This is a genomic window from Actinophytocola gossypii, assembly GCF_025165815.1.
Classification (GTDB): Bacteria; Actinomycetota; Actinomycetes; order Mycobacteriales; family Pseudonocardiaceae; genus Actinophytocola; species Actinophytocola gossypii.
In genome coordinates this window covers 55,030-281,131 of record NZ_JAFFZE010000014.1, presented here as the reverse complement: position 1 = coordinate 281,131, position 226,102 = coordinate 55,030, and the positions used below count along the sequence as shown (strand labels likewise).

General features: G+C 72.0%; 221 protein-coding genes, 4 tRNA genes and 4 pseudogenes (2 of these 229 running past the window's edge). 137 read left to right on the top strand and 92 right to left on the bottom strand.

Annotated elements, in window-relative coordinates; genetic code table 11:
• The 5 genes from ligA to vapC all read left to right on the top strand — a co-directional run.
• Positions 1-1,253 carry the 3' portion of an NAD-dependent DNA ligase LigA gene (gene ligA / locus JT362_RS17825; protein ID WP_260192373.1) on the top strand. 859 nt of this gene lie to the left of the window's left edge, so the window shows 1,253 of its 2,112 coding nt (coding positions 860-2,112); the start codon falls outside the window, past its left edge; the stop codon is at positions 1,251-1,253.
• A complete protein-coding gene (locus JT362_RS17820) occupies positions 1,246-1,737 on the top strand; it encodes a GNAT family N-acetyltransferase (protein WP_260192371.1) in 492 nt (163 codons plus the stop codon). Before ligA ends, JT362_RS17820 begins: the two co-directional genes overlap by 8 nt.
• A 215-nt stretch (positions 1,738-1,952) precedes the next feature.
• A complete protein-coding gene (locus tag JT362_RS17815) occupies positions 1,953-2,744 on the top strand; it encodes a methyltransferase domain-containing protein (protein WP_260192366.1) in 792 nt (263 codons plus the stop codon).
• Between the two features lie 15 nt (positions 2,745-2,759).
• Entirely contained in the window at positions 2,760-2,969 is a 210-nt protein-coding gene (locus tag JT362_RS17810) for a type II toxin-antitoxin system VapB family antitoxin (RefSeq protein ID WP_260192365.1), read from the top strand.
• Positions 2,966-3,376 carry a type II toxin-antitoxin system VapC family toxin gene (gene vapC / locus JT362_RS17805; RefSeq protein ID WP_260192363.1) on the top strand — a complete coding sequence of 137 codons (411 nt, stop codon included), beginning with the start codon at positions 2,966-2,968 and terminating at the stop codon, positions 3,374-3,376. The genes JT362_RS17810 and vapC overlap by 4 nt, the downstream gene beginning before the upstream one ends.
• Before the next feature lie 15 nt (positions 3,377-3,391).
• On the opposite strand, the gene JT362_RS17800 is transcribed toward vapC, so the two are convergent.
• Entirely contained in the window at positions 3,392-4,900 is a 1,509-nt protein-coding gene (locus JT362_RS17800; protein ID WP_260192362.1) for a multicopper oxidase family protein, read from the bottom strand.
• Positions 4,897-5,286, bottom strand: a complete 390-nt coding sequence (locus JT362_RS17795) for a hypothetical protein (RefSeq protein ID WP_260192361.1) — start codon at positions 5,284-5,286, stop codon at positions 4,897-4,899. Before JT362_RS17795 ends, JT362_RS17800 begins: the two co-directional genes overlap by 4 nt.
• Before the next feature lie 33 nt (positions 5,287-5,319).
• Between JT362_RS17795 and JT362_RS17790 the strand changes: the two genes are divergently transcribed.
• Positions 5,320-5,805 carry a MarR family winged helix-turn-helix transcriptional regulator gene (locus JT362_RS17790; RefSeq protein WP_260192360.1) on the top strand — a complete coding sequence of 162 codons (486 nt, stop codon included), beginning with the start codon at positions 5,320-5,322 and terminating at the stop codon, positions 5,803-5,805.
• Between the two features lie 9 nt (positions 5,806-5,814).
• On the opposite strand, the gene JT362_RS17785 is transcribed toward JT362_RS17790, so the two are convergent.
• Both JT362_RS17785 and JT362_RS17780 read right to left on the bottom strand, forming a co-directional pair.
• Positions 5,815-6,585 (bottom strand): SGNH/GDSL hydrolase family protein, encoded by a 771-nt coding sequence (locus JT362_RS17785; RefSeq protein ID WP_260192359.1) that lies wholly within the window; start codon positions 6,583-6,585, stop codon positions 5,815-5,817.
• Positions 6,586-6,587: 2 nt separating this feature from the next.
• Positions 6,588-7,241 (bottom strand): ACT domain-containing protein, encoded by a 654-nt coding sequence (locus JT362_RS17780; RefSeq protein ID WP_260192358.1) that lies wholly within the window; start codon positions 7,239-7,241, stop codon positions 6,588-6,590.
• Positions 7,242-7,427: 186 nt separating this feature from the next.
• On the opposite strand from JT362_RS17780, the gene gatC reads away from it, so the two are divergent.
• The 6 genes from gatC to JT362_RS17750 all read left to right on the top strand — a co-directional run bounded on the left by gatC (position 7,428) and on the right by JT362_RS17750 (position 13,026).
• On the top strand, positions 7,428-7,727 hold the full coding sequence (gatC, locus tag JT362_RS17775; protein ID WP_260192357.1) for an Asp-tRNA(Asn)/Glu-tRNA(Gln) amidotransferase subunit GatC: 300 nt from the start codon (positions 7,428-7,430) through the stop codon (positions 7,725-7,727).
• Positions 7,724-9,244 (top strand): Asp-tRNA(Asn)/Glu-tRNA(Gln) amidotransferase subunit GatA, encoded by a 1,521-nt coding sequence (gene gatA / locus JT362_RS17770; protein ID WP_260192356.1) that lies wholly within the window; start codon positions 7,724-7,726, stop codon positions 9,242-9,244. The genes gatC and gatA overlap by 4 nt, the downstream gene beginning before the upstream one ends.
• Complete coding sequence (gene gatB, locus JT362_RS17765) at positions 9,241-10,749, top strand: Asp-tRNA(Asn)/Glu-tRNA(Gln) amidotransferase subunit GatB (RefSeq protein WP_260192355.1); 1,509 nt, start codon at positions 9,241-9,243, stop codon at positions 10,747-10,749. The genes gatA and gatB overlap by 4 nt, the downstream gene beginning before the upstream one ends.
• 135 nt (positions 10,750-10,884) lie before the next feature.
• Positions 10,885-11,928 (top strand): hypothetical protein, encoded by a 1,044-nt coding sequence (locus JT362_RS17760; protein ID WP_260192353.1) that lies wholly within the window; start codon positions 10,885-10,887, stop codon positions 11,926-11,928.
• Positions 11,840-12,085: a hypothetical protein gene (locus tag JT362_RS17755; RefSeq protein WP_260192351.1), complete on the top strand. Its 246-nt coding sequence runs from the start codon at positions 11,840-11,842 to the stop codon at positions 12,083-12,085. The genes JT362_RS17760 and JT362_RS17755 overlap by 89 nt, the downstream gene beginning before the upstream one ends.
• A 53-nt stretch (positions 12,086-12,138) precedes the next feature.
• Positions 12,139-13,026: an aminoglycoside phosphotransferase family protein gene (locus tag JT362_RS17750; protein WP_375546517.1), complete on the top strand. Its 888-nt coding sequence runs from the start codon at positions 12,139-12,141 to the stop codon at positions 13,024-13,026.
• Here JT362_RS17750 and JT362_RS17745 read toward each other — a convergent pair.
• Positions 13,023-14,219: a PQQ-dependent sugar dehydrogenase gene (locus JT362_RS17745; protein WP_260192349.1), complete on the bottom strand. Its 1,197-nt coding sequence runs from the start codon at positions 14,217-14,219 to the stop codon at positions 13,023-13,025. The genes JT362_RS17750 and JT362_RS17745 overlap by 4 nt on opposite strands.
• A 52-nt stretch (positions 14,220-14,271) precedes the next feature.
• Here JT362_RS17745 and JT362_RS17740 point away from each other — a divergent pair, with 52 nt between their 5' ends.
• From JT362_RS17740 to hemW, 3 genes are read left to right on the top strand one after another with little or no spacing between them, the layout of a single operon-like run.
• Positions 14,272-15,180 carry a 2-hydroxyacid dehydrogenase gene (locus JT362_RS17740; protein WP_260192348.1) on the top strand — a complete coding sequence of 303 codons (909 nt, stop codon included), beginning with the start codon at positions 14,272-14,274 and terminating at the stop codon, positions 15,178-15,180.
• A gap of 50 nt (positions 15,181-15,230) precedes the next feature.
• A complete protein-coding gene (locus JT362_RS17735) occupies positions 15,231-15,956 on the top strand; it encodes a DoxX family protein (RefSeq protein ID WP_260192346.1) in 726 nt (241 codons plus the stop codon).
• Between the two features lie 24 nt (positions 15,957-15,980).
• On the top strand, positions 15,981-17,213 hold the full coding sequence (gene hemW / locus JT362_RS17730) for a radical SAM family heme chaperone HemW (RefSeq protein WP_260192344.1): 1,233 nt from the start codon (positions 15,981-15,983) through the stop codon (positions 17,211-17,213).
• Positions 17,214-17,237: 24 nt separating this feature from the next.
• Here the strand turns inward: hemW and JT362_RS17725 are convergent, their stop codons facing one another.
• A complete protein-coding gene (locus tag JT362_RS17725) occupies positions 17,238-17,840 on the bottom strand; it encodes a TetR/AcrR family transcriptional regulator (protein ID WP_260192342.1) in 603 nt (200 codons plus the stop codon).
• 55 nt (positions 17,841-17,895) lie between these two features.
• Between JT362_RS17725 and JT362_RS17720 the strand changes: the two genes are divergently transcribed.
• Complete coding sequence (locus JT362_RS17720; RefSeq protein ID WP_260192341.1) at positions 17,896-19,098, top strand: cytochrome P450; 1,203 nt, start codon at positions 17,896-17,898, stop codon at positions 19,096-19,098.
• 44 nt (positions 19,099-19,142) lie between these two features.
• A complete protein-coding gene (locus JT362_RS17715) occupies positions 19,143-19,559 on the top strand; it encodes a PGPGW domain-containing protein (RefSeq protein WP_260192339.1) in 417 nt (138 codons plus the stop codon).
• Here the strand turns inward: JT362_RS17715 and JT362_RS17710 are convergent.
• Complete coding sequence (locus JT362_RS17710) at positions 19,556-20,818, bottom strand: histidine--tRNA ligase (protein ID WP_260192641.1); 1,263 nt, start codon at positions 20,816-20,818, stop codon at positions 19,556-19,558. The two genes, JT362_RS17715 and JT362_RS17710, sit on opposite strands and share 4 nt — an antisense overlap.
• Positions 20,819-20,934: 116 nt before the next feature.
• Here JT362_RS17710 and hrcA point away from each other — a divergent pair, with 116 nt between their 5' ends.
• From hrcA to JT362_RS17625, 17 genes and pseudogenes are all read left to right on the top strand, one after another.
• Positions 20,935-21,960 carry a heat-inducible transcriptional repressor HrcA gene (hrcA, locus tag JT362_RS17705; RefSeq protein WP_260192338.1) on the top strand — a complete coding sequence of 342 codons (1,026 nt, stop codon included), beginning with the start codon at positions 20,935-20,937 and terminating at the stop codon, positions 21,958-21,960.
• Between the two features lie 72 nt (positions 21,961-22,032).
• Positions 22,033-23,181 carry a molecular chaperone DnaJ gene (dnaJ, locus tag JT362_RS17700; protein ID WP_260192336.1) on the top strand — a complete coding sequence of 383 codons (1,149 nt, stop codon included), beginning with the start codon at positions 22,033-22,035 and terminating at the stop codon, positions 23,179-23,181.
• Positions 23,178-23,915 carry a 16S rRNA (uracil(1498)-N(3))-methyltransferase gene (locus tag JT362_RS17695; protein ID WP_260192335.1) on the top strand — a complete coding sequence of 246 codons (738 nt, stop codon included), beginning with the start codon at positions 23,178-23,180 and terminating at the stop codon, positions 23,913-23,915. The genes dnaJ and JT362_RS17695 overlap by 4 nt, the downstream gene beginning before the upstream one ends.
• Positions 23,916-24,422: 507 nt before the next feature.
• On the top strand, positions 24,423-25,370 hold the full coding sequence (locus tag JT362_RS17690) for a DNA polymerase domain-containing protein (RefSeq protein ID WP_260192334.1): 948 nt from the start codon (positions 24,423-24,425) through the stop codon (positions 25,368-25,370).
• Positions 25,371-25,379: 9 nt separating this feature from the next.
• Complete coding sequence (locus JT362_RS17685; protein ID WP_260192331.1) at positions 25,380-25,733, top strand: histidine triad nucleotide-binding protein; 354 nt, start codon at positions 25,380-25,382, stop codon at positions 25,731-25,733.
• 108 nt (positions 25,734-25,841) lie between these two features.
• Positions 25,842-26,588 (top strand): annotated as a pseudogene (locus JT362_RS17680) (PhoH family protein); the annotation flags it as partial.
• Positions 26,577-27,398: pseudogene (locus tag JT362_RS35420) on the top strand (LAGLIDADG family homing endonuclease); the annotation flags it as partial. The pseudogenes JT362_RS17680 and JT362_RS35420, both read left to right, overlap by 12 nt.
• 267 nt (positions 27,399-27,665) lie before the next feature.
• Positions 27,666-28,013, top strand: a pseudogene (locus tag JT362_RS17670) (PhoH family protein); the annotation flags it as partial.
• Positions 28,014-28,093: 80 nt separating this feature from the next.
• On the top strand, positions 28,094-28,651 hold the full coding sequence (gene ybeY / locus JT362_RS17665; RefSeq protein WP_260192330.1) for an rRNA maturation RNase YbeY: 558 nt from the start codon (positions 28,094-28,096) through the stop codon (positions 28,649-28,651).
• A 13-nt stretch (positions 28,652-28,664) separates the two neighbouring features.
• Entirely contained in the window at positions 28,665-29,996 is a 1,332-nt protein-coding gene (locus JT362_RS17660; protein ID WP_260192328.1) for a hemolysin family protein, read from the top strand.
• Positions 29,989-30,312: a cytidine deaminase-like protein gene (locus tag JT362_RS17655; RefSeq protein ID WP_260192327.1), complete on the top strand. Its 324-nt coding sequence runs from the start codon at positions 29,989-29,991 to the stop codon at positions 30,310-30,312. Before JT362_RS17660 ends, JT362_RS17655 begins: the two co-directional genes overlap by 8 nt.
• A gap of 20 nt (positions 30,313-30,332) precedes the next feature.
• Complete coding sequence (gene era, locus JT362_RS17650) at positions 30,333-31,241, top strand: GTPase Era (RefSeq protein WP_260192325.1); 909 nt, start codon at positions 30,333-30,335, stop codon at positions 31,239-31,241.
• Positions 31,242-31,308: 67 nt separating this feature from the next.
• Complete coding sequence (recO, locus tag JT362_RS17645; RefSeq protein ID WP_260192324.1) at positions 31,309-32,058, top strand: DNA repair protein RecO; 750 nt, start codon at positions 31,309-31,311, stop codon at positions 32,056-32,058.
• A gap of 29 nt (positions 32,059-32,087) precedes the next feature.
• Entirely contained in the window at positions 32,088-32,915 is an 828-nt protein-coding gene (locus JT362_RS17640) for an isoprenyl transferase (RefSeq protein ID WP_260192323.1), read from the top strand.
• Positions 32,912-33,337, top strand: a complete 426-nt coding sequence (locus JT362_RS17635) for a YbjN domain-containing protein (RefSeq protein WP_260192321.1) — start codon at positions 32,912-32,914, stop codon at positions 33,335-33,337. The genes JT362_RS17640 and JT362_RS17635 overlap by 4 nt, the downstream gene beginning before the upstream one ends.
• Entirely contained in the window at positions 33,334-34,344 is a 1,011-nt protein-coding gene (locus JT362_RS17630) for a permease (protein ID WP_260192320.1), read from the top strand. Before JT362_RS17635 ends, JT362_RS17630 begins: the two co-directional genes overlap by 4 nt.
• The gene (locus JT362_RS17625; protein ID WP_260192319.1) at positions 34,341-35,060 is read left to right on the top strand and encodes a TIGR03943 family putative permease subunit; all 720 of its coding nucleotides are present in this window, start codon (positions 34,341-34,343) and stop codon (positions 35,058-35,060) included. The genes JT362_RS17630 and JT362_RS17625 overlap by 4 nt, the downstream gene beginning before the upstream one ends.
• A gap of 6 nt (positions 35,061-35,066) precedes the next feature.
• Here the strand turns inward: JT362_RS17625 and JT362_RS17620 are convergent, their stop codons facing one another.
• Positions 35,067-36,095, bottom strand: coding sequence for a LacI family DNA-binding transcriptional regulator (locus JT362_RS17620; protein ID WP_260192318.1), 1,029 nt, complete (start codon positions 36,093-36,095; stop codon positions 35,067-35,069).
• Between the two features lie 166 nt (positions 36,096-36,261).
• On the opposite strand from JT362_RS17620, the gene JT362_RS17615 reads away from it, so the two are divergent.
• From JT362_RS17615 to JT362_RS17600, 4 genes are read left to right on the top strand one after another with little or no spacing between them, the layout of a single operon-like run.
• Positions 36,262-37,542, top strand: coding sequence for an ABC transporter substrate-binding protein (locus tag JT362_RS17615; protein WP_260192317.1), 1,281 nt, complete (start codon positions 36,262-36,264; stop codon positions 37,540-37,542).
• Positions 37,542-38,552 carry a carbohydrate ABC transporter permease gene (locus JT362_RS17610; RefSeq protein ID WP_260192316.1) on the top strand — a complete coding sequence of 337 codons (1,011 nt, stop codon included), beginning with the start codon at positions 37,542-37,544 and terminating at the stop codon, positions 38,550-38,552. The genes JT362_RS17615 and JT362_RS17610 overlap by 1 nt, the downstream gene beginning before the upstream one ends.
• Before the next feature lie 14 nt (positions 38,553-38,566).
• The gene (locus tag JT362_RS17605; protein ID WP_260192640.1) at positions 38,567-39,424 is read left to right on the top strand and encodes a carbohydrate ABC transporter permease; all 858 of its coding nucleotides are present in this window, start codon (positions 38,567-38,569) and stop codon (positions 39,422-39,424) included.
• Between the two features lie 2 nt (positions 39,425-39,426).
• The gene (locus JT362_RS17600; protein WP_260192314.1) at positions 39,427-40,824 is read left to right on the top strand and encodes a GH1 family beta-glucosidase; all 1,398 of its coding nucleotides are present in this window, start codon (positions 39,427-39,429) and stop codon (positions 40,822-40,824) included.
• 59 nt (positions 40,825-40,883) lie between these two features.
• Here JT362_RS17600 and JT362_RS17595 read toward each other — a convergent pair whose 3' ends face one another.
• The 3 genes from JT362_RS17595 to JT362_RS17585 all read right to left on the bottom strand — a co-directional run bounded on the left by JT362_RS17595 (position 40,884) and on the right by JT362_RS17585 (position 42,349).
• Positions 40,884-41,309, bottom strand: a complete 426-nt coding sequence (locus JT362_RS17595; protein WP_311202724.1) for a Fur family transcriptional regulator — start codon at positions 41,307-41,309, stop codon at positions 40,884-40,886.
• Complete coding sequence (locus tag JT362_RS17590; RefSeq protein WP_375546520.1) at positions 41,306-41,674, bottom strand: ArsR/SmtB family transcription factor; 369 nt, start codon at positions 41,672-41,674, stop codon at positions 41,306-41,308. The genes JT362_RS17595 and JT362_RS17590 overlap by 4 nt, the downstream gene beginning before the upstream one ends.
• 402 nt (positions 41,675-42,076) lie before the next feature.
• Positions 42,077-42,349 carry a DUF6703 family protein gene (locus JT362_RS17585; protein WP_260192313.1) on the bottom strand — a complete coding sequence of 91 codons (273 nt, stop codon included), beginning with the start codon at positions 42,347-42,349 and terminating at the stop codon, positions 42,077-42,079.
• Positions 42,350-42,546: 197 nt separating this feature from the next.
• On the opposite strand from JT362_RS17585, the gene JT362_RS17580 reads away from it, so the two are divergent.
• Positions 42,547-43,908: a glycine--tRNA ligase gene (locus JT362_RS17580; protein WP_260192312.1), complete on the top strand. Its 1,362-nt coding sequence runs from the start codon at positions 42,547-42,549 to the stop codon at positions 43,906-43,908.
• A gap of 11 nt (positions 43,909-43,919) precedes the next feature.
• Here JT362_RS17580 and JT362_RS17575 read toward each other — a convergent pair whose 3' ends face one another.
• Positions 43,920-44,861 carry an MBL fold metallo-hydrolase gene (locus JT362_RS17575; protein WP_260192310.1) on the bottom strand — a complete coding sequence of 314 codons (942 nt, stop codon included), beginning with the start codon at positions 44,859-44,861 and terminating at the stop codon, positions 43,920-43,922.
• Between the two features lie 108 nt (positions 44,862-44,969).
• On the opposite strand from JT362_RS17575, the gene JT362_RS17570 reads away from it, so the two are divergent.
• Complete coding sequence (locus JT362_RS17570; protein WP_260192309.1) at positions 44,970-45,950, top strand: ArsR family transcriptional regulator; 981 nt, start codon at positions 44,970-44,972, stop codon at positions 45,948-45,950.
• A gap of 25 nt (positions 45,951-45,975) precedes the next feature.
• On the opposite strand, the gene JT362_RS17565 is transcribed toward JT362_RS17570, so the two are convergent.
• Complete coding sequence (locus JT362_RS17565; RefSeq protein WP_260192307.1) at positions 45,976-47,151, bottom strand: cytochrome P450; 1,176 nt, start codon at positions 47,149-47,151, stop codon at positions 45,976-45,978.
• Positions 47,152-47,239: 88 nt separating this feature from the next.
• On the opposite strand from JT362_RS17565, the gene JT362_RS17560 reads away from it, so the two are divergent.
• On the top strand, positions 47,240-47,845 hold the full coding sequence (locus tag JT362_RS17560; RefSeq protein ID WP_260192305.1) for a TetR/AcrR family transcriptional regulator: 606 nt from the start codon (positions 47,240-47,242) through the stop codon (positions 47,843-47,845).
• 340 nt (positions 47,846-48,185) lie between these two features.
• Entirely contained in the window at positions 48,186-49,451 is a 1,266-nt protein-coding gene (gene aspS, locus JT362_RS17555) for an aspartate--tRNA(Asn) ligase (RefSeq protein WP_260192304.1), read from the top strand.
• A gap of 11 nt (positions 49,452-49,462) precedes the next feature.
• On the opposite strand, the gene JT362_RS17550 is transcribed toward aspS, so the two are convergent.
• A complete protein-coding gene (locus JT362_RS17550) occupies positions 49,463-50,419 on the bottom strand; it encodes a hypothetical protein (protein ID WP_260192303.1) in 957 nt (318 codons plus the stop codon).
• 192 nt (positions 50,420-50,611) lie between these two features.
• On the opposite strand from JT362_RS17550, the gene JT362_RS17545 reads away from it, so the two are divergent.
• Genes JT362_RS17545 through JT362_RS17535 form a run of 3 tightly spaced genes read left to right on the top strand, consistent with a single transcriptional unit; the run spans position 50,612 to position 53,688 of the window.
• Positions 50,612-51,277: a YdcF family protein gene (locus JT362_RS17545; RefSeq protein ID WP_260192301.1), complete on the top strand. Its 666-nt coding sequence runs from the start codon at positions 50,612-50,614 to the stop codon at positions 51,275-51,277.
• 9 nt (positions 51,278-51,286) lie between these two features.
• The gene (locus JT362_RS17540; protein ID WP_260192300.1) at positions 51,287-52,567 is read left to right on the top strand and encodes a deoxyguanosinetriphosphate triphosphohydrolase; all 1,281 of its coding nucleotides are present in this window, start codon (positions 51,287-51,289) and stop codon (positions 52,565-52,567) included.
• A gap of 17 nt (positions 52,568-52,584) precedes the next feature.
• Positions 52,585-53,688, top strand: coding sequence for a serpin family protein (locus JT362_RS17535; RefSeq protein ID WP_260192298.1), 1,104 nt, complete (start codon positions 52,585-52,587; stop codon positions 53,686-53,688).
• Between the two features lie 28 nt (positions 53,689-53,716).
• Here JT362_RS17535 and JT362_RS17530 read toward each other — a convergent pair whose 3' ends face one another.
• On the bottom strand, positions 53,717-54,436 hold the full coding sequence (locus JT362_RS17530) for a TetR family transcriptional regulator (RefSeq protein ID WP_260192297.1): 720 nt from the start codon (positions 54,434-54,436) through the stop codon (positions 53,717-53,719).
• 55 nt (positions 54,437-54,491) lie between these two features.
• Here JT362_RS17530 and JT362_RS17525 point away from each other — a divergent pair, with 55 nt between their 5' ends.
• Genes JT362_RS17525 through JT362_RS17515 form a run of 3 tightly spaced genes read left to right on the top strand, consistent with a single transcriptional unit; the run spans position 54,492 to position 58,311 of the window.
• Positions 54,492-55,388: an ABC transporter ATP-binding protein gene (locus JT362_RS17525; protein ID WP_260192295.1), complete on the top strand. Its 897-nt coding sequence runs from the start codon at positions 54,492-54,494 to the stop codon at positions 55,386-55,388.
• 2 nt (positions 55,389-55,390) lie between these two features.
• Positions 55,391-57,007 (top strand): ABC transporter permease, encoded by a 1,617-nt coding sequence (locus JT362_RS17520; protein ID WP_260192294.1) that lies wholly within the window; start codon positions 55,391-55,393, stop codon positions 57,005-57,007.
• A gap of 41 nt (positions 57,008-57,048) precedes the next feature.
• Positions 57,049-58,311: a cytochrome P450 gene (locus JT362_RS17515; protein WP_260192293.1), complete on the top strand. Its 1,263-nt coding sequence runs from the start codon at positions 57,049-57,051 to the stop codon at positions 58,309-58,311.
• A 3-nt stretch (positions 58,312-58,314) separates the two neighbouring features.
• Here the strand turns inward: JT362_RS17515 and JT362_RS17510 are convergent, their stop codons facing one another.
• Positions 58,315-58,914: a TetR/AcrR family transcriptional regulator gene (locus JT362_RS17510; protein ID WP_260192292.1), complete on the bottom strand. Its 600-nt coding sequence runs from the start codon at positions 58,912-58,914 to the stop codon at positions 58,315-58,317.
• Between the two features lie 95 nt (positions 58,915-59,009).
• Between JT362_RS17510 and JT362_RS17505 the strand changes: the two genes are divergently transcribed.
• Complete coding sequence (locus tag JT362_RS17505; RefSeq protein WP_260192290.1) at positions 59,010-59,606, top strand: carboxymuconolactone decarboxylase family protein; 597 nt, start codon at positions 59,010-59,012, stop codon at positions 59,604-59,606.
• Here the strand turns inward: JT362_RS17505 and JT362_RS17500 are convergent.
• Entirely contained in the window at positions 59,587-60,516 is a 930-nt protein-coding gene (locus JT362_RS17500; RefSeq protein WP_260192289.1) for a sigma-70 family RNA polymerase sigma factor, read from the bottom strand. The two genes, JT362_RS17505 and JT362_RS17500, sit on opposite strands and share 20 nt — an antisense overlap.
• 43 nt (positions 60,517-60,559) lie before the next feature.
• Here JT362_RS17500 and dnaG point away from each other — a divergent pair, with 43 nt between their 5' ends.
• The 5 genes from dnaG (at position 60,560) to JT362_RS17475 (ending at position 65,448) form a co-directional block, all read left to right on the top strand.
• Positions 60,560-62,467 (top strand): DNA primase, encoded by a 1,908-nt coding sequence (gene dnaG / locus JT362_RS17495; RefSeq protein ID WP_260192287.1) that lies wholly within the window; start codon positions 60,560-60,562, stop codon positions 62,465-62,467.
• Positions 62,464-62,991, top strand: a complete 528-nt coding sequence (locus JT362_RS17490) for a hypothetical protein (RefSeq protein ID WP_375546516.1) — start codon at positions 62,464-62,466, stop codon at positions 62,989-62,991. Before dnaG ends, JT362_RS17490 begins: the two co-directional genes overlap by 4 nt.
• Positions 62,992-63,023: 32 nt before the next feature.
• Positions 63,024-63,782 carry a trans-aconitate 2-methyltransferase gene (locus JT362_RS17485; RefSeq protein ID WP_260192637.1) on the top strand — a complete coding sequence of 253 codons (759 nt, stop codon included), beginning with the start codon at positions 63,024-63,026 and terminating at the stop codon, positions 63,780-63,782.
• Between the two features lie 175 nt (positions 63,783-63,957).
• Positions 63,958-64,458 carry a hypothetical protein gene (locus JT362_RS17480; RefSeq protein WP_260192285.1) on the top strand — a complete coding sequence of 167 codons (501 nt, stop codon included), beginning with the start codon at positions 63,958-63,960 and terminating at the stop codon, positions 64,456-64,458.
• Between the two features lie 72 nt (positions 64,459-64,530).
• Positions 64,531-65,448, top strand: coding sequence for an SMP-30/gluconolactonase/LRE family protein (locus tag JT362_RS17475; RefSeq protein WP_260192284.1), 918 nt, complete (start codon positions 64,531-64,533; stop codon positions 65,446-65,448).
• Positions 65,449-65,452: 4 nt separating this feature from the next.
• Here JT362_RS17475 and add read toward each other — a convergent pair whose 3' ends face one another.
• Entirely contained in the window at positions 65,453-66,460 is a 1,008-nt protein-coding gene (gene add / locus JT362_RS17470; protein ID WP_260192282.1) for an adenosine deaminase, read from the bottom strand.
• A complete protein-coding gene (locus tag JT362_RS17465; protein ID WP_260192280.1) occupies positions 66,435-66,683 on the bottom strand; it encodes a hypothetical protein in 249 nt (82 codons plus the stop codon). Before JT362_RS17465 ends, add begins: the two co-directional genes overlap by 26 nt.
• A 134-nt stretch (positions 66,684-66,817) precedes the next feature.
• On the opposite strand from JT362_RS17465, the gene JT362_RS17460 reads away from it, so the two are divergent.
• The 3 genes from JT362_RS17460 to JT362_RS17450 all read left to right on the top strand — a co-directional run bounded on the left by JT362_RS17460 (position 66,818) and on the right by JT362_RS17450 (position 68,586).
• Positions 66,818-66,890 (top strand) — tRNA-Asn (locus JT362_RS17460).
• 107 nt (positions 66,891-66,997) lie between these two features.
• Complete coding sequence (locus JT362_RS17455; protein WP_260192279.1) at positions 66,998-67,912, top strand: dihydrodipicolinate synthase family protein; 915 nt, start codon at positions 66,998-67,000, stop codon at positions 67,910-67,912.
• Positions 67,909-68,586: a FadR/GntR family transcriptional regulator gene (locus tag JT362_RS17450; protein WP_260192277.1), complete on the top strand. Its 678-nt coding sequence runs from the start codon at positions 67,909-67,911 to the stop codon at positions 68,584-68,586. The genes JT362_RS17455 and JT362_RS17450 overlap by 4 nt, the downstream gene beginning before the upstream one ends.
• Here JT362_RS17450 and JT362_RS17445 read toward each other — a convergent pair.
• From JT362_RS17445 to JT362_RS17380, 14 genes are all read right to left on the bottom strand, one after another.
• A complete protein-coding gene (locus JT362_RS17445; protein WP_260192276.1) occupies positions 68,558-69,835 on the bottom strand; it encodes a sulfatase family protein in 1,278 nt (425 codons plus the stop codon). The genes JT362_RS17450 and JT362_RS17445 overlap by 29 nt on opposite strands.
• Entirely contained in the window at positions 69,828-70,751 is a 924-nt protein-coding gene (locus JT362_RS17440) for a dihydrodipicolinate synthase family protein (RefSeq protein ID WP_260192275.1), read from the bottom strand. Before JT362_RS17440 ends, JT362_RS17445 begins: the two co-directional genes overlap by 8 nt.
• A 2-nt stretch (positions 70,752-70,753) precedes the next feature.
• Positions 70,754-72,367: an FAD-dependent oxidoreductase gene (locus JT362_RS17435; protein ID WP_260192274.1), complete on the bottom strand. Its 1,614-nt coding sequence runs from the start codon at positions 72,365-72,367 to the stop codon at positions 70,754-70,756.
• Entirely contained in the window at positions 72,364-74,037 is a 1,674-nt protein-coding gene (locus JT362_RS17430) for a glycoside hydrolase family 13 protein (RefSeq protein ID WP_260192273.1), read from the bottom strand. The genes JT362_RS17435 and JT362_RS17430 overlap by 4 nt, the downstream gene beginning before the upstream one ends.
• Positions 74,034-75,890: a glycosyl hydrolase family 28-related protein gene (locus JT362_RS17425; protein ID WP_260192272.1), complete on the bottom strand. Its 1,857-nt coding sequence runs from the start codon at positions 75,888-75,890 to the stop codon at positions 74,034-74,036. Before JT362_RS17425 ends, JT362_RS17430 begins: the two co-directional genes overlap by 4 nt.
• 53 nt (positions 75,891-75,943) lie before the next feature.
• Complete coding sequence (locus JT362_RS17420) at positions 75,944-76,759, bottom strand: ATP-binding cassette domain-containing protein (RefSeq protein ID WP_260192270.1); 816 nt, start codon at positions 76,757-76,759, stop codon at positions 75,944-75,946.
• On the bottom strand, positions 76,756-77,817 hold the full coding sequence (locus JT362_RS17415; RefSeq protein WP_260192269.1) for an ABC transporter ATP-binding protein: 1,062 nt from the start codon (positions 77,815-77,817) through the stop codon (positions 76,756-76,758). Before JT362_RS17415 ends, JT362_RS17420 begins: the two co-directional genes overlap by 4 nt.
• Positions 77,810-79,315: an ABC transporter substrate-binding protein gene (locus JT362_RS17410; protein ID WP_260192268.1), complete on the bottom strand. Its 1,506-nt coding sequence runs from the start codon at positions 79,313-79,315 to the stop codon at positions 77,810-77,812. Before JT362_RS17410 ends, JT362_RS17415 begins: the two co-directional genes overlap by 8 nt.
• A 34-nt stretch (positions 79,316-79,349) precedes the next feature.
• Positions 79,350-80,168, bottom strand: coding sequence for an ABC transporter permease (locus tag JT362_RS17405; protein ID WP_260192267.1), 819 nt, complete (start codon positions 80,166-80,168; stop codon positions 79,350-79,352).
• A gap of 62 nt (positions 80,169-80,230) precedes the next feature.
• Positions 80,231-81,160, bottom strand: coding sequence for an ABC transporter permease (locus tag JT362_RS17400; protein WP_260192266.1), 930 nt, complete (start codon positions 81,158-81,160; stop codon positions 80,231-80,233).
• A 19-nt stretch (positions 81,161-81,179) separates the two neighbouring features.
• Positions 81,180-81,506: a DUF6385 domain-containing protein gene (locus JT362_RS17395; RefSeq protein ID WP_260192265.1), complete on the bottom strand. Its 327-nt coding sequence runs from the start codon at positions 81,504-81,506 to the stop codon at positions 81,180-81,182.
• Positions 81,507-81,551: 45 nt separating this feature from the next.
• The gene (locus JT362_RS17390; protein WP_260192264.1) at positions 81,552-82,484 is read right to left on the bottom strand and encodes a DUF6772 family protein; all 933 of its coding nucleotides are present in this window, start codon (positions 82,482-82,484) and stop codon (positions 81,552-81,554) included.
• Between the two features lie 28 nt (positions 82,485-82,512).
• Entirely contained in the window at positions 82,513-83,571 is a 1,059-nt protein-coding gene (locus tag JT362_RS17385; RefSeq protein ID WP_260192263.1) for a LacI family DNA-binding transcriptional regulator, read from the bottom strand.
• 125 nt (positions 83,572-83,696) lie between these two features.
• A complete protein-coding gene (locus JT362_RS17380; protein ID WP_260192262.1) occupies positions 83,697-84,161 on the bottom strand; it encodes a hypothetical protein in 465 nt (154 codons plus the stop codon).
• Between the two features lie 150 nt (positions 84,162-84,311).
• On the opposite strand from JT362_RS17380, the gene JT362_RS17375 reads away from it, so the two are divergent.
• Entirely contained in the window at positions 84,312-84,560 is a 249-nt protein-coding gene (locus JT362_RS17375; protein WP_260192261.1) for a hypothetical protein, read from the top strand.
• Between the two features lie 102 nt (positions 84,561-84,662).
• Positions 84,663-84,736 (top strand) — tRNA-Ile (locus tag JT362_RS17370).
• Positions 84,737-85,377: 641 nt separating this feature from the next.
• Here the strand turns inward: JT362_RS17370 and JT362_RS17365 are convergent.
• Positions 85,378-85,641 (bottom strand): DUF3040 domain-containing protein, encoded by a 264-nt coding sequence (locus JT362_RS17365; RefSeq protein WP_260192260.1) that lies wholly within the window; start codon positions 85,639-85,641, stop codon positions 85,378-85,380.
• Between the two features lie 690 nt (positions 85,642-86,331).
• Here JT362_RS17365 and JT362_RS35415 point away from each other — a divergent pair.
• Positions 86,332-86,559, top strand: a complete 228-nt coding sequence (locus JT362_RS35415; RefSeq protein ID WP_311202723.1) for a hypothetical protein — start codon at positions 86,332-86,334, stop codon at positions 86,557-86,559.
• On the opposite strand, the gene JT362_RS17355 is transcribed toward JT362_RS35415, so the two are convergent.
• Entirely contained in the window at positions 86,552-87,283 is a 732-nt protein-coding gene (locus JT362_RS17355; RefSeq protein WP_260192259.1) for an ABC transporter permease, read from the bottom strand. The genes JT362_RS35415 and JT362_RS17355 overlap by 8 nt on opposite strands.
• Positions 87,280-87,963, bottom strand: coding sequence for an ATP-binding cassette domain-containing protein (locus tag JT362_RS17350; RefSeq protein ID WP_375546515.1), 684 nt, complete (start codon positions 87,961-87,963; stop codon positions 87,280-87,282). The genes JT362_RS17355 and JT362_RS17350 overlap by 4 nt, the downstream gene beginning before the upstream one ends.
• 110 nt (positions 87,964-88,073) lie before the next feature.
• On the opposite strand from JT362_RS17350, the gene JT362_RS17345 reads away from it, so the two are divergent.
• Positions 88,074-89,183 (top strand): sensor histidine kinase, encoded by a 1,110-nt coding sequence (locus JT362_RS17345; protein WP_260192258.1) that lies wholly within the window; start codon positions 88,074-88,076, stop codon positions 89,181-89,183.
• Positions 89,180-89,833, top strand: coding sequence for a response regulator (locus tag JT362_RS17340; protein WP_260192257.1), 654 nt, complete (start codon positions 89,180-89,182; stop codon positions 89,831-89,833). The genes JT362_RS17345 and JT362_RS17340 overlap by 4 nt, the downstream gene beginning before the upstream one ends.
• On the opposite strand, the gene JT362_RS17335 is transcribed toward JT362_RS17340, so the two are convergent.
• Positions 89,805-90,575, bottom strand: a complete 771-nt coding sequence (locus JT362_RS17335; RefSeq protein WP_260192256.1) for an IclR family transcriptional regulator — start codon at positions 90,573-90,575, stop codon at positions 89,805-89,807. The genes JT362_RS17340 and JT362_RS17335 overlap by 29 nt on opposite strands.
• A 97-nt stretch (positions 90,576-90,672) precedes the next feature.
• On the opposite strand from JT362_RS17335, the gene JT362_RS17330 reads away from it, so the two are divergent.
• The gene (locus JT362_RS17330; RefSeq protein WP_260192255.1) at positions 90,673-91,473 is read left to right on the top strand and encodes a methylenetetrahydrofolate reductase; all 801 of its coding nucleotides are present in this window, start codon (positions 90,673-90,675) and stop codon (positions 91,471-91,473) included.
• Here the strand turns inward: JT362_RS17330 and JT362_RS17325 are convergent.
• From JT362_RS17325 to JT362_RS17305, 5 genes are read right to left on the bottom strand one after another with little or no spacing between them, the layout of a single operon-like run.
• On the bottom strand, positions 91,430-92,059 hold the full coding sequence (locus JT362_RS17325; RefSeq protein WP_260192254.1) for a DUF1638 domain-containing protein: 630 nt from the start codon (positions 92,057-92,059) through the stop codon (positions 91,430-91,432). The genes JT362_RS17330 and JT362_RS17325 overlap by 44 nt on opposite strands.
• A 7-nt stretch (positions 92,060-92,066) precedes the next feature.
• Entirely contained in the window at positions 92,067-93,878 is a 1,812-nt protein-coding gene (locus JT362_RS17320; protein ID WP_260192253.1) for an ASKHA domain-containing protein, read from the bottom strand.
• Positions 93,875-94,735, bottom strand: coding sequence for a dihydropteroate synthase (locus JT362_RS17315; RefSeq protein WP_260192252.1), 861 nt, complete (start codon positions 94,733-94,735; stop codon positions 93,875-93,877). The genes JT362_RS17320 and JT362_RS17315 overlap by 4 nt, the downstream gene beginning before the upstream one ends.
• Positions 94,736-94,749: 14 nt before the next feature.
• A complete protein-coding gene (locus JT362_RS17310; RefSeq protein ID WP_260192251.1) occupies positions 94,750-95,415 on the bottom strand; it encodes a cobalamin B12-binding domain-containing protein in 666 nt (221 codons plus the stop codon).
• 9 nt (positions 95,416-95,424) lie between these two features.
• Positions 95,425-96,162, bottom strand: coding sequence for an IclR family transcriptional regulator (locus JT362_RS17305; protein WP_260192250.1), 738 nt, complete (start codon positions 96,160-96,162; stop codon positions 95,425-95,427).
• Between the two features lie 123 nt (positions 96,163-96,285).
• Between JT362_RS17305 and JT362_RS17300 the strand changes: the two genes are divergently transcribed.
• The 6 genes from JT362_RS17300 to JT362_RS17275 are packed head-to-tail and all read left to right on the top strand — an operon-like array spanning position 96,286 to position 103,667.
• Positions 96,286-97,725, top strand: coding sequence for a trimethylamine methyltransferase family protein (locus JT362_RS17300; protein ID WP_260192249.1), 1,440 nt, complete (start codon positions 96,286-96,288; stop codon positions 97,723-97,725).
• The gene (locus tag JT362_RS17295; RefSeq protein WP_260192248.1) at positions 97,725-98,927 is read left to right on the top strand and encodes a sarcosine oxidase subunit beta family protein; all 1,203 of its coding nucleotides are present in this window, start codon (positions 97,725-97,727) and stop codon (positions 98,925-98,927) included. The genes JT362_RS17300 and JT362_RS17295 overlap by 1 nt, the downstream gene beginning before the upstream one ends.
• Positions 98,928-98,940: 13 nt before the next feature.
• Entirely contained in the window at positions 98,941-99,189 is a 249-nt protein-coding gene (locus JT362_RS17290; RefSeq protein WP_260192247.1) for a sarcosine oxidase subunit delta, read from the top strand.
• Positions 99,135-101,792, top strand: a complete 2,658-nt coding sequence (locus tag JT362_RS17285; RefSeq protein ID WP_260192246.1) for a 2Fe-2S iron-sulfur cluster-binding protein — start codon at positions 99,135-99,137, stop codon at positions 101,790-101,792. Before JT362_RS17290 ends, JT362_RS17285 begins: the two co-directional genes overlap by 55 nt.
• Positions 101,782-102,303, top strand: coding sequence for a sarcosine oxidase subunit gamma (locus JT362_RS17280; protein ID WP_260192245.1), 522 nt, complete (start codon positions 101,782-101,784; stop codon positions 102,301-102,303). Before JT362_RS17285 ends, JT362_RS17280 begins: the two co-directional genes overlap by 11 nt.
• On the top strand, positions 102,300-103,667 hold the full coding sequence (locus JT362_RS17275; protein WP_260192244.1) for an L-serine ammonia-lyase: 1,368 nt from the start codon (positions 102,300-102,302) through the stop codon (positions 103,665-103,667). The genes JT362_RS17280 and JT362_RS17275 overlap by 4 nt, the downstream gene beginning before the upstream one ends.
• A gap of 6 nt (positions 103,668-103,673) precedes the next feature.
• Here the strand turns inward: JT362_RS17275 and JT362_RS17270 are convergent, their stop codons facing one another.
• Positions 103,674-104,438 (bottom strand): ABC transporter permease, encoded by a 765-nt coding sequence (locus JT362_RS17270; RefSeq protein ID WP_260192243.1) that lies wholly within the window; start codon positions 104,436-104,438, stop codon positions 103,674-103,676.
• A gap of 195 nt (positions 104,439-104,633) precedes the next feature.
• On the opposite strand from JT362_RS17270, the gene JT362_RS35630 reads away from it, so the two are divergent.
• Complete coding sequence (locus JT362_RS35630; protein WP_375546514.1) at positions 104,634-104,732, top strand: hypothetical protein; 99 nt, start codon at positions 104,634-104,636, stop codon at positions 104,730-104,732.
• On the opposite strand, the gene JT362_RS17265 is transcribed toward JT362_RS35630, so the two are convergent.
• Positions 104,722-105,966 carry an FAD-dependent oxidoreductase gene (locus tag JT362_RS17265; RefSeq protein ID WP_260192242.1) on the bottom strand — a complete coding sequence of 415 codons (1,245 nt, stop codon included), beginning with the start codon at positions 105,964-105,966 and terminating at the stop codon, positions 104,722-104,724. The genes JT362_RS35630 and JT362_RS17265 overlap by 11 nt on opposite strands.
• 89 nt (positions 105,967-106,055) lie before the next feature.
• Between JT362_RS17265 and gltX the strand changes: the two genes are divergently transcribed.
• From gltX to JT362_RS17240, 5 genes are all read left to right on the top strand, one after another.
• A complete protein-coding gene (gene gltX / locus JT362_RS17260; protein ID WP_260192241.1) occupies positions 106,056-107,540 on the top strand; it encodes a glutamate--tRNA ligase in 1,485 nt (494 codons plus the stop codon).
• A 372-nt stretch (positions 107,541-107,912) separates the two neighbouring features.
• On the top strand, positions 107,913-108,353 hold the full coding sequence (locus JT362_RS17255; RefSeq protein ID WP_260192240.1) for a zinc ribbon domain-containing protein: 441 nt from the start codon (positions 107,913-107,915) through the stop codon (positions 108,351-108,353).
• Positions 108,354-108,405: 52 nt separating this feature from the next.
• Positions 108,406-109,245 carry an HAD family hydrolase gene (locus JT362_RS17250; RefSeq protein WP_311202722.1) on the top strand — a complete coding sequence of 280 codons (840 nt, stop codon included), beginning with the start codon at positions 108,406-108,408 and terminating at the stop codon, positions 109,243-109,245.
• A 48-nt stretch (positions 109,246-109,293) separates the two neighbouring features.
• Positions 109,294-109,365 (top strand) — tRNA-Gln (locus JT362_RS17245).
• Positions 109,366-109,409: 44 nt separating this feature from the next.
• Positions 109,410-109,482 (top strand) — tRNA-Glu (locus JT362_RS17240).
• 235 nt (positions 109,483-109,717) lie between these two features.
• Here JT362_RS17240 and JT362_RS17235 read toward each other — a convergent pair.
• Complete coding sequence (locus tag JT362_RS17235; RefSeq protein ID WP_260192239.1) at positions 109,718-110,206, bottom strand: hypothetical protein; 489 nt, start codon at positions 110,204-110,206, stop codon at positions 109,718-109,720.
• A gap of 129 nt (positions 110,207-110,335) precedes the next feature.
• Between JT362_RS17235 and JT362_RS17230 the strand changes: the two genes are divergently transcribed.
• Positions 110,336-110,488: a hypothetical protein gene (locus tag JT362_RS17230; RefSeq protein ID WP_260192238.1), complete on the top strand. Its 153-nt coding sequence runs from the start codon at positions 110,336-110,338 to the stop codon at positions 110,486-110,488.
• 490 nt (positions 110,489-110,978) lie between these two features.
• On the opposite strand, the gene JT362_RS17225 is transcribed toward JT362_RS17230, so the two are convergent.
• The 4 genes from JT362_RS17225 to JT362_RS17210 form a co-directional block, all read right to left on the bottom strand.
• Positions 110,979-111,935: an ABC transporter substrate-binding protein gene (locus JT362_RS17225; RefSeq protein ID WP_375546513.1), complete on the bottom strand. Its 957-nt coding sequence runs from the start codon at positions 111,933-111,935 to the stop codon at positions 110,979-110,981.
• Positions 111,936-112,011: 76 nt separating this feature from the next.
• On the bottom strand, positions 112,012-113,061 hold the full coding sequence (locus JT362_RS17220; protein WP_375546512.1) for an ABC transporter permease: 1,050 nt from the start codon (positions 113,059-113,061) through the stop codon (positions 112,012-112,014).
• Positions 113,058-113,825 (bottom strand): ATP-binding cassette domain-containing protein, encoded by a 768-nt coding sequence (locus tag JT362_RS17215; RefSeq protein WP_260192236.1) that lies wholly within the window; start codon positions 113,823-113,825, stop codon positions 113,058-113,060. The genes JT362_RS17220 and JT362_RS17215 overlap by 4 nt, the downstream gene beginning before the upstream one ends.
• Positions 113,818-114,864, bottom strand: coding sequence for a class I mannose-6-phosphate isomerase (locus JT362_RS17210; RefSeq protein ID WP_260192235.1), 1,047 nt, complete (start codon positions 114,862-114,864; stop codon positions 113,818-113,820). The genes JT362_RS17215 and JT362_RS17210 overlap by 8 nt, the downstream gene beginning before the upstream one ends.
• A gap of 184 nt (positions 114,865-115,048) precedes the next feature.
• On the opposite strand from JT362_RS17210, the gene JT362_RS17205 reads away from it, so the two are divergent.
• Together JT362_RS17205 and JT362_RS17200 are read left to right on the top strand one after the other, a co-directional pair.
• Positions 115,049-116,221, top strand: a complete 1,173-nt coding sequence (locus tag JT362_RS17205) for a DUF5005 domain-containing protein (RefSeq protein ID WP_260192234.1) — start codon at positions 115,049-115,051, stop codon at positions 116,219-116,221.
• A 44-nt stretch (positions 116,222-116,265) separates the two neighbouring features.
• Positions 116,266-117,276, top strand: a complete 1,011-nt coding sequence (locus JT362_RS17200; protein ID WP_311202721.1) for a LacI family DNA-binding transcriptional regulator — start codon at positions 116,266-116,268, stop codon at positions 117,274-117,276.
• 15 nt (positions 117,277-117,291) lie between these two features.
• Here the strand turns inward: JT362_RS17200 and JT362_RS17195 are convergent, their stop codons facing one another.
• Positions 117,292-118,596 (bottom strand): GDSL-type esterase/lipase family protein, encoded by a 1,305-nt coding sequence (locus tag JT362_RS17195; protein ID WP_260192233.1) that lies wholly within the window; start codon positions 118,594-118,596, stop codon positions 117,292-117,294.
• Positions 118,597-118,801: 205 nt separating this feature from the next.
• On the opposite strand from JT362_RS17195, the gene JT362_RS17190 reads away from it, so the two are divergent.
• The 5 genes from JT362_RS17190 to JT362_RS17170 all read left to right on the top strand — a co-directional run bounded on the left by JT362_RS17190 (position 118,802) and on the right by JT362_RS17170 (position 127,107).
• Complete coding sequence (locus JT362_RS17190) at positions 118,802-122,980, top strand: glycoside hydrolase family 92 protein (RefSeq protein ID WP_260192232.1); 4,179 nt, start codon at positions 118,802-118,804, stop codon at positions 122,978-122,980.
• A 38-nt stretch (positions 122,981-123,018) separates the two neighbouring features.
• A complete protein-coding gene (locus tag JT362_RS17185; RefSeq protein ID WP_260192231.1) occupies positions 123,019-123,969 on the top strand; it encodes a sugar phosphate isomerase/epimerase family protein in 951 nt (316 codons plus the stop codon).
• A 19-nt stretch (positions 123,970-123,988) separates the two neighbouring features.
• Positions 123,989-124,753 (top strand): alpha/beta hydrolase, encoded by a 765-nt coding sequence (locus tag JT362_RS17180; RefSeq protein ID WP_260192230.1) that lies wholly within the window; start codon positions 123,989-123,991, stop codon positions 124,751-124,753.
• Between the two features lie 23 nt (positions 124,754-124,776).
• Positions 124,777-126,120 carry a sulfatase family protein gene (locus tag JT362_RS17175; protein WP_260192229.1) on the top strand — a complete coding sequence of 448 codons (1,344 nt, stop codon included), beginning with the start codon at positions 124,777-124,779 and terminating at the stop codon, positions 126,118-126,120.
• Positions 126,121-126,195: 75 nt separating this feature from the next.
• Positions 126,196-127,107, top strand: a complete 912-nt coding sequence (locus JT362_RS17170; RefSeq protein WP_375546511.1) for a glycoside hydrolase family 19 protein — start codon at positions 126,196-126,198, stop codon at positions 127,105-127,107.
• Between the two features lie 11 nt (positions 127,108-127,118).
• Here JT362_RS17170 and JT362_RS17165 read toward each other — a convergent pair whose 3' ends face one another.
• The 17 genes from JT362_RS17165 to JT362_RS17085 all read right to left on the bottom strand — a co-directional run bounded on the left by JT362_RS17165 (position 127,119) and on the right by JT362_RS17085 (position 145,845).
• Positions 127,119-127,955 (bottom strand): helix-turn-helix domain-containing protein, encoded by an 837-nt coding sequence (locus tag JT362_RS17165; RefSeq protein WP_260192227.1) that lies wholly within the window; start codon positions 127,953-127,955, stop codon positions 127,119-127,121.
• 9 nt (positions 127,956-127,964) lie between these two features.
• A complete protein-coding gene (locus JT362_RS17160; protein WP_260192226.1) occupies positions 127,965-128,777 on the bottom strand; it encodes an alpha/beta fold hydrolase in 813 nt (270 codons plus the stop codon).
• Between the two features lie 52 nt (positions 128,778-128,829).
• Positions 128,830-129,246, bottom strand: a complete 417-nt coding sequence (locus tag JT362_RS17155; RefSeq protein ID WP_260192225.1) for a GreA/GreB family elongation factor — start codon at positions 129,244-129,246, stop codon at positions 128,830-128,832.
• Positions 129,243-129,413, bottom strand: coding sequence for a hypothetical protein (locus JT362_RS17150; RefSeq protein WP_260192224.1), 171 nt, complete (start codon positions 129,411-129,413; stop codon positions 129,243-129,245). The genes JT362_RS17155 and JT362_RS17150 overlap by 4 nt, the downstream gene beginning before the upstream one ends.
• Positions 129,410-130,669: an NAD(P)/FAD-dependent oxidoreductase gene (locus JT362_RS17145; protein ID WP_260192223.1), complete on the bottom strand. Its 1,260-nt coding sequence runs from the start codon at positions 130,667-130,669 to the stop codon at positions 129,410-129,412. Before JT362_RS17145 ends, JT362_RS17150 begins: the two co-directional genes overlap by 4 nt.
• Positions 130,670-130,783: 114 nt before the next feature.
• On the bottom strand, positions 130,784-132,313 hold the full coding sequence (locus JT362_RS17140; RefSeq protein ID WP_260192222.1) for a PucR family transcriptional regulator: 1,530 nt from the start codon (positions 132,311-132,313) through the stop codon (positions 130,784-130,786).
• Positions 132,314-132,383: 70 nt separating this feature from the next.
• Positions 132,384-134,564, bottom strand: coding sequence for an MMPL family transporter (locus tag JT362_RS17135; RefSeq protein WP_260192221.1), 2,181 nt, complete (start codon positions 134,562-134,564; stop codon positions 132,384-132,386).
• Between the two features lie 5 nt (positions 134,565-134,569).
• Complete coding sequence (locus JT362_RS17130; protein ID WP_260192220.1) at positions 134,570-135,196, bottom strand: TetR/AcrR family transcriptional regulator; 627 nt, start codon at positions 135,194-135,196, stop codon at positions 134,570-134,572.
• Positions 135,197-135,238: 42 nt separating this feature from the next.
• Positions 135,239-136,057, bottom strand: a complete 819-nt coding sequence (locus JT362_RS17125; protein WP_260192219.1) for an HpcH/HpaI aldolase/citrate lyase family protein — start codon at positions 136,055-136,057, stop codon at positions 135,239-135,241.
• Positions 136,054-137,229, bottom strand: coding sequence for a CaiB/BaiF CoA transferase family protein (locus JT362_RS17120; protein ID WP_260192218.1), 1,176 nt, complete (start codon positions 137,227-137,229; stop codon positions 136,054-136,056). Before JT362_RS17120 ends, JT362_RS17125 begins: the two co-directional genes overlap by 4 nt.
• Entirely contained in the window at positions 137,226-139,184 is a 1,959-nt protein-coding gene (locus JT362_RS17115; RefSeq protein ID WP_260192217.1) for an SUMF1/EgtB/PvdO family nonheme iron enzyme, read from the bottom strand. Before JT362_RS17115 ends, JT362_RS17120 begins: the two co-directional genes overlap by 4 nt.
• A gap of 4 nt (positions 139,185-139,188) precedes the next feature.
• On the bottom strand, positions 139,189-140,538 hold the full coding sequence (locus JT362_RS17110) for an ADP-ribosylglycohydrolase family protein (RefSeq protein WP_260192216.1): 1,350 nt from the start codon (positions 140,536-140,538) through the stop codon (positions 139,189-139,191).
• Positions 140,539-140,540: 2 nt separating this feature from the next.
• Positions 140,541-141,683: an ADP-ribosylglycohydrolase family protein gene (locus JT362_RS17105; protein ID WP_260192215.1), complete on the bottom strand. Its 1,143-nt coding sequence runs from the start codon at positions 141,681-141,683 to the stop codon at positions 140,541-140,543.
• A 26-nt stretch (positions 141,684-141,709) separates the two neighbouring features.
• On the bottom strand, positions 141,710-143,005 hold the full coding sequence (locus tag JT362_RS17100; RefSeq protein ID WP_260192214.1) for an ABC transporter substrate-binding protein: 1,296 nt from the start codon (positions 143,003-143,005) through the stop codon (positions 141,710-141,712).
• Between the two features lie 37 nt (positions 143,006-143,042).
• Positions 143,043-143,900: a carbohydrate ABC transporter permease gene (locus JT362_RS17095; RefSeq protein WP_260192213.1), complete on the bottom strand. Its 858-nt coding sequence runs from the start codon at positions 143,898-143,900 to the stop codon at positions 143,043-143,045.
• A complete protein-coding gene (locus JT362_RS17090; RefSeq protein ID WP_260192212.1) occupies positions 143,897-144,832 on the bottom strand; it encodes a carbohydrate ABC transporter permease in 936 nt (311 codons plus the stop codon). The genes JT362_RS17095 and JT362_RS17090 overlap by 4 nt, the downstream gene beginning before the upstream one ends.
• Positions 144,829-145,845, bottom strand: a complete 1,017-nt coding sequence (locus JT362_RS17085) for a LacI family DNA-binding transcriptional regulator (RefSeq protein ID WP_260192211.1) — start codon at positions 145,843-145,845, stop codon at positions 144,829-144,831. Before JT362_RS17085 ends, JT362_RS17090 begins: the two co-directional genes overlap by 4 nt.
• A 124-nt stretch (positions 145,846-145,969) precedes the next feature.
• Here JT362_RS17085 and JT362_RS17080 point away from each other — a divergent pair, with 124 nt between their 5' ends.
• Together JT362_RS17080 and JT362_RS17075 are read left to right on the top strand one after the other, a co-directional pair.
• Complete coding sequence (locus tag JT362_RS17080) at positions 145,970-146,248, top strand: hypothetical protein (protein WP_260192210.1); 279 nt, start codon at positions 145,970-145,972, stop codon at positions 146,246-146,248.
• An 83-nt stretch (positions 146,249-146,331) separates the two neighbouring features.
• Positions 146,332-146,574 carry a hypothetical protein gene (locus JT362_RS17075; RefSeq protein ID WP_260192209.1) on the top strand — a complete coding sequence of 81 codons (243 nt, stop codon included), beginning with the start codon at positions 146,332-146,334 and terminating at the stop codon, positions 146,572-146,574.
• 64 nt (positions 146,575-146,638) lie between these two features.
• Here JT362_RS17075 and JT362_RS17070 read toward each other — a convergent pair whose 3' ends face one another.
• Positions 146,639-146,920 carry a hypothetical protein gene (locus tag JT362_RS17070; RefSeq protein WP_260192208.1) on the bottom strand — a complete coding sequence of 94 codons (282 nt, stop codon included), beginning with the start codon at positions 146,918-146,920 and terminating at the stop codon, positions 146,639-146,641.
• 50 nt (positions 146,921-146,970) lie between these two features.
• Positions 146,971-147,672: an IclR family transcriptional regulator gene (locus tag JT362_RS17065; protein WP_260192207.1), complete on the bottom strand. Its 702-nt coding sequence runs from the start codon at positions 147,670-147,672 to the stop codon at positions 146,971-146,973.
• Positions 147,673-147,758: 86 nt separating this feature from the next.
• Between JT362_RS17065 and leuC the strand changes: the two genes are divergently transcribed.
• The 3 genes from leuC (at position 147,759) to JT362_RS17050 (ending at position 150,699) form a co-directional block, all read left to right on the top strand.
• A complete protein-coding gene (gene leuC / locus JT362_RS17060) occupies positions 147,759-149,162 on the top strand; it encodes a 3-isopropylmalate dehydratase large subunit (protein WP_260192206.1) in 1,404 nt (467 codons plus the stop codon).
• A 14-nt stretch (positions 149,163-149,176) separates the two neighbouring features.
• Complete coding sequence (leuD, locus tag JT362_RS17055; RefSeq protein ID WP_260192205.1) at positions 149,177-149,788, top strand: 3-isopropylmalate dehydratase small subunit; 612 nt, start codon at positions 149,177-149,179, stop codon at positions 149,786-149,788.
• Between the two features lie 140 nt (positions 149,789-149,928).
• Positions 149,929-150,699, top strand: coding sequence for an HU family DNA-binding protein (locus tag JT362_RS17050; protein ID WP_260192204.1), 771 nt, complete (start codon positions 149,929-149,931; stop codon positions 150,697-150,699).
• Positions 150,700-150,754: 55 nt separating this feature from the next.
• Here JT362_RS17050 and JT362_RS17045 read toward each other — a convergent pair whose 3' ends face one another.
• Genes JT362_RS17045 through cofC form a run of 3 tightly spaced genes read right to left on the bottom strand, consistent with a single transcriptional unit; the run spans position 150,755 to position 154,570 of the window.
• The gene (locus JT362_RS17045; RefSeq protein ID WP_260192203.1) at positions 150,755-151,663 is read right to left on the bottom strand and encodes an NUDIX hydrolase; all 909 of its coding nucleotides are present in this window, start codon (positions 151,661-151,663) and stop codon (positions 150,755-150,757) included.
• A 2-nt stretch (positions 151,664-151,665) separates the two neighbouring features.
• Entirely contained in the window at positions 151,666-153,903 is a 2,238-nt protein-coding gene (locus JT362_RS17040) for an RNA degradosome polyphosphate kinase (protein WP_260192202.1), read from the bottom strand.
• A gap of 10 nt (positions 153,904-153,913) precedes the next feature.
• On the bottom strand, positions 153,914-154,570 hold the full coding sequence (gene cofC, locus JT362_RS17035) for a 2-phospho-L-lactate guanylyltransferase (RefSeq protein ID WP_260192631.1): 657 nt from the start codon (positions 154,568-154,570) through the stop codon (positions 153,914-153,916).
• A 130-nt stretch (positions 154,571-154,700) separates the two neighbouring features.
• Between cofC and JT362_RS17030 the strand changes: the two genes are divergently transcribed.
• Together JT362_RS17030 and JT362_RS17025 are read left to right on the top strand one after the other, a co-directional pair.
• Positions 154,701-155,378: a lysophospholipid acyltransferase family protein gene (locus tag JT362_RS17030; protein ID WP_260192630.1), complete on the top strand. Its 678-nt coding sequence runs from the start codon at positions 154,701-154,703 to the stop codon at positions 155,376-155,378.
• Complete coding sequence (locus JT362_RS17025; RefSeq protein ID WP_260192201.1) at positions 155,375-156,379, top strand: NAD(P)H-dependent glycerol-3-phosphate dehydrogenase; 1,005 nt, start codon at positions 155,375-155,377, stop codon at positions 156,377-156,379. The genes JT362_RS17030 and JT362_RS17025 overlap by 4 nt, the downstream gene beginning before the upstream one ends.
• A 107-nt stretch (positions 156,380-156,486) precedes the next feature.
• On the opposite strand, the pseudogene JT362_RS35625 reads toward JT362_RS17025, so the two are convergent.
• Positions 156,487-156,672, bottom strand: a pseudogene (locus JT362_RS35625) (anti-sigma factor domain-containing protein); the annotation flags it as partial.
• 130 nt (positions 156,673-156,802) lie between these two features.
• On the opposite strand from JT362_RS35625, the gene JT362_RS17015 reads away from it, so the two are divergent.
• Positions 156,803-157,246 carry a cysteine dioxygenase gene (locus JT362_RS17015; protein WP_260192199.1) on the top strand — a complete coding sequence of 148 codons (444 nt, stop codon included), beginning with the start codon at positions 156,803-156,805 and terminating at the stop codon, positions 157,244-157,246.
• On the opposite strand, the gene JT362_RS17010 is transcribed toward JT362_RS17015, so the two are convergent.
• Complete coding sequence (locus JT362_RS17010) at positions 157,243-157,899, bottom strand: pyridoxamine 5'-phosphate oxidase family protein (protein ID WP_260192198.1); 657 nt, start codon at positions 157,897-157,899, stop codon at positions 157,243-157,245. The two genes, JT362_RS17015 and JT362_RS17010, sit on opposite strands and share 4 nt — an antisense overlap.
• Before the next feature lie 71 nt (positions 157,900-157,970).
• Here JT362_RS17010 and pdxR point away from each other — a divergent pair, with 71 nt between their 5' ends.
• The 3 genes from pdxR to JT362_RS16995 are packed head-to-tail and all read left to right on the top strand — an operon-like array spanning position 157,971 to position 161,148.
• Positions 157,971-159,368: a MocR-like pyridoxine biosynthesis transcription factor PdxR gene (gene pdxR, locus JT362_RS17005; protein ID WP_260192197.1), complete on the top strand. Its 1,398-nt coding sequence runs from the start codon at positions 157,971-157,973 to the stop codon at positions 159,366-159,368.
• Positions 159,369-159,418: 50 nt separating this feature from the next.
• On the top strand, positions 159,419-160,516 hold the full coding sequence (locus JT362_RS17000; RefSeq protein WP_260192196.1) for a D-alanine--D-alanine ligase family protein: 1,098 nt from the start codon (positions 159,419-159,421) through the stop codon (positions 160,514-160,516).
• Positions 160,516-161,148 carry an AAA family ATPase gene (locus JT362_RS16995; RefSeq protein ID WP_260192195.1) on the top strand — a complete coding sequence of 211 codons (633 nt, stop codon included), beginning with the start codon at positions 160,516-160,518 and terminating at the stop codon, positions 161,146-161,148. Before JT362_RS17000 ends, JT362_RS16995 begins: the two co-directional genes overlap by 1 nt.
• 9 nt (positions 161,149-161,157) lie before the next feature.
• On the opposite strand, the gene JT362_RS16990 is transcribed toward JT362_RS16995, so the two are convergent.
• Positions 161,158-161,730 carry a DUF3515 domain-containing protein gene (locus JT362_RS16990; RefSeq protein ID WP_260192194.1) on the bottom strand — a complete coding sequence of 191 codons (573 nt, stop codon included), beginning with the start codon at positions 161,728-161,730 and terminating at the stop codon, positions 161,158-161,160.
• 19 nt (positions 161,731-161,749) lie between these two features.
• On the bottom strand, positions 161,750-161,983 hold the full coding sequence (locus JT362_RS16985) for an Lrp/AsnC ligand binding domain-containing protein (protein WP_260192193.1): 234 nt from the start codon (positions 161,981-161,983) through the stop codon (positions 161,750-161,752).
• Positions 161,984-162,086: 103 nt separating this feature from the next.
• On the opposite strand from JT362_RS16985, the gene JT362_RS16980 reads away from it, so the two are divergent.
• From JT362_RS16980 to JT362_RS16960, 5 genes are all read left to right on the top strand, one after another.
• Positions 162,087-163,049 carry a thiamine-phosphate kinase gene (locus JT362_RS16980; RefSeq protein WP_260192192.1) on the top strand — a complete coding sequence of 321 codons (963 nt, stop codon included), beginning with the start codon at positions 162,087-162,089 and terminating at the stop codon, positions 163,047-163,049.
• A 47-nt stretch (positions 163,050-163,096) separates the two neighbouring features.
• A complete protein-coding gene (locus JT362_RS16975; protein ID WP_260192191.1) occupies positions 163,097-163,573 on the top strand; it encodes a GNAT family N-acetyltransferase in 477 nt (158 codons plus the stop codon).
• Complete coding sequence (locus JT362_RS16970) at positions 163,555-164,076, top strand: gamma carbonic anhydrase family protein (protein WP_260192190.1); 522 nt, start codon at positions 163,555-163,557, stop codon at positions 164,074-164,076. Before JT362_RS16975 ends, JT362_RS16970 begins: the two co-directional genes overlap by 19 nt.
• Positions 164,077-164,099: 23 nt before the next feature.
• A complete protein-coding gene (locus JT362_RS16965) occupies positions 164,100-164,777 on the top strand; it encodes a uracil-DNA glycosylase (RefSeq protein ID WP_260192189.1) in 678 nt (225 codons plus the stop codon).
• 63 nt (positions 164,778-164,840) lie between these two features.
• The gene (locus JT362_RS16960) at positions 164,841-165,473 is read left to right on the top strand and encodes a YbaB/EbfC family nucleoid-associated protein (RefSeq protein ID WP_260192188.1); all 633 of its coding nucleotides are present in this window, start codon (positions 164,841-164,843) and stop codon (positions 165,471-165,473) included.
• A 70-nt stretch (positions 165,474-165,543) separates the two neighbouring features.
• On the opposite strand, the gene rpmB is transcribed toward JT362_RS16960, so the two are convergent.
• Positions 165,544-165,735, bottom strand: coding sequence for a 50S ribosomal protein L28 (rpmB, locus tag JT362_RS16955; protein WP_260192187.1), 192 nt, complete (start codon positions 165,733-165,735; stop codon positions 165,544-165,546).
• 173 nt (positions 165,736-165,908) lie between these two features.
• Between rpmB and JT362_RS16950 the strand changes: the two genes are divergently transcribed.
• Complete coding sequence (locus JT362_RS16950; protein ID WP_260192186.1) at positions 165,909-167,549, top strand: fatty acid kinase ATP-binding subunit FakA; 1,641 nt, start codon at positions 165,909-165,911, stop codon at positions 167,547-167,549.
• Here JT362_RS16950 and JT362_RS16945 read toward each other — a convergent pair whose 3' ends face one another.
• Entirely contained in the window at positions 167,550-168,098 is a 549-nt protein-coding gene (locus JT362_RS16945) for a DinB family protein (RefSeq protein ID WP_260192185.1), read from the bottom strand.
• Between the two features lie 82 nt (positions 168,099-168,180).
• Here JT362_RS16945 and recG point away from each other — a divergent pair, with 82 nt between their 5' ends.
• Positions 168,181-170,349, top strand: coding sequence for an ATP-dependent DNA helicase RecG (gene recG, locus JT362_RS16940; RefSeq protein WP_260192184.1), 2,169 nt, complete (start codon positions 168,181-168,183; stop codon positions 170,347-170,349).
• A gap of 48 nt (positions 170,350-170,397) precedes the next feature.
• Here recG and JT362_RS16935 read toward each other — a convergent pair whose 3' ends face one another.
• Entirely contained in the window at positions 170,398-171,993 is a 1,596-nt protein-coding gene (locus tag JT362_RS16935; protein ID WP_260192183.1) for a coiled-coil domain-containing protein, read from the bottom strand.
• Positions 171,994-172,235: 242 nt separating this feature from the next.
• On the opposite strand from JT362_RS16935, the gene JT362_RS16930 reads away from it, so the two are divergent.
• Positions 172,236-173,363, top strand: coding sequence for a S8 family peptidase (locus JT362_RS16930; protein WP_260192182.1), 1,128 nt, complete (start codon positions 172,236-172,238; stop codon positions 173,361-173,363).
• Positions 173,364-173,464: 101 nt separating this feature from the next.
• Positions 173,465-176,848: a pyruvate carboxylase gene (locus tag JT362_RS16925; protein ID WP_260192181.1), complete on the top strand. Its 3,384-nt coding sequence runs from the start codon at positions 173,465-173,467 to the stop codon at positions 176,846-176,848.
• Positions 176,849-176,857: 9 nt separating this feature from the next.
• Here JT362_RS16925 and JT362_RS16920 read toward each other — a convergent pair whose 3' ends face one another.
• The gene (locus tag JT362_RS16920; RefSeq protein WP_260192180.1) at positions 176,858-177,391 is read right to left on the bottom strand and encodes a hypothetical protein; all 534 of its coding nucleotides are present in this window, start codon (positions 177,389-177,391) and stop codon (positions 176,858-176,860) included.
• Between the two features lie 73 nt (positions 177,392-177,464).
• On the opposite strand from JT362_RS16920, the gene JT362_RS16915 reads away from it, so the two are divergent.
• The gene (locus tag JT362_RS16915; RefSeq protein WP_260192179.1) at positions 177,465-178,064 is read left to right on the top strand and encodes a CGNR zinc finger domain-containing protein; all 600 of its coding nucleotides are present in this window, start codon (positions 177,465-177,467) and stop codon (positions 178,062-178,064) included.
• Between the two features lie 47 nt (positions 178,065-178,111).
• Here the strand turns inward: JT362_RS16915 and JT362_RS16910 are convergent, their stop codons facing one another.
• Entirely contained in the window at positions 178,112-180,232 is a 2,121-nt protein-coding gene (locus tag JT362_RS16910) for a HelD family protein (RefSeq protein WP_260192178.1), read from the bottom strand.
• Positions 180,233-180,342: 110 nt separating this feature from the next.
• Between JT362_RS16910 and rsmD the strand changes: the two genes are divergently transcribed.
• Positions 180,343-180,888, top strand: coding sequence for a 16S rRNA (guanine(966)-N(2))-methyltransferase RsmD (gene rsmD, locus JT362_RS16905; protein WP_260192177.1), 546 nt, complete (start codon positions 180,343-180,345; stop codon positions 180,886-180,888).
• Between the two features lie 80 nt (positions 180,889-180,968).
• Positions 180,969-181,454, top strand: coding sequence for a pantetheine-phosphate adenylyltransferase (gene coaD / locus JT362_RS16900; RefSeq protein WP_260192176.1), 486 nt, complete (start codon positions 180,969-180,971; stop codon positions 181,452-181,454).
• Here the strand turns inward: coaD and JT362_RS16895 are convergent.
• Positions 181,451-181,900: a GNAT family N-acetyltransferase gene (locus JT362_RS16895; RefSeq protein WP_260192175.1), complete on the bottom strand. Its 450-nt coding sequence runs from the start codon at positions 181,898-181,900 to the stop codon at positions 181,451-181,453. The genes coaD and JT362_RS16895 overlap by 4 nt on opposite strands.
• A 64-nt stretch (positions 181,901-181,964) precedes the next feature.
• Between JT362_RS16895 and JT362_RS16890 the strand changes: the two genes are divergently transcribed.
• The 6 genes from JT362_RS16890 (at position 181,965) to mutM (ending at position 185,999) form a co-directional block, all read left to right on the top strand.
• Positions 181,965-182,711 carry a guanyl-specific ribonuclease gene (locus tag JT362_RS16890; RefSeq protein WP_260192174.1) on the top strand — a complete coding sequence of 249 codons (747 nt, stop codon included), beginning with the start codon at positions 181,965-181,967 and terminating at the stop codon, positions 182,709-182,711.
• Between the two features lie 81 nt (positions 182,712-182,792).
• Positions 182,793-183,530 (top strand): flotillin family protein, encoded by a 738-nt coding sequence (locus JT362_RS16885; protein WP_260192628.1) that lies wholly within the window; start codon positions 182,793-182,795, stop codon positions 183,528-183,530.
• 64 nt (positions 183,531-183,594) lie between these two features.
• Entirely contained in the window at positions 183,595-184,149 is a 555-nt protein-coding gene (locus JT362_RS16880) for a YceD family protein (protein WP_260192173.1), read from the top strand.
• Positions 184,150-184,194: 45 nt separating this feature from the next.
• Positions 184,195-184,377, top strand: coding sequence for a 50S ribosomal protein L32 (gene rpmF / locus JT362_RS16875; RefSeq protein WP_260192172.1), 183 nt, complete (start codon positions 184,195-184,197; stop codon positions 184,375-184,377).
• A gap of 28 nt (positions 184,378-184,405) precedes the next feature.
• Positions 184,406-185,152 carry a ribonuclease III gene (rnc, locus tag JT362_RS16870; protein WP_260192171.1) on the top strand — a complete coding sequence of 249 codons (747 nt, stop codon included), beginning with the start codon at positions 184,406-184,408 and terminating at the stop codon, positions 185,150-185,152.
• Complete coding sequence (gene mutM, locus JT362_RS16865) at positions 185,145-185,999, top strand: bifunctional DNA-formamidopyrimidine glycosylase/DNA-(apurinic or apyrimidinic site) lyase (RefSeq protein ID WP_260192170.1); 855 nt, start codon at positions 185,145-185,147, stop codon at positions 185,997-185,999. The genes rnc and mutM overlap by 8 nt, the downstream gene beginning before the upstream one ends.
• Positions 186,000-186,005: 6 nt before the next feature.
• Here the strand turns inward: mutM and JT362_RS16860 are convergent, their stop codons facing one another.
• The gene (locus JT362_RS16860; protein WP_260192169.1) at positions 186,006-186,731 is read right to left on the bottom strand and encodes a TetR/AcrR family transcriptional regulator; all 726 of its coding nucleotides are present in this window, start codon (positions 186,729-186,731) and stop codon (positions 186,006-186,008) included.
• Positions 186,732-187,042: 311 nt separating this feature from the next.
• Here JT362_RS16860 and kdpA point away from each other — a divergent pair, with 311 nt between their 5' ends.
• Genes kdpA through JT362_RS16835 form a run of 5 tightly spaced genes read left to right on the top strand, consistent with a single transcriptional unit; the run spans position 187,043 to position 194,509 of the window.
• The gene (gene kdpA, locus JT362_RS16855) at positions 187,043-188,695 is read left to right on the top strand and encodes a potassium-transporting ATPase subunit KdpA (RefSeq protein WP_260192168.1); all 1,653 of its coding nucleotides are present in this window, start codon (positions 187,043-187,045) and stop codon (positions 188,693-188,695) included.
• A complete protein-coding gene (gene kdpB, locus JT362_RS16850) occupies positions 188,692-190,638 on the top strand; it encodes a potassium-transporting ATPase subunit KdpB (protein ID WP_260192167.1) in 1,947 nt (648 codons plus the stop codon). The genes kdpA and kdpB overlap by 4 nt, the downstream gene beginning before the upstream one ends.
• 3 nt (positions 190,639-190,641) lie before the next feature.
• Positions 190,642-191,262, top strand: coding sequence for a potassium-transporting ATPase subunit C (locus JT362_RS16845; RefSeq protein ID WP_260192166.1), 621 nt, complete (start codon positions 190,642-190,644; stop codon positions 191,260-191,262).
• A gap of 23 nt (positions 191,263-191,285) precedes the next feature.
• Complete coding sequence (locus JT362_RS16840; RefSeq protein WP_260192165.1) at positions 191,286-193,832, top strand: sensor histidine kinase; 2,547 nt, start codon at positions 191,286-191,288, stop codon at positions 193,830-193,832.
• Positions 193,829-194,509 carry a response regulator gene (locus tag JT362_RS16835; protein WP_260192164.1) on the top strand — a complete coding sequence of 227 codons (681 nt, stop codon included), beginning with the start codon at positions 193,829-193,831 and terminating at the stop codon, positions 194,507-194,509. The genes JT362_RS16840 and JT362_RS16835 overlap by 4 nt, the downstream gene beginning before the upstream one ends.
• Positions 194,510-194,513: 4 nt before the next feature.
• Here JT362_RS16835 and JT362_RS16830 read toward each other — a convergent pair whose 3' ends face one another.
• Both JT362_RS16830 and JT362_RS16825 read right to left on the bottom strand, forming a co-directional pair.
• Positions 194,514-195,182: a CAP domain-containing protein gene (locus tag JT362_RS16830; protein ID WP_375546519.1), complete on the bottom strand. Its 669-nt coding sequence runs from the start codon at positions 195,180-195,182 to the stop codon at positions 194,514-194,516.
• Between the two features lie 110 nt (positions 195,183-195,292).
• Positions 195,293-196,057, bottom strand: coding sequence for a PKD domain-containing protein (locus tag JT362_RS16825; RefSeq protein ID WP_260192162.1), 765 nt, complete (start codon positions 196,055-196,057; stop codon positions 195,293-195,295).
• 69 nt (positions 196,058-196,126) lie between these two features.
• Here JT362_RS16825 and JT362_RS16820 point away from each other — a divergent pair, with 69 nt between their 5' ends.
• The 5 genes from JT362_RS16820 to JT362_RS16800 all read left to right on the top strand — a co-directional run bounded on the left by JT362_RS16820 (position 196,127) and on the right by JT362_RS16800 (position 202,450).
• Entirely contained in the window at positions 196,127-196,420 is a 294-nt protein-coding gene (locus JT362_RS16820) for an acylphosphatase (protein ID WP_260192161.1), read from the top strand.
• Positions 196,421-196,505: 85 nt separating this feature from the next.
• Complete coding sequence (locus JT362_RS16815; protein WP_260192160.1) at positions 196,506-197,024, top strand: sigma-70 family RNA polymerase sigma factor; 519 nt, start codon at positions 196,506-196,508, stop codon at positions 197,022-197,024.
• Positions 197,021-197,791: a zf-HC2 domain-containing protein gene (locus JT362_RS16810; protein WP_260192159.1), complete on the top strand. Its 771-nt coding sequence runs from the start codon at positions 197,021-197,023 to the stop codon at positions 197,789-197,791. The genes JT362_RS16815 and JT362_RS16810 overlap by 4 nt, the downstream gene beginning before the upstream one ends.
• Before the next feature lie 83 nt (positions 197,792-197,874).
• Positions 197,875-201,477, top strand: coding sequence for a chromosome segregation protein SMC (smc, locus tag JT362_RS16805; protein WP_260192158.1), 3,603 nt, complete (start codon positions 197,875-197,877; stop codon positions 201,475-201,477).
• Between the two features lie 40 nt (positions 201,478-201,517).
• Positions 201,518-202,450 carry a GNAT family N-acetyltransferase gene (locus JT362_RS16800; RefSeq protein ID WP_260192157.1) on the top strand — a complete coding sequence of 311 codons (933 nt, stop codon included), beginning with the start codon at positions 201,518-201,520 and terminating at the stop codon, positions 202,448-202,450.
• 10 nt (positions 202,451-202,460) lie between these two features.
• Here JT362_RS16800 and JT362_RS16795 read toward each other — a convergent pair whose 3' ends face one another.
• From JT362_RS16795 to JT362_RS16780, 4 genes are read right to left on the bottom strand one after another with little or no spacing between them, the layout of a single operon-like run.
• Entirely contained in the window at positions 202,461-202,736 is a 276-nt protein-coding gene (locus JT362_RS16795; protein WP_260192156.1) for a hypothetical protein, read from the bottom strand.
• Positions 202,737-202,765: 29 nt separating this feature from the next.
• Positions 202,766-203,077: a hypothetical protein gene (locus JT362_RS16790; protein WP_260192155.1), complete on the bottom strand. Its 312-nt coding sequence runs from the start codon at positions 203,075-203,077 to the stop codon at positions 202,766-202,768.
• Between the two features lie 20 nt (positions 203,078-203,097).
• Positions 203,098-204,687, bottom strand: a complete 1,590-nt coding sequence (locus tag JT362_RS16785; protein ID WP_260192154.1) for a sodium:solute symporter — start codon at positions 204,685-204,687, stop codon at positions 203,098-203,100.
• 2 nt (positions 204,688-204,689) lie between these two features.
• Positions 204,690-205,898: an anhydro-N-acetylmuramic acid kinase gene (locus JT362_RS16780; protein WP_260192153.1), complete on the bottom strand. Its 1,209-nt coding sequence runs from the start codon at positions 205,896-205,898 to the stop codon at positions 204,690-204,692.
• Between the two features lie 191 nt (positions 205,899-206,089).
• Here JT362_RS16780 and ngcE point away from each other — a divergent pair, with 191 nt between their 5' ends.
• From ngcE to JT362_RS16765, 3 genes are read left to right on the top strand one after another with little or no spacing between them, the layout of a single operon-like run.
• Positions 206,090-207,511: an N-acetylglucosamine/diacetylchitobiose ABC transporter substrate-binding protein gene (gene ngcE / locus JT362_RS16775; protein WP_260192152.1), complete on the top strand. Its 1,422-nt coding sequence runs from the start codon at positions 206,090-206,092 to the stop codon at positions 207,509-207,511.
• A gap of 19 nt (positions 207,512-207,530) precedes the next feature.
• On the top strand, positions 207,531-208,514 hold the full coding sequence (locus tag JT362_RS16770) for a carbohydrate ABC transporter permease (protein WP_260192627.1): 984 nt from the start codon (positions 207,531-207,533) through the stop codon (positions 208,512-208,514).
• Positions 208,515-209,453: a carbohydrate ABC transporter permease gene (locus tag JT362_RS16765; RefSeq protein WP_260192151.1), complete on the top strand. Its 939-nt coding sequence runs from the start codon at positions 208,515-208,517 to the stop codon at positions 209,451-209,453. It begins immediately after the preceding gene.
• Position 209,454: 1 nt separating this feature from the next.
• Here JT362_RS16765 and JT362_RS16760 read toward each other — a convergent pair whose 3' ends face one another.
• Both JT362_RS16760 and JT362_RS16755 read right to left on the bottom strand, forming a co-directional pair.
• On the bottom strand, positions 209,455-210,102 hold the full coding sequence (locus JT362_RS16760; protein WP_260192150.1) for a response regulator transcription factor: 648 nt from the start codon (positions 210,100-210,102) through the stop codon (positions 209,455-209,457).
• Positions 210,099-211,298 carry a sensor histidine kinase gene (locus JT362_RS16755; protein ID WP_260192149.1) on the bottom strand — a complete coding sequence of 400 codons (1,200 nt, stop codon included), beginning with the start codon at positions 211,296-211,298 and terminating at the stop codon, positions 210,099-210,101. Before JT362_RS16755 ends, JT362_RS16760 begins: the two co-directional genes overlap by 4 nt.
• A gap of 126 nt (positions 211,299-211,424) precedes the next feature.
• Between JT362_RS16755 and JT362_RS16750 the strand changes: the two genes are divergently transcribed.
• The 9 genes from JT362_RS16750 (at position 211,425) to JT362_RS16710 (ending at position 221,535) form a co-directional block, all read left to right on the top strand.
• Positions 211,425-211,799 carry a hypothetical protein gene (locus JT362_RS16750; protein WP_260192148.1) on the top strand — a complete coding sequence of 125 codons (375 nt, stop codon included), beginning with the start codon at positions 211,425-211,427 and terminating at the stop codon, positions 211,797-211,799.
• A gap of 48 nt (positions 211,800-211,847) precedes the next feature.
• Positions 211,848-213,161: a signal recognition particle-docking protein FtsY gene (gene ftsY, locus JT362_RS16745; protein WP_260192147.1), complete on the top strand. Its 1,314-nt coding sequence runs from the start codon at positions 211,848-211,850 to the stop codon at positions 213,159-213,161.
• A 4-nt stretch (positions 213,162-213,165) separates the two neighbouring features.
• Entirely contained in the window at positions 213,166-213,741 is a 576-nt protein-coding gene (locus JT362_RS16740; RefSeq protein ID WP_260192146.1) for a nitroreductase family protein, read from the top strand.
• A complete protein-coding gene (locus JT362_RS16735) occupies positions 213,731-214,684 on the top strand; it encodes an aldo/keto reductase (protein ID WP_260192145.1) in 954 nt (317 codons plus the stop codon). Before JT362_RS16740 ends, JT362_RS16735 begins: the two co-directional genes overlap by 11 nt.
• 19 nt (positions 214,685-214,703) lie before the next feature.
• Positions 214,704-216,281 (top strand): malate synthase A, encoded by a 1,578-nt coding sequence (gene aceB / locus JT362_RS16730; protein ID WP_260192144.1) that lies wholly within the window; start codon positions 214,704-214,706, stop codon positions 216,279-216,281.
• A 2-nt stretch (positions 216,282-216,283) separates the two neighbouring features.
• Positions 216,284-217,522 (top strand): DUF6986 family protein, encoded by a 1,239-nt coding sequence (locus tag JT362_RS16725; protein ID WP_260192143.1) that lies wholly within the window; start codon positions 216,284-216,286, stop codon positions 217,520-217,522.
• Entirely contained in the window at positions 217,519-218,826 is a 1,308-nt protein-coding gene (gene allB / locus JT362_RS16720) for an allantoinase AllB (protein WP_260192142.1), read from the top strand. The genes JT362_RS16725 and allB overlap by 4 nt, the downstream gene beginning before the upstream one ends.
• Positions 218,823-219,908 (top strand): allantoicase, encoded by a 1,086-nt coding sequence (gene alc / locus JT362_RS16715; protein ID WP_260192141.1) that lies wholly within the window; start codon positions 218,823-218,825, stop codon positions 219,906-219,908. Before allB ends, alc begins: the two co-directional genes overlap by 4 nt.
• Positions 219,909-220,047: 139 nt before the next feature.
• Complete coding sequence (locus tag JT362_RS16710; protein WP_260192140.1) at positions 220,048-221,535, top strand: bifunctional phosphatase PAP2/diacylglycerol kinase family protein; 1,488 nt, start codon at positions 220,048-220,050, stop codon at positions 221,533-221,535.
• Here JT362_RS16710 and JT362_RS16705 read toward each other — a convergent pair.
• On the bottom strand, positions 221,532-222,104 hold the full coding sequence (locus JT362_RS16705; RefSeq protein ID WP_260192139.1) for a (2Fe-2S)-binding protein: 573 nt from the start codon (positions 222,102-222,104) through the stop codon (positions 221,532-221,534). The two genes, JT362_RS16710 and JT362_RS16705, sit on opposite strands and share 4 nt — an antisense overlap.
• Positions 222,105-222,259: 155 nt before the next feature.
• On the opposite strand from JT362_RS16705, the gene JT362_RS16700 reads away from it, so the two are divergent.
• The 3 genes in view from JT362_RS16700 to JT362_RS16690 are tightly spaced (at most 3 nt apart) and all read left to right on the top strand, a layout consistent with a single transcriptional unit that may run on beyond the window.
• Entirely contained in the window at positions 222,260-223,585 is a 1,326-nt protein-coding gene (locus JT362_RS16700; RefSeq protein WP_260192138.1) for an ammonium transporter, read from the top strand.
• On the top strand, positions 223,582-223,920 hold the full coding sequence (locus JT362_RS16695; RefSeq protein WP_260192137.1) for a P-II family nitrogen regulator: 339 nt from the start codon (positions 223,582-223,584) through the stop codon (positions 223,918-223,920). The genes JT362_RS16700 and JT362_RS16695 overlap by 4 nt, the downstream gene beginning before the upstream one ends.
• A gap of 3 nt (positions 223,921-223,923) precedes the next feature.
• Positions 223,924-226,102, top strand: the 5' portion of a protein-coding gene (locus JT362_RS16690; protein WP_260192136.1) for a [protein-PII] uridylyltransferase. It continues 125 nt past the right edge of the window; 2,179 of the gene's 2,304 nt are visible here — the first part of the coding sequence; the start codon lies at positions 223,924-223,926; the stop codon falls past the right edge of the window.

The window sequence follows — 226,102 nt, the reverse complement described above, 5'->3', positions numbered from 1 at the left end:
CGCACCGCCACGACGTCGACCACGAGATCGACGGCATCGTGGTCAAGGTCGACGACGTGTCGGCCCAGCGCCGCCTCGGCTCCACCTCGCGCGCCCCGCGCTGGGCGATCGCCTACAAGTACGCGCCGGAGGAGGCCACCACCACGCTCCTGGACATCCAGGTGAACGTCGGCCGCACCGGCCGGGTGACGCCGTTCGCGGTGATGGAGCCGGTGAAGGTCGCCGGGTCGACGGTGTCGCTGGCGACCCTGCACAACGCGAGCGAGGTCAGGCGCAAGGGCGTGCTGGTCGGCGACCGGGTGGTCATCCGCAAGGCGGGCGACGTGATCCCCGAGGTGCTCGGCCCGGTGGCCGACGTGCGCACCGGCGAGGAGCGCGAGTGGACGATGCCGGTGGTCTGCCCGTCCTGCGGCACCCCGCTGGCCTACGAGAAGGAGGGCGACGCCGACATCCGTTGCCCGAACGCGCGCGGCTGCCCCGGCCAGCGCGCCGAGCGGCTGAGCTACGTCGCCGGCCGGTCCGCGCTGGACATCGAGGTCCTCGGCGACGAGGCGGCGGTGGCGCTGATCGACTCGGGCGTCGTCGGCGACGAGGGCGACCTGTTCGACCTCGACGAGGAGAAGCTCACCTCGGTGGAGCTGTTCCGCACCAAGGCCGGCGCGCTGTCGGCGAACGGCGCGAAGCTGCTGGCGAACCTGGAGACGGTCAAGGGTCGTCCACTGTGGAAGGTCCTGGTGGCGCTGTCGATCCGGCACGTCGGGCCGACCGCGGCCCGGGCGCTGGCCCTCGAGTTCGGCTCGATCCCGCGGATCATGGCGGCCTCGGAGGAGGAGCTGGCGGCGGCCGAGGGCGTCGGCCCGACGATCGTGGCCGCGGTGCGCGAGTGGTTCGCGACCCCGTGGCGGCGGGAGATCGTCGAGAAGTGGGATCGCGCCGGGGTGCGGATGGTCGAGGAGCGGGACGCGTCGATCCCGCGCAACCTCGAGGGCCTGTCGATCGTGGTCACGGGCTCGCTGGCGACGTTCTCCCGCGACGAGGCGAAGGAGGCGATCCTGGCCCGCGGCGGCAAGGCGGTGGGCTCGGTGTCGAAGAAGACGGCGTTCGTCGTGGTGGGCGACGCGCCGGGGTCCAAGTACGACAAGGCGGTGCAGTTGAAGGTGCCGGTACTCGACGAGGAGGGTTTCCGGGTGCTGCTCGACTCGGGCCCTGACGCGGCCACCGAGGTCGCGGAGGTGGGTTCGGACGATGAGTGAGGTCACCATCCGCGCGGCTCGCCCGGCGGAGTTACCCGAGGTCGGCCGCCTGACGGCGGAGGCGTACCGGGCCAGCGGCTACGAGGTCAGCGCCGACTACGCCGGCAAGCTGGCCGACGCCGGTCCCCGCGCCAGCGAGGCCGAGCTCTTGGTGGCCACGGACCCCGAAGGCCACGTCCTCGGCACGGTCACCCTCGCCCCGCCCGGCTCGCCCTGGGCCCAGGTGGCGACGGCGGACGAGCTGGAGTTCCGGATGCTCGCGGTGTCGCCCGCCGCCCGTGGCCGGGGCGTCGGCGAGGCGCTGACCAGAGCGGCGATCGACCGGGCGGCGGAGCTGGGGCTGAGCGGCGTGGCCCTGAGCAGCGGCCGGGAGATGGCCGCCGCGCACCGCCTGTACGAGCGCCTCGGCTTCCGTCGCACCCCCGACCGCGACTGGGCGCCACTGCCGCACGTCAACCTGGTCACCTACCGCCTGGCACTCTGAGCGCCTCACCCCACCCGCTCGTAGAGCACGATGCCCAGCACCGCGTCCTTCGGCGGGTCCCGCTCGATGGTCACCGTGATGGTGTGTGGCTCACCCGCTCATGCCCACCTCTACCCGTTGGACCCGGCAGGTGGCTGCCGACCGCGTGGTGGACCAGTTGTCAGAGCCCGATGTGGTCCTGTTCGCCGGTCCACTTCGCGGCCAGGATCAGGCGTATGGACACCGCGATCCGCTATGTGCACGGCTACTCGACCACCGAGGCCACCCGCCTCGGCGACCAGGCCGACACCCTCGCCGAGCTGCTGCACGGCGACACCGCCTACCCGCCGGGCGCCCGGGTGCTCGAGGTCGGTTGCGGCGTCGGCGCGCAGACCGCGCACCTGGTCGCCTCGAGCCCCGAGGCGCACCTCACCGCCGTCGACATCTCGGCCGACTCGCTGGCCGCGGCCCGTGCCCGGATCGGCGACCGGGTGACCTGGCGGCAGGCCGACCTGTTCACGCTCCCGTTCGCCGACGACGAGTTCGACCACCTCTTCGTCTGCTTCGTGCTCGAGCACCTGCCCGACCCGACCGCCGCGCTGCGGTCGCTGCGCCGCGTGCTGCGCCCCGGCGGCACCCTCACCGTGATCGAGGGCGACCACGGCTCGGCCTACTACCACCCGGCGAGCCCGCACGCCCAGCGCACGATCGACTGCCTGGTCCGCCTGCAACCCGGCGACGCCCTCATCGGCCGCCGCCTGCACCCGCTGCTGACCGCCGCCGACTACCGCGACGTCACGGTCACCCCGCGGGTCGTCTACGCCGACGACTCCCGCCCCGGGGTCGTGGACGGCTTCACCCGCAACACCTTCGTCGCGATGGTGGAGGGCGTCCGCGCGGAAGCGCTCGCCGCCGGCCTGCTCACCGAAGCCGAGTGGGAACGCGGCATCGCCGACCTGCGCCGCACCGCCGACCCCGGCGGCACCTTCAACTACACCTTCTTCAAGGCGACGGCCGTGAACCCGTAGGTGTATCGTATACACATGGCTCGCACAAACATCGAGATCGATGACGAGCTGGTCGCTGAGGCGATGCGCAAGTACAACCTCAAGACCAAGAAGGAAGCCGTCGACCTGGCGCTGCGGCGTCTGGTCGGTCCACGTCTGACCAAAGAGGACCTCGATGCCGTGCAAGGCATCGGGTGGGAGGGCGATCTCGACCAGATGCGACGCGACGAGGTCCTCGGCTGGTGAACCTCTACCTGGTCGACACCTCGGTCTGGATCGAATGGTTTCGCAAGACCGAGTCCGGCGCGGCGCGTGCGATGCGGAAGCTGCGAGAGGACCCCGCGCAGGTCGCTGTGACCCAACCGGTGGCCTTCGAGGTGCGTGCGGGGACGAAACGGGTTCATCTACACGCGGTCGACCGCGTCCTGGACGGGGCCGTACAACTCAGCGTCGCACCCGAAACCGACTTCGACGTCGCGACCCGGCTGTACCTCGCGGCACGCGAGCGAGGTACGCCAGTGCGTTCGCTGACGGACTGTCTCATCGCTGCTGTGGCGGTCCGAACGAACGCCGTGTTGGTGCACCGGGACCGGGATTTCGACGTACTGGACGGAATCGCGCGTGATCTGCGGACGTGGTCCACGCTCGGGTGACCGGTTCGCCTCCCGTCAGCCATGGCCGTGACCGCCGGCCGTGGCTGACTGGCCCTCGTCGACGACGACGAACTGTCCCATCATTCCCTTGTCCTCGTGCCAGAGCAGGTGGCAGTGGTACATGTACGGGACGGCCGGGTCGGTGTGGTCGGTGAAGCGCAGGGCGAGGCGGATGTCGACGTCCGGCGGGAGGTAGATCGTGTCCTTCCAGCCGGACAGCTCGGGCGGCGGAGGCTCCCCGCCGATGCTCAGGACCTGGAACCGCACGTCGTGCACGTGGAAGTTGTGCGGCTGACCGTGCGCGTTGCGCACCTCCCAGATCTCGGTCGTGTCGACCGTGACCACCTCGTCGATGCGGCCCATGTCCATGGACTCGCCGTTGATGCGGTCGGAGCGCAGCTCGAAGGACCGGGTCGCGGCGACCCGGTGGGTGTGCAGGTCGGGCGCGGCCGCGAGCACCCGAGGGGGCGCGGGCGAGCGACGGGGATCGGCGACGGCGCGGACGAGCATGACGTCCAGCTCGTCCGTGGCACCGGTCGTGCGCGCTCGGCTGGCCGAGAGCCCCAGCTCCTGTGGGTAGGAGCGCAGAACGACCGACTCGCCCGGTTCGAGGTGGAGGATCACCTCGGCGCGTTCACCCGGGGTGAGGAGCACGCGCCTGGTCGGGACGGGTGCGGGCAGCAGCCCGCCGTCGGTCGCGATGAGCTCGAGTGGACGGTCGTCGTCGATGCCGAAGGCGTAGCTGCGGGCGGTCGACGCGTTGAGCAGTCGCAGCCGGGTGCGGGTGGCGCTCGCCTCGAACACGGGCGCCGCGGTGCCGTTGACCAGGATCGTGTCACCGAGCATGCCGTTGTCCACCCGGTCGGTCTCCACGAGCCGACCGGAGTCGTCGAAGGTCTTGTCCTGCACGATGACGGGGATGTCGTCGACGCCGTAGTCGCGGGGCAGCGCGAGCGCGGACTCCTCGTCGTCGTCGACGATGAACAACCCGCCGAGGCCGCGGTAGACGTGGCGTTCGGTCTGCCCGTGCGGGTGCGGGTGGTACCAGAGCGTCGCGGCCGGCTGGTCGATCGTCCACGACGGCGACCAGGTCGCGCCCGGCTCGACGGCCTGGTGCGGCCCGCCGTCCGCCGCCGCGGGCAGGTGCATGCCGTGCCAGTGCAGCGTGGTCGTCTCGGGCAGGTCGTTGCGCACGTGGACCAGCACCCGCTCGCCGCGCCGGGCCCGCAGCGTCGGACCGAGGAGAGCGCCGTTGACGCCCCAGGTGTCGGCGACCCCCGCGTCGACGATCCGCGTGCGACCGGCCTGGGTGACGAGCTCGAACACCCGGGCGCCGTCCCGTACCACGCTCTCGGCGAGGGGCGGGATGCGCAGCGGATCGCGGAAGTCGACACGTCCGACGGTGCTGATCGGGTCGCGTGCGTCGAACACGCCACAGCTCGCGACGGCCAGGCCCGCACCCGCGAGACCCAGGAAGGAGCGGCGGCTCATCGCGTGGCGCGACGGCCCGCTGGCCGGCGTCATGACGGCCGGGACCGCGGTGCCCGCACGAGCACCACGAACAGGACGACGCTGAGCACGACGATCGCGATGCCCAGCGGGATGTGCAACGTCAACCGGAACGCGTGCCCCCACCCGTGCTGGACCGACTCCGCGAAGAAGAGCGCGAGGGCCGCCAACGGAACCCACGGCGACCCCCCGCCGGGCTTCCACCACAGTGCGCCGGTGAGGACCTGCACCATGGCGACCGTGAGGATGATCGATCCGTTGCCGCCGTGCCACTCGATCGCGTTGGGAACCCCTTCCAGGCTCATCCCGGCCAGCACCGGTTGCGCGCACACCAGCAGGCAGTGCGCGCCGGTCACCAGCGTCGCGGAAGCGCGGACGGTGGTCGATATAGTTCGTTCCATTGATCGAACTATATCAGCCGCTAGCCTGAGATGATGGGCACCTCAGACGACGACGAGGAGCGCGCCGCGGCGGTCCAGGCGGTCGCGGACGCCGGCCGGGTACTCAGCACGGCCGCGGTTCTCTTTCACACCAACGTGTCCAGCTCCGTGGGTCTCGGTCCCACCGACGGGAAGGTGCTGGAGCTCATCCGGCGGTACAGCGACATCTCCGCCAAGGAACTCGCCGAACGCACCGGACTGGCCAAGAACTCGATCTCCGCCGTGCTGTCCCGGCTGGAGAAGAACGGCTTCGTGGAACGGCGACCTGACCCCGCGGACGGACGCCGGCTCCTGCTCGTCTCCACGGCCGAGGGCGCTCGCCGTATCGGCGAGCTGTTCGTCGGCCTGACGAGCCGGCTCGACGAACTCCGCGAGCGCTACACCACCGAACAGCTCCGGGTCATCGCGGACTACCAACTCCGGGCGGCCGCGATCCAACACAGCGAAGCGGCGAAACTCGGCACGCCCGCCAGCTCGTGAGGCCCGGCGTCACGGTTCGACGGTGAACGGCGCGAGGTCCGGCCGCTTGGCGACCCGCTCGTCGCCGGAGGAGCGACCCCGCACGCGGCGCAGCAGCCACGGGCCGGCGACGCCCGCGATCCAGCGCAGCTCCGCCTCGGCACGTCGCCGCAGCGCCGGTCTCGCCAGCGGGTCGAGGGCCGCCGACCACTCCGGACCGCTACCCGGCAACCCGAGCGCGTGCGCCGCGGCGGCGGCCATCGTGGTGTGGCCCAACGAGTTCAGGTGCAGGCGGTCCGCGCTCCACAGCCGCGGGTCGGAGCTGATCGGGTACCGCGCCATGTCCACGACGGTCACGCCGTGCGGCTCGGCCGCCGCGCGGATGGCGGCGTTCAGGCGCAGCGCGCGGGTGCTGAGCAGCCGCGCCGCGGGCATCAGGCGGGCCGGGTCGGGGAAGGTCACGGTCAGCACGTGCGCGCCCGCCCCGGTCAGCTCGGCGAACATCGACTCCAGGTGCGTCCGCACGGCCTCCTGGTCGAAGCGGCGGCGGAGGATGTCGTTGACGCCGGCCATCACCGTCGCCAGGTCGGGGCGCAGGGCGAGTGCGGGCGCGAGCTGGGTGTCGCGCACCTGCCGGGCCAGCTGGCCGCGGACGGCCAGGTTGGCGTAGCGCAGGTCCGGCTGAACGGTCGCGAGCAGAGCGGCCAGCCGGTCGGCCCAGCCCCGGTACCCGTGCGTCTCGTCGCCGTCCAGCAGGCCCTCGGTCTGGCTGTCGCCCAGGGCGACGTACCGCGTGAACACGCTCAGCCGGACAGCACGACGGCGATGATGCCCGCCAGGTGCGCCAGCCGCGCCACCTCTGCCGCGCGGAACTGCGGGCCACCCGGCCGACCGACCAACAGCACCCGCTCCGGCTTGCCAAGCGGTGTCGCGGCCAGCTCGGTGCCCAGCTCCTGCCAGGTCTCCGGGACCCAGCTCTCCTCACCGTCCAGCACCGTCGCCCTGGCGAGCGGGAGCCACGGCAGGTCCAGCTCCCGCAGCTGCGGCGCGGCGGTGCTCGCGGTCAGCGTGCGCGCGCCCTCGTCGCCGGGACCCACGACCATCGCCCACCCGGCGCGGACGATCCTCGGCACGCCCTCGGTGAAGATCGCCAGGCCGTCGTCCGGCTGGCCGGCGACCTCCTCCACCAGCTCCAGCTCGCGATGGGTGTCCAGCACGCCCGCGTACGGGCGCACCGCGTCGACCTCGACGTCCGGCACCGACTCCGCTGCGGTGATCAGCACGTCCGGCAACCGGCCCTTCGGCAGCTCGACCACCAGGTCGTCGATGGCCGTGCCCGAGCTCCGCTCCACCACGTCCACGCTCAGGATGTCGGCACCGATCTCGCCGAGCGCGGACGCCACGGACCCCAACGCCCCCGGGACGTCCGGGAGCGCCACCCGGATCAGGAAGGACAAGGCGAACGCCTCCTAGTCTCGTGCCGGCCGACGATTGTCGCAGACGCGCCGAACGTCCCGCGCCTCGCCGTCCACGGGCCGGGATCCGCCGGACCCTAGTACCCGGGACAACCCGTTCGGGTCGCGGCGAGCACTCGAAATAGACTCGGTCCACCCAACTCAGCACATACGCAGGGAGTTCGTCCAGTGCCCAACATCTCCCGCGAGGAGGTCGCTCACCTCGCTCGCCTGGCCAGGCTGGCTGTCACCGAGGACGAACTGGACAAGTTCGCCGGTCAGCTGGACGTCATCCTCCAGTCGGTGGCCAGTGTCGGTGAGGTAGCGGCCCAGGAGATCCCGCCCACCTCGCACGCCGTTCCGCTGCGCAACGTCTTCCGCGCCGACGAACCGCGTCCCGGGCTCAGCCAGCAGCAGGCCCTGGCCGGCGCGCCGGCCGTCGAGGAAGGCCGGTTCCGCGTGCCCCGGATCCTGGGGGAGGAAGCATGAGCGACCTGACGCACTCGACCGCGGCCGAACTCGCCGCGAAGATCCACGCCGGTGAGGTGTCCTCCGTCGAGGTCACCCGCGCCCACCTCGACCGGATCGGCGCCATCGACGAGACCGTGCACGCCTTCCTGCACGTCGACACCGACGGCGCGCTCGCCGCCGCCCAGCGGGTCGACGACGACGTGGCCGCCGGCCGGCCGGTCGCCTCGCCGCTCGCCGGCGTGCCGCTGGCGCTCAAGGACGTGTTCGCCACCGAGGGCATCCCCACCACCTGCGGCTCGAAGATCCTGGAGAACTGGATCCCGCCGTACGACTCGACCGTCGCCCGCAAGCTGCGCGACGCCGGCGTCGTGGTGCTCGGCAAGACCAACATGGACGAGTTCGCCATGGGCTCCTCCACCGAGAACTCCGCGTACGGCGTCACCCGCAACCCCTGGGACCTCGACCGGATCCCCGGCGGCTCCGGCGGCGGCTCGTCGGCGTCGCTGGCCGCGTTCCAGGCTCCGCTGGCGATCGGCACCGACACCGGCGGCTCGATCCGCCAGCCGGCGTCGGTCACCGGCACCGTCGGGGTCAAGCCGACCTACGGCGGCGTGTCCCGCTACGGCCTGGTCGCGTTCTCCTCCTCGCTCGACCAGGGCGGGCCGTGCGCGCGCACGGTGCTGGACGCCGCGCTGCTGCACGAGGTGATCGGCGGGCACGACCCGCTCGACTCCACCTCCATCGACGCGCCGGTCCCGCCGGTGGTCGCCGCCGCCCGCGAGGGCGCCGCGGGCGACCTGCGCGGCCTGCGGGTCGGCGTGGTGCGCGAGTTCACCGGCGAGTGGTACCAGGACGGCGTGATCGCCGCGTTCGACCAGGCCGTCGAGGCGCTGCGCGGGCTCGGCGCGGAGGTCGTCGAGGTGTCCTGCCCGCACTTCGACTACGCGCTGCCGGCGTACTACCTGATCGCGCCGAGCGAGTGCTCGTCGAACCTGGCCCGGTTCGACGCGATGCGCTACGGGCTGCGGGTCGGTGACGAGAACGGGAACAGCGCCGAGCAGGTCATGGCGCTCACCCGGGAGGCCGGCTTCGGCGCGGAGGTCAAGCGCCGCGTCATGGTCGGCACCTACGCGCTGTCCTCCGGCTACTACGACGCGTACTACGGCCAGGCGCAGAAGGTCCGCACGCTGATCTCCCGGGACTTCGAGCGCGCGTTCGGCGACGTCGACGTGCTGGTCTCGCCGACCACCCCGACCACCGCGTTCCGCATCGGCGAGCGGGTGGACGACCCGGTGGCGATGTACCGGGCCGACCTGTGCACGATCCCGGCCAACCTCGCGGGCACGCCGGCGATGAGCGTCCCGGCCGGACTGTCCGACGACGACGGTCTGCCGGTCGGCCTGCAGGTGATGGCACCCGCGCTGCAGGAGCAGCGGATGTACAAGGTTGCCGCCGCCTACGAGGCCGCCCGGGACAAGGCCTGGGGCGGCCCGCTGATCAACCGCGTTCCGGAGCTGGAGGTCGCTGCCCGATGACTGCGTCAACGGCGGACGTGCTCGACTACGACGAGGTCCTGGCGCGCTTCGACCCGGTGCTCGGGCTCGAGGTGCACGTCGAGCTGTCCACCAACACCAAGATGTTCTGCGGCTGCCCGACCGCGTTCGGCGCCGAGCCGAACACCCAGGTCTGCCCGGTGTGTCTCGGCCTGCCGGGCGCGCTGCCGGTGGTCAACGGCGCCGCCGTCGAGTCGGCCATCCGGATCGGCCTGGCGCTCGGTTGCGACATCGCCGAGTGGTGCCGGTTCGCGCGGAAGAACTACTTCTACCCGGACATGCCGAAGAACTTCCAGACCTCCCAGTACGACGAGCCGATCGCGTTCGACGGCAAGCTGGACCTGGAGCTCGAGGACGGCACCGTGGTCGAGGTCGGCATCGAGCGCGCGCACATGGAGGAGGACACCGGCAAGTCGCTGCACGTCGGCGGCGCGACCGGCCGCATCCACGGCGCCGAGCACTCGCTGCTGGACTACAACCGGGCCGGCGTGCCGCTGATCGAGATCGTCACCAAGCCGATCACCGGCACCGGCGCGCGTGCCCCCGAGGTCGCCCGCGCGTACGTGACCGCGCTGCGGGACCTGCTGCGCGCGCTGGGCGTCTCGGACGTGCGGATGGACCAGGGCTCGCTGCGCTGCGACGCGAACGTGTCGCTGATGCCGAAGGGCACCACCGTGTTCGGCACCCGCACCGAGACCAAGAACGTCAACTCGCTGCGCAGCGTCGAGCGCGCGGTGCGCTACGAGATGACCAGGCAGGCCGCGGTGCTCGCCGGCGGCGGCGAGATCCTGCAGGAGACCAGGCACTTCGACGAGTCCACCGGCAGCACGTCGGCCGGGCGGCGCAAGGAGACCTCGGAGGACTACCGGTACTTCCCGGAGCCCGACCTGGTGCCGATCGCGCCGTCCGCGGAGTGGGTGGAGAAGCTCCGCGCGACCCTGCCGGAGATGCCGTGGCAGCGCCGCAAGCGCATCCAGGCCGACTGGCAGCTGTCCGACCTGGAACTGCGTGACCTGGTCAACGCTGGCGCGGTCGACCTGGTCGCGGCCACCGTCGACGCCGGTGCCACCCCGAACGAGGCCCGGGCCTGGTGGGTGAACTACCTGTCCCAGGAGGCGAACACCCGCGGCGTCGAACTGGCCGAGCTGCCGATCACCCCGGCCCAGGTGGCCAGGGTCGCGGCCATGGTGGCCGACGGGAAACTGACCAACAAGCTCGCCCGCGAGGTCGTCGACGGCGTCCTGGCCGGCGAGGGCGAGCCCGACGCGGTCGTCGCCGCCCGCGGCCTCGAGGTCGTCTCCGACGATTCCGCCCTGTACGCGGCGGTCGACGAGGCCCTGGCCGCCCAGCCGGACGTGGCCGACAAGATCCGCGGCGGCAAGGTCCAGGCCGCCGGCGCGATCGTGGGTGCGGTGATGAAGGCGACCAAGGGCCAGGCGGACGCCAAGCGCGTCCGCGAGCTGATCCTGGAGCGCTGCGCCGGCTGATCCCCTCCGGTGGTGCCGGGTGTCGCCCGGCACCACCGGCTGGCCCCACCCGGGTCCGGTGGCTCACCCCATCCCGCTTTCCCGTTCCGTCCGCCAGGGTTCGGTGTGACACCAGAACCCTTGGGAGGACAGGGAATGCGCAGGACCGGAATCGCCACCAGGACCGTCACGGCAGCGCTGTGCGCCGCCGTGCTCGTCGGCACCCCGGCCACGGCCGTCGCCGCCGGGCCGGCCACCGTCGCCGCCGAGCCGGAGCAGCACGCCGGCGCGACCAGGATCGCGAGCCTCGGCCGGGCCGAGGTCGCCGCCTACCTGGCCGACCACGGCCTGGACGCGGCGGCCGCGCGGCACGGCGTCGACCTGTACCGGGTGGTCTACCCGACGTCCGGGGTGGACGGTCGCCGGACCGTGGCGAGCACGCTGGTCGTGCTGCCGCGCCGCACTCACGGGCGGCGGCTGCCGGTGGTGGCGTGGCTGCACGGCACCCGCGCCTACCGGGGCGACGTCGCCTCGGTGTCGGACAACCTCGACCGCGCGGCCGCCGTCCAGTTCGCGACCGCCGGGTACGCCACCGTCGCCCCCGACTACCTCGGCCTCGGCGCCGGCCAGGGCCGGCATCCGTACATGGTGGCCGAGCCGACGGTGACCGCGTCGGTCGACGCGCTGCGCGCCGCCCGGCGTCTGGCCAGGCTGGACCGCGAGGTCTACGTGGCCGGGTTCTCCCAGGGGGGTCAGGCCGCGATGCTGCTCGGCCGCGAGCTGCGGCGCGGCGGTTTACTTCCGCGCCGAGGCGATCGCGTCGCTGAGCGGTCCGCTCGACATCCGGGGCGCGGAGCTCCCGGCCGCGCTCGACGGCCGCCTCGACCACCTGAGCGCCACGTTCTACCTGGCGTACGCGACGGTCGCCTGGAACCGCGAGTACGGCCTGTGGGACGACCCGTCCGAGGCGTTCCGTGCTCCGTACGACACGACGATCCCGGTCCTGTTCGACAACGACCACCAGGAGGCCGACATCGTGGCCGGCCTGCCCGCCTCGCCGGCGGAGCTGTTCACCGAGTCGTTCCTGGCCCGGCTGGTGAACCCGACCGGTGTGCTGCGCCGGGTCCTGGCCGAGAACGACACCGCCTGCCGCGGCTGGCGGCCCGGCGTCCCGGTCCGCCTCTACACCTCGACCGGTGACCGGGACGTCGACATCGAGAACTCGACGAACTGCCGGGCCATGCTCGCGCGGCACGGCGCCGACGCCGACCTGGTCGACCTCGGCGACCTCGATCACTTCACCGCGGGCCGCGCCGCGATCCCGCTGACCCTCGACTGGTTCGAGCGGCTGGGCTGACCGGCCGGAAAGACGTTTGACGGCCCCGGGCGCCCACTGTTCCCATGATCGCCATGAGCGAAGGGCCGACCGTTGACGACGACCTGGTGCGGCGGTTGGTCGCCGGCCAGTTCCCCCGGTGGGCCGGACTGCCGGTGCGGCGGTGGCCCTCCGGCGGCACGGTCAACGCCGTGTACCGGCTGGGCGACGACCTGGTCGTCCGGCTACCGCTGGTCCGGGGCGGGGTCGAGGACGTGTCGGCCGAGCGGCACTGGCTGCCCCGCCTCGCGCCGCATCTGCCCACCAGCATCCCCGAGGTGCTCGGCGCGGGAGAGCCGGCCGAGGGGTACCCGTGGCCGTGGTCGGTGTACCGGTGGCTGGCCGGCGAGCCGCCGGAGGCGGGCGCACCGACCGAGCCGGCGCGACTGGCCGAGGACCTGGCCGCGTTCGTGGCGGCGATGCGCGGCGTCACCCTGCCCGGGGCGCCGACGGCACACCGGGGCGGCCCGGTCGCGACCCTGGACGCGGACACCCGGGCGGCGATCGACGCGCTGCGCGGGATCCCGGAGGAGGACGTCGACCACGACGCGGTGACCGCGGTGTGGGAGGAGACGCTGCGGGCGCCCGGCTGGGACGGGCCGCCGGTGTGGCTGCACGCCGACCTGATGCCGGGCAACCTGCTCGTCGACGGCGGCCGGCTGGTGGCGGTGATCGACTTCGGCTGCGCGGGGACGGGGGACCCGGCCTGCGACCTGTTCCCCGCGTGGAACCTGCTGCCGCCCGACGCGCGCGAGGTCTTCCGCGAGGCGCTGGCCGTGGACGACGCGACCTGGGTCCGCGGCCGGGGCCGGACCCTGTCGCAGGCCCTGATCGCGCTGCCGTACTACCGGCGGACGAACCCGGCGATGGCGCGCAACGCCCGGCACGTGATTCGCGCGGTGCTGGCCGACGTGCGGAACTAGTCGGGGCCGCCGGCCTGGTTGCCGCCGGTGACCACGATCGTCACGGCGCGGTCGTCGCTGGAGACCGGGGTGCCGCCGTCCTTGTTGACGGTGCCGCCGACCGCGACCTGGTCGTTCACCAGGTCCATGCCGCCGAGCCGGCCGAAGCCCTCGTCGCCGGCCATGCTCACCGCCGGCTTGCCGGAGAACGAGCCGTCCTCGGCCAGCGGCAGGTTCTGCAGGTTGCCGGCCGTCGACATCGCCACCCACACCGCGTCCGGCGTGGACACACAGCCCGCCACGCCCGGGCGGTCCGACCAGCTCCACGCCGGCGTGGTCAGCGGCTTGCCCGGCTCCAGCTGGTAGAGCAGGTCCCGCTGCACGCCGCGGTCGGTGACCCACATCCGCGAGCCGTCCAGCGACGCGCACACGCCGCCGGGGGAGTGCAGGCCGTCGGCCACGATCGGCGACGTCGGGTCCGGGTTGCCCTGAGCCGGCTTGCCGGACGGGTCGACCCGCAGCACCTTCCCGGCCAGCGACGCCGGGTTGTTCGCCAGCGCCGGGTTGCCCGCGTCGCCGGTCGCCACCAGCAGGGCGCCCCGGTGGTCGACGGACAGCGCGCCCCGGTTGCCGCTCGGACCGCGCGGGATCCCGGTCAGCACCGGCTTCGGCGTGTCGCCCGGCGCGATCCGGACCAGCCGGTTGTCGGTCGGCGTGGTGATGTAGGCGAAGATCAGCTGGTCCTCGGCGTAGGTCGGGGACAGCGCGAGCCCGGTCAGCCCGCCGCCGGTGGACGCGTCGACCGGCGCGACCGCCACGACCTTGGGCTCGGTGTCCTTCTTGACCCGCAGAATCCGGCCGGTGGCGCGCTCGCCGACCAGCGCGGTGGGGTCGTTCCCGTTGCCGGGCAGCGCGGCCACCGCGGTCACCCGGTCCATGCAGGTGCCGATGACCGCGGGGTGGAAGTCCGTGCAGCCCTCCGGCGGCCGGATGTCCGAGGGCCGCGGCTGCCGCTGACCGCCCGCGCCACCTCCGCCGCCGCCGGGGCCGCCGTCGTTCTCGCCGGGGACCTGCGGCTCGGGGGCCGACTGCGGGGTGACCTGGTCCTGCGGGCGCCACTCCTCCGGCTGGTCGCTGAACGAGGCGCACCCGGCGGTGAGCAGCACCCCGCCGGCCGTCAGCCCGGCCACCAGCCTCCGCCACCCGACTCCCATGAATCCAAGCTAGGTCAGGCCGGGTGAACATCACGTGAGAGGGTGGGTGACCGTGACGATCAGAGTTCTGGTGCCCGACGAGCAGGGCGTCGCCGCGCTGGCCGGCATCGACGGCATCGACACCGTCCACTACGACCGCGCTGCGCCGCTGCCGGGCGACGCCGAGGTCCTGGTGCCGAGCTTCCTCGCCACCACCGACCCGGCCCACTACGTCGAACAGCTGCCGAGCCTGCGCCTGATCCAGCTGCAGACCACCGGCGCGGAGAACTGGATCGGGCGCATCCCCGAGCACGTCCTGCTCTCCACCGCCCGCGGCGCGCACGGCGGCAGCACCGCCGAGTGGGCCCTGGGCGCGCTCATCGCCGTCTACCGGGAGCTGATCGGCTTCGAGTACGTCCGAAAGGCCCGCGACTGGTCCCTCCGGCGCGCCACCGACACCCTGCAGGACAAGCGGGTGCTGGTGCTCGGCGCGGGCGACCTCGGCAACCGGATGAAGCGCCGCGTCGAGGCGTCCGACGCCACCTGCACCCTGGTCGGCACCCGCGCCCGCGACGGCGTGCACGGCATCGACGAGGTCCCCGATCTGCTCGGCTCGCACGACGCGGTGGTGCTCATGGTGCCGCTCACCGACGCCACGACCGGCCTGGTCGACGCCGAGTTCCTGGCTCGGATGCCCGACGGAGCGGTGCTGGTCAACGCGGCAAGGGGCAAGGTCGTGCACACCGACGCGCTGCTCGCCGAGCTCACCTCGGGCCGGCTGCGCGCCGCCCTGGACGTCACCGACCCGGAGCCGCTGCCGGCCGACCACCCGCTGTGGTCGGCGCCTGGCCTGCTGCTGACCCCGCACGTCGCCGGCAGCGTGCACGACTACCTCCGCCGCGCCTACGCCGTGGTCGCCGAGGAGGTCGCCCGGTTCGCGGCGGGCGAGGAGCCGAGGAACCTCGTGCACGGCGCGTACTGATCTCCGCACCGTGGGCACGCGCGTTCGGCCGATGCCCTACCCTGCGCGGGGTGACTACAGACGACAACCGCCCACGGGCCGCGGGCGGTTACGCGGACAGCGGCCGCTACAACGCCGACACGGAGGACTTCTCCGGCTACGGCGGCGGGTCGGGCACGTCGATGTACGACGACGACGACTACAGCGGCTCGGCGACGACCGTGCTCCCCGGCTCCTCGTCCTCGACGGGGTTCGACGACGACGACGATTCCTTCGGCAGCGCCTTCGACGAGCCGGCGCGCAAGACCCACACCTGGCACGGCGGGCTGGACTTCGGTCTGCTGGTGCTCCGGCTGGTGCTCGGCGGGTTGTTCGTCGTGCACGGGTTGGACAAGCTGTTCGGCTGGTTCACCGACCTCGGCATGGACAACACCCAGCGGATGCTCGAGGGCTTCGGCTTCACCGAGCCCACGATCCTCGCCTGGGTGCTGGCGGTGAGCGAGACCGCGGGCGGCGTGCTGCTCGTGCTCGGCCTGTTCACCCCGGCCGGCGCCGCGGCGGTGCTCGGCGTGATGGCCAACGTGATCGTCGTCAAGGGGGACTGGAACACGTTCCTCGGCGGCGTCGAGCTGGAGATGATGTACGCGGCGGCCGCGTTCACGCTGCTGTTCACCGGCCCGGGCCGGGTGGCGATCGACCGCAACACCCACTGGTGCCGCAAGACCCCCATCTACGGGTTCGTGTTCCTCGTGCTCACCGCCGGGGCGTGCGTGGTGACCCTGCTCGTCTTCCGCTGACCGGTCGGGCGGAGGATGGGAGGCGTGCCATCCGCGCTTCCCGACGGCGACGCCGCGCCGGCAGACGGTTCGCTGCCCGAGTCCGCCCGTAGCGGGCTCGGGCGCGGGCCGTTCGGCGTCTACGTGCACGTGCCGTTCTGCGCTACGCGGTGCGGCTACTGCGACTTCAACACCTACACCGCCGCGGAGCTGACGTCCTCGCCCGCGTCGCCCCGGTCCTGGCTGGAGGGCCTGCGGCGCGAGCTGGACCTGGCCGCGTCGGTGCTCGGCACGCCACCGCCCGCCGACACGGTGTTCGTCGGCGGCGGCACCCCGTCCCTGCTCGGCGACACCGGCCTCGCCGAGGTGCTCGACGCCGTGCGGACGTCGTTCGGCCTGGCCACCGACGCCGAGGTCACCACGGAGTCCAATCCCGAGTCGACCTCGCCCGCGTTCTTCGCCGGCATCCGCGCCGCCGGCTACACGCGGGTGTCGCTCGGGATGCAGTCCGCCGCCCCGCACGTGCTCGCGGTCCTGGACCGCACCCACACCCCCGGCCGCGCCGCCGCCGCGGCCCGCGAGGCCAGGGCGGCCGGCTTCGACCACGTGAACCTGGACCTGATCTACGGCACCCCGGGCGAGCGCGCGGACGACCTGGCCACGTCCCTCGACGCCGTGCTCGCGGCCGGCGTCGACCACGTGTCGGCCTACGCCCTGATCGTCGAGGAGGGCACCGCCCTGGCCCGCCGCATCGCCCGCGGCGACCTCCCCGAGCCGGACGACGACGTACTGGCGGCGCGGTACGAGCAGGTGGACGCGGCGTTGTCGGCGGCCGGCCTGCACTGGTACGAGGTGTCCAACTGGGCGGCCGGCCCGGCGGCGTGGTGCCGGCACAACCTGGGCTACTGGCACGGTGCGGACTGGTGGGGGGCCGGTCCCGGCGCGCACAGCCACGTCGGCGGGGTGCGCTGGTGGAACGTCAAGCACCCGGCGAGCTACGCCAGAGCGCTGGCCGAGGGCCGTTCCCCCGCCGCCGCCCGCGAGACCCTGACCGACGAGGACCGCCACCTGGAGCGCGTGCTGCTCGAACTGCGCCTGGTCGACGGCCTGGTGATCGACGCCCTGACCCCACCGGCCCAGCGGGAGGCCCACGTCCTCGCCGACGAGGGCCTGCTCGACCCGGCCGCACTGGCCGGCGTCGACGGCCGCTTCGGCCGCTGCGTACTCACCCCCCGCGGCCGCCTCCTCGCCGACGCGGTCGTCCGCCGCCTGACCTGAACGCTACCCAGCGGACGCGGTGGTTCAGGCGCGGAGGCCGGTCAGGAGGCGGGCGATCAGGTCCAGGTACTCCGACCTGATCCGCGGGCGTTCCTCCGGTGTGGCCGCCGCCAGTGCCTGGCCCGCGGCGCCCAGCATGCCGAACGCCAGCTGTGTCGTCGTGGTCAGCGGGACCGGGGTGAGGTGGCCGCCGTCGCGCAGGTCCCGGATGAACCGTTCCACCAGGCCGTAGGCGAAGTTCTGCTCCGCCTCGATCCAGGCGGTCCAGCCGAGCGCCAGCGGCCCCTCCAGCCACACGATCCGCCCGTACACCGGGTCGCAGCACTGGTCGAGGAACTCCTCCAGCGCGAGCAGCGCGGCCTGCCACGCGTCCGCGCCGAGCGCGCCCGCCTCGGCCGCCCGGTCGTTGGCGTTCCGCTCCAGGTCCTGGAACACCGCCTCGAACAGCGCCCGCTTGCTGGAGAAGTGGTGGTACACCGCGCCGCGCGTGGCTCGGATGTCCGCGGCGACGTCCTCCAGCGAGGTGCCGGCGAAACCCAGCGTCGCGAACCGGCGGGTCGCGGCCGCCAGCAGGGCGGCGCGGGTCTCCTCGGTGAACTGGTCCCGCCTGCTCTTCGCCGTTGACATGCGCGAAATATACGACATACGTTGTGTATGTAACCGACAGGGAGTAGGTGAGATCATGACCGAGGCGGCTGTGTTCAACCCGGTCGCGGACGGGTTCGCCGCGAACCCCTACCCGCACTACCGCGAACTCCGCGACACCGACCCGGTGCAGGAACACCCCCTCGGCTTCTGGTTCCTCTCGCACTACGACGACGTCACCCGGCTACTGCGCGCCGGCCTCTCCGTCGAGGACCGCAACCTCGCCGACGGCCCGGTTCGCGCGCAGTACGAGGCGCTCGGCGCCGACCGCGCCCCGCTGGTGGCCTCCATGCTCGACCGCGACCCGCCCGACCACACCCGGCTGCGCTCGCTCGTGGCGAAGGTGTTCACCCCGCGCGCGATCGCCGCGCTGGAGCCGATGGTCACCGACCTGGTCGACGCCTCGCTGGACCGGATCGCCGACGGCGGCCCGGTCGACCTGGTCGACGAGCTCGCCTTCCCGCTGCCGTTCGCGGTGATCTCGACGATGCTCGGCACCCCGCCCACCGACCAGACCCGGCTGCGCGAGCTGACCGGCACCCTGGTGCGCTCGTTGGAGGTCGTGACCGATCCCGACGTGATCCGCGCGATCACCGAGGCCGAGATCGCCCTGGCCGAGATGACCAGGGACATCGTCGAGTGGAAGCGCGCCAACCCGGCCGACGACCTGCTCACCGCGCTGATCGCCGCCGAGCAGGACGGCGACCGGCTCAGCGACGACGAGCTGATCGCACAGGTGTTGCTGCTCTACGTCGCCGGCCACGAGACCACGGTGAACCTGATCGCCAACGGTGTCGTCGCGCTGCTCGCCAACCCCGAGCAGTTCGACCTGCTGCGCACCCGGCCGGACCTCGCACCGAACGCGGTCGAGGAACTGCTCCGCTACGACAGCCCGGTGCAGCAGACCCGCCGGATCACCACCGCACCGCTGACGATCCGGGACCGCGACATCCCGGCCGGCTCGTTCATCATCGCCTGCCTCGGCTCGGCCAACCACGACGAGCGGTTCTGGGGGCCCACCGCCGACTCGCTCGACCTGGAACGCCAGAACGCCCACCGGCACCTGTCGTTCGGCGCCGGCCCGCACCACTGCCTCGGTGCCGCCCTCGCCCGGCTCGAAGGCCGCCTCGCGATCGGGCGGCTGGTCTCCCGGTTCCCGAACCTCGCGCTCGACGGCGACGTGCGCTGGAACGGCCGGCTCAACCTCCGGGGAGCGTCGTCGGTGCCGATCCGGGGGTAACCGATCGGGCGAAAGCGGGCGCGGCGGGTCACGATGGGAGCACTATGCCCGCCAAAGATCATGTGAAGCGCGTCACGATGTCCCTCGTCGGTGGTTCGATCCTGCTCATCGGCGTCGCGCTGCTCGTGCTTCCCGGGCCCGGCCTGCTGCTCGTGCTGGCCGGGCTGGTGATCCTGGCCGCCGAGTTCCCCGCGCTCGAACGGCACGTCGACCCGGTGCGCGACCGCGCGATGAAGGCCGCCGAGGACAGCGTGTCCTCCCCACTGCGGATCGCCGGCTCCGTGCTCGCCGGGCTCGGACTGATCGTCGCCGGCGTCCTGTGGGGACTGCGCGTGTTCCCGTGGCTGCCGTTTCCCGGCTGGAGCGCCGGATCGAGCCTGATCCTGTCCGGGGTCGTGCTGTTCGCCCTGCTCGGCTGGAGTTACCGCAAGGTCCGGGCGCGCCGCGATCAGGTGTCCTAGTCGCGTCGCAGCGGGCGTACGTCCGGCAGGTCCGCGTCGTCGGCCCGGACCGGCACGAAACCGGTGAAGCCCCAGCTCTCCAGTCGACCCAGCTGGGCGGCGAACTTGCCGCCGCGCCGCACCGGGGACACCACCCCACCGCGTTCCGCCCGCAGCCGCCGCGCCACCGCCAGCGCCCGCTCGACCGGCACGTCCGCGTCGAACAGCACCGCCACCCGCTCGCCCGGGGCGTCGGCGGCGACGAGGTCCACGATCCGCTCGAACCCGATCGAGAACCCGCACGCCGGCACCTCGGTGCCCAGCGACCGGCCGACCAGCTCGTCGTACCGCCCGCCGCCGGCGATCGATCCCGCCGAGTCCGGGTGCGAGACCTCGAAGATCTGCCCCGTGTAGTACCCCATCCCGCGCACCAGCGTCGGATCGAACGACCACCGCACGTCGCCGGGCAGCGCGGCCAGGCACGCCGCCGTCGTCGCCAGGTCCTCGGCGACCGCGTCCGGCAGCGCCGGCACCGCGTCGGCCAGCACGTCGGCGACCTTGACCGCAGGCAGGTCGGTGAGCGCGCCGATCGCGTCCCGCGCGGACGTGACGACCGCCGACGGCAGCCCCCGCCCGTCGACCAGCTCCCGCTCGACGCCCTCCCAGCCGATCTTGTCCAACTTGTCGACGGTGACGAAGAACCCGCCGGTCGCCTCGTCCGGCACCCCGGCCGCGCTCGCCAGCGCAGCCAGGAACCGCCGGTCGGACAGCCGCACCTCGGTCCCGGTGAGCCCGACCGCCGCCAGCGCCTCCGTCGTCGCCTCGATCAGCTCGGCCTCGGCCAGCACGCTCGGCTCGCCGAGCAGGTCGATGTCGCACTGGTAGAACTGCCGGTAGCGACCCTTCTGCGGCCGCTCCGCCCGCCACACCGGCCCGAACTGGAACGACCGGAACGGCTGCGGCAGCTCGGCCCGGTACTGGCTGTAGAACCGGGTCAGCGGCACCGTCAGGTCGTAACGCAGGCCCAGGTCCACCAGATCGGCGAGCGGACCCGCCGGCAACTGCTCGTCCAGGCCCCGGCGCAGGACCCGGAACAGCAGCTTCTCGTTCTCCCCGCCCTGCCCACCGGTCAGCCGCTCGATCCGCTCCAGCGCGGGGGTCTCGATGCGCTGGTAGCCGAACCGGCGGTAGACGTCCTGGATGAGGCCGAGCACCCGGTCCCGGGTCGCGACGGCGGCCGGCAGCAGGTCACGGGTGCCCCTGGCCGGGCTGTTGTCCATCTTCACGGTGCGTGGTCCTGGGTCGAGGAATGGTGACCGAATTCTCGCATGTGGGGCAACGAGGTAATCCACGACCGGCGATCCGTAAACTTGTGGTGAAGACGGGAGGTGACACGGTGGCCAGCACGGACGAGCGCCGCTTCGCGGTGCTGCGCGCGATCGTCGCGGACTACGTCTCCAACCAGGAGCCGGTGGCGTCCAAGGCGATCGTCGAACGACACAACCTGGGCGTGTCCAGCGCCACCGTGCGCAACGACATGGCCTCCCTCGAGGAGGACGGCTACATCGCGCAGCCGCACACCAGCGCCGGCCGCATCCCCACCGACAAGGGCTACCGGCTGTTCGTCGACCGGCTCTCGGAGGTCAAACCGCTCTCCGGAGCCGAGCGCCGGGCCATCAGCTCCTTCCTCGACGGCGCGATCGACCTCGACGACGTGCTGCGCCGCAGCGTCCGGATGCTGGCCCAGCTCACCCGGCAGGTCGCCGTCATCCAGTACCCGACGTTGACCTACTCGCTGGTCCGGCACATCGAGCTGGTCTCGCTCACCCCGGCCCGCGTGATGCTCGTGCTGATCACCGACAACGGCCGGGTCGACCAGCGGATGATCGACCTCGGCGACGTCATCACCGAGGACACCGTCGCCCGCCTGCGCACCATGCTCAACTCGGCGCTGGTCGACCACCGCGTCACCGACGCGGCGGCCAAGGTCGCCGACCTGATCGAGGAGTCGCCGGCCGAGCTGCGGGACGCGATGACCAGACTGGCCACCGTGCTGGTCGAGTCGCTGGTCGAGCACCCGGAGGAGCGGCTGGTGCTCGGCGGCACCGCCAACCTGACCCGCAACGCCGCCGACTTCCCCGGCTCCCTGCGCCAGATCCTGGAGGCGCTCGAGGAGCAGGTCGTCGTGCTCAAGCTGTTCGCCGCGGCCGGGTCCCCCGGCATGGTGACCGTGCGGATCGGCGAGGAGAACGAGGCCGAGGAGATGCGCAGCACCTCGGTGGTGTCCATCGGCTACGGCCCGCAGGAGACACTGCTCGGCGGAATGGGTGTGGTCGGGCCCACTCGGATGGACTACCCGGGCACGATCGCGGCGGTGCGGGCCGTTGCCAACTACGTGGGAGACATTCTGGCCGGGCGCTGACGCCGGCCACGCAGGAAGCGAGCACGCGACCCAGGTGAGCAGAAGGTCACCAGGGCAGGAGGACAGGACACGGTGGCAAGGGACTACTACGGCGCACTCGGCGTGCGGCAGGACGCGACCTCCGAGGAGATCAAGCGCGCCTACCGCAAGCTCGCCCGCGAGCTGCACCCGGACGTCAACCCGGACGACTCGGCGCAGGAGCGGTTCCGCGAGGTGACGGCGGCCTACGAGGTCCTGTCCGACCCGCAGAAGCGCAAGATCGTCGACCTGGGCGGCGACCCGCTCGGCAACGGCGGCGGTGGCGGCGGCCGCGACCCGTTCGCCGGGTTCGGGCTCGGCGACATCATGGACGCGTTCTTCGGCGGCGGCGGAGCCGGAGCCGGCCGGGGACCGCGCAGCCGCGTGCAGCCCGGCTCGGACGCGCTCATCCGGATCGAGCTGACCCTCGAGGAGTGCAACACCGGCGTCAGCCGCGAGCTGACCGTCGACACTGCCGTCCTGTGCGACCTGTGCCGCGGCTCCGGCTGCGCCGAGGGCAGCTCCCCGCAGGTCTGCGACACCTGCGCCGGCCGCGGCGAGGTGCAGTCCGTGCAGCGGTCGTTCCTCGGGCAGGTCGTCACCGCCAGGGCGTGCCCGGTGTGCCGGGGCGTCGGCGAGGTCATCCCCGACCCGTGCCGCCAGTGCGGCGGCGACGGCCGGGTCCGCGCCCGGCGCACGATCACCGCGAAGGTCCCGCCCGGCGTGGCCGAGGGCATGCGGGTGCGGTTGTCCGGCCAGGGCGAGGTCGGCCCCGGCGGCGGACCGGCCGGCGACCTGTACGTCGAGGTCGTGGAGCGGCCGCACGCCACGTTCGAACGCGACGGCGCCGACCTGCACTGCACGATCCGGATCCCGATGACCACCGCCGCGCTCGGCTCCGTGCAACCGCTGGAGACCCTCGACGACACCGTCGAGCTGGACCTCGAGCCGGGTACCCAGCCCGGCACCGAGCTGCTGCTGGCCGGGCACGGACTGCCCCGGCTGCGCTCGTCCGGACGCGTCGACGGCCGCGGTGACCTGCACGTGCACGTCGAGGTCGACATCCCAGGCAAGCTCGATGCCCGGCAGACCGAGCTGCTGCGCGAACTCGCGAACCTGCGCGGCGAGGAGGGGCACGTGATCGCCTCCGCCAACGGGCGGGGCGGCGGGCTGTTCTCCCGGCTGCGCGCACGTCACCGGTGACCGCCCCGGTCTTCCTCGTCCCCGAGCTGCCCTCCGGTACGTCGTTCGTACTCGACGGACCGGAGGGCCGGCACGCCGCGGCCGTGCGCCGGCTCGGACCGGGGGAGGACCTGGTGGTCGCCGACGGCCGCGGCGGCGCGGCGGCGTGCGTCGTCGCGTCGGTGCAGGGGAGGACCGCGCTCACACTGACCGTGTCCCGGCGCTGGCAGGAGCCCGAGCCCACGCCCCGGGTGGTGCTCGCCCAGGCCCTGGTCAAGGGCGACCGCGGCGAGCTGGCCGTCGAGCTGGCCACCGAGTGCGGCGTGGACGCCGTCGTGCCGTGGCGAGCCAGCCGCTGCGTGGCCAGATGGGACGACGGCCCGCGCGGGGAGAAGGCACTGGCGCGCTGGCGGAGCACCGCCCGCGAGGCCGCCAAGCAGTCCCGCCGCGCCCGCGTGCCCGACGTCGCGGAGCCCGTGTCGACCGCCGAACTGGCCGCGCTGGTCGCCGACGCGGCGTGCGCGCTAGTGCTCGACTCGAGGGGCAGTGCACCCCTGGCTGAGGTTCCGCTCCCGGAGACCGGCGACGTGGTGGTCGTGACCGGGCCAGAGGGAGGTATTTCCGACCACGAGTCCGAGGCACTGGTGGCGGCGGGAGCGCAGGTAGTGCGGCTGGGCCCGACCGTTCTGCGGGCCTCCACGGCCGGCGCGGCGGCACTGGCCGCACTAGGAGTCCGCACCGGGCGCTGGCGCTGAGCGTGCGCGACGGTCTACGCTTTGCAGTGCACGGCATGGGGGCGTGATTCCCGTGCTGGGCGTCCGACTACCGCCGGACACCTCCCCCCTCGGTCCGGCGGCGCCGCGTTGCGGTGGAGCGACCCCCAGGCTTCACCGCAACGCGGCATCCTCGGATTCGGGGGACCCCTGCTCGCGGAACGCGCTCGCCGGGGAATCCTCGGCGTATCTATCTGGGGGCCGAGCCCCCCGGAACCCCCCACGGTGCCAGCTCCTCCCGAACCAGCGCGGGTGCGCTGCCACTGACCAGCGCCGGCCCTCACAACCCCCGTTCCGGGCCGTGAGTCCCTCTTTCCCGTCGCGCGAGTCGTACGTTCCCGTCGCGTGAGTCGTACGTTCCCGTTGCGTGAGTCGTGCGTTCGCGTTGTGAACGTTCCGCGTTTTCGTCGCGGGCGGTTTGTGGTGTTGTTGGGTGGGGTGGGGCGGTTTGGGGGTTGCGGGGGTGGGGGAGGGGTTTACGTTTGGGGGGTGGGTAAGGGGACTCCGGTTGAGGAGATCGAGGTTGGGGATCGGGTTGTGCGGGTCTCCAATCCGCAGCGGGTCTACTTTTCGGCTCGGGGGGAGACGAAGCTGGATCTGGTGCGGTACTACCTGGCCGTGGGGGACGGGGTGGTGCGGGCGTTGCGGGAGCGGCCGTGCATGATGCACCGGTTTCCCGACGGGGTCGACGGGGAGAAGGTGCACCAGAAGCGGCTGCCGCGAGGGGCGCCGCCGTGGGTGGAGACGGTGCGGGTCGACTTTCCCCGGTACGGGCGGCACGCGTACGAGCTGTGTGTGACCGAGTTGGCCAGCGTGGCGTGGGCCGTGCAGATGTCCTGTGTGGAGTTCCATCCGTGGAACTCGCGGCGGGCGGACACCGAGAAGCCGGACGAGTGGCGGATCGACCTGGACCCGATGCCGGACTGCTCGTTCGAGCGGGTGCGGCGGGTCGCGGGAGTCGCGCGGGAGGTGTTGGACGAACTGGGCGCGGTGGGGTGGCCCAAGACGTCCGGCGGCAAGGGGCTGCACATCTACGTGCGGATCGAGCCCCGGTGGGGGTTCGCGGACGTGCGGCGGGCGGCGCACGCGTTCGCGCGGGAGGTGGAGCGGCGGGCCGGTGACCTCGTGGATCTGAGCTGGTGGCGCCGGGAACGGGATCCGAGCACCGTGTTCGTCGACTACAACCAGAACGCGCGGGACCACACGATCCGGAGCGCGTACTCGGTGATCGGCGTGCCGGAGGCGCGGGTGTCGACACCGATCCGGTGGGACGAGCTGGACGACGTCGATCCCCGGGACTTCACGATCGCCACGGTGCCCGCGCGGTACGCGGAGCTGGGCGACCTGCACGCGGGGATCGACGACGCCGTGTACTCGCTCGACGAACTCCTCGAATGGGCCGACCGGGACGATCTCCCGGCCGAGCCGACCGATTAGCCTGCACGCATGTCGGACTGCCTGTTCTGCAAGATCGTCGCCGGGGACGTTCCGTCCACGAAGGTGCACGAGACCCCGACGACGCTCGCCTTCCGGGACATCAACCCGCAGGCTGACGTGCACGTCCTGGTCGTCCCGAAGGCCCACCACGAGGACGCCGCCGCGCTGGCCGCCGCCGACCCGCGACTGCTGGCCGACGTCGTCGGCGCCGGAGCCGAGGTGGCCCGGCTCGAGGGCATGGCCGAGCCCGGATACCGGCTGGTGTTCAACACCGGTGAGCACGCCGGACGGACCGTGTTCCACGCCCACCTGCACGTCCTCGGCGGGGAGCAGCTCGGGACGTTCGGCCGACCGACCGGCTGACCGGCGGACGCAACGTCGATGCGGGATGTCGGTGGGTGCGGCTAGCATTGCTGGCGACACGGATCGACGAGCGGGCGCGACCAGCGCAGAAGGCAGGACCGAAAGCACGTGACCGGTACCGCACGGGGCGACGCGCCCCAGACTTCTGCACAGTCGACCAACGGCCCGGCCGAGGCGGGCTCGCTCGGAACGCCGGCCCAGTCCCGGTTCGTCGTCCCCGACCAGGCGGTCCTCGCCCTGCTCGGCTCCCGCGACGAGAACCTCCGGGTCGCCGAGGACCTGCTCGACGCCGACATCCACGTCCGAGGCAACGAGGTCACCCTTTCCGGTGAACCCGCCGACGTGGCCTTCGCCGAGCGCGTGTTCGCCGAACTGGTGACCCTCGCCGGCAAGGGCCAGCAGCTCGGGCCGGACGCCGTCCGCCGCACGGTCGCCATGCTGTCCGCCGGCGCCGCCGAGTCGCCCGCCGAGGTGCTCAGCCTCGACATCGTCTCCCGCCGCGGCCGCACCATCCGCCCGAAGACGCTCAACCAGAAGCGCTACGTCGACGCGATCGACCAGCACACGGTCGTCTTCTGCATCGGCCCGGCCGGCACCGGCAAGACCTACCTCGCGATGGCCAAGGCCGTGCAGGCCCTGCAGGCCAAGCAGGTCAACCGCATCATCCTCACCCGCCCCGCCGTCGAGGCGGGCGAACGCCTCGGCTTCCTCCCTGGCACCCTCTACGAGAAGATCGACCCCTACCTGCGCCCCCTCTACGACGCCCTGCACGACATGGTCGACCCCGAGTCGATCCCCCGCCTCATGCAGGCCGGCACGATCGAAGTTGCCCCACTCGCGTACATGCGGGGTCGCGCGCAGCCGGTGCACACCAAGGTCCTCACCCCGTCCGGCTTCCGCCCGATCGGCGAGCTCGAGGTCGGCGACCTGGTGGTCGGCTCCAACGGCGAGCCCACCCCGGTCCTCGGCGTTTACCCGCAGGGGCCGAAGAAGATCTACCGCGTCACCACCCAGGACGGCGCGTCCACGCTCTGCTCGGAAGACCACCTCTGGGCGGTCAAGAACCAGTACGACCGTGCGCGGTCGAGGCCGTGGCGTGTGGTGGAGACCAAGGAGATGGTGGGCAAGCTACGCACCGCCCACTACCGGAACTACGAGCTTCCCCTGCTGAGCAAGCCCGTGGCGTTGCCGGAACGCGAGGTCCCCCTCGACCCATACGCCCTCGGCCTCCTCCTCGGCGACGGCTGCCTGACCGGCTCGACCACCCCGGGCTTCGCGACCGAGGACCCCGAGCTGGCGGAGGTGCTGGAGAGCCTGGTGCCCGGCATTCAGGCTCGGTGGAAGTCCGGGCCGGACTACGTGTTGAATCGGGTTCGTCAGCCAGGCGACACGGTGACGATCGCGAACCCGATCACCGAGGTGATGCGCCGACTCGGGCTCTGCGGTTCCAGGTCGAACTCGAAGTTCGTTCCGGAGGAGTACCTGAACAACGCGGCGGAGGTCCGCCTCGCCGTGCTCCAAGGCCTGCTGGACTCCGACGGTGGTCCGGTCACCCAACGCGGCCGGACCTGCCGAGTTCAGTACGGGACGACCTCGCCGCGGCTCAGGGACGACGTGGTCACCCTGGTGCGCTCGCTGGGCGGAGTGGCCTACACCCACACCCGGCTCAAGGACGCCCGGCGCCCGGGGCGGGCGAAGGGGCGCGACGTGCCCTACCGGCACGACAGCCACGTCGTCGACATCCGGTTGCCGGCAGGAGTCGAACCGTTCCGACTGCGCCGGAAGCGCGACAAGTACAACGCCACCGGCAGCGGTCGCCCGATGCGGTTCATCGACCGCATCGACCCCGCCGGCACCGAGGAAGCCGTCTGCATCCAAGTGGCTGCCGAGGACTCGCTGTACGTCACCGAGGACTACCTGCTGACCCACAACACGCTCAACGACGCCTTCATCATCCTCGACGAGGCGCAGAACACCTCGCCGGAGCAGATGAAGATGTTCCTGACCCGGCTCGGGTTCGGGTCCAAGATCGTGGTCACCGGGGATGTCACGCAGGTCGACCTGCCGGGCGGCCAGAAGAGCGGGCTCAAGGTCGTACAGGGCATCCTCGAAGGCGTCGACGACGTGCACTTCTCCGTGCTGAGCAGCAACGACGTCGTGCGGCACAAGCTGGTCGGCGACATCGTGGACGCCTACGACCGCTGGCAGGCCACCCAGGACGCCGAGGAGAGCACCGTGCGGCACCAGGGTCCACGCGGGCAGGCGCGACGGGGACGCTGACGACACGTGAGTGAGCTTGCGAGCGAACCAATGTCACAGGGCGACCGCGAGCGGCGCGACCGAGCCCGCGAGGGGGCGACGTGAGTATCGAGATCGCCAACGAGTCGGGCGTGGTGGTCGACGAGCCGTCGATCGTCGCCGCCGCGCGGTTCGCGCTGGACCGGATGCGGGTCAGCCGGCTCGCCGAGCTGTCGGTCATGCTCGTCGGGCTGGACGTGATGGCCGACCTGCACGAGCGCTACCTCGACCTCCCCGGGCCGACCGACGTCATGGCCTTCCCGATGGACGAGCTCGACTCGGCCCGCAGGCCCGACGCCCCGGACCTCGGGCCAACCCTGCTCGGTGACCTGGTGCTGTGCCCGCGGTTCGCCCGCGACCAGGCGCACAAGGCCGGCCACAGCCTGATGGACGAGCTGCACCTGCTGACCGTCCACGGCGTGCTGCACCTGCTCGGCTACGACCACGCCGAACAGGCCGAGGAACGCGAGATGTTCACCCTGCAGAAGCGGATCCTGGCCGACTTCAGGACCGAACGCGCCGCCGCGGAGCGCCGGGCCGCGCAGCGCCGCGAGGACGACAAGCTGCTCGGTGCCGTCGGGCTCACCGCGCCCGAGCAGGACAAACAGCCGGACGAGTAAGCGGGGGGAAGCGGTGTCGGACTCGGCGGGCTTACTGGTGATCGCAGTGCTGCTCGTGGTGGCCGCCGGTCTGTTCGCGTGCGCCGACGCGGCCCTGTCCGCGGTGTCCCGCGCCCGCGTCGAGGGCCTGCTGCGCACCGGCCGCGCGGGCGCCAGACAGCTGATCGCGGTGGTGTCCGACCGGCCCCGGCACATCAACCTCCTGCTGCTGCTCCGGCTGGGCTGCGAGCTGGCCGCCACCGTCATCGTCACCGTCGCCTGCATGCAGCTCATCGAGCGCGGCTGGATCGCCGGGCTGGTCGCCGCGGTCGGCATGCTCGTCGTGTCCTACGTGCTGGTCGGCGTCGGGCCGCGCACCCTGGGCCGCCAGCACCCCTACGCCGTCGGGCTGATCGCGGCCGGGCCGGTGCGGGCGCTCGGGACCGTGCTGGGGCCGCTGTCCCGGTTCCTGATCGTCGTCGGTAACGCGATCACGCCCGGTCGCGGGTTCCGGCAGGGGCCGTTCTCCTCCGAGGTGGAGCTGCGCGAGCTGGTCGACCTGGCGCAGGAGAGCGGCGTCGTCGACGAGGGCGAGCGCGAGATGATCCACTCGGTGTTCGAGCTGCGCGGCACGATCGCCCGCGAGGTGATGGTGCCGCGGACCGAGATGGTGTGGATCGAGCAGACCAAGTCCGTCCGGCAGGCGCTCGCGCTGTCCCTGCGCACCGGCTACACCCGGCTGCCGGTGATCGGCGAGTCGGTCGACGAGATCGTCGGCGTGGTGAACCTCAAGGAGCTGGTGAAGGTCGCCCTGGACGCGCGGGGCGGCGACCTGCAGCGCCGGGTCGGCGAGCTGATGGGCGAGGCCACGTTCGTGCCGGACACCAAGCGCCTCGACGACCTGCTGCGCGAGATGCAGCTATCCCGCAACCACCTGGCCGTCGCGGTCGACGAGTACGGCGGCACCGCCGGGCTGCTGACCATCGAGGACATCCTGGAGGAGATCGTCGGCGAGATCACCGACGAGTCCGACACCGAGGACCGCCCGCCGGTCGAGCACCTCGACGACGGCGCGGTGCGGGTCAGCTCCCGGCTGCCGGTCGCCGACCTCGGCGAGCTGTTCGGCACCGAGCTGGGGGAGCACGACGTGGAGACCGTCGGAGGCCTGCTGGCCCAGCGGCTCGGCCGGGTACCGCTGCCGGGCACCGAGGCCGAGATCGCGGGCCTGCGGCTGCGGGCCGAGGGCGGCAAGGACAACCGAGGCCGGATGCGCATCACGTCGGTGGTGGCGCGGGCCGTGCCCGCCGCCGTCGCCACGACCGAGACCGCCGACGGCGAGGACGAGAGGAGCGTGGAGCGTGCCTGACCTGGACCCCGAGGACGCGAAGCTGATCACCCTGGCCAGGTCGGCGAGGGCGCGGACCGGTGCCGTCGAGGGGGCGGCGGTGCGTGACCTGGACGGCCGGACGTACGTGGCGGCGACGGTGGCGCTGCCGTCGCTGTCGCTCACGGCGTTGCAGGCGGCGGTCGCGGCCGCGGTGTCGTCCGGCGTCGAGGGGCTGGAGGCGGCGGTGGTGGTGACCGACGAGCAGAAGCTCGACCCCGCGTCGCTGGCCGCGGTCGCCGACCTGACCGCGGACGCGCCGGTGCTGCACGCCGACCCGTCCGGTGCGCTGCACTGACCGAGGGCGACAATGAGCGGGTGACCACACCGGACGTTCCCCACCGCTCTGGCTTCGCCTGCTTCGTCGGGCGGCCCAACACCGGGAAGTCCACGCTGACGAACACGCTCGTCGGCGCGAAGGTCGCGATCACGTCGAGCAAGCCGCAGACGACCCGGCACGCCATCCGCGGCATCGTCGCCCGCGAGGACGCCCAGCTGATCATCGTCGACACCCCCGGCCTGCACCGCCCGCGCACGCTGCTCGGGCAGCGGCTCAACGACGTGGTCCGGGCCACCTGGTCCGAGGTGGACGTGATCGGCTTCTGCGTGCCGGCGAACGAGAAGATCGGGCCGGGGGACCGGTTCATCGCCGCCGAGCTGGTGAAGCTGGCGCGGCACACGCCGGTCGTCGGCATCGTGACCAAGACCGATGTGGCGTCGCGGCAGCAGGTCGCCGACCAGCTGGTGGCGCTGCAGGAGGTACTGGAGTTCGCCGACCTGATCCCGGTGTCGGCCGTCGACGGCTTCCAGGTGGACCAGCTGGCCGACGTCCTGGTCTCCCGCCTGCCCGAGGGCCCCCAGCTCTACCCCGACGGCGAGCTGACCGACGAGCCGGAGGCGACCCTGATCGCCGAGCTGATCCGCGAGGCCGCCCTGGAGGGCGTCCGCGACGAGCTCCCGCACTCGATCGCGGTCACCGTCGAGGAGATCCTCCCCCGCGAGGACCGCGACGACCTGCTGGACGTCTACGCCAACCTGTATGTCGAGCGCGACAGCCAGAAAGGCATCGTGCTGGGCCACAAGGGGGAGCGCCTGCGCACGGTCGGCTCGACCGCCCGCCGGCAGATCGCCGCCCTGCTCGGCAGCAAGATCTACCTGCACCTGCACGTCAAGATCGCCAAGGACTGGCAGCGCGACCCGAAGCAGCTCCGCCGCCTCGGCTTCTGACGTGTTCGCCGCCGGCGAGGAACGGTCCAGCGCCGAAACCGTCGGTGGGGGATGAGACCATGGGGCGGTGAGCCTCTACCGCGACACCGGTGTGGTGCTGCGCGTGCAGAAGCTCGGCGAGGCCGACCGGATCATCACGCTCGTCACCCGCAAGCACGGGAAGGTGCGGGCGGTGGCGAAGGGCGTGCGCCGGACCACCTCCCGGTTCGGTGCCCGGGTGGAGCCGTTCGCGCACGTCGACGTGCAGTTCTACACCGGGCGCACGCTCGACATCATCACCCAGGTACAGACCCTCGACGCGTTCGGCGCCGGCATCATGTCCGACTACCAGCGCTACACCGCCGGCTGCGCCGTGCTGGAGACCGCCGATCGGCTCTCCGCGGAGGAGGGCGAGCCCGTTCTTCGGCTCTACCTGCTGGTCACCGGCGCGTTGCGGGCACTGGCCGACGGGCAGCGCGACTCCTCCCTGGTCCTCGACGCGTTCCTGCTGCGGGCGATGGCCTTCGCCGGCTGGGCGCCCGCCGTCCGTGAGTGCGCGCGGTGCAACGAGCCCGGCCCGCACCGGTCGTTCTCCGTGCCCGCCGGCGGCTCGGTCTGCCCGCGCTGCCGCCCGGCCGGTGCCGCGATCCCCGCCCAGGACACCCTCGTACTGATGGACGCGCTCGCGTCGGGCACCTGGGACGTCGCCGAGGCGGCCTCCCCCAACGCCCGCCGCGAGGGCAGCGGACTGATCGCCGCCCTGCTCCAGTGGCACCTCGAGCGTCAGCTCCGCTCGCTGCCGCTGGTGGACCGCAAGGGCGTGCCGAGCGGTCAGTAGGGTCGCGACAGGACCCCCCGAAGGAGTGAATGTTGCTTCGGCGACGAGCGAGCACCACCCCCCGCGCACGGACGACCGTCGACCCGCCGGAACCGCACCCGTCCGGCGCGCGACCTCCGCGCATCCCCGCCGAGTTCGTGCCCCGGCACGTGGCCATCGTGATGGACGGCAACGGGCGGTGGGCCAACCAGCGCGGGCTGACCAGGATCGAGGGGCACAAGCGCGGCGAGGCCGTCGTCGTCGAGGCGGCCCGCGGGTGCATCGAGCTGGGCGTGAAGTGGCTGTCGCTGTACGCGTTCTCCACCGAGAACTGGCGCCGCAGCCCCGAGGAGGTCCGCTTCCTCATGGGCTTCTCCCGCGACGTCATCCGGCACCGCACCGACGAGCTGGACGCGATGGGCGTGCGGGTCCGCTGGGCGGGCCGCCGGCCCCGGCTGTGGCGCAGCGTGATCGCCGAGCTGGAGTCCGCGCAGCGCCGCACCGCCGGCAACGACGTGCTGAACCTCGCCATGTGCATCAACTACGGCGGCCGGGCCGAGATCGGCGACGCGGCCCGGGAGATCGCCCGGCTCGCCGCCGAGGGGAAGATCAACCCGGAGAAGGTCGACCAGCGGACGATCGCCCGGTACCTGTACCAGCCGGAGATGCCGGACGTGGACCTGTTCATCCGCCCGTCCGGCGAGCAGCGGACCTCCAACTTCATGCTGTGGCAGTCCGCCTACGCTGAGCTGGTGTTCCAGGACATCCTGTGGCCGGACTTCGACCGGCGCGACCTGTGGCGCGCGTGCGAGCAGTACGCCCGCCGCGACCGGCGCTTCGGTGGTGCCGTCGACTCCATCGAGGGAGAGACCCCATGACCGAACAGGAGGCGTTGACCACCGCCGACCTGCTCACCAAGGCCCGCACCGCGCTGGAGGCGTTCCACGACGTGCACGTGGACGACGACGGCGCGCTGAGCTTCCGGCACGTCGACGTGCCGTGCGCGGTGCAGGCCATGCAGCTCGCCGAGGGCCTGACCGTGCTCAGCCTGACCTGTGTGGTCGCCTGGGACCTGCCCGACGACCCGAAGCTCGCGGCGTCCGCGGCCGAGCGGGCCGGTGACGGCCTGTTCGGCACGCTCGGCGTCGTGCACACCGACAAGGGCATGGACGTGACGCTGCGCTACGCCTTCCCGGCCGACGGGATCTCCGCGACCGCGCTGGGCACGCTGCTGATGCTGGTCGTGTCCACCGCCTCCCAGCTGCGCGCCGAACTGCTCGACGAGGCCCCGCGCCAGTGACGGTCGAGGCACCGCCGGACGCGGCGACCGAGGCGCCGCCGCGGCGGCGCCGGGTCACCTCGCTGGAGGTGCTCTGTGTGCTGCTCCTGGTCGCGCTGGTCGCCCAGGGGTGGATCACCTCGGTGCTCGACGCGCCCGCGCTGCGGACCGGGGCCACGATCTTCGTCGCGGTCTGTGTGCAGGCGCTGCCGTTCCTGGTGTTCGGGGTGCTGGTGAGCGGCGCGATCGCGGCGTTCGTGTCGGCCGACGCGCTGCGCCGGGTGCTGCCGCGCCGGCCCGCGCTGGCCGTTCCGGTCGCCGGGGTGGCCGGGGTGGCGCTGCCGAACTGCGAGTGCGCGGCGGTGCCGGTGGCGCGCCGGCTCATGCAGCGGGAGGTGCCGGCGTCGGTCGCGCTGACGTTCCTGCTCGCGGCGCCCGCCGTGAACCCGATCGTGTTGGTGGCGACCGCGGTCGCGTTCCCCGGCGAGCCGATGATGGTGCTCGCCCGGTTCGCCGGTTCGATGGCGACCGCGCTGGTGATGGGCTGGCTCTGGGCGCGGTTCGGGCGCGGCGAGTGGTTCGCGTCCCGGGTCACCCGCCGGGTGCCGCCGCCGGCCGGGGGCCACTCCCGGTGGGCGATGTTCGCCGAGACCGCGCGGCAGGACCTGGTCGACGCCGGCGGCTTCCTGGTGGTCGGCGGCCTGGCGGCGGCGGTGCTGAACGTCGCGGTGCCGCGCTCGTGGCTGGACACGCTCGGCGACCAGGTGGTGCTCGGGATCGTGGTGATGGCGGTGCTCGCGGTGCTGCTGGCGCTGTGCAGCGAGGCGGACGCGTTCGTCGCCGCGTCGCTGTCCGCGCTGCCGCTGCTGCCGAGGCTGGTGTTCTTGGTGGTGGGGCCGGCGATCGACGTGAAGCTGTTCGTTCTGCAGGCCGGCACGCTCGGCCGTCGGTTCGCGCTCCGGTTCGCGCCGTTGACGTTCGTGGTGGCGGTCGGCTGCGCGGTCGGGGCGGGGGTGGTGTTCCTGTGAGGCGGGAGACCCAGAACGTGCTGCTGGTGCTGCTGGGCGGTGCCCTGCTGAAGATCTCGTTCACCGGCGCGTACCTGCGCTACGTCAAGCCGGCGCACCAGTGGCTGCTGATCGCCGGCGGCGTGGTGATGCTGGTGCTGGCGGCGGTTTCGATCGTCCGGGACGTGACCGCGCGGCGGCACGTGGAGCACCCCGACCACGAGCACTCGACGCGCAGCGCCTGGCTGCTGGTGCTACCGGTACTCGCGGTGTTCCTGGTCGCCCCGCCCGCGCTCGGCTCCGACTCGGTGGAACGTGCCGGCGACGCCGCGCCGCGTGCCGCCGCGTCCGCCGAGGACGACGGTTCGGCGCTGTTCCCCGCGCTGCCACCGGGCGAGGTGCTCCCGCTGACGCTGTCGGAGTTCGTCGAACGCGCCGCCTGGGACTCCGCCGACTCCCTCGACGGCCGCCGGATCCGGCTGACCGGCTTCGTCGTGCACGAGGGCGACAAGACCCACGTCGCCCGCTTCGCGATCAGCTGCTGCGCCGCGGACGCCTACCCGATCAAGGTCCTGCTCGACGGCGCCGACCTGACCGACCGCCCCGACGACAGCTGGATCCGCGCCGTCGTCGAACTGGTACCCGGCTCGCCGACGAAGGCCAACGGCTACGTCCCCACCGTGACCGTCCACTCCGTACAGCCGATCCCCCAACCCGAGGACCCGTACGAGCACTAGTCCTCGTCAGGCCGAGTCGCGGACCGTCAGGGTCACCGGGAGGACGGTGGTGTCCGGGCGGACGGTGTCGCCGGCCAGCAGGGACATCAGGGTGCGCACCATGTGCCGGATCTGCTCGCGCGGGTCCTGGTGCACCGACGTCAGCGGCGGGTTCATCGCGGGTGCGAGGGTCGGCTGGTCGTCGAAGCCGATGACGCCGACGTCGTCGGGCACGCGGCGGCCGGCGGCGCGGATGGCCCGCATCGCGCCCGCCGCCATCGCGTCGCTGGCCGCGAACACGCCGTCCAGGTCCGGCGCCCGCTCCAGCAGCGCCGTCATCGCGCGTTCGCCGCTCGCCATCAGGAAGTCGCCTGCCTCGGACAGGCCGGCCGGATCGAGGCCGAACTCGATCAGCGCGTCCTGCCAGCCGGCGAGCCGGTCCGCGGCGGCCGGGTGGTCGAGCATCCCGGTGACCGTGGCGATCCGGCGCCGGCCGGTGGACAGCAGGTGACGCACGGCCATCCGCGCGCCGGCGCGGTTGTCGAAGTCGACCGCGTGCACGCCGCGGCGCACCGACCCCGGCCGGCCGCCGTAGACCACCGGCAGGCGCAGCAGCCGCAACGCGGTCGGCAGCGGGTCGCCCTGGTGCGGCGCGAACACCATCGCCCCGTCGACGTGGCCGCCCTCCAGGAAGCGGATGGTCCTCGGCACGTCCTCGCGGCTGTCCACGAACATCAGCAGCATCTGCACGCCGGTCGCGGACAGCTCCCGGTACGCGCCGTGCATGACGGTGGCGAAGTACGGGTCGTCGAGCACCTTCGACTCCGGCTCGGACAGCACCACCGCGACCGCGCCGGTCCGTCTGGTCACCAGTGACCGCGCCGCCTGGTTGGGGGAGTAGCCGAGCTCACGGGCCGCGCCGAGGACCTTCTCCTTGGCACGGGAGCTGACGTAGGCGTCGTCGTTGAGCGCGCGGGACGCCGTCGAGCGGGACACGCCGGCATAGGCGGCCACGTCCTCCAACGTGGGGCGTTCTTCCTGGGGGCGAGCTGGCACGGGCCAGAGTGTAGCGGCTGATTCTGGGAGCGCTCCCTAACGATCCGGAAAACGCCAACGCGGTTTTCCTTGACACTCGTACGTGTTTCGGACCACACTCGGTACTCCCGTTCTGGGAGCGCTCCCAGATTTCGGCCAGACACAAGGGACGACGAACGTGCGACGTATGCAGACAAGGGTGTTAGCCGGCGCGATCTCGCTCACCGCGATGGTCGGCCTGACCGCCTGCGGAGGGGACGACTCCGGCGGAGTCGGTGCGGACGGGAAGATCGAGCTGACGATCGGAACCTTCACCGAGTTCGGGTACGAGGACCTGCTCAAGGAGTACGAGCAGCTCAACCCGGACATCCGGATCACCCACCACAAGACCGGCCAGGGCGGCCCCTACCACCAGCAGTTCTTCACCAAGCTCGCCGCCAACTCGGGCCTCGAGGACGTGGTCGCCATCGAGGAGGCGCACATCCCCAAGGTCCTCGACAAGCCCCAGCTGTTCCACGACCTCGGCGAGGTCGGCCCGTCCGACGTCACGCCGGACCGCTGGCTGGACTGGAAGATCGAGACCGCCACCGCCAAGGACGGCACCTGGATCGGCTACGGCACCGACATCGGGCCGCTCGCCATGTGCTACCGCAAGGACCTGTTCGAGGCCGCCGGCCTGCCCTCGGATCCGGAGGCGGTCAAGGCGCTGTTCGAGACCTGGGAGTCCTACTTCGCCGCGGGCGACCAGTACGTGGAGGCCACCGGCAAGCCGTGGTTCGACTCCGCCTCGCAGGTCTTCAACGCCATGCAGAACCAGCTCGAGACCGGCTACTTCAACGAGCAGGACCAGCTGATGATGGAGTCCAACACGGCCATCCGGGACAACTGGAAGCAGGTGACCGCGGCCGTGGAGCGCGGCCAGTCGGCCAAGCTGGTCGCGTTCGGTCCGGAATGGAACAGCGGCTTCAAGCAGAGCGCGTTCGCCACCAAGACCTGCCCGTCCTGGATGCTCGGCATCATCGAGGAGCAGGCCGGTCCGGAGCACGCCGGCCACTGGGCGGTCACCGACGCGTTCCCCGGCGGCGGCGGCAACTGGGGCGGCTCGTTCCTCGCGGTGCCCAAGCAGAGCCAGCACCCGGAGGAGGCGGCCAAGCTCGCCGCCTGGCTGACCGCGCCGGAACAGCAGATCAAGGCGTTCCAGCACACCGGCAACTTCCCCAGCCAGGTCGACGCGCTGGACTCGCCCGAACTGCTCGGCACGACCAACGAGTACTTCGGCGGTGTGAACATCGGCGAGCTGTACGTCGCGCAGGCGAACAAGGTCGCCGAGGCGCAGTACAAGGGCCCCGGTGACGGCGAGATCCAGGAGAACGCCACCAGCCCGGCACTGCAGGCGGTCGAGCAGGGCAAGTCGCCGGAGGAAGGTTGGCAGCAGGCGGTGGACACCGCCACGAGGATCGCCGGCTGATGACCAGTTCGGTCGACACGGACGCGGGGCGGGCGCCGAGCAGGGCGGCGCCCGCTCCGCCCCCGGCACGCCCGCCGCGGCTGACCTGGCGGCAGCGGCTCAGCGTGGCGGACGTGAAGTTCTCGCCCTACCTGTACGTGGCGCCGTTCTTCATCGTGTTCGGGGTGGTCGGGCTCTTCCCCCTGCTGTACACGGCGTACCTGTCGCTGTTCGAGCGGGAGCTGTTGGACTTCGAGTCCACCTGGGTCGGCTTCGCGAACTACGCCACGCTGCTCGGGGACGCCCAGTTCTGGAACGCGCTGGTCAACACGATCAGCATCTTCCTGCTGTCCACGGTCCCGCAGATCATCGTCGCGGTCGCGGTCGCCGCGCTGCTGAACACCCACCTGCGCGCGCCGACCGGCTGGCGGGTGGGCGTGCTGCTGCCGTACGTGGCGAGCCTGGTCGCGCTCGGCATCATCTTCGCCAACCTGTTCGGGCCCAACTACGGGCTGGTGAACGGGGTCATGGAGTTCCTCGGGTTCGAGCCGATCGACTGGCAGGCCAACCGGTTCGCCAGCCACGTCGCCATCGCGGTGATGGTCAACTGGCGGTGGACCGGCTACAACGCGCTGATCGTGCTGGCCGCGATGAAGGCGATCCCGAAGGACGTCCACGAGGCCGCGATGATCGACGGCGCGGGCGCGATGCGCCGGTTCTTCAGCGTCACGCTGCCGCTGCTGCGGCCGACGCTGATCTTCGTGGTGGTCACCTCGACCATCGGCGGGCTGCAGATCTTCACCGAGCCCAAGCTGTTCGACGCCATGCCCGGCTCGAACAACGGCGGATCGTCCAACCAGTTCCAGACGATCACGCTGTACATGTACCAGACCGCGTTCGGCAACCACGACCTCGGCTACGCCTCGGCGATCGCCTGGGTGCTGTTCCTGATCATCATCGTGATCGCGCTGGTCAACTTCCTGCTCACCCGGCGACTGGCGTCGAGCGGCACCGAGGACGGTGGGCGATGACGGCACTGACGGCGATGTCCGGGGCGCTGCGGCGGCGCACGGTCGACGCGACCGGGTCGCGGCGGGCCCGGTTCTGGGTGTACGGGCTGCTGATCGCGTTCCTGCTCGGCTCGGCGTTCCCGTTCTACTGGTCGTTCCTGGTCGCCAGCCGGGACAGCTCCATGCTCACCGAGCAGATCCCGCCGCTGCTGCCCGGCGGGAACTTCCTGTCCAACGCGGCGCGGGTGTTCGACTCGGTGCCGTTCTGGAAGTCCTTGGGCAACAGCGTGATCGTGGCCGGCACGGTGACGTTCACGACCGTGCTGTTCTCCACGCTGGCCGGGTTCGCCTTCGCCAAGCTGCGCTTCCGCGGGCGCAACACGCTGTTCCTGATCGTGGTCGCGACCCTCGCGGTGCCCACCCAGCTCGGCATCATCCCGCTCTACATGGCGATGTCGGAGTTCGGTTGGACCGGCGAGCTGCAGGCGGTGATCGTGCCCAACCTGGTCACCGCGATCGGTGTGTTCTGGATGCGGCAGTACACGATGCAGGTGGTGCCCTACGAGCTGATCGAAGCGGCCAGAGTGGACGGTTGCTCGATGATCCGGGTCTACTGGCACGTCTGCCTCCCGGCCGTGCGGCCGGCCGCCGCGTTCCTCGGAATGTTCACGTTCATGACGTCGTGGAACGACTTCCTGTGGCCGCTGGTGGTGCTGAACGCGGAGAACCCGACCGTTCAGCTGGCGCTGGAGCGGCTGCAGAGCGGGTTCTACATCGACTATTCGCTGGTGCTGGCGGGAACCACGCTCGCGACCATTCCGATCCTGATCGTTTTCGTCGTGCTCGGCCGCCAGATCGTGGCCGGGATCATGCAAGGCGCCGTGAAGGGGTGACCATGTCAGTTTTGCCCGAGTCGACACGATCGGTGTCGCTTCGCTTTCCCACCGGTTTCGTGTGGGGCGCGGCGACCGCGTCGTTCCAGGTCGAGGGATCGACCACCGCGGACGGTCGGACGGACTCGACCTGGGACGCGTTCTGCCGCCGCCCCGGCGCGGTCGTGAACGGCGACACCGGCGAGCCGGCGGCGGACCACTACCGGCGGTACTCCTCGGACGTCGACCTGATGTCCTCGCTGGGGCTCGGTGCGTACCGGTTCTCGGTGGCGTGGCCGAGGGTGCGCCCGGACGCCGGCCCGGTGAACCCGGCCGGGCTGGACTTCTACGACCGCCTGGTCGACCGGCTGCTCGAGGCCGGCATCGAGCCGTGGGCGACGCTGTACCACTGGGACCTGCCGCAGGCGCTGCAGGAGCAGGGCGGCTGGACGTCGCGGGAGACGGCGTACCGGTTCGCCGAGTACGCGGCCACGGTCGCCGAGCGGCTCGCTGACCGGGTGGCGGGCTGGATGACGATGAACGAGCCGTGGTGCCAGGCGTTCCTGGGCTATGGTTCCGGCCGGCACGCGCCGGGCGTCACCTCCGGGCGGTCGGCGATCGCCGCGGCGCACCACCTGCTGCTGGGGCACGGCCTGGCGATGGAGCGCATCCGCGCGGCGTCGGCGAAGCCGGCCGGGATCACGCTGAACCTGTTTCCGGTGCACGCCGCGTCCACGAGCGACGAGGACACCGACACCGCGCGGCGGGTCGACGGCCTGCAGAACCGGCTGTTCCTGGACCCGGTGCTGCGCGGCGGCTACCCGGCCGACGTGCTGACCGACCTGGCCCCGTACGGCCTGCCGGAGCTGATCCAGCACGGCGACCCGGAGATCATCGCCGCCCCGGTCGACCTGCTCGGCGTGAACTACTACCGCGCGCTGCTGGTCGCGGCGCCGGACGGCCCGCACGACGGCAGCCCGAGCGAGTGGGTCGGCGTGGAGGGCGCGCGCTTCCTGTCCAGCGGGCAGCCGGTGACGGAGTCGGGCTGGGAGGTCCAGCCGGACGGTCTGGCCGAGCTGTTGGTGCACCTGCACCGCGAGTACCCGGCCGTGCCGCTGTACGTGACCGAGAACGGTGCCGCGTACCCGGACGTGGTCGGCCCGTCCGGGGAGGTCGTCGACCACGACCGGATCGCGTTCCTCGACGGTCACCTGCGCGCGGCGCTGGCCGCGATCCAGCAGGGCGTCGACCTGCGCGGGTACTTCTACTGGTCACTGCTGGACAACCTGGAGTGGGCCGAGGGCTACGCGAAGCGGTTCGGCCTGGTGCACGTGGATTTCGAGACACAGCGGCGGACGCCGAAGGAGAGCGCCCGCTGGTACGCCGATGTGATCGGCCGCAACGGCCTGCCGGCGGAGTAGACCCACCGGGGGTGGGAGTGTGCGCTCGGCCGTGACCGCACCCACGGCTGAGCGCACTCTCAACCGGCGCAGGCCCCGCAGGTACCGAAGACCTCGACGGTATGGCTGACCTGGGAGAACCCGTTCTCGGCGGCGACCTTCTCCGCCCACTTCTCGACCGCGGGGCCCTCCACCTCGACCGTGCGGCCGCACTCGCGGCACACCAGGTGGTGGTGATGGTGCTGCGAGCAGCGCCGGTACACGGCCTCGCCGCTGTCGATGCGCAGCACGTCGATCTCGCCGGCGTCGGCGAGCGACTGGAGCGTGCGGTAGACGGTGGTCAGGCCGATGCCCTCGCCTCGGGTGCGCAGCTCCTCGTGCAGCTCCTGCGCGGACCGGAAGTCCTCGAGCTGCTCGAGCAGGCTAGCCACCGCCGCGCGTTGCTTGGTGGACCGCCGGCCGGGCACGGTCGGGGTCGAGGTCTGGGTCGAACGGTCGTTGGTCAACGGGCCTCCTCCACGTGCGCCACGGCGTCCACCACGATGTGCGCGAGGTGTTCGTCGACCAGACGGTAGACCACCTCGCGGCCGTGCCGCTCGCCGTGCACCACGCCGGCGGACTTCAGCACCCGCAGGTGCTGGCTGATCAGCGGTTGCGCGACCCCGAGCGCCTCGACCAGCTCGTGCACGCACCGCTCGTGCTCCCGCAACTCCAGCACGATCGCGATGCGCACCGGCGCGGCCAGCGCGCGCAGCAGGTCGCCGGCCGCCGACATGGCGGCACTGGGCCGGTGCGCCCCCGCGCCGACCGGAAGCCGCTCGGACGAGTGCTCGACCGAGTGCTCGACGGTGTCCCCGGCGGTGTGCTCGATGGTGTCCCCGGCGGTGTGCTCGATGGTGTCCCCGGCGGTGTGCCTGATGGTGTCCCCGGCGGTGTCTCCGGTGGTGTGCTCGATGGTGTCCCCGGGGGTGTGCCTGATGGTGTCCGCGGCGGTGTCTTCGGTGGTGTGCTCGATGGTGTCTTCGGTGGTGTGCTCGATGGTGTCCCCGGGGGTGTGCCTGATGGTGTCCGCGGCGGTGTCTTCGGTGGTGTGCTCGGCGGTCTCCCCGGCATGGTCCTCGGCGTGCGTGTCCTGCGCGGTGCCCCGGGTGGTGGCGCGCGGGTCGGTGGCCGTCCACGGAGCGGCATCCGAGGTCACGGTCCACCTCCTCCCGATAGCGGTTACCGTGTTCAACATCCTACGACGTGCGGGTATTTCGGTCCGTGCCTGCGATCAGAGCACCGAGATCGCGATCGCCACCAGCACCGCCAGGACCAGGACTCGCAGCACCCGCTGCGCGGCGGACAGCGTGGGCCAGGTCGCGGCCAAGAGCACCCCGACGCCGGCCGCGAGCGCGCCGAGCAGTAGCGCGCCGGTGCCGCCGCCGAGCAGCACGCCGGCCGCGAACACCCCGGCCACGACCAGGAACACCACCAGCGGGGTGACCTTGGCGAGCGGCCCGTCGCCAGGGAGCAACCTGGCCTTGAAGTTCGACCTGCCGGGCACTTGTCCTCCTATCGGACGCTTTGCAAATTACATTCCGCAACGCCAGCCGCGCGCATTCGGCCCAATCTGTCGCCCGTTCGTGGAGCGTGGGCTGGGGCTAGGCTGTGGCGGCTGTGCCCACTGTCTGGGGTCCACGATCGTCCGGCGCGGCCCCTATTGAACGCCCTGGCCCCGAGCGCACCGCAGTTGGAGTGCCCATGCCCGCCGATCGCGTCGAGACCGTCGTCAGCCTGTGCAAGCGGCGCGGGTTCGTCTACCCCTGCGGTGAGATCTACGGCGGCACCCGCTCGGCCTGGGACTACGGGCCGCTCGGCGTCGAGCTCAAGGACAACATCAAGCGCGAGTGGTGGCGGACGGTGGTGCACCGCCGCGAGGACGTCGTCGGGCTCGACTCGTCGGTGATCCTGCCCAGGCAGGTGTGGGAGGCCTCGGGGCACGTCACGGCGTTCCACGACCCGCTGGTCGAGTGCACGGCGTGCCACCGCAGGTTCCGGGCCGACCAGCTCGCCGAGGAGCACGGGGTCGCCGACCTGGCCGAGGTGCCGTGCCCGGACTGCGGGGCGGTCGGCGAGTACACGCCGCCGCGCGAGTTCAACATGATGCTGCGGACCCACCTCGGCCCGGTTGAGACCGACGAGGGCCTGCACTACCTGCGGCCGGAGACCGCGCAGGGCATCTTCGTGAACTTCCTCAACGTGCTGACGACGTCCAGACGCAAGCCCCCGTTCGGCATCGGGCAGATCGGCAAGTCGTTCCGCAACGAGATCACGCCGGGGAACTTCGTGTTCCGCACCCGGGAGTTCGAGCAGATGGAGCTTGAGTTCTTCGTCGAGCCGGGCTCTGACGAGGAATGGCACCAGTACTGGATCGACGAGCGCCTGCGCTGGTACACCGACCTCGGGATCCGCCGGGAGAACCTGCGCCTCTACGAGCACCCGGCCGAGAAGCTCGCGCACTACGCGAAGCGCACGGTCGACATCGAGTACCGCTTCGAGTTCGGCGGCCTGGAGTGGGGCGAGCTGGAAGGTGTCGCCAACCGCACCGACTTCGACCTCACCACGCACGCCAACCACTCCGGGGTCGACCTGTCGTACTTCGACCAGTCGACCAGCTCCCGGTACCGCCCGTTCGTGATCGAGCCGGCCGCCGGCGTCGGGCGCCCGCTGATGGCGTTCCTGCTCGACGCGTACCGCGAGGACGAGGCCCCGAACGCCAAGGGCGGCGTCGACAAGCGCGCGGTGCTGAGCCTGGACCGGCGGCTGGCTCCGGTGAAGGTGGCGGTGCTCCCGTTGTCCCGCAACGCGGACCTGACGCCGAAGGCTCGGGACATCGCGGCCGCGCTGCGCCGCCACTGGAACGTCGACTTCGACGACGCGGGCGCGATCGGCCGCCGCTACCGCCGGCAGGACGAGATCGGCACCCCGTTCTGCGTGACCGTCGACTTCGACTCCCTCAACGACCACGCGGTCACCGTCCGCGAGCGCGACTCGATGGTCCAGCAGCGCATCTCGGTCGACAAGCTGGAGAACTACCTCGGCGGCCAACTCCTCGGCTGCTAGCGCCTGAACACTCAGCGGTGCCGGGGATACGCGTCCGCGCGGACGAACGGGGTCCTGAGGTGCGCGGTCGCCAGCCACGTCCGGCCCCGCTCGGCGTCCTCGAGCAGGCTCCGTCTGGTTCCCCGCGCCACGTCCTGGTCGGCCTCGAAGGCGTAGCCGACGTCCGGGTCCACCAGCTGCACGGCGTGCACCAGAACGTCACCGGTGATCACGACGCGGCGCCCGTGTCCGCGCACCACGACGGACTGGTGGCCCGGCGTGTGCCCGGGTGTCGGGATCGTGGACACCGCGCCGCCCCGGCCGCGGGCCAGACACACGTCGCCGTCGACGGTGTCCAGCTGCCCGGTCCGGCGCAGCGGGTCCACGACATAGGGGAGCACCACGTCGTCGCCCGCCTGCTCCAGCGCGCGGATCTCGGTCCGCTGCACCACGTACCGCGCGTTCGGGAAGTACGGCACCCCGTCGGGCGACACCGACCAGCCGAAGTGGTCCTCATGCAGGTGTGTCAGCACGACCAGCCGGACGTCCGCGCGGTCGATGCCGGTCTCGGTCAGGCGTTCCAGCAGGTGCCCGGGCACCGGCGCCCACGCCGACGCCGGACTCTCGGCCGGTCCCACCCCGGCGTCGACGAGCGCGAAGCCGCCCGCCGGGAGCCGGATCGCGAAGCAGCGGAAGTCCAGGTTCCAGGTGCCGTCCGGACCGAAGGCGTCCGGGTCGACCCGCCTCGCGCCGGTCCAGTCCCGGGACGTGGCGCCGCTGAACGCCTCCTCGGCGGGGAGGAAGAACGGGCCGGTGGCGTCCAGCAGCGCGACGACCTGGAACGGCCCGGCCGCCATCGTCGCGCTGCCCGACGCCCGCACGGCGGCAGCGGTGGGCGTGGTGAGACCGGCCGCGGCCAGTCCGGCGGTCGCTCCGCCGAGCAGGAACGTGCGTCGTCGCACCTGGTTGGTCATGTCGGTCTCCTCGGTCCTTTGCGATACTCCGGTGCGAGGAAGTCGATCAGGGGGTGCCGGTCCGGTGCGAGCGATTCGAGGAACGTCGAATCCCGGGCGGGTCCGGCCGTGCTGACCGTGCGGGTCGGTCCCGAGCGGCTGGCCGGCTCCCGGTTCGCGCTGTCCCGGCTGGCGGAGCTGTCCTGCGCGCTGGAGGTGCTGACCCACCCGGCCCGCGCGCCGTTCGCGGCCCGGTGGGTGGCGTCCACGAGGCCGCGCGTGGATCGGGACGCGGTGTCGCTGGTGCACGCGCTGGTGGAGCCCGAGTCCGCGTACGTGCCGGACTTCCTGGTGCCGCTCCCGGCGGAGTACGAGCCCACCCTGGACGCCGAGCTGGAGGCCGTGGCGACCACGCCGCCCGGGACCGTGCGGGACCACCTGGAGCGCGCGTTCCCGGGCAGCCCGCTGCCCCCGGCGGTGGCCGCCGTCCTCGACCGGGGTGGGGAACGCGCCGTGGCCGAGTCCGCCGCCGAGCAGCTGCGCCACTGCTGGCACGCCACGCTCGCCGACTCGTGGCCTGCCCTGCGCCGGGTCCTGGACGAGGACGTGCGGCACCGCGCCGCCAACGCCGCCCGGGTCGGCCTCGCCCGCATCCTCGGCGACCTGCACCCGACCCTGCGCTGGGACGGCGCCGTGCTCACCAAGGAGTCCGCGTACGACCTGGTGGCCGAGCCCGTGCCCGGTCCGGTTCTCACCCCCTCGGTGTTCCTGCCGTGGCCCGCGGTGTGGAACGGCGCACCCGGCGACGTGCTGTTGGGCTACCCGGCCCGCGGCAGAGGCGCGGTCTGGGCGTCCCCGGGGCGCGTGCTCGGCGCACCGAAGCTGAGCGCCCGCCGCGTCGCCCTGCTGGCGGACCTGGACACCCCGCGGTCGACCTCGGAACTGGCCACCCGCCACCACCTCAGCCCGGCCACGGTGTCGTACCACCTGACCCGCCTGGACGCCGACGGCCTGGTCACCCGCCGGCAGGACGGCCACAGCGTCCTCTACACCGCCACCGACGGCGCGCGAACACTGCTCACCGCCATGACCCACGCGGCGCGGCACTGACGCGCATGGCCTGGCCACGGATCCGCTACCACCGCACCGGCAGTTCGACCAGGCCGCCGGTGACCACGTCGCGGCGTGTCCGCACGTCCTCGACGTCCACGGCCAGGCGCAGCGTCGGGAACCTGGCCACGAGCTGCGAGAACACGGCCGACAGTTCGATCCGGGCCAGTGGAGCCCCGAGGCAGTACCGCGCACCGTGCCCGAACGTCAGGTGCGCGCCGGCCGGCCGGGTGACGTCCAGGCGGTCCGGGTCGGCGAACATCGCCGGATCGTGGTTGGCCGCCCCGTTGTCCAGCAGTACCAGGTCGCCGGCCCGCACGGTGACGCCGTCGATCACCAGGTCCGTCCGTGCGTACCGAGGGATGCCGCCGCCACCCTTGGCCCGCGCCCGCAGCATCTCCTCCACCGCGTTCGTGACCAGACCGGGGTCGTCCACCAGGGCCTGCCACTGAGCCCGGTCGGCCAACACCATCAGCGTCCCGAGGCCGATCTGCACCACCGTGGTCTCATGGCCCGCGAACAGCAGGGCCATCGACATGCCGGCGGCCTCGGCGTCGGAGACGCCCTCGGTCGCACACAACCGTGAGATGACGTCGTCACCCGGCTCCTCGCGTTTGCGGGCGACCAGCCGCTGTCCGTAGCCGAACAGTTCGGCCAGCCCACGCTCGGACCGGGCACGGTCGCGGGTGTTCGCGGCGTCCGCGGTCCAGCCGCGGAACTGGTCCCGGTCCTCGTACGGCACGCCGAGCAGCTCGCAGATCACCAGGATCGGCAACGGCACCGCCAGCGCCGCGTGCAGGTCCGCCGGCGGTCCCTGGTCCGCCAACTCGTCGAGCAGCCGCGCGGTCAACGTCTCCACCCGGGCGCCGAGAGCACGCAGGTGCCGGGGCGAGAAGTGCGGCCTCAGCAGCGACCTCATCCTCGCGTGGTCGGCCCGCTCGGTGTCGAAGTCGCCGAGCGGGCCGCCGAACAACACCGACTCCCCGGTCCGAGCCGCCGTGTCCGGATCGGGATGGGCGCGACCCAGCCGGTCGTCGTCCAGCAGGTGCCGTACCTCCGCGTGTCCGGTGACCAGCCACGCTTCGTGCCCCACGGCTGTGCGCACCCGATGGATCGACTGCCGCGCCTGGAGCAGCCGCAGCCGCGGCGCGACCCGCAGCGGATGTGTCTCCTCGAAAGGCAGCTGGACCGGGGCATCCACGATCGCCTCCACAAGTTTATTTGCTCTTGTATAAGCACTCCTTAACAACGTTACTTGTATATTCCGACCTGTACAAGAGGAGGTGCCGATGGCACGCGAGTACCCCGACCGCCGAGGCGCGTCGGCGACGCGAGCCGAGCCCGGTCGCCGCCTTCCCCGTGCCGAACGACGCGAGCAGATCCTCGCCGCGGCCACCCGCGCCTTCGCCCGCACCGGCTACGCCGCCACCGGCCTCGAGGATGTCGCCGTCGAGGCAGGCGTCACCCACGTCATCCTCTACCGGCATTTCACCTCCAAGAACGAGCTGTACCGCGCGGTGCTCGACCGGGCCTGCGACCGCCTCACCGGCTCCGTGGGCACCGGCAACTACGACGAGGACTCCGTTCCCGCTCTGGTGCGCGCCGCCGGGGACGACCCGGACGGCTTTCGGCTGCTGTTCCGGCACGCCGTCCGGGAGCCGGAGTTCCGTGATGTCGTCGACGGCTTACGCGCCACCTCCACCGAGATCGCCCAGCGCCACCTCACCGGGTCGATCCCCGACGGTCCCTGGCAGGACTGGGCGGCACGCCTGATTCCCGCCTTCACCCTCGAAGCCGTCATCGCCTGGCTCGACGCGGGTCAACCCGATCCCGACCGCGCCGCCCGACGCATCGCCGACGCGCTCCACAGCGTGATCCACGCCGCCGCCGGCTGACTGGGCGGGTCGCGGCTCGGCGGGTGCGGTGGAAAATCGCGAGTCTGATCGGCAGGAGAGCGCTTACCCTGTGCGGCAACGCGTTGACGGAGACGAGTAGCGCGGGGAGCACACGAGTCGGAGAGAGCCGCCGGTAGCTGGGAAGGCGGACTCGTGCCCCGGGCGAAGACCCTCCTGAGTGCGGGGAGGAACGGCGTCGCCCCATGCCCCGCCGGTCGGCCACCGTGATCGGGCCATGATGAGGCTGCCGGCGTGCCGGTGGTGAAAGTGCGGTGGCACCGCGAGTTCCCTTCTCGCCCGCACTCCCAAGGGATCGTGCACGAATCCACCAGGGAGTGTGATGATCTCTCGTGTTCTGGCCGTCGACCTGCCTCGGCACGTCGGCGAGCGGGTGAAGATCGCCGGTTGGGTGCACCGCCGGCGTGAGTTGAAGTCCGTGACGTTCGTCGTGGTCCGGGACCGGACCGGGTTGGCGCAGGTCGTGTCGCGCTCCGCGGGGGAATCGGGGTTGCCCGAGGAGACCGTGGTCGAGGTGCGTGGCACCGTGACCGCCAACGAGCAGGCGCCCGGCGGGTACGAACTGACCGAGCCGGAGTTCGTGCCGCTGTCCGAGCCGGCGGTGCCGCCGCCGTTCGACCTCTACCGGCCGGGCATGGCGGCCTCGTTGCCCACGGTGCTCGACCACGCGCCGGTCGCGTTGCGGCATCCCAAGTTGCGGGAGCGGTTCGCGGTGACGGCCGCGAGCGTGGCTGGTTTTCGGTCCACACTGGACGGTCTCGGGTTCACCGAGACGCACACGCCGAAGATCGTGTCGTCGGCGACCGAGTCCGGGGCGAACGTGTTCGGCATCGACTACTTCGGGCGGCGGGCGTACCTCGCCCAGTCGCCGCAGTTCTTCAAGCAGGCGTTGGTGGGGGTGTTCGAGCGGGTGTACGAGGTGGGGCCGGTGTTCCGCGCCGAGCCGCACGACACGGCCCGCCACCTCGCGCAGTACACGAGCCTCGACGCGGAACTCGGGTTCGTGACCGACCACCGGGACGTGATGGCCGTGCTGCGGGAGACCGTCGCCGGGATGGTCGACGCGGTCGCCGGGATCGTGCCGGTGCCGGAGGTGCCGGCCGAGATCCCGTCGGTGCACTTCGCCGACGCGCAGGAGCTGATCGCCCGGCACACCGACGACGACCCGCGCGGCGAGCCGGACCTCGCGCCGGCGCACGAGCGGTGGCTCTCGGAGTGGGCGGTGCGCACGTACGGGTCGGAGTTCCTGTTCGTCACCGGGTACCCGATGGCGAAGCGGCCGTTCTACACGCACCCGGACCCGGACCGGCCCGGTTACTCGAACAGTTTCGACCTCCTGTTCCGCGGCCTGGAACTGGTGACCGGCGGGCAGCGGCTGCACCGGCACGCGGACTACCTCGCCGCGTTGCTGGCGCGGGGTGAGGACCCCGCGGGCTATCGGGACTACCTGGACGTGTTCACGCATGGCATGCCTCCACATGGTGGGTTCGCGATGGGTTTGGAGCGGTGGACGGCACGGCTGCTCGGGTTGGGCAACGTCCGGTGGACGACCCTGTTCCCGCGCGACCTGCACCGCCTCACGCCGTAGGGGATGGGGGATCAGGCGGCCATGATCGCCGCCTCGGTTCGCGCGACGCGGGCCGCGGCCCGGTCGTGGGCGTCCCGGAGGAGGTCGGCCACCCGTGCCGGGTTGTCCCGCAGTTCGGTCGGCGGCGTGTGGATCACCAGGATTCCCGCCGCGGCCAGCCTGCTCGCCCTGCGCAACGTCGCGTGGACCTCGGCGGGTGACGGCTCGAACGCGTGCGCGGTGATCTCCCACGCCAGGTCGACCTCCGCCCACCACGCGTCCGGCGTGGCCAGGTGGACGCCGGTCGGCCCGCAGATCGGCGCCCGCCACCGCGGCGTGGGCAGCCCGGCCCGGCGGACCAACCGGGACGCCAGGCCCTTGGCCAGCGCGCTCGCCCCGTCGTCGATCTCGGCGAGGATCCGGCCGGGCAGGGCGGTGCCCCGGCTCGACCCGCCGGCCAACTCCGCGCGCAGGGCGGCTGGCGGTACGCGGCCGTGCCGGATGGCCTCGAGCAGCAGGGCCCGCACGTGGTGGGCCGCCTTGGCTCTTCGGCAGGTGTCGGCCGTGGCCCTGGCCGGTGGGGCGACCGGGAAGCCGGATCTGAGCTGGGGCACCGGCAGCGTGTGGGTGCGGTCGAAGAACACACCGTCCACGAGGCGGGAATGTCGGCGCGGCGGAATCAGGACGTGGACGGGACCCTCCAGGCGCGCCGCGGTCAGGCCGTGGCAGACCAGCGCGTCGACGCCGGTCAGCACCGCGTCCGGTCCGGCGATGGTCAGCGCGGCCTGGACGCGCTGGGCACGGCTGGGCGGCCCGTCGCGGAGCAGGACGAGTCCTGGTTGCAGGCGGCGCCACGGTCCGTCGTCGCCGCATCGTTCGTCGATGGCCGTGCGGGTGAGGCCGAGCGCGACGAGGTCGGTCGCGGTGGCCACCTGGTGGCGGAACAGCCGGGGCAGGGCGTCGAGGTCGAGCGGTGCGGAATTCGTCATGCCGCCAAGCAAACCCGGTCGGCGCGGGGCGTGGGGGCGGTGACGGTCGAACTGTGGACAGGTGGGGGAGGTGTGGACAACTCGGCCGACGGAGCGGTCGATCGGGCGGGATTGTCGGTGGTGACGGGTAGGCTGGATCGTTTGTCCCCGGGGTTCACGGTGCCGCTCCACGCGTCTGGAATGATCGGTCCAGTGACACCCGAGGACCCGAGGCCGCGACCGGGCGTTCGGTTCGTGCGTCGCCTGCTCGTCGGCGTGCTGCTGATCGGCCTGCTGGTCGTCGGCGGCACCGCCTTCCGTGTCTGGCAGGTCGCCCGGGTCGACGACCGCACCCGCGCCGACGTCGTCATCGTTCTCGGCGCCGCCCAGTACGACGGCGTGCCGTCGAAGGTGCTGGAGGCCCGTCTCCGCAAGGCGCGCAACCTCTTCCGCGCCGGGGTCGCCGAACACATCGTGACCACCGGCGGCCGTCAGCCGGGCGACGAGTACACCGAGGCCGAGGCAGGCGCGAACTGGTTGGCCGACCAGGGCGTTCCCGAGGACGCGTTGATCGGGGTCGGCGTCGGCAAGGACACCCTCGGCAGCCTCCGCGCCGCCGCCAAGGAGATCACCGCGCGCGGCTGGGAGACCGCCGTGATCGTCACCGATCCGTGGCACTCGCTGCGCGCCCGCACGATGGCCACCGACGTCGGCCTCGAGGCGTGGACCTCGCCGACGCACAGCGGGCCCATCGTGCAGACCAGGCAGACGCAGGTCCGCTACATCCTCTACGAGACCGCGGCCCTGCTGTACTACCGGACGACGCGGGCTCAGGCGGACGGCCTCGGAATCGGCCAGGATGTCGCCGTCGACCAGTAACCTCCGCGCATGACCCCCGGTTACGCCGACCACGACACGGCGCGCCCGTACCCCGAGCCGGGCAAGAGCGCGGTCCTGCCCGACTCCCTGCCCGCCCGGCGCGGTCCGTTCTCCCGCGACCGCGCCCGCGTGCTGCACTCGGCCGCGCTGCGCCGCCTCGCCGGCAAGACCCAGGTCGTCGGCCCGGGGGAGGGTTCCGAGGTCAGCGGGGTGCCGAGGAACCGGCTGACCCACTCGCTCGAGGTCGCCCAGATCGGCCGGGGCATCGCCGAGGAACTGGGCTGCGACCCGGACGTCGTCGACACCGCGGGCCTCGCCCACGACATCGGCCACCCGCCGTTCGGGCACAACGGCGAGCGTGCGCTGGACGCGGTCGCCCAGGCCTGCGGCGGTTTCGAGGGCAACGCGCAGACCCTGCGCATCCTGACCCGGCTCGAGCCCAAGGTGCTCGGCGAGCGGGAGCACGGGCTCAACCTGACCCGCGCGTCGCTGGACGCGGCCACCAAGTACCCGTGGCCCCGCACTCCCGGCACCCGGAAGTTCGGCGTCTACCCCGACGACCGGGCCGTGTTCGACTGGGTCCGCGACGGCGCGCCGGATCGCCGCCGGTGCATCGAGGCGCAGGTGATGGACTGGTCCGACGACGTCGCCTACTCGGTGCACGACGTCGAGGACGGCGTCCGCTCCGGCCGCATCTCGATCCCCGCGCTCACCGCCGCCGGCGAGCGGACGGTGGTGGCCGAGCTCGCCGCGAAGCACTTCAGCCCCGAGCCGGTGTCCGGGCTCGAGGAGGTCGCCGCCGACCTGCTGCGGTTGCCCGTGGTGGCCGACCTCGCGGGCACTGAGTACGACGACACCCTCGGCGCCCAGGTCGCGTTGAAGCGGCTGACCAGTGAACTCGTCGGCCGGTTCGCCGCCGCCGCGGTCACCGCGACCCGGCGCGAGCACGGCGACGGCATCCTCACCAGGTACGCGGCCGAGCTGGTGGTGCCCCCGCGGGTCGCCGCCGAGGTCGCGCTGCTGAAGGCGGTGGCCCTGCGGTACGTGATGAGCGACCCCGGCCGGCGCGCGCTGCAGGCCACCCAGCGGGAACGGCTGACCGAGCTGGTGGCCGCACTCGTCGACCGTGGCGCGGACGCGCTGGAACCCGCGTTCGTGCCGGCGTTCGACGCCGCCGGTGACGACGCCGCCCGGCTGCGGGTCGTGGTCGACCAGGTCGCCGCCCTGACCGACGCGCAGGCGCTTCACTGGCACGGGGTGTTCGTCGGCGGCGGCGTACCGAGGGTGTGAGGTGGCACACTCGAGGCATGACGGACCGCGCGCACCTCGCGTTCACGCTCGCCCTGCACCGCGTTGTCGCACCCCCGGGCTCCGGCGTGTGCTGGTCGCCGTTCTCGGTCGCCAGCGCGCTCGGGTTGCTCGCCCAGGGCGCGGCCGGGGAGACCCGCGACGAGCTGGCGACCGCCCTGCTCGGCGACGCGCACGGCGACCTCGGCGAGCTGGGCAAGCTCCTGCTCCAGGCCACCGAGCTGGACGCGCCCCGCGGCGACGAGGACGAGCCGATGATCGCGGTGGCCAACACGCTCTGGACCGACGAATCCGTCGACGTCCTCGTGTCGTTCGTCGAGGAGCTGGGCCGGTGGTCGAACGGCACGGTCCGCGAGGCGCCGTTCCAGACCGCGCCCGGCCAGGCCCGCGACCTGGTCAACGTCGACGTCGCCAAGACCACCCGGGACCTCGTCCCCGAGCTGATCCCGCCGGGTGCGATCACCGCGGAGACGGTGTCCGCCCTGGTCAACGCGCTGTACCTGAAGTGCGCCTGGCGTCTGCGGTTCACCGAGGGGGCGACCACGCCGCGCCCGTTCCACGCCCCGTCCGCCACCCGCGAGGTGCCGACGATGGCGTTGTCCGAGCGGATCGGCTATGCCGCCCAGGACGGCTGGCAGGTGGCCACGCTCCGCGCGGTCGGCGGGGTCGAGGCGGTCGTGCTGCTGCCGGACGGGGACCTCGCCGAGGCCGAGGACGCGCTCGACGCGGACGCGCTCGGTCGCCTGCTGGACGCGCCCCGGCTCACCCAGGTCGACCTGGCGCTGCCCCGGCTCGAGGTGCGGACGAAGACCGAGCTGACCGAGCCGCTCGGCCGGCTCGGCGTGCGTACGGCGTTCACCCGGGACGCCGACCTCTCCGGGATCAGCCCCTCGCCGCTCGCGGTGGAGGCGGTGCTGCACGAGTCGGTGCTGCGGATCGACGAGCAGGGTCTCGAGGGCGCCGCCGCGACCGCGGTGATGATGCGGATGGTGTCGATGCCGACCCGTAGCGAGCGGATGGTCGTGGACCGGCCGTTCCTGCTCGTGGTGCGGCACGCGGCGACCGGTGCGGTGTACTTCATGGCTCGGGTCATCGAGCCCTGAGTCTCATAACTCGTCGCGAATCTCAGAACTAAGTTTTGAGATGGCGGTACAGCGTCGCCCGGGAGACGCCGAACCGCCCGGCCAGCGACTCGGGTGAGTGTTCCCCGCTCGCGTGCAGTTCCCTGGCCAGTGCGATGTCCTCGGCCGATAGCGACCTTGGGCGCCCGCCGCCGCGCCGCGCCGGCCGGGGCGCGTCCCCCGGCTCGCCGAGCAGCCGCCACGCGCCGGCCAGCAGGTGCTCGCGCAGCACGTCGGTGCGCAGGTGCGGCATCAGCGCGACCGGGTCGGTGATCGCCGCGACGACCTGGGCCATCGTCACCTGCTCCGCGACGCCCGCGTCGGGGCCCGCGCACAGGACGATGGCCCGCTCCATCGCCGCGATCGCCCGGTCGAACGCGCCGGACGGCGTGGAGGCCAGCTCCCGGACCAGGGCCAACAGAGTGCCGCGCGAGCGCAGGAACACGTCCAGCCAGCCGGGGATCAGCACCTCGCGCGCGGCCGCGACACCGCCGGTCTCGGCCGCGGCGAACGCCTGGTCGAGCACGTGCTCGAGTTCGCTGGTCATCGGATCGAGCAGGTTGGCGAGGATGTCGGCCTTCGCGTCGAAGTGGTAGTAGAGCGCCGGCTTGGTGATGCCGACCCGGTCGGCGATCTCCTGCAGCGTCGTCGCGTGGTAGCCGCGCTCCACGAACAGTTGCTCGGCCGCTGTGAGGATCCTTACCCGCGTGCTGTCCTTACCCGCGTTCACCTGAGTAGGCTAACATCGCTTACCGATGGTAAGTAAATTCCGAAAGGGGGCCCACATGACCGCGATCGAAGTCGACGGACTGGTCAAGACGTTCGGCGACACCGTCGCGCTGGACCGGCTCGACCTCACGGTGCACACCGGCGAGGTGCACGGCTTCCTCGGCCCGAACGGGGCCGGCAAGTCCACCACGATCCGCGTCCTGCTCGGCCTGCTGCGCAAGGACTCCGGTCGCGCGACCCTGCTCGGCGGCGACCCGTGGCGCGACGCCGTGGCGCTGCACCGCAGGCTCGCCTACGTCCCGGGCGACGTCAACCTGTGGCCGAACCTCACCGGGGGCGAGGCCATCGACCTGCTCGGCACCCTGCGTGGCGGCCTCGCCGAGCACCGCCGCCGCGAGCTGGTCGACCTGTTCGACCTCGACCCGGGCAAACGCATGCGCACCTACTCCAAGGGCAACCGGCAGAAGGTCGCGTTGATCTCCGCGTTCGCCTCCGACGTCGAGCTGTACGTCCTCGACGAGCCGACCTCCGGCCTGGACCCGCTGATGGAGGCGGTGTTCCAGGACTGCGTGCGGGACCTGCGCGATGCCGGCCGCACGGTCCTGCTCTCCAGCCACATCCTCGCCGAGGTGGAGAAGCTCTGCGACCGGGTGAGCATCATCCGCTCCGGCCGCACCGTCGAGTCGGGCAGCCTCACCGACCTGCGCCACCTCACCCGCACGTCGATCTCCGTGGAGACCGCCGCGCCGCCGGACGGGCTCGCCGGCCTCGCCGGCGTGCACGACGTCGCCGTCGACGGCCACCGCGCGCGGCTCGAGGTCGAGACCGAGCGGCTCCCCGACGTGCACCGGCACCTGGCCGGCCTCGGCGTGCGGTCGCTGACCAGCACGCCACCCACCCTCGAGGAGCTGTTCCTGCGCCACTACGGCGACCAGCCGGCGGGTGCCCGATGAGCATGACCGCCACCGGAGTCCTCGCCCGCCTGGCCGTCCGGCGCGACCGGGTGCGGCTGACCGTCTGGCTGCTCGCGCTCGCCGCCCTGGTCGGCTCGACCGCCTCCGCCATCGAAGGGCTGTACGCCACCCCGGCCGCGGTCGCCGAGAACGCCGCCATCCGTGCGAGCAGCGTCGTGGCCAGGGCGTTCACCGGCCCGGCCACGGGCGGCAACGTCGGAGCGCTCGCCGTGGCCGAGGCGCTGGTGTTCACCTGCGTGCTCGCCGCGCTGATGAACGTGCTCACCGTCGTCCGGCACACCAGGCAGAACGAGGAGCTCGGCCGCGCGGAGCTGACCGGGTCGACCGCCGTCGGCCGGCACGCCGGGCTCGCCGCCGCGCTGCTGGTCGCCGCCGTAGCCGACGTCCTGCTCGCCGGGGTCTGCGCGGTCGCGCTGCTCGCGAACGGGCTGCCGGTGGCCGGCTCGATCGCGGCCGGCGCCGCGATCGGCGCGTCCGGGCTCGCCTTCGCCGGGATCACCGCCGTCGCCGCGCAGGTCGCGGAGGGAGCGCGCGCCGCGATCGGCCTGGCATCCGCCGCGCTGGGACTGGCCTACCTGCTCCGCGCGGTCGGCGACGCCACCGGCGAGACCGGGCCGGACGGCATGACTGTCACCGCCGCCTGGCCGTCCTGGCTGTCGCCGATCGGGTGGGCGCAGCGGTTCGAACCGTACGGCGACCAGCGCTGGTGGCCGCTGGCGCTGTTCGGGCTGTTCACCGCGGCAACGCTCGGGCTGGCCGGTTGGCTGAGCGCGCACCGCGACGTCGGCACCGGGATGATGCCGGTCCGCCGCGGCCGGACCAGGGCGACGCGGAGCCTGCGCACCCCGTTCGGGCTCGCCTGGCGACTGCAACGCGGGACCCTGCTTGGCTGGCTCGTCGGCGTCGCGGTGTTCGGGCTCGCGTTCGGCGGGATCGGCGACCAGGTCGACGACCTGTTCGGCAGCGAGCAGAGCGCGGAACTCATGCGCCAGCTCGGCGGTGGCGGCAGCCTGGTGGACGCCTACTTCGCCGCCATGATGGGCCTGATGGGCGTCGTCGTCGCGGGCTACACGCTGCAGGCCCTGCTCCGGCTGCGCGGCGACGAGACGGGTGGCCCGGCCGAGATCGTGCTGGCCACCGCGGTGAGCCGGACCCGGTGGCTGGTGGCGCACGTGCTGGTCGCCCTGGCCGGCACGGTGCTCGTGCTGTTCGCGCTCGGGCTCGGCACCGGGCTGGCCTACGGGGTGGTCGCGGGCGACCTCACCGCCGCGGTCGGCGACCTGCTGGTGACGACGGTGGCGCAGCTCGCGCCGACCCTGGTGCTGGCCGGCTTCGTGGTCGCGGTGTTCGGGCTGGTGCCCCGCGCCGCGGTGGCGCTGGCCTGGGCGGCGTTCGCGGTCTGCCTGGTGGTCGGCCAGTTCGGCGCGCTGCTCGAGCTTCCGGAGCCACTGATCGACGTCTCGCCGTTCAGCCACCTGCCGGACCTGCCCGCCCAGGCGCTGACCGCGGGCCCGGTGGCGGCGATGGCCGGCCTGTCGGTGCTCCTGCTCGCGCTGGGGGCCGTGGGATACCGCCGGCGTAACCTGACGCTGCACTAGGGTTATAGAATCGACGTTCTAAAACGTCGATGGGAGTGCGCATGGTCGTCAGCTACGGTCCGGGAGAACTGCTACGGCGACTGCACCGGCGTCGAGGCCCGGTGGTTCGGGCCGGCTTCGGCCCCAACCGGTACGCGTATCTGCTGGGGGCGGAGGCGAACCGGTTCGTCTTCGCCAACCACGACCTGTTCGCGATGCGGCCGGCGTTCGCCGGGCTGGTGCCGGTGGACGGCGAGACGTCGCTGATCGTCTCCGACGGGCCCGACCACCGGCGCCGCAGGCGGCTCGTGCAGCCGGCGATGCACCACCGGCAGGTCGGCCACTACCTGGAGGTCATGGCGCGGTCGGCCGACGAGGCGATCGACCGCTGGCGCCCGGGCCAGGTGGTCGACGCCTACCAGGTGTTCCGGGCGGCGATCCGCGCGAGCACGCTGCGGTCGCTGTTCGGAACCCGGCTCGCCGGTGAGACCGACTTCTTCGGCGAGCACCTCCAGGCGCTGCTCGACCTGGTCGACCGGCTGCCCGACGCGGTCCGGGCGCACCGCGCGCTGCGCACACCGGTGTGGCGGCGGGCCATGCGGGCGCGGGCGATCGTCGACGAGCGGATCCACGAGGAGATCGCCCGGGTCCGGTCCGGGGACGCGGACGACGGCGACCAGGTGCTCGCGGTGCTCGTGCGCGGCCGCGACGACGGGGGACTGAGCGACCAGGAGGTCCGCGACCAGGCGGTCACCCTGATCGCGGCCGGGTACGAGACCACGAGCGCGGCGATGGCGTGGGCGGTGCGCGCGTTGCTGACCCACGTCGCGGTACGGGAGCGCGCCGTGGACGAGGTGCGGTCGGCGGAGGGGCCACCCGACCCGGACCGGCTGCCCTACCTGCGAGCGGTGGTCGCCGAGACGCTGCGGCTCTATCCACCGGCTGTCGTGTCGGCCCGGCACGTCGTGCACGGTTTCGAGTTCGCCGGCGTGCCGGTGCGGGCGGGCTCGACGCTGCTCTACAGCCCCTACGTCACCCATCGCGACCCGGACGTCTACCGCGATCCGCTCGAGTTCCGGCCGGAGCGGTGGCTGCCGGACGCGCCGGGGTACCGGAAGATGGGGCCGCACGAGTTCGTGCCGTTCGGCGGCGGGCCGCACCGCTGCATCGGATCGACCATGGCCACCACCGAGCTGACCGTGATGCTGGCGCGGTTGCTCGACCGGGCCGAGCTGCGACTGCTGCCCGGGCGGGTGCGGCCGACCGGGTTCGCGGCGATGCGGCCCAGGAACGGGTTGCCGGTGGAGATCTCGTCGGTGTCCTGAGGGTCAGGCGAGGGACAGCGCGTGCAGGCTCGTCTCGGTCGCGACGCGCCGCAGGTGCGCCGGCTGGGGCAGACCCTCCAGAAGGAACACGTGGATGGCCGCGTAGGGCAGGTGCTGCAGCGCGAACCGGACCACGTAGCGGTTCTCGGGCGTGGCGTGCCCGTAGCGGCGCCGGCAGTAGTCGTCGATGGCCTGGTCGACCCGTTCGTTGACCGTCGACATCCGGGCGGTCATCTCCTCGGGCCAGTTCTCGCCGGGCGGGCGGTTCCAGTGCTCGGCGACCAGCCGTGCCTCGCCGGGACTCGTTCGGGACCACTCGATCAGGTGGCCCACCACACCTCGGGCCGCCTCGTCGACGTCCGGGTGTCCGATCGCCTCCAGGAAGCCCGCCTGGAACCGCAGGACCGTGCGCAGCCAGAGCCGGCCGAGGAGCACCGCCTTCGAGGGGAAGCGGTGGTAGATCGACCCGGTCGGCGCACCGAGCCGGGCGGCGATCGCCGCGATGGTCATGCCGTCGAGGCCGCCGTCGGTCAGGACGTCGAGCGCGGCGTCGAGGATGGCGTCCTCGCTGAACCTCGGCGGCCGACCCACGTGCACTCCCATCCCTCGGTCCGGGCCAGGCTAGCCGCCAGGAACGGGCTGTCACATCCAGCGCGCCCGGCTCGTCAACGCGGTGATCGCCGGACGAGGAGGAGACCATGCCGAGGATTCCAGGGATTCCCACCAAGGAGGCGCGTCCTTTCCTGCGCGCCTTCTACCGGTTCGCGACCCGCCGGTTCGGGGCGGTGCCGGAGCCGTTCACCGTGCTGGCCAGGCACCGCAAGCTGTTGCGGGCCAGCGCCGTGCACGAGCTGGCCGCGCAGCGGGCCAGCACCGTCCTGCCGGCGAACGTCCGGGAGATCGCGGTGTACCGGGCCGCCCAGCGGCTCGGCTGCTCGTGGTGCGTCGATTTCGGCACCATGCTGCAGAAGCACGGCGGCCTGGACATCGAGCGGCTGCGCCGGATCGACGACTACCGCACCTCGGACGCCTACAACCGAGCCGAGCGGCTCGCGATCGCCTACGCCGACGCGATGACCGACACCCCGGTGGCCGTGACCGACGAGCAGGTCGCCGAGCTGCGCGCGGAGTTCGGCGACCAGGGCGTGCTCGAGCTGACCTACCAGATCGGGCTGGAGAACATGCGGGCCAGGATGTTCAGCGCGCTCGACCTCCGCGACCAGGGGTTCACCTCGGGCGACGCCTGCCGGATCCCGGTACCGGCCGACGAGGCGCTCAGAAGTCCAGGTGCGTGAGCTTGTCCGGGTTGACGATGTCGTAGATCGCGGTCACCAGCCCGTCGCGGACGGCGAAACCGGTGATCCGCCGGTCGAGCGCCCGGTACTCGCCGTCCGCCGGGATGTTCGGGAAGGCCATGCCGAGGTCGCCGTTGACCAGCACCAGCTCGCCGGCGTCGACCCGGTGCGCGCCGTACTGCCGGAAGAGCCCGGCCAGGAACCGGCCGATCTTGTCGCTGCCGACCATGACCTGACGGGCGGTGCGCGCCTTGCCGTCGCTGTCGCCGGTGAGCACGGCGTCCGGGTGCAGCAGCCGCACCACGGTGTCCAGGTCGCCGCCCACGATCGCGGCCACCAGCCGCTCCAGGACCGCGCGCTGCTCATCGACGGCGGTCCTGGGCGGGGGTCCGGCGTCGGCGGCCGCGCGCCGGCCGCGGGAGGCGTGCTGCCGGGCGGTGGCCTCCGCCACACCGAGGATCCCGGCGATCTCGGCGAACGGCACGTCGAAGGCGTCGTGTAGCACGAACGCGACCCGCTGCTCGGGGGTGAGCCGGTCGAGCACGACCATCGCGGCCAGGCGGACGTCCTCGGTTCGCACGATCGTCTCGAGTGGATCGTCGCCGCCCGGCCGGCCGCCGAGCGGCGTGACGATCGGCTCGGGCAGCCACGGGCCGACGTAGCGCTCGCGCCGTTCGGCGGCCGAGCGCAGCCGGTCCAGACAGATCCGGCCGACGACGGTGGTCAGCCAGGCACCCAGCTCGCGGATCTCCGCGCGCTGCCGGTCGTCCAAACCGGACAGTCGCAGCCACGCCTCCTGGACCGCGTCCTCCGCGTCGGACAGCCGGCTGGTCAAGCGGTACGCCACGCCGATCAGACGCGTGCGGTGCTCGCCGAACCGCTCGGCGAGAACGTCGTCGGTGACCGTCACCCGTCCATCGTATGCCCGACTCGGCCCGCCTAGACTCGAGACCATGGCGGGGCGGATCCGGGAGAGCGACATCGCGCAGGTGCGCGAGCGGAACCGCATCGACGACGTGGTGGGCGAGTACGTGTCGCTGCGCCGCGCGGGCGGCGGCGCGCTCAAGGGCCTGTGCCCGTTCCACGACGAGAAGACCCCGTCGTTCAACGTGCGCTCCACCCACGGCACCTTCCACTGCTTCGGGTGCGGTGAGGGCGGCGACGTCATCGCGTTCCTGATGAAGATCGACCACCTGAGCTTCGTCGAGGCCGTGGAGCGGCTCGCCGAGCGCAGCGGCATCACCCTCACCTACGAGGGCGGCGCGCCGACCCGCCAGCGGGACAGGGGCACCCGCACCCGCCTGGTCGACGCCCACCGCGCGGCCGCGGAGTTCTACACCGAGCAGCTGCACACGCCGGAGGCGGTCAAGGCGCGCGAGTTCCTCGCCGAGCGCGGGTTCGACCAGGCCGCGGCCGCCGCGTTCGGCTGCGGCTACGCGCCCGGCGGCTGGGACAAGCTGACCAAGCACCTGCTCGGCCGGGGCTTCGAGCTCTCGGAGCTGATCAAGGGCGGCCTGTCCCGGGAGGGCAGGCAGGGCCCGATCGACCGCTTCCACCGGCGGCTGCTGTGGCCGATCAAGGACCTGAGCGGTGACGTGGTCGGTTTCGGCGCGCGCCGGCTCTTCGACGACGACCAGATCCAGGCCAAGTACCTCAACACCAGCGAGAGTCCGATCTACAAGAAGTCCCAGGTGCTGTTCGGGCTCGACGTGGCCAAGCGGGAGATCGCGCGGCGACGCCAGGTCGTGGTGGTCGAGGGCTACACCGACGTGATGGCCATGCACGCGTCCGGCGTGCCGACGGCGGTCGCCTCCTGTGGCACCGCGTTCGGCGCCGAGCACATCACCGTGCTGCGCCGGCTGCTGATCGACGACGACGCCTTCCGCGGCGAGGTGATCTTCACCTTCGACGGGGACGAGGCCGGGCGGAAGGCCGCGCTGAAGGCGTTCGACGACGACCAGCGCTTCGCCGCGCAGACGTTCATCGCGATCGCGCCGGACGGGCTCGACCCGTGCGAGCTGCGGCAGGCCAAGGGCGAGGTCGCGGTGAAGGACCTGGTGGCCCGCCGCAAGCCGCTGTTCGCCTTCGCCATCCGCACCGAGCTGGGCGAACACGACCTGGACACCGCGGAGGGCCGGGTCGACGCCCTGCGCCGCACGGTGCCGATGGTCGCGCGGATCAAGGACGCCGCGCTGCGCGACGAGTACGCCCGCCAGCTCGCCGGCTGGGTCGGCTGGGAGGACACCGCCACCGTGGTGCGGCGGGTCCGGGAGAGCGCGGGCGGCGCCCCGCAACCGGCGCGCCGGGGCCGCGCGCAGCCGACCGACCCCGACCAGGGCGCGCTCGCCGTGGACGTGGACGGCCCGCCGCGGCCGCCGCGCAACGACCCCCGGCTGTGGGTGCAGCGCGAGGCGCTCAAGGCCGCGTTGCAGGCCCCGGAGCTGGCCGGGCCGTACTACGACAGCTCGGTGCCCAAGGAGGCGTTCACCCATCCGGCGTACCGGGAACTGTACGAGGCGCTGCTCGCGGTCGGCGGCACCGCGTCCGGGCTCTCCGGCCCCGCGCTGGTCGACGCGGCCAGCCAGGCGTGCCCGCACCAGACCGTGCGGTCGCTGGTGACCGAGCTCGCCGTGGAGGCGCTGCACCACCGGGCCGAGCCGGACGCGCGGTTCGTCAGCAGCCTCATCGCGGCCCTGCAGGAGACGGTGGTGGCCACCCAGATCGCGGAGCTCAAGTCCCGGCTGCAACGGCTGTCGCCGGTCGAGGACGCCGACGACTACCGCACGCTGTTCGGCGACCTGGTCGCGCTGGAGCAGTACCGCAAGGCCCTCGGCGACCAGGCGGCGGGAGGACTGTCGTGACCAGCCTGTGGCGCAGGTTCTTCGGCGGTGGCGTGCCGGCGGAGTTCACCGGCGAGCTGGACCCGGAGGAGCACGTCGTGGCGACCGCGCGGCTGCGCGGCGGCGGTCACCTGTTCGCGTCCTCGCTCGGGCTGTGGGTGCCGACCGACGACAACGGGCCCCGGCGCGTCGGCTGGCATTTGATCAGCAAGGCCACCTGGGGCAACGGAACCCTGGAGCTGGTCGAGGCGGTGGAGACCGGCACGGCGGGGGAGGCGGTGCTGCTCACCGACCAGCGCCCGGTCCGGTACGTGCTGGAGCAGGCGAACAAGCTGCCCGACGCGGTGCACGCGCGGGTGAACGGCTCGATCCGCTCGCGGCACCGGCGGGAGCTGCCGGGCGGCGGGGCGTGGTTCGTGCAGCGCAAGGTGCCCGGGCGGGACGGGGTCGTGCTGCAGGTCCGGGCGGACCCGGGCACCGACGAGGAGACCGTGCGGCGGGTGGCTGCCGAGGTCGCCGCGAAGATCCGGGACGCACTACAGTAAACAGTACAGTCGTACTGTTGCTGGAGGTGTCCATGTGGGATCCGGGAACGTACCTGGCGTTCGCCGACCACCGGTCGCGCCCGTTCTTCGACCTGCTGAACCGCGTCCCGGCCGACGCGCCGCGCCGGGTCGCCGACCTCGGCTGCGGCCCCGGCAACCTGACCGCGACCCTGGCCCGGCGCTGGCCGTCCGCCGTCGTCGAGGCGCTGGACTCGTCCGCCGAGATGGTCCAGGCCGCCCGGGAACGCGGGCTGGCCGCCGAGGTCGGTGACGTGGGGGAGTGGACCCCGCGCCAGGACACCGACGTGGTGGTGTCGAACGCCGTGCTGCAGTGGGTGCCCGGCCACGAGTCGCTGCTGGCGCGCTGGGTGGGCCAACTGCCGGCCGGCGCGTGGCTGGCGTTCCAGGTCCCCGGCAACTTCGGCGCGCCGTCCCACCGCGAGATCCGCGCGCTGGCCGCGGCCGGGCGGTGGAACCTCGAGTCGGTGGTCCTCCGCGAGGACGACGCCGTCCTCGACCCGGCGGGGTACGCGGACCTGCTGGCGGACCTCGGGTGCGAGGTCGACGCCTGGGAGACCACCTACCTGCACCGCCTCACCGGCGCGGACGCCGTGCTCGAATGGGTCACCGGCACCGCCCTCCGGCCGATCCGCGCGAACCTGGACGACGACGAGTGGGGCGACTTCCGCACCGAGCTGGCCGCACGCCTCCGCGCGGCCTACCCGCCCCGGCCGGACGGCACGACGTGGTTCCCGTACCGCCGCGTCTTCGCGGTCGCCCGGGTGCCCTAGCGACACGCCCAACGCGCACGGGACTTCGTGCGAACTATTGCGATCGCGCCACCTCGCGGACGGGCCACGCGAGGTCAGTTTTTGCGAAAGAGTGCGAAATTCTGCGGCCGATCCGGTCGCCTCGGCGCCTCGCCGAGCACGCCGACGGCGTACTTTCCTGCGGCACGCTGCGGCTGTGGCGCGCGCGAAGTACACACCGGAGGCGCGGCGACTCCTGGGCAAGGTGGTTCGGCAGGCGCGGATCGCCCTCGGCTACACCAGCCACGAATCGTTCGGCGCCGCGGTCGGCAGAAGCGCGCGCAGCATCTACGGGCTCGAGAAGGGCGAGTCCGGAGTGGGCCGATCGGTGTGGGAGTCGGTCGGGTACTTCCTCGGCCAACACCTCCGCGGCTGGAGCATCGACACCCCCGAGGCGATCCTCGCCGGCGAGCCGGTCCCCGAGCTGGAGCTGATCGACCCGGACAAGCCGGCCAAGGCCCGGATGGACGTGGCGTTCTCCGACGCGAAGGCGGACATCACGGCGCTCGTCGGTGACGACGCGGACGCCGACGTCGTGCTGCGGCGGGTCGTGCACTGGCGGAGCCGGTTCAGGACGTTGGGGCTCAGCGACTCCGACCTGTTCACCGTCGTCGCCGAGGCGGTCAAGGCCGCCAGCAGGACCGACGACGAGACCTGAGCGCGCGCTGAACCGCCGGCGCCCGGGACGCGTAGGTTGGTTCGTCCCCGCCCTTCGACGAAGGATGCCGTCATGCTCCGACGCGTTGGACTGTCCCTGCTCACGACCGCGCTGGCGTTGTTCGGCCTGGCGCCGGCCGCCTCGGCCGTGCCCGGATCGCCGGCCAGATCCCTGTTCCCCACGACCATCCCGCTGCCGGACGGCTTCCAGCCGGAGGGCATCGCGGTCGGCCCCGGCCCGTTCGCCTACCTCGGCTCGCTGGCGGACGGCTCGATCTACCGCGCGAACCTGGTCACCGGCCGGGGCCGGATCGTCAGCGAGGGCCCCGGAACCCCGTCGGTCGGCATGAAGACCGACGCCCGCGGTCGCCTGTTCGTCGCTGGTGGCGCGGCCGGCGACGCCCGGGTGGTGGACACCCGGTCGGGCCGGGTGCTCGCGAGCTACCAGCTCGCCACGGGCGAGGCGTTCGTGAACGACGTCGTGCTGACCCGGACGGCGGCGTGGTTCACCGACTCGGTGAACCCGGTGCTGTACCGCCTGCCGCTCGCCGGGCACCACCTGCCGCGGCGGGCCGAGGTGGTCCCGCTGACCGGTGACCTCGTGTACCAGGAGGGCTTCAACGTCAACGGGATCGCCACCACGCCGGACGGCCGGGGTCTCCTGGTCGTGCAGTCCAACACCGGCTTCCTGTTCCGCGTCGAGCCCTCGGGTGTAACCCATCGAGTGAACGTGCCGATCGCGCTGACCAACGGTGACGGCCTGCTGCGGCACGGCCGGACCCTGTGGGTGGTGCGGAACCGGGCGAACACCGTGACCGAGCTCCGCCTGCGCGGTGACTCGGCCCGCGTGGTCGACCAGATCACCGACGAGCGCTTCGACGTCCCGACGACGGTCGCCCGCTTCGCCGGCCGCCTGTACCTGCCCAACGCCCGCTTCGGCACCACGCCGGAGCCGACGACCGAGTACGACCTGGTCGCCGTCCGGCGCTGAGCACCTACCGCAACCAGGCGTCCACACTGGACAGCATGGTGGCCTTGACCGCCGGCGGCGCGGCCGAGGCCTCGATCCCGGCCACGGCCAGCACGGCCAGCTCGTCGTCGTCGAGGCCGAGTACCTCGCGGCAGATCGCGTACTGCTCGGCCAGCCCGGTACCGAACAGCAGCGGGTCGTCGGTCGCGACCGCCACCGGGACGCCGGCGTCGAGCAGTGCGCGGACCGGGATCGCCGCCAGCTCGTGCACGCCGAACGGCGGGTAGGACGTCGGACAGAGTTCCAGCGCCACCCGCCGTTCGGCGAGCAGTGCCAGCGTCGCCGGATCGGCCGCGGCCGACGTGCCGTGGCCGATCCGCTGCGCGCCCAGGTGCTCGACACAGGCCCGGACGTGCTCGGCGCCGGTGTAGAACCCCGAGTGCGGCGTGCCGAGCAGCCCGGCGTCGCGGGCGACGCGGAACGCCGGCGCGAAGTCGGCCACCGCGGCCCCGCGTTCGTCGTTGGACAGGCCGAAGCCGACCACGCCCCGACCGGCGTACTCGGCCGCCAGCCGGGCGAGCCCGGTCGCGTGTTCCGGCGACCGCCGCCAACTCGACGCGACGATCACCCCGACCGGGATGACCGCCGCCCTGGCACCCTCGAGGACCGCCTCCAGCGCCGCGCGCGGCCCGCCGAACACCGGGGCGTACGAGGTCGGATCCACCTGGATCTCCAGCCACCCGCAGCCGTCCTTCGCGTCGTCCTCGGCGGCCTCGGTGACGACCCGGCGAACGTCGTCCGCGGTGCGGATGGCCTGGCGGGACGCGTCGTAGCGGTCCTGGAAGTCGGCCCAGGTGCCGGCCGTGCGGGGGAGCGGCGGCGGCACCGCGATGCCGTGTCCGGCCGCGAGCTCGACCAGGGTGGCCGGCCGCATGGCGCCGGTGAGGTGCAGGTGGAGGTGGGCCTTGGCGAGCCCCCGCACGTCGCGTGCCGGGGCCCGCGCCGGTTCACGGCCGTTGGTGCGCTGGTTCACTCACGTCCCGCCGGCCGTTGCCGGTCTGCGCGGAGGCGTGCCCGGTCCTGTTGCCGAAGCCGGCCTTCTCGCCGACCTTGGCCCGCGCGATGCCGGCCGCTCCCTGCACCGCGGGGTGGTCGGCGAGCTTGCGGTAGGTGCGCACGATCTGGTCGTACCGCCCGCGGCCCGCCTTGGCGCCCAGCACGTACCCGACGGCGGCGCCCAGCACGAACGCCTTCATGTCATCGCCTCCAAGCTCGACCTGCTCTGCCGGTGCCATCTTCCCCCAGTTCGACGCTGGTTGCCGACCGGCTGAGAACCCCGTTTCCGGCATGCGCTAGAGTTGGCATCCGCCGGACACGGGACGGCGAGCGATCCTCCATAGCTCAATTGGCAGAGCATTCGGCTGTTAACCGAAGGGTTGTTGGTTCGAGTCCAACTGGAGGAGCAGGACACCAGGTAGGGCAGTCGCCACGGGTAACGACCATGGAAGCACTTCCGCACGTTGGATGCAGGACGTAGAATGTCCTACATCCAACGTCTTGGGAGAAGCCTGTGACACAGCTCGTAGGGGGCGTTGTCCCTCCCGTGTGCACCCCGCTGACCGCGGAACGGGAACTGGACGTGCCGTCGCTCGAACGCCTCGCGGCCTTCCTGCTCGACGCCGGCGTGCACGGCCTGTTCGTCACGGGGTCGACCGGCGAGGTCGCCTACCTCCCGGACGACGTGCGGTACCGGGCACTGGACGTGGTAGCCGGCGTGGCCGCCGGGCAGGTGCCGGTGCTCGCCGGGGTCATCGACACCACGACGCCCCGGGTGATCGAACACGCGCGGGCGGCCGAGGCCGCCGGCGCCGACGCGCTCGTCGCCACGGCGCCGTTCTACGTGCCGACGCACCCCTCGGAGTTCGGCGGCCACTTCAGGGCCATCCGGGCGGCGGTCGACCTGCCGCTCGTCGCCTACGACATCCCGAGTTCGGTCGGCAGCAAACTGCCCACCGACGTCGTCGCCGACCTCGCCGAGGACGGCACGATCGTCGCGCTGAAGGACTCCAGCGGCGACCTGGACGGCCTGCGGGCCGTGCTGGAGTCCACGGAGGCGGACGGGTTCCGGTGTTTCTCCGGCTCGGAGACCCTCGCCGACCTCGGTCTGTTCATCGGCGCACACGGGCTGGTTCCCGGCATCGGCAACGTCGACCCGCACGGGTACCTGCGGTTGTTCGACGCGGCGGGCCGGGCGGACTGGGACACCGCGCGCGCCGAGCAGGCGCGGCTGCGGCGGCTGTTCCGCATGATCCGCGTCGGTGGAACGAGGATGGGCCCGTACTCCTCCGCCATCGGTGCGTTCAAGGAAGGTCTCCGCGCGCGCGGCGTGATCGCGTCCGCGACGACGAGCCGGCCGATGATTCCGTTGAACGACACGGAGCGTGCCGCCGTGCGGCGGCGGCTGGACGAAGCCGGCCTGCTGTGAGCCGGGCGATCCGGGACGAGATCACCGGGCTCATCCTCAGCCGCGGCCTCGGGCCCGGTGACCCGGTGCCGACCGAGACCGAACTGGTCGATGCGCTCGGTGTGAGCCGCAACTCGGTCCGCGAGGCACTCAAGGCACTGCAGGCACTCGACATCGTGGAGATCCGGCACGGCTTCGGCACCTACGTCGGCCGCCTGTCCCTCGACCCGCTCGCCGACGGGCTGACCTTCCGCGCGCTGCGGGACATCGGCCGTGACCTGCGGTCGCTGGCGGAAATCCTCGAGGTGCGCGAGGCGCTGGAGAACGCGCTGATCCGACGCGTCGCCGCCGAGGTTCCGGAGGCGGACCTCGCCACGCTCGACGAGATCGTCCGCCGGATGAACGAACGGGCCGAGTCCGGCGGGACCTTCGCCGACGAGGACCGGGAGTTCCACGAGGTGCTGTACCGCTCGCTGAACAACTCGCTGGTGACCCAGCTGCTGCGGGCGTTCTGGGACGTCTTCCACCGGGTCGGCCACCGGCTCGACGCCGACCCGGACCCGGCGCGGACCGTACGCCGGCACCGGGCGATCGTCGACGCGCTCCGCGAGCGGGACCCGGCACGCGCGGAGGTCGCGATGACAGCGCACTTCCGCGACGTGAACGTCAGGACGGCGCGGCCGAGGTCGGGCTGACCCGGCCGGCCGCGCGGGCTTCCGCGGCCAGACGTTGCCCGGCGATCTCGGTCTCGAACCGCCTTCCCAGCTCGGTGAGGCGCTCGACGACCTCGGGGTGACCGTGGCCGAGGTCGTAGCACTCGCCCGGGTCCAGCTCCAGGTTGAACAGCTGCGGCAACTCCTTGCCCTGCGCCCGGTTCAGGTCACGCGGATGGCGATCGAGGTGAAGTTTCCACGGGCCCTCCCGGACCGCGTTGAGCGTCCACCAGTGGAAGAAGTACAACGCCCGCGGCTCCGGCGCGGTCCCCCCGGTGAGCACCGACGAGATGTCGACGCCGTCGACCGGCCGGTCCGGCGGCACCGTGCCACCCGCCAGTGCGGCGAGGGTCGGCAGCAGGTCGAACAAGCACACGGGTTCGTCGGAGTTCGTGCCCGCCGGGATCCGCCCCGGCCAGCGCGCGACGAACGGAACCCGGATGCCCCCCTCGTAGGTGTGCAGCTTGTTCCCACGCAACCCACCGGTACTGCCCTCGAACCACGGCCCGTTGTCGCTCGTCACCATGACGAGCGTGTCGTCGGCCAGGCCGAGGTCGTCGAGGGTGTCGAGGACGCGGCCGATGTGGTGGTCCAGGCTCTCCACGACGTCGCCGTACCTGCCGCCCGCGGACCGGCCGGCGAACTCGTCCTCCACGTGGAGCGGGATGTGCGGCATCGTGTACGCCAGATACACGAAGAACGGCCCGTCGGCGTTCCGGGAGATGAAGTCGACGGCCTGATCGGTGTACGCGGCGGTCAGCGCGGCCTGGTCGACCTCGGCGGTCGAGACCCGGTCCCCCTCGAACATCTCGATCGGGTGCATGTCGTTGCTGTACAGCAGTCCCGCGTACTCGTCGAAACCGTGCCGGGTCGGGTAGTGCTCCGGCCGGCACCCGAGATGCCACTTGCCGAACATCGCCGTCCGGTAGCCCACGTCACGCATCATCGCCGGAAGCGTGTACTCGAAGGACGACAACCCGGTGCCGTGCTCGGGAGCCAACACCTTCGGCAGCCCGACGCGTTGCGGGTAGCGGCCGGTCAGCAACGCCGCGCGCGACGGTGTGCACACCGACGACGTCGCGTACATGTGCCGCATCGTGATCCCGTCGCCGGCGACGGAATCGATCCGCGGGGTGCGCAGGATCGGGTTCCCCATACAGCTCAGGTCGCCGTAACCGAGGTCGTCCATCACGACCAGGACGACGTTCGGCCTGGCGTGCTGGTCACTCATGGTGTTCCCGGAGCAGGTGGTCCTCGTGCGTGGCGACGAACTCCAGAAGCGCGTCGCGCTCGGCGGGCTCGCTCGGCAGCAGGGGTGGGGCCACGTGGGGCGGGCACAGGTTCCGTAGTGCCAGGACCGCCTTGACGCCGGCCGTTCCCCGGCGGATCGCGTGCAGCGCGGTGAGCCCGGTGTGCAACGTCTGGAGCCGCCGCACCTCGTCGTGGTCACCGGCTTCGTGCGCGGCGACCAGCCGGACGGACAGGGCGGGGGCGATGTTGGCGACACCGGGGACGATCCCGTCGGCACCGAGGCCCAGGGCGGTGTCGAGCTGGGTCTCCGCGCCCTGGCCGACGGCGAAGCCCGCCCTGCTCCCGGCCAGCTCGACGAGGTCGCCGAAGAACTCGACGTCACCGGAGCTGTCCTTGATCCCGACGAGGTGGTCGAGGTCGAGGAGAGCGCCGACCAGGTCGCGGGTCAGCGGGTTGCTGTAGCGCGGTGCGTTGTACGCGACCACCGGCAGCCCGACCGTGCCGAGGGCCGCGTAGTGGGCCACGATCTCGTCCGCGCGATGGTGGAAGTAGATCGGCGGGCTCATCACCAGCGCGTCGGCACCCGCGTCCGCCGCGATCGACGCCCGTTCGAGCGCGTCGAGGGTGCCCGCCGCCGTGACGTTCACCGTGACCACGCCGCCGCCGGTCAGCGACCGCCACCGCGCGGTGACCCCGGCCACGAACGGCCCGACCACCGAGGTCGGCAGCAGCGGACCCTCGCCGTTGCTGCCCAGCAGCATCAGCTTCTCGACTCCGGCGGCGTGCAGCGCCGCGAGCAGCTTCGTGGCGTGCTCCGCGTCCGGGCGGCCGGTCTCGTCCATCGGGGTGACGAGCGGAACGGTCACCCCGGCGAGCAGTGCGGACCCGTCGATCATGCTCAGTATCCCCGGATCTCGGGCCAGGCGAGCTCGAACCCGTCGGCGACCAGTTCGCTCTGGAACGACTCGAGCAGCCGGGAGTCGTCTCGGACCTGCTCCGGGGTGAGCGAGTTCGTGAGGCAGTGCGCCGCCAGCGCCCCCGCGGCCTCGCCGATGTTCCACTCGACCGGGTGCAGCCGGTAGCAGCCGTTGGTGATGTGGGTCGTACCGATGTTCTTGCCCGCCGCGAGGACGTTGCGCATCCGCACCGGCAGCAGCGCACCCAGCGGGATCTGGAACGGGCTGCTCGGCACGTCGAGGTAGTTGTCGCCGCCGGTGGAGGGGTGCAGGTCGATCCGGTACATCCCCACGCCAACCGAGTCCGGATACGTCACCGCGCCCGCGTCACCGCGTACCGTCATCGACAGGTCCTGCTCGACGATCGTGGTCCGTGCGCGGATCCGGCGGGACTCCCGGATGTAGGGCGCCATGGCCAGGCCGTCCTCGGTGCCCATCACGTCGGGGCGCAACCGCAGCCCCGGCCAGCCGGTACCGCCGTCGGGTCGCGGCGCCTCGGTCTGCAGCCAGTAGAGCATGCTGAACGAGAGCTGCCGGGCGCCCTCCAGGTGCTTGGCACGTTCGTCGTCGGTGACCCCGAGCAGCGGCCCGGGGAGGTAGTCGATCATCGGCCAGTTGACGACGGTGACGTCGCTGGCCGCGAATCCCGGCGCGTACTGCTCGCGGGCGAAGATGCGGCGGAACAGCCACAGGTCGATGTCGCCGCCCTCCTTGCTCTGGTCGGCGACGATCGGACCGGCCGCCGGATGCGGCACGAACGTCCGGGGGGTCGCCACCAGCGTCCTCGGGTGCGGCGCGTTGAGGCTGAGCATCCGGTCGGGCCAGTAGTCCGGCTGGTACTCGCGCCAGAAGCCGTAGGTGTCCGGGCGGTCGATGGTGAAGTCCGCGCCGTCGTGGTGCTCCACGGCGAACACCCACGAGAACGCCTGCTGGTTGAGCGGCTGTGCCTCGCTCGGCGCACTCGGCTCGCCGGTCTCGGCCCGCGACTCGAACCCGATCACGTGCTCGACACCCGCCAGCGGCAGCAGGTCACCGAGCTCGGTGGCGTCGAGGACGTACGGCGCCTCGATGGTCAGCTCCTCGCCGGAGCGGGACCGGACCGTCACGGCCGTGACCCGGTCGCCGTCGACGTGCGCGGCGACGGCACGGTGACCGGTCAGGGTTCGCAGCTTCCCGGCCGAGCGGTACGGCGCCAGCATTCCCTCCAGCACCGCGACGGCGACCCGTGGTTCGTGACAGAGGCGGCTCACCCGGCCCAACCCCGGGTTCAGATCCGGTTGCCGCCGCGCGGCCCCGGTCAGCGGGTACCACGTGCGGTAGTAGTCCCGCACGCCCTCCCGGAACGCCCGGTAGCCACGCGTGCAGCCGAACTGCTCGATCCACTTGTGCTCGTCCGGCGGGACGGCCTGGCTGGTGAGCTGGCCGCCGAGCCAGTCGTACTCCTCGGTCACGATCACCGACCGGCCACGACGCAACGCCGCGAGAGCCGCGGCGACACCGCCGACACCGCCCCCGACGATCAGAACGTCCGCGCTGGTCCCATGTTCATCCGTCACGTCGTACCGCTTCCCTCACTGGTGGGGTCGAGGTCCAGCCAGACCGCGCCGTCCGGCTGCACCGCACCCTCGCCATCGCTGTTGTCACTGGTGTCACTGGACAGGAGAACGCGGCCGCGAAGTGGGATCGGCACCGGTGCCGAACCGAAGTTGACCACGCAGCCGAAGCCGGGGGCGCGGGTGAACACCAGGACGTCGTCGTTCGGCGCGTCGCACCAGTGCACATCGCTCGTGCCACCCAACGCCGGGTGGGAGCGCCGAAGTGCCAACGCGGTCCGGTACAGCTCCAGGAACGACGAGTCGTCGCCGTCCTGGACCGACACCGCGTGGTTTCCCCACCCCTCGGGCTGCGGCAGCCAGGCCCCGTTGTCGCCGAATCCGTACGAGCCGCCGTCCTCGGTCCACGGCAACGGAACCCGGGCGCCGTCCCGGCCGGGGCGGCTGCCCCCGGACCGGAACCAGATGGGGTCCTGCCGTGCGTGCTCGGGTACGTCCGCGTCGGTCAGGCCGAGTTCCTCGCCCTGGTAGATGTACGCACTGCCGGGCAACGCGAGCGTCAGCAGTGCCGCTGCCCTGGCCCGGCGGCGGCCGAGGTGCTCGTCGACCGGACCGAGTTCCGGCGCGGACACTCCGGCGCGGCGACGGGTGTCGGCGCGGCCGTACCGGGTGGCGACCCGTTCGACGTCGTGGTTGGACAGCCCCCAGGTGGTGGGCGCCCCGACCGACGACGTGGCCGCGATCGACGTGTCGATGGCCCGGCGCAGGTCCGGCGCGGCCCACGCCGACTTCAGGTAGTGCAGGTTCAGCGTGGTGTGCAGCTCGTCGGGCCGGACGTACCGCGACAGCCGCTCCGCGTCGTCGAGCCAGGCCTCCGCGGCGAACATGCGCGGCGGATCGTAGGAGTCGGCGAGCTTGCGCCAGCTTCGGTAGATGTCGTGGACCTCGTCGCGGTCCCGGTGCGGGTGGTTCGGACGGGTCAGGTCGGCGAGGAACGCGCCGTCGGGATACCCGAGGTCCGGCAGCCCGGGTGCCTTGACCAGCGCGGTGGCCACGTCGATCCGGAACCCGTCGACACCGAGGTCGAACCAGAACCGCAGGATGTCCTCGAACTCCGACCGCACCTCCTCGCTGTCCCAGTTGAGATCGGGCTGCGCGGAGTCGAACAGGTGCAGGTACCACTCGCCGTCCTCGACCCGGGTCCAGGCCGGACCGCCGAACACGCTCAGCCAGTCGTTGGGCGGGCGCCGTCCCCCGTCCCGGCCGGTGCGGAAGTGGTAGCGGGCCCGTGCCGCTGATCCCGGCGGTGAACGCAGCGCCTCGGCGAACCACGGATGATCCGACGAGGTGTGGTTGGGGACGATGTCGAGAACGACCCGGATCCCAGCCGCGTGACACTCCTCGATCAGCTCCCGGCCCCCGGCCACGTCCCCGTACCGGGGATGGATGGCGCGGTAGTCGGAGACGTCGTAGCCCGCGTCGCGCAGCGGTGACCGGAACCACGGCGTGATCCAGATGGCGTCGACTCCGAGCCGGGACAGGTAGCCGATCCTGCCGCGCAACCCGGCGATGTCGCCGATGCCGTCGCCGTTGCCGTCGGCGAACGACTGGATGTAGAGCTGATAGATCACCGCGTCCCGCCACCACGGGGCCGAGGTCACGTCCGCACTCATGCGATCGAGTTGCTCAGGGGCACGCGGCGCCACGACGTGCCGTCGGACATGGCCAGGCATGGCTTGCCGTCGTGACCGTCCTCGACGCTGATGAGCGTGCCCCGCGCGTCGGCTGCCGGGGGCAGGTCTCCCGCCTTGTACGGACGCAGCCGGGTGGCGTGGGCGAACACCGTCCGGATGCTCGCGTCCGCGCTGCCGATGTCCCGGGTGTTGTCCGTCGGCGGGACGAGTCCGGTGACGCTGGCCTGGAACGCGACCACCTCGTTCGTGGAGTTCGTGGCGCACAGGAGGTTGGTGGCCGCCGAGCCGGACGCGTTCACGGCGACCACCTCCACGCCGCCCTTGACCCCGGGGCCCGACCCGTCCGGCAGCGCGCTCTGGACGAGGTAGCCGCCGTAGCTGTTGCCCGCGGTGACACCTTCCGTGGCCGTGCTGTGCACGCGCATCGCGGCGTTCTTCGCCGCGGCCAGCTCGACCCTCGTGAACCGGCCCGGCTCGGACTCGACGAACGAGTCGGCACTGATCGTTCCCGCGTCGACCAGACCGTCCTGCTCGAACACGTTGCCGACCACGTTGGACGCCCGCAGCGCGCCGGTGACCCGGATCGGCAGTCCGGACGGGCGCCGGTTGGCCGAGATGACGTTGCCGAGGATCGCGAACCGGGTGGCGTCGTCGTGCGCGATGACGGCGCCGTGGACGGTCGAGTTGCTCAGGTTCCAGTTGTCGAACGAGTTGTCCGTGATGGTGATCTTCTCGGCGGACTGCTCGAACCCGATCGCGGAGCCGCGGATCCAGTTGAACGAGTTCGCCGAGATCGTGACGTTCTTCGCGGACACCCCGCTGGCGAAGAGGATCGCGTAGCGGGGCGGCTCCCACGCGCCCGGCGTGGTGTCGAACCCGCCGATCACGTTGCCGCTGATGGTGAGGTTGTGTCCGCCGGAGTCGACCTCGATGATCGCGTTCCCGGTGCCGTTCTCGATCACGTTGCCGCTGATGGTCGAGTTGGTGAGGCTGCCCTTGAACAGCCTGCGGCCGATGTCGAGCAGGTTGTTGCTGATCACCGCACCGCGGAAGTCGGCGTCGGGGGCGCCGTGGAACACGATCGCGTCGAAGTTCGAGTGGAAGTGGTTGTCGGTGATCAGCCACTTGCGCAGGCCGTAGGGCGGGAGGTGGACCGGACCGCTTCCCGGCTGGGTCCCTTCCGTGGGCCAGGAGATGTCGACGCCCGTGGTGCAGACGGCGACCTTGTTCTTCGTGAACAGGAACCCGCGGCCCACGCTCACGACCGCGCGGTTGAAGCGCAGGAACGAGGTTTCGACGATCGTGATGTCGGTGTCGTCGGTGTTCGCGGTCCGCTCGACGTGGATGCCGACGTTGTTCGACGTCTTCCTCGGTGCGTCGAAGGCCATGCCGTGGATTCCGCCGAGCGACGCCTGCCACCGGATGCCGATACCGTCGTGGTGGAAGCGGATCTTCGACGGCTCCTCACCGAACATGCCGTATCCGCGCATCACGAACCGGTTCAGGTTCGAGTCGGGGAACTCGTACTCGTTGTCCGGAACCACGAGGGTCGACGTGACCTTGTACAGCCCGGGCGGGAACACCACGATCTTGTTCCGCTGCGGACCGGCCGCGTCGATAGCGGCCTGGATCGCCGCGGTGTCGTCGGCCTCTCCGTCGGCGACCGCGCCGAACTGCTGGGGCGTGAGGACGGGAGTGCCGTCGTCGTTGACCAGACTCGGTGGTGCCGATTCGGCCTGTGCCGAGCCACCGAGTGCGAGCCCGCCGACCCCCGCGACCCCCGCGCCCGCCGCCGTACGGATCATCGCGCGCCTGTTGAGTCGATCGGTCATGTGTCCTTCTCCTTGCGGTCTGGTCTGTCTGCGGACGAGGACGTGCCGTGAAGTCAGCCGCTCACGTCGAGGTCGACGGCGGCGGCGAGAAGTTCCTTGGTGTAGTCGTGTCGTGGTGCGGAGAACAGCGTCTGCGCGTCGGCGTTCTCGACCAGTTCGCCCCGGCGCATGACCGCGACGCGGTCGGCGACCTGACGGACGACGCCGAGGTCGTGGGTGATGAAGAGCATCGAGAGCGAGCGCGCCTCGCGCACCCGCACCAGCAGTTGCAGCACCTGCGCCTGAACGGAGACGTCGAGGGCCGACACCGCCTCGTCGCAGATGAGCAACCGTGGCCGCAGGGCCAGCGCGCGAGCGATGCTCACCCGCTGGCACTGTCCGCCCGACAAGGCCGTCGGACGTTTCCCCGCGACGTCGGGATCGAGCCCGACCTGGGCCAGCAGGTCGACCACGGCCTCCCGTCGCCGCCGGGGGTCACGGCGCACGCCCTCCGGCGCGGCTTCGGGGTGTGCCCGCCAGGCTTCGACGATGGACGCCTCCGCCGACATGCGCGGGTTCAGCGCGGACCGGGGATCCTGGAAGATCATCGCGATGTTCCGCCGTGCCAACCGGTCACGCCGGTTCGACAGCGGCGCGCCGTCGAACTCGACCGCACCGCCCGACGGAGCCACCAGCCCCACGATCGCGCGGGCGATCGTGGACTTACCGGACCCCGACTCACCGACGAGCGCGACGGTCTCCTCCGGCGCGACGTCGAGACTCACGCCGCGTACCGCGGTGATCGACGACTGTCGACGAAAACCGCTGGTGCGGGGCCCGGGATAGGTCACGGTGAGATCCGCGACCCGCAGGCCGGTGGCGGCCGTCATCGCAGCTCCTCGGCGACTGTGTCCGGTGTTCGCTGCGCGAGCTCCGCGAAGTGGCACGCACTGACCCGTCCCGGCGCGATCTCCCGCAACTCCGGCACCTCCGTCCGGCATCGGTCCTCCGCGCGGGGACAGCGCGGGTGGAACGGGCAGCCGGCCGGCCGGTCGAACGGGTTCGCCGGGCTGCCCGGCAACGGGTCGGCGATCGCCGACCTGACCCGCACCGACGGCACACTGCGCACCAGAGCGTCGGTGTAGGGGTGCAGCGGCCGGTTGAGCACCGCTTTCGCCGGGCCGCGCTCGCAGACCCGGCCCGCGTACATGACCACGAGGTCGTCGGCCACGTGCGACATCACCCGCAGGTCGTGGCTGACCAGCAGCATGGACAGGTTGTCCTCGTCGCGGAGGCGGCCGAGCAGGTCGAGGATCCTGGCCTGCACGGTGACGTCCAGCGCGGTCGTCGGTTCGTCGGCAAGAACGAACCTCGGCCGGCCGGCCAGCGCCAGGGCGATCATCGCGCGTTGCCGCATCCCGCCGGAGAACTCGTGCGGGTAGGCGCCCACCCGACCGGCCGCGTCCGGAATTCCGACGTGGTCGAGCAGGTCGGCCGCCCGCTCCCGCGCCTGGCGCCGGGACAGACCCCGGCTCCGCAGGATCTCACCGACCTGGTCACCGATGGTCATGGTCGGGTTGAGCGCGGTCGACGGGTCCTGGAACACGACCGAGATCTCCGCGCCCCGGATCTGCCGGATCCGCGCCCGGCCGGCCGTGAGCAGGTTCTCCTCGCCCAGGAGCACCTGCCCGGTCGCCACACCGGTGTCGGGTATCAGGCCGACCAACGCCATCGCCGTGAGCGACTTCCCGCTCCCGGACTCGCCGATCAGGCCGGTCGTGCGCCCTTCGACCATGTCGAAGGAGACACCGTCGACGACGTCGGCCATGCCCCGGGGGCCGGGCAGCGCGATCGTCAGGTCCCGGACCCGGAGAGTCCCGGCGGACCCTTGCCTGGCCCGCTCCGGCATCACGGCCGTGCTGGTCGATGCGGGGAGCCTGTCACTCATCAACCGAAACCGTGTCGAATCGCGGCAGCCCCTCGACGTCCGGTTCGAAGCCGGACACCGACGCACGGGTGGCGAAGAGGTTCTTGACGAACATGGGGTACATGCCCACCGCCTCGTTCCAGATCAGCTCGGTCGCGTCGGCGTAGGCCGCCTGCCGCTCGGCGGGGTCGACGGCGGTCCCGGCCAGCTTCAGCATCCGGTCCAGCTCCGGGTTGCAGTACCCGGTCCGCTCCGCGGCGCAGGTGTAGAGCCTGCCGAGGTTGTACGAGGCGTCCAGCCCGAGCGTGCCGACCTGCTGGATGTTGATGTCCCAGTTCAGGGACAACAGGTCCTCGGTGTAGACGGCCTGTTCCTTCTCCAGTGCCTCGGCCTTGACACCGATGGCCGCGAGGTCGGACACGACCGACTTCACCCACTGCCGGAACTGCGCCTGCGAGAAGTGGAAGCGCAACGTCGTGTCGAAGTCGAAGCCCGCGTCGACGAGGGCCTGCTTCGCCGCGTCGGGGTCGTAGGTCACGGGCTCCTGCGGCGCGTAGCCGAACACCGTGGGAGCGATGACCGAGTCGGCCGGCTCACCGCTTTCCGGGTAGAGCGCCTTGATCTTCTTGTCGAAGTCGACCGCCTGCCACAGTGCGCGCCGCACCTCGGCCTTCGCCAACGCGGGCGTCGACGCGTTCATCCACATGGTGGTGACCGCCGAACCGGTGGCGGACACGACCTGGACCTCGGTGTTGCCGTTCAGCTGCGTCACCTGGTCGTCGGAGATGCCCCAGATGATGTCGAGCTCCCCGGTTTCCAGGGCGGTGACGCGCGCGGCGACCTCGGGGATGGACCGGATGGTGACCCGGTCGAGTGTCGGCTTTTCTCCCCAGTACCTGTCGTTGGGGACCATCACGAGGTCGCCGCCAGGGGTGAACGACTCCACCGTGAACGGACCGGAGGTCACCGGCTTGTCCAGGTAGCTGTCCTCGGTGGCTTCGGCCGGGGTGATCATGACCCCGGTCAGCTTGGCCAGCAGCGCCGGGTCGGGTGCGGCCGGGGTGAAGGTCACCGTGTCGTCGGTCGCCTGCACGCCGACGTCGACGAAGTTCGCCGAGAACGGGCTGTCGGCCGCCACCGTGCGCTCGAACGACGCGGCCACGTCCTGGCCGGTGATCGGGGAGCCGTCGGAGAAGGTGATCCCGTCGCGCAACGTGAAGGTGAACTCCGTCGCGGTGTCGTTGATCTCCCAGCTCTCCGCGGCCTTGCCGTCGAACTCGCCAGGGCCGACCGTTTCCAGCAACGGGCTGTACAACTGGAGTGACGCGACCCGGGTACCGCCGTCGATGGCCAACGCTCCGTTCGGATCGATGGACTCGGTGGGGAACTGACCGGCGACGGCTATCTCCCCGCCGCCGGTGGCGCCACCGCCGTCGGCGGAACCGGCGCCACATGCCGTGGTCGCGAACAAACCTAGGAGTGCGGTCACCGCGATCGCGGTGTGCCGTCGAGATCTCATTGCCTCGCTCCTCACTGAGCTGTGCTCGGGTTCGTTATTGCTGCCGGCCGAAGTGGCGGGTGAGCCGGTCTCCGGTGAAGCCGACGCAGATGACGAGCACCGCGAGGGCTGTTCCGGGAATGGCGGCGATCCACCAGGCACTGGCGAGATATTCCTTTCCTGAGGCGATCGTCTGTCCCCAGGAAACCGATGCCGACGGAAGGCCGAGCCCGAGGAAACTCAGGGCGGCCTCGGCCAGGATGGCGCCCGCGAACTCGATGGTCGCGAGTGCCAGCGTCGGCCCGGCGATGAACGGCAGGATGTGCCGCGCGATGATGCGCCCGCGCCGGACTCCCATCACCGTCGCCGACTTGACCCAGTCACGCTCCCGCAGGGTCATGGCCATCGAACGCGAGAGGCGCGCGAAGCCGATCCAGTTGGTGACGCTGAGCGCGATGACCACGATCGCGAGGCTTCGGTCGAACACCCCCGCGATGACGATGGCGAGCAGGATGCCGGGGAAGGCGAGCAGCACATCGATGACGCGCGACGCGAGGAGATCGGTCGTGCCTCCCCGATATCCGGCGACGGTGCCGACCGTGATGCCGACCAGGCCGCTGAACAGCACGACGAGCGTGCCGATGAGCACGGACGTGCGAGCGCCGTACAGGACCTGACCGAACAGATCCCGGCCGAGCGCGTCGGTGCCGAACACGGCCGTGCCGCCGTCGCTCGTGACCGAGCCGGGGGCGAGCAGGCGGTCGGCGAGGTCCCCGCCCACCGGGGAGTAGTCGACGAACAGCGGCCCGAGTACCGCGGCCACCACGTACAGACCGAAGATCCCGATCGGGATGGCGCCGACGACCCGGCGCACCCTGCTCCGCCCGGTCCGCACCGGCACCGGCACCGTGGCGTCGTGTACCAGCCCCATCGCCGTCATGACGTGACCCCCGCACGGATCCGTGGGTCCAGCCGGGCGTTGAGGACGTCGGCGAGCAGGTTCATCGTCACCACGACGATGGCGAACAACACGGTCGCGCCCTGGACGATGGCGTAGTCGCGGTTGCCGACCGCGCTGACCAGCAGCGAGCCGACCCCTTCCCACGCGAAGACCTGCTCGACGATGACCGCGCCGCCCATCAGGGTGCCGATGTGCAGGGACACCATGGTCACCACGGGGATCACCGAGTTGCGGATGGCGTGCCGGCTCAGCACGGCGCGCTCGGACAGTCCCTTGGACCGTGCGGTCTGGATGTAGGGCTCGGCGGTGACCTCCGCGACGCTGCTGCGGGTGATCCGCGCGATCAGAGCGGCGAACGGGATCGCCAGGGTGACCGCGGGCAGCACCAGATGCTCGAGGTCGCCGGATCCCGCGCTCGGCAGGAGTCGCAGGGTCAACGCCATGAGCAGGATCAGCATGATGCCCGACCAGAACGGCGGGATGGCCTGCATGACCAGCGTGATGCCGGAGATCACGCGATCGGCGAGTCGTCCCGGCGAGCGGCCGGCCAGGATGCCCAGGATCAGGCCGACCGTCAACGCCAGCGCGGTCGCGGTGAGCGCGAGCACGACGGTGGCCGGGAACCGGTCGAGGATGATCGTCATCGCCGAGTCGCGGAACCGGTACGACTCACCGAAGTCACCGGTCATCGCACCGCCCAGGTAGTCCAGGTACTGGGTGAACATCGGCCGATCGAGGCCGAGTTCCGTGCGCAACGCGGCCACGTCGGCGGCGGTGGCTTCCGGTCCCAGTTGGACGGTGGCCTGGTCTCCTGGCGCGAGCCGGAGGATCACGAACGTGAGGCTGACCGCGCCCCACACGGTGAACAACATGAGGCCGAGTCGACGCACGAGTTGGGGAAGCATCGGTCCGCCCTCCTTCCGGTCATCCCTTCAGGGCGAGGTGCACCAGCACCTTCGCCGGCTGTTCCTCGGTCGCTCCGGTGATGACCAGACGCAGCCATCCGCCGAAGTTCACCAGGTCGATGGCGGCGATCTCGTCCTCCGCCGACATCACGCTGGGGACACCTCGGTCGACCCAGTGCAGTCCGTCCGGGGAGATCTGCGCCTGAACGGTCAACTCCGGGTGCGTTCCCTCCAACTGGACGAAGAAGACCGCTTCGCCGGCCCAACCGGCCTCGAACGGGTGCGTGGCGTGCGCCGCCCTGATCTCGAGCCGACGTTCGATTACCGAGGTGGAAAATGTGAGCACGAAGCAGCCCTTCTCAGCCGACGTTTGTCAGTGGTGCTGGTGGTCTCAGTCCGTGGAGTACACAACGGAGTCGAGGAAGAGGTTCACGCTTCGATTCGTGTCCGTCTCGACGAAGAAGATGGGGTTGATCAGGTTGGTGATGCTCTTGTAGGGCTCGGACAACGTCGGCGTCAGACCGCGCAGGTCGAAGGTCCGGTCCATGCTCTGCAGTTCGACGTACTCGCGCCGCCGGTAGTCGACCAGTAGCCGGAGGTACAACCAGTTGATCTTGTCGGGGCTCTCGTTGTAGAGCAGGTCCTGCTCACCGTCGGGAACCCATTGGAAGGCGTCCGCCGAACCGTCGGGAAAGCGACGCCCGTACCAGAGGTTGTCGATTCCCGGTCGCTGCCAGCCGTCCTCGCGGCCGTAGCACCAGTCCTTCTTCGTCACCCCGTCGGCGACCTTCCAGTACTGCCACTTCTTGGTGAGCTGCCCGTTCACCGAGTTCACGTAGCGCACCCCGGGCATCCAGCGGTATTCGGAATCCTGCAGGTCGAAGTAGAACCCGAACGCGCGCATGTCCTCTTCGCCGAACCCCAGCCGGTCCTGCTGCGGGGTGTAGGCGTACCACGTCTCCATCTGGATGTACCGCATGGTGGGGTCGAAGTTCGAGAGCCGCTTGAGGGCGACGCCCATGCTTCCGTTCGCCGGTTTCTCCTCGTAGCGGTTGGCGACCGGTTTGGTGTTCAGCTTGAGCGAGTACGTGCCTTCCATGGATCCGTGGGTGGCCGCGAACCGCATCGGCGCCGCGCTGATCATCGTCGGTGCCCAACTCGCCAGGTCCACTTCGGACGGATGGTGCCGGTAGTCGTCGTTGACGAAGTTCGGCGTCAGGTCCAGCCAACCGTTGTAGCCGTGGTCGAAGTCGTCGTACGTCACGATCTTGCGCAACGGATTGAACTTCTCCAGGCCGCGCTCGTAGGAAATGACCCGTTGCATTCGTGCCTCCGTTGGTGATGGTTCTCGGTCAGGACTGTTCGGGAACTTCCGCCACCGAGTCGCCGAGGACCTGAGTGCAGTCCAGGTACAGCTGCCGCGCGTTCGCGTTGTCGTCCAGCAGTTCCAGGAGGATCCGGACCGCTTCCCGGCCCATCTGCTCACGAGGAAGGGTGAACCGGGTCCAGTCGCGCCGGGTCGCGTCCTGGAGCGGTGGATCACCGAGCACGGCCACCGAGACGTCCTGGGGGATCCGCACGCCCGCTTCGGCGGCCGCGCGCTCCAGAGCGACGATCGCGCCGTCGTCGTCGGTTGGCTCCACCAGCACCGCGGTGATCCCCGACGCCAGCCAGTCCCGCAGCTGGGTCGCCGTCAGGGCGGCCTTCTCGGCCAGGGCGAAGACGCGGACCTGGTCGTCCGGGATCCCGGCCGTCGCGAGGCCCTGCCGGAACCCGGCCTCGCGGTCGCGGGTCCATTCCGTGTCGTCGGTGACCTTCAGATAGGCCAGCCGCCGGTGCCCGAGCCGGGCCAGCGTCGTCACCATGTCGCTGGTGGCGCCAACGTAGTCGGCGGCCACGTACGACAACTCAACGCCGGGCACCTCGCGCCGCCCGACGAAGACGAACGGGAAGTCCTCCTTGACCAGTTCGGCCAGGTCTTCACGATGCAGGTGCCTGCCGAGCAGGACGCACCCGTCGGCCACCTTCAACCTGTTGACCCCACCGGCGTAGATCCGACGGTCGCCACCCGAGCCGGCCGAGCTGAACAGCAGCAGGTCGTACTCGTAGGCGGCGGTCGCCTCTTCCACTCCGAGCAGGAAGGGGAAGTAGAAGTCACGCTGGTTCACCGGGAAGACGGGCTCGAACGTGTAGAGGCCGAGCATGCGGTTGCGGCCGCCCTTGAGGCTGCGCGCCGCGGCGTTGACCGTGTACCCGAGTTCCGCGGCCGCCTCGAGCACCGCCTGCCGCGTGCTCTCCGCGACCTGGTTGCCCAGGGTGCCGCCGCTGATGACCAGCGAAACCGTCGCCTGGGACACCCCAGCGCGACGGGCTACGTCTACCTGGGTCGGGGACCGTCGTTGGCCTGCCATTGCCGTCCTTAATACGTAACGATGGGAGGTGATCGGGGACACTACGGCGCGATGTCGCGCGTCGTCAAGAGTCGGCCGCGCGGCTGTCGAGGCGCGCGGAAGGTCGGCCGGTTACGGGTTTTCGGCTACCGCTTCCTGAGGGCTTCCCCGGCGACGGCGAGCAGGTCGTCGCCGTTCAGGCCCTTCTTCGCGAACTCCCGGTGCCAGTGCAGGAGCCGCTCCAGCACGTCGGCGGCGTGTTCGTTGGACGCCAGCAGCGCGCTGATCTCGTCCTGGGTGTGCCACTGGACGTCCAGGCGGAACAGCGGCCGCTCGACGGGTTCGGGGATCGGCCCGCCCTCCAGGATTTCCCGGACTGTGCCGGCGTTCCAGCCGGGTAGGGCGCGGTGCAGCCGGTCGAGCACCCGCGGCCCGACACCCTTGTCGCCGGCCTCGATCTTCTCGAGACTGCGCAGTTTGATCTCGGACTCGGCCACGAACTGCGCACGGGTCTCGCACCCCAGGGCGCGCCGGGCGGCCTCGACGGCCTCTCCCAGGCGAGCGCGGGCTTGGTCGGAGTAGTCGCTGCTGTGCAGTCCACGGCGAGTCACGTTCCGCAGAATGCCGCAGAACGTGCTCGACGGCTACCCGGCGCCAGGCTGCTGGTCCACTGGGACACTGTTCGCAGAAATCCGCACACAGCCGCAGATACGCAGGTATCCCCGTTTGACAAGGCTCGCAGATGACCGCAGACTTTGCATATGCCAAAACTCGACCGGGATCGGATCCGGTTGTGGCTCGAGGAGCACAACTGGTCCGTCAGCCGGCTCGCCGAGGAGTGCAGTGCCCTGGGTGAGGACACCTTCCCGGAAGGCACCCTGCGCAACGCGGTCAACGGAATCGACCCGATGCGGCCGGGCCGGATCAGGGTCATCTGCCGCGTCACCGCCAAGTACGGCGACGGCATCCCGTACGCGCAACTGATCGCCACCGAACGGGACGGGGTCTGAGGCGGTGTACGAGTCCGTGCCCTGTAATCTTGTCCCGCGGACACATACCCGGTCCGTCCCGAGCTCTCCCGAGGTTCGAGCTCATCTCACGCGTGTGATTCCGGGGCGGTAGCTCAGTCGGTTAGAGCAGGGGACTCATAATCCCTTGGCCGTGGGTTCGAGCCCCACCCGCCCCACCGATCCAGTGTGCGATCTCGGTTGATACCTGTCGGCGTCGACATCGTGCGACTGGACCTGGCGTCACTGGACTCCGTGCGCGCGGCGGCCCGCGCACTCGGCGCGCGGTACGACCGATAGACCTGCTGGTCAACAACGCCCGCGTGACCGGCTTGACCGAGGACGGCTTCGACTCCAGTTCGGTGTCAACCACCTCGGCCATTTCGCCTTGACCGGACTGACCCCGACGACCTGGTTCCCGCCCGCACGTACGCCGCGTCGAAACTGGCCAACCTGCTGTTCACCCATGAACTCGGCCGGCGGCTGCGGGACACGGGAACGGCCGCGCCGGCCGCTCATCCCGGCGGGGCCAGTACCGAGATTGTCCGCTACTCCTCACCGTGGTTCCGGATTCCGAACCCGGCGATCGCCCGCGTTTTCGGGCGGATCCCGGCGATGGGCGCGCTGCCCACACTCCGCGCGGCCACCGATCCCCTGGCTCGGAGCGGGGAGTACTACGGCCCCGGCGGACTGTTCGAGGTCCGCGGCTATCCGGAACGCGTGGCCGCCAGCGACCGGGCACAGGACGCGGACTTGCAACGACGCCTGTGCGAGGCGTCCCAACGGCTCACCGGAGTCTTTCCGGTATGACGTGCCCCGCCTACGACTTTCGAGCGACCAGGTGCAGGCACACGCCGACGGAGATCAGGAGCGTTCCCAGTACGACCAGCACGCCGACGGTGGCCAGGGCGCCGATCGCGAACGTGATGCCGCCGGCGAGGCCCACGGCGATCCGGGCCACCCGGTGCTGGTGGAGCTTCGCGGGTTCCTCGTGCGTCCGGAACATCCTGGCGAGCGCGGGATCGTCGCTCTCGAACCACTGCTCGATCGCTCTGAGGGAACGGTCCTCGTGATGACTGAGCATGGCGGCCTCCACAAGTCCGTGGCCGGGTCACGACTCCTGCCCGAGCCGGTCTACCTCGTGTACCCGAGTCGCGAGGCCGAAAACCTTCAATCCGATGGAACCCGGAGCACGCGGCGCACCAGGGCGCCGGTCCTCGCCTCGGATTCGGCGACCAGGTGCACCCCCGTGTCGACGTGCCGGGCGCCGGCAGGTTCTCGCTCTCACGTACACCGCGGGGACGAGTTCCAGCCGGCTGGTCGCGCGGCAGTAGGCGGCGGCGAGCAGTTCGGCCTTGCCGGTGAAGTGCGTGTACGCGCTGGAGCCGCGCTCGTGGAACAGTCGCGCGGCTTCGGCCAGGAGACGTTCCCGGCGGGGGAGCAGCTCCGACTCCTTCGGTTCGCTGCGTCGTCCGCCTCGTGCCGCCGGCAGGTCGGCGGTGAGCACGGCCCGGACGCAGTCGGCGGACGACGCGTTCCGCTTCCGGTCGGCCCGATGGGTCGACGGGCTCGCGACCACGCCGAGCGCGGCCGCCACGAGCACCGCACTGTCGCGGGTGGACAGTTCCGACCGGTTGGCGAGCAGCAGGTCCCCGCGACCGGCATCCGTACCTGACCGCGTTGCTGACGCTGGACGAGGAGGCGGCGCACGTCTGGACCACCGCCCGTGGGCTGCCCGCCTCGACGTTGCGGGAGCTGGCGGCGGACCCGGCGGGTGCGTGCGGAGCTGACCGCCGCCGTCGAGCGGGTGGCCGGAACAGGTGAAGGCGTTCCGCGTGCTCGACCGCGCCTGGGGCCCGGAGACCGGCGAGATGATGGTCCGGATCTCCGCGTCGTTCCTCGCGATCCCAGCCACGGCGTCGACCTCGACGACGACGAGCGTCTGGCCGCCGTGGCCCGGCAGTTCCTCGTGCCCATGCTGGAGCCGCCCGCGCTCACGTGACGTCGCGACGGGTGGTCGTCCGGGCCAGCGCGGCCAGAACGACCGTGTAGGCCAGGAACACGACGGCACCGGCCCACATCGGCAGCAGCTCGCCGGGAACCGGCAGCTCCGCGCGGGTCCAGCCGGTCGCCGCCCTGGCCGCGCCGGACGGGGCCCAGCGGCCGACCGCCGGCACCAGCATCACCAGGAACCACTCGGCGTAGAGCGTCCAGACCAGGGCGACCGCGACCGCCGCGGTCTGGTTGCGCACCAGCGCCGCCACCGAGGCGCCGAACACGCACCACAGCCCCGTTCCCCCGATCGTGCCGAGCAGCGCGAGCGGCACCCCTGGCGCGAACAGCGGGCCGTCCTCCATGGACAGCAGGATCAGCGCCAGCGGCACCGTCACCGCGGCCGCGAGGACCCCGATCGCCAGCCCCACCACGCCGCAGGCGAGCAGCTTCGCCGTGATCACCCGACTCCGGCGCGGAGTGACCAGGAACGCCCACGTCATCGTCCGGTGCCGGTACTCGCCGGCGACCACCAGGATCCCGACGATCATCGCCACCACATAGCCCTGCCCGGCCATGCTGTACACCGACACGACGGCGACGTCGTACAGGACGACCTCCAGCGTGACGAACGCGGCGCAGCACACGCCGGCCAACGCCACCAGCAGCCACGTGGACCTCGTCGCCACCACCTTGCGCAACTCGGCGGTGACCAGTGCGCTGAGCTTGTTCACCGGGAGCTCCTGATGGCGGTGAGGTACTCGTCCTCCAGGTCGGGGCCGGCCGGCAGCTCGGCCACCAGCCGGCCCTCGCTGACGACCAGCACGTCGTCGGCCATCAGCGACAGCTCGGTCAGCGTGTGGCTGGACACCAGCACGGTCCGGCCGGTCGTGGCGTGGGCGCGCAGGTAGCCGCGCAGCCAGTGGATGCCCTCCGGGTCCAGTCCGTTCGCCGGCTCGTCGAGGACCAGTACCGCCGGGTCGCCGAGCAGCGCCGACGCCAGCGCGAGCCGCTGGCGCATGCCGAGCGAGTAGCCGCCGACGCGCCGGTCCGCGGCCGCGAGCAGGTCGACCTCCGTGAGCACCTCCCCGACCCGCCGGTCCGGGATCCCCGCCGCGAGGCACAGCGTTTCCAGGTGCAGGCGGCCCGTGCGCCCCGGGTGGAACGCGGTCGACTCGAGGACCGCGCCCACTTTCGTCACCGGGGACTCCAGGTCGGTGTACCGGGTGCCGCCGATGAGCGCGGTGCCGGCGTCGGGCCGCACCAGGCCGAGGATCATCCGTAGCGTGGTCGTCTTCCCGGCTCCGTTCGGGCCGAGGAAACCCGTCACCGTCCCTGGCGCGACCTCGAAGGTGAGGTCGTGCACCGCGCGCACGCTGCCGAACGACTTGCTCAACGCCGTCACCGAAATCATGGCTCCACGGTCGCGCGGAACCGGCCCGCGGGTCTTGGGAGCGGGAGTGGAACCCGTGCCCACCCGTGGGTGGAGGCGCGGGTCCGACCAGCGAGGTACGGTCGGAAACCATGGCAGGACCGGCACGACCGTGGTGGGCCAGGCCCGTCCAGGTCCTGGTCGCCGGCTACTTCCTCTACGGGCTCGTCGGCGGCGTCGTGCCGGCGGCCCGCGACGGTGTGGTCGACGCGCTCGTCGTCGCCGTGATCTTCCTCGCCGGCATCGCGTGCTGGCTGGTCGTGCTGCGCTGGCGGCGGTGGCCGATCACGCTGCTCGTGGCCACGATGGTGCTCGGGCTGGCGGCGCACTGGCTGCAGGAGTTCTCCGGCTCGACCCTGCTGTTCGCCGTCACCTGGCTGGCGCCGTTCCGGGTGCGGCTGTGGCAGGCGCTCGTACTCACCCTGTTCGCCGCGGGTGGGTTCGTCCTCACCTCGCTCGCGATCGACCTGGTGCCGACCGCGATCATCGGCATCGGGGCGGCGCTCGGGTGGTCGGTGTACTTCGCCGCGATCCTCAACCACCTGGCCACCACCAAGCGGCAGACCGCGGCCGTCGCCGCGTCCAGGGCGGGGGAGGCGGTGCTCGCCGAGCGGCAGCGGATGGCCCGCGAGATCCACGACATCCTCGCGCATTCCCTTGCCGCGCAGGTGGTCCACCTCGAGGGCACCCGGATGCTGCTGGAGCGCGACGCCGACCGCGAACAGGTGCTGGACCGCGTGCGCCAGGCCGGCGACCTCGCCCGCGCCGGGCTGGAGGAGACCAAGCGGGCGGTCGCGGCGCTGCGCGGCGAGCAGCGGCCGATCGCCGGCGAGCTGGCCGGCCTGGTCGAGAAGTTCCGCGCCACGACGGGAAACCCGTGCACGCTCGCGGTGGACGGCGACCCGGAGGCGCTGGCCCCGGAGGTCCGGCTCGCGGTGGTGCGCACCGCGCAGGAGGCGCTCACCAACGTGCACAAGCACGCCCCGGACGCCTCGGTCACCATCCGCCTGTGCTGCCGCGACACCGGCTGCGAGCTGGACGTGCGGAACACCGGCGGCGACAACGCGGACGCCGTGCTCGGCGGCACGGGCAGCGGCTACGGTCTCGTCGGGATGCGGGAGCGCGCCGAGCTGATCGGCGGCACCCTCGACGCCGGCCCCGAGGGCTCGGGCTTCCGCGTGCTGCTCCGGATGCCGTCATGACCACGCGGGTGGTGGTCGTCGACGACCAGACGGTGGTGCGCGAGGGCCTGGAGCTGATCCTCGGCCTGCTGTCCGATGTGGAGGTCGTCGGCTCCGGTGTGGACGGGGAGGACGCGCTGCGGCTGGTGGCCCGGCACCGCCCGGACGTGGTGCTGATGGACCTGCGGATGCCGAGGATGGACGGGGTGGAGGCGACCAGGCGGGTCCGCGCCGGCTTCCCGGACACCCAGGTCGTCGTGCTCACCACCTACGCCGACGACGAGTCGGTGTTCGCCGCGCTGCGGGCCGGGGCGCGCGGGTACCTCACCAAGGACTCCCGCGGCGCCGAGATCGCCGAGGCCATCGCGACCGTCCGGCGCGGCGACGCGCACTTCGACCCGGCCGTGCAGCGCAGGCTGGTCGACGCCGTCTCGCCGGGGGAGCGGCGCCCCGACCACGGGCTGACCCCGCGCGAGACCGACGTACTGCGGCTGATCGCCGACGGCCGGTCCAACGCGGAGATCGCCGCGCACCTGCACATCACCCAGGCGACGGTGAAGACGCACATCAACAACCTGTTCGCCAAGGCGGGCCTGCGCGACCGGGCGCAGGCGGTCACCTTCGCGTTCCGCCAGGGTCTGGTCAGCCCAGATAACCCAGGCGGCGGCTGATCTCGTCGGCGCCGTGCATCAGCGCCGGGGCCTGCTCGTGCATCGTGGTCTCGGTCAGCCGGTACGCCGGGCCGGACGCGCTGACCGCGGCGAACACCTTGCCGTCGTGGCCGCGGATCGGGGCGGCGATGGCGTTCAGCCCGATCTCGTACTCCTCGGCGGCCACCGCGTAGCCGCGTTCGTGCACCGCGGAGAGGTGGTCGGTGAGTTGCCGGTGGGTGGTGACCGTGTGCTGGGTGAAACGTTCCATGCCGCGCGCCACCAGCTCGGCGCGCCGCTTCTCGCTGCGGTAGGCGAGCAGCACCTTGCCGCTGGAGGTGGCGTGCAGCGGGGTGAGCCGGCCGACCCAGTTGTGCGCGGTGACCGCCGACGGGCCGCGGACCTGGTCGAGGTTCACCGCGTAGTAGGCCTCGCCGACGGCGATGTTCACCGTCTCGCCGAGCTCGCGGGCGAGCCGTTCGCACACCGGTCGGCTGTGCCGGGTGACGTCCATGCCGCCGGACACCGCGCCGGCCAGCCGCACGATGCCGAAGCCGAGCCGGTACTTGCCCCGGTCCTCGGCCTGCTCCACCAACCCGCGTGTCTCCAACGCGTTGAGCAGCCGGAAGGCGGTCGACTTGTGCACCTCGATCTCGGTGGCCACCTCGCTGACCCCGGCCTCGCCCTGCCGCGCCAGGATCTCCAGCACGCTGATCGCGCGGTCCACCGACTGCACGCCGGTACCGGCATCCCTGTTGCTCATGGCGAAACTATATGCGCAGGGTCGAACGCTTGTCCGCGATTCGGCCGGGGGTTACCCTCGGACCAGGGCGATTGCGTATTACGAATCGAGTTTAGCTATGCGCAACGACGACTGGTCGCGGACCATCCGCTACGAGATCATTCCCACCCCCTCCGTCGAGGAACGGGTCGTCGAGTCGGTTCCGCTCTCGGTGCCGGTCACGATCACCGCCTCGCCGACCAAGGGGCTGGGCCCGACCCTCGCGCTCGCGGAGCGGCTCGCCGGGCACGGGTACCGGGTCGTGCCGCACGTGTCCGCCCGGCTCGTGGTGGACGACGTGCACCTCAAGGAGATCGTCGAACGGCTCGTGCGGGCCGGTGTGGACGACGTGTTCGTGCCGGCAGGCGACGCCGACCCGCCGGCCGGGCGCTACCACTGCGCGCTGCAGCTGCTGGCCGAGCTGACCGCGCTCGGTAGGCCGTTCCGGCACGTCGGCATCACCGGCTACCCGCAGAGCCACCCGTCGATCGACGACGACATCGCCGTGCAGGCCATGTGGGACAAGCGAACCCACGCCACCTACATCGTGTCGAACCTCTGCTTCGACGCCGCCGTGCTCACCGCCTGGGTGCGCCGGGTCCGGCGCCGCGGCGTCGACCTGCCCATCCATGTCGGGCTCGCCGGACCGGTGGCGCGGACGAAGCTGCTGTCGATGGCGGGGAAGATCGGCGTGGCCGAGTCGGCGCGGTTCCTCGGCAGGCACCTGTCCTGGTTCGCGCGGATCGCGACGACCTACTCCCCGGACACGTTGCTGGCCAAGGCGTCCGACCTGTCCACCCCGGACCTGTCGGTGGCCGGCCTGCACGTGTACACGTTCAACCAGCTCGCGGAGGCGGAACGCTGGCGGACGGGCCGCTGAGCGGAGCTCGCGGAGCGAACGTCGTCATGAGCACCGCCAGCTCGCGCTCCAGGCCGCCCTCGCCCACCTCGACCACCTCCAGCGGGAGACCGAGGACGGCCGCGGCGTCGGCGGCCCCGGCCCGCAGGGCCTCGGTCGGCCGCTGCGCGAGCCACACCACGCGGCGGTAGTGGCGGAAGTAGTCGTCGCGCAGCTCGGGGTGCCGGTCCAGACCCAGCTCGGCGACGACCGTGCGGCGGAACGAGCGGACGAGGAAGTCGGTCAGCACGTAGGTGCCCGGCTCGGCGTCCAGCAGCGCGCGCATCCGTTCCGTCCCGGCGAAGACGTCGTAGCAGTGCGCGCCACCCAGCCGGGCCACGCCGCGCCGCGCGCACAGCTCGTCGAGCGCGCCGTAGGTGCCGCAGTCCGCGAACGCCACCGCCACCCTCGGGTACCCGGTCAGCGCGTCGAGCGCCGCGTCCACTTCGGCCGCGATGCGCTCGGGACGGTTGTGCAGCAACGGCGGCAGCGGGTGGACGCGTACCGGCCAGCCGTTGCGCGCGGCGATCCGGTCGACGTGCGCGGCCAGCGCCCCGCACGCGACCACCGCGATCTCAGGGAAAGGCGAGCTGCTCGATGAACCTGTCGTTGAAGTCCGGCCGGTCGGAGAGCTCGACATAGCGCACCTCCTCCAGCAACGCGTCGGCGCCGGCCCGCTCGCGCATCGACAGCAGCGCCATCTTCGCGCCCTCGCCGGCGACGTTGCCGGCGCTGACGATCCGCAGCACCGGGATCTTCGGCACCAGCCCGATCCGCACGGCGTTGGCGGGGGACAGGTACGAGCCGAACGAGCCGGCCAACAGCACCTGCTGGATGTCCTCCTCGGCCACCCCGAGCTCCTCGACCAGCAGCCGCCAGCCGGTCGCGATGGCCGCCTTGGCGAACTGCAGCTCCCGCACGTCCCGCTGCGACAGGTACACCGCCGGCTCGTCGTCCCGCCAGTGCAGCACGAACACCCGCTCGCCGGCCACCTCGCGCAGCCGGTCCGCGAGCGCCGGGAACTTCTCCCGCGCGTCGGCCTCCGCCATCAGCCGCCCGGAGGAGTCCAGCAACCCGATCCCGACCAGCTCGGCGACCGCGTCCACCAGCCCGGACCCGCACAGCCCGACCGGCTCCACGTCGTCGATCACCTGGAGCCGCACGCCGTCCTCGTCGACCTTGACCACCTCGACCGCACCCGGCGCGGCCCGCATCCCGCAGCGGATCGCCGCGCCCTCGAACGCCGGACCGGCCGGCGCCGCGGTGGCGAGCAGCCGGTGTCCGTCACCGAGCACGATCTCGCAGTTCGTGCCGACGTCGACGAACAGCCGCACCCGCTTGTCCCGGTCCATTCCGGACGCCAGCATCCCGGCCACGATGTCGCCGCCCACGTAGGCGCCCAGTGCGGGGAACGTGTACGCGGGCGCGCCGGGGTGCACCCGCACGCCCAGGTCCGCCGCGAGCACGCGGGGGAGCGCACGGCTCGCCACCACGAACGGCGCCACCCCGAGCGGCTCCGGGTCGATGCCCAGCGCCAGCTGGATCATCGTGGCGTTGCCGGCCAGCGCCACCTCGTACACCCGCCCCGGGTCGACGCCTGCCTCGGCGCACACCTCGCCGGCCAGCGTGGCCAGCGTCTCGTGCGCGCGCCCGGTCAGCCTGCCCAGCGTGTCCGGGTCGAGCATGGTCGCGCTGATCCGGGTGATCACGTCCGCGCCGAACGGCTGTTGCGCGTTCAGCATCGACGCCACCGCCGCCGGGGTGCCGGTGGACAGGTCGAGCAGGGTCGCCACCACCGTCGTGGTGCCGAGGTCGAACGCGATCCCGTACCGCTGCGCCGTGGTGTCGCCCGGCTCGACGTCCACCAGCCGGTCGTCCACGACCACCGCGGTGACCGTGTAGTCGTTCTCCCGCAACGCCTTCGGCAGGTTCCGTACGGCCTGCAGGTCGACCGAAGGCTCCAGGTCGTCCAGTGCGTCCAGCAGTCGCTCCACGTCGGACCGCTGGTCGGTGAGCGTGGGCTCGGTCAGCGTCACGCACCGCTTCTGCACCGCCGGCCGCAGGATCACCTGCCGACCGACGCCGACCATCGCCGCCTTGGGCCGGGTGACCAGCGGCGGCACCTCGACCGCGAGGTCGCACCCGGCGCGCGCCAGGCACGCCAGCCGCCACCCGGCCGCCAGCTCGTCCTCGCTGAACGCCCTCGGGTCCGACGTGGACACCTCGACCTGCCCGTCGACCCGCACCCGGCACTTGCGGCAGGTGCCGTGGCCGCCGCAGGTCGAGTCGATCGCGATGCCGTGCCAGCTCGCCGCGTCGAACACGCTCACCCCGGCGGGCACCCGGACCTCCTTGTCGCCGAAGGAGATCCGCACCCGGTCGGTCATGGCGCGGCGCGCCGCTTCGCCCGGTGCGCGGCGATCCAGTTCGCGCCCCACGCGTCGTTGCCGAGCAGCAGGTCGGCCGCCTTCACCGCCTCCACCATCACCGGCGAGCGCGCGTCCATGATGGCCGAGGTGAGCCCGCAGTGCATGGCCATCGGCAGGAACGTGGCCCCGATGGCGTCGCGGTCCGGCATGCCGAAGGACACGTTGCCGGCGCCGAGCGTCATGTTCACGCCGAACTCCTCGCGGATCAGCCAGATCGTCTCCAGCGTCTTGTTCACCAGCGTGGTGTCGGCGCCGATCGGCATCGCCAGCGGGTCGATCACGATGTCCTCCAGCGGGATCCCGTACTGTCCCACCGCGACGTCGATGATCTTGCGGACGATCTCCAGCCGCTTGCGCGGGTCGTCCGGAATCTCGTCCTCCTCGTTCGGCAGCGCGATCACCGCCGCGCCGTACCGCTTGACCAGCGGGAGGATCTGGTCGAGCCGCTCCTGCTCGCCGGTCACCGAGTTCACCAGCGGCTTGCCCTGGTAGACCCGCAGCGCCGCGTCCAGTGCCTCGACCACGGAGGAGTCGATCACCAGCGGCAGGTCGGTGAGGCCCTGGACCATGGTGACCGCCTTGCTCAGCAGTTCGGCCTCGTCGGTGAGCGGGACGCCCATGTTGACGTCCAGCACCATCGCGCCGCCGGCCACCTGCTCGGCGACGTCGACCTCGATCCGGGACAGGTCGCCCGCCCGCAGCTTCTCCTGGAACTTCGGCCGGCCGGTCGGGTTGATCCGCTCGCCGATGACGCAGAACGGCTCGTCCGGTCCGATCGTGACGGTTCGGCCCGGCGAGGAGATGACTGTCTCCATGGCACGGCTCCTGTTCAGACGGTCGCCGCGACGCGGCGTTGCCGGATCAGCTCCTTGGCCCGCTTGACCGCCGCGGACGCGTCGGCCGCGTAGCCGTCGGCGCCGACCGCGTCGGCGTACTCCTGCGTGACCGGCGCGCCGCCGACCATCACGATCACCTGGTCCCGCAGCCCAGCCTTCTGCAGGGCGTTCATGTTCGCCTTGAACATCGGCATCGTGGTGGTGAGGAACGCGGAGAACCCGACCACGTCCGGCTTGTGCTCCTGGATCGCGGTCACGAACTTCTCCGGCGCCACCTGCACGCCGAGGTCGATCACGTGGAAACCGGCGCCCTCCAGCATGATGTTGACCAGGTTCTTGCCGATGTCGTGCACGTCGCCCTTGACCGTGCCCATCAGGAACGTGCCGGCCGTCTCCGCGCCGGTGTCGGCGAGCAGCGGGCGCAGCACGTCCAGGGCGCCGCTCATCGCCTTGCCGGCGATGAGCATCTCCGGCACGAAGAAGTCGCCGCGCTCGAACCGGGCGCCGACCTCCTCCAGCGAGGGGATCAGCGCGTCGAACAGCATCGTCTCGGGCGTCATTCCCTGTTCCAGCCCGAGGTTCGTCAGCTCGAGCACACGCGGTCCGTTGCCGACGAGGGTCTCGTCGTACAGCGCCTTAAGAATCTCGTCAGGACCCACTGTTCCGCCTCATTTCTGTGTGGCTCGTCTCGGCCGGTAGCCGAGCCGTACGGACAGCGACCGGGTGCTGTCGACCAGGCGGGACCCGATGCGTGCCGCGTCCGCCTTGGATATCCGCGTGGTCGGCCCGGAAACCGAGACCGCGGCGACCACCGAGTCGTCCCGGGTGTGCACGGGGGCGGCGACGGCCACCAGCCCCTCCTCGAGTTCCTCCCAGGTCAGCGCCCAGCCGCGCCGGGACACCTCGGCGAGGTCGTCCTTGAGCTGCCGGATGGTCGGTGTGCGGCCGACCGGCGACTCGGGCAGGTCGCCGTCCGGCATCGGCAGCGCGCGGTAGGCGTAGAAGACCTTGCCCAGCGCGGAGCAGTGCGGCGGCACCGAGACGTCGAGCCAGTTGGTCGCGCCGAGCAGGTAGGCGGAGTCGACCTGGGCGACCTGCACGACCTCGGCCCCGCGCGGCACGGCGAGGTTCACCGTCTCGCCGGTGTGCTCGCTGAGCTCGTCGAGAACCGGCTGGGCCAGCTCGAGCAGGTCCTGGGTGGTGTCGTGCTGGGCGGCGTAGACGGCGAAGAGCGGTCCGGGGCGGAACAGGCCGGCGCGGTCGCGGCGCACCAGGCGGTTGCGCTCGAGAGCGTGCAACAGCCGCGACGTCGTCGACTTGGCGAGACCGACCTCGTCCACCAATGAGGTGAACGTGCGCTCGCCGGACTCGACGATGAGGGCGAGCAGAGCCGCTGCCCTGTCCACTGCCTGACTCCCCGCCGGAGGGGTCACCGAACCTCCTCGATCGAGTGAGAGTTCCATGTTGTGGAACCGAAGTTCCATAACACGAGCGTAAGATTCGACGAGCCCGAACGTCAAGGGAGAGCGATGTTCCGGAACCAGTTGCCGCACTACGAAATCCTGTCCGGCGAGGCGATGGAGGTGCTCGACTCCGGCTGGCGCCGGATCGTCTCGGAGATCGGCGTCGAGTTCATGTCGGACCGTGCGCTGGAGCTGTTCCGCGCCGCGGGGCAGAAGGTCGAGGACAACAACGTCCGCTTCGACCCGGACTTCCTGCTGGCTCAGGTGGCGAAGGCGCCCCGCGAGTTCGGCGTGCAGGCCCGCAACCCCGCCAACAACGTCCACATCGGCGGTGACCACATGGTCTTCGGCGGCGTGTACGGGCCGCCGTTCGTGCGCGAGGGCGAGGCGCGCCGGGACGGGTCGATGGCCGACTTCGAGAACTTCGCCCGGCTGGCCCAGAGCTTCTCCGCGCTGGACACCGCCGGCGGCGTGATGTGCGAGCCGAACGACGCTCCGCTGGACTCCCGGCACCTGGACATGACCTACGCGCTGCAGACCCTGACCGACAAGTTCTACATGGGCAACGTCGTCTCGGCGGTGAACGCGGCCGACACCATCCGGATGACCGAGATCCTCTTCGGCGGCCGGGAGGCGATCGAGCGGACCCCGGCGACGATCTCGCTCATCAACTGCAACTCGCCGCTGCGCTGGGACGACCGGATGCTGGAGGCGCAGTTCGAGTACAGCGGCGCGAACCAGCCGGTGGTGCTGACCCCGTTCCTGCTGATGGGCGCGATGTCGCCGGTGTCGATCCCGGCCGCGCTGGCCCAGCAGATGGCCGAGGCGCTGACCGGGATCGCGCTGTCCCAGCTGATCCGCCCCGGCGCGCCGGTGGTCTTCGGATCGTTCCTGTCCAACATCGACATGCGGTCCGGGTCGCCGTGCTTCGGCACCCCGGAGTCGGCGGTCGGGCTGCTCGCCACCGGGCAGATCGCGCGCCGGTTCGGCCTGCCGGTGCGGTCCGGCGGTGGGTTGACGTCCAGCCAGACCCCGGACGCGCAGGCCGCCTACGAGGGCCTGATGACGATGCTGCCGGCGTTCCTGGCCGGTATCAACTGGGTGATGCACAGCGCGGGCTGGCTCGAAGGCGGGCTGGTGGCCTCGTACGAGAAGTTCGTCATCGACGTGCAGGTGCTGGAGATGCTCCAGCAGGAGTTCCGACCGCTGGAGGTCACCGAGGAGTCGCTGGCGTTCGACGCGCACACCGAGGTCGGGCACGGCGGGCACTTCCTCGGCGCCGCGCACACCCTGGAACGCTTCCGCACCTGCTTCTACCGCCCGTTCCTGTCCAGTTCGGACAACTACGAGCGCTGGACCCGCGACGGCGCCCGCGACGCCGCCACCCGCGCGGGCGAGATCGCACGGACCAAGCTCGAGGAGTACGAACAGCCCCCGCTCGACGACGCCATCCGTGAGGAGCTGGCCGAGTACGTCACCCGCCGCCGTCGCGAACTGGGGGACTGATGACGCACCCGGACCGGCTGTGGCGTAATCCGTGCCTGAAATGGTCCTACGACGTGGTCATCGTCGGGGGCGGCGGGCACGGGCTGGCCACCGCGTACTACCTGGCGCGCGAGCACGGCATCACCAACGTCGCGGTGCTGGAGAAGGGGTGGCTCGCCGGCGGGAACATGGCCCGCAACACCACGATCATCCGCTCCAACTACCTCATGGACGAGAGCGCGGCCATCTACGAGCACGCCATGAAGCTCTGGGAGGGCCTGTCCGACGAGCTCGACTACGACATCCTGTTCAGCCAGCGGGGCGTGCTCAACCTGGCGCACACGCTCGGCGACGTGCGCGAGGGCGTGCGGCGGGTCAACGCGAACCGGCTCAACGGGGTTGACGCCGAGTGGTTGACCCCCGATCAGGTGAAGGAATTCTGCCCGATCGTGGACATCTCGCCGGACGTGCGGTACCCGGTGCTCGGCGCCACCCTGCAGCCGCGCGGCGGGATCGCCAAGCACGACCACGTGGCGTGGGCGTACGCGCGGGCCGCTGACCGGCTCGGGGTCGACCTCGTGCAGGGCTGCGAGGTCACCGGCTTCGTCCGCAGCGGCGGCCGGGTCGTCGGGGTCGACACCAACCGCGGGCCGATCCGGGCGGGCGCGGTGGCGCTCGCGTCGGCCGGGCACTCGTCGGTGCTGGCGTCGCTGGCCGGCCTGCGCCTGCCGATCCAGAGCCACCCGCTGCAGGCGATGGTCTCGGAGCTGCTGGAGCCGGTGCACCCGTGCGTGGTCATGTCCAACCACGTGCACGTCTACGTCAGCCAGGCGCACAAGGGCGAGCTGGTGCTCGGCGCGGGCATCGACCCGTTCAACTCCTACGCCCAACGCGGCTCGGTGCACGTCGTCGAGCACCAGCTGGCGGCGGCGCTCGAGCTGTTCCCGGTCTTCGGGCACGCGCACGTCCTGCGCACCTGGGCGGGGATCGTGGACACCTCCCCGGACGCCTCGCCGATCGTGGGACCGACCCCGGTGCCCGGGCTCTACGTCAACTGCGGCTGGGGCACCGGCGGGTTCAAGGCCACCCCGGCGTCCGGCTGGGTGTACGCGCACACGATCGCGCACGGCGAGCCGCACGCCCTGAACAGACCGTTCGGTTTGGACCGCTTCACCACCGGCGCGCTGGTCGACGAGCACGGCGCCGCGGCCGTCGCGCACTGAACGGGGGTTCCCTGTGCTGCTCATCCGCTGCCCCTGGTGCGGGCCGAGGAACGAGGTCGAGTTCTCCTACGGCGGGGCCGCCGACGTGGTCTACCCGCCCGACCCGGACGCGCTGTCCGACGCCGAATGGGGTGAGTACGTGTTCGTCCGGGACAACCCGCGCGGCCCGTTCGCCGAGCGGTGGGTGCACACGGCCGGGTGCCGGCGATGGTTCCGCGCCGTGCGGAACACCGTGACCCACGAGTTCCGGGAGGAGTCGTGAGGCTGCCGTCCGGCGGTCGGATCGACCGCACCACGCCCCTGACGTTCACCGTGGACGGTGTCACCCACACGGGGTACCGCGGCGACACGCTGGCGTCCGCCATGCTCGCCAACAACGTCCTCGCCGGTCCGAGTATCCACCTGGGCCGGCCACGCGGGATCGTCGCCGCCGGGGTCGAGGAACCCAACGCCCTGGTACAGGTCGGTCCCGAGCCGATGCTCCCGGCCACCACGGTCGAGCTGACCGACGGCATCGAGGCGACCACCCTGTCCGGCCGTGGCCGCCTGGCCACCCCGAACGACGGCTACTTCGACAAGACCTACGCCCACTGCGACGTGCTGGTCGTCGGCGGCGGGCGCGCCGGGCTCGCGGCGGCGGTCGAGGCCGGGCGCTCTGGCGCGCGGGTGTTCCTGGCCGACGAGCAGCCCGAGCTCGGCGGCTCCCTGCTGTCCACCCCGGACACCTGGGAGTGGCTGGACACCGTCGTCGCCGAGCTGGCGTCGTTCCCGGAGACCAGGGTCCTCACCCGCGCCACGGTGTTCGGCTACTACGACCACAACTACCTGTCCATCGCGCAGCGCCGGCCCGGCGGCGGCCGGCTGTGGCACGTACGCGCCGGCCGGGTCGTGCTCGCGACCGGCGCGCACGAACGGCCGCTGGTGTTCGCCGGCAACGACCGGCCCGGCGTCATGCTCGCCGGCGCGGTCCGCACGTACCTGAACCGGTACGCGGTCCGCCCCGGCCGGCGCGCCGTCGTGTGCACGAACAACGACAGCGCCTACGCGACCGCGCTCGACCTGCTGGAGTCCGGCGCGGAGGTGCTGGTCGCGGACGTCCGGGACGAGGAGTCAGCGCTCGCCGCCCTGGTCCGCTCCGCCGGCGGCGAGGTGCGGGCCGGGACCACGGTCACCGGCACGACGGGCTCGCCGTGGGTCACGTCGGTGTCGCTCGGCTCCGAGACCGCCGACTGCGACCTGGTCGCCGTGTCCGGCGGCTGGAACCCGGTGGTGCACCTGCACAGCCAGGCCGGCGGCACCCTGCGCTACGACGACGCGACGGCCGCGTTCGTGCCGGACGTCGCCCGGCAGGCCCACGTGTCCGTCGGCTCCGCGAACGGCGAGCTGGACCCCGTCCACCCGCTGTGGACGATCCCGGCCGCCGACGGCTCGTGGGACACCCACTTCGTCGACCAGCAACGCGACGCCACGGTCGCCGACGTCCTCCGGGCCACCGGCGCCGGGATGCGCTCGGCCGAGCACGTCAAGCGCTACACGACCATCGGCACCGCGCACGACCAGGGCAAGACCGCCGGTGTGAACACCCTCGGCGTCATCGCGGAGGCGCTCGGCGCCGGTACCCCCGGCCCGACCACGTACCGCCCGCCGTACACGCCGGTCCCGTTCGCCCTGCTCGCCGGCCGCGACCGCGGCGCACTGCTCGACCCGGCGCGGGTCACCCCCATCCACGCCTGGCACGTCGCCCGCGGCGCGGAGTTCGAGAACGTCGGCCAGTGGCGGCGCCCCTGGTACTACCCGCTGCCCGGCGAGACCATGACCGAGGCCGTGCTGCGCGAGTGCCGGGCCGCCCGCGAGGGCGTCGGCGTCCAGGACGCGTCCACGCTCGGCAAGATCGAGCTGGTCGGCCCGGACGCGGGCGAGTTCCTGAACCGCATGTACACCAACGCGTTCGCGAAGCTCCCGGTCGGCACCGCCCGCTACGGCATGATGTGCACCGCCGACGGCATGGTGTTCGACGACGGCGTCGTGCTGCGCCTCGCCGAGGACCGCTACCTCGCCACGACCACCACCGGCAACGCGGCCGCCGTGCTCGACCACTTCGAGGAGTGGCTGCAGACCGAGTGGCCCGACCTGCGGGTGCACTGCACGTCGGTCACCGAGCAGTGGGCCACGATCGCCGTCGTCGGGCCGCTGTCCGGCCGGGTGGTCGGCGCGCTGGCCGCCGACCTGCCGCCGAAGTTCATGGCGTTCGTGGACACGACCGTGCACGGGGTGCCGGCCAGGGTCGCGCGGATCAGCTTCTCCGGCGAGCTGGCCTACGAGGTCAACGTCGCCGGTTGGCACGGCCTCGCCGTGTGGGAGGCGGTCATGGCGGCGGGGGAGGAGTTCGGCATCACCCCGTACGGCACCGAGACCATGCACGTGCTGCGCGCCGAGAAGGGCTACCCGATCGTCGGCCAGGACACCGACGGCACGGTCACCCCGCTGGACCTGGGCATGGACTGGATCGTGTCCAAGCGCAAGTCGTTCGTCGGCAAACGCTCGCTGCGCCGCCCCGACACCGCCCGCCCGGACCGCAAACAGCTCGTCGGCCTGCTGCCCGTCGACCCGGACGACCTGCTGCCGGAGGGCGCGCAGCTGGTCGCCCCCGACACCCCGCTCGACCCGCCGGTGCCGATGCTCGGCCACGTCACCTCCAGCTACCGGTCCGCCGCGCTCGGCCGCACGTTCGCGCTCGCCCTGCTCCGCTCCGGCCGCGACCGCCTCGGCCAGGTCGTGCACGCCCCGCTGGCCGACCGCACGATCGCCGCGATCGTGACCGAGCCAGTGTTCTACGACCCGGAGGGAACCCGCCGTGACGGATGACCTCATGCGCAGCCCACTCGCCGGTGTGACCTTCACCGCGCCGTTCGTCCGCGAACTGCCGTTCCTCGCCATGGTCAACCTGCGCGTGGGGACCTTCCCGCACCCGCTGCCCGGCCCGAACCGCGTCGGCACGCTCGACGGCCGCGACGTGTTGTGGCTCGGACCCGACGAATGGCTCGTCGTCGGCCCGCCCGGTGACGCGCCCGCGATCGAAACCCTGCTGCACCAGGCCCTCGGCGACACGCACGGCTCCGTCGTGGACGTCTCGGCGAACCGCACCACGCTGGCCGTCTCCGGCCCGCACGCCCGCGACACGCTCGCCAAGGGCTGCCCGCTCGACCTGCACCCCAGCGTGTTCGGGCCGGGTCACTGCGCGCAGACCCTGCTGGCCAGGGCACAGGTGGTCCTGCGGCAGGTGGACGCCGACCCGACCTACCATGTGCTGGTACGAGGGTCGTTCGCCCCGTACCTGGCCGAATGGCTGGCCGACGCGACGAGGGAGTTCTGGTGACGATCAGCGTCTTCGACCTGTTCAGCATCGGCATCGGCCCGTCCAGCTCGCACACCGTCGGCCCGATGCGGGCGGCACGCACGTTCGTCACCGGCCTGGACGCCGACGGGCTGCTCGACTCGGTCACATCGGTGCGCGCGGAGCTGTTCGGCTCGCTCGGCGCCACCGGCCACGGCCACGGCAGCGACCGTGCCGTGCTGCTCGGCCTGGAGGGGGAGGACCCGGAGACCGTCGACACCGACACCGTCACCGACCGGGTCGACCGCATCCGCGCCACCCGCCGGCTCGCGCTGCTCGGCCGGCACGAGCTCCCGTTCTCGACCGACGACGACCTGGTCCTGCACCGCCGCAAGAGCCTCCCGTTCCACCCCAACGGCATGCGCTTCGCCGCGACCGGCACCGGGTGGTCGCGGGAGCGAACGTACTACTCGGTCGGCGGCGGCTTCGTGGTCGACGAGGAGGCCCAGGGCGCCGACCGGATCAAGGTCGACGACACCGAGGTCGCCCACCCGTTCCGCACCGGCGCCGAGCTGCTGGCACACTGCCGTCGCACCGGCCTCGCGGTCAGCGAGATCATGCTCGCCAACGAGACCGCCTGGCGCCCGCGTGCCGAGGTGCACGCCGGCCTGGCCCGGATCTGGGACGTCATGCAGGAGTGCGTGCGCCGCGGCTGCTCCCAGCCCGGCACCCTGCCCGGCGGGCTGAAGGTGCGCCGCCGGGCCAAGGAGATGTACGAGCGGCTGTCCGGCGACCCGTTCTCCACCGACCCGCTGCGGGTGATGGACTGGGTGAACCTGTTCGCGCTCGCGGTCAACGAGGAGAACGCCTCCGGCGGCCGGGTGGTGACCGCGCCGACGAACGGCGCGGCCGGCATCATCCCCTCGGTACTGCACTACTACGCGCGGTTCGTGCCGGGTGCCACGCCGGAGGGCGCGCTGCGCTTCCTGCTCACCGCGGGCGCGATCGGCGTGATCTACAAGGAGACCGCGTCGATCTCCGGTGCCGAGGTCGGCTGCCAGGGCGAGGTCGGCTCGGCCTGCTCGATGGCCGCCGGCGCGCTGTGCGAGGTGCTCGGCGGCACCCCCGAGCAGGTGGAGAACGCCGCCGAGATCGGCATGGAGCACAACCTGGGCCTGACCTGCGACCCGGTCGGCGGTCTCGTGCAGATCCCGTGCATCGAGCGCAACGCGATGGCGTCGGTGAAGGCGATCAACGCCGCCCGGATGGCCCTGCAGGGCGACGGCAACCAGGTCGTCTCCCTGGACAAGGTCATCAAGACCATGCGCGAGACCGGCAAGGACATGAAGGTCAAGTACAAGGAGACCGCGCGCGGCGGCCTCGCCGTCAACGTCATCGAGTGCTAGTGGTGATCAGATGCCGTGTCTCATGGCGCGGGTGGACAGGGTCAGCCCGATGACCGCGATGGCCGTGGCGGCGATGAGGCCGTAGCGCACGGAGGCGTCGAGGAAGTCGCCGATGAACAGGGCACGGGCGGCGTCGACGATGTAGGTGACGGGGTTGACCGCGGCGACCGCGCCCAACCAGCCGGGTCCGGCGTCGACCGGGAGCAGGATGCCCGAGAGCAGCATGAGCGGGAAGACCAGCATCTGGGTGACCATCCAGAACAGGGTGCCGCTGGGTCGTGAGGCGAGGGCCAGAACGTAGGACAGGGCGCTGAGTCCGACGGCCAGGATGATCAGCAGCACCACGGTGGCCAGCGCGCCGGCCAGGTGGAGTCGCATGCCCAGGGGTACGGCGACGGCGGTGAGGAGGATGGCCTGGGTGAATAACGTGGCGGTGTCCTTGCCGGTGCGTCCGAGGATGAGCGAGGCACGGCTGAGAGGGGTGACGAGGAAGCGTTCCATCTGCCCGCCGTTGAGTTCGCTGAGCAGACTGTGGCCGGCGGACAGCGGCCCCAGGAGGCACATCATCACGAGGATGCCCGGGACGAACCACTGCCAGACGTCGCCGTCGCCATCCCCCAGGCTCGCGCCGGTGCCGACGAGCATCGAGCCGAACAGGACGAGGAACAGCAGGGGCTGTCCCATGGCCAGGACGATGCTGACCGGGGAGCGAAGCTCGGGAGTTATCTCGCGGGAGAAGACCGTCGCGGTGTCGTGGATGAGCTTAGGCATGGCTGACCGCGATCGGCTCGTCGGTGGTGGTCTCGTAGGCGTCGCCCGACTCGTCGAGGCCGGGACCACCACCGACTACGACCAGGCACTGCGCGCGTCCCACCACGACGGCGTCGACCGCATCGAGGCCGCGATCGGCACACCCGTCCTGCCATCACCACACCCGATGGAGCCCGACGGGCGTTCTTCGGCCCCGTGCTCCACGCGGTCCCATCCGGCGAAGCGTCGCTTCGACTATGGAGTGCGAGGCTCGACCTGATCGCCGTTCCCGCCTTCCACGAGGTCAAGGCGTAGTGCCGACGCCACCCCGGCGCGAGAACTCCGGGGCGTGCTCCGGCCGCAGGCCGATCGCCACCAGGTAGGCCGGGATCCGGCGCAGGGCGGGGAACCTGCGGGTCAGCACCAACGGCGGCTTCGGGAACGTCGTCCGCCGGCCGGAGATCACCGGTCCGACCACCACTCGCTGCAGGAGGCGCTGCAGGCCCTGGGTCACCGCGGTCGGCAGCCACCGGCGGCGGCGGACCCTGGCCAGCTCCGACTCGCTGACCCGGCGCCCGCGCAGGGGCCCGGCCAGCAGGGCGGCCGTCGCGACCGCGTCCTGGACCGCGACGTTGATGCCGACCCCACCGATCGGGGACATCGCGTGTGCCGCGTCGCCGATCAGCAGCAGGCCGTCGGTGTGCCAGCGGCGCAGCCGGTTCAGCCGGACGTCCAGGGTCTTGACCTCGTCCATTGACCCGATCGTGTGAACGCGGTCTGCGACCTCGGGCGCGAGGTTCGCGACCCGATCGCGGAACCGCTCGACCCCCTCCGCCCGCAGGTGCGCGTCCTCGCCCTTCTTCAGGAAGTACGCCACCTGGTAGTAGTCGCCCCGGTTGATGAGCAGCATCATCTCGTGGCCCACGATGTGTGCCTGGATGCCGCTGACCTCGCCGCTCTCCTCGGTGCGCGGCAGGCGGAACCACCACACGTCGAACGGCACCGGGAACTCGCGCGCCCGCATGCCGGCCTGGTCGCGCAGGATCGAGCCGCGCCCGTCGCACGCCACGGTCAGGCCGGCGCGGATCTCCCCCTCGGCGCCGTCCGCGGTGCGGTACCGCACGCCGACGACCCGGTCGCCGTCCCGCACCAGCTCGGTCACCTCGGTGTTCATCCGCAGCGTGAACGTCGGCTCCTCCTTGGCCGCGTCGGCCAGCAGGTCGAGGAAGTCCCACTGCGGCACCATGGCCACGTAGTCGTACGGCGGTGACAGCCGGCTGAACTCGCCGATCACCGCCACGCCGCCCTCCGGGTCGGGGAAGGCCAGTCGCTCCAGCCTGCTCTGCGGCAGCGCGCGGAACTCCTCGCCGAGGCCCAGCTCGTCGAGCAGCCGGATCGTCGACGCGTGCACGGTGTCGCCGCGGAAGTCACGCAGGAAGTCGCCGTGCTTCTCCAGCACCTGGACGTCCACGCCGCCCCGGGCGAGCAGCAGACCGAGCACCATCCCCGCCGGACCGCCACCGGCGATCACGCACGTCGTCCGTTCCATGGCCCCTCCAGTTGTTTTCATCGCGTGTTGAATAACTTCACCATGCCCCCGCTCGCGCCCACCGTCAAGCCGAATACCCTGATCGGACCATGAGCACCGCATCACAGCCCGCCGCCGTCCGGGCCCGCTTCTCGCCGTCGCCGACCGGAACGCCGCACGTCGGCCTCATCCGGACGATGCTGTTCAACTGGGCCTTCGCCCGACACCACGGGGGCAGGCTCGTCTTCCGGATCGAGGACACCGACGCCTCCCGCGACTCGGAGGACAGCTACCAGGCGCTGCTCGACGCGCTGCGCTGGCTGAACCTCGACTGGGACGAGGGCCCCGAGGTCGGCGGCCCGCACGAGCCCTACCGGCAGAGCGGCCGCTCGGACCTCTACGCCGACGTCGCCCGCCGGCTGCTCGAGGCCGGCGAGCTGTACGAGTCGTTCTCCACGAACGAGGAGGTCGAGCAGCGCAGGCGTGCCGCCGGCCAGGACCCCAAGCTCGGCTACGACAACGCCGACCGGGAGCTGACCGACGAGCGGAAGGCCGAGCTGCGGGCCGACGGCCGCGAGCCGGTGCTGCGGCTGCGGATGCCGGACGAGGACATCGCGTTCACCGACCTGGTCCGCGGCGACATCGTCTTCAAGGCCGGCAGCGTGCCCGACCCGGTGCTGGTGCGCGCGAACGGTGCCCCGCTCTACACCCTCACCAACCCGGTCGACGACGCGCTGATGGGCATCACGCACGTGCTCCGCGGCGAGGACCTGCTGCCGTCGACCCCGCGCCAGATCGCGCTCTACGGCGCGCTGCGGCGGATCGGGGTCACCACGTTCACCCCCGAGTTCGGGCACCTGCCGCTGGTGCGCGGCGAGGGCAACAAGAAGCTGTCCAAGCGCGACCCCGAGTCCAACCTGTTCCACTACCGCGACCGCGGCTTCCTGCCCGAGGGGATGCTGAACTACCTCGCGCTGCTCGGCTGGGCGATCGCCGAGGACCGGGACGTCTTCACGATGGCCGAGATGGTCGAGGCGTTCGACGTGTCCCGGGTCAGCTCGAATCCCGCCCGGTTCGACCTGAAAAAGGCCGAGGCCATCAACGCCGAGCACATTCGGCGGCTTTCCGAGGAGGATTTCGTCGCCCGCGTGGTGCCCTATCTGGTGACCGCGAAACTCCTGCCGGAGAATCCGTCGAGCGAGCAGCTGGCGACCCTCACCGCGATCGGCCCGCTGGTGCGCGAACGCGTCACCGTGCTGTCCGACGCGGTCGAGATGGTGCGTTTCCTGTTCGTGCCGGAGGAGGAGTTCACCCCGGAGCCCGCGGCCGCCGCGAAGTCGCTCGGCGAGGACGCCGGCCCGGTGCTCGACGCGAGCATCGCCGCGCTCGAGGCGCTGCCGGAGTGGGCCACGCCCGCGATCGAGGAGGCACTGCGCGGCGCGCTGGTCGACGGTCTGGGCCTCAAGCCCCGCAAGGCGTTCGGACCGGTGCGGGTGGCCGCGACCGGGCGCACGGTGTCGCCGCCGCTGTACGAGTCGCTGGAGCTGCTCGGCCGGGAGCGGTCCCTCGGACGGCTGCGTTCGGCACGAAGCTGACAGGTCTGTAACGCGCCGTTGACAACAACCGATACAGCTTAATCGGGTTCCGGTGGAGGCACGCTCACTTAATCGTGTCAGTAGAGCCACTATCACCTCCTTAGCCGAATCGGTGAGGGGCGATCAACGCCTAGCCTCTCCTGATGACTTGGACCAAATCGGTGCTGTCCCCGGTCCGTGGGGCGGGGATGGCCGATCCGATCATGTCCGGTTCGGGTAGTGAGCTGTCACGTCGGGAGTTGCTGGTCCCTGATGTCCTGCATGGTGGTCGCCAGGGACGCGTCACCGCAGGAGGTGGCGAGGTAGAGGTAGGACGGCTACCACAGGTGCTCACCGCGGGAACGTGTCCTGCGGCTGCTGTGGCGAGATACGGTGATCGACGTGCTCGTCCGCTACCGCTATCGCATCGAGCCCACCGGACCACAACGGGCGGTGTTGGCGCGCACATTCGGTTGTGTCCGGGTCGTGTTCAACGACGCGGGGTGGGGTCGGTTCGTGTCCATTCTGGAAGAGAAAGCCGAGCACTACGGCCGCACCGTGGTGAAAGTCGATCGGTGGTTCCCGTCATCCAAAACCTGCTCCGAATGCGGTCTGGTGGCCGACTCGATGCCGCTGCGGATACGCAAGTGGACCTGCGGGTGCGGCGCTGTCCACGACCGCGACTTCAACGCCGCGATCAACATCCTCGCCGCAGGGCGTGCGGAGAGAATAAACGCCTGTGGAGCCCGTGTGAGTCCCCCTTCCGAGGGGGCGTTGGGTGAAGAAGCAGGAAGCAGAGGGAAACCGCGAGGAACTACCACCCCCGCGGAATGACCGCGAGGGAATCCCCGCCGTTCACGACGGGGAGCACGTCAACTTTGGGCTCGTGCCATTTCCGACCGGCGCATCCTCGGCCGCACGCAGGCCTCGCGGAGGCGTCCCCGGGCACCGGCCCGCAACGATCAACGCGATCTGTCTGGACATCGACGACACCCTCGTCGACTTCACCGCGACCGCGCGCCAGGCGCTGTCGCACATGATCGGCCGCGACGACATGTGGCTGAAGTGGCAGCGCACGACCGACGAGCACGTGGCCAAGGTGGTCGCGGGTGACCTCGCCTACGAGGACATGCACCGGGCCCGCACGAAGGCGTTCATGGCCGATCTGGGGGCCCTGCTGGACGACGAGCTGGTGGCGTTGCTCGAGCGGCGCCGCAGCACGCGGCTGCGGACGTCCTGGCGCCTGTTCGAGGACGCCGTGCCGTGCCTGGACTGGTTGCGCGCGGCCGGGCTCAAGCTGGCCGCCGTGACCAACGCCTCCGGTGCCCACCAGCGGACCAAGCTCGAACGCCTCGGCATCAGCCGCTTCTTCGACACCGTGCTCATCGCCGGCGAGCTGGGCGCGGCCAAACCCGACCCGGTGATCTTCCACACCGCCTGCGCGCTGATGGGCGTCCCCCCGGAGGAGACCCTCCACGTCGGCGACCTCCTGGAGGCCGACGCGGTCGGCGCCCGCGACGCCGGCCTGCACGGGGTGTGGCTGAACCGCTCCGTGGACGACGCGCGCCCGGCGACCGGCATCGACATGATCGAAAGCCTTGCCGACCTGCCGGAACTGCTGGTCACCGAGTACCGGACGCCCGCGCTGGCGGCCGCGGTACCCGTGCACGGGGAGCCCCTTTCGCGGCCACCGGAGCTGTGGTCTAACATCTCTTCTCGGCACTGAGGAACAGCGAGCCGGTGACGACAACGGCGCGCTGAGCTGGAGTGTCGGTGGGGTATGGTGTAATCGGCAGCACGACTGATTCTGGTTCAGTTAGTCTAGGTTCGAGTCCTGGTACCCCAGCGGAGAGAACGAGATCGGCTTCTGATAGCGTTCACTCTGTTCCTGGCCCCGTCGTCTAGCGGCCTAGGACGCCGCCCTCTCAAGGCGGTAGCGCGGGTTCAAATCCCGTCGGGGCTACAACACTTCGCAGCGGCGCTGACGCAGGTCAGCGCCGCTGCGGTCGTCTGAGCGGAACAATCAGCGGTAACCCGAGAGGGGCCGTCTGGAATGCCTCGTGGACTCAACGGGCGTCGTCCGGTCGACGATGCGACGTACAGCGGAGACGACGCTGAGTGGCCGGGGGCCGGGACTGCTCCCGCTGATCGTTGCGGTGCGGCTCGATCAGCTACCGGCTGAGCGACGCGCGGGGGTCCTAGGCCTTCCTCTCCAGTGGATGGAACTCCAGTTGGCGCAACCGGTACGGCGGGTCGGCCTCGGTAGCCGCCTCGACCCGCAGGTCGCCGACCCGCGCGTGCAGGAGCAGCGGCTCGGCCCGTACGTCGGCGAGGTCCTCGCGCAGTTGCTTGGCCACCGTGCGTAACAGGCGGATCAGCCAGTCCTGCGGCACGAGGCTCAGGTAGCGGTCATCGAAATGCCGGCGCAGTTCCTCGTTGCTGGGCGGCGCCCATTCCGGGGCGTCGGCCGTGGCGAAGCGGGAGACGACCCACCGCATCTGCGTGAGGGCGTGGCTCTCGATGTGTTGCTTGAGCGTGGTCCAGCTCGGCATCCCGTGCTCACGGGCGATGGCCAGCTGGGCTTGGTCCAGCGTTGCGAACTCCCCGGTGGAGAGGCGGCGTTTCGCCTCGAGCTTCAGATACCGAAGACTGGGCTGGTCGGGGAGCGCACGTGACTGATCGGACAAGGCAGTCCTTCCTCGTCACCCGCGGGTCCGCGACATCGGGCAGGAAAGACATGCCGACGATTGGCTTGACGAAACCGGTGAGCTTGCAGCTCTGCCCGCGGACCCAGAGGCGGCCGGGAACCACCGGCCATGATCCTACCCGAACGCGGCCGCATCCAGGACGCCGACGTGACCGCGCTGTCGAACGGGTCGGTGACGTCGGGGCGGTCGACCTCGACCATGAGCCAGCCGTCGACGGTCGCGGGCAGGACGGGCCGGGCCGGAGAGGTCTTGGAGGTGTAGCCGGACGCCGTAGATGAGGGCTCGTCGAGGACGACTTGCGCGACCGGTACATGGCCGCGAGGCAGCGGATGTCGCTCACCGCAGCTGCGGTTTCGCCCTTTTCGGTAGACCGGACGCGTCCGAACGCGCCGCTGTGTGGCAAGTGACCCCTCTGTTTCCTGCACGCCGCTACCGCATTCTCCGGCCTGGCTTGACTGGGTGTGTCCGTCTTGGTTATCGGGGGAGACTCGCTCGGACCGAGCTGAAACAGGTGATCGAACTGACGACGATCGAGGAGCCCAGTCTTCGGAAGCGAACAAGGCGCGGATGCTGAGGTGGGGGAGGGCCCGGGGTGGAGGACTGTGCGGGGTCCAGCTCCTGTGGACGTAGGTGAGTGCGATGCCGCTGGGGCGATTCGGGCGTCCTGGCGAGGCGACGAAGTAGCGGCGTGGTTAGGGGTCGAGCGCGGCGCGCCGTTCGGCGAACCGCGCTCGGTCCCGGATGGTGCTGCTCAGCAGCGCTGCTTGTAGAAGTACTGCTCGTTGGCGTCCATGTTGTCCTGGGTGAGGGCGTGTAGGTCGGCGGTGATGGCGCGTTCCACCGGGTTTCCCTCGATCGCGGCGATCGCCTGTTCGACGCCCTGGCGGCCGATGGCGGCGGGGTCCTGTGCGATCAGGGCCTGGAACTCGCCTTTGCGCAGGCCTTCCACCTCCGACGGGCTGGCGTCGAAGCCGACGAGGTTGACCTGGCCGATCTTGCGCACGTTGCGCAGGCCCGTCGCCGCGCCCTCGCCGGCGTTGAGGTTGGTGGCGAAGATGCCTACCAGGTCGGGGTGGGCGGCGACGGCCGCGGTGACCTTCGACGCCGCCTCCGCGGGTTCGTTCTGGGTGAACTGGATGCCGATGGACTTGAGGTTGGGGTAGTTCTTCAGCTCTTCTTCGAAGCCGGCGGCGCGTTCGTTGGTGGTTGAGGTGCCGGCGATGGTGTCCAGTACCAGGACGGAGCCGGACTTGTCGCCGACCAGGTCGGCCAGGGTTTGTGCGGCCAGGCGGCCGCCTTCGGTGTTGTCCGAGGAGATCGACGACTCGGCTACCGACTGGTCGGCTAGTGCGGTGTCGACCTCGATGATCTTGCTGCCGGCGTTCTTCACCTGCTGGATCGGTGCCTTCATCGCCTTGTCGTCGGTCGGGGCGATCAGGAGTGCCGCCGGTGGGTCGCCGATGAGGGCGTTGACCTTCTCCGTCTGCAGGGTGGGGTCGAACTTCGCCGGCTCCTGCGTGCCGAGTTCGTAGCCTGCCTCCTGGGCCGCGGCTTCGGCCCCGCAGCGTAGGGAGATGTAGAAGGGCTCGTTCTGCGTGCCGGTGATCAGCGTGAGGTTCTTGCTGTCGATCGACGCCGAGTCGTCACCGCCGGCGTCTCCGACCTGGCCACTGCAGGCGGCCGCCAGTAGGGCCGTTGTGGCGAGCATGACTCCGGTTGTGGTGAGTGACGATCGCTTCATTGCTTTCCCATCTTTGTCGATTCGGTGGTGGCACCGAGAACTCTCACCTGTTGTTTCGCGCGCGCCTGCGCTGTTGGTCGAACCAGACCGCGGCGATGAGGACGGCACCGAGCGCGATCTGCTGCCAGAAGTCCTGAACCCCGACGATGTTGAAGCCCTTGGTCAGTACGGCCGGGATGAAGACGCCGATGACGGTGCCGATCATGGATCCCACGCCGCCGAACAGGCTCGTGCCGCCGAGCACGACGGCCGAGATGGCGTCCAGGTTGTCTAGGGTGTGGGCGGCGATGGTGGTGGAGTTGTAGTAGGCCAGGGACATGACGCCGGCTATTCCGGCGAGCAGGCCGGTGAGCAGGTACACCATGAGCAGGTGTCGGGTGACGCCGATTCCGGAGCGCCGGGCCGCTTCCTGGTTCGAGCCGATCGCGTAGGTGTAGCGGCCGAATCTCGTGGTGTGCAGCAGCCAGGTGCCGAACACGGTGATGACCACCGCGACCAGCACGATGTTGGGCACGACGCCGAGCGAGGTGCCGTAGCCGAGCGTCTGGTTGAGCTCGATCGGCACGGTGTTGATGTCCGAACCGTCGTTGAGCAGGTTCGCCGCGCCGAGCGCCGCCCCCATGGTGCCCAGCGTCACGATCAGTGGCGGGATCTTGGCCACCGCCACCAGCACGCCGTTGACGAGTCCCCACGCCGCTCCGGCGACGACTCCGATGACCATGCCGACGACGATGACGTTCCAGCCGGCGCTGGACGCGTCCCCGCCGGGGCTCATGCCCTCCATGGTCTTGGCCGCGACCATGCCGGAGAAGATCAGTACCGAGCCGACGGAGAGGTCGATTCCGGCGGTGGTGATCACGAACGTCATGCCGACCGCGAGCACGAGCAGCACCGAGGTCTCGATCAGCAGCAGTTGCGCGTTCTGGAACGTCGGGAAGACGTCCGGGCGGAGCAGGCTGAAGACCACCAGCAGTGCGACCAGCACCAGGAAGATCCAGAAGGTGTTGCTCGACAGCGTCCTGGCCCGCAGCGAGCGCGCGCCGATGCCGGGAAACTCGTCCACTGTGGACGGTGCGTCCTTGGTGCTGGTCACGACGCGTCCTCTTTCGTCAGTGCCCCCGTCATCGCGCCGACGAGGTCCTCGAGTGTGGTGTCGGTCGTGGTGAAGCTGGCCACCCGTTCGCCGAGGCGCAGCACCTCGACGCGGTCCGCGACGGACAGCACCTCGGGCATGTTGTGACTGATGAGCACGACGGCGATGCCCTCGTCCCGGACCCGGCGGATCACGTCCAGGACACGCTCCCGCTGGACAACACCGAGGGCGGCGGTCGGCTCGTCCATGAACACGACCTTGCTCGCCCACACCACCGAGCGCGCCACCGCGACGCTCTGCCGCTGGCCACCGGACAGGGAGCCGATCGGGACGTCGGTGTTCTGCAACGTCACGCCGAGCCGGGCGAACTCGGCGACGGCCCGTCTGCGCATCTCCGCCTTGTCGAGCATGCCGAGCTTGCCGAGCAGCCCCTTCCGGTGGATCTCCCTGCCCAGGAAGAGGTTCGCCGCCGGGTCCAGTTCGGGTGCCACCGCCAGGTCCTGGTACACGGTCTCGATGCCGAGGCCGCGCGCGGCGGTCGGCGACTCGAGCGTCACCGGCCGGCCGTCCAGCAGGATCGATCCGGAGTCCGGCTGTTCGGCACCGGACAGGCATTTGACCAAGGTGGACTTGCCCGCCCCGTTGTCACCGATCAACGCGGTGACCTCGCCGGCGCGTGCCTCGAAGGAGACACCACGCAGCGCTTCCACGGAACCGTAGTGCTTGACGAGGTCCCGCGCCTCCAGCAGTCCTTGTTCAGACATTCTGGGTCTCCTTGCCCGGCAGGGGTGGACGGCAACGGATCGCGGTGAGCCCACCGGCCAGTTCGACCTGTCCGGCACGGTGGGGCAGAACGAGCGTGTCGCCCCGGCCGATCTCGAGTGTGCTGCCGTGCTCGGTACGCAGCAACCCACTGCCGTCGAGCACGACCAGGACGGCGAACGAGGGTTCGAGGACCAACGCGGGGGAGGGGCACAGCCGTTCGGCGCGGAAGTACCGGTCCGCCCCGTCCGCCAGCAGGCGCACCGCGGCGGCGTTCTCGTCACCGGTACGCCGGATCAGGGTGGCCAACCGGGTCTCGTCCCAGCCCGAGGTGTCCAGGGCCTCGATCGCCGTCTCGAAACCGAGCCCGAGATGCCCCTTCTCCGGTTCGGCGAGGAAGTCCCGCCATTCCAGGGTGAGCGAGAAGTCGGTCGGTTGCTGCAACTCGACGACGAACACCCCGGCACCGATCGCGTGCGGTAGCCCCGCCGGGACGTACACGGTGTCACCAGGTCGCACGGCGACGCTGTTCAGCGCATGGAGCATCTCGGGTGCGTCCTGGTCACGCACCCAGTCGTTGATCTCCTTCGCCGAGTGCGGCTCGGTGAAACCGACGTGGACGCGGGGGTCGGCGCCGGTCGTGCCGATCACGATCCAGGCCTCGCTCTTGCCGAAATGGGAGTCGAAGTGGCGCCGGGCGAAGGCGTCGGAGGGGTGGAAGTGCACCGGCAGCCGCTGGCCCGCGTCGAGCAGCTTCACCAGGAGCGCGGTGGAGTCGCCGAAGGCGCTCGTGTGCTCGGCGCCGAGCCAGCCCTCCGGGTCGGCGCCCACCGCGTCCCGCAGCCAGCGACCGTCCGGGAGCCTGCTCAACCCCGCCGTGTCCTCGCCGAACAAGGTCGTCGTGGAACCGACCCAGTCCTCGGGACCGTGACCGTGCCGTTCGTCGGTCGTGCCGCGCAGCGCGGTGATCGCCGCACCGCCTCGGTAGAACTGCGGCGGTTGGTTGGGTGGCAGGGCGACCGGTCCGACATCAGAAGACAACGTTGTCATAGTGCCGCCGATTGCACACCCGGCCTTCTGCTCTTGTCAATCCCTTCCGGGTCACGGGTCGGCGTTCGCTGGTCGCGCGTACCTTGACCCGCTTCCCGGGCTGTGCGATGGTCGAAATGCCTTGTGGTTTGACAACGTTGTCGTTCTGCGGCGTCACGTGGGTCAAGGAGGAACCATGCGACAAACCGTTCTCCGTAGCGCGCTGGTCACGCTGATCGCCGGCTCGGCGGCTCTCGTGGCGCCGTCGGCGGCGGGGGCCGGTGCGCAGCAGCCGACCGGTGGGTGCGGACCGGTCGTGGCGAGTGCGACACCGGCCGTCGGCCTGCAGAACAAGTGGGCCCACTTCGGCGACCGGGCCGGCGAAGGGGAGTGGGCGGGCGGCGACGGCACGTACTCGACGCCGCTGCCGGACGGTCGCGTCGCCTGGCTGTTCAACGACACGTTCCTCGGCCCGGTGGGTCCGGGACGCGCGATCAGGCCTCACGCGCCGGTGCACAACACGATCGTGCCGGCCCACGGCCGAGGTGACCGGCCGATCGAGACCGTCGTCGAGGGGACTCCGGAGAACCCGCTGCCGGTCGTCGGTCCACCGGGAACGGCGGAGCCGTGGTACTGGAACGGCGACGGCATCGTCGACGACGGCAAGCTCCACGTCGTCGAGTTCCAGCAGCGGGCGGCGGGAGAGGGACACTTCGGGTTCGAGTGGATCGGCACGGACCTCGCCGTGCTGTCGCTCCCGGACCTGGAGGTGGAGAAGGTCGTTCCAACCTACGACGGGCACGGCATCCAGTGGGGTGTGGAGCTGCTCCGCGTGGACGACCACATCTACATCTACGGCGTGGGCCCGGCGGCGTTCGGCAAGCAGGCCCATGTCGCGCGGGCCCGTGCCGGCGAGCTGGACGGGGCCTGGGAGTTCTACACCGGCACTGGGTGGTCGCCGGACGAGGGTGACGCCGCACCCGTCCTCGGCGACGTCGGTTCGTCCTTCGGCGTCGCGCGGGTGCACGGTCGGTACGTGCTCGTGACGACGAACAGCTTCCTCGGTTCCGAGATCTACGTCCACACCGCGACGACGCCCTACGGGTTCGCCGGTTCCGAGCGCGTGCGGATCTACGACACGCCCGAGGGGCAGCCGGAGTTCGACGCGGACGCCGCGGGCGACATCTACACCTACAACGTGGCCGTGCACCCCGCGGTGAGCTCCACCAACCGGCTCGTGGTCTCCTACAACACGAACAGTACGGCGATCGAGGACCTCTACGCCGACATCAGCAACAACCGCGCGCGGTTCCTGAACGTCCGGTTCGCGCCCCAGTCCCGCCCGTGCGCACCGTCGGCGCGGCCCTGACGGGCCGGCTTGACACCGATATCGCGTCGGGGCACGCTAGCTGGGTGACATCGTTGTCGTCCAGTAGGACAACCCGCGCCACCATGGTCGACGTCGCGAAGCGCGCGGCCGTGTCGGTCAAGACGGTTTCGCGTGTGGTCAACGGAGAAGAAGGTGTCCGGCCGGACACCAAGGCCCGGGTCGACGAAGCCATCCGCCAACTTGGCTTCCGGCGCAACGACAGCGCGAGCGACCTCCGGCGTGGCCGAGCCGAGGGGATCGGACTCATCGTCGAGAACATGTCCGACCCGTTCTACTCGGTCATCGGCGCGGCTGTGGAGCGGGTGGCGCGACTACAGCGGCACCTGCTGCTGATGGGCTCCGCGGAGGGTTCGGCGGAACGCGAGCGTGATCTCACCGGTGCCTTCCTGTCCCGCCGCGTCGCCGGCCTGATCGTCGTACCGGCGATCGAGGACCACCACTGGCTGGCCGCCGAACTCGCCGCGGGGACACCCGTCGTCTTCGTCGACCGACCGGCCAGCGGCCTCTCCGCGGACGCGGTGCTGACCGACAACGACGCCGGGGTGCGCAGTGCGGTCGAGCACCTCGCCGCGCGTGGTCACCGCAATATCGGCTTCCTCGGCGACAACCCGGAGTTCTGGACCGCCGGTCAGCGGCTGGCCGCCTTCGGGTCGGCGACGGCGGCCCTCGGCCTGCGCTCCGACCTGACCGCGATGGGGCCGCACGAGGTCGAGGGCATCGCCGCGCTCGTGGAGACCTGGACCAGGGACAGCGATCCCGTGACCGCGCTCGTCACCGGCAACAACCGGCTGTCGGTGACGGCCCTGCGTGCCCTGCGGCGGGTCGGCAAGCGGCTGGCCCTGGTCGGCTTCGACGACTTCGAGCTGGCCGACATGGTCGAACCCGCCGTGACCGTCGTGGCGCAGGACCCGGCCGCCATGGGCGAGCAGGCCGCGCACCTGCTCTTCCGGCGCCTGGCCGGGGAAGGCGGCCCGGCTCGTACGGTGGTCCTGCCCACGCGTCTCGTCGTCCGCGACTCGTCCCACCTGGTCTGAGGCGCGTTCCCGCGGCTACCGAGGGGACAGCAGGTGCAACGGCACGCTGTTCGCCATCACGCGGTAGCCGGTGGCGTTCGGGTGGAGCGGGTCGTCGGGGTGGTGGAAGGCGGGGTCCATGCGGTGCGGATCGGCCGGGTCGCGAAGGGCCCGGTCGAAGTCGATCACGCCGTCGAAGGCTCCGCTGGTCCTGATCCACGTGTTCACCGCTTGGCGGGTGCGCTCTCGTTCCCGGCTGTAGCAGGAGCACGGCGTGATCGTGCCGCCGAGCACCCGCACCCCCTCGTCGTGCGTCCGGGCGACGAGCTGCCGGAAACCGGCGATGACCTGTTCGGCCGACGCCTGGTGGCCGCCCAGGATGTCGTTGGTGCCCGCGAGCACGATGACGGCCCGCACGGCGGACTGCAGCAGGACGTCGCGGTCCATCCGGGTGAGCATCGGATCGCTGAGCCCGTACAGCGCGGCGCGGCGGAGCAGTTCGGCGGCGCCGATGCCCTCGTTGAGCACCCCGAGTCCGCGGAACCGCGGTGTCCGTTGTAGACGCTGAGCGAGCACGTCGGGATAGGTGACGTCCCCACCCGCGGTGATCGAGTCGCCCAGCGCGACGATCGTGCCGCCGTTCGGTCGGCGTACGTCGATGCCCTGCAGGTACGACCAGTGTTCGGTGGTGGTGGGGAAGTTCTCCGACCCCGCGTCCCCGCTGTGGTCGCCCGGTGTGGACACGTAGGACGTCTGGTTGCTGTTGAGGTGCTGGGTGGTGGCGCCGTGGGTGTCGGTGGGCAGGTGCAGGCTCACCGCCAGGTTCGTGAGCGCCGGCACGCGCATCGCGACCGGGTCACTGATGATCTGGGCGCCTTCCGCGACCGTGACCGAGCGCTTCCCGCCGAACGTCACCGGCCGGTTCGAGCCGGCGACCAACTCCGCACCCGTGCGCTGCACGCCGACGGTCACCGCGCCGATGTCGAGCGGTTGGCCACCGAAGGTGTTGGCGAGCCGGATGCGCAGCGCGTCGCCCGCGGTGCTGGTGCGCACGACGAGCCGCAGCGTGACGTCGTCGAAACTCGGGTTGAACGACCGGTGCAGGCTCGTGCCCCAGGTGCCCACCCACGATGTGGCGGGCGTGCCGGCCACGGGCGCGGGCGTTCGGCCGACCGGGCGGTCGAGGTGGTTCGGACCGGTGAGTGCGAGTGTTCCGAGGACGACGGCCAGGGTCGTCACGATGGTGGCCGCGAGGGTGCCGAGCGGCCGCAGGCGGGCGCGGCCGGTGTCGTGTCCGGACGGGTTCATCATCAGCTCCCTGGCCGACAACGTTGATGTCAACTATGGACATACTCGGCCGCGCCGACGAATGTCAACGTCGGACACCCGAACGGCCGTTGTGCGCAAGGCACATTCGCACAAGGGCTTGACCGATTCACGAAGGAGCTTGATACTTTGCTGGATGCGTTGACAACGTTGTCAGCTAGGAGTCGACATGCCGCTGTTGTCCGCCCATTCGCGACGTTCCGGTCCTCGCTCGACAGCCGTGATCGGTTCCCTCGTCCTCGCACTCGTCGCCGGCTCGGCGACGATGCCCGGCGGTACCGCCCCGACCGCCCGAGCGACGACCGGCCAGACGGACTGGAGCACGTCCTTCGAGGACGGAGCACGTCCCGCTGACGGCCAGGTGGCCACCGGCCCGGACGGGCGTCCCGACGTCGCCGGGGTGCTCCACCCGGACTCCGGTGCGCCCGGGCTGAGCACCGTCGTCGACGACGGACCGGATCGCGCCTACGCCGCGAAGACCGACGTCGGGTTCACCGGCACGCGCGCACTGCGCTACGCCGGCCGGCACGAGTCCGGCGGTCCCGCGCACTCGACCAACGTCCTGTTCGACGTCGACGTCCCCGTGCGGCCCGAGACCGAACTGTCCTATGTGGTACTTCCGTGGTTCGACGAGGAGGCCGTCGACTACGCGAGCACCCATGTAGCCGTCGACCTGGCCTTCACCGACGGCACCCGGCTCAGCGACCTCGACGTCGAGGACCAGAACGGCGTGCCGATCACCGCCAGGGCGCAGGGCGAGTCCAGGACGCTCTACCCGCTGCAGTGGAACCACCGGTCCGTGTCCGTCGGACAGGTCGCGGCCGGCAGGACCATCGACCAGGTGCTGCTCACCTACGACGGGCCCGACGGTTCCGCCGACGTCCTCGGCTGGCTCGACGACATCGTCCTGGAGGCCGAGCCGCGGGAGCCGGAGCGGTCACGGCCGTCGGACTGGGTCGTCACCACCCGGGGCACGCACTCGAACGGCGGCGGTTACTCGCGGGGCAACAACTTTCCCGCGACCGCGGTGCCCAACGGCTTCAACTTCTGGACCCCGGTGACCGACGCCGGCTCCCTGGCCACCCTGTACAGCTACCACGAGGCCAACAACGAGCGGAACCTGCCGGAGATCGAGGCGTTCGCGGCCAGCCACCAGCCGAGCATCTGGTTGGGCGACCGGCAGACCTTCCAGTTCATGCCGACGGTCGGCGAGGGCGTGCCGGACGCGGACCGTGACGCCAGGGCACTGGCGTTCCGCCACGAGGACGAGACGGCGTCCCCGCACCACTACGGCGTCACGTTCCAGAACGGTCTGCGCACCGACATCGCGCCGACCGACCACGCGGCGATGTTCCGGTTCACCTTTCCCGCTGGCGAGGGCCGGCACCTGATCCTCGACAACATCGACGAGCGGACGGGGCTGACGATCGACGCGGAGAAGGGAGTGGTCTCCGGCTGGTCGGAGACCCGCGTCATCTCGACCGGGATGACCCGCATGTACATGTACGCGACCTTCGACGCCGAGATCGTCGCCAGTGGAATGCTCACCGAGGGAAACCGCCCGTCCACCGGATACGTGTCGTTCGACCGGGACGTGGTCACGATGCGCGTGGCCACCTCGCTGATCGGTGTCGACCAGGCGAAGAAGAACCTCGAGCTGGAGATCGCGGCCGACGACTCCTTCGCCGACGTCGTCGAGCGGGCGCGGACGGCGTGGGACGACCGGCTCGGTGTCGTCGAGGTGGATGGCGCCAGCGACGCCCAGCTGACCACGCTGTACTCCAACCTCTACCGACTGTTCCTGTACCCGAACTCGGGGTACGAGAACACCGGGACCCGCGAGCGACCGCGCTACCGGCACGCCGTCCAGTCGTCCGACTCCTTCAGCCCACCGCCGAGCTCGCCGACGCACACCGGTGCCGAGATCGCGGACGGCAAGGTCTACGTCAACACGGGCTTCTGGGACACCTTCCGCGCCGCCTGGCCGGCGTACTTCCTCCTGGCGCCCGAGCCGGCCGGTGAGCTGGTGGACGGGTTCGTCCAGCAGTACCGCGACGGGGGCTGGATCTCGCCGTGGTCCTCGCCCGGCTACGCCAGGGTGATGACCGGGACGAGCTCCGACTCGGCCTTCGCGGACGCCGTCGTCAAGGGTGTGCCCGGGATCGACGCCGAGGACACCTACGCCGCGGCACTGAAGAACGCGACCGTGCGCCCGCCGAACGACAGCGTCGGACGCTCCGACCTGGACCGCTCGCTCTTCCTGGGATACGTACCCAACGACGTCTCCACCGGGTTCGCGTGGTCGCTCGACGGCTACCTGAACGACTTCGCGATCGGTGCCATGGCCGAGGCGATGGCGCGTCGACCCGGGACGCCGGGGCGGGAGCGCAAGCGCCTCCGCGAGGAGGCGGAGTACTTCCGGCTCCGTTCCCAGGGCTACGTCGACGTCTTCGACCCGGCGGTCGGGTTCTTCCAGGGCAAGTCCGCCGACGGGGTGTGGACGACTCCGCCGGAGCGGTACGACCCCAGGGTCTGGGGGAACGACCACGACTACACCGAGGCCAACGGGTGGAACGAGGCGTTCACCGCCCCGCACGACGGTCAGGGGCTCGCCGAGCTGTACGGCGGTCGAGCCGGGCTCGCCGACAAGCTGGACGAGTTCTTCGCCACGCCGGAGACCGCGCGGTTCCCCGGTTCCTACGGCGGGGTGATCCACGAGATGCGGGAAACCCGTGACCTCCGGCTTGGGCAGTGGTCCATGCCCAACCAGGTGTCGCACCACATCCCCTGGATGTACAACTACACCCAGGAACCGTGGAAGGCGCAGTACCACGTTCGGCAGGCGTTGGCTCGCGGCTGGGTCGGTTCCGAGATCGGCCAGGGCTACCCCGGCGACGAGGACAACGGTGCCACCTCCGGGTGGTGGATCATGAGCGCGCTCGGCCTGTACCCGCTCCAGCTGGCGTCCGGCGAGTACACCATCGGCTCGCCGCTGTTCGAGAAGGCCACCCTGCACCTACCCGGCGGCTCCCTGGTGATCGAGGCACCGGGAACCAGCGACGGGAACATCTACGTGCAGGGCCTCACGGTCGACGGACACCCGCACACGTCCACCACGATCTCCCACGACGAGCTGGCCGACGGCGGCGTACTGCGGTTCACCATGGGGCCGGAGCCGTCCTCGTGGGGAACCGGTGCGAACGCCGTTCCAGGCTCGGTCACCGAGGTCGGCGACCGGCCCCGGCCGCTGCACGACGTGACCGGGAAGAACCGGGGGCTGGTGACGGCCAGCACCGGCGAGGACGTCAGCGGCCTGCTGGACGACGACTCCCGGACCGCCACCGTCCTGACCGGACACCACCCGTCGGTCCGGTACACCGTCAACGGCGGCGACCGCGCCCGCGTGGAGTTCTACACGATCACGTCCAGCCAGGCCGATCCCCGCCAGGACCCCGGCCACTGGGTGCTCGAGGGTTCCGACGACGGAAAGCGGTGGCAGACCCTGGACCGCCGGAACGGGGAGGAGTTCCGCTGGCGCGACCAGACCCGCCCGTTCAAGATCCGGAAACCGGTGAGCATGCGGCACTACCGCCTCCGGCTCCTCGGCACCGGCGGACAGTCGACGTTCTCCCTGGCGGAGGTCGAGTTGCTGACCCGGGACGCCGTCCCGGAGTCCCCGCTCCGGGTGCGGGTGGATCCCGTCGCGCTGCGCCCTGGCACGACCGCGCCCGTCGACGTGCGGCTGACCAACACCGGCGACACGCTCCTCTCGCCGGAGCTGACGGTCGCCGTGCCCGCGTCCTGGGCCGTCGACCCGGCGGCCGGCATGGTGTCCGACCTGGCCCCCGGTGACTCGGCCACGGTCACCGTCGAGGTCACCGCCGCGGCCGATGCCGCTCCGGGTCCGCATCCGGTCCTGGTCACCGCACGGTGGGACGACTGGGTGGTCACCGGGGAGGGCGACGTGCGGGTCGTCGGCGACGTCACCGAGATCGAGCCCGGTACCCCCGACGAACGGGACATCCTCGTGGCCGACGACGGATCCCAGCTGACCGGTGACGGGGCGGGCGGCCAGGCGCGCTTCGCGGACGCGACCGGTTCCTTCACCTACCGCCTCCCGCTGCCGGCCGGGGCGACCAGCGGCACCGTGACGCTCGACATCGCCAACGAATTCCTCGTCGACGTCTCGACCGACGGGCGGAACTGGACGACCGTCCTGCGCGAACCGAACGCCGTCATGTTCCAGAGCAACCGGGGCCAGCGCACCCTGGACCTCGCGGACCTGCGCGAGCAGGCGGGTGATGCCGGGCAGGAGCTCTACCTGCGGATCGGCGACAGTCGCCCGGCGGACGGCTGGGGTGGCTGGCTCGCGGGCCTCCGCCTGGAGACCACCGGATGACCGTGGTCCCACCTGGACCCGACTGCGAAAGGAACCCCATGAAGACCATCCCCGCCACCGTGCGCGCCGCGCTCGCCGCCGCCCTGTCCGTCGGCCTGATCCTGACCGGAACCGCGGTCTCGGGCGCGGCCCCGCCCGAGAACGGTCCCGGCGTCGAGGAGCGCGGCGCCGGTCGCGGTGTTCCGGACAGTCAGATCTCGATCCAGCTCTACACCTTCGCCGAGTACATCGGGTTCGGCAGCGACGAGGCGACGCTGGACCGCCTCAGGTTCGTGTTGTCCGAGCTCGCCGAGATCGGCTACCGCAACGTCGAACCCTTCACCTTCAACGGGTTGACGGCGGAGCGGTTCGACGCCCTGCTCGACGGTTACGGTCTGCGCGCCACCAGCAGGCACGGCGACACGAACGAGGCGACCTGGGACGCCGAGCTCGCGAACTCCAGGACGCTCGGGCAGAAGTTCGTCGGGTCGGGCGGGTCCGCCGCACCGGGACTGTGGTCCTACGAGGACACGCTCGCGACGGCGGCGACACTGGACCGGCTGGGCAGCCGTTCCGTGCGCAACGGCACCGGCAAGATCTTCGTGCACAACCACCAGAACGAGTTCACGACGACCTTCACCGACCCGACGACGGGACGCGCGATCTCGGCGTGGGAACTCCTGCTGCTCAACACCGACCACCGCTACGTGACCTTCCAGCTCGACGTGGGCTGGGCGGTGGCCGCGGGAGTGGACGTGCCGCGACTCCTCGAGAAGTACGGCGACCGCATCGACCTGCTGCACGTCAAGGACGGCACCGAGGTGGACGGCGAGTTCGTGCAGGCGCCACTGGGTGCGGGCGAGGTGGACCTGCGCCCGATCCTCGCCGCCGCCAAGGGCAAGGTCCGCTACTACGTGTTTGAACAGGACCCGATCTTCTTCGGCGAGGTCGACACCATGCTCGACGAGGCGCGTACCTCGTTCCGGTACCTGGACCGCGTCACCTACTGAGTCCGCGAGGTTGCTTGTCGTGCGGCAGATTCCCTATCCGTCCGCTGGTGGCAGGACGCTGTTCCTCCATGTGTCGGCGCCGCCCGTGGTGGACGCGCGGGCGGCGCCGGTGGGCGTGTTCTTCCACGGTGGTGGGTGGGTGAAGGGGAGTTGGCGGCAGTTTCGGCCACAGGCCGCGCGGCTGACCGCGCTGGGGATGCTCGCCGTCCTGGTCGAGTATCGGACGGAGGGCCCGGTTGCGGCGACCGAGGACGCGGTGGCCGCGATGAACGCGGTGTTCGAGAAGGCTCCGGGTCTTGGGGGCGACCCCGGTCGCGTCGTCGCGATCGGGGGGTCGGCCGGGGGACACCTGGCGCTGGCGACGACCGTGCTCGACCTGCCGAACACGAACCCCGAGCACCGGCCCTCGGCGCTCGTGCTGTTGAACCCGGTGACGAAGACGACCGGTGAGTTCCCGGACGGGTTCGGCAGGCGGCACTTCGCCGACGACGACCAGGCACTGCGTTATTCGCCGCTGCGGCACGTCGGTGCGGGAATGCCGCCGGTGCTGGTCATGCACGGCACGGCGGACACCGCGGTCCACCACGAGAACTCGGTGGAGTTCGTCGAGAAGGTGAAGCTACTCGGCGGGCACGCGGAGATCGTGCTGTACCCCGGCCAGCGGCACGGGTTCTTCAATCCGCGCGACCCGGCTTCCCGCGACGGGGACGGTTCGTACTTCGACCGGACGACACGGGAAATGATCCGGTTCGTCCGTGCGGTGACCCGCCAGGAGGGCTCGTGACGGCCCGCGAACCAAGGAGACCGATGGCATCCGTGCGTCCCAACATCATCGTCCTGCACTGTCACGATCTCGGACGTTTCCTCGGCTGCTACGGCCACCCGACCGTGCGTACGCCGAACCTGGACTCGTTCGCCTCGGACGGTGTCCGCTTCGACCGCGCGTTCGCCACCGCGCCGCAGTGCAGCCCGTCGCGGGCGTCGCTGTTCACCGGGAGGTGGCCGCACGCGAACGGCGTCATGGGCCTGACCCACGGCGACTTCGCCTGGGATCTCCACCCCGGCGAGCGCCACCTCGGCGGCCTGCTGCGCGACGCCGGCTATCGCAGTGTGCTCCTCGGCGTGCACCACGAGTCCCGTGCCCGGCCGGACACCGAACTCGCCGCCCGGCTCGGGTTCGACCACGTCGACACCTCGCGGATCATGGCCACGCCGGTGGCCGACCTCGCCTGCGCGCACCTGTCGGAGCTGGCGGGCGCGCGACCCTTCTACCTCCAGGTGGGCTTCTTCGAACCGCACCGGATGGGCGGCGCCCGCGACCCGGAGGGCACCAAGGGCTTCCTCGGCGACCACGTCGAGCCGGACGACGAGCTGGGCATCGAGATCCCGCCCTACCTCGCCGACTCCGAGTCCGCCCGCGCGGAGCTCGCCGAGTTGCAGGGCGCGGTCGCCCACATGGACCAGGCCGCGGGCCGGATCCTCGACCAGCTCGACCGGCTGGGGATGGCCGACGACACGCTCGTCCTGTTCACCACCGACCACGGCCTGGCCCTGCCCCGGGCCAAGTGCTCCCTCTACGACCCCGGCCTCGAGGTCGCGATGATCGCCCGGTACCCGGCGCGGGGCTGGCTGGGCGGCCGGGCACACGCCGACCTGTTGTCCAACGTGGACGTCGTGCCGACCCTGCTGGAGCTGCTCGGCATCGAACCCGAGCGTGAGCCGCACGGCTGGAGTTTCCTCGGCCTGCTGGACGGCGGAGATCACCGGCCCCGCGAGGAGGTCTTCGGCGAGCTGACCTACCACGACTACTACGACCCCCGCCGCTGCGTCCGCACCGACCGCCACAAGCTGATCGCCAACTTCAGCAACGCGTACGCGTTCATGGACCCCAGCCAGTCGTGGAACCGGCGCTGCACGCCTCGGGTCGAGCCGATGGCCTACCACCCGCCGGTCGAGCTGTACGACCTCGTCGAGGACCCGCACGAGCTGACCGACCTGGCGACCGAGCCGGCACACGCGGCGACGGTCGAGGACCTGTCGGCCCGGCTGCGCACCTGGATGGCCGAAACCGGCGACCCGCTCCTGGACGGCGCCGTCACGTCCCCGCTGCACCGCAGGACCAGTGCGCGCCTGGGGCGAGCCGGGTATTGACTGGTTTAGACCAATACTGCTTTGCTGAGTGGGTCACGTCGTGACGTCTCCGGTCGTTCCCTGCGCGAAGGAGTCATGGTGCTGAGACGTATCTTGGGATCGTTGGTCGTTTTCGTGGTCATGCTGGGGCTGTCGGCGGTTGTTCCGTCGGCGTCCGCGGTCGGGGCGCCGGTGGCGCCGTCGGCGGCGTGTGATTATCCGGCCTGGCAGGCCGGTCGCGCGTACTCTCCCGGCGACATCGTGCGGTACACCGACGGTGGGCTCTACATCGCCGTGCACGCCAATCCGGGGTACGACCCGGTGATCAGTCACTGGTTCTGGGATCCGTACCAGTGCGACGGTGGCGGTGGCGACCCCGGTCCCGGACCGGGATTCGTGGTCAGTGAGGCGCAGTTCAACCAGATGTTCCCGTGGCGGAACTCCTTCTACACGTACAACGGGCTGATCAACGCCATGGGGGCGTTCCCGGCTTTCGCCAACACCGGGTCGGACACCGTGCGGCGGCAGGAGGCGGCCGCGTTCCTGGCCAACGTCTCGCACGAGACCGGTGGGTTGGTGCACATCGTCGAGCAGAACCAGGCGAACTATCCGCACTACTGCGATGACAGCCAGTCCTACGGGTGTCCCGCGGGGCGGGCGGCGTACTACGGGCGTGGACCGATCCAGTTGAGTTGGAACTTCAACTACAAGGCGGCGGGGGACCGGTTGGGGCTCGACCTGCTCGGGAACCCGTGGCTGGTGCAGAACGACTCCGCGGTGTCGTGGAAGACGGCGTTGTGGTACTGGATGACCCAGAGCGGGCCGGGCACGATGTCCGGTCACACGGCGATGGTCGGTGGACACGGGTTCGGCCACTCGATCCGGAGCATCAACGGTGCGATCGAGTGTGACGGGGGCAATCCGGGTCAGGTGCAGAGTCGGGTGAGCAAGTACCAGCAGTTCGCGCAGATGTTGGGTGTTCCCACCGGGGGCAACCTCTACTGCTGAACCGGTTGGCGTCAGGTTCGCGGGTACGTCGGCCACGCCACGTCGTCGATGGCCAGCCAGGGGGCGCTGGAGACGGCGGTGGGGGTGCTGCCGGTGACGGCCTTCACCTCGCGGTGGAGGTGTGGCTGGTCGACGTATCCGCTGCGCGCGGCGACGGTGGCGGGGGAGTGGCCGGCGGCGAGTAGGTGGGCGGCGTGGTCGAAGCGTGCCAGTTGTGCGGCGCGTTTGGGGGTGATGCCGAGTTGCGAGCGGGAGCGGGACCACAGTCGTTTGCGGCTCCAGCCGACCTCGGCCGCCATGCGGTCGACGCGCAGCCGTCCCCGGCTGGTGACCGTTCGCCGCCAGATGTGGGCGACTTCCGGGTCGACCGGTGGGCGGGTGTCGAGCCGGTGGCGGAGGAGGTCGGCCGCGATCGCGAACCGGTCGTTCCAGGACGTGGCGGCGCGGAGGCGCTCCTCCAGCTGTTCGGTGTCGGGGCCCCAGACGTCCCGCAACGGGGCCACCGTCCCGGTGAGGTCGGGCGACGAGTCGAGCACCGTGGCCGCGACGACGGGGGACAACCGGAGCTGGAGGCATTCGCCGCTCGAGCCGCCGGTGTCCAGGCGCCCGGGGAGCAGGCCAGCGGCGAAGCTGCCGCGCCGTCGGCGGCCGTCGGTGTCGTGGACGATGTCTCCCGTCTCGCTCACGTCGACGATGATGGTGACCGACGGGTGCGGGATCATGGTGATCTCGACCGGGGTGGACACCCGTTGCCGGAAACCGGCCATGCTGACGCCCGGCAGCCGGGCCGACGGGCCCGGGACGGCGACGTCCACGTCCGACCACATCGGGTGCGGCGGCGTCCTCATGTGGACAGACTAGGCCCGACGATCACGGGTTCTCGCGGTGAAGTCGAGGAGCAGGTCGGCGGTCCGTCCGGTTGCTTCGAGCATGGGGAGGTGGCCGACGCCGGGCAGCATCTCCACCCGCGCGGTGGGTACGGCCTCGTACCGGCGGGCCGACGTCGGTTCCCAGCGGGGGTCGGCGGCGCCGAAGACCACCAGCACCGGGACGTCGAGGACGGCGAGCCGCTCCGGCACGCTCCGCTCGGCGAGGTACTCGGTGTTCCGGCGCGACATCGTCCGGAACGCGCGGTACGAGAGGCCTCGGAGGTCGGCGATCACGTCGTCCGGGACGTCCACCGGGTGGGCGGTCGTCGCCTCGATGCCCTTGCGGATCATCGCGTCCGAGCGTCGTGACCAGACGATCGGACCGAAGGGCGGGCCGAGCAGGAAGCGGAGGATCAACGGCACCGGGAGCAGGGCGTCGAGGCTGGGGCCGCTGCTGACCAGCGCGAGCGAACCGACGAGGTCGGGCCGCTGTTCGGCGAGCGAGGTCCCGACGTAGCCGCCGCTGGAGTGGCCGGCGACGGTGACCTGCCGGAGCCCGAGGTCGTCGAGCAGCGCGGCCAGCCGGGCCGCCTGCGCCGGCACGTCGTACGACCGCGCGGGCGGGGACTGGCCGCACCCGGGAAGGTCGACCCGGACGACGTGGTGGTGGGCGGCGAGCCGGTCGGCCACCGGTTCCCAGGTCGCGCTCGAGGCCCCCGTGCCGTGCACGAGTACCAGCGGCGGCGCGTCCCGGCGACCGTCCTGGATCACGTGCGGGCGGTCGACGTCGTACTGGTTCATGGCCGGGACGCTAACCGGGGCGACCGTCCTCGGTATTGGACGAATGTCCGCCTCAGGGGCGCGGTGCGGTGTGGCCGTAGGGGACGGCCTTGAGCAGGGTGACGCGCACGGTGGCACCGGTCGGGGTCTGGTAGGTGCGGTGGTCGCCCTGGTGGGCACCGGTGAGGGCGGCGCCGAGGGGGGACTCCGGGGAGTAGACCTCGAGGTCGCCGTGCTCGGCGGTGCGGGTGCCGAGCAGGAAGGTCTCGGTCTCGTCGGTGTCGTCGTAGCGGACGGTGAGCACCATGCCGGGCTCGGCGATGCCGTCGTCGGGCGGGTCCTCGCCGACGACCGCGTTGTGCAGCAGGTCCTGGAGCTGCCGGATGCGGGCCTGTCGGGAGGAGACGTCGTCCGCGCCGGAGGCGAGCAGCGCGTCGAGTTCGGCCCGGAGGCGGCTGTGTGCCTGCGGGGTCAGCCAGACGGTGGTCATCGGATGGTCCGTTCGTTCGGGTGGGGAGTCATGGCGTCGTGGGCGTAGTCGCTCGCGACGCGCAGCAGGATGTCCCGCTCCACGCGCAGCAACCGGTTCTCCGACCGGAGCCAGTTCAGTTCGGCGCGTTCGTCGTCGTCGAGCGGGGTGTCGGCGGGCGTGGTCACCGGAGCGGGTCGAAGTCGCGCAGGGCGGCGGGCTGCTTGCCGGTGGTGACCTGCTCGGCCAGCAGTCGGCCGGTGACCGGGCCGTGCACCATCCCCCACATGCCGTGGCCGCCCGCGACGTACACGTTCGGCGGCCGGACCTCGCCGACCACCGGTCGTCCGTCCGGGGTCACGGGACGGGGGCCGACCCAGACGTCGGTGCGATCCCGCCAGCGGACGCCGTCCAGCAGCGGCTCGGCCGAGGCGATCAGCCCCGCCAGCCTGGCCGGCACGCCCTGGGCGTCGGGATCGCGGAACTCCATCGTGCCGGCCACGCGCAGTGCGCCCTGGTAGGGCGTGCACGCGACCCGCGCCTCCGGCAGGTAGACCGGGCCGGTGACCGGCTGGTCGGTCGGCACGGTGAACGAGTAGCCGCGGCCGGCGCGCACCGGCACGCGGACTCCCCACCGGCGGGCCAGCCGGGACAGCCACGCGCCGGTCGCCACCACGACCGCGTCGGCGGACACGTCGTCGCCGGAGGCGGCCAGGACGGTGACGCCGGTTCCGTGCGTGCGCACGTCGACGACCTCGGTCGTGTGGAACGTCGCGCCGCGGGCGGCCACGGCGTCGGCCAGCGCGCGCACGAAGCGCCCCGGGTCGAGGTAGCGCTGCCCCTCGATGCGCACACCCGAGGTGATGGCGGGGGACACCAGCGGAACCTCGGCGCGCACCTGGTCGGTGTCGAGGGCGACGTGCCGGACCGCCTGGCCCGCCTCGGCCATCCGCTCCAGCTCGCGCAGCAGCCCCTGTGCCTGCTTCTGGCTCTGGAACGCGGCGGTGATCGGCGAGTCGATCGTGGGGGCTTGGACGCCGTTCTCGGTGAGCACGTCGAAGGCTTCCAGGCACTCGTCGTTGAGCGGCAGGTTGGACCGCACGGCGCGGTTCCACGACGGCCACCGGCAGTTCGCGGCGAACCGGGCCAGGAACGCCCACAGCCGGGGGTCGGGGGACATGGGGACGTGCAGCGGTGCGGTCGGGTTCAGCAGCGACCGCAGGCCGTAGCGCAGCACGGACGGCTCGTTGAGCGGGATCGCCAGTCCGGGCGCGATCCAGCCGGCGTTGCCCCACGAGGCGCCGGCCGCCACTCCCGTCCGGTCGACGACCGTGACCTCGACGCCGCGTTCCTGTAGGAACCAGGCGGTCGACAGGCCGACGATGCCCGCGCCGACCACGACGACCGACCGAGGACCGCCGTCGATCCGCTCGACGCCAGCCATGACCACCTCCACGCCACTCGCTGTCGCCACCACGATGGCGCGAAGATCACGTGATCCGCTTGTCCGGTTCCCACAATCGCCCGGCCTCGGACTGGCCGGATCCCACACTCGCTCCTAGTCGGCCGCGGCCAGATCGATGATCATGGCGAGGCGTTTGCGGGCGTCGCCCAGGTCCAGCGCGGTGACCTCGGTCATCCGGCGCAGCCGGTTCCGCACCGTGTTCGGATGCACGCCGAGCCGCTCGGCCGCGTCGCCGAGGTCGCCCTGGTCGTCCAGCCACGCGCGCAGCGTCGGCACGAACTGCGTGCCGTGTTCCTGGTCGTACCTGCGCAGTTCGGCCACCGGCCCCCGCGCCGGCGTCCGCCCCGCCCTGGCCGCCGCCCGCAGCCGCTGCAGCAGGATGTCGTCCCAGGACTCGTCGTAGGCGGGCGGCTCGGAATCGCCCGGCGCCCGCGTCTCGTGCAACGCCAGGCACTCGTCGGCCTCCTGCCGCCCGGCGGGCAGGTCGGCCGCCGAAGCGGGCCCGCCGATCCCGGCCGACACCGTCACGTGGGCCGGCAGCCCGGCCCGGAGCGCGGCCACCCAGGTGCGCGCCGCGGTCACCTGCTCGCCGGGCAGGACCGTGTACAGCGTGTTGCCCGACAGCGCGCTGCGCCCCGGCCGGGACCAGCCGAAGCCGGTCGTGGCCCACTCGAAGGCCAGCAGGAGCGCCGCGTGCCACTCGGCCCGCACGTGCGCGTGGACCGCGATCACCCGTACCGGTTCCTGCGGCAACCCGAGCTGGCTGAGCACCGTACTGGCGTCCGCCGTGCCCTCCAGCAGGCGGATCACCAGGTCCGACTCGACCTGGCGTTCCAGGTCCGCGCTCGCCCGCAACCGCAGCAGGTGCAGGGCCACCGTGCGCGCGCCGTCGACCAGCGCGGTGCGCCGGACGCCGGTGAGCGGGCGCGCGCAGGCCACCCACACCGAGCCGAGCAGCTCCCGACCGGCCCGCACCGCGACCACCACCCGCCCGGACAGCCCGTGCGCCGGATCCTCCTCGACGAACAACGGCTCGTCCGAGGCCGTCAGGTGCGCGAACACACCACGGGCCTCGAACAGCGCCCGCAGCCGATCCGACGCCCGCCGCCCCAGGATCGTCGCCGAGCGGGCCGGGTCGGCCTCCTGCCACATGCCCGAGTACGCCAGCACGCGCGACAGCCGGTCCTCGATGGTCACCGCGCCACCGACCGCCGCCGCCAGACTGTCGGCCAACGCGAACAGGTCGGTCGGCCCCCGGCCGGACTCGGTCTCCCGGCCCTCCAGCACCAGCCCGTAGACCACGCCGGCGAGCTGTCCCCACGACACGGCGGGGTCGGCCACCAGCACCGCGACGCCCCGGTCCGCGAGGCCACTGGCCTCCCGCGCGACGTCGGCGCCGCCGCGCACCAGCACCGCGAACGCGCGCGCCGACGCCGCCCACTCCACCGCCTCGGTCACCGAGCCGGCGCCCACGGCCAGGAACAGGTCGCCCGGCACCGCCTCCTGGTCGGCGGCCTCGGGCAGCACCACACTGCGCACCTCCGCCGAGCGCGGCACCGGGCAGCAGCACAACCGCACGCCGTACCCGCCCAACACGTTCACCAGGCGGTCCAACCGCACCATGGGACCTCCCCTCCCGACAACGACCCATCGTGACCGTAGCCGTCGGGTCGCCGCCGGGAGCGGATGCGGATCAGTGCTTGCTGTGCTCCAGCTCCCGCTCGGTCTTCTGCTGCTTCTCCAGGCCGGCGCCCTCGACGTCGAGGGTCGGCAGCCAGCTCAGCCACTTCGGCAGCCACCACGCGCTCCTGCCGAGCAGCGCCACCGCGGCCGGCACCAGGACCATCCGGACCACGAACGCGTCCACGAGGATGCCGACGGCCAGGGCGAACGCGATGGACTTGACCGGGCCCTCGCCGGACGGCACGAAGCCGGCGAACACCGAGAACATGATCAGCGCCGCGGCCACCACGACCGGCGCCGCCTGGCGGAAACCGGTGACGATGGCGTCGCGCGGGGCGGCGCCGTGGGCGTGTGCCTCGTGCATTCGGGACACCAGGAAGATCTGGTAGTCCATCGCGAGTCCGAACAGGATGCCGACCATCAGGATCGGGGTGAGGCTCAGCAGCGGGCCCGGGCTGTCCAGGTTGACCACGTCACCCAGCCAGCCCCACTGGAACACCGCCACCGTCGCGCCGAGCGAGGCGCCGATGGTGAGCAGGAAGCCCAGCACGCCGACCAGCGGGACCAGAATGGACCGGAACACCAGGATCAGCAGCAGCAGGGCCAGCCCGACCACCAGCGCCAGGTAGACCGGCATCGCCTCGTCCAGTGCCACGGCGACGTCCACGCTCACCGCGGTCGTGCCGGTGACATAGGTCTCCACACCGTCCACTCCGGACAGATAGGCGCGCAGGTCGTCGACCAGCTGCTCGGTCTCCGGCGTGGCCGGCCCGGACTCCGGGATGACGGTGAGCATGGCCGCCGTGCCGTCCTGGTTGGGGATCGGCGGCGTGACGACCGCGACGTCCTGGATGCCCTGGACGTCCGGCACGGTGCCGGCGGCGGACTGGACCGCGTTCCCGCCCTCGAACAGGATCACCAGCGGGCCGTTGAAGCCCTCACCGAAGCCCTCGGTCAGCAGCGCCTCCGCGCGGGCCTGGGTGCTGTCCTCGACCGGCGCGAGGACCAGCGTGGTCTCGGTGGACATGACCGGGATCGCGATCGCGCCGAGCCCGACGACCGACAGCACCAGCGCGGTGATCCGGCGCTTGGTCACGCCGCCGATCCAGCCGCGGAAGAAGCCGCGGCCGTTGGGCGCGGCCGGCTCCGCGCTCGGCTCGGCGGGCGCGGTGCGCTGCTTGCGGGGCAGGGCCCGCCGGCCGAGGTAGCTGAGCACGGCGGGCACCAGCGTGACGGCCACCAGCACCGCCACCACGATGGTCACGGCCGCGGCGACACCCATCTGGGTGAGGAACGGGATGCCCACCACGGCCAGGCCGGCCAGCGCGATGACCACGGTCAGACCGGCGGTGACGACCGCGGAGCCGGCGGTGCCCACGGCGATGCCGATCGCGTCGCCGACGTCCTTGCCGGTACGCAGCTCGTGGCGGTAGCGGTTGATGATGAACAGCGCGTAGTCGATGCCGACGGCCAAGCCGAGCATCGCGGCCAGGATCGGCGTGGTCGACTGCAGGTCCATGAAGCCGGTGGCGATCGTGATGCCCAGCGCGCCGATACCGACGCCGACGCCCGCGGTGAGCAGGTTCATGCCCGCCATCACCAGCGAGCCGTAGGTCAGCATCAGGATCACCAGGGCGACGACGACGCCGATGACCTCGACGATGCCACCGACGTGCGGCGGGGTCTGGGTGGCCTCGCCGCCCGCCTCCACGGTCAGCCCGCCGGCGCGGGCGTCGGCCATCGCGTCGAGCAGCGCGGTGCGTTCTTCCTCGGTGACCTCGCCGACCTTGGCGTCGTAGGTGACCGTGCTGTAGGCGACGTTCTGGTCGGGGTTGACCGTCGGGGCCCTCGGGTCGAGCGGGTTCGTCGCCGATGTCACGCCGGGCAGCTCGCCAAGCTCGGCGACCAGCGCGGCGACCTTCGGCGCGTTCTGCGGCGTGGTCAGCTGCTGCCCGTCCGGCGCCTTGACCACCACGCGGGCGGTGGCGCCGCCCTGGGCGCCGAACTCGCTGTCGATCTTGTCCAGCGCGATCGTCGACTCCTGCCCCGGGATGGAGAAGGAGTCGGCGGTGTTGCCGGACAGCGTGAGCGCGCCGACCCCGGTGCCGCCCAGCACCAGCAGCCACAACAGGACGACGGCCAGCCTGCGCCGGTGGGCGCCGAAGCCGAGACGGTAGAGCAGACGTGCCATGGTGATCAGGCCTCCACCTGAGCTGGGTCGGTCGGAGCGCCGCCCCGGCCGTGGTGGCCGAGCGCGTCGAGACAGGTCGTGATGATGTGCGGCCGCCAGGCGGCCTTCTCGTTGACGTGGTTGGCCGACAGGCTGAGCACCGCCAGCGCGGCGAGCATCCCGACGACCCGCACCAGTCGCTCGGGGTCGTCCCCGGGGGAGGTGGGCTCGACGCCGAGCGCCGCCAGCACGGGCTGTTCGATGCCGCTGAACCGGCTCTCGTCCGGGTCGTCCACGTCGAGGTCCGCGCCGTCGCCCAGGGTGCTGATGCCGCGCGAGGCGAGGGCGATCAGGCCGGGGCGCTCCAACGCGAAGTCGACCAGCAGTTCCACGGCCCGCCGGTCGCGTTCCTGGCCGGGCGGTACCCGGGTTGCCCGTTCGAGCACCTCCTGGCCCTGCCGGCGGCCCATCGCCATCGCGGCGGCGAACAGGGCCTCCTTGCTCGGGTAGTGGTGCAGCAACCCGGGCTTGGACAGCTCGACGGCGTCGGCCAGGTCCTTGAGCGAGGTGTGGTCGAAACCGTGCCTGGCGAACAGGCCGGCCGCGCGGTCGAGGATCTCCTCGTCCAGATGTCGGCGAATCGATCGTGCCACGCCGCGAGGCTACCCGTGCCCCGACCGATGTAGTCCGGTTACCTACCGTTTCGGTAGGTGGTGTCGATCACCCTGTGGAGTTACCCCCGTGCGCGTGAGGATGGCTCTGGCCCGGCCGACCATGGCCGGGTCGACCATCTCGCCGTTCGGCAGGGTCGCGACGCCGCCGGTGCCGACCGCCGCCAGGACCTGGTCGGCCCAGCGGCGTTCGGCCTCGGTTGGCCGGAACACCTCCGCGATGACCGGCAGCTGCGTCGGGTGCACCGCGACCCGGCCGACCCAGCCCAGCCGCCGCCCGCGTTCGGTGTCGGCACGCAGGCCGGCCAGGTCGGCGATCGCGGGGTAGGCCGACAGCATCGGCGGCGGCAGGCCGGCCGCCCGCGCCGCGTAGAGCAGCCGGACCCGGGCGTGGTCGAGCACCGCGTCCGCGTCCGTGCCCAGCTCGCTGGCCAGGTCGGACTCGCCGAGCCCGAGCCGGGTGACGGCCGGGTGCCCGGCGATCCGCGCCGCCCGCTCCACCCCGAGCGCGCTCTCCACCAGTGCGGTGACCGGCACGCCGGGCAGCACCGCCGCCACCTCGTCGACCTCGCTCGGGGCCTCCACCTTCGGCAGCCGCACCTCGAAGCCGGCCAGCCCTCGCAACGCGGCGAGGTCGTCGCCGTCGCCCGCGTTCACCCGGACCTGCACCACGCACTCCGCGGCCCGGTCGACCAGCCACGCCACCACCGCGTCCCGCGCGAACGCCTTGCGCTCCGGCGCCACCGCGTCCTCCAGGTCCAGGATCACCAGGTCGGCGCCCGTGGCCACGGCCTTGTCGAAGCGGTCCGGTCGGTCACCCGGCACGTACAGCCCGGTGATCACACGATCCCGCTTTCCCGCAGCGCGGCCAGCTGCTCGGGCGTGACCCCGATCGAGGCCAGCACCTCGTCGGTGTCGGCGCCGTGCCGCCGTCCCGGCCAGCGGATCTCGCCGGGTGTCGCGGACATCCGGAACAGCACGTTCTGCATCCGGATCGGCCCCAGCTCCTCGTCGTCGACCGTGCGGACCGTGCCCAGGGCCTGGTACTGCGGGTCGGCGAGCACGCCGCGGACGTCGTAGACGCGGGAGACGGCCGCCTGCGCCCGTTCGAACTCGGCGACCACCCGCTCGGTCGGCCGGGCGGCGATCCACGCCGACACGGCCGCGTCCAGTTCGTCGGCGTGCTGGGCGCGCTGGTGCCCGGAGGCGAACCACGGTTCGTCGACCACGTCCGGGCGGCCAACCAGCCGCAGCACCCGCTCGGCGATCGACTGGGAGCTGGTCGACACCGCCACCCAGTCGCCGTCGGCGGTGCGGTAGACGTTGCGCGGCGCGTTGTTCACCGACCGGTTGCCGGTGCGCGGCTGCACCTGCCCGAGCTGGTCGTAGGCGGTGATCTGGCCGCCGAGCAGCATCAGGATCGGCTCGATGATCGCCATGTCGATCACCTGGCCGGTGCCGGCGCGCAGGCCGACCATGACCGCGTAGGCGGTGGCCAGCGCGGCGATGCCGTCGGCGAGCCCGAACGGCGGCAGCGTCGGCGGACCGTCCGGTTCGCCGGTGAGGGCGGCGAAACCGCTCATCGCCTCGGCCAGGCTGCCGAAGCCGGGGCGCGCCGAGTACGGCCCGAACTGGCCGAACGCGGTCACCCGCGCGATCACCAGCCGCGGGTTCGCCGCGTGCAGCTCGTCCGGTCCGAGGCCCCAGCGTTCGAGTGTGCCCGGCCGGAAGTTCTCGATCAGCACGTCCGCCTCGGCGGCCAGCGCCAGCAGCAGCTCCGCGCCGCGCGGCGTGCCGAGGTCGATGGTGACGGTGCGCTTGTTGCGGCCGAGGGTCTTCCACCACAGGTTGACCCCGTCCTTGGCCGGGCCGTGCCCGCGCGCGGCGTCCGGCTTGCGCGGGTGCTCGACCTTGATCACGTCGGCGCCGAAGTCACCGAGCAGCGTCGCGGCCAGCGGCCCGGCGAACAACGTCGACACGTCCAGCACCCGGATCCCGTGCAGCGGCGCGCTCATCGGACCTCCCAGGCCAGGCGGAAGCCGATGTTCGGCGAGCGGTCCAGGCCGAGACCGGGCAGCAGGAACTTCAGGCTGAACGACGGCTCGCGCGGGCCGCCGTCGACGTACCAGTCGGAGCCGGTGCTCTCGTGGTCGCTGCCGCCCTTGAGCATCACGAACCGGGTGACGCCGTCGGTGTGCTCGCTCTCGGTCCAGTTCCACACCAGGGGAGTGGCCCGCCGGAACTCCGGGGACCCCGCGGCCACCTGCCACTCGAACTCGGTCGGCAGGCGCGCGCCCGCCCACGCCGCGTACGCGCGCGCGTCGTCGAGCCCGACCATGGTCACCGGCCCGTCGTCTGATCCCGGCCGGAACCTGTTGCCGCACAACGGTTCGTAGCCGGTGGCGGCGAGGAACTCCGCGAACTGCGCACCGGTCACCTCGGTCACCGCGACGGCCACCTCGGCGAGGTCGACGGTCAGCCGTTCCTCGCGCGGATCGTGCAGGCGTGGCGGCAGCGGCTTCCACTCCTCGACGTACGGCGCCCCCTGGTAGCTCCCGGTCTCGCGGCGCCGGTAGGTCATCGTCAGCTCGCGCCGACCGCCGGCGACCCGCACCGCGGCCCCGGCCGACCCGGTCGCGCGGGACGGCTCCACCCGGGACGCCCAGCGCGCCGGGAAGCCCGTGCCGGTCCCGCCGTCGTCCCGCGCGGCGGCCGCCAGCAGTCCGGGCAGCCAGTCCGGCTCGGCGCCGTCGACCGCGAGCACGGCCGCGACCCCGCGGGCGGGCACCGTGATCCGGCCGTCGGTGCGCGCGCCGGCGGTGAGGTCGAACCAGGTACCGCCGGTCGCGGTCAGCGGCTCGCCGGTGAAGTCCGTGTCGCCTCGGTTCACCAGCGTCCAGAGCCGCAGCCCGTCCCCGTCGAACCGGGACGCGTACACCCCGGCGGCGAGCGCATCGGGGGAGGCGTCGACCAGCGGCTCCCACGCGCCGAAGGCGAACAGGTCCGTGCACGCCCGCTGCACCCGCAGCATCCGCCGCAGCGTCGCCCGGTCGCGTTCGTTCCAGCCGACCCAGACGCCGAACACCGTGTCCCACACCAACATCCCGGCGCCGTTCAGGAACGCCGACTGGAGCTCGTCGCTGTGGTCCCGGTTCCACCGCCTGGTCGAGTGCGTCATGTGCCGTTGCTCGTACCAGCGGGCCCGCATCACGCCGGGCACGGCGCTGTCGGCGAACCACTGGGCCCAGCTCAGCTGGTGGTCGGGGATCCGCTGGTTCGGCACCCGCGACTCGCCCTCCAACACCTGACCCGCGTCCAGCAGGGCCGACACGAGGCGGGCGTCGCCCTCCTTCATCGTGTCGAGGAACATCCCGTCGGCGCCGAGCTCGCCGGCCAGCAGCGCGAGCTCGGTGGCGTCGTCGTGCGCGGGCCGCCGGGTGCCGGTGTCCCACGGGTTGTAGTTCAGGAACACCCGGATCCCGCGTGCCTGGAACTCGCCGACGACCTCGCGCAGCCCGGGAACCTCGCGGTAGAAGTCGAACTGGTTGCGGTCGTCGATGCCGATGACCGGGTAGGCGTGCCACAGCACCACCCCGTCGAACCCGCCGTGGTCCTCGGTGCGCTCGAGGAACCCGGCCACGTCGAACCGCCCGAGCGTCCGGTCGAACAGCCGCTCGTCCCACAGCCACACCAGGGCGACGCTGTAGCAGGATCGCGTCCACGCCGTCTCCGGCCTGTCGTACAGCGAACCGTCGTAGTCCAGGCGGGTGCGGGCCTCGGTGCGCCAGCGGGCGAGCGCGGCCCGCCACGCCGGCCAGTCCGCCGGATCGTCCGGCGCGGCGAAGACCTTGGCGACGTCCCCGGCGGCCGGGTCGAGCGAACCGTCGAGGGGCAGCGTCGTCGGCAGGTCGATCGCGCGCGGCACCAACGGGTCGACGTTGTTGGTGTTCGCCTCGTCTGGGTCGGTCATGGCGTCACCTCACCAGTGCGACCGTGCGCGCGGACAGTTCGTCGAACCCGATGCCGTCGAAGCCGGGAATGCTGGTGGCGAGCCGGTTGCGCAGCGGATCCACCCACCGGGCGGGCAGCGCCGACGCACCGGTCGACGCACCCGCGATCGACCCCGCGGTGGCGCCGGTCGAGTCGGTGTCCCACCCGCCGGTCACCGCGGTCGTGATCGTCCGCGCGTAGTCGCCGTCGCCGCGCACGAGCGCGAACCCGAGAACGGCGGCGTTGTTCAGCACGTGCACCCAGTGCAGGTCGCCGTACCGGTCGTGGATGACGTCCAGCGCGTCCTCCACCGGCCGCGGCCCGGCACCCAGTTCCGCACCGAGCGTGACCGCCGCAGCGAACCGCGATCCCGGCGGCACCACCGACAGCCCGGCCTCGAGCACCCCCGCCACGCCGACCCCGGTGACCGCCACCGAGCACGCGGCGGCCGCGAACATCGCCCCGTACACGCCGTTCCGTCCGTGGCTGAGCCGTGCGTCCGTCCACGCGAGCCGGGCCGCGGTGACCGGGTCGCCCGGGTGCGTCCAGCCGTACACGTCGGTGCGGATCTGCGCGCCGATCCAGTCCCGGAACGGGTTCCGCACCGCGCCCGCCACCTCCGGCTCGTACCCGTCGAGCAGGTTCCGGTAGGCCACCCGCTCGGCGGTGAACACCCGCCCGCCCGGCAGGTTGTCCAACCAGGACTGCGCCACGTCGTCGGTGGTGAATCCGTCGCCGTGCCGCTCCAGCAGGTCCAGCGCGATGAGCGGGTAGTTCAGGTCGTCGTCCTCGGGCATCCCGTCGATGTTCTCGACGAGGCTGGTCGAACGGCTGCGGCGGTTCCACGCGTACCGGGCCGCCACGTCCTCGGGCAGCCCGACCTCGGTGAAGTACCCGGAGATCGGCCAGTTGCCGGTGCCGCGCGCGATCGCCCGGATGCCCTCGCGCGGGATCTTCTCCACCGGCTTGCCCAGCAGGCACCCCGCCGCGCGCCCGAGCCAGGCGCCGTGCACCCGGTCGTCCAGGTCCGCCGGCACACCGGTCGCGCCGACCGGCCGGGCCGACGCCAGGATCTCGTCGAGCCCGTCCGGCTCGACCCGGCGCAGTTCCGCCGGCGCCGCCCGCTCGTCCAACCGGGACAGCGTGGCCCGCCCCAGCGCGCGCAGCTCCTCGGACACGGGCCGTGGCGTCGCGCCGGACGCGGGCGCGTCCAGCGAGCCGCCCGCCGCGACCCACTCGCCGGCCAGGTCGTCCACGTCGATCCCGTCGAGCCGGGCGGCCCGGATGCCGTGCGGCACCAGGTCCTCCGGCTGGGTCCAGGTCAGTCGCAGCATCCTCAGGCGGCCTTCCCGAGCGAGTCGAACAGGGCGGCGCGGCGGTCGAACCGCTCCCGGTCCTTGGCCCAGATCTCCTTCGCGACCGCCGCCATCGTCGGGCCGGTGGCGGTGACGTCCATCCGGCTGGCCTCGCCGACGTCGGTGACCCACTCGTCCGGCACGACGCCGCGTCCGCCGAGGGCACCGGCGATCGACCCGCCCATGACCGCGATCGAGTCCGAGTCGCGGCCGTAGTTCACCGAGCCGAGCACGGTCTCCCGGTAGTCGCCGCCGGCCACCACGAGCATGCCGAGTGCCACCGGCAGCTCCTCGATCGACTTGGTGCGGCTCGGGATCCGCGCGTCCCGCGCCGGCTCCCGGTAGTTCGGCCCGACCGTGTCGAACGGCTCCACCGCCGCCCGCAGCCCGGCCAGCGACGACCGCCAGTCCGGAAGCGTCGACGCCGCCCCGACCACGGCGTCGATCGCGTCCCGGGTGCCGTCCTTCGCCAGCCGCAGCGCGACCTCGACGACCGAGGAGACCGACGCCTCCGGCCGCATCGCCTCCGCGACACAGGCCGCGTACACGCCGGCGGCCTCGCGCCCGTAGCTCGACTGGTGCGCGCCTGCGACGTCGATCGCCTCCGTGTACGCGCCGTCCGGCGAGCCGGCGTTCGCGATCCCGATCGGCGCCGCGTACATCGCCGCGCCGCAGTTGACGATGTTGCCAACGCCCGCCGAGCGCGGGTCGACGTGCCCGTAGTGCAGGCGCGCCACGAGCCACTTCTCCGCCAGGAACAGCCGGTGCAGCAGGATCGTCTCGGTCTCCAGCTCCGGGATCCAGCGGCGCTCGCCCATCAGCAGCGGCACCAGGTGCTCGGCGACCGCGTGCGCGTCCAGGTGGTCGCGGACGGTGTCGTAGACCCGCACGAGGGCGGTGGTCATCAGGGTGTCGTCGGTGACGTGCCCGTCGCCCTTGTGGTACGGCGCGATCGGGCGGGCGTGCCGCCAGTCCTCGTTGAACGGCGGCACGATGCCCTCGACGAACCCGTCGTACCGCTCGCGGATGGCCTCGGGCGTGTTGCCCTCCGCCGCGCCGCCGAGCGCGTCGGCCACCGCGGCTCCGGCCAGCGCGCCCGTCGCCTTGTCCTCGAGCAGGTCCATGTGTCGTTCTCCTTCGGGTCGTTCGGTCACTCGATCGAGTTCCAGCCGTCGGTCAGCTTCGTACGCAGGTCCCCCAGGCCGATCGAGTCGGCGAAGTACTGCTGCAGTGCCGGCGTCGCGTACTGGTCCTTCCACTGCGGGTACTTCGACGCCTGCTGGAACGGCGCGCCGGACAGGTTCTCGGCGCTGGCCAGCATCGGCTGCCACACCGGGGTGTCCTTCGTCTGCTCGGCCAACTCGTCGCGGGCGGGCGAGGACGCCGGGATCAGCCAGTCGCCCTGGGCCAGCTTCGCCTGGTTCTCCGGGCTCATGAAGTAGTCGATGAACTCGGCCGCCTGCTCCGGGGCCTCGCTGCGCGCGGAGACCGACATCGTCTGCGGGTTCGCCGCCTGCACCGGGCCCTCGGTGCCGGCCAGCGGCGGCAGCACCGTCCAGTTGAACCCCTCCGGAGCGGACTCGGTGATCTGCTGGGCCAGGTAGTTGCCGCCGACGTACATGGCGTACTTGCCGCTGAGGAAGCCGGGCAGCACGTCGCTGCCGGACTGGGTGAGCGACACCGGGTCCAGCGAGCGGTCCTCGTGGGCCATCGCGTGGATCCGCTCCGGCACGGCCAGCTCAGCGTCCCCGACGTGGATCGTGTCCGCCTCGTCGCCCTCGCCGATGTCGAAGTACGTGCCGCCGAACCCGAGCGCGGTGTTCATCACCGCCGCGGTGGGCTGCCGCAGTCCCCAGCCGACGCCGAACTTCCCGTCGCGGGTGAGCTGCTTGGCCGTGGCTTGCAGGTCGTCCCAGCTCAACTGGTCGCCGGACGGCACCTCGACGCCGGCGGCGGCGAACGCGTCGGTGTTGGCGAACACGACGTAGGTCTGGATCAGCGTCGGCGCGGCGACGACCTCGCCGTCCCGGGTGGTGACGGTGTCCCACACCTCGTCGCTGACCGCGTTCGTGGTGTCCTCGCTGAGGTACTGGCCGAGGTCGGCGAGGTAGCCCTGCTCGGCGAAGCCCATGATGTCGCTGGACTCGTTGTGGATGATGTCCGGTGCGGTGCCGCCCTGGAACTGCGTCACCAGCTGGTCGTGCACCCCGTCCCAGCTGCCCTGCGTCAGCTCGATCGTGATGTCGGGGTGCTCGGCGTTCCAGGTGTCGACGATCTCCTTCGTGGCGGCCACCGTCGAGTCCTGGTACGCCAGGCTCTGGAAGGTCAGCGTGACCGGGCCGTCCGCCGCCCCGCCCGAGTCGGCCTGTTCGGAGTTGAAGGCGCATCCGCCGACCAGCGCGACGACGGCGACGGCTCCGATGCCGAGCAACGCCTTTCGCTTCATGTGTGACTCCTTCTGTGTCGGTCGTTCGGCTCGGGGCTCAGCCCTTCACCGCACCGCTCATCAACCCGGAGGTGAGCCGGCGCTGGATGAGCAGGAAGAACGCGAGGCTCGGGATCGTCGCCAGCAGCGACGCCGCCGCGAGCTGTCCCATCTGGACCTGACCCTCGGCGCCGACGAACCGGGCGAGCGTCAGCGGCAGGGTCTGCAGGTCCGGGTCCTGGATGAGCACCAGGGCGAAGAAGAACTCGTTCCAGGAGGAGATGAACGTGAACAGGCTCGTCGCCACCAGCCCGGGTGCCAGCAGCGGCAGCACGATCGAGCGCAGCACCCGCAACCGCGACGCGCCGTCGATCGCGCCCGCCTCCTCCAGGTCGACCGGCACCGCGGCGACATAGCCTCGCAGCATCCACAGCGCGAACGGCAGCGACCAGACGGTGTAGGCGATCACCAGCCCGTGCGGGTCGTCGACAAGCCCGATCTGCTTGAGCACCAGGAACAGCGGGACGATGATCAGGATGAACGGGAACACCTGGCTGAGCAGGATCCAGATCGTCGCGGCCCCGCGCAGCCTCGTGCGGAACCGGGCCATCGCGTAGGCCGCCGGCAGCGAGACCAGCGTCACGATCACCGTCGTCAACGTCGCCACGTAGAGGCTGTTCCCGGCCGCCTGCACCAGGTTCGCCTTCTCGATCGCGTCGCCGAAGTTGTCCCAGCTCAGCCGGTCGGGCAGGAAAGAGTTGTCCGGCGACCGCAGCTCCTGGGCCGTCTTCATCGACGTGGACAGCAGGAACACCAGCGGGAAGCCGAGGAACACCATGTAGGCGGCCAGCGCCAGGTACTGCAGCGGCCGGGCGAACGGGCGGGTGCGCCGCACCGGCGCGACGGTCGGTGTCATGAGTCCCGGCTCCTTGCCTGGCCACGCAGGTAGAGGACGAGGAACGCGGCGATCACGACGACCATGACGTTGCCCAGCGCGGCCGCGTAGCCGAAGTTGCCGTAGCGGAACGCCTCGTTGTAGGCGAAGAGCATCGGCAGCATCGTCTGTCCGCCCGGGCCGCCCGCGGTGAGCACGTAGACCAGTGCGAACGAGTTGAAGTTCCAGATCAGGTCGAGCGAGGTGATCGCCACGATCACCGGGCGCAGTGCCGGCAGCGTCACGTGCCAGAACCGCTGCCAGGTGCCGGCGCCGTCGATGGCCGCGGCCTCGTGCAGTTCGCCCCGGACGTTCTGCAGGCCGGCGAGCAGCGTGATCGTGGTCTGCGGCATGCCGGCCCAGATGCCGACGACGATCACCGCGGGGAGCGCGGTGGAGAAGTCGCCGAGCCAGTTGATGTCCCCCGGGAGCCCGAGCGTGCGCATCAGCTCGTTGATCGGCCCGTAGCTCGGGTTCAGCATCAGCTTCCACATGATCGCGATGATCACCGGGGGCATCGCCCACGGCACCAGCGCGAGCGTGCGGGCGAGCCAGCGCAGCCGCAGGTTCAGGTTGAGCAGCAGCGCCAGCCCGAGCGAGGCGAGGAACTGCAGGATCGTGACGCTGAACGCCCAGATCAGCCCGATGCGGAAGGACTTCCAGAACAGGTCGTGGTCGAGCAGCCGGGTGTAGTTGTCGACGCCGTTGAAGTCGACCGGCTGGTTCAGCCCGGCCTGCGCGTCGGTGAACCCGAGCAGGATCCCCTGGACGAGCGGGTACACGCTGAACAGCACGACCGGGATGAGCGCCGGCAGCACCAGCAGCCAGGCGTCCCGCCCGCCGTTGCCGCCGAACCCGCCGACCCCGCGCGGCGGCCGCCGTGGCCGCACCGGACGGCTCGTCGCAGTGGTCACCTGGCGCTCCTCTCGGTGGAGGCGCGCACGGTGAGCTTCGGCTCGATGACGACCTGCTGGACCGGCGCGTCCGGCTCGTCGAGCCGGCGCAGCAGCAGCTCGGCGGCGGCCTTCGCGCGGGTGGTCGCGCCGAGGTCGACGCTGGTGATCGCGGGGTTCGCCAGCTCGGCGAGGTCGGTGTCGTCCATGCCGACGATCGCCACGTCGTCGGGGACGCGCAGGCCGCCCCGGCTGGCGACGTTCAGCGCGGCGATCGCGAGCAGGTCGTTGGCGCAGACGATCGCGTCCGGCGTGCACCGCTCGAGCAGCCGCGCGGCGGCGTCCAGGCCCGCGCGGTAGGTGAAGTCCCTGGCCTCGACCTCGGCGCCGGTGTCCCGGCGCAGCCCCCGCGCCGCGAGTGCCTTCAGATAGCCGCCCCGCCTGGCAGCTCCCGGCACCGTGTCGACCGGCCCGTTGACGAACGCGACCCGCTCGCGCCCCTGGTCCGCGACATGATCGACGGCGAGGGCCATGCCGGCGACCGAGTCCGCCCGGACGTTGTCCAGCTCGACGCCCGGCGGGAGCGACCCGATGATGACGATCGGGAACCGGCTGGCGCGCAGCTGGGTGCCGAGTTCCTCCGGCACCCGCAGCGGGCTGAGGATGAGGCCGTCGGCGAACCCGCGGTTGAGGCCGACCAGCAGGTCGATCTGGTCACGCGGGTCCGAGCCGGTGGAGGAGAGCACGAGCCGGTAGCCGGCCCTGGTCACCACCTCGGAGATCTCCCGCATCATGCTGACGTAGACGGGGTTCCCGACGTCCGCGACGGCGAGCGCGATCTGTTCGGTCCGGCCGACCTTCAGCGAGCGGGCGGTGGCGTCCGGCACGTACCCGAGCTCGGCGGCGGCGGCCCGCACCCGCTCGGTGACCGCTTCGGAGGCCGGCTGCCCGTTCAGCACCCGCGAGACGGACGCGATCGACACGCCGGCCCGCTCGGCGACGAGCGTGAGCGTCGACTTCTTGGCCTGCGCCACGGGGTCCCTCGCAACGGTGAAAGGCGACTCAGCTGGACTGTAAACGTTTACGAGAACGTTTACAGTCCGGGACTGTACGGCCGCGCGCACCGCCATCGCAACCCATCGGTGTGACACTGGGAACGTGACGGAAGAATCGGACACGCTGGAGCTGCCCGCGCGGGACCGCCGCGGCAAGCTCGCGTTGCTGGGGCCGATCTCGCTCGGCGTGGCCGTACTGAGTTGGCTGACCCCGTTCCTCGGCATCGCCGTCGCGGCGGTCGCGATCATCCTCGGCGTGGTGTCGATCGTGACCCGCCGGGAGTACCGCATCGACTGGACCGCCGTGGCCGGAATCTCCGTCGGCGGCGCCCAGCTGTTCTTCGAGGTGGTGCTGCTCGCGATCGGCGTCAGCGGCCTCTGACGCGGCGGCCGGTCGCCCGCGGCGGTGGCGAGCCGGCGACCGCGTAGGTGGTCGCGTAGGCGGCCGCCCCGACGTCGGCTGGCATGACGGTCCTGGTGGCGATCACGACCCCGACCGCGTGGCCCCGAACCGGTTGCGGCGAGGCCGACCCCGTGGTGGTGGGCCAGTTCGAGGAGGTGTTCACGCGCTTCGCCGCGCGGAAGGACCAGGACGCCTTCGTGTCCACGCTGCTCGCCGCCGGACCCGGCGCACCGTCGACCGGCTGGCCGCCGCCCGCCTGGTCGTGGTCACCGAGGGCCGCGTCGAACTCGCACCCGAGGCGGTGACCACGGCGCGGCCTCTGGCGGGCGTGGAGACGGGCCCTGCTGGGACGCCGCTGACCCGCGGAGGTCACCCGTTCTTTTCGCGCATGGCGCGGCGGATCTCCTCGAGTTTTTCCCGGCCCGCCTTCTCGCGGTCGGCGAACTGCTGCTCGACCGACCGGCCCGGCGCGGACTCGCCGGCCAGTTCGGTCGCGCCGGCGGCGGTCGCGGTGCGGTTCTCGATCTGGTCGCGCACGTAGTCGAACGTCGGCACTCCGCTGTCCGTGTAGTCACCCGCCGGCGCCGGCGTCGGCGCGGGGTCCTCCACCAGCTCGGCGTCGATCGGCTCCTGCTTCTCCTGATCCGGCACGATCTGCTCCTGAAGTCGGAAGGGTCTCACCGTCGACGGTACGGAATGGACTAGAGGCGCGCCTGCAACGCGTCCGCCGCGGCGAGCAGATCCGCCGCCCACCGCGCACCGGGCCGGCGCCCCATCCGGTCGATGGGGCCGGACACCGACACCGCGGCGACGACCGTTCCGGCGCCGTCGCGCACCGGCGCGGACACGCTTGCCACGCCTGGTTCGCGCTCGCCCACGCTCTGTGCCCAGCCGCGCCGTCGCACCTCCAACAGCGCGCGCTCGCCGTACACCGCGTCGTTCAGCAGGGTGCGCTGGGTCGCCGGATCGGTCCACGCCGCAAGGACTTTCGCGCCGGAGCCGGCGGTCATCGGCAGCCTCGCGCCGACCGGCACGGTGTCCCGCAGCCCGGACGGCGGTTCGGCGGTGGAGATGCACACCCGGTGCGCTCCGTCCCGCCGGTACAGCTGCACGCTCTCGCCCGTGCGGTCGCGCAGCCGGGGAAGCACCGAACCCGCCGCGTCCAGCAACGGGTCGACCGCGCCACCGGCGAGTTCGGCGAGCGCCGGACCGGGGCGCCAGCGGCCGTCGGTTCCCCGGCGCAGCAAGCGATGCACCTCAAGGCCCACCGCGAGCCGGTGCGCCGTCGCACGGGGAAGGCCGGTCCTGGTGCAGAGCTCGGCCAGACCGCACGGCTCCTTGGCCACGGCCTCGAGCACGGCCATTGCCTTGTCCAGAACACCGATGCCGCTATGCTGTCCCACGTCTCGATACTATGTTCCCGCTATATGGGAAGTCCAGCCTTCCGCTCAGTGGGAACGCTCATGTGGAAGTCGATGGTGAATCCAAGATGGCGAAAACTCTTGCCGAGAAGGTGTGGGACCAACACGTCGTGCGAGCGGGCAGCGGCGCCGAACCGGACCTGCTCTACATCGACCTCCACCTCATTCACGAGGTGACCAGCCCGCAGGCGTTCGACGGGCTCCGCCTGTCCGGACGGCGGGTGCGCCGGCCCGACCTGACGATCGCGACCGAGGACCACAACGTCCCGACGGAGAAGATCGAGCTCCCCATCGCCGACGCCGTCTCCCGCACCCAGGTGGAGACGCTGCGCAAGAACTGCGCCGAGTTCGGCGTCCGCCTGCACCCGATGGGTGACGTGGAGCAGGGCATCGTGCACGTGGTCGGCCCGCAGCTCGGGCTCACCCAGCCCGGCATGACCGTGGTGTGCGGCGACAGTCACACCTCCACCCACGGCGCGTTCGGCGCGCTCGCCTTCGGTATCGGCACCTCCGAGGTGGAGCACGTGCTCGCCACGCAGACATTGCCGCTGCGCCCCTTCAAGACCATGGCGATCACTGTGGACGGGGAGCTGCGCCCCGGCGTCACCGCGAAGGACGTCATCCTCGCCGTCATCGCGAAGATCGGCACCAACGGCGGACAGGGCCACGTGCTCGAGTACCGCGGCCGCGCCATCGAACAGCTCTCGATGGAGGCCAGGATGACCATCTGCAACATGTCCATCGAAGCGGGTGCGCGCGCCGGCATGATCGCCCCGGACGACACCACCTTCGCCTACCTCGAAGGCCGTCCGCACGCGCCGGCCGGCGCCGCGTGGGACGAGGCGGTCGCCGCGTGGCGGGCGCTGCGCACCGACGACGGGGCGGAGTTCGACGCCGAGGTGCGCATCGACGCGAGCACCCTCACCCCGTTCGTCACCTGGGGCACCAACCCGGGCCAGGGGCTGCCGCTGTCCGAGCGCGTGCCCGACCCCGAGCAGTTCGCCGACGAGAACGAGCGCCTTTCGGCCGAGAAGGCGCTCGGCTACATGGACCTCACCCCCGGCACCCCGCTGCGCGACGTCCACGTCGACACCGTCTTCCTCGGCTCGTGCACAAATGGTCGAATCGAGGACCTGCGCGCCGCCGCGGACGTGTTGCGCGGCCACCGGGTCGCCGACGGCGTGCGGATGCTCGTCGTGCCGGGATCGATGCGGGTGCGGGCGGTGGCCGAGTCCGAGGGCCTGGACAAGGTCTTCACCGACGCCGGCGCCGAATGGCGGGCCGCTGGCTGCTCCATGTGCCTGGGCATGAACCCGGACCAGCTCAAGCCGGGGGAGCGGAGCGCGTCCACATCGAACCGCAACTTCGAGGGCCGGCAGGGCAAGGGTGGCCGCACCCACCTGGTCTCGCCGCTGGTCGCGGCCGCCACGGCGGTGCGCGGCACCCTGTCCAGCCCGGAAGACCTGAACTGAGAGGGGTAACGACCATGGAACCGTTCACCACCCACACCGGCGTCGGCGTGCCGCTGCGCAGGTCCAACGTGGACACCGACCAGATCATCCCGGCCGTCTACCTCAAGCGGGTGACCCGCACCGGCTTCGAGGACGGGCTGTTCTCCGCCTGGCGCTCCGACGAGCACTTCGTGTTGAACCTGGAGCCCTACAGGACCGGTAGCGTCCTGGTCGCGGGGCCGGACTTCGGCACCGGGTCCTCCCGCGAGCACGCCGTGTGGGCGCTCGCCGACTACGGCTTCCGGGTCGTCGTCTCCTCCCGGTTCGCGGACATCTTCCGCGGCAACGCGGGCAAGCAGGGGCTCGTCGCGGCCGAGTGCGCGCAGTCCGACGTCGAGCTGTTGTGGAAGCTGCTGGAGGCGGAACCGGGCACCGAGGTGACCGTGGACCTGCGGGACAAGACCGTGCGGGCCAAGGACTTCACCGCCCAGTTCCACATCGACGACTACACCCGTTGGCGGCTGTTGGAAGGGCTCGACGACATCGCCTTGACGTTGCGCCACTCCGAGGAGATCGACACTTACGAGGGGGGTAGGCCGTCCTGGAAGCCCACCACCTCTACACTTCCGTCCAAGGTCGCCGATTAGCCGTCAGGCAACGGAATCGCCACCCCCATAGCGGGGAAATCAGGCGAGTCGCGTGGAAATTGTGCCGAGTTAGGCATACGGTGGCCAGAAGTCGGCCGGATTGGCCGAGAACGTATGTGTGGTCAACGGAGGACTGAAGGGTGAACAAGGCCCAACTCATCGAGGCGCTCTCGGATCGTCTCGGCGACAAGAAGGCTGCCGGCGCCGCTGTCGACGGTCTGGTCGATGTGATCGTCCGCACGGTAAACAAGGGCGAGAAGGTGAACATCACCGGCTTCGGTGTGTTCGAGAAGCGTGCCCGTGCCGCTCGCACCGCGCGCAACCCGCGCACCGGCGAGACGGTGAAGGTGAAGAAGACCAACGTGCCCGCGTTCCGCGCCGGCACGACGTTCAAGGACGTGGTGAGCGGCGCGAAGAAGCTGCCCAAGGTGTCCACGGCTCGCTCCGGCAGCCGCGGCGCCACCACCACGACGAGCCGTGCGGCGTCCACGCGCACGGCGGCGGCCCGTCCGGCCGCGTCGCGCTCCACCACCACGACCCGCACGCGGGCCGCGGCGGCGAAGCCGGCGACGAGCCGTACCACGGCGGCGAAGAGCACCGCCGCGAAGTCGACCGCGAAGTCGACCTCGGCCAAGGCGTCCACCGCCAAGAAGGCCACCACGGCCAGGGCGAGCACGGCCAAGTCGACCGCCACCAAGGCGGCTCCGGCGAAGACCACGGCGGCCAAGTCGACGGCCAAGAAGGCCCCGGCCAAGGCGACCACCAAGGCGACCACCAAGGCCACCACCAAGGCCGCGGCGAAGCCGGCCACCCGCTCGACCGCCAAGACCGCCACCAAGGCCACGACGACGAAGGCCGCCAGCAAGGCCCGTCCGGCCGCGAAGAAGGCGACCACCACGCGCAAGAAGTGACGCGCCGGTAGCCCCATTCCGTGAAGGCCACCCGCCGGTTTCCGGTGGGTGGCCTTCACGGTCTCCGGACGTAGTCCGCCGCGACGAGCCGTGCGCCGCCGTCGACGGTGAAGAACAGCGCCCAGACGCTCCCCTTCTTGCTCTCCAGGCGGCGCATCGGCATGGGCAGGTCGCCGGCCACTCGGGACAGCAGGTCCGGGATCACCCCACCCTGACTGCACACGACCGGCGTGCCGCCGCCCGCCGCGAGCTCCCGCAGTCGCGCCACGGCCCGCTCCTCGGCGCCCTGGTACGCCTCTTCGGACAGCAGCGGCTCGTCCAACACCGGCACACCCGCGTCATCGGCGATCCCCGCCACCGTGTCCACGCAGCGGACCAACGGGGCCGAGTAGACGCGATCGGCGCCGTACAGGCCGGCCAGGGCCCGTAACGCGGGCAGCTGGCGCCGTCCGTTCTCCGACAGCGGCCGCTCGACGTCCGGCCCGTCCCACTGGTCCCGGCTGCCCGCCTTGGCGTGCCGCACCACGAGCAGCGTCGTGAGGTCCGCCGGCAGCGCGGTGAACGACGACACGATCCCGGAGTCGTGGTGGTAGGACAGTAGTTCCGCCGCGTCCTGCGGCGAGCACCAGCGCAGCTCGTCGACTTCCTCGTTGGGCGCGAACCCGCCCCCGGTGTGCCGCGCCGCGTAGTAGTCGACGACCTTCGTCGCCCGCACCGGCCGGGTGACCCGGTAGCGCACCTGCCCGAGGTGCCGCCCGAGCGCGACCAGGGAACCGGTCTCCTCGGCCACCTCCCGCACGGCACCGGCCCACGCCGGCTCGCCGGGCTCCAGCTTCCCCTTCGGCAGGCTCCAGTCGTCGTACCTCGGCCGGTGCACCACCGCGAGCTGGACGTCCTTGCCGGTGCGGTCGTTCGGGTCCGGACGCCACACCACCGCGCCCGCGGCCTCGATTCCCCCCGTCACCGTCAACCCTGGGCGACGTGCTCGCGCAGCAGCTGTGCCTGGTGGTCGGTCACCGAGGAACCCTCCGCCGGGGACGCCGCCCAGTCGCCGTTCTGTTCCAGCACCCAGCACCGGGTCGCCGGATCGAGCGCGGAGGTGAACATCGCGTCCAGCTGCGCGGTGAGCCGCCGGTCGGTGATCCGCACCTGCACCTCGACGCGGCGGTCGAGGTTGCGGTGCATCAGGTCCGCGCTGCCGATCCAGTGCTCGTCGGAGCCGACGAAATGGAACACCCGCGAGTGCTCCAGGAACCTGCCGAGGATCGAACGCACCCGGATGTTCTCCGACAGTCCCTCGATCCCCGGTTTCAGCGCGCAGATCCCGCGCACCACGATGTCGACCCGCACCCCGGCCTGCGACGCCCGGTACAGCGCGTCGATGACCTGCTCGTCGACCAGCGAGTTGATTTTGATCCGCACCCCGGCCGGCCGTCCCGCCCGCAGGTGCTCGATCTCCCGCTCCACCTGCTCGACGATCCCGCGCCGGATCCCGTACGGGGCCACCAGAATGCTGCGGTAGGTGTCCTGGCGCGCGTAGCCGGTCAGCACGTTGAACAGGTCGGTGAGGTCCGCGCCGATCGACGGCTCCGCGGTGAGCAGCCCGACGTCCTCGTACAGCCGGGCGGTCTTCGGGTTGTAGTTCCCGGTGCCGATGTGGCAGTAGCGGCGGATGACCGAGCCCTCCTGGCGCACCACGAGCGCGGTCTTGCAGTGGGTCTTGAGGCCCACCATCCCGTACACCACGTGCACGCCCGCCTTCTCCAGCTTCCGCGCCCACTTGATGTTCGCCTGCTCGTCGAAGCGTGCCTTGATCTCCACCAGCGCCACGACCTGCTTGCCCGCCTCGGCCGCGTCGATCAGCGCGTCCACGATCGGCGAGTCGCCGGAGGTGCGGTAGAGGGTCTGCTTGATCGCCAGCACCTTCGGGTCGTTCGCGGCCTGCTCGATGAACCGCTGAACGCTGGTGGAGAACGAGTCGTACGGGTGGTGCACCAACACGTCGCCCTCGTCGCGCAGGGTCGCGAACACGCTCTTCGGCGTCTCCCGCTCGCCGAACGCGGGATGGGTGGCCGGTACGAACGCCCGGTCCTTGAGGTCGGTGCGGTCCACCCCGTGCAGCTGCCACAGGCACACCAGGTCGAGCAGCCCGGGCACCACGACCACGTCGTGCGGGTCGACCTCCAGCTCGCGCAGCAGCAGCTCCAGCATGTGGTCGCTCATGTCGTCGGCGACCTCGAGCCGCACCGGCGGGCCGAACCGCCGCTGCGCCAGCTCCCGTTCCAGCGCCTTCAGCAGGTCCTCGTCCTGGTCCTCCTCGACCTCCAGGTCGGCGTTGCGGGTGACCCGGAACGCGTGCACCTCGGTGACCTGCATGCCGGTGAACAGGTCGCCGAGATGCGCGGCGATCAGCTCCTCCAGCGGCAGGAACACGGTCCCCAGGTTCGGGTCGACCCGCACCAGCCTGGATACGTTGTCCGGCACCTTGACCCGGGCGAACCGCTCGCCGCCGCCGGCCGGGTCCCGCACGGTGACCGCGAGGTTCAGCGACAGCCCGGAGATGTAGGGGAACGGGTGCGCCGGGTCGACCGCGAGCGGGGTCAGCACCGGGAAGATCTGCTCCCGGAAGTAGCGGGTGAGCCCCTGCCGTTCCTCGCCGGTGAGCTCCGACCAGCTGGCGATCCGGATGCCGCGTTCGGCGAGCGTGGGCCGCAGCCGCCGCTCCCACGCGGCCGCGTGCTGCGCCACGAGTTCCTGGTTGCGCTTGGCGATGTAGGCCAGTTGTTCGCGCGGGGTCAGCCCGTCGGCGCTGCGCACGGTGAGCCCGGTCTCCTCGCGGCGCTTCAGCCCGGCGACCCGGACCATGTAGAACTCGTCCAGGTTGGACGCGAAGATCGCGAGGAACTTGGCGCGTTCGAGCAGCGGCTGCGACTCGTCCTCGGCCAGCGCGAGCACCCGGGCGTTGAAGTCCAACCAGGACAGCTCACGGTTGAGGTAGCGGTCGTCCGGCAGGTCGCTCTCGCTGACCGGCGGGGTGACCGCGGGCGGTGCCGACGGGACGGGTCGGGGCTCGGGCGCCGGGATCGAGGACCCGAGATCGTGCGTATCGCCGTTCTCCCTGGTCCCAGTGCTGGTCTCCGCGTTGGTCTCCGTGTTGGTCTCCGTGCTGGCTCCCGTGCTGCTCTCCGTGCTCACGGCGTCCATTGTCCAGCAACTACCGGTCGGTGGCGCGTCCCGCGACGAACGGATCGATGAACTTCGCCGTGTGCGGTCCGAGGCCGAGACCGATGGCCACCGCGAGGTCGGCGGCGGTGTCCACGTCGCAGCGCAGCGTGGCGAGCCCGTCGCCGACCGGTGTCGCGCCGCCGGCCAGGTGCGCGGCCGCTGAGCCGGGACCGAAGCGCGGGTCGAGCGGACCGCCGGGCGCGGACAGCAACAGCGTCGTGCCGGTGCCGGGGCGGTCGGCGCAGAACGCCCGCCGCCCGCCCGCCTCGGCGATCGCCGAGGCCAGCTCGGCGGGCCGCAGCGCGGGCAGGTCGGCCTGCAGCGCCCCGACGACACCGTGCGGGTCACCGGCGCGCAGCAGGTCGGCGCCGTGCTGGAGCGCGGCGTTCAGCCCAGACAGGCCGCGTTCGTCGACCGACTCGACGCCCATGCCCGGCAGGGCCTCGTCGACGGCCTTGACCGCCCGGGGGTCCTCGCAGACGACCAGCACCCGCCGCACCCCGGCGGCCGATGCGGCCGCGGTCAGCGTGTCCAGCAGCAGCGCCAGCACCACGTCGGCGTGCGGTCCGGGAACCGCGCCGCGCAGCCGCGACTTCGCCCGGTCCAGCCGTTTGATCGGGACGACCAGGTCGACGGCCGGGTCCATCGAGTGCTCCACGCGCTCCATGGTGGCGCAGGTGCCGGCCCGGCGTCGGAGCCGGGGCATATTCTTCCGGCAGTCGTCGACGAGAGGAACGCACGTGCCGGCACGAATCGAGAAGAGCGGTTTCTGGGTCATGGTGACCGCGTTGATCTTCTACCCGCTCTCCTGGATCGGGAAGACGGTGTCGGTCGGTGGTGAGCGGATCCGCCGCGAGGGCGGTGTCCTGCTCGTGATGAACCACGTCTCACACCTCGACCCGCCGGTCGACGCGGTGTTCGTGCACCGGCAGGGCCGGGTGCCCCGGTTCCTGGCGAAGGAGAGCCTGTTCCGGGTACCGGTGTTCAAGTACCTGATCGGCGGCGCGGGCAGCATCCCGGTCGCCCGGCGCTCGGCCGGGGCGGGGGAGAGCCTGACCGCGGCGAACGAGGCGCTGCGGTCGGGCAAGCTCGTCATCATCTACCCCGAGGGCACGATCACGAAGGACCCGGACGGCTGGCCGATGCGCTCCCGCACCGGGGTGGCGCGCCTGGCCCTGGAGAACGACGTGCCGGTCGTCCCGGCCGCCCGGTGGGGCACGAACCACATCTTCGACGGCTACAGCAAGAAGTTCCGGCCGTTCCCGCGCAAGAAGGTGCACATCCGGCTGGGTGAGCCGGTGGACCTGTCCGCCTACCGTGACCGGCCGATGACCAACGAGCTGCTGCGCGAGGTCACCGACCTGCTGATGGTGAAGGTGCGCGACGAGCTCGCCGAGATCCGCCAGGAGCCGGCGCCGTCGGAGTTCTACGTCGCCCGGCGGACCGTCGAGTGAGCACCGGTCCCATCGCGGTGCTCGGCGCCGGCTCGTGGGGGACCGCGTTCGCGAAGGTCCTGGCCGACGCCGGCAGCGAGGTGACCCTGTGGGCGCGGCGGGCCGCGGTGGCGGAGTCGATCGCGGCGGAGCGGTCGAACCCGGACTACCTGCCCGGCGTGCCGCTGCCGGCCCTGCGGTCCACTTCGGATCCCCGGGTGGCGCTGAACGGCGCCGAGGCGGTGGTCCTGGCGGTGCCGAGCCAGAGCCTGCGGCACAACCTCACCGCGTGGCGGAACCTGATCGACCCGTCGGCCACGCTGATCTCACTGGCCAAGGGCGTCGAGCTGGGCACGCTGCGGCGGATGTCCGAGGTGATCGTCGAGGTGCTCGGGGTGCCGGAGAGCCAGGTCGCGGTGGTGTCCGGGCCGAACCTGGCCAAGGAGATCGCGGCCGAGCAGCCGACCGCGTCGGTGATCGCGTGCACCGACCACGACCGGGCGGTGGCGGTGCAGGAGGCCTGCACGACCGGCTACTTCCGCCCGTACACCATCACCGACGTGGTCGGCTGCGAGCTGGGTGGTGCGTGCAAGAACGTGATCGCGCTGTCCTGCGGGATGGCCGGCGGTCTCGGCTACGGCGACAACACGCTGGCCACGCTGATCACCCGAGGCCTGGCGGAGACCTCGCGCCTCGGCGTCGCGCTCGGCGCCGACCCGATGACGTTCGCCGGCCTGGCCGGCCTCGGCGACCTGGTGGCCACCTGCGCGTCGCCGCTGTCCCGCAACCGCGCGTTCGGCGAACGCCTCGGCCGGGGTGAGACCGTCGTCCAGGCGCAGGCCGCCGCCCACGGCCAGGTCGCCGAGGGCGTGAAGTCCTGCTCCGCGATCCGCGAGCTCGCCAAGCGCCACGACGTCGAGATGCCCATCACCGAGGTCGTCCACCGCGTCTGCCACGACGGCTTCGACCCTCGCGAGATGGCCGCCGACCTCATCGGCCGCAAGACCAAACCCGAACGCTGACCCGGTCGGTCGCGGTCAGGCGAGAGGGAACCGCATGACCGGGTCCATCGTGGGTCGGGGGAGCCGCCGGTGGGCTCGATCGTGATGCCGATCAGGTCCGCCTGGCCGAGGTCGTCGACGGCGAGGGTGGTGGTGCCGCCGTCGGGGAGCAGGCCGGCCGAGCGGACGGCGCCGTCGCCGATCTTCCAGGCCTGGTAGTCGCGGTCGGGGCCGGGTGCGGGCAGGTCGTGGGTGACGTGCTGGACGTTCGACAGGTTTTCGGAGCGGCCGCCGAACCGGATTGGCCCCGGCACGCTCCCACATCGTGGGCGGTGTTGCCCGCCGCCGGCCCGGGTGGTCTGCTGGTGGCGTGACCACGAGCTGTCCCTCCCGGTGATCGAGCCGCCGTCCTCCGCTGGTTCTCCCGAGAAGGTTCCGACCCCGATGTTCGCCGTGCCAGAGAACACCGTCGCGCGCGCCACCACCGCCCCGACCGTGCATCCCGCCCTGATCGCCCGCCAGTACGCCGAGGACCGCGCCAGCTGGGCGCACCTGCTGCGCTACGACCCGGACGAGCGGTACACCGCCCTGGTGCACCGGACGCCCGAGCAGGAGGTGTGGCTGATGAGCTGGCTCCCCGGCCAGGCCACCGGCCTGCACGACCACGGCCCGTCCGTCGGCGCCTTCACGATCGTCTCGGGTGAGCTGACCGAGCACGTGCTCCGCGACGGCGGCACCCACCGCCTGGTGGCCGGCCAGTCGCGGGTCTTCGCCCCGGGCTACCTGCACGAGGTCGGCAACGAGGGCGCGGATCCGGCGGTGAGCCTGCACGTCTACCGGGCCACCCGCACGATGACCGCCTACCGGGCGCTGCGGAACGTCTCCTAGCCCGGCCCCGGCCGGCTCGTCACGTGCTCCGGCACGGGCACCCCGGCCGGCAGCTCCGGGCACGGGTCCGGTGGGCCCCAGGACCGCCGCAGCGGCAGCACACCCGCCCACGTCGGCCGGTCCAGGTCCGCCTGCTCGTCGCCGGGCGGGCCGGTGCGGATCTTCACCGCGGCCTCGGTCAGGTCGAGCGCCAGCACCGCTGTCGCGGCCAGCTCACGCTGGTCGGGCTCGCGGGCGTACTCCCACGACCCCGGCGCGAGATGGTTCGTGATCACCCGCAGCGCGGCCAGCTTCTCGTCCCGCCCGGTCACCGCCCTGGCCCGGCCGTGCACCACCGCCGACCGGTAGTTCACCGAGAAGTGGAACACCGCCCGGCTGTAGACGATCCCGTCCAGCAGGGTGACGGTCACGCACACCTCGGCGCCCCCGGCCGCGGCCCGCAGGCTCGCCGCCCCGGTCGAGCCGTGCACGTACAGCGTGTCGCCCTCCCGCCCGTAGCCGGTGGGCAGGACGACCGGCGCGCCGTCCGCGACGAACCCGAGGTGGCAGATCAGCCCGGCGTCGAGCACCGCGTGCAGTGCGCCGCGGTCGGCCACGGCCCGCTTCTTGCCCCGGCGGATCGTGCTGCGCTCAGTGGGTGACAGTGCGTTCACGTCCACCAGCGTCGCCGGGGTAGTGGCATCCTTGAAGGGCCACGAGTCGCCGTTTCCGAAAGGCCACTTCCATGCCGGAGACCCCAGCGCTGCCGGTGACGCTGGACCGCGCGTCGGTCACCCCGCTCGCCGTCCAGCTCGCCGAACAGCTCCGCGCCGCCGCGGGCGACGGCCGCCTGCGCGCCGGGGACCGCCTGCCCTCCACCCGCGCGCTGGCCGGCGAGCTGGGAGTGAGCCGCACCGTCACCGCCGCGGCCTACGAGCAGCTGCACGCCGAGGGCTGGATCGCCGGCCGGCACGGCTCCGGCACCTACGTCACCACCGAGCCACCCGGCTCGCCCCGCCCCGCCACCCGCCCCGCCCGCCGCGCCACCGGCGACGTCACCGCCCTCGACCTCACCCCCGGCTCCCCGTGGGCCGGTGGCATCGACCGCGCCGCCTGGCGCCGGGCCTGGCGGGCCGCCGCGCACGTGGCACCCATGGTCCGGCCGAACCGGGCCGGGCTGCCGGCCTACCGCGCCACGGTCGCCGAGCACCTGCTCCGCCACCGCGGCCTGCGGGTCGGGACCCTGTCCGGGCAGGACGGCGGGGACGCCGTCCTCGCCACCTCCGGCACCAGCCACGCCGCCGCCGAGCTGGCGAACGCCGTGCTCCACCCCGGCGACGTGGTCGCCGTCGAGGAACCCGGCTACCAGCGGGCGGTCGGCGCGCTGCGGGCGGCCGGGCTCACCGTCGTGCCGGCCCCCGTGGACGCGGAAGGCCTGGTGATCGACTCGGTGCCGGCCGCCGCCCGCGCGGTGTACTGCTCGCCGGCGCACCAGTACCCGCTCGGCGGGCGCATGTCGGCCGCCCGCCGGGTCGCCCTCGTGGAGCGCGCCCGCGAGCGCGGCTGGCTGGTCGTCGAGGACGACTACGACGGCGAGCTGCGCTACGACGTGGCCCCGCTGCCGCTGCTGGCCGCCCTGGCCCCGGACGTCGTGGTGCACCTCGGCACCACCAGCAAGATCCTCACCCCGACGCTCGGGGTCGGCTGGATGGTCGCCCCACCGCGCGTGGTGTCCGCGATCCTCGCGCACCGCGACCGCACCGGCTCGAGCCCGGCACCCGCCGGCCAGCTGGTCGTCGTCGAGTTCGCCCGCGGCGGCGACCTCGGCCGGCACCTGCGCCGCCTGCGCCGGGAGCTGTCCGAGCGCCGCTCGCTGGTCGTCGACACGCTCGTGCGCGGCGGGGTCCGGGTGCTCGGCGACGAGGCGGGCGCGCACGTCGTGGTCCCGGTGTCCTCCGCCGAGGTCGAGCGCGACCTGGTCCGCCGCGCGCTCGGCCGGCGCCTGCTGCTCGACGGCCTGGCGCGCCACCACGTCGGCCGGGCCACCTGGTTCGGCATCGCCCTCGGCTACGCGGCCTGCTCCCGCGACGAACTGCGGGACGCGCTGCCGGTCCTCGTCGAGCTGGTCCGCGACGCGCCCTAGGCCCCGGTTCGGCGCTGCGTGCCGAGCGGCGGCGAGTAGGGTCGAGCGCCATGGCCAGCCAAGAGCGTATGCGCGTGGCAGTGGTGTTCGGTGGACGGAGCAGCGAGCACACGGTGTCCTGCGTGTCGGCGGCGAGCGTGCTCGCCAACCTCGACCAGGACCGCTTCGAGGCGCTGCCGGTCGGGATCACCCCGGAGGGTGCCTGGGTACTCGGGCCGGCCGACCCGGACCGGCTGCGGATCGAGGGGAGCACGCTGCCCTCGATCACCAGCGGCACCGCGCTCACCATGCCGGCCGACCCGACCTCGACCGGCCTCGTGGTGCTCGAACGCGGCCGCGAGGGCGAGGTGCTGTCCCGCGTCGACGTGGTGTTCCCCGTGCTGCACGGCGCCTACGGCGAGGACGGCACGATCCAGGGGCTGCTGGAGATGGTGGGCCTGCCCTACGTCGGCGCCGGGGTACTCGCCAGCGCGGTCGTCATGGACAAGGCGTTCACCAAGAAGCTCCTCGCCGCCGAAGGGCTCCCGGTCGGCCGGTACGAGGTGCTGGACCGCGACACCGCGACGCTGACCGGCGACCAGCGGGAACGCCTCGGGCTGCCGGTGTTCGTCAAGCCGGCCCGCGCCGGCTCGTCGACCGGGATCACCAAGGTCACCGACTGGTCCGAACTGGACGGTGCGGTCGCGGCCGCGCGGGAGATCGACCCCAAGGTGCTCGTCGAGGCCGCGATCGTCGGCCGCGAGGTGGAGTGCGGCGTGCTGGAGTTCCCGGACGGCCGGGTCGAGGCGTCGCTGCCGGCGGAGATCCGGATCACCGCGGACGGCCCGGAGTGGTACGACTTCGAGACCAAGTACCTGAGCGACGCCGCCGAGCTCGACATCCCGGCCAAGCTCGACGACGTGGTGCTGGAGCGGCTGCGGGAGACGGCGGTGGCCGCGTTCCGCGCCCTGGACTGCCAGGGCCTGGCCCGGGTCGACTTCTTCGTCGGCCCGGACGGCACGCTGACCGTCAACGAGCTGAACACGATGCCCGGCTTCACGCCGATGTCGGCCTACCCGAAGATGTGGGCGGTCACCGGCATGGACTACCCGACCCTGCTGTCCACGCTGGTCGACACCGCCGTGGCCCGGGGCACCGGGCTGCGGTAGTGCTGCTCTGGCTCAACGGGCCGTTCGGCGGCGGCAAGACCCAGACCGCCTTCGAACTGCGCCGCCGGCTGCCGGGCAGCGTCGTCTGCGACCCGGAGCAGGTCGGTTTCGGGCTGCACCGGACGATGCCGAGGACGCTGCGCGGCGACTTCCAGGACCTCGCGGCGTGGCGGCAGGGCGTGGTCGAGGTGCTGGACCTGGTGCTGCGGCGCCACGACGGCCCGGTCATCGCGCCGATGACGCTCGTCGAGCCGAGGTACTTCGCCGAGGTCGTCGGGCGGCTGCGCGACCTGGGGCACGACGTGCGGCACTTCGCGCTGCTCGCCTCCCGGGAGACCGTGCTGCGCCGGCTGCGGGAACGCGGGATCGGGCACGCGCTGTCCGTCGTCGCCGGGCAGGTGTCGTTGCGGCGGGAGAGCTTCGCGGTGGCCAAACTGGACGGCTGCCTGGACCGGCTGCGCGGCGAGGAGTTCGCCGAGCACGTGTGGACCGACGACCTTCCGGTGCCGCGCGTCGCCGAGCGAGTCGCCGCGTCGGCCGGGCTCCCGCTCGCCCCGAACACGGACGGCCCGTTGCGCGGCCGGGCACGCCGCGCGTGGACCGGGGTCCGCCACATCCGGATAGTGCGGTGAAGGACGCCGTCAGCGGGTCCGGACCGGCGCGGGGTCCAGCGTGGACGCGACGGTGGCGGAGATCTGCTGCAGGGGCCCGGTCCCGGTGTGCTCTGGCACGGTCAGTGCGATGTAGACGCCGCGGTCGACCACGTACCAGGTCGCGGCGCTCTCGCCGGGAACCACCAGCCACTGGACGTCGTCGATGACGCGCAGCGGCGAGGTCGGGGTCAGCTCGGCCGGCCGGTTCAGGCCGCAGCGCAGCACGACCGGCTCGCGGACCTGGTCGCCCCACGCGGCGGTCGCCGGTGGGGCCGGCTCGGCGAGCGGCAGGCGGTCGAGCGCGTCGCCGGCGTTGGGCAGCGCGTCGGGGAGCGCGCCGGTCAGCGTCCGGCACTCCGCCGAGCCGGCACCCGGCGCGTCGACCGTGACCAACGCCACCGGGCCGGTTCGGGGTGCCGCGGACGTCTGGGCGGTCTCGCCGCTCGTGTCCGTGTCGTCGCCGCCGACGAATCGGCTCGCCACGATCACGCCGAGCACGAGCAGGACGACGAGCCCCACCGCGACCCGCAGCCCGACCGGGGACAGCTGCTGTTCCGACACGCCTCTACTAGAGCAGGTGTCAGAGATGAACCACTGGGCAGGTCAACGTTCGGGTGATCCCGTCCACGTTCTGGATCCGGGCCACGACCAGCTGGCCGAGCAGGTCGACGTTCTCCGCCTCGGCGCGCACGATCACGTCGTAGGGGCCCGTGACATCCTCGGCGGTGGTCACCCCGGCGATCTGCCCGATCTTCGCGGCGACGGCGGCGGCCTGACCGACCTCCGTTTGGATCAGGATGTATGCGTGGACCACGGCGCGCCCCTTCGTGTCGAACAGTCCTCTAGAGGTAGGAACGTGAGCAGCAAAAGGTACCGCAGTTCTCGATCGTTTGGGGATCCGACTATCGGAGGTGGTCGTGCCGGACAGCGATGAACCGCGGGAGACCGTGGCCGACATCGGTGAGTTCGGGCTCATCGGCCGCGTCACCGCCGGCCGCCGCCAGCCGGCCACGACGCTGCTCGGGCCGGGTGACGACGCCGCCGTGGTGGCCGCCGCGGACGGGCGCGTGGTCGCCAGCACCGACGTCCTGGTCGAGGGCGTGCACTTCCGGATGGACTGGTCAACGCCGGAACACGTGGGGCGCAAAGCGATCGCGGTCAACATGGCGGACGTCGCCGCGATGGGCGCGGTGCCGACCGCGCTCCTCGTCGGGCTCGCCTGCCCGAAGTCCACCGACGCGGGGGTGGCCGAGGCGCTGGCCGCCGGCATGTGGCAGGAGGCCGCCCGCGCGGGCGCCGGACTCGTCGGCGGCGACGTGGTGGCCGCCGACCAGATCGTGATCAGCGTCACGGCGCTCGGCGACCTCGAAGGTCGCGCCCCGGTCACGCGCGGCGGCGCGATGCCCGGTGACGTGGTCGCGGTGTGCGGGCGGCTCGGCTGGTCCGCGGCCGGGCTCGCCGTGCTCGGCCGCGGCTTCCGGTCCCCGGTGACCGTCGTCGGCGCCTACCGCGCGCCGGAGCCGCCGTACCCGGCCGGTCCGCAGGCCGCGCTCGCCGGGGCCACCGCGATGATCGACGTGTCCGACGGCCTGCTGGCCGACCTGGCGCACATCGCCGAGGAGTCCAGCGTGGCCATCGACGTGCGGACCTCTCTGGTCCAGGTCCACCAGCGGCTCGTCGAGGTGGCCTCCGCGCTCGGCGCGGACGCGCGGCACTGGGTGCTCACCGGCGGCGAGGACCACGCGCTCGCGGCGACGTTCCCTGACCCGAGGGAGGTCCCGGACGGCTGGGTCACGATCGGCACCGTCGGCCGGGGCGGCGGGGTCACCGTCGACGGCCTCCCGTACGAGAAGCCGCCGGGCTGGCAGCACTGGCGGTGACGCAAAACCCATGGCGCGGCCGGTCCGGTCGCGGGCAGGATCGGGCCGTGCGGATCGATGTGTTGCCCTATGACCACCCGGACGCGGTCACCCTGATCGCCGAGGTGCAGCAGGAGTACGTGGTGCGCTACGGCGCGCCGGACCGGGCTCCGGTCGACCCGGCCGAGTTCGCCCCGCCCGAGGGCCTGTTCCTGGTCGGCTACCTCGACGGCGCCCCGGTCGTCTGCGGCGGCTGGCGCGTACACGGCGACGGCGACGCGGAGCTCAAGCGCATGTACGTGACCCCGGCCGCGCGTGGCCGCGGCCTCGCCCGGTCGATGCTCGCCGAGCTGGAGCGCACCGCGGCCCTGGCCGGGCACCGTCGGCTCGTGCTGGAGACCGGCCTCCGCCAGCCGGAAGCGATCGCGCTGTACCGGTCGTCCGGGTACACCGAGGCGCCCCGGTTCGGGCACTACGCGGACGAGCCGCTGAGCGTGCACCTCGGCAAGCCGCTGGAGGAGGTCGCGTGCCCATCTACGCGCTAGGCGAGCACGAGCCGACGATCCACCCGGACGCCTACGTGCACCCCGATGCGGTCGTGATCGGCAACGTGCACCTCGCCGCGGAGTCGTCGGTGTGGCCGACGGCCGTGCTGCGCGGCGACTCGGGCGGCATCTGGGTGGGGGAGCGCACCAACGTCCAGGACGGCACGATCGTGCACTGCACCGAGTGGCACCCGACCCGGATCGGCCCCGACTCGGCCGTCGGGCACAACGCGCACATCGAGGGCGCCACGATCGGCACCGGTTGCCTGGTGGCGTCCGGCTCGGTGCTGCTCAACGGATCCGTGCTGGAGGACGGCTCGGTGCTCGGCGCGGGCGCGGTGATGTCGTTCGACGGTCACCTGCCGGCCCGCCGGATGGCGCTCGGCGTGCCGGCGCGGGTGCGGGAGAACCACGAGGTGGCCCCCGAGCTGGTCGCCGCGATCGTGGCGAACTACGTGGCGCGGATCGCCCCGTACAAGGCGGGGCTGCGCCGCCTGTCCTGAGCGACCCGATAGGGTCTGCCGCTGTGACGGCACGACCCCTGTCCGAGATCGTCGAAGCAGGCTGGGCCGAGGCGCTCGCCCCGGTCGCCGACCGGATCACCGCGATGGGCGAGTTCCTCCGCGCCGAGATCGCCGCCGGACGGACGTACCTGCCGGCCGGGGAGCACGTGCTGCGTGCCTTCCAGCAGCCGTTCGCCGACGTGCGCGTGCTGATCGTCGGGCAGGACCCGTACCCCACGCCCGGTCACCCGATCGGGTTGTGTTTCTCGGTGGCACCGGACGTGCGCCCGCTGCCGAAGAGCCTGGTGAACATCTACCAGGAGTACGGCACCGACCTCGGGTACCCGCCGCCGGCCAACGGCGACCTGTCCCGGTGGACCGAGAACGGTGTGCTGCTGCTGAACCGCGCGCTCACCGTGGAGCCCGGCCGGCCGAACTCCCACCAGGGCAAGGGCTGGGAGGAGGTCACCGAGCAGGCCATCCGCGCACTCGCCGCGCGGGGCGGGCCGCTGGTGGCGATCCTGTGGGGCCGCAACGCACGGAACCTCAAGCCGCTGCTCGGGACGGTGCCGTGCATCGAGTCCGCGCACCCCAGCCCGCTGTCGGCACGCAGCGGCTTCTTCGGTTCCCGGCCGTTCAGCCGCGCCAACGAGCTGCTGGAGAGCCAGGGCGCCCAGCCCATCGACTGGAAGCTGCCCTGACCCCGCCTGTCAGCTAGGTGTCACCGGCCGTCGCCACGGCCGCCGTTCCACCATGCTGAGCGGATGGACTCGACGATGGTCGACCGGCTGGTTCAGGCCCGCGACGAACTCGAGCGGTTCCGGATGACCGCCGTGTCCGCCGACGACCTCGTCGAGGTCACCGTCGGCCCCCGCGGCGAGCTGGTGGACGTGGCGCTCGACCCGCGGGTGTTCGGGTCGGAGGCCGACGCGCTGGCCCGGACGATCGTGCTGACCGCCGACGAGGCCCGCGACCTCGCCGCCGACCCCGTGCACGACCTGGTCCGCCCCATGCTCGGAACACACCGTGCCCACGGCCCGGTCGACGTTGTCTTCGGTCCGGTGCTCGCCGAACTCGACCGCAGGGCCGCGCTGCCCCCGCCGCTGCCGAGCCTGGACGGACGCCCCTCGGTCGACCCACCCGACCTCGCCGCGTTGCGCGCGTCGCTCCTGGCGCTGCGCGACCTCATGGCCGACGCCGAGCAGAGCGCGGAGTCCCCCGACGGCCTGGTCGTCGCCACGGTCGGCGGCCGGGGCGAGCTGACCGACCTGAAACTGGACGAACGAGCCCTCCGCCGCAGCGACACGCGTTGGTTGTCGGAGTCCGTCGTCGCCACGGCCCGCGCCGCGACCGAGACCCTGTTCGCCGGGCTGCGCCGGGAATTCGAACGAACCTGAGTGGCGGACACGAAAACGGGCCGCTGGGATGCTCCCAGGGCCCGGTTCGTGTCTGTCGGCTCGCGGAACCTCAGCCGCGGGTGACCTTGCCCGCCTTCAGGCAGGAGGTGCACACGTTCATGCGCTTGCGCTGCGAAACACCGATCTTCGCGTGCACGGTCTGGATGTTCGGGTTCCACCGGCGGTTGGTGCGCCGGTGCGAGTGCGAGACCGACTTGCCGAAGCCTGGCCCCTTGCCACAGACGTCGCAGACGGCAGCCACGTCAGGCACTCCTTTCTCGGGGAACCGACCGATACGGTCAGCAGGTTCATCTGGCCGGCGTTCATGCCGGGCAGGTCAACAGGGTAACGGCTCGCGTCGGCGGCGCGCACACCGGCCCACTAGTCTCCGCATGTCGATGCCGGAGACCAACGGGGCGGGGTGCGGGAGGGCTGATGTTGCGGGCGCTGGACGCCGCCCAGGTGCGGCGCTGGGCGGTGGCCTGTGTGCAGTCGCTCGACGCGCACCGGGAGGCGATCGACCGGATCAACGTCTACCCGGTGGCCGACGGCGACACCGGCACCAACCTGCTGCACACCATGCGGGCCGCCCTCGACGCCCTGCTCCGCGCGCCGGCCAGGGCCAGGTCGGAGGCGGGGGCGGCGCTCGCGGAGCTGGCGCGCGGGGCGCTCGCCGGCGCGCGCGGGAACTCCGGCGTGATCGCCTCCCAGCTGCTGCGGGGCTTCGCCGACGCGCTGGCCGGCAGCACCGAGCTCGGCGGCGCCGAACTGCGGTCGGCGCTCGACGCGGCGGCCGCCCGGGCCGAGGCGGCGCTGTCCCACCCGGTGCCCGGCACCATGATCAGCGTCGTCCAGGGCGCGGCCGAGGCCGCCCGGTCCGCGGACTCCGACGAGCTCGGCGACGTGGCCGGTGCCGCCGCCACCGGGGCGGCCGCCGCGCTGGAGCGGACCCCCCGCCAGCTCGCCGTGCTCGCCGAGGCCGGCGTGGTCGACGCGGGCGGGCGGGGGGTGGCGGTACTGCTGGACGCGCTGGTCGCGGTGGTCGCCGAGCAGCCGGCGGCGCTGGTCGCGGCCGCGCGGGCCAGGGAGCTGCCCGCGCCGGAGCTGTCGATGTACACCGCGCGGGAGGCCGGGTCGGACCAGTTCGCCTACGAGGTCATGTACCTGCTGTCCGAGGTCGCCGGGAACGGTGTCGACCCGGTCGGGCGGCTCCGCGACGCGCTCGTCGGCCTCGGGGACTGCGTGTCGGTGGTCGGGGACGGTGCCGGGCTGTGGACCGTGCACGTGCACTGCAACGACGTCGGCGCGGCGATCGAGGCCGGGATCGAGACCGGGCGGCCGAGGAACATCCGGGTGGCCCGGTTCGCGGACGCGCCGTCGGCGGAGGCGTCGCGGTTCGTCCGGGACCGGGCGGTGGTCGTGCTCGTGCGCGGCACCGAGCTGGGTGACCTGCTGGTCGGCGAGGGCGTCACCGTGGTGCCCGTGGAGGGTGAGGAACCCGCGTTCCGCCTGCTCGAGGCCATCACGGCGACCGGCGCGTCACACGTCAGCGTGCTGCCCGCCGACGCGGGCCTGACCGAGACCGCCGACGAGGCGTCGATCCGCGCGGTCGCCGCCGGCCAGGACGTGGTGGTCGTGCCGTGCGCGTCGCCGGTCCAGGTGCTCGCCGCCGTGGCCGTGCACGACCCGCGCCGCCGCGCCGGCGACGACGTGGTGGCGATGGCCGAGGCGGCGGCCGCGACGCGCCGGGGCGAGGTCGTGGTGGCGGCCGAGGACGGCATCACCTGGATCGGCGCCTGCTCGGCCGGGGACGTGCTCGGCTTCGCCGACGGCGAGGTGGTGCTGATCGAGCCCGGCCCGGCGGGGGTGGACGCCCTGGACCGGGCCGCGTGCGGGGTGGCCGAGCGCATGCTGGGTGTGGGCGGCGAGCTGGTCACGGTCCTGCTCGGCGCGTCCGCGTCCGACGAGCTGGCCGACGAGCTGACCGACTACCTGCGCCGCGAGCACCCGGAGACCGAGGTCGTCGTCTACCACGGCGGCCAGCCCGACGCGGTGGTCATCCTGGGGGTCGAGTAGTCACCACCCGGTGGCCCCGTCGATGCGTTCGCGCAGCAGGTCGGCGTGCCCGAGGTGCCGCGCGTACTCCGCGATCATCCGCAGCAGCACCCATCGGAGGGAGAACGCGTCGCCGGTCTGGATCTGCGTCCCGGTGTCCTCGGGAGCCGCTCCGGCGACGATCTCCCTGGACCGCTCGACCTGCGCCCGCCACACGGCGACCGCGGCGTCGAAGTCGCCGTCGAGGGACTCGAAGTCCTGCTCGGGGTCGTCGTCGGAGTAGTACAGCATCCCGGTGTCGTCGCCGGCGAACTGCAGGTGCAGCCACCAGCGCTCGACCCCGGACAGGTGCCGCACCAGGCCGTGCAGGGTCAGCGTGGACGGGGGCAGCAGTGCCGCCGAGTGCTCGCGACCGGGGATGTCCGCGCACTTGAGCGCCAGCGTCTCACGCTGGAAGTCCAGGTAGGCGGCGAGCATCGTGTGCTCGTCGGCGAGCAGGGGCGGGTCGAACCGCGCGGGATCGGTGATCTTGCCGGAGATGTTCGACTCGGGTATTGGCTGAAGCGTCATGCGCCGGAGCATCGCACCGCGCACCGACAGTCCGGGGTGGCGCGAACCGGACTGTCGGTGCGGCGCGACATAATCGCCTGCGATGGTCTCCCTGGACGACAAGCTCGAGCTGGCGGTGGGCGCCAAGACCGCCAAGGCGCTGGCCGGTGCCCTGGACCTGCACACCGTCGGTGATCTCGTGCACCACTATCCCCGCCGCTACGCCGAGCGTGGGGAGCTCACCGACATCGCCGGGTTGGAGCTCGGGGAGCACGCCACCGTGCTCGCGCGGGTCAAGAGCGTGAACGAGCGGCGGATGCGGCAGCGCAGGGGGTGGATCCTCGAGGTCGTCATCACCGACGGCTCGCGCACGCTGAACTGCACCTTCTTCAACATGCGCCAGCACTCGGTCAAGCTCAAGCCGGGCGTGAGCGCGCTGTTCGCCGGCAAGGTGTCGATCTACCAGAACAAGCTCCAGCTCACCAATCCCGAATACCAGCCGGTCGAGGAGGAGACCGCGGAGGATGCCGCTATCGACGACTTCCTCGGGCTCATCCCGGTCTACCCGGCCGCCGCCAAGGTCCAGTCCTGGCAGATCGCCAAGTGCGTGCGGCAGACCTTCGAACTCCTCGACCCGCTCGACGACCCGATGCCCGCCGAGCTCCGCGACGGCAGGATGACCTTCGACGAGGCGATCCGCGCGATCCACTCCGCGAAGGACTGGGCCGGGGTCAACGCCGCCCGCAAGCGGCTCAAGTGGGGCGAGGCGCTGGCCGTCCAGCTCGCGCTCGCCCAGCGGCGCAGCGCCGCGACCGCGCGACCGGCCCCCGCCTGCCCACGCAAGGACGACGGCATCCGCGCCGCGTTCGACGAGCGGCTGCCGTTCCAGCTGACCGACGGCCAGCGCGAGGTCGGCGAGGCCATCGCCGCCGATCTCGGCGACGCGCACCCGATGAACCGGCTCCTGCAGGGCGAGGTCGGCAGCGGCAAGACCATCGTGGCGCTGCGGGCCATGCTGCAGGTCGTCGACGCCGGCCGGCAGGCCGCGCTGCTCGCCCCCACCGAGGTCCTCGCCGCCCAGCACGCCCGTTCGCTCGCCGCCATGCTCGGCGACCTCGCCCAGGCGGGCGAGCTGGGCGCCGCCGAGCACGCCACCCGCGTCGCCCTGCTCACGGGGTCGCTGAACGCCGCGCAGCGCAAGCAGGCCATGCTCGACGTGGCCAGTGGCGCCGCCGGCATCGTCGTCGGCACGCACGCGCTCATCCAGGACAAGGTCTCCTTCGCCGACCTCGGTCTCGTCGTGGTCGACGAACAGCACCGGTTCGGCGTCGAGCAGCGGGACGCGCTGCGCACCCGCGCCGGCGAGAACACCAGCCCGCACGTGCTGGTGATGACCGCGACGCCCATCCCGCGCACGGTCGCGATGACCGTCTACGGCGACCTGGAGACCTCGTCGCTGCGCGAGCTGCCGGCCGGGCGCTCGCCGATCAGCACCGCCGTGGTGCCGGTCGCGGAGAAGCCGGCCTGGCTCGACCGCGCCTGGCAGCGGCTGCGCGAGGAGGTCGCCGAGGGCCACCAGGCCTACGTCGTCTGCCCGCGCATCGGCGAGACCGACGAGGCCGCCGAACTGGAAGCCCTGGAGAAGGACGACAGCCGCCGCCCCCCGCTCGCGGTGCTCGACGTCGCCGCCGAACTGGCCGAGGGACCCCTCAAGGGCCTGCGCCTCGCGGTCCTGCACGGCAAGCTGCCGACCGACGAGAAGGACGCCGTGATGCGCGCGTTCGCGGCGGGGGAGCTGGACGTCGTCGTGGCCACCACGGTCGTCGAGGTCGGCGTGGACGTGCCGAACGCGACCGCCATGGTCATCATGGACGCCGACCGGTTCGGGGTCAGCCAGCTGCACCAGCTGCGCGGCCGGGTCGGCCGCGGCTCGGCGGCCGGCGTGTGCCTGCTGGTCACCGACGCGCTCGCCGGCACCGCGACCCGCGATCGCCTGGACGCCGTCGCGTCCACACTGGACGGTTTCGAGCTGGCCCAGGTCGACCTGGAGATGCGCCGCGAGGGCGACATCCTCGGTGCCACCCAGTCCGGCAAGCAGTCCCAGCTCAAACTGCTGTCCCTGCTGCGCGACGCCGACCTGATCACCGAGGCCCGCGAGGTCGCCCAACGCCTGGTCGCCGAGTCCCCGGACCTGACCGAGTACCCCGGGCTCGCCCGGCTGGTCGCCAACCTGGTGAACGAGACCCGCGCCGAGTTCCTGCAGAAGGTCTGACCCGAGAACGCCCCCGCCGAACCCGGCGGGGGCGTTCTCGTGGCGGTCCTACTTCCCGTTCACGTGTGAGCGGACCTGGTTGCCCTGCTGCGGCTTGGGCTGCGGGGACGGCTTCTCCGCGGCCGCGGGCGCGGGCGCCTGGCCCTGGCCGGCCTCCGCGCCCATCGCCTTGCCGAAGTGGCGACGGGCCTCGCCCAGGATGGCGTAGGTGGCGCTGACCTGTTCGGACACGCGGCGCTCGAAGTCGTCCGCGCGGCGGGTGCGGTCGTTGGCCTCGGCCAGCCGCTGCTCGGCGTCCTCGATGATCTTCGCGGCGCGGATCTTGGCGTTGGCCTGCTGTTCGGTCAGCTCCTTCTCGACCCTGGCGCGGCGCTCGGCGATCTCCTTGTCGCTGGCCTGGCTCCTCGCCTCGGCGTCGGCGACGGTCTTCTCCGCCTGCTGCTGGGCCATGGTCTCCAGCTCGCCGAGGTGCTTCTCGGTCGCCGTGCGCTTCTCGGTCAGCGCCTTGTCCGACTCGTCCGCGCGGCGCTTCGCGTCGTCGACGATCTTGGCCGCCTGAGCCTCCGCGGCCGCCTCGCGCTGGGACAGCGCCTGCTCGGCCTCGGCGCGCTCGGCGGTCCACGCCTCGCGCAGTTTGCCGATCTCGCGCTCCGCGTCGGCGACGATCTTGGCCGCCCGGTCCTTCGCGACCGCCGCGCGCTCGGCCAGCTCACGGTCCAGCTCCGACCGCTGCGCCTGCATGGCCGCCTCGGCCTCCTGCTCCAGCGAGGCCCGCTTGTCGGCGGCCTTCGCGTCGAGCAGCTCCCGCTGCTTGGCCGCCTCGGCGTCCCGCTGCTCGCGCCGCTGCCGCGCCTCGGCGTCGAGCTGGGCGATGCGCTGCTCGTTGGCCTTCGTCGCGCGCTCCAGCTCGACCCGCGCGTCGGCCATCAGCTGCTCGTGCTCGGCCGCGGCCCGCGCCCGCAGACCCTCGTACTCGGTCTCGAGGGACGCGTGGTTCTTCGCGTACTCCTCCTCGAGCTCCTTGCGGCGACGGGCCAGGTCGGCGGTCGTGGCCTCGTGCTTGGCCTTCTGCTCCTTGGCGAAGGCGGCCACGTCGGCGCGGACCCCGGCGGCGTACTCGTCGGCCGCCGCCTTGGTCGACGTCGCGTACTCGTCGGCGGCGGTGCGGCGCTCGGTGGCGTGGTCGTCGGCCTCCTTGCGCACGGCGGCCGCGTACTTGTCGGCGGCCTCCCGGGTGGAGGAGGCGTGCGAGTCGGCCTTCGCGCGGGTCGCGTGGCTGTACTCGTCGGCGTCGGCCCGGGTGGTGCGGTCGTAGTTGTCCGCGTCGCGCTTGAACTCCGCGATCTCCTCCTCGGCCAGCTGCCACATGAGCCGCTGCCGCTCGGACATCGCCTCGTTGCTGGTCGGGTTCGTGGTGATGCGGTTGAGCTGCGCCTTCGCGTCGATCAGCTGCTGCTGGGCGCTGCCGAGCGCCTTGGTCAGCTCGGCCACCTTGGCGACGGCCTCGTCGCGGCTCTTCTGCACATGTCCCAGGTCGAACGTCAGGCGGGTGACTCTCTCGTTGACCTGACGCTGGTTGTAACCCCGGAGAACGGTGTCGAAGCGGGGGACACGGCTGTTTGCATCGGAATCACCAGCGGGCATTGCCCCACCTTAGAGTGGTCGCCTCGGAGAGTGAACCTCGGTGGGCGGCCGATTGCAGCAAACGGCCACTTCCCACGCGATCCGGTGAAGTAGCGCCGACCCACTGGTGATCACGTCGCGAATTGTGTTAACCACTCTCGCGGGCCGATCGAGCGAGCATCCGATCGTGTCGTCCGCAGCTGGCAACTGGTGAAGCTTGCTCACGTTCCTCCGAGCGACTACCGACAATAGGTATGAGGCGAATGGCGAGGGTCGGGGTCGCGTTCCTGCTCGGCGTGGTGGCGGTCGGCTCGGCGGCGGTGCCCGCCGGCGCGGTGCCGACGGACGGATACGTCGTGGTGCTGTCCGACGACCGCGGGGTCCGGGCGGCCGACCTGGCCGACCGGGTCGCCGATCGGTTCGGCAGCACGGTCGAGCACACCTACACCGCCGCGCTGGACGGCTTCGCCCTGTCGCTGACCGCCGCCGAGGCCAAGGAACTCGCCCGCGAGCCGGGGGTGGCCGACGTCGTCCGGGACACGCCGGTGCGGGCGCTCGGCGTGCAGGTGGACCCGCCGTCGTGGGGGCTGGACCGGATCGACCAGCCGTCGTTGCCGCTGGACGGGGTGTACCGGTACCCGAACACGGCGAGCGACGTGCACGCCTACGTGATCGATACCGGCGTCAGCGCGCACCCCGACCTCGGCGCCCGGATCGCGCCCGGGGTCGACCTCGTCGACGGCGACGGCGTCCCGGACGACGGCAACGGGCACGGCACCTTCGTCGCCGGCATCATCGGCGGCACCTCCTACGGCGTGGCCAAGGAGATCACGATCGTGCCGGTCCGGGTGCTCGACGACAACGGCTCCGGCTCGATCTCGGACGTGATCGCCGGCATCGACTGGGTGACCGCGAACGCCGCCGGGCCGGCGGTGGCGAACCTGAGCCTCGGCGGCGGCGCGAACACGGCCCTGGACGCCGCCGTGCGCGGCTCGATCGCCGCCGGCGTGCCCTACGCGGTGGCCGCCGGCAGCTCGGCCAGCGACGCGTCGAACTTCTCGCCCGCGCGCGTGCCGGAGGCACTGACGATCGGCGCCATGGACCGGAACGACTGCGTCGCCCGCCAGTCCAACTACGGCTCGGTGATCGACATGTTCGCCCCCGGCCAGGACATCACCGGCCCGTGGCCCGGCGGCGGCAGCCAGACGATGTCCGGTTCGTCACTGGCCGCCCCGCACGTGGCCGGCGTGGTCGGCATGTACCTGCACGCGCACCCGACCGCCGACGCCGGCACCGCCTCGGCCGCCGTGGTCGACGCCGCCACCGAGGGCGTCCTCTGTGGCGTCCCGGCCGGCACCGCGAACCGCCTGCTCTACGCGGGCGTCGCCTGAACCCAGCTGGCATGGTGCCCGTCACGTGGGATGAAACTCCCGGTGGGCGGGACGGGGCGGTAACGTCCCCCGGGACGTCCCCCTACCCAGGAGGTTCGCCCATGTTTCGCAAGGTCCTCGTCGCCAACCGGGGTGAGATCGCCATCCGGGCGTTCCGCGCCGGCTACGAGCTCGGTGCCGGCACCGTCGCGGTCTTCCCCCACGAGGACCGCAACTCCCTGCACCGGCTGAAGGCCGACGAGGCCTACGAGATCGGTGAACCGGGCCATCCGGTCCGCGCGTACCTGTCGGTCGACGCGATCATCGACGCCGCCCGGCGGGCCGGCGCGGACGCGGTCTACCCCGGCTACGGGTTCCTCTCCGAGAACCCGGAGCTGGCCAGGGCCTGCGAACAGGCGGGTATCACGTTCGTCGGCCCGTCCACCGAGATCCTCGAGCTGACCGGCAACAAGGCCCGCGCGGTGGCCGCCGCCCGCGAGGCCGGCCTGCCGGTCCTGCGCTCCTCGGCGCCGTCCGCCGACCTCGACGAGCTGCTCGCCGCCGGCGACGAGCTCGGGTTCCCGCTGTTCGTCAAGGCGGTCGCCGGCGGTGGTGGGCGCGGCATGCGGCGGGTCATGGAGCCCGGCGCGCTGCGCGAGTCGCTCGAGGCCGCCATGCGCGAGGCCGAGTCGGCCTTCGGCGACCCGACGGTATTCCTGGAGCAGGCCGTGGTCTCGCCCCGGCACATCGAGGTACAGATCCTCTCCGACGGCACCGGCGAGCCGGGCGGGGTGATCCACCTGTTCGAGCGGGACTGCTCGGTGCAGCGCCGGCACCAGAAGGTCATCGAGATCGCGCCCGCCCCGAACCTCGACCCCGAGTTGCGCAGGCGCATCTGCGACGACGCGGTCGCGTTCGCCAGGCACATCGGCTACCGCAACGCCGGCACCGTCGAGTTCCTGCTCGACGCGAACGGGCAGCACGTGTTCATCGAGATGAACCCGCGCATCCAGGTCGAGCACACGGTCACCGAGGAGGTCACCGACGTCGACCTGGTGCAGTCGCAGCTGCGCATCGCCGCCGGCGCGACGCTCGCCGACCTCGGCCTGCGGCAGGAGGACGTCCGGCTGCGCGGCGCCGCCCTGCAGTGCCGGATCACCACCGAGGACCCGGCCAACGGGTTCCGCCCGGACACCGGCATCATCAGCCACTACCGCTCCCCGGGCGGCGCCGGGATCCGGCTGGACGGCGGCACGTCCTCCTCCGGCACCGAGATCAGCGCGCACTTCGACTCCATGCTGGTGAAGCTGTCCTGCCGTGGCCGGGACTTCCAGGCCGCGGTGTCCCGGTCCAGGCGCGCGGTGGCCGAGTTCCGGATTCGCGGCGTGGCCACGAACATCCCGTTCCTGCAGGCGGTGCTCGACGACGCCGACTTCATCGCCGGCAACGTCACCACCTCGTTCATCGAGGACCGCCCGCACCTGCTGACCGCGCGGCAGTCCGCCGACCGGGGCACCCGCCTGCTCACCTACCTCGCCGACGTCACGGTGAACAAGCCGCACGGCGACCGCCCGGCCGTGATCGACCCGGTCGCGAAGCTCCCCAAGGTCGACCTCGCCAACCCGCCCGCCGGCTCCAAGCAGCGGCTCGACGAGCTGGGCCCCGAGGGCTTCGCGCGCTGGCTGCGCGAGTCCCCGTCGGTCGGCGTCACCGACACGACGTTCCGCGACGCGCACCAGTCGCTGCTCGCCACCCGCGTGCGCACCAAGGACCTGGTGAACGTCGCGCCGCACGTCGCCGCGATGACCCCGGAGCTGCTGTCCGTCGAGTGCTGGGGCGGCGCGACCTACGACGTGGCCCTGCGGTTCCTGGCCGAGGACCCCTGGGAGCGGCTGGCCGCGCTGCGTACCGCGCTGCCCAACCTCTGCCTGCAGATGCTGCTGCGCGGGCGCAACACCGTGGGCTACACGCCGTACCCGACCGAGGTCACCACCGCGTTCGTGCAGGAGGCCGCGAGCACCGGGATCGACATCTTCCGGATCTTCGACGCGCTCAACGACGTCGAGCAGATGCGCCCGGCCATCGACGCCGTGCTGGAGACCGGCACGGCGGTCGCCGAGGTCGCCCTCTGCTACACCGCCGACCTCTCCGACCCGTCGGAGAACCTCTACACGCTCGACTACTACCTCAAGCTCGCCGAGCAGATCGTCGGCGCGGGCGCCCAGGTGCTGTGCGTCAAGGACATGGCCGGGCTGCTCCGCCCGCCGGCCGCGCACCGGCTGATCACAGCGCTGCGCAAGGAGTTCGAGCTGCCGGTCCACCTGCACACGCACGACACCGCCGGCGGCCAGCTGGCCACCTACCTGGCCGCGATCCAGGCCGGAGTGGACGCGGTCGACGGCGCGAGCGCGTCCATGGCCGGCACCACCTCCCAGCCGTCGTTGTCGGCGATCGTGGCCGCGACCGACCACGGCCCGCGCGAGACCGGCCTCGACCTGCGCGCGGTCTGCGACCTCGAGCCGTACTGGGAGACCGTCCGCAAGGTGTACGCGCCGTTCGAGGCCGGTCTGCCCGGCCCGAGCGGGCGGGTCTACACCCACGAGATCCCCGGCGGGCAGCTGTCGAACCTGCGCACCCAGGCGACCGCGCTCGGCCTGGCCGACCGGTTCGAGGAGATCGAGGCGACCTACGCCGCCGCGGACCGCATGCTGGGCAGGCTGATCAAGGTCACCCCGTCGTCCAAGGTGGTCGGTGACCTGGCGCTGCACCTGGTCGGCGCGGGAGTGGACCCGGCCGAGTTCGAGGCCGACCCCGGCCGGTTCGACGTGCCCGGCTCGGTGATCGGCTTCCTGCGCGGCGAGCTCGGCGACCCGGCCGGCGGGTGGCCGGAACCGTTCCGCGCCAAGGCGTTGCGCGGCCGGGCGGAGCCGAAGCCGGTGGTGCCGCTGACCGACGACGACCGCGCCGGCCTCGAGTCCGACCGCCGGGCGACGCTGAACCGGCTGCTGTTCCCGGAGCCGGCGAAGGAGTTCCTGGCCAAGCGCGAGCAGTTCTCCGACACCAGCGTGCTGGCCAGCAAGGACTTCTTCTACGGCCTGCAGCCCCGCATCGAGTACCCGGTCGACCTGGAGAAGGGCGTGCGGCTGCTGATCGAGCTGGAGGCGATCGGCGAGGCCGACGAGCGCGGCATGCGCAACATCATGGCCTCCCTGAACGGCCAGCTCCGCACGATCCAGGTGCGGGACCGGTCGATCGCCTCCGACGTGCCGGCCGCGGAGCGCGCGGACCGCTCGAACCCCGGGCACGTGCCGGCCCCGTTCGCGGGCGTGGTGACGCTCGCGGTGGGGGAGGGCGACACGGTCGAGGCGGGCGAGACGGTCGCGACGATCGAGGCGATGAAGATGGAGGCCTCGATCACCGCCCCGAAGGCCGGCACCGTCGAACGGCTGGCGATCGGCTCGGTCGCCCAGGTGGAGGGCGGCGACCTGCTGGTCGTGCTGAGCTGACCTCTGGGCTCAGTCGAGCGCGGTGCAGACGTTCTCGGCGTCACCGGCGGCGACCGGCATGCTCCGCGTTCCGTCCTCGTCGATGGTGATCACGTGCAGGCCGTCCAGCCGGTAGTACCCGCGCGGGTACGGGTCGGTCTCCCGGAACCCGAAGCCGAACGGGCCGATGCCGGTGAACGACCGCATCGTGACGCCGTCCGGGTACATCTCGGTCCAGGCGTGCCCGGACAGGTCGCGGGTCACCGACTCGCCGGTGGCGACGTTGGTGAACCGGGTGATCAGCTTGCCCCGGTACTCGTAGACCCGCACCGCGCCGTCCGGGTAGCGCGAGACGACCCGGTACTCCTCCTCGTCCTCGACGGCCGTCACCGACAGCTCGAAGTCGCAGTAGCGGCCGGCCGGCGCCACGAAGTCGGTCGTCTCGTAGGGCAGCCACGGCTCCGGACCGACCGGCCCCTCGTCGGCCTGTGCCGGAGCCGTGGCGGTGACGGCGGTGATCGTCAGGGCCGCGAGCACGGCCCGTACGAGTGTTCTCGTTCGCATGTCTGGTCCCTCCTGCTAACCTTTCGGCGGGATTCAACTGGTTAGTTCGCGGAGCTGTCAAGGAGGACCCCCCGTGGCCGCGAAGGTGCCGCCGCACGCCGTGCTGGTCGACGGCCACGCCCTGCCCAAGCCCGTCGCCGGCCACCCCGCGCTCGAGTTCTGCAACACCTGGGCCGGCTGGGGCGAACCCGAGGCGCCGGGCGCGGAATGGCTCGTCGACTACGACCGGTTCGTCCTCTGGGCCGAGTTCACCGGTCTGGTCCCGGCGTCCGCCGCGGCCCGCCTGCGCGGCCGGGCCGAGGACGCGGTCCTCGCCCGCGCCCGCGCACTGCGCGTCGCGCTGTACCGGATCCTGCGCCACCGCGACCTCGGGGCGCTCGACGTGCTGGCCGCCGAGGCCGACGAGGCGAACCGGCACACCCGCCTCACCGCCACCACCGAAACCGTCCACTTCGAACTCGTCGACGACGGGAATCCGTTGCTGCCACTGCGTTCCGTCGCGCTGTCCGCTGTGGACCTGCTCAGCGGCCCACAGCGGAACACCGTCCGAGCCTGCCCCGGCGACGGCTGCGGCTGGCTGTTCCTCGACCCGCGCGGCCGGCGGGTCTGGTGCAGCATGGCCTCCTGCGGCAACCGCGCCAAGGTCCGCGCGCACGCCGCCAGGAACCCCTGATCAGCTGAGGAAGTCCACCAGCACCGGCCCGGCCGACCGGACGGTGTTCAGGCCGGCCACGACGGGTCGGTGGTCAACACGGTCAGCCGCTGGGTCGCCCTGGTCAGCGCCACGTACAGGGTGCGCGGCCCGGTGGTCGACTCGGTCACCAGCTCGGTTGGCTCGACCAGGACCACCGCGTCGTACTCCAGGCCCTTGGCCTCCAGACCGTCCACCACGGACAGTCGGGCTTCGTCCACGTCGGAGCCCACGGACAGCGCGGCCCGCACCTCGGCCAGCCTGCCGGTCGAGGTGATCACCCCGACCGTGCCGTCCACCTCGGACAGCAGCGTGCGTGCTTCCGGCAGGACCGCGGCCACCAGCTCCGCCGGCCCCACCGCGCGCACCGCGGGCTTCACCCCCGTGCTGCGCACCGCGTTCGGCAGCTGGTCCGGAGTGGACACGTCGGTGACGACCTGCGCGGCCAGCTCGAAGATCTCCGCCGAGTTGCGGTAGTTCGTGCCGAGCGTGAACCGACGCCGGGTCGTTCGGGCGCCGAGCGCGGACGTGCGCGCCGATTCGGCCTCCGCCGGGTCGGGCCACGAGCTCTGCACCGGGTCGCCGACGATCGTCCAGCTCGCGTACCGGCCGCGCCGGCCGACCATCCGCCACTGCATCGGCGACAGGTCCTGCGCCTCGTCGACCACGATGTGCGAGTACTCGTCGTAGTGCGCCGCGCGGCGGTAGACCGGCGCGTCACCCGCCTCGCCGTAGGCCCGCAGCTCGGCCTCCCGCGCGGCCGTCCGGCGGCGGTGCCGCTTCGGCGGCGGGCCGAGCAGCACCCGCAGCTCGTCGAGCAGCGCGATGTCGCCGACCGTCGGCCCGGTCCCGGCCGCCCACGAGTCGGCCAGCAGGTCCACCTCGGCAGGCGACAGCGAGCGCCCGGCCGCGTCGGCCAGCCGGTCCCGGTCGGCGAGCCAGCCAAGCACCTCGTTCTCGGTCAGGATCGGCCACCACACCACGACGAACCGGTGGAAGTCGATCCGCTCGCCCAGCTCGGTGACCAGCTCGTCGTGCGCCATGCCCGGCCGGCCCTCGGCCTGCCGCCACAGCGCCTCCAGCAGCGCCTCCGCCGCGTCCACCCGGGACTGGTTCGGCGGCCGCGCCTTCGAGTGCACCTGCCGGCGGACCTTCGCCAACTCACGCTCGTCGAGCCGCAGCACCTCGCCGCGGAAGGTGATCCGCAGCTCGTCCGGCGCCCCGGGCGGGGCCGCGCGCAGCGCCCGCTTGAGCACCCGCCGCATCCGCAGCGAGCCCTTGACCCGCGTCACCTCGGGGGAGTCCATGCCGGTCGCCGTGGCGCCGTCCAGCACCTCGCCGAGGGACCGCAGCTCGACGGTGTCCTCGCCCATCGACGGCAGCACCCGCGAGATGTAGGACGTGAACGCCGGGGACGGGCCGATGACCAGCACGCCGGAGCCGCCCATCCGCCGCCGGTCGCGGTAGAGCAGGTACGCCACCCGGTGCAGGGCGACCGCGGTCTTGCCGGTGCCCGGACCGCCGGTGATCTCGGTGATGCCGCGCCACGGTGCGCGGATCGCCTCGTCCTGCTCCTTCTGGATGGTGGCGACGATGTCCCGCATCCGGTCGCCGCGGGCGCGGGTGAGGCTCGCCATCAGGGCGCCCTCGCCGACGACCGCCATGCCCTCCGGCTGCTTCTCCGGCGCGAGCAGGTCGTCGTCGATGTCGACCACGTTCTGCCCGGTGGAGCGGATGACCCGGCGGCGCACCACGTTCATCGGCTGCTCGGCGGTGGCCTGGTAGAACGCGGCGGCGGCCGGCGCGCGCCAGTCGGTGACCAGGTTGTCGAAGTTGGCGTCCCGGATCCCGAGCCGTCCGACGTACATCGTCTCGTCGTCGGTGGTGTCCAGCCGGCCGAACACCAGGCCCTCGTGCTCGGCGTCGAGGCTGCGCAGGATCTGGTTGGCGTGCCGGACCATGACGTCGCGCTCGAACAGCATGGACGCCTGCTCGAAGATCGCCTCGTTGCGTGCGCCGTGGGCGAGCTGGTCGCCCTTGCGGCGCATGTCACGGGCCTCGGCCCGCATCTCCTCGACGCGCGCGTAGACGACGTCGACATGCGCCTGCTCGGCAGCGATCTCGGCCTGCCTGACAGAGATGTGCGACACGCACTCTCCCCGATGTGCCTGCGGTGTGGAATGGGAAGAGCGAGCCTACGCGAATTGGCGGCGGTGGGGGTGGACACCCTGATCACAGATCACTGCGCGACGATGTCCCGGTGACCAGGATCGTGGCCGGAACGGCGGGCGGACGTCGGCTCGCGGTGCCCCGGCGCGGCACCCGCCCGACCTCCGACCGGGTACGCGAGGCCCTGTTCAGCGCGGTCGAGGCCGCGATGGACCTCGATGGCGCGCGGGTGCTCGACCTGTACGCCGGGACCGGCGCGCTCGGCCTCGAGGCCCTGTCCCGTGGTGCGGCTCACGCCCTGCTCGTCGAGTCGGACCCCGGGGCGGTGTCGGTGCTGCGCCGGAACGTGTCGACCCTCGGCCTGGCCGGGGCGTCGGTGCGCCAGGGCAAGGTCGCCACCGTCCTCGCCGAGCCGGCGCCGGACCCGTTCGACCTGGTTCTCGCCGATCCCCCGTACGCGCTGCCGGAGCCGTCGCTGTCCGCCGACCTGGTGGCCCTGGCCGCCTGGACCCGCCCGGGGACCCTGGTCGTGGTCGAACGCGCCAGCCGCTCGGCCGGCGTCGAGTGGCCGCCGGCGTGGGAGCGCGGCCGGGTGCGGACCTACGGGGACACCGCGCTGCACTGGGCCACCGTCTGAGTCACGGGTCTGAGTCACGGTCGGGTGATCACCACCACCGTTCGCCCAGAACGGCCGGTTCCGGCTGGTACGGTCCGCCAATGCGGCGCGCGGTGTGTCCCGGTTCCTACGACCCGCCGACCAATGGGCACCTCGACATCCTCGAGCGAGCCGCGGACGTGTTCGACGAGGTCGTGGTCGCGGTTCTGATCAACAAGAACAAGCGCGGCCTGTTCACCGTCGACGAGCGGATGGAGATGCTCGCGGAGGCGGCCGCGCACCTGCCGAACGTGCGGATCGACTCGTGGCACGGGCTGCTGGTCGAGTACTGCCGCCAGCACGACATCAAGGCGATCGTGAAGGGCCTGCGCGCGATCAGCGACTTCGACTACGAGCTGCAGATGGCCCAGATGAACCAGCAGCTCACCGGCGTGGAGACCCTCTTCATGCCGACGAAGCCGTTGAACAGCTTCCTGTCCAGCTCCCTGGTCAAGGAGGTCGCCACCTACGGCGGCGACGTGGCCCACCTGCTCCCGGAGACGGTCCACCGCCGCCTGCTCACCCGCATCGCCGACGACCCTTCCTAGAGGGCCAGCTTCATGCCGACGTGGCTCGCGACGAAGCCGAGGCGTTCGTAGAACCGGTGCGCGTCGACGCGGCTCGCGTCGGTGGTGAGCTGGACCAGCGCCGCTCCCCGTGCCCTGGACTCCTCGATCGCCCACTCCGCCAACCGCCTGCCCAGGCCAGAGCCCCGGTGGTCCGCCCGCACCCGGACCGCCTCGATCAGCGCCCGCGTCGCGCCCCGCCGGGACAGGCCGGGAACGAACGTCAGCTGCAGCGTGCCGACCACCTCGCCGCCCACCTCGGCCACCGCCAGGTACTGGTGCGGGTCCGCGTCGATCAACGTGAACGCCCGCTCGTAGGCCGGGTCGCCCGGCGACTCGCGCCGCGCACCAAGCGGATCGTCGGCCAGCATCGCCACGATCGCCGCGACGTCGTCCCGGGTCGCCCGGCGGATCGTGAGGGTGTCCATTCGCGTCATTGAAGCGACGAATGGCGGCTACTGGTGCGTCACTCGACCGGGTTACGGTCGGAAAATGAGCAACGTCACATCCAAGCCTGTGAAGACGCTCCTCACCCTGCTGGTCGCCGCGCTCGGCGTGTTCGGCCTGACCACCGCCACGTTCGCGGCGACCGAAACCCCGACCGAGACCGCCCCGGCTGCCCAGCCGGTCTGCGGGGACACATCGAGCTACGACCTCGTCCCGCTCGGCGACCTGCCGCCGGAGGCCGAGGACACCGCGGACCTGATCGCGCAGGGCGGACCGTTCCCCTACCCGCAGGACGGCACCGTCTTCCAGAACCGCGAGGACCTCCTCCCGGACTGCGCCGAGGGCTACTACCACGAGTACACCGTCGAGACCCCGGGCAGCGACCACCGCGGCGCCCGCCGCATCGTCACCGGCTCCGAGGGCGAGCACTTCTACACCGCCGACCACTACGCCAGCTTCGTGCTCATCGACCTCGGTGGCGCGCCGAGCGAGTGCGGCGACCCCACTGGCATCGACGAGGCCGGCCTGTCCACCCTCCCCGCCGAGGTCGCCGACACGATCGCGCTCGTCCAGGCGGGCGGCCCCTACCCGTACCCCGAGGACGGCCAGACCTACGAGAACCGCGAGGGCGTCCTGCCGGACTGCGCCGCCGGCTACTACAGCCTGTACACCGTGCCCACCCCGGGCGCCCCGGACCGCGGTGAGCGCCGCCTCGTCGCGGGCGACGCGGGCGAGTTCTACTACACCCCCGACCGGTACGGCACGTTCGTCCACGTGAACCTCGACGGCTGACACGCCAGCGGGCCACCTCCACCGCTCACCCCCGGCGACGCGGCAGACTGGGTGACGCAGGTGGCGGTGGAGGAGGCCCGGGTGTACAAGGTGTTCGAGGCGTTGGACGAGCTCGTCACGATCCTGGAGGAAGCCAGGAGCGTGCCGATGACCTCCAGTTGCGTGGTCCCGCGCGGGGATATCCTCGAACTGCTCGACGAGGTCCGCGACGCGTTGCCCGCCGAGGTCGACGACGCCCAGGACGTCCTGGACCGCAAGGACGAGATCATCGGCGCCGCCGAGCACCAGGCCGAGCAGACCGTCAGCAAGGCCAACATGGAGGCCGAGAAGACCGTCGAGGACGCCCGTGCCGAGGCCGAGCGCATGGTCGCCGACGCCACCGCGCACGCCGAGCGCCTCGTCGCCGACGCCGAGGCCCGCGCCGACCAGACCGTCGCCGCCGGCCAGGCCAAGTACGACGACCTGGTGAACCGCTCCCAGGTCGAGGCCGACCGGATGATCCAGGCCGGCCGCGAGTCCTACGAGCGCTCCGTCGAGGACGGCCGGATCGAGCAGCAGCGCCTGGTCTCCCAGACCGAGGTCGTGCAGGCCGCGCACGCCGAGTCCGCCCGCATCCTCGACGCGACCGCCGACGAGGCGGCCCGCCAGCGCGCCGAGTGCGACGAGTACGTCGACAGCAAGCTCGCCGAGTTCTCCGACCTGCTCAGCCACACGCTCCGCACGGTCGGCAAGGGCCGCGCCCACCTGCGCGGCGCGGCCGCGCTCAGCTCGGCCACCGGCGCGCCGCCGGGCGCGGCGCCGTTCGACTACACGGCCTGACCAGCAGGCGTAGGCTTGACGGACCGTGCCGCCACATCAACCGTTGGGAAGCGTCGAGTTCGCCATGTCCGAACGCAAGAGCCCGTGGGTCATCGACACCAGGGACCTCGGCCGCAGGCCGGGCCTGTCCCGCCAGGTGCACCGTGAGGCCCCCACCAGCGCCGCCCTCGGGGTCGAGGGCGTGATCGCCGTACCCAAGGGCGCCGAGGTCGAGCTCGACGTGCTGCTCGAGTCGGTGGTCGAGGGCGTGCTCGTGTCCGGCACCGCGGTCGCGCCGGTGGCGGGGGAGTGCTCGCGGTGCCTCGACCCGATCGCCGACGAGGAGATCGAGGTCGAGTTCACCGAGCTGTTCGCCTACCCGGACAGCGCCACCGACCAGACCACCGACTCCGACGAGATAGCGCGCCTGGTCGACGACCTCGTCGACCTGGAGCCGGTCGTCCGCGACGCCGCCGTGCTCGCGCTGCCGAGCGTGCCGCTGTGCACGCCCGACTGCGCCGGGCTGTGCCCGGAATGCGGCGTCAAGTGGGCCGATGCGGGTCCCGATCACCGGCATGAGAGCATTGACCCTCGGTGGGCCGCGCTCACCGAGCGGTTCAGCACCGACCGGGACGAGTGATGTGTTCCGTCCGGTCCCACCCTGTCGTTTGAAGGAGAGTCAGTCGTGGCCGTCCCCAAGCGGAAGATGTCGCGTTCCAACACGCGCACGCGCCGGTCGCAGTGGAAGACCAGCGCCCCGCACCTGGTGGAGTGCTCCAACCGGGCCTGCCGCACCCCGAAGCCGCAGCACGTGGTCTGCCCGGCGTGTGGCCAGTACAGCGGCCGTCAGGTCAACGAGCCGGCCTGACCAGGGCTGATGAAGGTGGTCAGCGGTAGTGGGGGCTAGGTCGGCACGCGGTCCGGCGGCCGACCCGGCCAGGCTGCTCGAAGCGCTCGGCGTCGAGTTGGACGCCGAGCTGCTCACGCTTGCCATGACCCACCGCTCCTACGCCTACGAGAACGGCGGCCTGCCGCCGAACGAGCGGCTGGAGTTCCTCGGTGACGCCGTGCTCGGGCTCGTCGTCACCGACCACCTCTACAACGCCCATCCCGACCTGCCCGAGGGCAACCTGGCGAAGCTGCGGGCCAGCGTGGTCAACATGCACGCGCTCGCCGGCGTCGCCCGTGGTCTTGGCGACGGCGGCCTCGGCCCGCACCTGCTGCTCGGCAAGGGCGAGGAGCTCACCGGCGGCCGTGACAAGGCCAGCATCCTGGCCGACGGCATGGAGGCCGTGATCGGCGCGGTGTACCTCCAGCACGGGATCGAGGTCGCGCGCACGCTGGTGCACCGCCTGTTCGACCCGTTGCTCACCGAGGCGCCGCTGCTCGGCGCCGGGCTCGACTGGAAGACCTCGCTGCAGGAGCTCACCGCGCACGCCGGCCTCGGGGTGCCCGAGTACCGGGTGGACGAGCAGGGCCCCGACCACCGCAAGGAGTTCACCGCCACGGTGGTCGTCGCCGGGCAGGACCGGGGCAGCGGCGACGGCAAGACCAAGAAGGAAGCCGAGCAGAAGGCGGCCGAGGCGGCCTGGCGCACGCTGTCCGAGATGGTCAAGTCGGCCACCCAGGACTCGGATGCCTGAGCTGCCCGAGGTCGAGGTCGTCCGCACCGGCGTCGACGTCCACGTCACCGGGCGGCTGATCAGCTCCGTCGAGGTGCTGCACCCCCGCGCGGTCCGCCGGCACCCGCCCGGCGCCGCCGACTTCGCCGCCCGCCTGGCGGGGCACAAGGTCGAGGCCGTGCGGCGGCGGGGCAAGTACCTGTGGGCCGAGCTGTCCGGCGACGAGGCGCTGCTCGCACACCTCGGGATGAGCGGCCAGCTGCTGGTGCAGCCGGTCGGCGCGCCGGACGAGAGGCACCTGCGGGTCCGGTTCCGGTTCGACGACGACGGCCCCGAGCTGCGGTTCGTCGACCAGCGGACCTTCGGCGGGTTCTCCATGGGCGAGCTGGTCACCGTCGACGGAACCGTTCTGCCGGCGCCGATCGCGCACATCGGCCGCGACCCGATGGACCCGCTGTTCGACCCGGCCGCGGCCGTGCGCGCGCTGCGCCGCAAGCGCACCGAGCTGAAACGAGCCCTGCTGGACCAGACGCTCGTGTCGGGCATCGGCAACATCTACGCCGACGAGGCGCTGTGGCGGGCGCGGCTGCACTGGGCCAGGCCGACCGAGCGGGTCACCCCGGCCAAGGCCGCGCAGGTGCTGACCGCGGCGACCGAGGTGATGACCGAGGCGCTCGGCGCGGGCGGGACGTCGTTCGACGCGCTCTACGTGAACGTCAACGGCCAGTCCGGGTACTTCGACCGCAGCCTGGCGGTCTACGGGCAGGAGGGCCTGCCGTGCCCGCGCTGCGGCCGCCCCATCCGGCGGGAGCCGTTCATGAACCGCAGCTCGTTCTCGTGCCCGAGGTGCCAGCCCCGCCCTCGCTGAGGCACGTCAGCGCGGGTGGCAGCGCCCCTGCACCTTGGCGCGCAGCTCGTCGGTCATCCCCGCGTAGCCGGGACCGGGCCCCGGCGGGATCCGGGTGAGCTCGTCGGTCGAGAGGACCGGACCGGGCAGCTCCTGGTCGGACATCACCCGGACCAGGCCGTCGAGCAGCAGCTCCAGGTGGCGGTGGCTGAGCTGGTGGTTGTCCTCCGGGTCCATCTCGCCGGGCAGCGGCGGGGTCAGCCGGATGATCAGCAGCCCGATGTCGCCGCTGGTCACGTCCTCGCGCAGGTAGCCCTGCCGGTGCGCCGCGTCGACCAGCGCGTCCACCGCGTCGCGGGACTCCCGCCTGGCGGCCATCAACTCGTCGTCCATCGGGACGCGGTCGGCCAGTACCGGCATCACCGCGCCGATCCGCAGGTCGATCGAGTCGTGCATGAACCGGCTGAGCCCGGCGAACGCGTCCGGCTCCTCGGCCAGCGACACGGTGGCCTCGTGGGCCGACTGTCGCAGCGTGTCGAGGGCGACCTGCCGAAGCAATACCGAGCGGTCGGGAAAATGGCGGTACAGGGTGGCGATCCCGACGCCCGCGCGCCGCGCGATCGCCTCCATGGGAGCCGCCGGTCCCTGCTCGATCAGCAGGTCGACGGCGGATCGCAGAATCTGCTCCCGGTTGCGGAGGGCGTCCGCACGCATCCGGCGCTGCTTGGGTCGGTGACCGTTGGTCTCGTTCATTGGGGCCTTATCCGGACGAAAATCCTTCGGAAAGAAACGTTACTCGAGCCGAGCGGCCACCACTAGGGCCTTTCGTTGCCATCACAACCACTCGCGCCCGTAAGGAACCCGTCAACACCGTGACCAGCGGCGTCAAGGTTCCGTCAGCCGGGCTCGAGTTCCCGCCGACCGCGCGCAGGCTGGTGCCGACCGGGCCGCCGACGGGGCGGCCCCACCGAAAGGATGGCACCGATGGCCGATCTGGCCTTCGCCGTGCTGCTGGTCGCCGGCTTCGCCGTGCTGGCGCTGGTCCTGCGCGGACTGGAGCGGATGTGACCGGATTACTCCAGGTCGGCCTGCTCGTGGTGGCCCTGGCCGCCGCCTACAAGCCGCTCGGCGACCACATGGCCAGCGTCTACACCAGCACCGGGCACTGGCGGGTGGAACGAGCAATCTACCGCGTCGTCCGCGTCGACCCCGGCTCCGAGCAGCGCTGGACCACCTACGCGGCCGGCGTGCTCGGCTTCTCGTTCGCCGGCATCGTGCTGCTCTACCTGATCCAGCGCGTCCAGCCGCTGTTGCCGTTCGGGTTCGGCCGAGGCGCGGTCGAACCGGGCATCGCGTTCAACACCGCGATCAGCTTCGTGACCAACACGAACTGGCAGTCCTACGTGCCAGAGGCGGTCATGGGCCACTCGGTGCAGATGCTCGGCCTGACCACGCAGAACTTCGTCTCCGCCGCGGTCGGCATGTCGGTCGCCGTCGCGCTGGTCCGCGGGTTCGCCCGCACCGGCGGTGACCGGCTCGGCAACTTCTGGGTGGACCTGACCCGCGGCGTGATCCGGATCCTGCTGCCGATCGCCGCCGTCTCGGCCGTCGTGCTGATCGCCGGCGGGGTCGTGCAGAGCCTCGCCGCCGGTGTCGACGTGACCAATCCGGACGGCTCGTCGAGCACGATCCCGCTGGCGCCCGCGGCCAGTCAGGAGGCGATCAAGGAACTCGGCACCAACGGCGGCGGGATCTTCAACGCCAACTCCGCGCACCCGTTCGAGAACCCGAACGCGTTCACCAACCTGGTCGAGCTGTTCCTGCTGCTGGTCATCCCGGTCTCCCTGACCCGCACCTTCGGCGTCCTGGTCGGTGACCGGCGTCAGGGCCGGGTGCTGCTCGGCGTGATGACCGCGATCTTCGCGGCCGTGCTGACCGTCACCTGGCTCGCCGAGGCCAATGCCGGCGGGACCGCCGCCACCGCTGCCGGCGCCGCGATGGAGGGCAAGGAACAGCGGTTCGGCATCGCCGGGTCGGCGCTGTTCTCCATCGCCACCACCGGCACCTCGACCGGTGCGGTCAACTCCATGCACGACAGCTTCTCCGGCCTCGGCGGCGGCGCGCAGCTGCTGAACATGATGTTCGGCGAGGTCGCGCCGGGCGGGGTCGGCAGCGGGCTCTACGGCATGCTCGTGCTCGCCGTCGTCGCGATGTTCGTCTCGGGCCTGCTGGTCGGCCGCACCCCGGAGTACCTGGGCAAGAAACTCGGCCGGCGCGAGGTCACCTGCGCCGCGGTCGCGATCCTGGCCATGCCGACGGTCCTGCTGCTCGGCACCGGGATCGCGCTGACCATGCCCGCCGAACTCGACCGGGCACTGAACAACTCCGGCCCGCACGGCCTGTCCGAGGTCCTCTACGCCTACACCTCGGCGAGCAACAACAACGGCAGCGCGTTCGCCGGCCTCACCGTGACCAGCCCGTGGTTCCAGTCCTCGCTCGGCCTGTGCATGCTGCTCGGCCGGCTGGTCCCGATCCTCGCCGTGCTGTGCCTGGCCGGCTCCCTCGTCGCGCAGCCGAAGGTGCCGCGCACGGCCGGCACGCTGCCCACCACCGGCCCGCTGTTCGCCTCGATGCTCGGCGGCACGGTCGTACTGGTCGCCGCGCTCACCTTCATCCCCGCTCTCGCCCTCGGACCGATCGCGGAGGCCCTGGCATGACCCGCTTGGCGGCGTCCCTCCCGGACGCCCTGCGCAAGCTGCACCCCCGCCACCAGCTGCACAACCCGGTGATGTTCGTCGTCTGGCTCGGCTCGCTGCTCGCGACCGGCTACGCGGTCGCCGACCCAGGCGTGTTCCCGATCCTGGTGACCGCGTGGCTGTGGCTGACCGTGCTGTTCGCCAACCTGGCCGAGGCGGTCGCCGAGGGCCGGGGCCGGGCGCGGGCGGAGAGCCTGCGGCGGACCAGGAAGGACACCATGGCCCGCCGGCTCGCCGCCGACGGCACCGAGACCCTGGTGCCGGGTGCCGAACTGCGCGTCGGCGACCGGGTCGTCGTCGAGGCCGGGCAGGTGATCCCCGGCGACGGCGACGTGGTCGAGGGTGTCGCCGCGGTCGACGAGTCGGCCATCACCGGCGAGTCGGCCCCGGTGGTCCGCGAGTCCGGCGGCGACCTCTCCTCGGTCACCGGCGGCACCACCGTGCTGTCCGACCGGATCGTGGTGCGGATCTCCACCGCGCCAGGGGAGTCCTTCGTGGACCGGATGATCGCGCTCGTCGAGGGCGCCAGCCGGCAGCGCACCCCGAACGAGATCGCCCTGACCATCCTGCTGTCCACGCTCACGGTCATCTTCCTGCTCGCCGTGCTCGCACTGCGGCCGATGGCCGCCTACTCCGGGGCCGCGCAGCCGGTCGTCGTGCTGGTCGCGCTGCTGGTCTGCCTGATCCCGACCACGATCAGCGCCCTGCTGTCCGCGATCGGCATCGCCGGCATGGACCGGCTGGTGCGGCGCAACGTGCTCGCCGGTTCCGGCCGTGCCGTCGAGGCCGCCGGTGACGTGTCGACGCTGCTGCTGGACAAGACCGGCACGATCACCTTCGGCAACCGGCGGGCCACCGAGCTGATCCCGGTCGACGGCACCCCGCTGCCGGTGCTGACCGAGGCCGCCCGCCTCGCGAGCCTGGCCGACGGGACGCCGGAGGGCCGCAGCGTCCTGGAACTGTGCGGCGGCCCGGTCGAGCCGGCCGAACCGCACGAGTTCGTGCCGTTCACCGCGCGCACCAGGATGAGCGGCATCGACCTCGGGGATCGCCGCATCCGCAAGGGCGCCGCGAGCGGCTTCCCGGTCACCGCCGAGACCCGCCTGGTCGTCGACGAGATCAGCGCCGCCGGCGGCACCCCGCTCGTGGTGGCCGAGAACGACACCGTGCTCGGCGTCATCCGGCTCTCCGACGTGGTCAAGCCGGCGATGCGGGAACGGTTCGCCGAGCTGCGCCGGATGGGCATCCGGACCGTCATGGTCACCGGCGACAACCCGCTGACCGCGAAGGCGATCGCCGCCGAGTCCGGCGTCGACGACTACCTCGCCGAGGCCACGCCGGAGGACAAGCTGACCCTGATCCGGTCCGAGCAGGAGGGCGGACGGCTGGTCGCGATGACCGGCGACGGCACCAACGACGCGCCCGCGCTGGCCCGGTCGGACGTGGGGGTCGCCATGAACAGCGGCACCGCCGCGGCCAAGGAGGCCGGCAACATGGTCGACCTCGACTCCGACCCGACGAAGCTGATCGAGATCGTGGAGATCGGCAAACAGCTGCTGATCACCCGCGGCGCGCTGACCACCTTCAGCATCGCCAACGACCTCGCGAAGTACTTCGCGATCCTGCCGGCCATGTTCGCCGGGATCCTCCCGCAGCTCGACCGGCTGAACGTGATGAACCTGGCCACGCCCCGGTCGGCGATCCTCTCCGCGGTGATCTTCAACGCCCTGGTCATCGTCGCGCTGGTCCCGCTCGCGCTGCGCGGGGTCCGCTACCGCCCGGCCAGCGCGTCCGCGCTGCTGCGGCGCAACCTGCTGGTCTACGGCCTCGGCGGTGTCGCCACGCCGTTCGCCGGCATCTGGCTGATCGACCTCCTCGTCCGTCTCATCCCCGGAATCGGGTGACCCGTGCACACACTCCTCGCCCAGACCCGCGCCGGCCTACGGGCACTGCTCGTGCTCACCGTGCTCGTCGGCGTCCTCTACCCGCTCGGCATCTGGCTGGTCAGCCGCGTACCCGGCCTGCACGACAACGCCGAGGGCTCGGTCGTCGTCCGGGACGGCCGCGCGGTCGGCTCCGCGCACATCGGCATCGACCCGGTCCCGGCCGACCCCGACGCCGACCCGTGGTTCCACACCCGTCCGTCGGCCGGCTCGTCCGGTCCGCTCGGTCCCGGCGACCCGGCCGCCTCGGGCGGGAGCAACAAGGGCCAGAGCGACCCGGACCTGACCGCCCTGGTGAACGAGCGCAAGGACCTGATCGCGGTCCGCGAGGGTGTGCCCCGCGACCGGGTGCCGCCGGACGCGGTCACCGCCTCGGCGTCCGGCCTGGACCCGCACATCAGCCCCGCCTACGCCGAGCTCCAGGTCCCGAGGGTCGCCCGGGTCACCGGTCTGTCCGAGGACCGGGTGCGCGCACTGGTCGCCGAGCACACCTCGGACCGGGTGCTCTGGTTCCTCGGCGAGCCGGCGGTGAACGTGCTCGCGCTGAACCTGGCCGTCCAGGCGGAGGCCGGGTCGTCGGGGTGAGCGGGCAGGCGCAGACTGGCCCCGTGGAGCAGAGCACGCGGCCGCGCCGCCGGGGCGAGCTGCGCATCTACTTCGGCGCGGCGCCCGGGGTCGGCAAGACCTACGCCATGCTCGGCGAGGCGCACCGCAGGCTGGAGCGCGGCACCGACGTGGTGGCCGGCCTGGTCGAGACGCACGAGCGGGCCAGGACCGACCGGCTGCTCGAGGGTCTGGAGGTCGTCCCGCGCCGGGTCGTGCGCCACCGAGGGCACGAGCTCGCCGAACTGGACCTGGACGCGGTGCTCGCCCGCCGGCCGGAGGTGGTGCTGGTCGACGAGCTCGCGCACACCAACGCGCCGGGCTCCCGCAACGCCAAGCGGTGGCAGGACGTCCACGAGCTGCTCGACGCCGGCATCGACGTGCTGTCCACGGTGAACGTGCAGCACCTGGAGAGCGTCAACGACGTCGTGGAGGCGATCACCGGCGTCCGGCAGCGGGAGACCGTGCCGGACCAGGTGGTGCGCCGGGCCGAGCAGCTGGAGCTGGTCGACATCACCCCGGAGGCGCTGCGCCGCCGTCTCGCGCACGGCAACGTCTACCCGGCCCGCCGCATCGACGCCGCGCTCGGCAACTACTTCCGCCCCGGCAACCTGACCGCGCTGCGCGAGCTGGCGCTGCTGTGGGTGGCCGACCAGGTCGACGTCGCGCTGCGCCGGTACCGGGACGAGCAGCGGATCACCGACCCATGGGAGGCCCGCGAGCGCGTGGTCGTCGCCGTCACCGGTGGCCCGGAGACCGAGACGCTGGTCCGCCGTGCGAGCCGGATCGCGGCCCGCGCCGGCGCGGAGCTGCTGGTACTGCACGTACTGCGCGGCGACGGCCTCACCGGCGTGTCGCCCGGCGCCGTGTCCGGCATGCGCAGGCTGGCCGCCGACCTCGGGGCGACGTTCCACACGGTCGTCGGCGACGACGTGCCGGACGCCCTGCTGGACTTCGCCCGCGGCGTGAACGCCACCCAGCTCGTGCTCGGCACGTCCCGCCGGTCCCGCGTAGCGCGGTTGTTCGACGAGGGCATCGGCGCCGGCGTCGTGCAGCGCTCCGGCCGGATCGACGTGCACATGGTCACCCACGAGGAGGCCGGGCGCGGGTGGCGGCGGCTCGGCCGCAACCCGCTGGGCGTCTCCCGCCGGGTCGCGGCGTTCGTGCTCGCCGTGGTCGGCCCGGCGCTCGCCACGGTCGCCGGTGTGGTGCTGCGCGAGGAGTTCAGCATCTCCACCGACCTGGTCGCCTACTTCCTGGTGACGGTGCTGGTCGCGCTGGTCGGCGGGCTGGTGCCCGCGCTGCTGGCGGCGCTGCTGTCCGGCGCGCTGCTGAACTTCTTCTTCACCCAGCCCTACCACTCGCTGCACGTGGCCGACGAGGAGAACCTGGTCATGCTGCTGGCCATGGTGGTCGTCGCCGTGCTGGTCGCGACCGTGGTGGACCGGGCGGCGCGGCGGACCGCGCAGGCCACCGCGGCCCGCACCGAGGCGTCGCTGCTCACCTCCTACGCGCGCACGGTGCTGACCTCGCCGCGCCCGGTGGACCGGCTGCTGGAGAAGGTGCGGGAGAACTTCGGCCTGTCGTCGGTCACCCTGCTGGAGCGGCGTGCGGGGGAGTGGCACCGGGTCGCGTGCGCCGGGCCGTCGGAGTGCGCCGGCCCCGACGAGGCGGACGTCGACGTGGCGGTCACCCCGGACGTGCACCTGGCGCTGCGCGGCCGCGCGCTGCCCGCCGAGACCCGGGGCGTGCTGGAGACCGCCGCCGGGCAGGCGCTGCTGGCCCTGCGCCAACAGCGGATGGCGGCCGAGGCGGCGGAGGCGCGGCGGCACGCCGAGACCACCGAGCTGCGCACCGCGCTGCTGTCCGCGGTGGGCCACGACCTGCGCACCCCGCTCACGTCGATCAAGGCCGCCGCGGGCAGCCTGCGCGCACCCGACCTCGAACTGTCGCCGCGGGACTCCCAGGAACTCCTGGCCACGGTCGAGGAGTCGGCGGACCGGCTGTCGAGCCTGGTCGACAACCTGCTCGACTCGTCCCGCCTGGCCACCGGCGCGGTCCGGCCCCGGCTGCGCCCGGTCACCTACGACGAGGTGGTCGCGCGCGCCCTGTCCGGAGTGGACGGCCGGGCCGCGGTCGAGGTCGACGTCGAGATCGATGTCGACGAGTCGCTGCCGCCGGTCACCGCCGACGCCGGCCTGTTGGAGCGGGTGGTGGCGAACGTGGTCGACAACGCGCTGCGGCACGGCTCGCCCGGCCTGGCCCGCGCGGTTCCGCCGGCCGAGCCGCCGATCGCGATCCGCGCGAGCACCCACGGCGAGCGGGTCGAGTTGCGGGTCGTGGATCATGGCAGGGGGTTGCCGAAGGGCGTGGCGGACACGGTGTTCCTGCCGTTCCAGCGCCTCGGCGACTCGACGAGCGGCATCGGGCTCGGCATGTCGGTGGCGAAGGGGTTCGTCGACGCGATGGCGGGCACGATCAGGACCGAGGACACCCCGGGCGGCGGGCTGACCGTGGTGATCTCCCTACCGGTCGCGGGAGGCGACGCGTGACCCGGGTACTGGTGGTCGACGACGAGCCGCAGATCGTGCGGACGTTGCGGATCAACCTGACCGCGCGGGGCTACGAGGTGGCGACCGCGCTGTCCGGTGAGGAGGCGCTGCGGGTGGCGGCCTCGTTCCGGCCGGAGGTGGTGATCCTCGACCTCGGCCTCCCGGACATCGACGGCGTCACGGTCATCGACGGCCTGCGCGGCTGGACCGGGGCCCCGATCATCGTGCTGTCCGCACGCTCCGACTCCGGCGACAAGGTGGCGGCCCTGGACGCCGGCGCGGACGACTACGTCACCAAGCCGTTCGGCATGGACGAGCTGCTGGCCCGGCTGCGGGCGGCGGTCCGGCGGGCGTCGGCGGTGCCGGCCGGTGAGGAGGCGGTGGTCGAGACGGCGGCGTTCACCGTCGACCTGGCGGCCAAGAAGGTCCGCCGCGGCGGCGCCGAGGTGCACCTGACGCCGACCGAATGGGGCATCCTGGAGCTGCTGGTGCGCAACCGGGGGAAGCTGGTGGGGCAGAAGCAGCTGCTGCGGGAGGTGTGGGGGCCCGCGTACGCGTCGGAGACGCACTACCTGCGGGTGTACCTGGCGCAGCTGCGCCGCAAGCTGGAACCGCATCCCGCGCGGCCCGCGCACCTGGTGACCGAGCCGGGCATGGGCTACCGCTTCGAGGTCTGAGCGCTCAGTACCCGAAGTTCTGGGTCCAGTACCAGCCGTCCTTGTCCAGACCGACGCCGATGGCGGTCAGCTGGCAGTTCAGGATGTTGGCCCGGTGGCCGTCGGACTCCATCCAGCTGTTCATCACCTGGGTGGCGCTGCGCTGGCCGCGGGCGATGTTCTCCGCGCCCGGGTTCGGGTAGCCGGCGGCGACGATGCGCTCGGCGAAGCCGACGCCCTCCGGGGTGGTGTGGTCGAAGTAGTCCCGGTCGGCCATGTCGCTGCTGTGGCCATTGGCCGCGTCGACCAGCTCGGGTACCACCCGCAACGGGTCACACCCGCGCTTGGTGCGCGCGTCGTTGACCAGGGTGACGACCTGCTCCGCCTCGGTGACCTGCGTGGGAGGGGCGCTCGGCGTCGCCGGTTCGCTCGGCTCGGGGGAGGGCGGAGGCGCCGGGGCCTCGCTGGTCCCGGTCTCCTCGGGGGTCGGCTCCGGCGGCGGGGCGTCGGGCGACCGCTCCCGGGAGGTCCCGGCCTCGGTCGTGCGCTCGGTGGGCGTCGAGGTCGCGGCGGCGTCCTCAGAGGCGGCGGTCTCGGAGCCGGGCGGGCCGGGTTCCTCGACCGCAAGGCTGACCGTGCCGAGGTGTGCCACCGTCTGGCCGCTGGCGACGAGCGTCGCCGCGCCGGCCACCATCGCGCCGACGAGGGCAGCGCTGAGGGCGGGGAGCATGGGGTGCCGTCTTCTTCGTGACGATGTCACGGTCCGGCAACGTACCACTAACGGGTGGCGTTACAAAGGGTGGATCAGTTACTCGAGGTAGTGGTGTCCGGCGGGGGAATCTCGACCGTGACGCTGACCGATGCCGAGTCGCTCTTGCCCTTGTCGTCGGTCACCGTGAGCGTCACCGTGTAGCTGCCGGAGGCGGTGTACGTGTGGGACGGATTCGGCGAGGAACTCGTCCCGCCGTCCCCGAAATCCCAGAAGTAGGTCAGCGAGCGGCCCTCGGGGTCGCTGGAGCCGCTGCTCGAGAAGGAGAAGTCGCCACCCGTCGCCGGGCAGGTCACACAGGCGGCCTGCGCGGTCGGCGCCTTGTTCACCGGCGGTGGCGGCGTTGTCTCGCCCGGTGGGGTCGTGCCGCCACCACCACCGCCACCTCCGCCGCCGCCACCACCGCCGCCGGTCGGGGGCGTCGGGTGGTTGCCGCCGGTGTCCCCGTCCTGGCCGTCCTCGGTGGTGGTCTCGTCCTCGGTGGTCTCCTCGTCGGTCGTCGTGGTGGTCGACGACGTCGTCTGCTTCTTCGAGGAGGACTTGCCGGGCTCGGAGGTGGTGGTCGTCGGGTCCGTGGTGTCCGGGTCGTACGTCGTCGACTCGATCGTCCCGCGGCTCTCCGGTTTCGGCGCCGCCTGCTCGTCGTCCCGCGAGGCGGACAGCGCGGCCACGGTGGCGAACACCGTCGACACCACGACGGCGGCCACGCCGAGGGACACGTACGGGGACCGGGTCAACCTCGACCGGGTCCCGGGAGGTTGTTCCGGCAGCGGTGTCAGCTCGTCACTCGGCTCGGACATGCTGGGGTCCAACCTCCTAGACTGCGCCATTGCTCCGGACGGCGTAGTACAACGCGGTAAGTTATCACCGTGGGCCACACCGTAGTTGACCAACCCGTTCGGCTGACCTCCTGGGTCCACGGCCGGGTGCAGGGCGTGGGGTTCCGGTGGTGGACCCGCGCCCGCGCGCTCGAACTGGGCCTCATCGGCTACGCCCGCAACCTCAACGACGGCCGGGTGGAAGTGGTTGCGGAAGGCGACCGAAAATCCTGCCAGAGCCTGCTCGACCTGCTGCGATCCGCCGGCACACCGGGCACGGTGGACACCGTCGTGGAACGCTGGTCGGACGCCAAGGGCAACCTCGCCGGCTTCGCGGAGCGGTGATCCTCCCGACAGTCGATCGATAACGGCCAGGTCACAGCCGTGTCGGGGTTGAACCGCGGCGACGATTCAGGCGTAATCCTGCGGTGTGGGGAACACCCCGGACCAGGAGGACGAGCTCATCCGTGAGCTCTACAGCCGCTACCGGCGCCCGCTCTACGGCTACGTGCTGAGAGCGGTGGGCGGCGACCACCAGCACGCCGAGGACGTGGTGCAGGAGACCCTGCTCCGCGCCTGGCGCAACGCGCACGCGCTGTCGGTCGACCAGGCCGGCCCGTGGCTCTACACGGTCGCCCGCAACCTGGTCGTCTCCGGCTACCGCAAGCAGAACGCCCGGGTCGACGAGGTGCCGATGCTGGAGCGCGACTGGGCCCGTCCGAGCGACGACTTCGACCGCGTCCTGCAGGGCTGGCAGGTCGCCGAGGCGATGCGGGTGCTGTCGAAGGACCACCGGGCGGTGATCGCGGAGCTGTTCTTCCGGCGCCGCACGATCACCGAGGCGGCCTCGGTCCTCGGGGTGCCGCCCGGCACCGTGAAGTCCCGCTCGTTCTACGCGCTGCGGGCCCTACGAGACGCACTGGAGGAGCGGGGGGTGACCGAGCCGTGACCTGCACCCAGACCGTGACGCTCGGCGCGTACCTGCTCGGTGCGCTCGAGCCGCCGGAACGCTACGAGTTCGAGGCGCACATCGCCGGCTGCGACAACTGCCGCACCGAGCTGGTCCGGCTCGCCCCGCTGCCCGGCATGCTCAACCAGATCTCCGTCGAGGACTTCGACGAGGGCCTGCCGCCCGGCGAGCTCTACCCGACCGCGCCGATGCCGATCCAGACCCTCGCCGCCCCCACCCCCCGGCTGCTCGCCCCGCCGCCGGAGCTGCTGGAGCCGCCGACCGCCCCGCAGCCGCCGGTCACCGCGGACCCGCCGGCCGCGCCCGACACGCCGGACCCGGCGTACCGGCGACGGAAGCGGATGTGGCAGATCGCCGCGGCCGCCGTCGTGGTGGTCGCCGTCGTGGTGGGCGGCATGTTCGGCTGGCGGGCGCTGCGCCACTCGCCGCCCGCCGCCGAGCCCGGCATCACCTGGACGGCCACCGCGCCGGAGAGCGACGTCAGCGCCGACGTTCGGCTGATCGATCACGAATGGGGCACCGAGCTGCAGATCACGATGGCCAACGTGCCCCCGAACCGGGAGTGCTACGTGATCGTCTACGACCACTACGGACACCGCCAGACCGCCGGCTGGTGGGGCACCGACCACGCAGCCGACGAGGAGATCCCGGCGTCCACCTCGATCCAGCGCAGCAAGATCGACCGGCTGGAGTTCCGGCTCGACGACCGGCGCACGTTCCTGACCGTGCACGCGCCGGTCGGCTGACCAGGTCCCACGTCCGGACGGGCCCCACAGGTACCCTCGGGGGAATAGGCCGCACTTCCGAGGACCTGAGAGGCTCGCTTCTCGTGCATTTGAAGAGCCTGACGCTCAAGGGTTTCAAGTCGTTCGCGTCGGCGACCACGCTGCGGTTCGAACCGGGGATCACCTGCGTCGTCGGGCCAAACGGATCGGGCAAGTCCAACGTGCTGGACGCCCTGCGCTGGGTCATGGGCACCCAGGGCGCGAAGGATCTGCGCGGCGGCAAGATGGAGGACGTCATCTTCGCCGGCACCGCCGGCCGCGCCCCGCTCGGCCGCGCCGAGGTCAGCCTCACCATCGACAACACGGACGGTGCGCTGCCGATCGAGTACACCGAGGTCTCGATCACCCGCCGGATGTTCCGCGACGGCGCCAGCGAGTACGAGATCAACGGCAACACCTGCCGGCTGATGGACATCCAGGAGCTGCTCTCCGACTCCGGCATCGGCCGGGAGATGCACGTCATCGTCGGGCAGGGCCAGCTCGCCCAGATCCTCGAGTCCAAGCCGGAGGAGCGGCGCGCCTTCATCGAGGAGGCAGCCGGCGTGCTCAAGCACCGCAAGCGCAAGGAGAAGGCCCTGCGCAAGCTCGACGCGATGCAGGCCAACCTCACCCGGCTCACCGACCTGACCAGCGAGCTGCGCCGCCAGCTCAAGCCGCTCGGCAAGCAGGCCGAGATCGCCCGCAAGGCCCAGGCCGTGCAGGCCGAGCTGCGGGACGCCCGGCTGCGCCTGCACGCCGACGACCTGGTCACCCAGCGCACCCAGATCGCCAGGGAGCAGGCCGACGAGGCCGCCGCCCGCGCCCGCCGGCACGAGGTGGAGCAGCTGCTCGAGGTCGCCGACGCCAAGCAGACCGCGCTGGAGGACCAGCTCGCCGCCGACGCGCCGCGCCTGGCCGCCGCCCAGGACACCTGGTACCGGCTGTCCGCGCTCGAGGAGCGGCTGCGCGGCACCGTGCGGCTCGCGGTCGAGCGGGAACGGCACCTGTCCGCGTCGAACGAGGCGGCCGAGTCCGCCGGCCGCGACCCGGACGAGCTGGAGGAGGAGGCCACCGAGATCGCGATCCGCGAGGCGGAGCTGGCCGAGCACGTCGAGGTCGCCCGGTCGATGCTCGGCGAGACCGCGGAGCGCCGCGCCGAGCTGGAGCAGGTCGTGCAGGCCGCGGAGAAGGCGCACCTCGCGGCGGTGCGCGCGGTCGCCGACCGGCGGGAGGGCCTGGCCAGGCTGTCCGGCCAGGTGGAGGCCCTGCGCAGCAAGACCGGCGCCACCGCCGACGAGATCGAGCGGCTGTCCACCACGCTGGTCGAGGCCACCGAGCGCGCCGAGCAGGCCGCCGTCGAGCTGGCCGAGGCCGAGGCGGAGACCGGCGTGGAGGACGCCGACGACGCCGGCCTGGCCGACCGGTTCGAGCAGGCCAAGGAGGCCCAGCGCGCGGCCCAGGCCAGGGTCGACGAGCTGGTCGCCGCCGAGCGCTCGGCGGAGAAGGACATCGCCTCGTGGAAGGCCCGGGTGGACGCCCTGGCCATGGGCCTGTCCCGCAAGGACGGCGCCGGCGCGCTGCTGGCCGCGGCCGACCGGCTGCCCGGCCTGCTCGGCTCGGTGGCCGCGCTGCTGACCGTCGAGCCGGGGCACGAGGCCGCGCTGGCCGCCGCGCTCGGCCCGGTCGCCGACGCGGTCGCGGTGTCCTCGGGCGCCGACGCCGTGGCCGCGCTGCGCCTGCTGCGCGCTGACGACGCCGGACGCGCCGGCGTGCTCGTCGGCGGCCGGGGCGCCGCCGACCGCACCGACTGGCCCCAGCTCCCGCCCGGTGCCCGCTGGGCGGTCGACCTGGTGGCCGCGCCGGAGCCGCTGCGCCCGGCCGTGCTGCGTGCCCTGGACCAGGTGGCCGTCGTCGAGGACCTCACCGCCGCCAACGACCTGGTCGCCCGCTTCCCCCGGGTGCGCGCGGTCACCGCCGACGGCGACGTGTTCGGCGAGCACTGGGTGGTCGGCGGCGCGGACCGCGGGCAGAGCGTCATCGAGGTCCAGGCCGCGGTCGACGAGGCCAACGAGAAGCTCGCCGCCAGCGAGAGCGCCGCCGAACGGGCCGCCGCCGCGCTGACCGGCGCCAAGGCCGAGCAGCAGGCCCGCGCCGCCGACGTCACGGCGGCCGCCGAGGCCCGCAACGAGGCCAAGGTGCGTGCCGCGCGCTCGTCCGAGCGGCTGAACCGGCTGCGCCAGGCCGTCCGGTCCGCGCAGGCCGAGGCCGAGCGGGTGCAGTCGCAGCGGACGAAGGTCGAACAGGCCCGCGAGGAGGCCCTCGCCACGCTCGCCGACCTGGAGGAGCGGCTGGTCGCCGCCGAGGAGCACGAGCCGCTGGACGCCGAGCCGGACACCGCCGAGCGGGACGAGGCGTCGGAGTCGCTGGCCACCGCGCGCCAGCAGGAGATGGACGCCCGGCTGTCGCTGCGCACCGCCGAGGAGCGGCACCGGGCGCTGTACGGGAAGGCCGAGGAGCTGCGCCGCGCCGCCAGGGCCGAACGCGAGGCCAGGGAACGCGCCGCCAGGGCCCGTGCCGCGCGGGCCAGGGGCGCGGGGATCGCCCGCGCGGTGGTCGCCGGCGGTGAGCTGGCCCTGGAGCGGATCGAGCGGTCGCTCGCGGCGGCGGCGGCCGAGCGGGACACCGTGCAGGCCGAGCGGCACGACCGCGAGCGCGTGCTGATCGAGGTGCGCAACCGCGTGCGCGAGCTGTCCACCGAGCTGGAGAAGCTGACCGACGCCGTGCACCGCGACGAGGTGCTGCGGGCCGAGCAGCGGCTGCGCCTCGAACAGCTGGAGACGAAGATCGCGGAGAGCTTCGGCATCGGCCTGGACGACCTGGTCGCCGAGTACGGCCCGGAGGTCCCGGTGCCGCCCAGCCCGGTCGAGGTCGCCGAGTACGAGGCCGCCAAGGAGCGCGGCGAGACCGTGTCCGCGCCGCAGCCGATCCCGTACGACCGGCAGACCCAGGAGCGGCGGGCCAAGCGCGCCGAGCGGGACCTGACGTTGCTCGGCAAGGTGAACCCGCTGGCCCTGGAGGAGTTCGCCGCGCTCGAGGAGCGCTACAAGTTCCTGTCCACCCAGCTCGAGGACCTCAAGGCGACCCGCCGTGACCTGCTGACCGTGGTCAAGGAGGTCGACGACAAGATCCTCGAGGTGTTCACCTCCGCCTACGAGGACGTGGCCCGCGAGTTCGAGACCGTGTTCGCGACCCTGTTCCCCGGCGGCGAGGGCCGGATGGTGCTCACCGAGCCCGAGGACATGCTCACCACCGGCGTCGATGTCGAGGCCAGGCCGCCCGGCAAGAAGATCAAGCGCCTGTCGCTGCTGTCCGGCGGCGAGAAGTCCCTGGTCGCGGTCGGGATGTTGGTCGCGATCTTCCGGGCCCGCCCGTCGCCGTTCTACGTGCTGGACGAGGTCGAGGCCGCCCTGGACGACGTGAACATGCGCCGCCTGATCGGTTTGCTGCAGGAGCTGCGGCACAGCTCCCAGCTGATCATCATCACCCACCAGAAGCCGACGATGGACATCGCCGACTCCCTCTACGGCGTCAGCATGCGCGGCGACGGCATCACCCAGGTGATCTCCCAGCGCCTGCACGGCAAGGAGGAGGAGCGGGCGCCCGCGTAAACCAGTCGCGTCCGGGCTGTCCGCAGGTCAAGCTTCGCCTGTGTATCGAGTACGAACCGCGTCCCCGGCCGACCTGCCGGCCGTGATCGAGCTGGTCGCGCGCCTGCAGCGGGAACCGGCCCACCACATCGCCTTCCACGGCGAGACCGAGGCCGAGGTGGCCGAGGAACTGGCCGGCCTCGGCCCCGACTGGACGGAGCTGGCCGTGGTCGTCGAGGACCGCAACGGCCGGCTGCGCGGCGTGCTCAGCGTCGAGGTGGAGGACGAGCAGCGGCGCGCGTTCCTGTACGGCCCGTACGTCGACGTGCCGGCGAACCATCCCGCGGCCGGCCAACTCTGGCAACAGACCGCCGACACCCTGCTCGACGCCGCCCTGCACCTGCCCTCGGTCGCCGGCGTGACGGCGCTGGACCTGTTCGGCCACCGCCGCAACCGCCTGCTCGCCGACTTCGCCACCCGCCACGACATCCCGGCGGCCAGCACGACCCGCCTGCTCACCCTCACCGGCGCCGACCTACGCGCCCTGCTCACCGACGCCGCCGACCAGGACCGAGTCGTCCCGCTCCCCGCCGACCCGACCGTCCGCGCGGCCGTGGCCCACCTGCACGACACGTGTTTCCCGAACGCCCCCACGTCCGGCCCCCGCCTGGTGTCCGGAGCGAGCGGGCACACGGTCGTGGTCCTGCTCGGCAGCGCCGGCCTGCTGGGCTACGCCGCCGGCTACGCCCAGGCGGGCGAGCACTACGTCGACGTGGTCGGCGTCGACGAGCCGGTCCGCGGCCTGGGCGCCGGCCGGTCGCTGGTCCGCCGCCTGCTGGTCGAACTGGTGGCGGCCGCGGGCTCCCGGGACCGCGCGGCCGCCCTGGTCAACCTCGACAACCACGCCTCGGAGCGGATGTTCACCGCACTGGGCTTCACCTGCCGCACCGAACTGGTCAGCTACCACCGCGCCGAGGCCCCCCTGCCGACGTGATCGGTACCGCTCAGCAGAACCAGCCGTTCTGCACCCACCCGTTGCGGTTGACGTGGCCGTAGGCGAAGCCGTACACCCAGTCGCCGCGGACCTCCTTGACGAGGAAGGTCTGCGGGTGGGTGAGGGTGCCCATCCAGGCGCCGACCGGTGCCGTGCGCACGGCCAGGCTCTCGGCGCACACGGTCTCGCGCTCGCCGACGGTGCCGTTGTCGGCCGATGCGGGGGACGCCGCCGCCACCAGCGCCAGCGCGGCGGCGGACAGGACAACGGGGAGTCGGTGGGTCATCCTCTTGTTCCTTTCGGTAGGGGGAGCGGTCACCAGGAACCCCAGCCGCCGAGGCACTCGTAGCGCACGAAGCCCCAGTCGTTGGGGCCGAAGTCGAACATGGCGGCCCAGCCGTTGTAGACGGGGTGCGCGCCGCGCGTGTGGCCGACCTTGTTCCCGTGGCCGAGCACGCGCTTGGGGCCGACCGGGCCCGACGCGCTGTCGTAGTTGGTGTACATGGTGGCGCTCTGGCAGACGATGATCGCGTGCTCCGGCACCACCGGGTCGGCCGCGGCCGATGGGGCGAGCAGTGCCGTCGCGGCCACCGTGGCCGTCGCGGCGAGAGTCCCGCGGACTGTCATCGACGTTCCTTTCCGTTGGGTCACGCCGTCTCGGCGTCGACCTGCTTCACCGGTCCGGGTGTGGGGCGATCGCGGTGGCGCAGGGACAGCAGGCCGCCGACGAGCAGGGTCACGGCGACGCCGAGCGGGGTGTACCACCACGCGACCAGGGTGCGCACGCCCTCCGCCGGGGCGGCGGGGGAGAAGTCGATCCTGACCTCCGCCGACGGCCCGACGAACTTCACCCCGAGGATCACGAACGTCATCACCGCGACCGTGGCGGCGAACGCGACGATCGCGTCCGTCTGGTTCGCGCGGCGGATCATCAGGCCCAGCAGGAACGCGCCGAGCAGTGCCCCGTACGTGTACCCGGTGATCCCCAACGCCTGCACCACGATCGGATCCGCCGCGGTCCGGTTGCCGGTCGCGAACAGGCCGGCGCACACGATCAGCAGCCCCGCCCAGACCACCGTCCACACGCGACCCAACCGCAGTCGCTCCAGCTCGGTCAGCGTGCGGCGGGACACCCGTTCGTACACGTCCGTCACCGTCGCCGAGGCCAGTGCGCCCAGCGACGACGACAGCGCGGCCGCGAGGATGCCCGCGATCACGAAGCCCGACAGTCCGGACGGCAGCTCGGTGACGATGAAGTTCGCGAACAGCTCGTCGTTGTTGCCCAGCCCCAGCCCACCGGCCGACACCGGGTCCGTCGGCACCGCGGCCGCGTAGAACGCCCACATCATCACGCCGATGACCAGGAAGAACGCGAACTGCAGCGTCACCACGAACCCGCTCGTGATCAGTGCCTTCCGCGCCGCCCGCACGTCCCGCGTGGACATCAGCCGCTGCACGATCAGCTGGTCCACCCCGTGCGAGGCCATCGCCAGCAGTGCGCCGCCGAAGAACGCCGCGACGAACGGAAAGCTCCCGGTCAGCACGTTCGACGAGAAGTCGAACACCTGGAACTTGTTCGCGGACATCGCGTCGCCGAACCACCCGTCGGGGAGCGCGCCGGCCAGCGCCACCACCACGACGATCCCGCCGACGACGTACCAGAGCATCTGGATCGCGTCCACCCACACGACCGCGCGCACCCCGCCGACGAACGTGTAGCACACCATCGCGATCCCCAGCACGATCACGATCGCCCAGTACGACGCGTCGACCCCGTACGCCGCCAGCACCACCTTGATCGGGATCGCGGTCGCGAACAGCCGAATGCCGTCCGCGAGCAGCCGGGTGAACTGGAACGTCACCGACGCGGTCGCCCGCATCCCGTCACCGAACCGCTGGCCAAGGAACGCGTACGCGGTCACCAGTTCGCCCGCCACGTACTTCGGCAGCAGCACGAACGACACCACGATCCGCCCGACGATGTACCCGAACGCGAGCGTCAGGTACGTCATCCCCCCGGCCTCCGGCGGCGCCAGGTAGGACACCACCGGCACCGACAGCACGGTCAGCGTCGACGTCTCCGCCGACACCACCGACACGCACACCACCCACCACGGGATCCGGCGCTCGGACACGAAGTAGTCGGTCGCCGACTTCTGCCGCCCGCCCAGCAGGACGCCGAGCAGCGGCATCCCCACCAGGAACAGCACGATGATCGCGACGTCGAGGGCGCGCACGCCTACCTCCCGCTGATCGCCGGTTGGGTCACCCGCAGCCGGGTGACGGTGGTCGTGGTCGGTTCCGGCAGGCGCAGCGGCACGCGGCCGGGGGTGACCGAACCGAGCAGCCGAGGCCCGGCCGCGCCCGTCGCGTGCGGCTCGTTCGCCGGCACACCCTGCCAGGTCAGGAAGCCGAGCAGCGCGGTCAGATAGGCCTCCTTGCCCGCCGCCGGCAGGCCGAGCTCGTCGCTGGTCTCGACCGGCACCTCGGCCAGGCGCCGGCGCAGCGCGGCCATCAGGGTCGGGTTCCGCACCCCGCCACCCGCTGCCACCACCCTGGTCACCCCGTGCGCGCGGCAGGCGTCGGCGATCGTGGCGGCGGTCAGCTCGACCAGCGTGGCCAGCAGGTCGGGGCCGCTGACGTGCCCCACCTTCGCGAGCGCGGCCCGCAGGTAATCACCGTGGAAGTGCTCCTTGCCGGTCGACTTCGGCGATCGCAGCGCGTAGTACGGGTCGGCCAGCAGCACGTCGAGCAGCGCCTCGTCGACCCTGCCCTGCGCGGCGAGGTCCCCGTCCACGTCGAGCTGCCAGACCCCGTTGGAGATCATCCGTGCGGCCGCGTCCAGCAGCGCGTTGCCCGGCCCGGTGTCGAACGCCACCGCCGGGCCGGCCTGCGGAACCACCGTCACGTTGGCGATCCCGCCGATGTTCAGCCCCGCCGTGATCACCTCCGGCGAGCGCAGCCACAGCTGGTCCAGCACGCTCGCCAGCGGCGCGCCGTGCCCGCCCGCCGCGACGTCACGGGCCCGCAGGTCGGCCACCACCGGCAACCCGGTCGTCTCGGCGATCCACGCCGGCTGTCCCACCTGGAGCGTGCCGAGCGCCCGGCCGTCCGCCACCCAGTGGTACAGCGTCTGCCCGAGCGAGGCGACCAGGTCCGCCCGCCCGCCAGCGATCGTGCTGAGCGCGTCGGCCGCCGCGGCCGCGAACGCCTGCCCGACCTCGGTGTCCAGCCGGCACAGCTCCTCGGCGGTGCAGGCGCTCGGCGGCAGCGCGGCCAGCAGCCGCCCGCGCAGGCCGGTGGGGAACGGCACCTCGGCGTGTCCGCACGGCAGCAGGTCGATGGTCTCCCCGGTCAGCCGCAGCTCGGCCACCGCCACGTCGACGCCGTCCATCGACGTCCCGGACAGCAACCCGATCACCCGGCAGGTGTTCACCGCATCTGTCACCTGCTCTGGTTATGCCAGCGCACGCGGCTGTGCAAGGCGACACGTTAGTTCTTGACCGAATCGATGTCGGTAAAGGTTGAGTATTCCCGTCTGAAGGTATAGACCAAGGCGATACTGTGTGCCCCACGTGCCACCCGCACCGCGGGGAGCGGGTGCGGCCAGCGTTGACCGCGAGGAACGAGGAGCGGAGCATGACCAAGATTTCGAGTGAGTGGAGCAGGAGAAACTTCCTGCGCGGCGCACTCGCCACCGGCGCCCTGGTGCTGCCGGGCTCGACCGTGCTGGCCGGCTGTGCCACCTCGGGGGGTGGGCAGGAGCAGACGGAGGGCGAGGCCACCGACGACAACCCGCTCGGCGTGCCGACCGACTCCACGCTCGAGATCTACATCTTCAACGGCGGCTTCGGTGACGCCTACGCCACCGACGTGCACCAGCCGATGTTCAAGAAGAAGTACCCGAACGCCAAGATCGACCACAACGCCGAGGTCGACATCGCGGGCGCGCTGCAGTCCCGCTTCGTCGCCGGCAACCCACCGGACTTCGTCAACGACTCCGGCGACGGTCAGATCCCGCTCGGCCAGCTGGTCTCCGACAAGCAGCTGTACGACCTCACCGACCTCTACGACGCCCCCAGCTGGGACGACCCGAACGTCAAGGTCCGCGACACGCTCGTGCCGGGCGCGGTCGAGTCCGGCGTCTTCGGCGACGCCCCGTACGTCATGCACATGGCGCTGACCGTCTACGGCCTCTGGTACAACAAGACCCTCTTCGACGAGCACGGCTGGACCACGCCCACCACCTGGGACGAGATGACCGCCCTCTGCGGCGAGATCAAGAAGGCCGGCATCGCCCCGTGGACCTACCAGGGCGTGCACGCGCGGTACATGAACTGGCCGCTGCTGACCATGGCCGCCAAGCTGGGCGGCCCCGAGGTCCTGACCGCGATCGACAACCTCGAGCCGGGCGCGTGGGGCCACGAGGCGGTCAAGGAGTCCGCCAACGCCCTGGCCGGCCTGCAGAAGAGCGGGTTCATCCTCGACGGCACCGTCGGCATGGACCACATCCAGGCGCAGGGCGCGTGGAGCGAGGGCAAGGCGGCGTTCGTGCCGTGCGGGTCGTGGCTGGAGAGCGAGCAGGCCGACGTGACCCCGGAGGGCTTCGAGATCGCGTTCATGCCGGAGCCGCTGCTGTCCCAGGACTCCGCGATGTCGGCGGAGACCGTGCGGGCACAGGCCGGCGAGCCCTACATCGTGCCGGCGCAGGCCAAGAACCCGCGCGGCGGCCTGGAGTACATGCGGATCATGCTCTCCCAGGAGGGCGCCCGCGGCTTCACCGAGAAGGTCTCCAGCCTCACCGTGGTCAAGGGCGCGGCCGACGGCGTCGAGCTGCCGCGCGGCCTCACCTCCGCCCAGCAGGGCCTGCAGGCGGCCGGGGACGACGTGCTCACCTGGATGTACCCGACGTGGTACAAGGACATGGAGAACCCGGGGATCAACTCCCACACCGGCGAGCTGATGGCCGGCCGGATCTCGGTGGACGAGTGGGTCGCGGGCTGCGAGGCGGAGGCCAAGAAGGTCCGCGAGGACGACTCCATCACCAAGTACACCCGCTGATCCGGAGAGCTCGTTGTCGGTGATCGACGTCGCCCCGCGCGCCGAGGCGCGGGGCGCCCCCCGGAGGCCGAAGCCGGGACCGGCGCTGCAGCACGGGAAGGTCGGCTTCGTGCTGGCCTTCCTCGCGGTGCCGGTCGTGATCTACGGCCTGTTCGTCCTCTCGCCCTACGTGCAGGCGATCTACATCTCGCTGACCGACTGGTCCGGCCTGACCGCCAGCCAGACGTTCGTCGGGTTCGACAACTACGTGCGGCTGTTCGAGGACGACCAGTTCTGGGTCGCGCTCAAGAACAACGTGATCCTGATGCTCGTGGTGCCGGTGGTGACGCTGGCGCTCGGGCTGTTCTTCGCCTCGATGATCAACGTGGGCCGGCGCGGGAAGTCCGGCATCGAGGGTGTCCGCGGGTCGAAGGTGTACCGGGTCGTGTACTTCTTCCCGCTGGTGCTGTCGATGGCGGTCATCGGCGTGCTGTTCAAGTACGTCTTCGCGCCGACCGAGGCCGGCGGGATCTTCAACGGCCTGCTGGGCCTCGTCGGCCTCGACGGGCTGACCCAGCCGTGGCTCGGCGACCCGCGGTTCGCGTTCTGGTGCGTCGTCGTGGTGATGATCTGGGCGTTCGTGGGCTTCTACGTGGTGCTGTTCTCCGCGGCGATGCAGTCGATCCCGAAGGACATCTACGAGGCCGCGCTGCTGGACGGCTCCAGCCGGTTCACCACGTTCCGGCACGTGACGCTGCCGCTGGTGTGGGACACCGTGCAGGTCGGCTGGGTGTACATGGCCATCCAGGCGATGGACGGCTTCGCGCTGGTGCACATCATGCTCGGCATCAGCGGCGGGCCGTCCCGCGCGGGTGACGTGCTCGGTGTCGCGCTGTACCGCAGCGCGTTCAACAGCTACCGGTTCGGCTACGCCTCGGCGATCGGGGTCGTGCTGCTCGTCCTGACCCTGATCATCTCGGTGCTGTTCATGCGGGCCGCCCGACGCGAGCGAGTGGAGCTCTAGTTGACCACCACATCCGTCGACCACCCCCCGCCGCCCGCGCCGCCCGCCGAGCCGGCGTCCCCACGCCGCGGTCCAGGCGTCGGCGCGGGGGCCGGGGCGCTGAACCTGCTCAACGGCGGGTTCATGCTGGTCTGGGCGCTGATCACCACGCTCCCGCTGCTGTGGGCGATCATCTCGTCGTTCAAGACGAACACCGAGTTCCTGTCCGACCCGTGGGGCCTGCCGGAGACCCTGCGGTTCGACAACTTCGCCCGCGCGTGGAGCACGGCGAACATCGGTCAGTACTTCGTGAACAGCGTGATCGTGGTGGCCATCTCGGTGCCGCTGACCATGCTGCTCGGCGCGATGGCCGCGTACGTGCTGGCCAGGTACGACTTCCCGGGCAACCGGGTGGTGTACTTCGGCTTCGTCGGCGGGATGATCTTCCCGGTGTTCCTGGCCCTGGTGCCGCTGTTCTTCGTGGTGCGCAACCTGCAGAACCTGCCGCTGCTCGGCGAGTTCCTCGGGCTGAACAGCCACCTGTCGCTGGCGCTGGTGTACGTGGCGTTCTCGATGCCGTTCACGGTGTTCTTCCTGACCGCGTTCTTCCGCACCCAACCCACCTCGATCGCCGAGGCGGCGATCATGGACGGCTGCTCGCACTTCGGGTTGTTCTTCCGGGTGATGCTGCCGATGGCCAAGCCGGGGCTGATCAGCATCGGCCTGTTCAACGTGCTCGGCCACTGGAACCAGTACATCCTCCCGGTCGTGCTGATGAACGAACCGGAGAAGAAGGTACTGGCCCAGGGCCTCGCCGCACTGGCGATCAGCCAGGGCTACCGGGGCGACTGGACCGCGCTGTTCGCCGGCCTGGTGATCGCCCTGCTGCCGGTGCTGATCGTCTACATCCTGTTCCAGAAGCAGGTGCAGGCCGGTCTCACCGCCGGCGTGCTGAAGTGACTCAGTTCTGCCGGAGGTAGGCGAGCACGGCCCGCACCCTGCGGTGTCCGGTGGTGTTCGGGGGCAGGTCGAGCTTGCCGAAGATGTTGCTGATGTGCTTGCTCACCGCGCGTTCGGTGAGCACCAGGTGGTCGGCGATCTCGGTGTTGCCCCGGCCCTGGGCCATCAGCGACAGCACCTCGCGCTCCCGCGAGGTCAGCCGGTCGACGCCGCCGTTCCCCGTCCGGTGTCCGACCAGCTGGCCGATCACCTCGCGGTCCATCGCGGTGCCGCCGGCCGCCACCCGCTCCAGGGCGTCGAGGAACTCCGAGACCCGCCCCACCCGGTCCTTGAGCAGGTAGCCGATCCCGCCGTCGCCGTGCGCCAGCAGCTCGGTCGCGTAGCTGTACTCCACGTACTGGGAGAGCACGAGGACCGGGAACCCGGGGTGCGCCGACCGCACGCGGATCGCCGCGCGCAGCCCTTCGTCCCGGAAGGACGGCGGCAGGCGGACATCCACCACGGCGAGGTCGGGTCGGTGCTCGGCGACCGCGTGCTCGAACTCCGCCGCGTCGCCCGCGAGCGCGACGACCTCGTGCCCCTCGTCGGTGAGCATCAGGTTCAGGCCCTGGGCGAGCAGGACGTTGTCCTCGACGACGACGATCCTCATGGCCGCTCCGCACCGGGCAACCGCGCGACCAGTCTGGTCGGTCCGCCGGCCGGACTGGACAGGTCGAGCGTCCCGTCCAGCGCGGCGACCCGGCGCCGCACGCCCACGAGCCCGCTACCGCGATCCGGGTCCGCGCCGCCCCGGCCGTCGTCGCGCACCTCGAGGTGCAGGGTGTCGTCGGCGAGCCGCGCCTCGACCACCGCCCGGGTGGCGCCGCTGTGCTTGGCGACGTTCGTCAGCGCCTCGGCCACCACGTGGTAGGCGGCGCTCTCCAGCGCGGCCGGCTGCCGGCCGATCCCGTCCAGCTCGACCCGGACCGGTACCGGGCCGTCCACGGCGAGCGTGGCGATGGCTCCCTCCAGCCCTCGGTCGGCGAGCACCGGCGGGTACATGCCGCGGACGACGCCGCGCAGCTCGGTGAGCGCGTGCTCGATGCCCTCCCGCGACTCGGCGAGCAGGGCGAGCGCCTTGTCCGGGTCGTCGCGCACCCGGCGCTCGGCGATCCCGAGCCGCAGCGCCGAGGACACCAGGTTCGCCTGGGCGCCGTCGTGCAGGTCGCGCTCGATCCGGCGCAGCTCCGCCTCGTGCGCGTCGAGCACGGCGGCCCTGGTCGCGGTCAGCTCGGTGACTCGTCGTGCCAGGCGGCTGCTCTCCGGCGGGGACAGCGCCGTGGCGGCCAGCCGGGCCGACGAGTCAGCGAGCACCGGCAGCGTGGCGGCGCCGGCGAGCGCGACCAGGGGGAGCGGCACCGCCGGCCAGGCCGGGATGGGCAGCACCCACCACCACAGCGGCGCCGTGCCGGCGGCGACCAGCGTCAGCGTCCAGGCCGCGCCGGCACCGCCGACGACCGTGTGCAGCAGCACCCAGCCGGCGTCCCGGTAGGTCGTCCGGTCGGTGAACGCGTGTCCCACCCGGCGGAGGTAGCGCCGGAGTGGCCCGTGTCCCGGTACTGGTGCCGGTGGCGGCTGGTACGCCTCCTCGACGGGCCGGCCGGTGCGCTGCGCCGTCCTGGCCCGCTGGATGCCGGCGAGCGCGCGGTTCAGCCGTGCCGCGACCGGCAGCAGGAACACCCCGAGCCACGGTGTCGTGCCCACCATGACCACCATCAGCGCGGACGCCCCGGCGGTGCCGAGCGCCAGCACGCCGTCGGCGAGCTGGCGGCCGGCCGCGACGACGACGGCACGGACCAGGGACATGCCGCCAGTCTGACACGGCCCCGCCGGGATCACCGCTGGTCGAGCGCGATGGTGTAGCCCGCTACACCATGATCCGGGGAGCGTGCGCCCTCGCCCCGGCGCCGCGGAGTTCGTAGCGTTCCCGGTATGACCGAAGTGGAGATTCGCGGCGACACGCTGGTGGTCCGGCTCACCGGCTTCCTCGGCCTGGTGATGTGGCCGAGCCGGCTGACGGTACCGCTGTCCGCCGTCCGGGAGGCCGGTCCGGGGCAGCGGATCGCGGACGCCGGCTCCGGCGGCCACTTCCGCGGCATGATGATCTTCGTTCCCTGGCTGATCTCCGTTGGTTCGTTCGTCCAACGTGGACGGCGGGTGTTCTGGAGCGTGGTGGGGCGGGACCGGTCGAACACCGTCGTCGTCGAGCTGACCGGGCAGAAGTACGCGCGGCTGGTGCTACAGGTGGCCGATCCCGGCGCGGTGCTCGACGCGCTCGCCGGTGCGCGGGTGCCGGTCGTGCGCTGACGCCGGGCACCGACCACCCCGGTCGGGCGGTGATGCGAGGATGGCGGCGTGTCGAGCACTGTGATCGTGATCATCGTCGTCGTCGCTGTTCTGTTGTTGCTCGCGCTGGTCGTGGGCGTGACGCTGAGCCGGCGGCGGCGGATCAGCCTGACCGAACGGGAGCGGGCCGAGCAGGAGAAGCCGACGGGCTACCAGGCCGGCGGCGGCATCAGCCTCGCGCCAGGGGGCCGGCGGACGGAGGAGAAACCGCCGGCCGCCGAGCCGCCGGCCGAACCCGTCGAGAAGCCGGCGGAACCCGTCGAGAAGCCGGCGGAACCCGCCGTCGAGGCGCCGCCGGAGCCCGCCGACGAGCCCCAGCCCGTGTTCGAGCCCGAGGCCGAGCTGCCGCCCGGTCCCGTGGAGCCCGTCCAGGAACCCGTCGAGGAGATCGAGCCCACCTCCGGCCGGCTCGAGCGGCTGCGCGGCCGGCTGTCCCGGTCCCGGTCCACCTTCGGCGCCGGTCTGCTCGGCCTGCTCGGCGCCGGTGACCTCGACGAGGACTCGTGGACCGAGGTCGAGGACACCCTCCTGCTCGCCGATCTCGGCGCCACAACCACCCAGGAGGTCGTCGACCGGCTGCGGTCCGAGCTCGTCGCCCGCGGGGTCCGCACCTCCGACCAGGCCCGCGCCCTGCTGCGCGAGGTCCTCGTCGACGCGCTCGACCCGTCGATGGACCGCGCCGTCCGGGCGCTGCCGCACACCTCCGACGGCACCAAGCTCCCCGCCGTCGTCCTGGTCACGGGCGTCAACGGCACCGGCAAGACCACCACCACCGGCAAGCTGGCCCGCGTGCTGGTCGCCGACGGCCGCACCGTCGTCCTCGGCGCCGCCGACACCTTCCGCGCGGCCGCCACCGAGCAGCTCGCCACCTGGGCGCAGCGGGTCGGCGCCGAGGTCGTGCGCGGCAAGGAGGGCGCCGACCCGGCCGCCGTCGCGTTCGACTCGGTGAAGCGCGGCGTCGAGTCCGGCGTCGACGCCGTCCTGGTCGACACCGCCGGCCGGCTGCACACCAAGACCGGCCTGATGGACGAGCTGGGCAAGGTCAAGCGCGTGGTGGAGAAGCAGACCAGGGTCGACGAGGTCCTGCTCGTGCTCGACGCCACCACCGGCCAGAACGGCCTCACCCAGGCCCGGGTGTTCGCCGAGGTCGTCGACATCACCGGCATCGTGCTCACCAAGCTCGACGGCACCGCCAAGGGCGGCATCGTGTTCCAGGTGCAGCGTGAGCTGGGGGTGCCGGTCAAGCTGGTCGGGCTCGGCGAGGGCGCCGACGACCTGGCCCCGTTCGAGCCGACCGCGTTCGTCGACGCACTGCTGGGGTGACGGGATGGAGTTCCAGGACGTCGTCCGCAAGCGGCGGATGATCCGCAGGTTCGTGCCGGACCGCCCGGTGCCGGAGGAGGCCCTCGAGCGGATCCTGCACAACGCCACCCGCGGCCCGTCCGCCGGGTTCTCCCAGGGCCAGGCGTTCCTCGTGCTCGACGGCGAGGACCTGGCGAAGTTCTGGGCACTGCGCCCCAAGGGCAACGACGTCAGCACCGCGCCGCTGCTGATCGTGCCGCTGTCCTGCAAGCGGGTGTACCTCGATCGCTACGCCCAGCCGGACAAGGGCTGGACCGACCGCGACGAGGCCCGCTGGCCGGTGCCGTTCTGGCACATCGACACCGGGATGGCCACCCTGCTCATCCTGCAGACCGCCGTCGACCTCGGCCTCGGCGCGCTGTACTTCGGCATCATGCCCGACGACGTGCCCCGGTTCCGCGAGCTGTACGGCGTCCCGGACGACCACGAGCCGATCGGCGCGGTCGCCATCGGCTACCCGGACGAGCCGCGGGTCTCCGGCTCACCCCGAACCCGCGCCCGGCGTCCGCTCGACGAGGTCGTGCACCGCGGTGCGTGGTGACGACCTCGTCCCGCTTGGCCGCACCGGCCTGACGGTCAGCCGGCTCGGACTGGGCCTGGCGTCGATCGGCGGCCTGTTCGCGCCCGTGCCGGAGCCCCAGGCGCTGGCCACCGTCGACCACGCCTGGGACCTCGGCGTGCGGCTCTACGACACCGCACCGGTGTACGGGTACGGCCGCTCCGAGCAGTACGCCGGGCGGTCCCTGGCCGCGCGCCCGCGGGCCGAGTTCGTGCTGTGCACCAAGGTCGGCCGCCTGATCGAACCCGGCGGCCCGGACACGCAGCCGATCTGGGCCGACCCGCCCTCGGGTCTCGGACCGCGCCTCGACTACTCCTACGCGGGCGTCCGGCGCTCCGTCGACGCCAGCCTCGACCGGCTCGGCACCGACCGGATCGACGTGCTGCACGTACACGACCCCGACCAGGATTTCCCCGCCGCCGTCACCGGCGCCTACCGCGCGCTGGCGGAGCTGCGCGCCGAGGGCACCATCGCCGCGGTGTCGATCGGGGTCAACCACGCCGACGTCGCCGCCCGGTTCCTCCGCGAGGCCGCGGCGCCCGGCCCGGACTGCGTGCTGCTCGCCGGCCGGTACACCCTGCTCGACCAGTCCGGCCTCGCCGACCTGCTCCCGCTCTGCCACCGGCGCGGGGTGTCCGTGATCGCCGCCGGCGTGTACCAGGGGGGCCTGCTGACCGGGCGGGACGACCCGCGCGTCCAGGCCTGGCAGGCGCTCTGCGACCGCCACGACGTGCCGCTGCCGGCCGTGGCCCTGCGGTTCCCGTTCGCCCACCCGGCCGTCGACGCGGCGGTCGTCGGCGCCCGCTCTCCCCGCGAGATCGCCGACAGCATGGCCTGGCTGTCCCGGCCGGTGCCGCCCGCCCTGTGGCACGACGCGAAACGAGCCGGCCTCCTCGCCGAAGACGTCCCCGCCGCCACGGCGTAGTGGTCCTAGGCTGGGGACCATGGTCGACACCCAGGTACTCGGCGGACCCGTCGAGCGTAGCGACGAGATCCTCACCCCGGCGGCGCTGGAGTTCCTCGCCGAACTGCACGCGCGGTTCGCCGACCGGCGCGACGAGCTGCTCGCCGCCCGCGCGGAACGGCGCGCCGAGGCGTCGCGGACCGGCCGGCTGGACTTCCTGCCGGAGACCGCCGACGTGCGCGCGTCGGAGTGGCGGGTGGCCGACGCGCCGGAGGACCTGGCCGACCGGCGGGTCGAGATCACCGGGCCGACCGAGCGCAAGATGGCGATCAACGCGCTCAACTCCGGTGCCCGGGTCTGGCTCGCCGACCTCGAGGACGCCAACACCCCGCACTGGTCCAACGTGATCTCCGGCCAGGTCAACCTGTACGACGCGGTACGCGGCCTGATCGACTTCACCTCCCCGGAGGGCAAGCGCTACGAGCTCACCCCCGGCGCCCGGCCCGCGGTGATCGTCATGCGCCCCCGCGGCTGGCACCTCGACGAGCGGCACCTCACCTTCGACGGCCGCCGGGCGATCGGTGCGCTGGTCGACTTCGGGCTCTACTTCTTCCACAACGTCAAGGCGCTGGGGGAGCGTGGCAGCGGCCCGTACTTCTACCTGCCGAAGCTGGAGAGCCACCTCGAGGCGCGGCTGTGGAACGACGTGTTCACCCTCGCCCAGCAACGCCTCGGCGTCCCGCACGGCACCATCCGCGCCACCGTCCTGATCGAGACGATCCCGGCCGCGTTCGAGATGGAGGAGATCCTCTACGAGCTGCGCGAGCACGCCTCCGGCCTGAACGCCGGCCGCTGGGACTACCTGTTCAGCCTGATCAAGTACTTCCGCGACGCCGGCGCCGACTTCGTGCTGCCGGACCGCAACGACGTCACCATGACCGCGCCGTTCATGCGCGCCTACACCGAGCTGCTGGTCCGCACCTGCCACAAGCGCGGCGCGTTCGCGATGGGCGGGATGGCCGCGTTCATCCCGAACCGGCGCGACCCGGAGGTCACCGAGAAGGCGCTGGCGAAGGTGCACGACGACAAGCGCCGCGAGGCGGGCGACGGGTTCGACGGCTCCTGGGTCGCGCACCCGGATCTGGTCGGCATCTGCGCCGAGGAGTTCGACGCGGTGCTCGGCGACAGGCCCAACCAGGTCGACCGGCTGCGCGAGGACGTCTCGGTCACCGCCGCGCAACTGCTCGACGTCAAGGCCACGCCGGGCGCGGCGACCGAGGCCGGGCTGCGCGCCGCGGTCGACGTCGGCGTGCGGTACCTGGCGTCGTGGCTCGGCGGCAACGGCGCGGCGGCGATCCACAACCTCATGGAGGACGCGGCGACCGCCGAGATCTCCCGCTCGCAGGTGTGGCAGTGGGTGCGCAACGACGTCGAGCTGGACACCGGGCAGCGGGTGACCACCGACCTGGTCCGCTCCGTGCTGGCCGAGACGAAGACCGCGCTCACCGGCGAGCTCCCCGCCGAGCTCCTCGGCCCGGCCGTCGAGCTGTTCGAACAGGTGGCGCTGGCCGACGAGTTCCCCGACTTCCTCACCCTGCCGGCCTACGAGCGGATCTGAGCGTGCGCACGTCGCTGTCCGGATCGGCGGTCGCCGCCATCGCCGACCGGCTGTCCCACGTGGACGAAGCGCGCGCCACCAGGTACCCCGGCGATCCCGGCGGCCGCCAGCCCGTGCACACCTGCTACGTGCCGGCCGACCGGGTCACCGGCGACGTGGCGGGGGAGTGGGGCGCGGCGGCGCTGGCCGCCCTGGACGAACACGCCCCCGACGCGGCCGCCTTCGCCGACCTGCTGGACCTGCCCGGCGACCTGGCCGAGACGGTGCGCGACAAGGTGACCGCCAAGCTGCGCCGCGAGCCGGTCGAGGACCTGCGGATCGACTTCGAGGACGGCTACGGCGAGCGCTCCGACGACGAGGAGGACGCCGACGCCGTCCGCTGCGCCGCGCTGGTCGCCGGCTGGTCGGCGCCGCCGCCGTGGGTGGGCATCCGGTTCAAGTCCTTCGACACGCCGACGTCCTTCACCCGCGCGGTGTGGACGCTGGACCTGTTCGTCACCGAGCTCGGCCGCGCGCCGGTGCTGACCTTCCCCAAGGTCACCGACGTCGCGCAGGTGTCCGCACTCGTGGACCTGTTGGGCCAGCTGGAATCCGCCGTCGGCCTCGACCACGGTGCGCTCCGGTTCGAGATCCAGATCGAGACCACCCAGTCCATAGTGGACGCCGACGGCCGCTTCGCCGTCCCTCGGTTCATCACCGCCGGCCAGGGCCGGGTGAGCGCGCTGCACTTCGGCACCTACGACTACACCGCCGCGTGCGGGCTGTCCGCCGCCGACCAGCACCTGGCGCATTCGGCGTGCGACTTCGCCCGGCACGCCATGCAGGTCGGCGCGGCCGGCACCGGCGTGCGCCTGTCCGACGGGTCGACGAACGTGCTGCCGGTCGGCGACACCGAGTCGGTGTGGGCGGCCTGGCGCACGCACCACGACCTCGTCCTGCGGTCGCTCGCGCACGGCTTCCACCAGGGCTGGGACCTGCACCCCGCGCAGCTGGTGACCCGGTACGCGGCCACGTTCGTCCACCACCTCCGGCACGCCCCGGCCGACGCCCGCCGTCTCCGGACCTATGTGGACGGCGCCGACGCCGGGATCCTCGACGAGCCAGCGACCGCGCAGGCGCTGGCGATGTCGATCCGTCGCGCCGTCGACTGCGGCGCCCTGTCCACTTCGGACGTCACCGACCTGTGTGGTCTGTCCGAAGTGGACCTCGACGCCGCCCTCGCCCGGCGGGAGCCGCGGTGAACGACCTCGTGTTCCACGCGCCGCGCATGGTCCTGCCGACCGGCGAGGCGTCGGGCTGGGTCGCCGTCCGGAACGGAGCGGTCGTCGAGGTCGCCGAGTCGCCGCTGCCCGGCGAGCGCGTGGTCGAGCTGGCCGACGACGAGGTGCTGCTGCCCGGGCTGGTCGACACGCACGTGCACGTCAACGACCCGGGCCGCGCCGAGTGGGAGGGCTTCGCCACCGCCACCCGCGCGGCCGCCGCCGGCGGGGTCACCACGCTGGTCGACATGCCGCTGAACAGCGTCCCGCCGACCACCGACCTCGCCGCGCTGGCGCTGAAGCGGGCGGTGGCCCGCGAGCGGATTCACGTCGACGTCGGCTTCTGGGGCGGCGCCGTGCCCGGCAACCTCGGCAACCTGGTCGCTCTGCACGAGGCCGGCGTGTTCGGCTTCAAGTGCTTCCTGTCCCCGTCCGGCGTCGACGAGTTCGGTCACCTCGACCCCGACGAGCTGGCCGGCGCCCTGCGCCTCCTGCACGGCATCGGCGCGCTGATGATCGTGCACGCCGAGGACCCGGCCCTCGTGTCGGACACCGAGGGCCGCCGGTACGCCGACTTCCTCGCCTCCCGCCCCCGCGCCGCCGAGAACACGGCCATCGAGACCCTGATCGCCGCCGCCCGCCGGGCCGACGCGCGGGTACACGTGCTGCACCTGTCGTCCTCGGACGCCCTCCCGATGCTCGCCGCCGCCCGCCGCGACGGAGTCCGGGTCACCGCCGAGACCTGCCCGCACTACCTGACCCTGCGCGCCGAGGACGTCCCGGACGGCGCGACGCGGTTCAAGTGCTGCCCGCCGATCCGCGAGTCCGCCAACCAGGACCTGCTGTGGCGGGGACTCGCCGAAGGCGTGGTCGACTGTGTGGTCAGCGACCACTCCCCGTCGACGGTGGAACTGAAGGCCACGGGTGACTTCGGCACCGCCTGGGGCGGCATCGCCGGCCTGCAACTCGGCCTCCCCGCGATGTGGACCGAGGCGTCCGCACGCGGCGTGCCCCTCGCCGAGGTGGTCCGCTGGATGTCCTCCGCCCCGGCCGACCTGATCGGCCTCCGGCACAAGGGTCGCCTCGCTCCCGGCCACGACGCCGACCTCTGCGTGTTCGCGCCCGACGAGACGTTCACCGTCGACCCCGCCGCACTGCACCACCGCAACCCGGTCACCGCCTACGCGGGCCGAACCCTGCGTGGCGTCGTCCGCTCGACCTGGCTACGCGGCCACGAGGTCTCCACCGAGCCCCGAGGCCGCCTACTCGTGAGGGGCTTGGCATGACCGAGTGGCAACGACTACCGGACCTGGCGAACCGCCGGCTCGGTGGCAGCGTGGTGTGGGCCAACGACGAGTCGTTCGCCGAACGCGAGAACCTGATCCGCCCGACCGAGCCGGTGTTCCAGCCGGCCACGTTCGGCCACAAGGGCCAGGTCTACGACGGCTGGGAGACCCGCCGCCGGCGCGAGCCCGGTTCCGACCACGCGGTGGTCCGCCTCGGCCTGCCCGGCGTGGTCCGCGGCGTGGTGGTCGACACCGCGTTCTTCACCGGCAACTACCCGCCCGAGTGCTCGGTCGAGGCGTGCTCGGTCGAGGGCTACCCCAGCCCCGAGGAACTGATGCGGGCCGACTGGCACCCCCTCGTCCCGCGCGCACCCCTGTCCGGCGACACCAGAAACCCGTTCCCGGTAACCGATCCGCACCGGTACACGCACGTCCGCCTCACCATCCACCCCGACGGCGGCGTGGCCCGCCTCCGCGTCCACGGCGAACCGGTGCCCGATCCCCGTTTCCTCGACCCCGCGTCGCTCGACCTGGCCGCCCTCGAGAACGGCGCCACGATCTCGGGCTGCAGCAACATGTTCTACTCCTCGCCCGCGAACCTGATCTCCCCCGGCCACGCCGCCGTGATGGGGGAGGGCTGGGAAACCGCCCGCCGCCGCGACGACGCCAACGACTGGGTCTCGGTCCGCCTGGCCGCCCCCGGCACCCTCCGCATGGCCGAACTGGACACCAGCCACTTCAAGGGAAACGCCCCCGCCCGAGCCACCCTCACCACGGGCGACGCGGTGCTCCTGAACCACGTCCGCCTCCAACCCGACACCCGCCACCGCTTCCTCCTCCCACCCACCGAAGCAACGGAAGTCCGCCTGGACATCCACCCCGACGGCGGCATGGCCCGCCTCCGCCTCTGGGGCTCCCTCACCCCCGCCACCCACCGCGCCCTCCACCTCCACTGGTTCAACCTCCTCCCCGAACCCCACGCGATCGCCGTCCTCACCGCCGCCGGCCTCCCCGCCCCCCAAGCCCGCGAAACCACCACCACCCGCCCCCACACCACCCTCCCCGCACCCCTGACTCCCTGACACCCGCCCTCCCCGAACCGGACCGTCCGACTGACCGTCCCGGAACTGTCGGTGCCTTCCGGTAGCGTGGAAACCGGGGGCCGGAGGCCAAACCCGCCGCGATCTGCCCCACCGCCACCTCCCGGCTACCGTTCGAACCGTGATCAACCGCATCCGCCGCTCGTACTGGCGTGTCGGCCGGGTCGACGCCGAGCTCGTGCGCCGTAGCGGCGAGCTGCCGCCCACCCCCTTCGACACCCTCTGCCGCCGCGCCGGCCGGGCCGCCGACCACAGCCGACTCTGGTTCGCCGTCGCCGCCGTGCTCGTCGCGCGCAGGGGCGCCACCCGCCGCGCCGGACTACGCGGGATCGCCGCCATCGCCGGCGCCAGCATGTCCGCGAGCCTGGTCGGCAAGCACCTGTTCCCGCGTCGCCGCCCGGCCGCCGAACTCCTCCCGGTCCCACGCCGCAACACCCGCCGCCCCACCTCGTCCTCGTTCCCCTCCGGGCACGCGGCCTCGGCGTTCGCGTTCGCCTCCGCCGTCACCATGGAGCACCGGGCCGCCGGCGCGCTCGTGTTCCCGGTCGCCGCGCTCGTCGGCTACTCCCGCGTGCACACCGGCGTCCACTGGCCGAGCGACGTCGCCGCCGGGGCCGCCATCGGCGTCGGTGCCGCCTGCGCCACCCGGCACTGGTGGCCGCACGGCACCGGGCTCCCCAAGCGCGGCGAACCCCCGGTCGACGCCCCCGACGTCGGAGCGGGCGACGGCCTCCTCGTGCTCGTCAACCCCGCCTCCGGCACCGACGGCGTCGACCCGACCGCCGAGATCCTCGCCTTCTGGCCCAAGGCCGAACTGGTCCGCGTCGAACCCGGCACCGACCCCCGCACCGAACTCACCGAACGGCTCACCGCCGGCGGCGTCCGGGCACTCGGCGCGGCTGGCGGCGACGGCACCGTCACCCGCGTCGCCGATCTCGCCGTCCGGTTCGGGCTCCCGCTCGTCGTCATCCCGGCCGGCACCCTCGACCACTTCGCCCGCGACCTCGGCGACACCGGCATGTACGACACCGCCGACGCCACCCAGGTCGGCGCCGCCATCCGCGTCGACATCGCCGACGTGACCGTCGAGGGCCGCCGGGGCACCGACCGGATCCGGTTCGTCAACACCGCCAGCCTCGGCGGCTACCCGGAAATGGTGCGGCTGCGCGAAAAGCTCGAGGTCCGGTGGCCGAAGTGGCTGGCCGCCGCCCTCGCCATGTCCCGCGCGCTCCGCCGCGCCCAACCGCTGCCGATCCTGCTCGACGGCCGCCGCGAGCTCGTCTGGATGCTGTTCGTCGGCAACGGTTCCTACGAGCCGAAGGGCTTCGGCGCCGCCCGCCGCGCCAGCCTCGCCTCCGGCACGCTCGACGTCCGCTACCTACGCGCCGACCTGCCGTACTCCCGAGTCCGCTTCGTGCTCGCCGCCCTCACCGGCACCCTCCAGACCAGCCACGTCTACCGCCACTTCGAGGCCCCCACGACCGAGATCCGCCTGCTCGCCGGTGAACGCCGCATCGCCACCGACGGCGAGGTCGGCCCGCTTGGCCGCCGCTTCGCCTTCGCCGTCCACCCCGGCGCCCTGACCGCCTACCGCCACCCGAAGACCTAGCCCAACACCGCCCGCAACCGCCGCGCGCGCTCGTCCGGGTGCTGGCGTGGGCAGCTCACGCACTTCCCCTCGCCGGGCGCCTGGTAGATCAGGCAGCACGACGCCCGCCGCACCGCCAACCTGCCGCCCACCCGCACGTACCTCGGCACCGGCAACGGCGCCCCCACCGACGCCGCCAGATCCTCGGCCTCCTCCGGCGACCCGCCCGCCCACAACACCTGGTTCGCCAACGAGTCCGTCGCGACCGCCCACAGCGCGGGCTCCGGCGCCCCGCTCGCCGCCGACACCGCCGACACCGCCTCCGCCAACGCCACCCGCAACGCCGGCCCGCGCTCCGACACCCGCTCGGGGGAGCGGGCGTCCAGCACCCGACCGTCCGGATGCAGGAACAGCACCACCGACTCCAGCGCCGGGTCGAACCCCGCCACCGCCGGCCCAAGCAGCACCGAACTCGCCGAGTACCACCACAGCACCCCCACCGACGCCGGCCGGTCCAACCGGAACCGCGCCGCCGTCGCCGCCAACTGCGCGTCGAGCCAGCCCGGGTCGCGGATCGACGACGCGGGCACCGGAATCAGTTGAGTGGCGATCCCGCGAGCCTAGTAGCGGAAACGCGCTCGTAACACGATCGGAGGCACAGTTCACGGCCGCGAAACGCGCGGCGCGATTCCGCGAAACCTGCCTTCCCGATGCTCCTTCGAACGGTCGGACATGAGGAGGAAGCGTGGAAGGGAATACGGCCTGGGTGCTCACCAGTGCCGCCCTGGTGCTGTTGATGACACCGGGTCTGGCGTTCTTCTACGGCGGCATGGTGCGCGGCAAGAGCGTGCTCAACATGCTGATGATGTGTTTCGGCGCGATGGCCGTCGTCGGCGTGCTGTGGGTGGTGTTCGGCTACTCGATGGCATTCGGTGACGACCTCGGCGGCGGGCTGCTCGGCGACGTCACCCAGTACTTCGGCCTCAGCGGCCTGCTCGGCGGCGACGCCCTGACCGGCACCGCGTTCGTGGCGTTCCAGGGCATGTTCGCGATCATCACGGTCGCGCTCATCGCCGGCGCCATCGCCGACCGCGCCCGGTTCGGTGCCTGGATGGTGTTCGTCGTGCTGTGGGCGACGCTCGTGTACTTCCCGGTCGCGCACTGGGTGTTCGACTTCAGCACCGACGACGGTCACGTCGGCGGCTGGATCGCCAACAACCTCGTCGCGCTCGACTTCGCCGGCGGCACCGCGGTGCACATCAACGCCGGCGCCGCCGCGCTCGCCCTCGCGTTCGTGCTCGGCAGGCGCCGCGGCTGGCCCAAGGAGCCGATGAAGCCGCACAACCTGCCGTTCGTCATGCTCGGCGCCGGCCTGCTCTGGTTCGGCTGGTTCGGCTTCAACGCCGGCTCCGCGCTGTCGGCCGGCAACCTCGCCGGGGTCGCGTTCGTCAACACCCTCACCGCGACCTGCGCGGCCATCATCGGCTGGCTGGTCGTCGAGCGGCTCCGGGACGGGCACGCCACCAGCCTCGGCGCCGCCTCCGGCGTGGTCGCCGGTCTGGTCGCGATCACCCCGGCCTGCGCCTTCGTCGACACCTGGGGCGCACTCGCCATCGGCGTCCTGGCCGGCGCGGCCTGTGCGCTCGCGGTCGGCCTCAAGTACAAGTTCGGCTACGACGACTCGCTCGACGTGGTCGGCGTGCACCTGGTCGGCGGCCTGATCGGCACCCTGCTGATCGGGTTCTTCGGCACGGTCGGCGTCAACGACGGCGGCGTGGACGGCCTGTTCTACGGCGGCGGCCTCACCCAGCTCGGCAAGCAGGCGGTCGGCGCGTTCGCCGTGCTGGCCTACTCCCTGGTCGCCACGCTCATCATCGGCTTCCTGATCAAGGTCACCATGGGTTTCCGGGTCGACGAGGAGGCCGAGATCAACGGCATCGACGAGGCCGAGCACGCGGAGAGCGCCTACGAGCTGTCCGGCCTGCGCGGCGGCGGTTCGTCCATCGGCAGGGCCGCGGACACCCTCGCGGGCAAGGTCCCGGCAGCGAGCAAGGAGGGCGTCACCCCATGAAGCTGGTCACCGCGATCATCAAGCCGTTCACGCTCGACGACGTGAAGGCGGCGCTGGAGCAGGTCGGTGTGCTGGGCATGACGGTCAGCGAGGTCCAGGGCTACGGCCGGCAGAAGGGCCACACCGAGGTCTACCGGGGCGCGGAGTACTCGGTCGACTTCGTGCCGAAGGTGCGGGTCGAGGTCCTGGTCGACGACACGCTGGGGGACAAGGTGGTGGAGGCCGTGGTCGAGGCCGCGCGCACCGGCAAGATCGGCGACGGCAAGGTCTGGGTCACCCCGGTGGACACCGTGGTCAGGGTGCGCACCGGGGAGCGCGGCGGCGACGCGCTCTGACCGGTGTCCGTCGCCCCCACCGCGGCGGACCTGGTGCTGGCCCGCGACCGCCTGCTCGGCGGCCGCGGGCCGCACCGGCTCTCCGCCGACGCGCTGCGCGAGGCGCTCGCCGACCTGCACGAGTTCTGGCTGACCGTGCACGCCGCACACGCCGGGATCGGCACGGGCGTCGCGCTGGTCGCGCTGGGCGGCCTCGGCCGGCGCGAGCTCGTCCCGTACGCCGACCTCGACCTCGTGCTCGTGCACACCGGCGGCACCGCGATCGCCGCGACCGCCGAGCGGCTCTGGTACCCGCTGTGGAACGCCGGCGTCGGCCTGGACCACTCGGTGCGCACGGTCGCCGAGGCCGTCACGGTCGCCGGCCGCGACCCGCGCACCGCGCTCGGCCTGCTCGACGCCCGGCACCTCGCCGGTGACGCCGCGCTCAGCCGCCACCTCGCCGACCGGGCCCGCGAGACCTGGCGGACCGGCGCGCGCGCCCGCCTCGACGACCTCGCCGCCTCCGCCCGTGACCGCTGGCGGCGCGCCGGCGAGGTGGCGCACTGGGTCGAGCCGGACCTCAAGCACGGCCGAGGCGGGCTGCGCGACCTGGCGATCCTCGACGCGCTGGCCGCGGCCCAGCTCGTCGACCGCCCGGCGGGCGAGGTCGCACACGCCCGCCGGCTCCTGCTCGACACCCGCACCGAGTTGCGCCGCCTCGCCGGCCGGCCGCGCGACGTGCTGATGCCCCAGGACGGCGACGAGGTCGCCTCGGTCCTCGGCATCGGCGACCGCTTCACCCTCGCCAGGGCACTGTCCGGAGCCGGTCGCGCGGTCGCCTACGCCCTCGACACCGCGTTCCGCGCCGCCCAGCCCCGCCGCACCGTGCTCGGCGTCCTGCGCCGCGCCCCCGCTCGCCGCCCGCTCGCCGACGGGGTCGTCCTGCACGCCGACGAGGTCACCCTCGCCCGCGACGCCGATCCGGCCCGCGACCCCGGCCTGCTGCTGCGCGTCGCCGCCGCGGCCGCCCGCACCGGCCAGCCGATCGCCCCCGGCACACTCGCCCGGCTCGGTGAGTCCGCACCCGAACTCCGCGGCCCGTGGCCCGAACCGGTCCGCCGGGAGCTGGTGTCGCTGCTCGGCGCGGGCGACGGCCTGGTCGACGTGGTCGAGGCGCTGGACCGCACCGGCCTGTGGGCGCGCCTGTTCCCCGAATGGGGCGCCGTGCGGGACCTGCCACCCCGCGACCACGCGCACGCCTGGACCGTCGACCGGCACCTCGTCCGGGCCACCACGCACGCCACCCGGCTGGTCACCCGCGTGTCCCGGCCCGACCTGCTGCTCGTCGGCACCCTGCTGCACGACCTCGGCAAGGGCCGTGGCTCCGAGCACTCGGCCGACCACTCGGTCGTCGGCGCCGCACTCGCCACCCAGGTCGGCGAACGCCTCGGGCTGACCGACGGCGACGTGACCACGCTGTCCGCGATGGTCCGCCACCACCTGCTGCTCCCGCACACCGCGACCCGCCGCAACATCGAGGACGAGGCCACCGTCCGCCGCGTCGTCGACACCCTCGACGGCGACCCGGTCCTGCTGGAGCTGCTGGCCGCGCTGACCGAGGCCGACTCGCTCGCCACCGGCCCCGGCGTGTGGACCGACTGGAAGGCCGCCCTGGTCGCCGACCTCGTCGCCCGCTGCCGGGCCGCGATGGCCGGCGAACGTCCCGCCGAACCGACCCCGCTGGACACCGCCGCCCGCGCGCTCGCCGGGTCCGTGGCCGCGTCCGGCCGACCCGACGTGCTGGTCGACACCCGCACCATCATCATGGCCGCTCCCGACCACCCCGGCCTGCTGTCCCGCGCCGCCGGCGTGCTCGCCCTGCACTCGCTCACCGTGCACGCCGCCGACCTGCGCGCGCATGCCGGCGTCGCGGTCGACACGTTCGCCGTGTCCCCCCGGTTCGGTTCGCTGCCCGACCCCGCCCTGCTCCGCGAGCAGTTCGCCCGCGCGGTGTCCGGGTCGCTCCCGCTCGCCGAGCGGCTCGCCGCCAAGGAACGCGACTACGCCGACCGGCTCCCCGACCCCCCGGAGCCGAAGGTGCTGTGGTTCGACGGCGAAGCAGGCGGCGGGGTCGTGCTCGAACTGCGCGCGGCCGACCGGCTCGGCCTGCTGCACGACGTCGCCCAGGCCCTGGAGCGGTGCG

What these genes read in the sequence shown, in the direction of transcription:
- JT362_RS17820 (WP_260192371.1), top strand. Translation starts at nt 1,246, where the DNA reads ATGAGTGAGGTCACCATCCGCGCGGCTCGCCCGGCGGAGTTACCCGAG.
- JT362_RS17815 (WP_260192366.1), top strand. Translation starts at nt 1,953, where the DNA reads ATGGACACCGCGATCCGCTATGTGCACGGCTACTCGACCACCGAGGCC.
- JT362_RS17810 (WP_260192365.1), top strand. Translation starts at nt 2,760, where the DNA reads ATGGCTCGCACAAACATCGAGATCGATGACGAGCTGGTCGCTGAGGCG.
- JT362_RS17800 (WP_260192362.1), bottom strand. Translation starts at nt 4,900, where the DNA reads ATGACGCCGGCCAGCGGGCCGTCGCGCCACGCGATGAGCCGCCGCTCC.
- JT362_RS17795 (WP_260192361.1), bottom strand. Translation starts at nt 5,286, where the DNA reads ATGGAACGAACTATATCGACCACCGTCCGCGCTTCCGCGACGCTGGTG.
- JT362_RS17790 (WP_260192360.1), top strand. Translation starts at nt 5,320, where the DNA reads ATGGGCACCTCAGACGACGACGAGGAGCGCGCCGCGGCGGTCCAGGCG.
- gatA (WP_260192356.1), top strand. Translation starts at nt 7,724, where the DNA reads ATGAGCGACCTGACGCACTCGACCGCGGCCGAACTCGCCGCGAAGATC.
- gatB (WP_260192355.1), top strand. Translation starts at nt 9,241, where the DNA reads ATGACTGCGTCAACGGCGGACGTGCTCGACTACGACGAGGTCCTGGCG.
- JT362_RS17760 (WP_260192353.1), top strand. Translation starts at nt 10,885, where the DNA reads ATGCGCAGGACCGGAATCGCCACCAGGACCGTCACGGCAGCGCTGTGC.
- JT362_RS17750 (WP_375546517.1), top strand. Translation starts at nt 12,139, where the DNA reads ATGAGCGAAGGGCCGACCGTTGACGACGACCTGGTGCGGCGGTTGGTC.
- JT362_RS17745 (WP_260192349.1), bottom strand. Translation starts at nt 14,219, where the DNA reads ATGGGAGTCGGGTGGCGGAGGCTGGTGGCCGGGCTGACGGCCGGCGGG.
- JT362_RS17725 (WP_260192342.1), bottom strand. Translation starts at nt 17,840, where the DNA reads ATGTCAACGGCGAAGAGCAGGCGGGACCAGTTCACCGAGGAGACCCGC.
- JT362_RS17720 (WP_260192341.1), top strand. Translation starts at nt 17,896, where the DNA reads ATGACCGAGGCGGCTGTGTTCAACCCGGTCGCGGACGGGTTCGCCGCG.
- JT362_RS17715 (WP_260192339.1), top strand. Translation starts at nt 19,143, where the DNA reads ATGCCCGCCAAAGATCATGTGAAGCGCGTCACGATGTCCCTCGTCGGT.
- JT362_RS17710 (WP_260192641.1), bottom strand. Translation starts at nt 20,818, where the DNA reads ATGGACAACAGCCCGGCCAGGGGCACCCGTGACCTGCTGCCGGCCGCC.
- JT362_RS17685 (WP_260192331.1), top strand. Translation starts at nt 25,380, where the DNA reads ATGTCGGACTGCCTGTTCTGCAAGATCGTCGCCGGGGACGTTCCGTCC.
- JT362_RS17640 (WP_260192323.1), top strand. Translation starts at nt 32,088, where the DNA reads ATGTTGCTTCGGCGACGAGCGAGCACCACCCCCCGCGCACGGACGACC.
- JT362_RS17635 (WP_260192321.1), top strand. Translation starts at nt 32,912, where the DNA reads ATGACCGAACAGGAGGCGTTGACCACCGCCGACCTGCTCACCAAGGCC.
- JT362_RS17615 (WP_260192317.1), top strand. Translation starts at nt 36,262, where the DNA reads ATGCAGACAAGGGTGTTAGCCGGCGCGATCTCGCTCACCGCGATGGTC.
- JT362_RS17610 (WP_260192316.1), top strand. Translation starts at nt 37,542, where the DNA reads ATGACCAGTTCGGTCGACACGGACGCGGGGCGGGCGCCGAGCAGGGCG.
- JT362_RS17605 (WP_260192640.1), top strand. Translation starts at nt 38,567, where the DNA reads ATGTCCGGGGCGCTGCGGCGGCGCACGGTCGACGCGACCGGGTCGCGG.
- JT362_RS17600 (WP_260192314.1), top strand. Translation starts at nt 39,427, where the DNA reads ATGTCAGTTTTGCCCGAGTCGACACGATCGGTGTCGCTTCGCTTTCCC.
- JT362_RS17580 (WP_260192312.1), top strand. Translation starts at nt 42,547, where the DNA reads ATGCCCGCCGATCGCGTCGAGACCGTCGTCAGCCTGTGCAAGCGGCGC.
- JT362_RS17575 (WP_260192310.1), bottom strand. Translation starts at nt 44,861, where the DNA reads ATGACCAACCAGGTGCGACGACGCACGTTCCTGCTCGGCGGAGCGACC.
- JT362_RS17560 (WP_260192305.1), top strand. Translation starts at nt 47,240, where the DNA reads ATGGCACGCGAGTACCCCGACCGCCGAGGCGCGTCGGCGACGCGAGCC.
- aspS (WP_260192304.1), top strand. Translation starts at nt 48,186, where the DNA reads ATGATCTCTCGTGTTCTGGCCGTCGACCTGCCTCGGCACGTCGGCGAG.
- JT362_RS17550 (WP_260192303.1), bottom strand. Translation starts at nt 50,419, where the DNA reads ATGACGAATTCCGCACCGCTCGACCTCGACGCCCTGCCCCGGCTGTTC.
- JT362_RS17540 (WP_260192300.1), top strand. Translation starts at nt 51,287, where the DNA reads ATGACCCCCGGTTACGCCGACCACGACACGGCGCGCCCGTACCCCGAG.
- JT362_RS17535 (WP_260192298.1), top strand. Translation starts at nt 52,585, where the DNA reads ATGACGGACCGCGCGCACCTCGCGTTCACGCTCGCCCTGCACCGCGTT.
- JT362_RS17525 (WP_260192295.1), top strand. Translation starts at nt 54,492, where the DNA reads ATGACCGCGATCGAAGTCGACGGACTGGTCAAGACGTTCGGCGACACC.
- JT362_RS17520 (WP_260192294.1), top strand. Translation starts at nt 55,391, where the DNA reads ATGACCGCCACCGGAGTCCTCGCCCGCCTGGCCGTCCGGCGCGACCGG.
- JT362_RS17515 (WP_260192293.1), top strand. Translation starts at nt 57,049, where the DNA reads ATGGTCGTCAGCTACGGTCCGGGAGAACTGCTACGGCGACTGCACCGG.
- JT362_RS17510 (WP_260192292.1), bottom strand. Translation starts at nt 58,914, where the DNA reads ATGGGAGTGCACGTGGGTCGGCCGCCGAGGTTCAGCGAGGACGCCATC.
- JT362_RS17505 (WP_260192290.1), top strand. Translation starts at nt 59,010, where the DNA reads ATGCCGAGGATTCCAGGGATTCCCACCAAGGAGGCGCGTCCTTTCCTG.
- dnaG (WP_260192287.1), top strand. Translation starts at nt 60,560, where the DNA reads ATGGCGGGGCGGATCCGGGAGAGCGACATCGCGCAGGTGCGCGAGCGG.
- JT362_RS17485 (WP_260192637.1), top strand. Translation starts at nt 63,024, where the DNA reads ATGTGGGATCCGGGAACGTACCTGGCGTTCGCCGACCACCGGTCGCGC.
- JT362_RS17475 (WP_260192284.1), top strand. Translation starts at nt 64,531, where the DNA reads ATGCTCCGACGCGTTGGACTGTCCCTGCTCACGACCGCGCTGGCGTTG.
- JT362_RS17465 (WP_260192280.1), bottom strand. Translation starts at nt 66,683, where the DNA reads ATGAAGGCGTTCGTGCTGGGCGCCGCCGTCGGGTACGTGCTGGGCGCC.
- JT362_RS17445 (WP_260192276.1), bottom strand. Translation starts at nt 69,835, where the DNA reads ATGAGTGACCAGCACGCCAGGCCGAACGTCGTCCTGGTCGTGATGGAC.
- JT362_RS17440 (WP_260192275.1), bottom strand. Translation starts at nt 70,751, where the DNA reads ATGATCGACGGGTCCGCACTGCTCGCCGGGGTGACCGTTCCGCTCGTC.
- JT362_RS17430 (WP_260192273.1), bottom strand. Translation starts at nt 74,037, where the DNA reads ATGAGTGCGGACGTGACCTCGGCCCCGTGGTGGCGGGACGCGGTGATC.
- JT362_RS17425 (WP_260192272.1), bottom strand. Translation starts at nt 75,890, where the DNA reads ATGACCGATCGACTCAACAGGCGCGCGATGATCCGTACGGCGGCGGGC.
- JT362_RS17420 (WP_260192270.1), bottom strand. Translation starts at nt 76,759, where the DNA reads ATGACGGCCGCCACCGGCCTGCGGGTCGCGGATCTCACCGTGACCTAT.
- JT362_RS17415 (WP_260192269.1), bottom strand. Translation starts at nt 77,817, where the DNA reads ATGAGTGACAGGCTCCCCGCATCGACCAGCACGGCCGTGATGCCGGAG.
- JT362_RS17410 (WP_260192268.1), bottom strand. Translation starts at nt 79,315, where the DNA reads ATGAGATCTCGACGGCACACCGCGATCGCGGTGACCGCACTCCTAGGT.
- JT362_RS17400 (WP_260192266.1), bottom strand. Translation starts at nt 81,160, where the DNA reads ATGCTTCCCCAACTCGTGCGTCGACTCGGCCTCATGTTGTTCACCGTG.
- JT362_RS17390 (WP_260192264.1), bottom strand. Translation starts at nt 82,484, where the DNA reads ATGCAACGGGTCATTTCCTACGAGCGCGGCCTGGAGAAGTTCAATCCG.
- JT362_RS17385 (WP_260192263.1), bottom strand. Translation starts at nt 83,571, where the DNA reads ATGGCAGGCCAACGACGGTCCCCGACCCAGGTAGACGTAGCCCGTCGC.
- JT362_RS17375 (WP_260192261.1), top strand. Translation starts at nt 84,312, where the DNA reads ATGCCAAAACTCGACCGGGATCGGATCCGGTTGTGGCTCGAGGAGCAC.
- JT362_RS17365 (WP_260192260.1), bottom strand. Translation starts at nt 85,641, where the DNA reads ATGCTCAGTCATCACGAGGACCGTTCCCTCAGAGCGATCGAGCAGTGG.
- JT362_RS17350 (WP_375546515.1), bottom strand. Translation starts at nt 87,963, where the DNA reads ATGATTTCGGTGACGGCGTTGAGCAAGTCGTTCGGCAGCGTGCGCGCG.
- JT362_RS17345 (WP_260192258.1), top strand. Translation starts at nt 88,074, where the DNA reads ATGGCAGGACCGGCACGACCGTGGTGGGCCAGGCCCGTCCAGGTCCTG.
- JT362_RS17340 (WP_260192257.1), top strand. Translation starts at nt 89,180, where the DNA reads ATGACCACGCGGGTGGTGGTCGTCGACGACCAGACGGTGGTGCGCGAG.
- JT362_RS17335 (WP_260192256.1), bottom strand. Translation starts at nt 90,575, where the DNA reads ATGAGCAACAGGGATGCCGGTACCGGCGTGCAGTCGGTGGACCGCGCG.
- JT362_RS17330 (WP_260192255.1), top strand. Translation starts at nt 90,673, where the DNA reads ATGCGCAACGACGACTGGTCGCGGACCATCCGCTACGAGATCATTCCC.
- JT362_RS17320 (WP_260192253.1), bottom strand. Translation starts at nt 93,878, where the DNA reads ATGACCGACCGGGTGCGGATCTCCTTCGGCGACAAGGAGGTCCGGGTG.
- JT362_RS17315 (WP_260192252.1), bottom strand. Translation starts at nt 94,735, where the DNA reads ATGGAGACAGTCATCTCCTCGCCGGGCCGAACCGTCACGATCGGACCG.
- JT362_RS17300 (WP_260192249.1), top strand. Translation starts at nt 96,286, where the DNA reads ATGTTCCGGAACCAGTTGCCGCACTACGAAATCCTGTCCGGCGAGGCG.
- JT362_RS17295 (WP_260192248.1), top strand. Translation starts at nt 97,725, where the DNA reads ATGACGCACCCGGACCGGCTGTGGCGTAATCCGTGCCTGAAATGGTCC.
- JT362_RS17285 (WP_260192246.1), top strand. Translation starts at nt 99,135, where the DNA reads ATGGTTCCGCGCCGTGCGGAACACCGTGACCCACGAGTTCCGGGAGGA.
- JT362_RS17270 (WP_260192243.1), bottom strand. Translation starts at nt 104,438, where the DNA reads ATGCCTAAGCTCATCCACGACACCGCGACGGTCTTCTCCCGCGAGATA.
- JT362_RS17265 (WP_260192242.1), bottom strand. Translation starts at nt 105,966, where the DNA reads ATGGAACGGACGACGTGCGTGATCGCCGGTGGCGGTCCGGCGGGGATG.
- gltX (WP_260192241.1), top strand. Translation starts at nt 106,056, where the DNA reads ATGAGCACCGCATCACAGCCCGCCGCCGTCCGGGCCCGCTTCTCGCCG.
- JT362_RS17230 (WP_260192238.1), top strand. Translation starts at nt 110,336, where the DNA reads ATGATCCTACCCGAACGCGGCCGCATCCAGGACGCCGACGTGACCGCG.
- JT362_RS17225 (WP_375546513.1), bottom strand. Translation starts at nt 111,935, where the DNA reads ATGCTCGCCACAACGGCCCTACTGGCGGCCGCCTGCAGTGGCCAGGTC.
- JT362_RS17215 (WP_260192236.1), bottom strand. Translation starts at nt 113,825, where the DNA reads ATGTCTGAACAAGGACTGCTGGAGGCGCGGGACCTCGTCAAGCACTAC.
- JT362_RS17205 (WP_260192234.1), top strand. Translation starts at nt 115,049, where the DNA reads ATGCGACAAACCGTTCTCCGTAGCGCGCTGGTCACGCTGATCGCCGGC.
- JT362_RS17185 (WP_260192231.1), top strand. Translation starts at nt 123,019, where the DNA reads ATGAAGACCATCCCCGCCACCGTGCGCGCCGCGCTCGCCGCCGCCCTG.
- JT362_RS17175 (WP_260192229.1), top strand. Translation starts at nt 124,777, where the DNA reads ATGGCATCCGTGCGTCCCAACATCATCGTCCTGCACTGTCACGATCTC.
- JT362_RS17170 (WP_375546511.1), top strand. Translation starts at nt 126,196, where the DNA reads ATGGTGCTGAGACGTATCTTGGGATCGTTGGTCGTTTTCGTGGTCATG.
- JT362_RS17165 (WP_260192227.1), bottom strand. Translation starts at nt 127,955, where the DNA reads ATGAGGACGCCGCCGCACCCGATGTGGTCGGACGTGGACGTCGCCGTC.
- JT362_RS17160 (WP_260192226.1), bottom strand. Translation starts at nt 128,777, where the DNA reads ATGAACCAGTACGACGTCGACCGCCCGCACGTGATCCAGGACGGTCGC.
- JT362_RS17155 (WP_260192225.1), bottom strand. Translation starts at nt 129,246, where the DNA reads ATGACCACCGTCTGGCTGACCCCGCAGGCACACAGCCGCCTCCGGGCC.
- JT362_RS17145 (WP_260192223.1), bottom strand. Translation starts at nt 130,669, where the DNA reads ATGGCTGGCGTCGAGCGGATCGACGGCGGTCCTCGGTCGGTCGTCGTG.
- JT362_RS17140 (WP_260192222.1), bottom strand. Translation starts at nt 132,313, where the DNA reads ATGGTGCGGTTGGACCGCCTGGTGAACGTGTTGGGCGGGTACGGCGTG.
- JT362_RS17135 (WP_260192221.1), bottom strand. Translation starts at nt 134,564, where the DNA reads ATGGCACGTCTGCTCTACCGTCTCGGCTTCGGCGCCCACCGGCGCAGG.
- JT362_RS17120 (WP_260192218.1), bottom strand. Translation starts at nt 137,229, where the DNA reads ATGAGCGCGCCGCTGCACGGGATCCGGGTGCTGGACGTGTCGACGTTG.
- JT362_RS17115 (WP_260192217.1), bottom strand. Translation starts at nt 139,184, where the DNA reads ATGACCGACCCAGACGAGGCGAACACCAACAACGTCGACCCGTTGGTG.
- JT362_RS17110 (WP_260192216.1), bottom strand. Translation starts at nt 140,538, where the DNA reads ATGCTGCGACTGACCTGGACCCAGCCGGAGGACCTGGTGCCGCACGGC.
- JT362_RS17105 (WP_260192215.1), bottom strand. Translation starts at nt 141,683, where the DNA reads ATGGACCTGCTCGAGGACAAGGCGACGGGCGCGCTGGCCGGAGCCGCG.
- JT362_RS17100 (WP_260192214.1), bottom strand. Translation starts at nt 143,005, where the DNA reads ATGAAGCGAAAGGCGTTGCTCGGCATCGGAGCCGTCGCCGTCGTCGCG.
- JT362_RS17095 (WP_260192213.1), bottom strand. Translation starts at nt 143,900, where the DNA reads ATGACACCGACCGTCGCGCCGGTGCGGCGCACCCGCCCGTTCGCCCGG.
- JT362_RS17075 (WP_260192209.1), top strand. Translation starts at nt 146,332, where the DNA reads ATGACGGTCCTGGTGGCGATCACGACCCCGACCGCGTGGCCCCGAACC.
- leuC (WP_260192206.1), top strand. Translation starts at nt 147,759, where the DNA reads ATGGCGAAAACTCTTGCCGAGAAGGTGTGGGACCAACACGTCGTGCGA.
- leuD (WP_260192205.1), top strand. Translation starts at nt 149,177, where the DNA reads ATGGAACCGTTCACCACCCACACCGGCGTCGGCGTGCCGCTGCGCAGG.
- JT362_RS17040 (WP_260192202.1), bottom strand. Translation starts at nt 153,903, where the DNA reads ATGGACGCCGTGAGCACGGAGAGCAGCACGGGAGCCAGCACGGAGACC.
- cofC (WP_260192631.1), bottom strand. Translation starts at nt 154,570, where the DNA reads ATGGACCCGGCCGTCGACCTGGTCGTCCCGATCAAACGGCTGGACCGG.
- JT362_RS17030 (WP_260192630.1), top strand. Translation starts at nt 154,701, where the DNA reads ATGGTGACCGCGTTGATCTTCTACCCGCTCTCCTGGATCGGGAAGACG.
- JT362_RS17015 (WP_260192199.1), top strand. Translation starts at nt 156,803, where the DNA reads ATGTTCGCCGTGCCAGAGAACACCGTCGCGCGCGCCACCACCGCCCCG.
- pdxR (WP_260192197.1), top strand. Translation starts at nt 157,971, where the DNA reads ATGCCGGAGACCCCAGCGCTGCCGGTGACGCTGGACCGCGCGTCGGTC.
- JT362_RS17000 (WP_260192196.1), top strand. Translation starts at nt 159,419, where the DNA reads ATGGCCAGCCAAGAGCGTATGCGCGTGGCAGTGGTGTTCGGTGGACGG.
- JT362_RS16960 (WP_260192188.1), top strand. Translation starts at nt 164,841, where the DNA reads ATGGACTCGACGATGGTCGACCGGCTGGTTCAGGCCCGCGACGAACTC.
- JT362_RS16950 (WP_260192186.1), top strand. Translation starts at nt 165,909, where the DNA reads ATGTTGCGGGCGCTGGACGCCGCCCAGGTGCGGCGCTGGGCGGTGGCC.
- JT362_RS16945 (WP_260192185.1), bottom strand. Translation starts at nt 168,098, where the DNA reads ATGACGCTTCAGCCAATACCCGAGTCGAACATCTCCGGCAAGATCACC.
- recG (WP_260192184.1), top strand. Translation starts at nt 168,181, where the DNA reads ATGGTCTCCCTGGACGACAAGCTCGAGCTGGCGGTGGGCGCCAAGACC.
- JT362_RS16935 (WP_260192183.1), bottom strand. Translation starts at nt 171,993, where the DNA reads ATGCCCGCTGGTGATTCCGATGCAAACAGCCGTGTCCCCCGCTTCGAC.
- JT362_RS16930 (WP_260192182.1), top strand. Translation starts at nt 172,236, where the DNA reads ATGGCGAGGGTCGGGGTCGCGTTCCTGCTCGGCGTGGTGGCGGTCGGC.
- JT362_RS16925 (WP_260192181.1), top strand. Translation starts at nt 173,465, where the DNA reads ATGTTTCGCAAGGTCCTCGTCGCCAACCGGGGTGAGATCGCCATCCGG.
- JT362_RS16920 (WP_260192180.1), bottom strand. Translation starts at nt 177,391, where the DNA reads ATGCGAACGAGAACACTCGTACGGGCCGTGCTCGCGGCCCTGACGATC.
- coaD (WP_260192176.1), top strand. Translation starts at nt 180,969, where the DNA reads ATGCGGCGCGCGGTGTGTCCCGGTTCCTACGACCCGCCGACCAATGGG.
- JT362_RS16895 (WP_260192175.1), bottom strand. Translation starts at nt 181,900, where the DNA reads ATGGACACCCTCACGATCCGCCGGGCGACCCGGGACGACGTCGCGGCG.
- JT362_RS16890 (WP_260192174.1), top strand. Translation starts at nt 181,965, where the DNA reads ATGAGCAACGTCACATCCAAGCCTGTGAAGACGCTCCTCACCCTGCTG.
- JT362_RS16880 (WP_260192173.1), top strand. Translation starts at nt 183,595, where the DNA reads ATGTCCGAACGCAAGAGCCCGTGGGTCATCGACACCAGGGACCTCGGC.
- mutM (WP_260192170.1), top strand. Translation starts at nt 185,145, where the DNA reads ATGCCTGAGCTGCCCGAGGTCGAGGTCGTCCGCACCGGCGTCGACGTC.
- JT362_RS16860 (WP_260192169.1), bottom strand. Translation starts at nt 186,731, where the DNA reads ATGAACGAGACCAACGGTCACCGACCCAAGCAGCGCCGGATGCGTGCG.
- kdpB (WP_260192167.1), top strand. Translation starts at nt 188,692, where the DNA reads ATGACCCGCTTGGCGGCGTCCCTCCCGGACGCCCTGCGCAAGCTGCAC.
- JT362_RS16830 (WP_375546519.1), bottom strand. Translation starts at nt 195,182, where the DNA reads ATGGTGGCCGGCGCGGCGACGCTCGTCGCCAGCGGCCAGACGGTGGCA.
- JT362_RS16825 (WP_260192162.1), bottom strand. Translation starts at nt 196,057, where the DNA reads ATGTCCGAGCCGAGTGACGAGCTGACACCGCTGCCGGAACAACCTCCC.
- JT362_RS16795 (WP_260192156.1), bottom strand. Translation starts at nt 202,736, where the DNA reads ATGACCCACCGACTCCCCGTTGTCCTGTCCGCCGCCGCGCTGGCGCTG.
- JT362_RS16790 (WP_260192155.1), bottom strand. Translation starts at nt 203,077, where the DNA reads ATGACAGTCCGCGGGACTCTCGCCGCGACGGCCACGGTGGCCGCGACG.
- ngcE (WP_260192152.1), top strand. Translation starts at nt 206,090, where the DNA reads ATGACCAAGATTTCGAGTGAGTGGAGCAGGAGAAACTTCCTGCGCGGC.
- JT362_RS16760 (WP_260192150.1), bottom strand. Translation starts at nt 210,102, where the DNA reads ATGAGGATCGTCGTCGTCGAGGACAACGTCCTGCTCGCCCAGGGCCTG.
- JT362_RS16755 (WP_260192149.1), bottom strand. Translation starts at nt 211,298, where the DNA reads ATGTCCCTGGTCCGTGCCGTCGTCGTCGCGGCCGGCCGCCAGCTCGCC.
- JT362_RS16750 (WP_260192148.1), top strand. Translation starts at nt 211,425, where the DNA reads ATGACCGAAGTGGAGATTCGCGGCGACACGCTGGTGGTCCGGCTCACC.
- JT362_RS16740 (WP_260192146.1), top strand. Translation starts at nt 213,166, where the DNA reads ATGGAGTTCCAGGACGTCGTCCGCAAGCGGCGGATGATCCGCAGGTTC.
- aceB (WP_260192144.1), top strand. Translation starts at nt 214,704, where the DNA reads ATGGTCGACACCCAGGTACTCGGCGGACCCGTCGAGCGTAGCGACGAG.
- alc (WP_260192141.1), top strand. Translation starts at nt 218,823, where the DNA reads ATGACCGAGTGGCAACGACTACCGGACCTGGCGAACCGCCGGCTCGGT.
- JT362_RS16695 (WP_260192137.1), top strand. Translation starts at nt 223,582, where the DNA reads ATGAAGCTGGTCACCGCGATCATCAAGCCGTTCACGCTCGACGACGTG.